The sequence below is a fragment of the Cytobacillus solani genome (assembly GCF_001420595.1).
Taxonomy (GTDB): Bacteria; Bacillota; Bacilli; order Bacillales; family Cytobacillaceae; genus Cytobacillus; species Cytobacillus solani.
In genome coordinates this window covers 3,831,023-4,013,975 of sequence record NZ_LJIX01000006.1, presented here as the reverse complement: position 1 = coordinate 4,013,975, position 182,953 = coordinate 3,831,023, and the positions used below count along the sequence as shown (strand labels likewise).

Sequence of the window (182,953 nt, the reverse complement as noted above, 5' to 3'; positions counted from 1 at the left end):
GCAATCTTTTCTCCGATACCAGGGATAGATTGGATAATCTTATATTCTTCAATTTCTTTAGCGAGGGCATCTATTTCAGTTTCTAGTTGTGATAGATGCTCTTGATATTGAAGAACAATGGTAATAAACATCTTTAGGTTAAATATATGGCTTTCATACAAATTGCTTTGAAATGGATTTCGTACTGCAGCCTCAATAAGCTTTTGTGCTGTTTCTTTTGCCCACTTTTCTGAACGTCTGGTACATAACGATACAATCTTTTCAGTTAAAACGGATTCGGTAGTATTTAGTACAAGTTCAGAAGTAGGAAATAAGAAAAGAGTCTGTAATGAGACTTTTGAATATAAATTACCAAAGACACCTCTATATTCAGGGAATATTTGATCTAGCACTGTTAGAAGCTGTACCTTGGTTTGTGCAGAGATACTTGAAATTGTCTCTTGTTGCCTTGTAAGATTACGAAGGTTTAAGAGTTGAATACCTCTTTTCTTATACGGCTCAACTTCTTCTTTGTAGTATAGTTCGCAAAGAAGATAGGCATCGACAGCGTCTGTTTTTACCTTTCTTAAACTTGTACTCCTTGCACGATGAGAGATAAGGGGATTCACAATAATATAAACATATTGCTGTTCCTCCAAAAATTGAATAACAGGAGAGTGGTAATGTCCTGTTGATTCTAATATAACCGAAGGTTGCTTACCATCAGCTACTCTTTCAATCTCTTTTAAGAATCCTAATAAATTCTCAAAGCCCTCCACTGTATGTTTTATACTAAAACTTTTACGAAAAGGCTGACCCTTATCCAAGAATGCTTGTACCTGACTTTCCCCCTTAGAAACATCCAGTCCCACTACTGGATTCATCATCATCTCCTCCTTGGAAATTAAGATTAGTCGGTTGTCCCTAGGGCTGCTTGTACTGTCATAGGTTCGCTTGTTAAACGGGATCATTGTCCCAACCAGCCTGAAACATGCTTATACAAGTAGGGAGTGAAAAGTTTTGCGGACGGGATCAAGTCCCACGGGCGCTACATTCTACTCCGACTACCGCTATAATAAAACCAAATAAAAAAAGTTCAACGAGTAAAAACTGGTTAAACTTATATTACGATCGGACGTGAATCTGCAGCAGGAATTATGCTATTTCTTTATGAATTTGGCCAGATTGTTTATTAACACCTTTTAAGAAAAATAGGTATTTATGTTTCTCTTTTGCTACAGAAAGTAATTTGTACTATCTAGTGTACCTTTAAAATAAAGATTGAACAAAAATACCATGAAAACCCAGATTTTACGATAAATAAAAAGAATCCATTTTGAAAAAAGATTGATCAAAATGGATTCTTACCAAGTAGATTTAAGTTTAGTTTTTATAAAAAAGTTCAATCTCTTTCGAGGTGCCTAAAGTTTATTTTCGACTTGGCTTATAAATGATATAGTGACCCCTATTACGTAGCGTGAGGGTTAAGCATTTATCTTTTTTAAAGCGGTGCAACTTTTTAAAGCATAGCTACATTATTCAAAACACCGCATCTTTTTTATAAAGTAAGGGTAAGCTTATTAAAAGCATAACAATCCCTAGTGCTAAAAAATATAGTGGCATCGCAAGGACTGTTCCGTTATGGAAAACGCTCATTCCATAGATTATAGCGCTAACGAGTAAATAATAACCTAAGCTAAATATCGCACCTGCAGAACCAATGACGTCTTGAAAGTCAATGAGCGCTAAGCTTAAACAGTTTGGTAAAGCGGTACCTGTACCAAATAAAATAATGAACACACTAACAATCATGGTTAGCATTTGTAATGAAATCGGTAAAAAATGTACCGAAGTAGCGAGCAATGTACCGATAAGCATAATGGCTAACCCGCGTACGATAATCTTTTCAGGTTTTGTGTGGCTAACGAGTCGTTTAGATAGCATTGCACCTGCGATAGAAGCTAGCGCAACGATAATGCCTAAAAAACCATACATCGCACTTGTTAGTGTAAAGTATTGCGTAAAAATAAACGGTGCTTCGGTATAATAGCTAAATAATACACCGTTAATACCGCCAATTAATACGCCGTAGCGCCATAGACGCGCATTTGTAATCATGCGCTTTACTATTGGTCGTAGAGGCTTCATTTCGATTGTAGCAAGCGCTGTTTCAGGTAAGCGTAAAAACGCATAGTAAAATACAATTACGCTCATAGCGACTAACACCAAAAATACGACTTTAAAACCAAAATAATAATCGGTAAAGCCACCGATTAACGGGCCAATGGCAGGTGTGAAGGCAAGGGCAGCTGAAATTTGAGCGAACAATTTATGGCGCTCAACGCCAGAAAAGCTTTCGCGTAAAATTGTTTGTGTCACGACAGAGCCAACACTTGCACCAAACGCTTGAATAAAGCGCGCAACTAATAAAACCACCATTTCATTTGCTACTAAACAAAGTACGTTACCAACTAAATATAAAAACAGCCCATAAAGCATTGCCTTGCGACGACCGATTTTATCGGATAAACGCCCAAAGAAAAATACCCCGAAGGCAAAAGCGATAAAGTACACACTCATCGTAAGCTGTGCATCACTCATAGAAGTCTCAAACGCTTCTGCGATAGAAGGTAATGATGGGCTAAAAATAGTTTCACTAATTTGTGGGAAGCCTACTAATACAATCAGTAATAATAAGCTAGGTGTTTTGTTTCCGATGTTTTTCTTCAAAATAATCCTCTCCTAGATATTTATAGGTTTGAAAGAAAAACATCGTAGCTTGGGAAATGGCGGCTTCACGAGTTTAATTTTTTCTAAATCACTCATGAATTCACTTCCTTCTAATTAAAAATACATAGAATATTATACAATCCAAAGGGGTGAAATGGTACAACTTATTTATAAACGGTATAACTTTGTTTAAAACAGTACATCTTTTTTATAAACGGTACGACTTTATTTCAAACCTACATCTACGTTTGCCCTCATTAATAAGTTTAGATTTTGCTATCTAGTAATCTGTTTCTGTAAAGTAAAAGAATTTTAAATAAGAAGTGTTCATATTAAAACCACTTAAAACTTCTCCTTTTAACTTTTAATGCTTTGTTCAGTGAACATTTTCATACCTTTTCTCAGCAATAAACTCCTCAATTAAAAATCTTACTAACATAAAAAACCACTCCTCATTAGAATATAGAGTAGTGGTTAGCAAAGTTTTAATTAGTTAGCTATTAAGGCTACTACACAAAATACTTCTTAATAAGCTACAAAACGTTGATATAATAGCCTGTATGGAGCATAGGGGGCTCGAACCCCTGACCTCAGCAGCCACGCCAGTTAAAGAAAATTGCTTATGCATTGACTGAGTGGAAATTAAAAACAGTAGTGGAAGCGCACGAAGAACGTGGATGGGTGCAGGCAAGTGAATTTAAAAAGCACGGATATGGCCTTGGATGCTTAATGATCTGGGGCAAAGATAGGGAAGTGCAGCTATGAACTGTCCGGTATGTAATCGCCCGTTAAAGAGCAAAAAAAGTCTATCTAAGGGAATCGGTCCAGTATGCGAAATTAAAGTGAAAAAGTTGGAAAATAGTCCTCCAGAGGGTCAAATAACAATTGATGAACTACTTGATAAGCATTCAGTAAAGGATGAAATTTATGCAAAGGATGTCGCATAAGCAATATCGCAAAAAGAAACAATCAACACCTAAGTACGGAAATAAAAAAACAGTGGTAGATGGGATCACATTTGATTCACAAGCAGAGTCCATCTACTACAACCAACTAAAATACTTAAAACATACTAAGCAAATTAAGGATTTCAAGTTACAGCCAAGGTACCTACTTCAAGATAGTTTCAAAAAGAACGGAAAGACTTATCGGAAGATTGAGTATATTGCAGACTTTGAGATTACTAATTTGGACGGTAGTACTCAAATAATTGATATAAAAGGTGCAATCACAAAGGAATTTGCAATCAAGCAAAAGCTTTTTGAACTAAAGTACATAGATTCAATTACTCTCTTGAAATATAAAAATGGTCAATTTGTGGAGGTGTAAAGAACAATCCGATGAATGCCCAACACTTTAAAGAGTTGATTAATTCAGTTTGTAAGACCACTAATTTTCCAAAATATAAGGTTGCTATTTTTATGGGTATTGCCATACAGACTATTAATAAATGGGAATGTGAAGGTGTTCCAGTTCGGATAAAACCATATGTAATGTCTGTGTTAAGAAAAGTCTTATTTGCGAAAAAGAGTGAGATTCACAAAATTAAATAAGGAGTGAGAACGTTGAAAACCGTTCAGCCAATACGTGACATTGCAATGATTGCGGCTATGAAAGATGTTCTGATGAAACAACATTATCGCAACTATTTCTTGTTTGTATTAGGCATTAACACTGGACTACGCATTAGTGACCTTCTCGCATTAAGAGTAGGAGATGTAAGGGGTAAAAGCCATATCATCATTACTGAGCAGAAAACAGGGAAGTTAAAACGGTTTAAGATCAATAACGAGCTCCAGCAGCATATCAGCAAGTTTACGATTAACAAGAATACGGCAACATATCTTTTCCAGTCAAGAAGGGGTCAAGATCGCATACACAGGGTTCAGGCATGGAAGATACTCAACGCCGCAGCTCAAGAGGTCGGATTGAGTGAGATAGGTACTCACACCCTTAGAAAGACATTTGGATATCACTTTTACCAAAAGTACAAGGACGTCGCGGTCTTACAGCAGATATTTAACCATAGTAGTCCTGCGGTGACAATGAGGTATATCGGGATTAACCAGGACATTATGGATGAAGCTGTTGATGGGTTTAGTTTATAGATTGAGTATTATGTTTCTTATAAATTGGAGGGAATTAAAATGATCAAAGTTGTTATTCGGCATGTTGCTTGGGAAGAGGGAGTCGAAATTGGAGAGTTTCCACCAAGTGAAATTAAAAGCTTAGTAAAGTTGGTAGAAGAGTTTGGCATATTTACTGAAGAAGGGAATGAGGATTTATTAGACTATTCTTATGAAAGTTCTAGACTAGATATAGATCAACAATTTTTTGAAATTGTTGTAAGTTAGAGAGCATTCATAAAATTCAATAAAATGAAAGATTTATATTGAGGATTAGAATACTAAAGTTCATTGCTATCACAAGTATCTCCATGAAACGCATAACTGTTTTAGCACCTCTTCCATTATGATATTAAAATTTGAACTGTCTTTTTGTTTTCTAAACTAGCTCAGAATATTTATCTATATGAGTGTATCAATATAACTTAACAAGATTCTGACTACTACCTTAACTTTTCATTAACAATTATTGTAATAGGTAAATCAGGAGTAAGGTTCTTGTGTTAAGATATTTTTGGAGAATTTTGGATAAAGACACTATACTTTTTATTTTGGAGGCGAATAAATTGTATTTACATATGTTAACGTATCTTTTCCCTTTGTGCTTTCTGCTGTATCAAATTATTATAGATTTTGTTCCACTTTTTCCGTTCAATGATGTTCAATCAAGGGATAAGAGACTTCGAAAATTTGAGGTATTAGGAAATTATCCACCAGTTCTACTTATTACATTTTGTTTTTACTTCAACCACAGTATTAGTCTATGGATTGGCTATGTCCTTGTTTTAATTACTATGCTCATGCATGTATTTACATGGTGGATACCGTATTTATTCGGATTTCCAAATTCCGTTCGGTCAGACTACCAAAAATATTTCTCTAGAACATACAAGTTCTTACCACCTATAAAAAATCATATTATCCCTGATGCTGAGCATGTTGGTGTGGGACTATTATTACTTATCATTATTATTGTTCAGAGCATATACATGTTTTGGGTGTAATTGCTAACAAACATTTAGTTTTGAAAAATTAGAGGGGAGTCGTAGAAAAAACGATATCGTTCTGATTTTCTAGATAAGTGATTATATATTAATACTTTTTTAAATAAAGAGCTCTAGGATCTATCATTTTTCCTCAACAGTCTGAAACGTTCTTTTCGGTTTAATGATTACACTGCATATAATAAATCCCTTATATGAAACTAAAGAGTAAAAATGTAAATTAAAAAAAAGAGCCATTTACGGCTCGGAAGCAAACTGATTGGCAAAGGATATTCTGTTCAGATTATTATATGTAGTTTTCCAAGAAGTGATTAAGGACAAGCTGGCAGAAAATTTTTGTACAAGGCAAGCTTTGTTGTTAAAGGATTTGGGTAATTGCTGACTTGCCTTGTTGAGCTAGTTATAGGGGATTGATAGATAGCTCATTAATTTAAAATACCCAAAATCTAAAAAAGAAATACAGTTAGAAAAATAATATTGAAACAACTTAAGCAAAGGTATTCGTAAAAAGTTTATGAAATTATTTATAACTACAATAACACCCTCAATTGGGTGCTATCGGAAAGGTGTGAATTTTAATGACACACCATAATAATATGCGCAAAAAGGAATAAATGTGTAGGCGATTTTGAAAACATGTTAAGCAGCGAGTTGTGCGCCCATAAGGGCAGCTAAAAATTCACTGTTTGGCAACAGTGTAGGTTAAAATTCACAGTTTAAAACCTATCATCACCCACCTTATCCGAAAAGGAAACTGGACGGGGAGTGTAGCATGGTGTGGAAAGCCGTAAGTTGACTAGTGTCTAAGTCACGACTGAATGGCTAGATGAAAATTGTAAACAAGGAAGAAAGCTAAACTGCTTGAACGATAGTCTAAGAGCGATGATGCTTGCGTGTAGCGAAAGGATACTGAAACGCTATATGGGTAAAGGCGAAATAATGAAACTCGGTATGGAGCCAAGTGAATTTTATCCACTCAACTGCCATAAGCAGAAACAGACGAAAGTCGCTTCCGACATTACAAAAGCTATGTTTTTATCTGTCTAAATGGGGATTACCTAAGTTGGAAAGCCTTTTGAGGCTATGATAGTTGTATCTGAATATCCAATAGGGTAACGGAGTTTCCGTATTAGTCCGAGATAGGGAAAGCCTATTACATGGCAAAGGGAAACAGCTTGTCTAGTTTAATACAACAAAGGTTAATGCGTGAGGCATTATAAAAATCTTTAATAAGTATTAAACACTTCAAATTGATAGACAAGTGGAGAGCCGTATACATTGAGAGGTGTACGTACGGTTCGGAGGAGAGCGTTTGGAAACCTATCATAGTAATATGACAAGGCGCTGGGCGCTTATCCTACTAGTAGTTGACTGAAAAAGAGTTATAAGGAGGAAATCGTATTGGATGCGAAAAAAATGAGTGAACTATTGGAAGGATATGAACAAAAAGCATATGCAGAAGGATTTGGGCAAGATTGGCTTACTGACGTAGGTGAAAATCTTAAAATTTATATGATAGATTGCCAAAACAACGGGGTACAACCAAGCTTTGAAGGTCTAATGAAATGGATTACTGATTTACATGTTAAGGCAATGGCTTAACGAAACTGGATGATAGACCAATTAATTTAAATTGAACAAGGCAGAGTTGAATGAAATATTGGTTAGATTCCCGCCTTATTCATAACTTAATTCTAAATCCTTAAAACATTAGTATTGAATCCAACAATTATGATCCCTACACTCTAAAGGATTTACTTCACCGGCAGCTGAAGCAGGAGAAACAATTGATACCGTAAGTATGGAAACTAACCCAAGTCTCACAAACCATTTTTTCATGATTTCACCCCCTTTGTATAAATCTGTAATTATATTAACAGGAAAAGGAAGTTAGATATAGTTAATTATGTATATTCTGAAAAAACGGTTATTTATTACTATAAGTAAATAAAAGATAGATCAGTTGATAAGGAGGAAAGAGGATGTTAAAAGTTGTAATTCGACATATTGATGAAGAAGAAGGAAAAGCATTAGGTGAGTTTTCTCCTGAAAGAGTAGACGCATTGGTTGAATTAGTGAAGACCTATGGAGTATGGGAAAATGGTTCAGAACAAGAAGAAAAGTATGAGTATTGCGATTCACAATTCGAAGTGTCAACTGGCGTTTTTGAAATCATATACCAGTAAATAAACACAAGGTAGGGAAGATGATTACGAAGAACCTTCCCCTTTATGTGAATCTAGAGCGTAATTACACCTATGTTAATACTAAATCAGTTTACGCTTTTTTACTTCTGATTCAAGTGTCATTAATAGAGTTTCAGTTTCGTGTTGATTAGTATTTTTACTAGATTCCCGATATCTAAGAACGCTTCTATACATGTTAAGAACAACTATATCTGAAAATTCTTTGATATATTCAGTAATCTTCATATTTAAACTACCTCCTTCCTTACGGGGAAGGTTCCTCGAAGATCATTATAAAGGTAGTGGAAGTCTAAAAATGAAGTAGGAGACTATTTAAAATCAGACCAGTTGGAGGCGTTAGACGGATTTGTTAAAGAGCATTTTAAAGGTAACCCAGTGGTTTTGGTTACACCGAAATATTAAGAAACAAACGGTAGGTTCTGTATAAATGTAATAGTCGTCCAATCCTTATTATACTCACAAACATATTTTATAAGATGAAATGTTTATGAGGTGATTGATATGGCTCACAATAACCAACCTTTTCAGGGGTGCTGTCCACTTAGTCCGGGTTCAAAACCGCCAAAGCTGCCAAGATTAATTGGTCCTCCTGGTCCACCAGGACCACAGGGAATACCGGGACCACAGGGAATACCGGGAATACCGGGACCACAGGGAATACAAGGTATTCAAGGTATTCAAGGTCCTGCTGGACCAGGATCGACTCTTTTTGTTACTGGTGAACAAGGGGGTTCTGTTGAAATACCCCCTGACGTTGATGGTTTTTTTATTATGGATGTACAAGTAACTACGACTGAAGCTAATCAAAGGGTTAAATTAGATGCTACAGTGACCACTAATGTTACAGCTATTCCAGCCGCTACAAGCATAGAATATGGTTTGACTTATAATTTGATTAGAGACCCATCTGACACATTAACAGTTACCTTTCAGCAAGGAAACTACGTAAGAACACCAGGAGCTACTCTAGCCAGATTTTATCAGTGGCACCCTAACTTTACTTACGTCGATGTGCCTGGTGCTGCAGGTAACTATACCTATCGAGTTTCAGTTACTGATAATTTTGATCGTGTTGGTGTATCAGCTATAAATGCTATTAACCTCGGGCTCACTGCAACTGTTTTTCCTCCTGCGTAAGTTTTGAGACAAGTTTAAATTATATTAACTGCAAAGCTGTGAAGATAATCTACAAGTTGTAGTGGCTGATAAAACGGTGATGAAATAAATTATTATAAATATTTAACGGGGATTTAGTGAAACACAAGATAGAAAGTGTTAATTTGCAGTTACTATATTTTCCGATTAATCTAATATCGGGTGATAAAAAATGAAAAGTGAAAAAGATATCATTACGGAGCTAGAAGATTATATTTTTGAAAAAACAGAGGAATTACATGAAGAAGTTAGAGAGATAAAAAGGAGTTTTAAAGGTAATTCAGATAAATGTCTTGAAGATTATGTCTATATTAATAACTATGGAGAAATTCATGCATATGTAAAGATTTATAGCCTGCTACAAAAAATGAAAAAAGATAATGATTAAAAAAGTGAGGACGAAAAAGTTAAATACTCTTCTTCATCCCACAATTACGGCACTCTCTAATTAATTTACCTTCACTAACGGAACTTTTGAAGTGTCCTTTATCACAATTGTCACAACGACCACTATTTTTATCTGGATATTCATTCATATCATAAATGATAGATGAATCAAATTCTTTTTCTATGATGATCCCGCCTTTAATCAAAATAAAAAAGCCAGGACTCCTCCTGACCAACCCACTCAAATTATACCATGGGAGGGGTCCATTTGAAAGAAGCTGCCAGGCTTATAAACGTATCAGAATTAAATCGTGATTATCGCATGATGAAAAGAGAGATTGAACGCCTCCAGAGAATTATATATGGCCAATCGGTACCAATGCGCGCTTGGGGAGTTGCACAATATGGAATTGAAGCTACATTACCAAAAGGTTCATCTGGTAAAAGCCAGGTTGAATTAAGGGATATGGATATTAGAGAGCAAAAGCAAGTTGCTAGATTAGAAGAATATCAAAGAAGAGTTTATGCAATCGAAAGTGCTGGTGATTACTTAGACAGAGAAATCCTTAAGATTGTATATGATTGCATGCTAAGTGGAATGACAAGGCAAGAGATAGCTATTCATCTAGAAATCTCTCGCGATTCAGTGGACAAGCTTCGTTCCGACATAAAGGCGCAAATCGGCACAAATACGACTTTTTCCAAACTTTTGCATGGCGAAAAATGCGCAGTGTAAAATGGGAGGCAGGACGGCGCGGAAAATTACTCGCTGTCTGTTAAACTATTCTCCCTTCTTGAGCTCCACCCTTACGGTGGAGTTTTTTTATTTCTCGAAAATAGGTGATGTACATGAAAATTGCTGATCATCTTTCTTCTGCAGAATTACATCAAGTGAAAAACTTCAAGAATAAAGATAAATCCTCTAATAATAAATCAAATGAACGATTATCTAGTCGTGACCTTGCAGAATTGATGGGTACTAATCGACCCACTTATAAAAGGGTGCGTGGTGCAATTAGAAATAAGTGAATTTGTTGCAGGAATTTGCTCAAATCTCCCGAAATATGTATGTAAAAAGGAGATGAGGCAATGGAGCAGGTTATTGAAAAATTGATTTGCTCGAATTGCAGCATAGAGATTACAGATGAGAAAGTGAGTACTTAGATAATGACGGAGTGTGTGATGACTGTTACAGCATACCCATAAAGAAAAAGCTTAAACTAAAATTGTGAAGGAAAATATCTCCTTTTGTCGAAATATGTACCTTTAGAAGGAGTGGTAAATAATATGTCAAGCTTTGATATTGCGCAAATATGTTTAAATGGACATGTAATAAATGATACCTATGTAAAGTATCCTGAAACTAACCAGAAATATTGCGATAAATGCGGTGAAAAAACAATTATATCTTGTCAAAACTGTCATACTGATATACGCGGGTATCAATATTTTGAGAATGTAATCAGTATGAGTATGGTAGAACCACCAAGTTTTTGCCACGAGTGTGGAAAACCGTATCCTTGGACAGAAGAAAAAATGGCAGCTGCTATGGAATTAGCTGATTTATTAGATGAGCTAACCGAACAAGAAAAAGACGATTTAAAAAAATCATTAGACGAACTTGTTAAGGATGGACCAAGAACCGTAGTTGCAGCAACAAAATTTAAACGTATTCTATCCAAGACTGGACCAGAAATAGCAACCGGCTTTAAAGATATTTTGGTTGATGTAGTAAGTGAGACAGTAAAAAAATCTATTTGGGGTTAGTTATTTGCGACTTTAATATTTTCAGATTAAGGAGGAACATTAATGAAAGATCCAGGTGGCGGAGGTTATAAAACATCAATGGACCCAGGTACAGGTGGGCATTAATTATTGAAGCACTCATTTTTATGGGTGCTTTTTATGTTAATAGGAAAATAGTTGCAGGAACATAGCTCCTTATGTCGAAATGAGTGGATAGGAGGAGTGGTTATGAATATTAAGTCAGTAAAATTTAACAATCAAGAAATTAAGTTCTTCGAGGCTTTACCTTTTATTCATGAAAGCGAAGGGGATTATACATTTCAAGTAGAATTAATAATAACAGAAGTGGTAGCCCTAAAATATGAAAACGAAAAAGAGATTGAAGTATTTATTGAGTCTACTGATTTTAAAGATTTATCTTTTTTAATGACAATTGATCATATCACAGAGGTTGGAAATGCGGAGTTACCAGAAATATTTTTAAGTGGACCAAGTATAAACCCTGATGAATTTAAGGATTTTAAGATTGTTAATTGGGACACACCAATAGATGAATTTCCACGTTTAAAAAAAGAAGTAACAATTGAAGAAGTGAGGGCAGTTGAAATGCCTTCAAGAGAAGTTGAAATTACTGCAGAACTTCCGATAGATCTTGCTGAATGGCTTGAATGGAATAAGCATGACGATGATTTGTTAAAGGAATTTTTATACATGTACAAAACGAAAGCATCCAAATAATTGGGTGCTTTTTCTTTTGCCCAAAACAACTCAAATATCCGGGGGTGGCAGGTGATGTAGTGTGGCTGAAAAGTATATTCTAGCTGAGAAAGATTATATTAAAGGCATGAAATACAAGGACATTGCTGAAAAATATGAGGTGTCCATCAATACTGTAAAGTCATGGAAAAAACGATATAGTTGGAATCGGGATAGGGGTGTACCCAAAGAAAAAAGTGTTCACACAAAAAAGAGGGGAGCGCCAAAAGGGAATATCAATGCAAAAGGAAATACAGGTGGGGCACCTAAAAAGAATCAAAACGCTGTTACTCACGGCTTCTTCTCAAAGTTTCTACCAGCTGAAACCTTAGAAATCATTAAAAGTATGCAGGAGCGTTCCCCAGCTGATCTTATTTATGATCAAATTGAAATACAGTTTGCAGCCATTATTCGAGCTCAACAGAACTACAGCAAGGTAGCATGTGAGGGGATCCAATCCTAAATCAACAGCTGCTACACTTGCATAAAAACTTTTCATATCGATACATAAGATTTGTCGCTCGGGAAATTGAGAGTAGTCAATCATGATGTATTACCTCACTCTGGTTGTATGTTAACTAAATTTTTAAAAGGAATGTGATGAAAATAACCTTTAGCATCTTGAACAATAATTTGGCTTTTCATGCTGTTTATATAGTGGACATTTCCAGTAATTATATTTGTGAAACCATTTTCAAAAACTTCAATGTTCAATGATTCATTGGATTCCATTGCTTCACAAATAATCAGTTCAAATTCATCTATTGCTTGTTCGTCTAATTCAGGTTGTTCGATTCTATGTTCATCTACCAGTGCATCTTTCAAGCTCTGCACATGCTCTGGCAGCATCATTGCAGTCCACTTTATAGTTCCACGGTCTTTTATCATTAATTCCATCTCCTTTTCATATATTATATGCGAACATTAGTTCTTTATTCAACTTGAAATCGAATGAATGTTCGTATAAAATAAAAGTAAAGGAGGTCAGATTGATGAAAAGTTTATTATTAAAGGCGGCAGCAAGTGGCGCATTATTAGAAATGATATACCAGGACTGTAAGGGGAATATTAGCCAGCGTAGAATTAAGGTGTTATCAGTAAATGAGGAGTCATTAAAAGCCTATTGCTATATCCGAAAACAGCAGAGGACCTTTAAAATAACTAACATCTTATCAGTCGGGCCAGTAGGAAACCTAAGGAGAGGTGCATAACAGTGGCTAAAATTAAGAGAAAACGACCAACAAGGGATGAATTCGAGTTAGAGGAGATTGGAAATACACTTGTAGAGGCAAATGATGAAAAATCAGAAGTAATTTTAGATGTTTGGGAAAAAGGGACCGTTCAGGGGAATATTATAAAAATGGATAGTCGTACAAGATTAATTCATATCGATAAGGATTCAAAGGTTACTAAAGTTCCGTTTATGGACATAATGAAAGTTTCTGTATTATAAAGTGAAGCTCCTCTCATTTGAGAAGAGCTTAATTTATTCCACCAAATTTCGCCGTGAATTTTCCACTGTATCATTTAGTGACCTTTCGATTCATAGCAGATGCAACATTCATCTCCAATAACCTCCATAACGTTATTGAAAATTGATTACAAACAATCCAAGGCAAAAATTTTCAAAATATCAAAAGATATAAAAAGTTATCCACATATAATCCACAGTTTGCACTTATTCGGGTGACAAACACACCTTATCGGAAGAAAAAGCTTCAATGTGAAGGTGTGAAAAACCCAATCTGCCTATAGGAGGTGTAAAGATTATTAAGTTGTAAAATTAACAATAGAGTCGTTTAAAAAGTTAATAAATATGAATCATTCTATTCCACAATAGGGCCAGGTTTGTTCAATAAGAAATCACAAAAGGAAGAGCATTTAATGTAAAATAAGATTAGACGTATTAATGTCTAATAAAAATGTAATGCAAAAAAAATTGAGATGATGCACATTTATATTATTACACGACAAAAATAAAAATATATGGAGGTTAGTAATGTTATTTATGATATTTGGGGTTATTGCAATAGTAGCAACTTTTATAAATCTTTATATGTATAAAGTAGGAAAGGATTATAAGCTTGCTATGGCGATAGGATTATCATTTACAGCATTAACACTTTGTGCAGAATACAGTCTTGTATCGGTGTGGGTAGAAGTGAAAGATTGGGCAGCTTTAGAGGATGTAGTACCTGGTATGGAAAGAGCATTATGGTTTTTGACAATTGTTTCTATCTTACTAAATATAGCACCTATACTTTTAGAACGAAAAGGTAAGAAATAATGACTTATTGTCACATCATTTATATAATACGCAATTAATGTGTAAGTCTTTATGTATAACTAACGTGAGCTTTAGTTCAATAACGATCTTCAACAATCGGGCGCAATTGTGGAATATACGTCTATTCTTATTCAACTAACTCAAGCATTGAAAGCCCCACTCGATTGTGAAGGGCTTTTTATCTTAAAGGAGATAAATCTTTGGCCACAAAAATAATGAGAGTTATATTGTTAATATTAACAAGCTTCGTATTGTTAGGCATACTATCCTATGGAGTTTTATACGTAATATCCTACGGAATATCCTACTTTATAATGATTGATACACAAGGCGAGTATAGAAAATACGATACAGGAGTGACAATAGAGGTTAAAAATTCAAGCCAACAGGATATCTCAAATCTTAAATTTTCATTTGGTCATTTACTAGATATTAATTTCCAAGAGATAGGCGAAATCAAACAATTAAAACCAGGACAGAGTACTAAATTGACAAGTAAAAGTATTAATCTTTCTAGCTCAGACTTAAGTATGTATATGCAATATTATCTAAAAGATGGAGAAACAAAAATAGAAAATAGTATTTTTTATTTAGATACTATAAATCCCAAAAAAGTAGTAGCTTTAATAGATATTATTAAAGTAGATAATGAAGGCAATTTGCTCCTTAACATTGAAGGGTATAATGGCTTTACTCAAATAACTGGTGATATCGATCCAGATAGAGATACTTAATGCTTAATGGAATAACTAAGCCCCTCTCGAACGAGAAGGGATTTTTAATTTTGCCTGGTTAGCTATCCGAGCAATTAATTAAACAATCGTCATTAGTGTTATTCAATAATCGGGCCATATAATGGAATAAACAAAACCTGATATATTATGCGAGTTTGTGAAGAAATGTACTTAAAGTAACGGGGCAGTTTAATTGAAGAAGGAAAATAATTGTTTTACATAGAAGTAAATAAAATGTCTTAAAAAATAATGGGGTGTATAAACGGTGGTTATTATTAGAAATCTAAAAAAAAGTGAATTTGATTTTTTGATATAAAAGTAGCAAAGGGGATATTAAATGGTAAGTAAAATAGAATTATACGAAAAAGAGTCTCAGGAATTCAAACCTTTTAAACACTTTATTTCACGCATTCAAGTAATGCGGAAAGAATCCAGCTATGGGGCTGAAGTTGCCTCAAAATGGACTGATATTTTAAACCAAACTCTTGTAGATGAAACTTACCCAGTGATACATCCAATTGGTCAGGAGACATTCTCGTTATATGCAGAGTTCACGACTGGGGTATTTGAGTATACCTTAGACATAGACGGGGCTACTACATTTATAAAAGAAAAAAACATTAAACCCATAAAGACTTCTCCATCGAATATAATTGAAGCTGTTGACCAAGGTAACATAAATAAAGACCCAAACCGAATAAAACCCAATCATAAAAATCCTGTAATGGTACTTCAGAGTCGATATTTAACCAACAACAAACCTTATTGTATCAATGGAAACCATCGTATATTTGAAGCATATAGAAATAATGATGAACAAATAGAAGTTTATGTTTTTAAAGATTTGGAGTTTGTTCCTTTCTTTTATGACGTTCTAAGTAAAGCAACATATTTTTTAGAAATTGATTACCATAATGTAGTTAATGATAAAAGATATTTATTGCATAACGAAAATGGTGCATTTGCAAATGAATTTAAGTAGATACGTTTCTTCAACTAACGGGGGCTTGAGTTTAAGAAGGAGGTTGCTGCGGCACCTCTTTTTTCTTATTCAACAAACGAGCAGGATAGTTTAATAAGGATTTAGAATGTAAACTGCAATAACCAATAAGGGGATGGTTTTGGTGGGGATTAAGGAGTTAATTCATTTCCTAAATAAATTAGAAGAAAGTAAAATATTTTATAAGCTAAATAAAGTTAGAAATGAAGCTATTATGGTTGAAATTGCTGTACCAGGGCAGCGTTGGGAAGTTGAATTTATGGAGGATGGTACAGTTGAAATTGAAAAATTCATAAGCGATAGCAACTTTTATGATCTCAAAGAAATAGAAAAGCTATTTAGAGATTTCAGTCATTAGTTCAAACTGTAATTAGCTAACGGTGACGTTTCTTCAATAAGGTCGTTGAAATTTTCTTCCGCAAAATAGGGGCAATAGAGAAAGAACGTTATTAATGTCTTTTAAGATTATCTTGAAATCGAGTCTTCTGTTAAAGGGCGCGATTGTTGAATAAAACATAGATTTTTAAATGACCATGATTCAAAATGCAGGACTTGGTTATGTGCTTATTCAAGTTTCTCCATTAATATTAAATGTATTAAAGCAAGTTGAAAATGCGGTGTAAAAATAGCAAAAATTATATTTCGTCAACAATTCGTCAACAAATACAAAATTTTTATGTTTAGATAAAATAAAAAACCCTTAGAACCTATGTGGCTCTAAGGGTTTAGTTATGGAGCATAGGGGGCTCGAACCCCTGACCTCTACGCTGCCAGCGTAGCGCTCTCCCAGCTGAGCTAATGCCCCGGATAATGATGGATACAAGAAAATTATAACTACAACCATGGTTTTTGGCAAGGGGATTTTACTGCTGAATACATATTCATTGATCACTTTTCTTATACAAAAATATTTGTTGTAACAATGTACAGACGGATAGATTTATGGCATAAATATTGCATAATTAAATTATGAAAATTAGAAAGATTCATTTGCTATAAGGAAAAAATAAAAGTCGGGGGATGATCATATGAATGAACAATATCAGAGCAGATTAACGGCGTTAGCAAATTATTTGTATACTCTAGATGTAGATTTAGCAATAATTAAAGAACCAAAAAACGTATTCTATTATACAGGCTTTTATTCTGATCCACATGAAAGATTTATGGCGTTGGTAATTGATCTTAAAAAGCAAAGCCAATACTTATTTGTACCGTCTTTAGATTTGGAAATAGCTGAAGGAGTTTCGTATGTTAAACGCATTGTACCTATTTCAGATGAGGTAAATCCCTATAAAGTATTAAAAGATACGATAGGTGCAGAAATTAAAACCATTGGTTTAGAGACAAAAGTGATTTCATTATTCCAGCAGGAACAGTTACATAATAGTTTCCAAAACTTCAGCTACCTAAATATTGGCGACTTTATTTCTGCACAAAGAATGAGAAAAACACAAGAAGAGTGCAATAAGGTTCAGAAAGCTATTTATGTAATTGAAAAAGTAATGGATGAGGGCATCAAAAAGGTAAAAGAAGGCATGACGGAACAGGAATTAACTGCGGAGCTTGAATATCTAATGAGAAAGTTTGGCGCTGAGGGTCCTGCGTTTTCTTCTATTATACTCTCTGGAGCGAAATCGGCATTGCCACATGGGCGTCCTGATAGTAAGACGATAAATAGAGGTGATTTTTTACTAATTGATATGGGTGTCATTGCTGATGGATATTGTTCAGATATTACACGTACTTTTATTATGGGTGAAGAAACAGCGAAGCAGAGAGAAATTTATGATGTTGTTCGCAAGGCTACTCAAGCGGGTGTTGAAGCAGCAAGAGCGGGTATCCCAATTAGGCAAATTGATATTGCAGCCCGAAAAGTCATAAAAGAGGCGGGGTATGGTCAATACTTTAATAATCGTGTAGGGCACGGCCTCGGAATCGACGTACATGAAGAGCCTTCCGTTCATGGAAATAATGACTTAATCGTTGAAAGAGGAATTCTCTTTACTGTTGAACCGGGTATTTATATTCCAGGCTATGGCGGTGTCCGCATTGAGGAAAATGTATATATTGATGAAGATGGACATGGAAAGCTTCTAACATCCTTTCCGACTGAATTAATGCGAATCGGCTAAATCGAATGTGGGGTAATGCATTTACTACCCTGGTTGTAGAGAAGCCCTCAATTCTAGGATCTTATACATAGTTCTAGCTGAGAGTTCTTATAATTTTTGAGTATACTTCCTAATTAATACCATAAAATAACTTCAAAATCATAAATGTAACAAAATTTGGGGGTATTGTTTTGGGGATTTTTAGGGAAACAAAGAAAAACACCTTAACTGCTGCTGAAGTTTCTGCTCTTTGGCTTCAGTACATGGGTGACAGTATGGCAATATGTATGTACAAATATTTTCTTAAAATTGTAGAGGACGAAGAGATTAAACAGATTATAGAGCGGTCATTGCAGTTGGCTGAGAGTCATATCGCAAAAATTCCGAAAATATTAAAGAGTGCAAACTTCCAGGTTCCTATAGGATTTACAGAGAAGGATGTAAATCTTAAAGCCCCACGTCTGTTTTCTGACCAGTATATCCTGTTTTACTCGTACATTATGACGATACATGGGTTAACTGCATATAGCTTAGCGGTAACAAATACAGAACGAAAAGATATTCAAGATTATTTCTTTGAATGTACAGTAACATCTAAAGAATTGTTTCAACAAATAGTGGCATTGTCGAAAACTCACCCCAATTTCTCAAGTGTTCCAGGCATACCATCTTCTGCTGGAGGGGAATTTATTGAATCTACAGGGATCATTTCTAACTTGATTGGAGACAAAAGACCACTCAATAGTTCAGAACTTAGTACTATTTTCTTTAATTCAAAGAAAACAGGATTTATTATGTCGCTAAGTCTCGCTTTCAGTCAGGTGGCGAAGCTGGAAGAAGTACGTAATTTTATGCTGAAAAATGTTAAATTAGCAGAGAAAGATGTACAAAGCTTTGACTCTATATTACAACAAGAACATTTGCCAGTACCTGAGAGATGGGATGCTGAAATTACAGAAGCAACAGTAAGTCCGTTTTCAGACAAATTGCTTATGTTTCACGCAGCATTTTTAGTAAATGCAGCTCTTTCTTACTATGGTGCGGCATTAGGTTCCAGCTTTCGCTCGGATATTATTCTAAATTACTATACCGTATTTAATCATGCCATGGAGGCAGGTATGATGTGTTACAAAATTATGGTTAAACATGGGTGGATGGAGAAACAGCCAGAAGCAATTGATAGGAAGTCCCTTGCACAAGGTCCGGAAAAATAAACGCAAACTCTTATTGTAAGAAGGCGCATCTTAATAAAAGATCGCCTTTTTTAATTGAACTATAGGAACAACATTGTTATGAACCGTGTCTAATTGTGCTTTTTATTGAAGTAAAATAGGTTTATAAAATAATCAGTCTGGAGAGAATCTTAGATTTGTTGAAACTTTGGAAAAGATAAAATGTGTTACAGTCTGTGCAAATGGGCTGATATGATCAATGAATTCCTCTGCTTTAGAAAATGTTTCAAAATGCATTTTTAACATATAACAAGCATTTCCAGCAATACGGTAACAAAATTCCACGTTTGGAAGTTTTTCAATATGCCTTTTAAAGGATGTATAATCCCCATTTTTTACAGTTGCCTCTATTATGCATTGGATAGGCTGACCTAATGTTTCATAATCAATTTCTAATGTATATTTTTTTATCAATCCAAATGATTCCATCTGTCGGACTCGCTCAGTTACAGATGGGGAAGATAAATTAACCCTTCTTCCAAGCTCACTCATTGATAAACGACTATTATTTTGTAATTCATCTAATATTTTTTTATCAGTATCATCAATTTTCATTTTTTTTAGTGAATCCTCCATTATTCATTAAATTTCACGGAAATTATCTTACTTTTCGTTATGAATTTAATTAAAAATAGTAATTTTGTCTTCTATAATTAATATAACGAGGAGGTGCTTTTATGGCAAGGATTGTAGAATCAAATTTTGGGAAAACATCATTTCAAAGATTGTTAGGACATAATAAAGAGGTAATGGATGCATGGGTATCCTTAGGAGATGTATTAGAAAAGGATGGACGGCTCTCTGCTGCATTAAAGGAGCAGGTCAGACGAACTTTAGCACAAAGTAACGGATGTGAGTATTGTAAAGCGAAAGGAAAACCAGAGCCAGATAAGTTTAACGAAAAAACATCTATGGCAGTAGGCTTTGCTGAAGTATTTTTAAAGATGAGGGGAGAAATGGAGGAGTCAACGTTTAAAATACTGAAGGAATGTTTCAGTGAAGAGGAAATAAGTGAACTATGTGCATTTATTGCCTTTAGCAGTGCTTCACAGTATTTTGGTGCATTGATGAAATTAGAAGCTTAATAGACTTCTTTTATAACGAATATAACAGGGGCTGACTTAGTTAGTCCCTTCCTTAATTGAGGTTGTTGTACGCAGTTGCAATAGATCGTTGAAAACAGAAAAGAAAATTGACTATTAAATAAATGAATTATATAATTTGGTTGGTTAACCAATTAAAAGAGGTGACTTATGAGTAAGGAAGATAAGAAAAAACGCATAATTGAAGCAGCTTATATCATTTTTGCTAAGAAGGGCTATATAAATGCTTCAATTAAAGATATTGCTAATGAAGCAAACGTAGCTCCAGGACTAGTACATTATTATTTTGAAAATAAACTAGAAGTACTGCTCTCTGTTCAAAAACATGTTCAAGATCAGTACCATCAACTGTATAAAAATAAAGATGTAAGTTCTTTATCACTACATAATGCTTTAGAAGAGATAAAAACAAGGGCAGAAACAGACCCAGACTGGTATCGGTGGCGGTACGAAATCTATTCACTCGGACTAAAGAGTAACGAATTGCAATTAGAAGCAGCAAAGATTTTGAAAGAGGGGAGAGATAGTTTATCTGTACCGATAAGAAAACTTGGCAAAAGCAATGGAGATCCTGAAATATTTGCAAGCATACTTTTAGCCTGTTTTGATGGTCTGGCTCTTCAAAAGATTATCGATCCAACATTTGATTCGGAAAAAGCTTATCAATTACTAGAAGGTTTATTTGAAGTCTATTTGAAGAAATAGACTTCAAATTTTAAGGTTTAATTGGTTGGTTAACCAAACAATTTATATCGAATAGAGAGTAAATGGAAAGTGAAAAGATTATTATTCGCATTTGTATGTTTCATTCTTGTTTTTCCATTACATACGAATGCAGACAGTCAAAAACAAAATGAATTAATTGAAAAGTATATGGAAAAAGCATTAGATGAATATCAAATTCCAGGCGCATCGCTTGCAATTGTTCGAGAAGGACATGTTTGGTTCCAAAAAAGTTGGGGGATACAGGGAAATGGTGATCCTGTAACGGAAGACACGCTGTTTACAATAGGTTCAGTTAGTAAACCTTTAACTAGTCTTGCTATTATGAAGTTAGTAGAGAAAGGAATGATTGAGCTTGATCAGGAAATTGATTATTATCTTCCATCCTTTCAATACAATGTAAAAGGGTATGATAAAAAAATTACTATCAGAAACTTACTTACCCATACGAGTGGAATTAGCTCTTATGATGGGTTGAAAATAGCAGATCAAAATTTAAGAGGGAAAGAAGCAATAAGTGAAGCGGTAAAGAAACTAAATAATGTAAAACTTAATTATGAACCCGGTTCAGTTCATCAATATAGTGCAGCAAATTATCTACTTTTAGGAAGAATTATAGAAAAAATTACAGGTGAGACATTTTCTGAATTTATGGATACCGAAATCTATACGAGTTTTGGTATGAATCGAACCGTATCAAGCTTTGAAGAAGCTTCAAAACTTGGTTACCAACCGGGATATCATTCATTCTTTGGAAAGCCAATAAAAAGTAACATGATCTATGATGACAGCGGTGCATCGTATGGATATACTGCATCCTCAGCTGATGATATGGCTAAGTATCTATTATTCTTGTTAGATAGTGAGGATTTATTATCAGATGAATTATTTAAGGAGTACATTTCTCCTCAAGTTCATAGAAAAGATGAGATGTATTATGGTCTAGGATGGAGAATTTCTACTGATGATGAGGATCCTTATATTTTTCATGGAGGAGAAACACCTGATTCAAGAGCTGAATTGTATATTAATCATAAGAATGATTATGGATTTATTTTGCTGACGAATAAGAATGATATTTCTGAAACGATGTCTACTCTTTCAATGAGGGAAGGAATTAAAACAATTATGGAAAGGGGACGGATGCCGGAATTAATTAAGATGAATTATCAAATGCAATGGATTCCGTTATTATTAACGATTCTGTTTGCCTTTTGTGGAAGTTTGAGCTTGTACCGTTTGAAGAAGAAAACGAGCTTTCATTATATGTCATGGAATATAGCTGGATTTTCCCTTCTTCTTTGCTCCTTCGTTATAATACCAATAGTAACCTATATATTTAGTGCTCCTTGGCACTCTATCTATCATTATTCATTCATAACGGCAATTTTTATTTTAAGTTTCGTTGGGGTTCTTGCTATTTATGGATTCTTAATTATTGTAATGGCATACAAGAGGAAACAAGAAATGAAATGAACTAATTCTTGCTACTCTTGAGGTTCCATTTTGCTGAACTTTGATTTGGAGAAAGAGGTTTATTTAATGAGAGGGTTTCATTATTGCTGGTCTCCTTGAAAAGGAATGATTTTATCAAGAAATATAGAAAGATTGATTGTATTGTTTATTAGACAATGCAGAGTCAGCTATTCTTCGTCATGGAGGATGGCTTTTCTTTATTTTAATGTAGCTTCAAAAATGATAGAGACACTTTTATTATTAAATGAGTAAATCTATGAAACAAGGAATCATCAATAGATGAAGAGAATATTTATATTTATCAAACTTAATTTGGAGGGGAGTAGAGCATGAGACAAATTATCGCGCTTGGTGGCGGGGGATTTTCTATGGAACCAGAGAATCCTTTACTAGATTTATATATTTTAAATCAGTCTGGTAAAACAAATCCGAAAATCTGTTATGTTCCTACTGCAACGGGAGATTCAGATATATGTATAAAAAGGTTTTATGAGTTTTTTGAAAAACAAAAGTGCCAGCCTTCACATCTGTCCTTGTTTAAACCACCTACAAGAGATATAGAGGGATTTGTATTAGAAAAAGATATCATCTATGTTGGTGGCCATTCATTATATTGGGGAAGAGGTTAGCAAAATAGTAAGCTCGAGACCAAACGCTAAGGCATATAAAGTCTGCTTTGATAAGGAAATCAAAGAAATTGAACTTGAAACGGAATACTTAGGATCTTATTAACCCATTGAGTGCGATGCTTTTTACTTAAATATCATTTAGGGGAACAAAATATTTGGTAAAGATAATGGGAGGCAATGATGACTCTTGAAAAGGGGATTTATATTCTAACAGGGATAATGGCTTCAGGAAAATCTACAATTGCACAAATGTTATCTGAACAATTTGAGAAGAGTGTTCATGTGCGTGGAGATATTTTTCGAAAGATGATTGTAAAAGGGAATATTAATATGACTCCAGAGCATTCTCAAAGTGCGGTAGAACAATTGAAACTCCGTTATAAAATGGCTGCACAAATAGCAGATATGTACTATAAATTAGGTTTCTCAGTTGTTGTGCAGGACACTTATTTGGGAAAAGAGGTAGTTTCTTTTCTTGAAGCATTCGAATCAAAGCCAGTTTACTATATTACGCTTAATCCAACTATTGAGGCAATTATTGAAAGAGAAAAGAAGCGGAATAAGACGGGCTATACAGTTTGGGAGGTTGAACCTCTATATAGCGTATTAATAAATGATAATCCTAGAATTGGGCTTTGGGTAGATACCTCCAATATGACGCCTGAAGAAACATTGTCAGAGATCATTAAATGTATACAAACTGAAGGACGCATTAAATAAATGTTTAGCAGTTTGTTATTTTTTTACTAAATGAAAGGAAAGAGGTCATTAAATGAAAATCAGTAAACAAAATGCAGAACATTACACATGGGGAGATAATTGTGATGGCTGGCATTTAGTGAAGAATAAAGATTTAAGTGTTATTCACGAACGAATGCCCGTTAACACTTCGGAAGTAAGACATTATCATAATTATGCACGTCAATTTTTCTTTGTTTTATCTGGTACTGCAACTATAGAAATAAGCGGGAAACGAATAATATTGAGTCGTGAAGAAGGTATAGAGGTACCACCTTTACTACCGCATCAAATGCTAAATGAATCAAAACATGATGTAGAATTCATTGTGATATCGCAGCCTACTAGTAAAGACGATAGAATCTTAACGAATAAATAAACAGCTTTCTAAACTACAGGTGGGTTTTTTAATACTTGTGAATGCTTTTAACTATCGAAGAAGGATTAAGAACAAACAGATAAAGGAATGGTGAAGATAGGGATGGAAAAAGAGTTAGATAATGCTATTGATTTACGGAAGAGTGGATATTACAAAGAATCTAACGAAATACTTGTGAAATTGGCAGATGTGTTTCCCGAAAATGCGTCGGTTAACTATCAATGTGCTTGGAGTTTTGATTTATTAGGAGAAGAAGTGAAAGCCGTTCCTTTCTACGAAAATGCAATCAAGTTAGGGCTATCTTCAAAGGAATTGGAAGGGGCCTTATTGGGATTAGGCAGTACATATCGAACATTAGGAGAATATGAAAAGTCAAAAATCACCTTTCTAAAAGGAATCGAATTATTTCCTAATAATAGAGCAATTCAAACGTTCTATTCGATGACCTTATATAATTTGAATCAACATAGTAAAGCGATGGAGTTGTTGCTAAAATGTTTAACAGATACGACAAAAGACGCTGAAATTATTAGTTATAAAAAAGCAATTGATTTCTATTCGGATAAATTAGACGAAATTTGGACGTAGGTTGTGAAAAAAGTAGAAATATTCTACTTTCTGTAAAAAGGATAGATGAAAGCAGATTTTTTCTCTGTTCATCCATCCTTTTTTTTTATCCAAGCTTTTCCTCAGTATGCAACCTTGCAGGGTTTGCATAAAGCTGTTCCCAGAGATCGTACATTTTTCTTCTCCCGCTTTCAATGTCAGGATAAAATTGAATGGCAGCTTGTTTGCGAAGCAAATGGACATTTTTTACGGATTGATTCAACTGCTCGACAATGGCTGTACCGCCTTTACCAGCATGTTTAGCAATCGAATAGCCAGCAATTGTTCCTTGGGCCATCGCAATTTTCCCGCTTTCGATGCCTGTAATATTACCAGCAACAAACAGACCTTCAAGCGGGGTTTCCATCGTTTCTGAATGGTGGGGCACATGTCCGCCAAGTTCAGGAATGTATTGGAATGGGCAGCCTGAAACGGCAGCGAGTTCAGCAAGCGGATACAAACCACCTGCGATACAAACGAAATCAGCTTCATATACAGTTTCCGTACCGGGAATAATATTTCCGTTCGCATCCGTATCGGCTACACGTACACCTTCTACTTGTTCAGTTCCAATAACTTCTAAAGCAGCTTTGCGAAGAAGCAAGGGGGTGCCATTTACCTTAACTCCGCTTTTAGGAAAAAACCTCATTCCTGTCTTACGGAACCAATCATTTTTCATGAAGCGGCTACCCATCCGTAAAAGAGGGGATGGAGCTAGATGTGCGGCATTTAGTAGCGACTTCATGACTTCCTCTGGTTCTCCTGCCTTCCCGCTTAACGGGCTTTTTTCTGGCAGAACAATCCGATTAACATGAATGCCAGCTAGTTGCAGCTCATTTAAAATCGCAAAGGCTAGTATATTCGCCCCGATAATAATCCCCTTTTTTCCAACTTGAACCCGGTGAACATTGGTCATTACTTGAGCAGCGCCTATGGACATTACGCCGGGCAGAGTCCACCCCGGTAGAGGAATGGGATACTCAGCCGCTCCTGTTGCTGCTAATACAAATGGAGCGGTTAATGTTCCAATGCTTGTATGCACATTCCAAAGATCATCATCTTTTTCTAAGTTATAGACGGAAACGCCGCTGCGGATGTCAACTGATTGTTTAAGCGCTTCTTGATGAAGCCTTTCTGATTCTTTAATCCCATTCCACCATTCACCGGATAGTTCCTGATGAAGTTGTCCAATTAATCTGCCGCCAGGCTTTATAAACTCATCAATGACCATCACTTTTAAGCCAGAAGAGGCACAGGTAATGGCTCCAGCTAATCCTGCTGGCCCTGCGCCAATGACGATTACGTCAATCATTGCTGCTCCACCATCCTTTTTACGATATTAGGATGCTGCTTACCGCTTGCAATCACCATGCATTGTTCGACAACTGTTAAGCAAGCTCGTACATTTGCTTGGTCATTCACTGTTACACGGCATTCCATGCAATGACCGATATTGCAGTAAAATCCGCGCGGTGTGCCGCTCTCCTCGTGAATCCGTAATGTTCTGATGCCGTTGGCTAAAAGAGCGGCTGCGATGGTTTCGTTTTCTAGAGCTTCATAAGTTTTCCCATCAAACGTAAACGGAATGGCTTTTCTATCGTCTAATTTTCCTAATATCGGGTGATCTAATAGTCTAGTCATTTTTTTCACCAACAGTTCCAAACGATACCGGGCGAACAGGCGGCTGGTATTTTAGTGGAATATCGCTTCTGGAAACATTTGAAAGGACATCAATAATGATTCGATCTAATGGAATTCTGCATGTTCGGCCCCCGCAAAAACCCATCCCTGCTCTTGTGCGTAATTTTAATTCCCTCGCTGTGCATTGATATTCTTCTGCTGTAGTCCGAAGCTGCCCATAAGTAACTTCCTCGCACCGGCAGACGACAATTGCTTCATTGCTGTTCATTTGGAATCCTCCTCTATTTTCTTACTATAAAAATACTATGCAAAAAACGTACCAAAATAGAGGAGCAGGATTAATTAATTCCAAGACGCTTTAAACGATTATATAAAGTTGCTCTTGTAATGCCGAGCTTTTTGGCACATTCTAGCTTATTGCCATTTGACATTAGCAGAGCTTTTTCAAGCACTTTTTTCTCATGCTGGTCCATTACCTCTTGCAATGGGAAAATGATGTTATCTATCTCATTCGAGTTGTACTGTTCAGGTACTTTATCTATATCGTTATAACTATGCTGTGAATGGAACGGCAAATAGTCCTTTCTAATGACTCCATCTGTCGCAAAGACGACGAGACGTTCAACAACGTTGCGAAGCTCCCGTATATTCCCTGGCCAGTCATAGCACAGCAATTCCTGCATGACTTCTTGTGAGAACTGATGAATAGGCCGTTGATAGAGCATTGAGAAATCGTTTAAAAAATAATGCGTTAATTCAAATATATCTTCCCGCCTTTCTCTTAATGGAGGAATATGTATGCTTACGACATTGAGGCGGTAATATAAATCTTCCCGAAATTGCCCTTCATTCATCAAATCCTTTAATTCTCTATTTGTAGCAGCAATCACTCGGAAATTTGTTTCAATTTCCTTTTCCCCGCCAACCCGGTAAAATTTCCTTTCTTGAAGTACCCGCAACAGCTTTACCTGCATTTCAAGTGGCAATTCACCAATTTCATCTAGAAACAGGGTACCGCCTTTGGCTAATTCAATTTTTCCTTTCTTCCCTTTTTGGTCTGCACCTGAGAAGGCCCCTCGTTCATAGCCGAAGAATTCACTTTCAAATAAGGATGCTGGGATCGCGCCGCAATTTATCGAAATAAATGGTGCATTTTCCTTTTCACTTGCTTCATGGATGGCTTTTGCAAATACCTCTTTGCCGACCCCGCTTTCGCCTAGTATTAGGACGGTTGATTTCACTGAGCACACTTTTTTAGCAAGCTGTACTGTTCTTTGCAAGGCTGAACTATTTCCTTTAATTAAATTAAATGGATCAGATGAATGCTTATACTTTGCGACCTCTTGCTCTAAACGATGGACCTCTGTAGACATATTAAATAACTTCTCGTTTAATACCACTTGATTCGTTATATCTGTTTCAGAAACGACTGCACCGATAATTCGATTATTAAAATAAACAGGATTGGAGTTGATAAGGACAAATAAATCGGAACGAGGCTGATGATGCTGAGCAGTAATTTTTTTTCCTTTATATAAGGATTGTAAGATTTCAAGGTCTTTAGGCTCAAAGAAATTAGTGATTGGTTTGCCGATAATTTCTCTTTGTTTAACTGAAAAAATCTTTTCCGCCCCTTCTGTCCATGTCTGTACATGCTCATTATCATCAATAACGGTGACTGAAGCATCGATTGTTCGTATAACAGTCTCATAGAATGCTTTTAGCTGATTATAAGAATTATGAAGGAAATGGATCATTTGTGGTGCAGTGATACAGCCTATTGGTCTATTATTTGCATCCAAAATAACCATCTTGGAGCCATTTTTAGCGGATTGTACTAAAGAATCAAAGGGGTCATTAATACTGATAATCGGGCTTGGTGTTTCAGATCTTCCTACAAAGAATTCTCCGTTTTTCTCTGTTATACATTCGTTGAAAGACCAGTCGATTAATTTTTTTTCGATGATTTCTTTGATCGGTGGCAAAGAAAACATACAGATCTCCTCCTTGAAGTGTAAAAGAAAATATACACTGTATAAAATATTGTACATTATTTTATCAAATTTTTAGAAAATTACTAGTGAATGAAAGGCGATTTTTCGAGGATTTTTAAAATAGGAGGGGGATGTTTTGAAAAAAAGCCTGTTGGCACATTATTTGCAATAGATACATTAGGCAGCAAAGTGAAGGGAGATTGTAGATGTGAATCATTGTGATGTATTAGTCATTGGCGGTGGAATAATAGGCTGTTCAATTGCCTATTATACTTCCAAATCTGGTATCGACGTAACGATCCTTGAAAAAGGAGAATTTGTCAGCGGAACATCTTCCAGGTGTGACGGAAACATTCTTGCTATCGATAAAGATCCAGGGTTTGATAGTCAAATGTCATTAGTTAGTCAGAAATTAGTAGCTGATTTAAGTAAGGAATTAGCTCATATGTTCGAATATCGTGCACCTGGCAGCATTCTTGTTTGCGAGACAGAAGAAGAGATGGAGGCTGCGCAGAAATGGGTGAACCGCCAAAAAGAAGCGGGCCTGCCATTTCGTATGCTTGACCGACAAGACATCCGGCAGGAATCTAAATTCTTTGCGGATGATTTATTAGGGGGACTTGAATGTGCAACTGATTCTACAGTTAACCCGTATCTTCTTGCTTTTTCATTGCTTGATGCCGCTAAGAAATTCGGGGCAAAGGCATATAAGCAAACCGAAGTTCAATCAATGAAAAAAGAAGAAAATGGCTCTTTTACTGTAGAAACATCAAAAGGGGTTTTTACGGCTAAACATGTTGTGAATGCAGCAGGAATATGGGCTCCTTATTTAGGAGAGATGCTAGACCTATCCATCCCGATTCAACCAAGAAAAGGCCATATTATCGTAGCATCCAGGCAGCAGCATGTTGGTTCTAGAAAGGTCATGGAGTTTGGTTACTTAATTTCTAAATTTGGTGGTCAGCGTCATGTAGATCCTTTGACTGAAAAGTACGGGGTTGCACTTGTTTTTGAACCAACGGAAAGTCAAAACTTTCTGATAGGCAGCAGCAGGGAGTTTGTTGGATTTAATACAAAAGTGAATAACGAGGTGATGAAATGCATCGCAAATCGAGCAATCCGATTTTATCCGAAAATGGCTGACATGATGGTGATTCGTTCATATGCGGGCTTGCGGCCGTGGACAGAAGATCATTTGCCAATTGTCTCAAGGGTCGAACATATTCCTAACTATTATATTGCAGCCGGTCATGAGGGGGATGGCATTAGCCTTGCCGCTGTGACAGGGAAAGTGATAGAAGAGCTTATTAATGAGAAGGAAACTTGTATTCCAGTTGAACCGCTGAGCTTTAACCGGTTTACAGAAAGGGTGTTGGCGAGATGAGAGCAGATAGAGTCTTTACAACCATCGATACACATACAGGAGGCAATCCAACAAGGACAGTCATTAGTGGTCTTCCAGAATTAAAGGGAGAAACTATGTCTGAAAAAATGCTTCATATGAAAAGAGAGTATGACTGGATTCGTAAATTATTAATGAATGAACCAAGAGGACATGATATCATGTCTGGGGCATTATTGACCGATCCTTGTCATCCTGATGCTGATATAGGTGTGATCTATATTGAAACTGGCGGTTATTTGCCGATGTGCGGACATGACACAATTGGTGTTTGTACTGCGTTAGTGGAGTCTGGGTTAATTCCCATTCAGGAGCCTATTACTACAATCAGCTTGGACACACCTGCTGGACTGGTAGAAGCGGATATCACTGTTGAAAATGGCAAAGCCAAAGAGGTGTCTTTCTGCAATATCCCAGCTTTTCTATTAAAGAGTGTTTCTGTAGATGTGGAGGGGATCGGGAGTGTAGAGGCAGATATTGCTTATGGAGGCAACTTCTATGCCATTATCAATGCAAAATCGGTCGGACTAGATTTAGTACCAGAGAACGCATCAACAATTATTGAAAAAGCAATCTTCATAAGAAATACGATTAACGAAGCAACAGAGATTGTTCACCCGGAACATTCATTTATACGTGGGTTGACGCATATAGAATTTTTCACCGATCCGGTACATGAAGATGCGGATGTGAAAAATACAGTCATTGTTCCTCCAGGTGGAATTGACCGTTCGCCATGCGGAACGGGAACATCGGCTAAATTGGCAACGCTTTATTCCAAGCAAGAAATTAGTGTCGGAGAAGAATTTGTCCATGAAAGCATTGTTGGCTCACTATTCCGTGGCCGTGTTCTTGAAGAGACAGATGTAAATGGAGTGCCGGCAGTCGTGACGCGAATTGCTGGGTCAGCCTGGCTCATGGGCATGCACAAATTCTTTTATAACGAAGATGATCCGCTTAAAGAAGGATTTCTCCTCATACCCCCAATGGAGGAACATGAAATGGAGGACGTGAAATGAAGATTCAAAAGGCATATACCGCAACAGATGTCCATGTAGCCGGAGAAGCTTTTCGTATTATTAAAGATGCACCACTCAGTTATTATCCGAGCTTGCAGCAATTAGATGAGCAATTTCCTCATGTATATGCTGATGAGATTAAGCTATTACTGAATGAACCCCGTGGATTTGCTGGTTTAAACGGTTGTTTAATTGTTCCCCCGTTTAGCCGTGAGGCAGATGCAGCAGTTGTATTTTTTACCCATGAAGGAACGGTACCATTTCAATATGGTGGAGCAATTGCAGTGATTACTGCTTTATTGGAATGTGGTCATTTGTCTCAAAAAAAATCGAATGAATATAAACTGGAAACAGTAAGCGGTGTCATTTCTGTTCGAGCAGTGGTAGAAAAGGATGAGGTTATTTCAGTGGAGCTAGTAAGCAATCCCTGCACAATTATTCAAATGAATATTCCTTATAAAGATACAAATTATTCCCTTGTACAAGCAGATCAATTATATGCCATTTTCAAAAAAAGTGATGTTCCTTTTGAGCTCCAAATGGAAGATCTGTCTGAAGTGCAAAAATGGGGGCAGGAAGTGAATACAGCTCTTGATTCGAACCAATCGATTAAAGGAGTAGTTTTACTCGATGATTTATTATTGCCAAATGGACGAATCAAAACGGTTACCTTCCGAAAAGATAACTTCATTGTCCGTTCGCCAGGGTTCGGCACAGCTGCAGCATGTTATGCAAGCTTACTTTTTAACGGTGAATTTACGATGAAACAACCGTTTGAAAATGAAAGTATTTTTAACAGCTTCATAACCGTTCAATTAGCCAACCAATCAGAGGACGGCTATCAGTTTGCATTCACGAGCCGTGGATTTATTACTGGGATGCAGACATATGTTTTAGATCAGGAAGATCCGCTGGCTGCAGGGTTTTTATTAAAGTAAGTGCTCCGAAGTAGTATTTACTAACAAATGGAGGAACGGGCAGCTTCCTTTACGAAGCTATCTGTTCTCTTTTATAAAGTTGAAATAGCTTTATTTTTTTGATTACATTAATCTGAAAATTCTTATGATTCTTTAAAATCAAAGGGGGTATTCGATGGAACAAATGGTAGATTGGGCAGTTGGGCAGGTATGGAGTCTTGGATTAGTCGTTTTTGCACTTGGAGCCGGATTATTTTTCTCGATAGCTACACGTTTTGTGCAGATTAGATATTTTAAAGAAATGATTAAATTGCTGTTTGAGGGAAAGAGTTCTGAAACTGGTGTATCATCTTTTCAGGCATTTTGTATGGCACTTGCAGGCCGTGTGGGAATTGGAAATATAGCGGGTGTTGCTACAGCTATTGCATTTGGTGGTCCTGGAGCCGTTTTCTGGATGTGGATCATGGCTTTATTAGGGGGAGCGAGTGCCTTTATTGAATCCACTCTAGCCCAAGTTTATAAAATCAAAGAAGGAGACCAATATCGCGGCGGCACCCCTTACTTTATTGAAAAAGGGTTAAGGATAAAATGGTTTGCCTCGTTGGTCGCGATAGTTGTTACTCTCTGTTACGGAATATTAGTACCTGGTATTCAGGCAAATACAATAGCGGTTGGATTTGAAAATACAGCAGGCATTCATAAGAGTATGACTGGAATCGTTTTAGTTCTTTTACTCGGAATCATTATTTTCGGAGGGGTAAAGCGAATTGCAAATGTAGCAGAAAAAGTTGTTCCTTTTATGGCATTAGGGTATGTGATTGTAACCTTTATTATATTATTTGCAAATGCTGCTGAGGTTCCCGCGATGTTCGCCCTCATTATCACAAGTGCTTTCGGAACAAATGAATTATTTGGAGGAATTGTCGGTGCTGCAATTGCCTGGGGAGTAAAACGAGCGGTATTTTCTAATGTGGCTGGTGTCGGTGAAGGAACATATAGTTCTGCTGCAGCAGAAGTTTCCCATCCAGCAAAGCAAGGGCTTGTACAAGGGTTTTCCGTTTATATCGATACGATCGTTGTCTGTACAGCAACAGCGCTAATGATTCTTATTACAGGTATGTATAGCATTACGCCTGAAGGGCAAGAACCAATTGTTGATAAAATGGCAGGCATTGAAGCTGGTCCCATTTGGACTCAGGAGGCTGTAGAAAGTATTTTACCGGGATTTGGCTCTTTATTCGTATCTATTGCGATCTTCTTCTTTGCCTTTACTACCTTAATGGCCTACTACTATATCGCCGAAACAACACTTGTCTTTCTTGATAAAAAACTAAAAATGAATTGGCTAAAAATAATTTTGAAAATCGTATTTTTAGGAATGGTCTACTTTGGAAGCGTTGAATCAGCATCATTATTATGGGCACTTGGAGATCTAGGATTTGGAAGCATGGCTTGGCTAAACCTCATAGCGATTTTGCTTTTAACTAAGCCAGCAATCAAAGTATTTAAGGACTATGAAACTCAGAAAAGGGCAGGTCTGGATCCGGTTTTTGATCCAATTAAAGTTGGAATTAAAGGGGCGGATTTCTGGGAAGAGAAATGCAAAGAAGAGAGCGCTTTCAATAATAATCAGTCTGTTGGATAAAAACTTAATCTCTCATAAATGGGCAGCTTCAATATAGAGGCTGTCTATTTTAATTATTCATTAATCCAAAATTAAGAAAGGGAACACTGGAAAAAAATTTATACATTTTCAAAAAAATATACATAATCATGTCAAATTATTTTGACACCAAAACACTGAGCAGTCTGAAAAAAGATATTTTCTGAATCTTTTTGTAATTCAACTAATGTTGGAATGAAAATTGCATTACTTTAAATATATCCCAATATGGTCAGTATCCCTAGGGGGGGAGGTGGAAAATGATGGGCCGATATATTTTTGGAAGATTAGGGCTATATGCTAGTTACATTTTTGATTATTGCCACGTTTACGTTCTTCTTAATGCAGACATTGCCAGGGTCCCCATTTAATGATGAAAGGCTATCTGAGTCACAAAAAGAAAAACTTTATGAGAGATATGGATTGGATGAACCTGCTCCTATTCAATATGTAAAGTACATGGCCAATATTTTTAAAGGGGATTTAGGGGTTTCCTTTCAATATGACGGCAGACCAGTTTCAGACATTATAGGGGAACGGATTGGAGCATCAGCCGTCTTGGGGGCTCAATCATTAATTATTGGATGTATGGTGGGAATAATTCTTGGGATTATTGCTGCGATAAGACACAATACAGCGATTGACTATGCTGCCATGGTAATAGCAGTTATCGGATTATCTGTTCCAAACTTTGTGTTTGCCGGATTATTGCAATACTGGGTTGGGGTTAAACTGCAATGGCTGCCAGTCGCGTTTTGGGAAGGTTTTGAATACTCCATATTACCAACGATTTCGTTATCTGTTTTTGTTATTGCGACAATTGCTAGATTTATGCGGACAGAAATGCTTGAAGTATTAGGGCAGGATTATATTGTAACAGCTAAGGCAAAAGGGTTAAATCAATTTGCGGTCGTGATGAGGCATGGGCTTCGAAATGCTGCTATACCAATCATAACAATACTGGGTCCAATGACAGTTTCGCTTTTAACCGGCACATTGGTTATCGAAAAGATTTTTAGTGTTCCAGGACTTGGGGAGCAATTTGTTAAATCGATTATGACAAATGATTTTCCGGTAATTATGGGTGTGACATTATTCTATAGCATCTTATTTATTGGTGTTGTTCTAATTGTTGATATTTTATATGGAGTCATTGATCCAAGGATTAGATTATCTGGGGGGACAAAACAATGAGTATAAACGAGAAAGAAATCACAGATGATCTGTTCCTGCCAGCTGATTCAGAAAATGGTACAGAGGCAATTTCTCGTCCAACTATTACGTATTGGGCTGAAGTATGGAAGCGCTTTCGCAAGAATAAAGCAGCATTCATAGGACTTATATTGATTTCTATTATTCTAGCTTTAGCCATATTTGGTCCTTATGCGAATGAGCATGGCTATGATGAACAAAATCTAACTAGAGCTAATCTACCGCCAAAGATACCAATTCTTGAACAAGTTTCTTGGCTAGGTGTAAGTGGAACAGACATTCAAGGCATAGACCGTTATAAAGAAAGCGGGATTACCGAATACTTCTGGTTCGGTACAGATAATTTAGGAAGGGACTTGTGGACACGCGTTTGGGAAGGAACCCGTATTTCATTATATATTGCTATTTTAGCAGCATTAATTGATTTAATCATCGGAGTTGTTTATGGTGGAATATCTGCCTATTACGGTGGTCGGATTGATAATATCATGCAAAGAATTGTTGAAATATTAGTAGGTATCCCAAGTCTAATTGTCGTTATTTTACTTATTTTAGTTTTGCAGCCAGGGATCATTTCTATTACTTTAGCAATGGTTATTACAGGCTGGGTGGGAATGGCTAGGATTGTACGGGGACAAATCCTAAAGCTTAAAGAACAAGAATATGTATTAGCTTCCAGAACACTTGGAGCAAAGGATAGAAGATTAATTTGGAAGCATTTAATTCCAAATACAATGGGTCCCATAATTATTACAACTATGTTTACGATCCCGACAGCTATTTTCACAGAGGCATTTTTAAGTTTTATCGGTCTAGGGCTTCAGCCTCCTATCGCTTCTTTAGGAACATTAATAAATGATGGATACAAATTATTGCGGATTTATCCGCATATGCTTGCATTTTCTTCAATAATTATCAGCTTGATCATGATTAGCTTTAATTTGATAGGAGATGGTCTGCGAGACGCCTTGGACCCTAAAATGCGTAAATAGGAGGATGAATACGTGGAAAAAATACTGGAAGTGAAAGATTTACAAGTATCCTTTGATACGTATGCGGGGGAAGTAAAGGCGGTAAGAGGAGTTTCATTCCATCTTAATAAAGGTGAAATACTTGCCATCGTTGGGGAGTCTGGATCTGGAAAGTCAGTTACATCTAAAAGCTTGATGAAACTTATTCCTAATCCTCCGGGGAGAATAACAGGTGGAGAAATTATTTTTAAAGGGGATAATTTGGTCAATTTTACAGAAAAACAGATGCAAAAAATTCGCGGATCTGATATTTCAATGATCTTTCAAGATCCGATGACTTCGCTTAACCCGACAATGACTGTAGGAAATCAAATAATAGAGAGTATTATTAAGCACCAAAAACAATCAAAGCATCAAGCAAAAGATAAAGCGATTAAGTTGTTAGAGATGGTGGGAATTCCTAATCCAGAGAAAAGATTATCCTCTTATCCACATCAATTCTCTGGTGGGATGAGACAAAGGGTTGTTATTGCAATGGCCATCTCTTGTAATCCAAAGGTATTAATTGCCGATGAGCCAACAACCGCACTCGATGTAACAATTCAAGCACAAATTCTGGAGCTTTTAAGAAATTTACAGAAAAGAATGGAGACATCCATTATCTTTATTACCCATGATTTAGGTGTTGTAGCTAACATAGCTGATAGGGTCGCCGTTATGTATGCTGGAAAAATTGTTGAGATTGGGAAAGTGGAAGAGATTTTCTATAATCCACAGCATCCATATACGTGGGGGCTGTTAGGAGCGATGCCAAACTTAAATGAGGATTCGGAGGAGCTTATTACAATTCCTGGTTCGCCTCCAAATCTATTAAATCCACCTAATGGGGATGCATTTGCTGAACGTAATCAATATGCGATGAAAATTGATTATCAGCTAGAGCCCCCTATGTTTAAGGTTTCTGAGACGCATTTTGCAGCAACTTGGCTATTGCATGAAAAGTCACCCAAGATTATACCTCCGGATACTCTAAGAAAACATAGACAAGTTAGTGCGATTGAAAAACAAAAAGATCGTTTAGCTAAAAAAAGAGAGAAGCTTCTTGAAGTAAAAAATTTAAAGCAATATTTTTCTTCAGGATCAAATGTTGTTAAAGCAGTAGATGGGATCAATTTCGATATTTATAAAGGTGAAACCTTTGGGCTTGTTGGAGAATCTGGCTGTGGGAAATCAACAACAGGTCGGACCATTATCCGTCTATATGAGGCCACAGATGGGGAAGTTCTATATAACAATGTAAATATCCATGATAAGAGAGTGTCAGGGGATTTACAAAAATTAAATCAAAATATCCAAATGATTTTTCAGGATCCCTATTCATCTCTAAATCCAAGGCAAACAGTTGCGGATATTATTGCAGAAGGGATGGATATTCATGGGCTTGCATCTAGTAAGAAGGAAAGATTGGGAAAGGTATATGAATTACTAGAAACCGTAGGATTGAATCGGGAACATGCCAATCGGTATCCACATGAATTTAGTGGAGGACAGCGTCAGAGAATAGGAATTGCCAGAGCGTTAGCAGTTGACCCTGAATTTATTATTGCGGACGAGCCAATTTCTGCTTTAGATGTATCTATTCAAGCACAGGTTGTTAATTTAATGAAAAAGCTGCAAAAGGAAAAGGGACTCACCTATCTCTTTATTGCCCACGACCTTTCTATGGTGAAATACATTAGCGACCGTATAGGAGTTATGTATAAAGGAAAAATTGTTGAATTGGCAGAAAGTGAAGAACTTTACCAAAATCCATTACATGCTTATACAAAATCGCTACTTTCAGCCATTCCATTGCCAGATCCAGATACGGAAAAAATACGTAAGAGAATAAAATTTGATGAGAGCCTTTTCTGGAATGGAGAGGGAGAGGAGCCTATTTTAAGGGAAGTAAAGGAAGGGCATTGGGTTTCATGTACAGAGCAAGACTTTCAAAGTATTAAGAAACAATTTAATGCTGTTTAATCAGTCAGAATAATGAGGAATCAACAAGGGGGAGAATCAGATTACTAAACTATCAATTAGAATCATCTTTATTTCTCTAGTCATCTCATCTTGTGGTTCCTTTTTTTCATCCAATGAGAAATGGATAGAATTCATCAATCTATTATTTTTTATAGGACTCCTATTACTAATGATAGGAGGCGTCCTATTTGTATTAAAAGGCGGAATGTATACTGGAATCATTTATAGTTTCCGCCGGTTTTACAAGAGTATTTCGAAAATGGAAGAGTATGTTTCTGAACAGACGGGAGATCCAACTGAAAGACAAATTAAAAGTAGTTTGATTGATTTATATACGTACCCAATCATTATTTCTGGAGCTTCGTTGTTTTTCTTCACTTTAATTGCATCAATTATTTAACAGCTGATTCGTATATGTATAAGGTCTGAAGGCAGGAAATTTAATAATTAGGAGCGATACGTTATGGAAAGACTTGAAAAATTAAGATCTATTTTTGATAAACATGGAATTGATGGGATGCTTATTACAAATGATCAGAATCGCAGGTATATGACCGGATTTACGGGTACTGCAGGTTTAGTCCTCATTACTAAGGAAGAAGCGTTTTTAGTTGTAGATTTCCGGTATGCAGCGCAAGCAAATGAACAGGCAAAAGATTACACTGTCATTGAAGTAAGTACAAAGGCAAATCTACTCGAAGAAATTGTTCAGCAAGTTGCGCGTTTAAATATAGGAAAGCTTGGATTCGAACAAGTTCATGTGAGCTACTATTCTTATTCTGAATACAAAGACAAGTTAAGTATTGAATTAGTTCCTTTGACAGGTGTCATTGAGAAACTTCGGATGATTAAGAATGAGAAAGAAATTAAGACGATTAGAACGGCAGCAGAAATTGCAGATGCTGCATTTACACATATTCAAGAGTTTATCAGACCAGGTAGAACAGAAATTGAAGTTTCAAATGAATTAGAGTTTTATATGAGAAAGCAGGGAGCTATATCTTCAGCATTTGACACGATTGTTGCATCAGGTCATCGTTCAGCATTTCCCCACGGTGTTGCAAGCCATAAAGTTATTGAGAAAGGGGATATGGTGACACTTGATTTCGGTGCGTATTATGAGGGGTACCGATCAGATATAACAAGAACGCTAGCAATCGATGAACCGAAAGAAGAGCTAAAGGAAATCTACCATATTGTCCTTGAGTCTCTATCAACAGCACTATCAAGTATTAAACCGGGGATAACAGGTAAAGAGGCTGATGCTTACTCAAGAGATTTTATTACTGAGAAAGGCTATGGAAAACAATATGGGCATGGATCTGGACATGGAATTGGTTTAGATATACATGAGGAGCCATTTAAGAATGTGAATTGCCAGATTAAGCTAGAGCCTGGGATGGTTTTAACTGTTGAGCCAGGTATTTATATTCCGAATCTTGGCGGTGTTCGAATTGAAGATGATATTTTAATCACTCGTGATGGAAATGAAGTTCTAACGAAGTCGGCAAAAGATCTAATCATTTTGTAGAAAAGAATAAAGGGGGAAATTTTATGAAAATGAACCGTATCATCTTGATTTTGATGCTTTTTGTTAGTTCTTTGTTGGCAGGATGTTATGGAGGGGAAAGTAAAAAATCAACTTCTGAGGAAAAGCCCAATAGCAGTGTAGATGATAATTCATCAGAGCAAGTCTTAAATCTTGTTGAAGGTGGGGAACTTCCGACTCTTGATACACTTGGATTGTTTGATGCGCTGTCAAGCAGAACAATGAATAATATATTTGAAGGTCTATACAGACTGGATGAGTCCCATGCACCGATACCAGGGATGGCAGAGAGTCATGAATTAAGTGAGGATGGAAAGGTTTACACCTTTCATATTCGTTCAGATGTGAAATGGAGTAATGGTACACCCGTTACAGCTAAGGATTTCGAGTATGCATGGAAAAAGGCAATTAATCCTGAAACACTATCAACGTATTCTTATTTGTTTAATGATATAAAGAATGCTGCTGCTATACAGGATTCTGAAAATAGTTTGTTTGGAAAGGTCGAAGAATTTGGCATTAAGGCGATTGATGATCATACCTTCCAGGTTGAATTAGATCATCCGGTCCCATATTTTTTAAGTCTTATCACTTATCCAGTGTTCTTCCCGCAAAATAAGGAATTTGCTGAATCTCAAGGAGATAAATATGCATTAGAGGTTGAAAATCTTATTTATAACGGGCCTTTCGTTTTAGATTCCTGGGAGCATGAGGTCGGCTGGGTTTATAAGAAAAATCCAGACTATTGGGATGCTGATACAGTAAAGCTAGATACGATTAATGTAAAAGTCGTAAAAGAAGCGGCAACGAGAGTCAATTTATATGATACTGGAAAAATCGATTTAACAGAAATTACTTCTGAATTTATTGACCAATATGCGAGTACTCCAGATTACAGTACATTGCTTAAGCCAGAAGTGTTCTTTATCCGGATGAATCAAAATAATAAATATTTGGCTAATGTCAATATTCGCAAAGCCATTGATATGGGCTGGGATAAAAAAGCTGCAGCGGAAAGTCTATTAAATAATGGGTCAGTTCCAGCTACCTATTTAGTGCCTAAGGATTTTGCTTTTGATGAAAGCGGAAAGGACTTCCGGGCAAAATATCAAGGTTTTAATGAAGAAGGGGTAGAGAAAGCAAAAGAATATTGGGAGAAGGGGTTAAAAGAGCTTGGAGTAGAAAAAATGGAGTTAGAGTTTTTAAGCTATGATAGTGAGGAAAGAAAACGTGTCAGTGAATATTTTAAAAATCAATTAGAGACTAATTTACCTGGATTAACTATAACAATTAATCAGCAGCCAAATAAGCAAAAGCTGGAGCTTGAATCAAGCATGCAATATGACCTTACTTATTCAGGCTGGGGACCTGACTTCCAAGATCCAATTACATTTATTGACCTCTATTTGTCAGATGGTTCATATAACTGGTCAAATTATGTTAATGAGAATTTCGATCGTCTCGTAATGGAAGCAAAAATGAATCCTACCGACACGGCTAAACGCTGGGAAAACATGCAAGAAGCTGAGAGAATCCTAATAGAAGAGGATGCAGCGATTTCTCCTATGTATCAGTCTGGCCTTGCCCAGCTTAAAAAGCCTTATGTTAAGGGATATATCGCACATCCTTTTGGTGTATTTGCTTCATATAAGTGGACATATATTGAGGGGAAATAAATAAACGAGAAACCCCTGTTCCTTATATGAATAAAGTTGCTTACTGACAGTTGAGTGTGAAGCCCGTCAAAACAGGACGGGCTTTGTTAGTTCAGCTCATACTCTCCACCTCAACACTCTTAACCCCTTTTAATTGTGAAACGCTGTAATAAACATCGGTGATGCTTTTCTTCTGATTAACAGTCACAATAAGTTGTATGAGATGCTTTTTTTCTTCTAAATCTTTAATACGGACTCGTTTAATTGATATTTTTAATTCTTTGATTGCTGAAAGGATATCCTTAATACTTTCTTTTTCCGTTACTTTAAGTTGGAGGGTAATTTCTTTTTCTCTTAATTTTCTTGGACCAACAAGTGTGATAACAAATGGAATAAATTCAACACTAATAATTAGCAAGGCAACCCCTGCCATGGCTTCGATATAGAAGCCAGCACCGACAGCAATGCCAATCCCTGCTGCTCCCCAAATTAATGCAGCCGTGGTAAGGCCGGAAATGCTGTCATTTCCTCTTCTTAAAATCACCCCGGCTCCTAAAAATCCGATACCTGATACGATTTGAGCAGCGAGTCGTAACGGATCCATCGTAATGTTAATTCCTTCTTTTCCAGGAAACGCATATGCTGACTCGATTGATACAATCGTTAATAAACAGCTTACAATAGAGATAACAAGGCTTGTTTTTAATCCAACAGGTTTTCTCTTCAGTTCGCGTTCGATGCCAATAACGAGACCAAGAAAAGCGGATATCCCTAATTTTATTAAAATTTCCAATTCTAAATTGCTCATGACATCCCCGCTTTATAAATTTTTTGAAAAGGAATAAAGGCGTATCTGGCAGTTGATACATTCCATTGTATACCCAAATATTAAATTGTTTTATGAAAATAGCATTAAATAGATAGGATTTTATTAAATCCATAGAAAAAAGTATTTGGAAGATATACAATAGAATAAAATTTACAGCATAATGAAACAAGGAGAATACAGAATGTCAGGCACAAAAGTAAATCCTTATGCGGTTTTGGCCATAGGTGTCATTTCCGTTTCTACTTCAGCTATCCTCGTCAAAGTATCAACTGCTCCATCTGGAGTGATTGCGTTTTATCGGATGTTTTTTTCTGTTCTATTTATGTTACCGGTATTCCTAATAAAATATGTTCCCGAGCTGCGGCTTATTACAAGACGGGATTGGATCTTCTCATTCGTAGCTGGCGTTTTCTTAGCATTTCACTTTATCCTTTGGTTTGAATCATTAAATTACACATCTGTCGCAAGCTCGACCGTGCTGGTGACATTGCAGCCGTTGTTTGCTTTTATTGGGACTTACTTTTTCTTTAAAGAAAAGTTTTCTTGGAAAGCAATTTTGAGCGGGCTAGTTGCAGTTATTGGCAGTGTCATTATAAGCTGGGGTGATTTTAAAATTAGCGGATCTGCCCTTTTTGGAGATTTCCTGGCTTTAATTGCATGTGCGTTAGTGACAGCATATTTAATGTTTGGTCAATCTGTAAGAAAGAGATTATCATTAATTACTTATACATTTGTTGTATACAGCATTAGCGCAATTACACTTTTCATCTATGTTCTTATAAGACAGGAACCTTTAGTTCCTTATGCTGCCAGTGATTGGGTCTATTTTATTCTTTTAGCACTAGTTCCTAATTTACTTGGCCATACATTATTTAATTGGTCGTTAAAATGGCTCAGTACATCAACGATTTCTATGGCCATATTATTCGAACCAGTTGGTGCAGCGATATTAGCTTATTACATACTACAGGAAGCTGTCGTTTGGACACAAGCCCTTGGAGGAGCCATCGTTATTGGTGGAGTTTCATTATTTTTATTAGATGAGCGCAGAATCCGATTGAAGGAAATGAAGAAAAATATGATTGGAGGAGTAAAGGATGGGAATTGAAACGGCTTTTTTAGATTTTCCTCTACTAGAGACCGATAGACTATTACTACGTGAAATTCGTTTGAGTGATGCACCCAATATGTACAGTTATTTTTCAAAAGACGAAGTGACAGAATACTATGATTTAGAATCGTTTACTTCTGAAAAACAAGCAGAGGATCTTATTCATAGATTTCATCAAAGATATTCAGAACGAAAGCAGATTCGCTGGGCTATCACATTAAAGGATAATGATCAGTTAATCGGGACGTGCGGGTTTCATGCGATTGAAGAAGAGCATTACAAGGCTGAAATAGGTTATGAACTGCACCCTAATTTTTGGGGGCAAGGGATAATGACCGAAGTGATTACCGCAGTCATCCATTATGGATTCAACAACATGCTCCTTAACAGAATAGAAGCTTTTTATGATCCAAGGAATGGATCGTCAGGGAGAGTCTTGGAAAAAAACGGTTTTATATTTGAGGGAGTATTAAAAAAGCGGTATTTTGAAAAAGGAAAATTTGTAGATGCTGCTATTTCTGCGATATTAAAGGATAAAATTCGCTAGATCACTGTATTATTTAATATAAATTAGTAAAGCTTGAGGGTATTCTTTTATCCTCAAGCTTTTTTAGCAAGTTTTTTTATTTGGGATATTATTCTTTAAGACCCCCACTTCTTGAAGTGGAAGTAAGGATTTTATATAAAAACATGAGTAAAGCCTGCAAATACAAATGCAGCTGTTACTGATAATATGAAAGTTCCTCCATATACTTTTTCTTCTGAGTTAGCTATTTTTATTCCCTCTATATATGAATAGGAGAATAAAAATACTGCCATTAGTACAGACAGGTAGAGTGCAGTTGTTTCCAGTAGGAATCACACCTTTCCAAAAGATAGAGTTAGTAGATAATATGCATGAACTAGTATTCCTATACCATTCTTACTTAAGAGAAAGGGTGTGATTGCTGCGGCTTTTTATCTTTTTATGTGGATAAGTAGGATAATGATATCCACAGCCTGTGAATAAAACAGTGGATTACTTTTCTTTTTCATATTTTTATTGTTAATAACTTTGTGAATATAAATGTTTTTACTCGATAGGAGTAACCATCTCGGTAAAAGAAACTTTTTAGAAAGTTAATTAACATTCATTTAGATATGTTGTCATCCCTCTTAAGAAGCGCTTCTTTTAAAATGTGTGCATTGTTATGAAGTGAGTCCTTTGCAGCGTATAGGAGAGTAATTTTTCTTGTTAAAGCGATTTGATATATTTCTTCAAAGCATTTAGACATGATAGGGTCTGTTTTAAGTTCCTCAAGATACTTGATTCGAAATTCTTCATATAGTGTAGTTCTGTGACCAAACCATTTTCGGAGTTCATGGCTGGGTGCTAATTCTTTTGCCCACACTGTCAATTTTGCTTTCTCTTTAGAAATGCCTCTTGGCCATAGACGATCGACTAAGATGCGACACCCATCCATTTGATCATAAGGCTCATAAATTCTTTTCAATATAATCTGCACCATTACTTACCTCCAAAAATTTAATGAAAATGTGAGTTAGTTCTTATTAGTATATTTCATATACATGAATCAGGAAAAGAAAGTCTTATCCCTTTATTATTAAAAAGGGATAAGAAATAAAAATTATATTGCAAACATTTTTTGGACATGTTATATTAATTTTCGTCCTTACAAAACAACATGATTAACAAATAATAAAGTTTTAAAAAGTTATTGACTAAAAACAAGGACGTGTGTTATATTAATAAAGTCGCTTCTGAGCGACCTTAAGAAATAACGTCATTGCTCTTTGAAAACTGAACGAACAAAAAAACGTCAACGTTTAATTCAAGTTTTAAAACTTAAGAGCTAATCTTACTCTTTATTGGAGAGTTTGATCCTGGCTCAGGACGAACGCTGGCGGCGTGCCTAATACATGCAAGTCGAGCGAATCTGAGGGAGCTTGCTCCCAAAGATTAGCGGCGGACGGGTGAGTAACACGTGGGCAACCTGCCTGTAAGACTGGGATAACTTCGGGAAACCGGAGCTAATACCGGATAATCCTTTTCTACTCATGTAGAAAAGCTGAAAGATGGCTTCGGCTATCACTTACAGATGGGCCCGCGGCGCATTAGCTAGTTGGTGAGGTAACGGCTCACCAAGGCGACGATGCGTAGCCGACCTGAGAGGGTGATCGGCCACACTGGGACTGAGACACGGCCCAGACTCCTACGGGAGGCAGCAGTAGGGAATCTTCCGCAATGGACGAAAGTCTGACGGAGCAACGCCGCGTGAGTGATGAAGGTTTTCGGATCGTAAAACTCTGTTGTTAGGGAAGAACAAGTACCGTTCGAATAGGGCGGTACCTTGACGGTACCTAACCAGAAAGCCACGGCTAACTACGTGCCAGCAGCCGCGGTAATACGTAGGTGGCAAGCGTTGTCCGGAATTATTGGGCGTAAAGCGCGCGCAGGTGGTTTCTTAAGTCTGATGTGAAAGCCCCCGGCTCAACCGGGGAGGGTCATTGGAAACTGGGAGACTTGAGTGCAGAAGAGGAAAGTGGAATTCCAAGTGTAGCGGTGAAATGCGTAGAGATTTGGAGGAACACCAGTGGCGAAGGCGACTTTCTGGTCTGTAACTGACACTGAGGCGCGAAAGCGTGGGGAGCGAACAGGATTAGATACCCTGGTAGTCCACGCCGTAAACGATGAGTGCTAAGTGTTAGAGGGTTTCCGCCCTTTAGTGCTGCAGCAAACGCATTAAGCACTCCGCCTGGGGAGTACGGCCGCAAGGCTGAAACTCAAAGGAATTGACGGGGGCCCGCACAAGCGGTGGAGCATGTGGTTTAATTCGAAGCAACGCGAAGAACCTTACCAGGTCTTGACATCCTCTGACAATCCTAGAGATAGGACGTTCCCCTTCGGGGGACAGAGTGACAGGTGGTGCATGGTTGTCGTCAGCTCGTGTCGTGAGATGTTGGGTTAAGTCCCGCAACGAGCGCAACCCTTGATCTTAGTTGCCAGCATTCAGTTGGGCACTCTAAGGTGACTGCCGGTGACAAACCGGAGGAAGGTGGGGATGACGTCAAATCATCATGCCCCTTATGACCTGGGCTACACACGTGCTACAATGGATGGTACAAAGGGCTGCAAGACCGCGAGGTTTAGCCAATCCCATAAAACCATTCTCAGTTCGGATTGCAGGCTGCAACTCGCCTGCATGAAGCCGGAATCGCTAGTAATCGCGGATCAGCATGCCGCGGTGAATACGTTCCCGGGCCTTGTACACACCGCCCGTCACACCACGAGAGTTTGTAACACCCGAAGTCGGTGGGGTAACCGCAAGGAGCCAGCCGCCTAAGGTGGGACAGATGATTGGGGTGAAGTCGTAACAAGGTAGCCGTATCGGAAGGTGCGGCTGGATCACCTCCTTTCTAAGGATGAAATGAAGTCTAACTTCATTAAAAGACGTTTCATTGTTCGTTCAGTTTTGAGAGAGTAATTTTCTCTCGAAACTTTTTTGTTCTTTGAAAACTAGATAATGTAATAAAGAAGAATAACCGAGTAATCGCCATCTTAGTTTTTTCTCTTATATTGAGTTTTTAAAACCAAGTAAGAGTGTAAACCATGAGGGCAATGAGCAACAAGCAGATCAAGGAAGCGACCGAGCGAGCACCGGAGCGTACCCAGTAGACCTGCCTGCAGCCCTTAGAATGGATTATGGTGCAGTATTTGTTGCGACTGCCCTGTCAGCAGCGATTGGTTCCGTAATAATGGGTCTAGTTGCCAGGTATCCGCTCAGTCTCGCTCCAGGCTTAGGTTTGAATGCCTTTTTCGCCTACTCGGTGATATTAGGAAGTGGGATTCCGTGGCAGCATGCGCTTGGTGCCGTATTTATTTCGAGTATCTTCTTTTTAATTTTAACGTTAACAGGTCTTCGTGAAAAACTAATTAATGCCATTCCGATTGAGCTTAAATATGCAGTTGGGGCGGGCATTGGTTTGTTTATTACCTTTATCGGCTTGCAAAGTGCTGGAATTATCGTAAATAATGATGCAACTCTAGTTGGAATTGGGGATTTATCAAACCCTAATACATTGCTTGCGATTTTTGGAATTATAGTGACTGTCATATTGATGACTAGAGGGGTAAAGGGCGGCGTTTTTTATGGAATGGTCATTACGATTATCGTCGGTATGATTTTCAATCTAATTGACGTACCTACTAAAGTAGTAGATGGTGTGCCTAGTATTGCTCCTACCTTTGGTGCTTTATTCTCTTCTTTTGGAGATAGTTCATTTTACACAGCAACGATGCTTGGAATTATTTTAACATTCTTATTCGTAGATTTCTTTGACAATGCAGGGACGTTAGTGGCAGTTGCGAACCAAGCTGGATTTGTAAAGGATAATAAGCTACCTCGTGCAGGTAAAGCGTTATTATCTGATTCTGTTGCTTCAGTTTCTGGATCGATTCTTGGTACATCAACCGTTACATCTTTTGTTGAATCATCTGCTGGAGTTGCTGCTGGTGCGAGAACTGGATTTGCTTCCTTAGTAACTGCAGGCTGTTTCCTTTTATCATTATTCTTTTTTCCGGTATTAAAGGTTGTAACACCAGAGGTAACTGCACCAGCGTTGATCATTGTCGGTGTGTTGATGGTATCTTCTCTTGGGAAAATTGATTGGACGAAGTTTGAAATTGCGGTCCCTTCCTTTTTAACGATGATTACAATGCCTCTCTCATACAGCATTGCAACGGGTATAGCAGTTGGATTTATTTTCTATCCGATTACAATGATTGTAAAAGGAAAAGCAAAAGAGATTCATCCAATCATGTATTTCTTCTTTGTCATCTTTCTTCTATACTTTATCTTCTTGCAATAATTTCGAAACGGAGATCCCTGTCAAAAGGATCTCCGTTTTTTTGTCTATAAAGCATAAGTAATGAAAGTAAATGATTAGGAGACTTTTGGGTAAGATACCCATAAAGTCTTCTTTTTCTTTCTTTTGGCTTATGCTTTTTTATTTATGCAAATGATAGGTCAAATGGTTGTTTTTTTGCTTATTTTAGGGAGGTTTAAGTATGTTTAAAAAAGCATTTGGTGTATTACAAAAGGTAGGTAAAGCGTTGATGCTGCCTGTTGCCCTTTTGCCAGCAGCGGGAATACTGCTTGCTCTAGGTGCGGCACTGAAGAATCCGGCACTGCTCGAGTTGGCTCCATTTCTGGATAATAACAGTGTGAAAATGGTTGCTTCAATCATGCAGAACGCTGGGGATATTGTCTTTGGAAATCTGCCTGTTTTATTTGCTGTAGGTGTAGCGGTAGGTTTGGCAGGAGGAGATGGTGTAGCAGGTTTAGCAGCCATAATTGGTTACTTAATTATGAATGTAACGATGGGCACAGCGGGANCACACTGCCAAGAAAAGCCTCTAGTGAGGATAAGGTGCCCGTACCGCAAACCGACACAGGTAGGCGAGGAGAGAATCCTAAGGTGAGCGAGAGAACTCTCGTTAAGGAACTCGGCAAAATGACCCCGTAACTTCGGGAGAAGGGGTGCTTTTTAGGGTGAATAGCCCTGAAAAGCCGCAGTGAATAGGCCCAGGCGACTGTTTAGCAAAAACACAGGTCTCTGCGAAGCCGCAAGGCGAAGTATAGGGGCTGACGCCTGCCCGGTGCTGGAAGGTTAAGAGGAGGGGTTAGCGCAAGCGAAGCTCTGAATTGAAGCCCCAGTAAACGGCGGCCGTAACTATAACGGTCCTAAGGTAGCGAAATTCCTTGTCGGGTAAGTTCCGACCCGCACGAAAGGCGTAACGATCTGGGCACTGTCTCAACGAGAGACTCGGTGAAATTATAGTACCTGTGAAGATGCAGGTTACCCGCGACAGGACGGAAAGACCCCGTGGAGCTTTACTGTAGCCTGATATTGAATTTCGGTACAGCTTGTACAGGATAGGTAGGAGCCTTGGAAGCCGGAGCGCCAGCTTCGGTGGAGGCATCGGTGGGATACTACCCTGGCTGTATTGAAATTCTAACCCATGCCCCTGATCGGGGCAGGAGACAGTGTCAGGTGGGCAGTTTGACTGGGGCGGTCGCCTCCTAAAAAGTAACGGAGGCGCCCAAAGGTTCCCTCAGAATGGTTGGAAATCATTCGAAGAGTGTAAAGGCATAAGGGAGCTTGACTGCGAGACCTACAAGTCGAGCAGGGACGAAAGTCGGGCTTAGTGATCCGGTGGTTCCGCATGGAAGGGCCATCGCTCAACGGATAAAAGCTACCCCGGGGATAACAGGCTTATCTCCCCCAAGAGTCCACATCGACGGGGAGGTTTGGCACCTCGATGTCGGCTCATCGCATCCTGGGGCTGTAGTCGGTCCCAAGGGTTGGGCTGTTCGCCCATTAAAGCGGTACGCGAGCTGGGTTCAGAACGTCGTGAGACAGTTCGGTCCCTATCCGTCGTGGGCGCAGGAAATTTGAGAGGAGCTGTCCTTAGTACGAGAGGACCGGGATGGACGCACCGCTGGTGTACCAGTTGTTCTGCCAAGAGCATCGCTGGGTAGCTATGTGCGGAAGGGATAAGTGCTGAAAGCATCTAAGCATGAAGCCCCCCTCGAGATGAGATTTCCCATAGCGTCAAGCTAGTAAGACCCCTGAAAGATGATCAGGTTGATAGGTTTGAGGTGGAAGCGTGGTGACACGTGGAGCTGACAAATACTAATCGGTCGAGGACTTAACCATAAATGATTACTCTACTTCTTCTTTAACATTATCTAGTTTTGAGAGAATAAATTTCAATTTTTCTCTTGAAAAAATTAAAAAAGACGTTATAATAAAACTTGTCTTCAAAAAAGTTTGGTGGCGATAGCGAGAAGGTCACACCCGTTCCCATCCCGAACACGGCAGTTAAGCTTCTCAGCGCCAATGGTAGTTAGGGGCTGTCCCCTTGTGAGAGTAGGACGCCGCCAAGCTTTAATAATGGAGGATTAGCTCAGCTGGGAGAGCATCTGCCTTACAAGCAGAGGGTCGGCGGTTCGATCCCGTCATCCTCCACCATTACTTTATTATGCCGGCCTAGCTCAATTGGTAGAGCAACTGACTTGTAATCAGTAGGTTGGGGGTTCAAGTCCTCTGGCCGGCATGTTTCCTAGAAAGAGCCATTAGCTCAGTCGGTAGAGCATCTGACTTTTAATCAGAGGGTCGAAGGTTCGAGTCCTTCATGGCTCACCATTTAAATAATGCGGGTGTGGCGGAACTGGCAGACGCACTAGACTTAGGATCTAGCGCCGCAAGGCGTGGGGGTTCGACTCCCTTCACCCGCATCATTTTTATCTGCGGAAGTAGTTCAGTGGTAGAACACCACCTTGCCAAGGTGGGGGTCGCGGGTTCGAATCCCGTCTTCCGCTCCAATTACTTGCCGGGGTGGCGGAACTGGCAGACGCACAGGACTTAAAATCCTGCGGTAGGTGACTACCGTACCGGTTCGATTCCGGTCCTCGGCACCACTTTAAAAAATAGCGCCCGTAGCTCAATTGGATAGAGCGTCTGACTACGGATCAGAAGGTTATGGGTTCGACTCCTTTCGGGCGCGCCATTTAAAAACGGGAAGTAGCTCAGCTTGGTAGAGCACTTGGTTTGGGACCAAGGGGTCGCAGGTTCGAATCCTGTCTTCCCGACCATTCATATTTTATGGGGCCTTAGCTCAGCTGGGAGAGCGCCTGCCTTGCACGCAGGAGGTCAGCGGTTCGATCCCGCTAGGCTCCACCATAACTCTTATAACTATATTTTGGCGGTGTAGCTCAGCTGGCTAGAGCGTACGGTTCATACCCGTGAGGTCGGGGGTTCGATCCCCTCCGCCGCTACCAAAATATTTAGGATTGCATTTAGGACCTTTAGCTCAGCTGGTTAGAGCAGACGGCTCATAACCGTCCGGTCGTAGGTTCGAGTCCTACAAGGTCCACCATATTTATTATTCGGAGGAATACCCAAGTCCGGCTGAAGGGATCGGTCTTGAAAACCGACAGGCGGGTCAAACCGCGCAGGGGTTCGAATCCCCTTTCCTCCTCCATTTAATTTAATAATACTATCGCGGGGTGGAGCAGTTCGGTAGCTCGTCGGGCTCATAACCCGAAGGTCGCAGGTTCAAATCCTGTCCCCGCAATATGGTCCGGTAGTTCAGTTGGTTAGAATGCCTGCCTGTCACGCAGGAGGTCGCGGGTTCGAGTCCCGTCCGGACCGCCATTTTTAAAATAATACATAACGTGGCTCAGTAGCTCAGTCGGTAGAGCAAAGGACTGAAAATCCTTGTGTCGGCGGTTCGATTCCGTCCTGAGCCACCATTTAGTATATTGCGGGTGTAGTTTAGTGGTAAAACCACAGCCTTCCAAGCTGTTGTCGAGGGTTCGATTCCCTTCACCCGCTCCATTATTTATAATATAATGGGCCTATAGCTCAGCTGGTTAGAGCGCACGCCTGATAAGCGTGAGGTCGATGGTTCGAGTCCATTTAGGCCCACCATAAATGATTTATTATTCCGCAGTAGCTCAGTGGTAGAGCTATCGGCTGTTAACCGATCGGTCGTAGGTTCGAGTCCTACCTGCGGAGCCATCATATGGGGAAGTACTCAAGAGGCTGAAGAGGCGCCCCTGCTAAGGGTGTAGGTCGGGTAACCGGCGCGAGGGTTCAAATCCCTCCTTCTCCGCCATATGCTGGCCCCTTGGTCAAGCGGTTAAGACACCGCCCTTTCACGGCGGTAACACGGGTTCGAATCCCGTAGGGGTCATAAGAAAAAGCTGTCAACTATAAGTTGGCAGCTTTTTTTTCGTCTAGCAGGTAATTTGAATAGAATTTCAAAAAGACCAAACGCTCGATAAAATTCGGCAAGTGCTAGATAAGACAAAAAAGTTGCTCGATAAATTCGGAAACATGCTAGGTAAAATAAGATAGTTGCTTGAAAATGTCCGAAACCTCCCATATTCAATCGAAAAATGTGCGGAACATTCAGTGTGCAGCTAGATTTATAACGAACATATGCTAATGAATATAAAAAGATCTTTTTTTGGCAGCAAATAGCTAATCAAACTTTACTTCTCTTTCCTCTAGCTTTCTTCCTGGATTGTTCAAGTCAATATCAGAAGTAATTCCAGTAGATGGCCCTCTAAATAAATCTCCTACTGCAAGTATTTTTCCATCAGGCGCTTCGAATAAAGGCGTTTTTACTTCATTTTTAGTTGCTTCATTAATTAAGTACTCTTCCTCTTTATTGCTCAATACAGTATTCCACCTTTCAAAAATTACTTTTCTTAGTTTGTCTAGTGTTAGTTGATTTTATGTCGAAATCAGATGAATGGATCAGAATCCTACCGCTTTATATCAATTTACTTCACTTATTGTCAATAAATTTAGAAAGTATTTACAAGGTTATTATTATAATCAAACGAATATATTCATGGAGGTCTACAAATAGCTTTATGGGAGAAGGGGTGTAATGAATACTGTAACTGATTATGAAATGCATTTATTTCATGAAGGAACATTATATGAGAGTTATCGTCTCTTTGGTGCGCACTTGATTAAGGAAAATGAAAGAATAAATACTCGTTTTTGTGTTTGGGCACCAAACGCTCAATCTGTCAGATTAGTTGGAAATTTTAATAACTGGAATGGAGAACGCTTTCAGTTACATAGAGTAAATAATGAAGGGATATGGAGCATTCTTATTAAAGGGGATATGCAAGGATGCATATATAAATATGAAGTCATTACACAAGATGGCAGAAGGATATTAAAAGCTGATCCTTTTAGCTTTTTTTCAGAGGTCAGGCCGAGAACTGCCTCCATTGTATACTCGTTAGAAGGCTATGATTGGAAGGACTGTGAGTGGATAAAGAAAAGGCAGGAAAGGAATCACCTTGCAGAACCAATGGCAATCTATGAAGTACATATTGGTTCGTGGAGGAAACATAAGGATGAGTCCTATTTATCCTATAAGGAACTAGCTGTGGAATTAATCCCATATGTAAAGGAGCTTGGATTCACTCATATTGAGTTATTGCCATTAACTGAGCATCCGCTCGACGAATCATGGGGTTATCAGGGGACTGGATACTATTCAGTAACAAGCAGGTATGGAACACCAAAGGAATTTATGCATTTCATTGATCAATGTCATCAACACAACATAGGGGTCATACTAGATTGGGTTCCCGGTCACTTTTGTAAGGATGAGCATGGATTATTTCAATTTGATGGTTCATTTTTATATGAATATGAAAGACCTGTTGACCGAGAAAATGCAGTATGGGGGACAGCAAATTTTGATTTAGGAAAAAAAGAAGTTCAAAGTTTCCTTATTTCGAATGCACGATTTTGGATGGAGTATTACCATATTGATGGTCTTCGGATCGATGCCGTTGCTAATATTCTATACTGGCCAAATCGCTATGGGGAGAACAATCCATATGGAACCCATTTTTTAAAAACGCTGAATCAAACAATATTATTATATGATTCTTCTTTTTTGTTGACGGCAGAAGATTCTACGGCATGGCCGGGCGTAACTTATCCAGTGCAATATGGCGGGCTTGGTTTCAATTATAAATGGAATATGGGGTGGATGAACGACATTCTTATGTATATGGAAGCATCTCCAGAACAGCGAAAATATCTTCATGGAAAAATCACGTTTTCACTGCTCTATGCATTTAAAGAGAACTTTGTCCTTCCGCTTTCTCATGATGAAGTGGTTCATGGAAAAAAATCACTTTTGAATAAAATGCCAGGCGATTACTGGCAAAAATTTGCCCAATATCGCCTGCTGCTAGGCCTAATGATGGCACATCCGGGGAAAAAATTACTGTTCATGGGATTCGAGCTTGGCCAGTTCGATGAATGGAAGGATCAATCACAATTAGATTGGAATTTGCTTGAATATGAAATGCATCGAAAGTTAAATGCATATGTTAAAGAACTTCTAGCGATGTATCACTGTTCCAAACCGCTTCATGAATTAGATTCCCTAAGTAAGGGCTTTGAATGGATTGATGTACATAATCATCAGCAATCGATCTTCTCTTTTATCCGGAAAGAAAAAGAGGAAGAAGAGCATCTTGTTGTTGTATGTAATTTCACGGAGCGTGTTTACCATGATTATCAGATTGGCGTACCGCAACAAGGTTCCTATCAAGAAATATTTAATAGCGATCACGATAAGTTTGGCGGGTCTCATTTGATTAATACGGGCCAGTTGCAAACAGAAAATATGGAATTCCATGGAAAGCCATCCTCTTTGAAAATGACCATTCCACCATTTGGAATATCAATATTACGTCCTATAAAGCATCGAAAGGAGAGAAATGAAAATGGGCAAGAAAAAGTGCATAGCCATGCTATTAGCTGGAGGAAAAGGAAGCCGGCTTCACTCATTGACAAAGAATTTAGCTAAGCCTGCAGTTCCATTTGGAGGAAAATATCGAATTATCGATTTTACTTTGAGCAATTGCACGAATTCGGGTATTGATACGGTCGGTGTTCTTACTCAATATCAGCCTCTTGTTTTGAATTCCTATATTGGAATTGGCAGTGCATGGGATTTAGACAGAAGAAATGGCGGAGTGACGGTTCTTCCGCCGTACAGTGAGTCTTCTGAAGTGAAGTGGTATAACGGAACAGCAAGTGCTATTTATCAAAATTTAAATTTTATCATGCAGTATGATCCTGAATATGTATTGGTATTGTCAGGTGACCATATTTATAAAATGGATTATGAGCGTATGCTGGAATATCATTTCAAAAAACAGGCGGATGTTTCGATTTCTGTCATTGAAGTCCCCTGGGAAGAAGCAAACAGGTTCGGCATTATGAACACAGATGCGGAGATGAGAATTACGGATTTCGTAGAAAAGCCAGAGGCTCCAAAAAACAACCTTGCTTCCATGGGGATCTATATATTTAATTGGCCCGTATTAAAGGAGTATTTAGAGAAGGATAATGGAGATTCTACTTCAAGCCATGATTTCGGTAAAGATGTGATCCCGATGCTGTTAAAGGAAAATAGGAAGTTAGTTGCCTATCCATTTAAGGGATACTGGAAGGATGTAGGCACAGTACAAAGTTTATGGGAAGCAAATATGGATCTATTGGATGAAAAATGTGAATTGAACTTATTTGATTATGACTGGCGTATTTATTCTGTTAACCCGAATCACCCGCCTCAATATATTTCACCTATCGCAAAAGTAGAAGAGTCTTTAATCAATGAAGGATGCATCATTGAGGGGGATATTGAGAGGTCTGTCCTTTTCCAAGGGGTAACTGTCGGAAAGGGTTCAATTATACGTGAAACGGTTGTCATGCCTAATGCACAAATTGGTCAAAATGTTTTTATTGAAAATGCCATTATACCAACGAATATGGTTGTACCAGATGGAACAGTTGTAAGGAAATCGGATGAAATTATACTCCTAACAGACGAAATGCTCGAGGAGATAATGCAGATTAAGAGAATTGTCTAGTATGTTTGTCGAGGCCTAAGTCTAATAAGGAGGAACCAAAATTGAATAAACGTGTCCTTGGTGTAATTGATGCGACTACTTATCATGAGGGGCTTAAGGAGCTTATGATCCATAGATCACTTGCAGCTATTCCTTTTGCGGGAAGATATCGTCTCATCGATTTTGTTCTATCGAACATGGTGAATGCCAATATTGAAAGTGTAGCGATCTTTCCAAAATTTCAATACCGTTCCTTAATGGATCATCTAGGTTCAGGTAAAGATTGGGATTTAAATAGAAAGAGAGATGGGCTGTTTTTTTTTCCATCATCCATTATAGAAGGAATACGCAGGGGGATCGGATCTTTCAGTCATTTTGCTGCAAATATGGATTATTTCCAACGCAGTAAACAGGAGTATGCATTAATTACTAATTGCTTTACTGTTTCTAATATGGATTTCAAGCCAGTATTGGATAAACATATACAAACCGGCTGTGATATTACGGAAATATATCATTTAGGAAAGTCAATGCAAATGTATCTAGTTAAAACAGCATTCCTTATTGACCTTATTCAGACAAGGGAAAAGACAGGATATACCTGCATGAGTGATGTGGTCACAGATATTTATCATACCTATCGAATATGCCGTTATGACTATCATGGATATGCAGCCATGATTGATTCTATAGAGTCTTATTTTGCAGCAAGTATGGAGCTTCTTACTCCTGAAGTATGGAATAAGCTTTTTCAAAAGGATCACCCGATTTTTACAAAAGTAAAGGATGAACCGCCAACCCGCTATTTAAGAGGCGCATCCGTCCATCATTCAATCATAGCCAATGGGTGTCAAATTGAGGGAGTTGTCGAAAATAGTATTATTTCTCGCGCGGTCAAAATTGGGAGAGGAGCAGTAGTGAAAAACAGCATTATCATGCAGAAGAGCCAGATTGGCGATCATTGTGTATTGGATTCGGTGATCATAGATAAGGACGTCAGAATTGAGACAGGAACGGTTATGACAGGCTCGAGAACATCACCCTATGTGATTCGCAAAGGTACTGGTCAAGGAGCGCTGATGAATATATGAAAATATTATTTGCCATTTCTGAATGTGTTCCTTTTGCAAAGTCTGGAGGGCTTGCAGATGTGGCGGGGGCATTGCCAAAGGAATTAGTAAGGCAAGGGATAGATATAAGAGTAATCATGCCTAAATACGGGTCAATAGAAAATAACTTAAAGGCACGTATGGAAAAGAAGACTGAATACACTGTAGAAGTAGGGTGGAGAAATCAATATTGCGGAATTGAAGAATTAGAATTTCAAGGGGTTAGCTATTACTTTGTAGACAATGAGTATTATTTTATGCGTGAAGATTTATACGGCTATTTTGATGATGGCGAACGATTTGCTTTTTTTAACAAGGCTGTATTAGATTCACTTCCACATATTCATTTTCAGCCGGATATCATTCATTGTCATGATTGGCATACAGGTATGATCCCTTTTCTTTTAAAAATGGAGTACAAGGAGAAAGAGGGCTATCAATCTATTCAAACAGTATTTACAATTCATAATTTGCTATTTCAGGGGATCATGCCGAGAGATTCACTTAAAGAATTATTTGGGTTACAAGAAAAATATGATCATGTAGATTATTTGGAGTTTTATGGATGCATCAGTTATCTGAAGGGGGCAATCATTGCTGCAGATAAAATTACAACGGTTAGCCCTACATATAAAAATGAGATTCAAACGAGTGTTTATGGAGAAAAACTTCATGAGTTATTGCAAAGCAGGTCAAATGATTTAGAAGGGATCCTAAATGGAATCGATCTGGAGCTATATAATCCAGAAAGAGATCCCTTTCTGTTGAAAAATTATAGTGAGAAAGATGTAACAAACAAACGAGTGAATAAATTGCATTTGCAGGAACTATTGGGCTTGCCAATTAAAGAGAAAACGCCACTTATTGCGATGATCACAAGGCTTACGAAACAGAAAGGAATCGATCTTGTCCGGCATGTATTTCGTGAATTGATAGCAGAAGACATTCAACTCATCATTCTTGGTACTGGTGACCATGAATACGAGCATTTTTTTCAGCAAATGGAAGCAGCCTATCCACATAAATGTAAAGCATATATCGAGTTTGACGAAGGACTTGCACATAAAGTATATGCAGGTGCAGATTTATTTCTTATGCCATCCCAGTTTGAGCCTTGCGGACTTGGCCAGATGATTGCTATGAGGTATGGAGCAGTTCCAATCGTAAGGGAAACAGGCGGATTAAATGATACGGTTTTATCTTTTAATGAACAAAGTGGGGAAGGAAATGGCTTTACATTCAGTCAGTATAATGCCCATGATATGCTTTTTACAATTGAGAGGGCACTTAGTTTTTATCGGGATGAAGCATGCTGGAGAAACATTGTGCAAAATGCGATGGCAATGGATTACAGCTGGGCACAATCGGCAATAAAGTATAAACAGCTATATTCGGAGCTCGTCTCAAGGAGTGAGATTCATGTTTACAAATAAAGAAGAGTTTAAAGAGAATTTCCTAAAAAAACTTGAGATGATGTGTGGGAAGAGCTTTGGTGAGAGTACGAAACGAGATCATTACTTTACACTTGGCAATATGGTTAGAGAGTATGTTAGCACGAATTGGATTAATACGAATGAGCGTTATCGAACGGCAAGGGAAAAGCAAGTTTATTATTTATCCATTGAATTTCTGCTTGGACGGCTGCTCCATCATAATTTATTAAATTTGGGCCTTGTGGATGTGGTCAAGAAAGGGCTCGAGGATTTAGGAATCGACCTGTATGAACTTGAAGAAATAGAACCTGACGCAGGTCTTGGAAATGGAGGACTTGGAAGACTTGCGGCTTGCTTTATGGACTCGTTAGCGTCATTAAATTTTCCAGGGCATGGCTGTGGAATCCGTTATAAGCATGGTTTGTTTGAGCAGAAAATTGTTGATGGCTATCAGGTAGAGCTTCCAGAACAGTGGCTTCGGCATGGGCATGTATGGGAAGTAAGGCGAGCAGATTTAGCGATTGAGGTTCCGTTTTGGGGAAATGTTGAGACGAAGATGGAAAATGGAAAATTGGTTTTTCGTCATGAACATACAGAAAAGATTACCGCAGTGCCATACGATCTGCCAATTGCAGGGTTTCAAACGGAAACGGTAAATACGCTCAGGCTTTGGAATGCAGAACCTTCTCCATATCCTATTCATCAGGATATTTTAACGTATAAGCGGGAAACCGAGTCAGTGTCTGAATTTCTTTATCCAGATGATACACATGATAGAGGAAAAATTCTGCGGTTAAAGCAGCAATATTTTCTCGTTTCAGCAAGTATCCGGTCGATTATTCGGTCCTTTCGAAAACAAGTTGGCGACTTATATTCACTTTCTCAACATATAGCGATTCATATTAATGATACACATCCAGTGCTGGCTATACCAGAGCTAATGAGGGTTTTGCTTGATGAGGAGGACATGAGCTGGAATGATGCGTGGGAAATCACAATAAATACGATATCCTATACCAATCATACAACCTTATCCGAAGCACTTGAAAAATGGCCCGTCCGAATTTTCCAGCCATTATTGCCGCGTATTTACATGATAGTGGAAGAAATCAATGAACGCTTTTGCCGTTTGCTCTGGGATCAGTATCCTGGTGACTGGCAGCATATTGAGCGTATGGCTATTATCGCTCATCATGAGATTAAAATGGCCCATCTAGCACTTGTAGGCAGTTATAGTGTCAATGGGGTAGCCGCACTTCATACAGAAATTTTAAAAATAAGAGAAATGAACAATTTCTATCAAATCTTCCCACAAAAATTCAATAATAAAACAAATGGAATTACCCATAGAAGATGGCTGTTAAAAGCGAATCCTCTCCTTGCGAAATTAATTACAGAAGGTATTGGGGATAAGTGGATTCGTGAACCTGAGCGTTTATGTATGCTTGCGCAATTTAAAGAGGATTTCTCATTTCTTGAGCAGCTATCAAGAGTTAAACAGCATAATAAACGAAGGCTTGCTGATAGGATTACGATGCAAACAGGAATGTCTATAAATACTGAATCGATATTTGATATTCAAGTGAAGCGTCTGCATGCTTACAAAAGACAGCTTTTAAATATTCTTCATGTGATGTATTTATATAATAGGCTAAAGGAAGATTCAACCTTTCAAATGCACCCACGCACGTTTATTTTTGGTGCGAAGGCATCCCCTGGTTATTATTATGCAAAGAAAATTATTAAATTAATTCATACGGTAGCTGATAAGGTAAATAAGGATGTACGCACAAATGAACGACTTAAGGTTGTTTTCCTTGAAAATTACCGAGTATCACTTGCAGAAGAGATATTCCCATCTGCAGATATAAGTGAGCAAATATCAACGGCTAGTAAAGAAGCATCTGGAACTGGGAATATGAAGTTTATGATGAATGGGGCGATTACCGTTGGGACACTTGATGGAGCCAATATTGAAATGAAGGAAAAGGCGGGGGCTGACAATATATTTATTTTTGGGCTCCCTGCAGAGCAAGTATTAAATTATGATCAAAATGGCGGCTATCACTCAATGGAATATTATTATCATGATAAGCGAATCCGACAAGTAATGGATCAGCTAACAAATGGTTTTTTCCCGGATTCAGATAATGAGTTTGAACCCATTTTTGATTCCTTGCTCATCGAGAATGATCAATATTTTGTCCTAAGGGACTTCGATTCATATTCGGCTATACAAGCACAGGCCGGCAAGGTTTATGAAAATCAAAATCAATGGAGAAAAATGAGCTTAATGAATATTGCAGGATCTGGCTATTTTTCTAGTGATCGTACCATTAAAGAGTACGCAAAAGATATTTGGAATATAAATCCAGGTCACTATTAACTTCTAGAAATAGGCAAAGTACAGCATCGAAAAGCTCCACCAGATTTAGTGATTTCAGAGATATCTACTTCTACAACTTTGTACCCTCTCGATAGGAGCTTTTTATTCACATTTTTATTTATTGGCATACTAAAAACCTTATTATTGCCAATAGAAAGGACATTGGCGGAATGGGTGAGCAGTTCTTCTTTTGTCATTTCAATTAAATCGTAACGTGATTTTAAAAGCTTGACTTGTTCACTTTTCACTTCACTTGAACAGATTAAAGCCTCTTTTGATGACAATATATTAAAAACATAATCGAGATGAAGGAATTCATCGTTAAAAGGAACAGGAATGACTTCATGGTGGGGCAAAATTTCTTGCATATGATTGACGGCCTGCATATCCGTCCGTGTACTGATTCCAACATAGACTGTTTCTCTGTCGATGATAACATCACCGCCTTCGATGTTGCAGCCAATTAGTTGTTGAAAGGGGATATTTTCCAAATCCAACCGTTGTTTAAGCAGGGTTTCTTCGTTTTGACGATGATAGGTTTGTATTTCGGTAACATAGATCGTATCGCCGATCGTAAAACCAATATCACGAGTGAACACTTGATCTGGAAATTTTTTGTCTGGCGGAAGAAGAATTACATCTACACCGTGGCTTTCTAGAGCACTAACAAAATGTTTATGCTGTTTTATGGCAAGATCAATATTGATTGATACATTTTTAAATACCTTATGGTTAGGATCATTTATGGACATATAGGTTGGTTCACATAAGACAACTTTTTGAAGGGTACTGTATTCGGTATGACAGAAAATATTGCGCTTTACGGCCATATATTGATCCTCCTGATAGGCTTTAAAAGAAATTTACGCCCTTACAGGATGAAAGTGGCGTATAAGGTTTAGTATGAGCGTTAATGGTAAAATCATGACGGAAAGAAAAAAGCCTTTGCCTGAAGGCAAAGGCTTTCGTGTTTTTTTAGATGAAATAACCAATAAAAAGACCAATGGATAATAAGAATCCGAAGATCGTATTTGTTTGTGCAGTTGCTTTCATGGCAGGCATCATTTGAATCGGAATTGTTTTTCCGATAAATCCCTTTGTCGCTTTAATCGCTTTCGGTGCACTTAGTACAACGATAGCAAGCCATGGAGAGATAATATTTAACGCAATTAGGATGAAAACCCATGCATAGGAAACAATAAACATTCCAGCAAGTAATTTAATAGCCGCTTTTCTGCCGATTAAAATAGCTAGTGTTTTCCGGCCAAATTCCTTGTCACCATCTAAATCACGGATATTATTAGAAAGCATTATGGCTCCAACTAGAATAAAAATTGGAATTGACACTAAAACGCTTGTAGAAGTCACGGTACCAGTTTGAATAAAGAATGAAATCAGGATTATGATCATTCCCATAAAGAACCCAGATACGATTTCCCCAAAAGGCGTATGAGCGATTGGCATTGGACCACCCGTATATAAATAGCCAATTAGCATACAGAAGAGGCCAACAAGCGCAAGCCACCAGCTGCTGCTGCTGCAAATATAAATTCCTAAAAGTAGAGCGATACCGTAAAGAGAAAGGGCTACACTCAGAATGGTTTTTGGCTTAATGCCTTCACGGACAATCGCCCCGCCGATTCCGTGTGAATCTTCCGTATCCAGTCCTCTTACATAATCATAGTATTCATTAAACATATTCGTTGCAGCTTGAATAAGTAAGCTTGCAATTAACATCGCCAGAAATAATCCAAAATGAAGATCTGTTTCGTACATAGCTAATGCTGTTCCAAGCAAGACAGGTACGAAAGATGCGGTTAGTGTGTGTGGTCTTGTTTGCTGCCACCAAACCTTCCAGGTTTTCTTCGAATTAGAAGGCTGAACATTCATATGCGTCTGTGGTTGCATCTAACTCTCCCCTTGTTATCTATATTTAAGTAACAACTCATTTTAACTTTATCAAACCTATTTATTATATCGAACAACTCCTGCTTCTGTCAAAATGCATGGTGCAAACTTTTATCTTTTAATAGTTGGTTTTGCTCAAATTCTTTGGTTTATGATAGAAGAGAAAAACAGTCACGAGTGAGTACGATCATTGACATTTGAATGATAAGAAGTGTATGTTAAAATTAGCTTAGACGATGGATAACAGCTATAGGCTGTTGTTGGAGGGATTTTTTTGGTTACGATACAAGAAACGGAACTAAAAGAAGGAATCCTGAAAGCGATTGAGAGGGCAAAGGCCTTATCTAAACCAGTTTTAGTAAGTGAAGTGCAGGAAATTAATCATATAGAACCTCTTACTTTTTTCGCAGCAGGACACGAGCCTTTTTTAGGGGAGCGTTTTTTCTGGAAAGACCCAGCCGATGAAACTTTTATAATCGGACTTGGAATATGCAAGCAAATTCAATCGGATCAGGCGGCTGACCGCTTTTTTCTTGTGGAAGAAGAATGGAAAAACTTTATTGAGGATGCGATTATCGATAATCCATTTCAACTGAATGGAATCGGTCCTTTAATGTTCGGAGGATTTTCATTTGATCCGTATAAAGAGAAAACAAGATTGTGGTCTAAATATTCAGACTCTCTTTTTCATATTCCAAAATTTATGTACAGTGAAATAAATGGACGCACCTTTTTTACAACGAATATTGTATGCACACAGCATGATGATCTATCTCTTGCAGAGGCTGTACAAAAGGAAAGAAGAACACTATTTACAGCACTTGCAGATGACATTTATCAAGAAAAATATGAACTCATAAATGAAGACGAGATCAATCCTGAAAAATGGAAGGATACCGTAGCAGAAGTTGTAAATGAACTGAAACAAGGAGAGTTAAATAAAGTTGTCCTTGCAAGAGAAACAAGATTGCATTTTAGCCAATCCATTCAGTTAGAACAAGTTTTGATGAATTTATTTAAACTACAGCGTGAAAGCTTTATTTTTGCATTTGAATCGAATGGGGATTGCTTTATCGGTGCTTCGCCTGAACGTCTGGTGAAAAAAAGTGGGGCAAGCTTTTTCACCACCTGTCTTGCAGGTTCAATAGCAAGAGGGAAAACAGAAGAGGAAGACCGGGTATTGGGTGATACATTGTTAGCAGATCCGAAAAATATCATTGAGCATGAATATGTTGTACGGATGATAAAAGCGGCAATGGAAGAGGTATGTGAAGAAGTCACTATGCCGAGTAAGACTCAACTGCTGAAAACGAGAGATATTCAGCATCTTTACACCCCAGTAACGGGAAAGGCAAAAAAAGATACTTCCTTGCTTCTATTAGTTGACCGATTGCATCCGACACCTGCCTTGGGAGGACTGCCGAAAGAGAAGGCAGTCGAGAAGATAAGGGAAGTGGAGGAACTGGATCGTGGCTTTTATGGTGCCCCATTAGGCTGGGTGGACTATAAAGGAAATGGGGAATTCGCAGTATCGATCAGATCGGGACTAATTCAAGGAGACGAGGCTTCGCTCTTTGCAGGCTGTGGTGTTGTTGAGGATTCCAACCCAGAAAGTGAATATGTGGAAACGAAGATTAAATTTCGACCGATGCTAACGGCACTTGGGGGGAGTAATTAATGAATCATCAAGAAGCTTTAACCTCTTATATTGCAGCATTTGTATCCGAATTATATAAGAATGGGGTAGAGGACGTAGTTGTAAGCCCTGGTTCTAGGTCTACCCCGATGGCAATGGTAATGGCAGAACATCCTGAACTTCGTGTACATGTTCATGTAGACGAACGTTCCGCTGCCTTTTTTGCATTAGGTATCGCAAAGGCTTCCAAAAAGCCAGTAGCTATTTTATGTACATCAGGCACAGCTGCTGCTAACTATTTTCCAGCAATTGTAGAGGCGAATATAGCAAGGGTTCCATTAATCGTTATGACTGCGGATCGTCCGCATGAATTAAGGGATGTAGGAGCTCCACAAGCAATTGACCAAATTCATTTATATGGCAACCATGTTAAATGGTTTGTAGAGATGGCATTGCCGGAAAATTCTACAGAAATTACTCGGTATGCGCGTACAGTTTGTGCGAGAGCAGCAAGTACTGCCCTTCGAGCCCCAGCGGGACCTGTTCACTTGAATTTTCCGTTTAGAGAACCATTAATTCCACAATTGGACCGAGAAGATTTATTTGAACCACGTGAGCGTTCTAACGGGTATGTGAAGATTCAGTCTGGTGAATTGACTTTAAGTAATGAGCAATACAAGGAAATAGCTGAAAGTATCAGCACATACAAAAAAGGTATGATTGTTTGTGGATCGCTTGAGTCTGATGGGTTTGCTGAAGCTGTAACAAGTCTTGCTAAGAAGCTGCAGTATCCTATTCTTGCAGATCCACTTTCTCAATTGAGAAGTGGAAAACATGACGGAACATATATTATTGATACATATGATACATTTTTAAAAAATGAGGATGCAAAGGATGTTTTAAAGCCAGATCTCATCATCAGGTTTGGTGCTATGCCAGTATCTAAGCCGTTAACCATTTTCCTTAAAGAAAATCATGATGTCCGGCAGTTTGTAGTTGATGGCGGCGGCGGATGGCGTGATCCTGGCATGGTATCCTCTGAGATGATCTATAGTGAAGAATCATTGTTTTGTAAATCGGTCAGCACTTTTATTAGTCCAGTGGAAGATACTAGCTATTTTGCACAGTGGGAAGAAATTAATCAATTAACACGCCGTGAATTAGCAGCCATCAGCGAGCTGGACGTATTAAGTGAAGGCAAGCTATTCTATCAATTAGCTGAAAAGCTTCCTGATGGAGCAACATTATTTGTTGGCAATAGCATGCCTATACGTGATTTAGACACCTTTTTCCATTTTAATAACAAGTCGATTCGAATCATGGCGAATCGAGGAGCAAATGGCATTGATGGGGTTATTTCAACGGCTTTAGGGGCAGGAACCTGTTCACAGCCACTTTATTTAGTTCTAGGGGACTTAACCTTTTTCCATGATTTAAATGGGTTAATTGCTGCGAAGCAGTTTGGCATCAATATTCATATTCTATTAATTAATAATAATGGGGGAGGAATTTTTTCATTTCTGCCACAAGCAAGCCATCCAAAGAACTTTGAAAAATTGTTTGGCACTCCATTAGATTTGCAATTTGAGCATGTAGTAAAAATGTACGGGGGACAGTATGAGTTGATTTCTAATTGGACACATTTTACAACTGTCCTTCAATCAGAAGTGTCTGGTTTAAGAGTGACGGAGATTACCACAAATAGAGACCGGAATATCTTGGAGCATCGCGAATTATGGGATGCGGTTTCCCGGGAAATAGGTCGATTACTGGATGACAAATGCTGATGAATTTTGACATTGATGGACTTACCTATTATGTAGACGTATGGGAGACCGCTCATAATCAAAGAGAAACAGTATCTATTGGGAATAAACCTTTAGTTTTGCTGCATGGTTTTACAGGGAATGCAAGCTCTTGGAGAAAACTAAAGCCTCATTTTGAGGGGATCACGAATGTATTTGCCATTGATATTGTAGGTCATGGGAAAACAGATGCTCCTGAGGATGTTTCTAGATATACGATCGAATCAGCAGCAAGGGATATTGATTTGATCTTTGAACAAATGGGGATTGAACAAACCAATATTTTAGGCTATTCAATGGGAGGCAGACTTGCGTTAACGTTTGCGCTTAAATACCCAAATAGAGTAGAAAAGTTAATTCTAGAGAGCGCTTCTCCTGGTCTTGAAGAAGAGGAGCAGCGGGCAGCAAGGCGAATCCAAGATGAGAAGCTTGCGATACGAATTCTGGAGGAGGGTATCCCTTCCTTTATTGACTATTGGGAGAACATTCCTCTGTTTGGCACTCAAAAAAGATTAGCAGAAAATATTCAAGAAGAAATCCGTAATCAGCGTCTAACAAATTCTCAGATTGGAATAGTTAACAGCCTTAAAGGAATGGGAACGGGTTCTCAGCCTTCGTGGTGGAATCAGTTAGATGAGCTTTCCATGCCTGTTCTTTTGCTTACAGGAAATCTAGATGAAAAATTTTGTCAGATTGCTGATAGGATGCAAGGAATCATGAAGAATGCGCGCAGAATAACGATTTCTGAGTGTGGCCATGCAATACATGTGGAGAAACCAAAAATATTTGGTACAATAGTAAGTGAATTCTTGTCGAATGAAAAAGGACAGGCTTTAAGCCCCTTTTTAATGAGGGAAGATATACATACAAAGGAGGATTCAGTTATGTCAGCAGTAGAATGGATTGCGGGAAAACAGTATGAAGAAATTATTTATGAAACATACAATGGGATTGCAAAGATAACAATCAATCGTCCTGAAAAACATAATGCGTTCACACCAAGAACCGTTATGGAATTGATTGATGCATTTGCTTATGCACGTGATGATGCAAATGTTGGAGTTATCATCTTAACGGGTGCAGGAGACCGCGCATTTTGTTCAGGTGGAGACCAGTCTGTTCGTGGACATGGTGGATATGTGGGTGATGACCAAATCCCTCGCTTGAATGTCCTTGATTTACAGCGTTTAATTCGTGTAATTCCAAAACCAGTTGTTGCAATGGTTAAAGGGTATGCGATAGGTGGAGGACATGTATTACATATCGTTTGTGATTTAACAATTGCTGCAGATAATGCTGTATTTGGCCAAACAGGGCCAAAAGTTGGCAGCTTTGATGCAGGCTATGGTTCCGGTTATTTAGCTAGAATTGTTGGTCATAAAAAAGCTCGTGAAATTTGGTACTTATGCCGTCAGTATAATGCACAGGAAGCATTAGATATGGGTCTGGTAAACACTGTTGTTCCTCTTGACCAAGTCGAGGAAGAAACAATTAAATGGTGTGAAGAAATGCTTGAAAAAAGCCCAACTGCTCTTCGCTTCTTAAAAGCTGCATTTAATGCGGATACAGATGGACTTGCAGGCATTCAGCAATTTGCTGGAGATGCTACATTACTTTACTATACTACAGATGAAGCAAAAGAAGGCCGCGATGCATTCAAAGAGAAGCGCAAGCCCGATTTTGGTCAATTCCCACGTTTCCCTTAATGAAAAAATAAAACTTTATTGCAGCTTGATGGTTATGCCATCAGGCTGTTTTTATCTAGATACGACCTTTTAGACATAAAAATGCTTATTTGTAAAAATGCAGACGGGATTTGATTATTTTGGAACCCCAAAAAGTAAAAAACTAGAAAAGCGGTCGCATAAAATTATTTAGGAACCTGGAAAAGTAAAAAACTAGAAAAAGTGGTCGCATAAAATTATTTAGGAACCTGGAAAAGTAAAAAACTAGAAAAAGCGGTCCCGTAAAATCATTTTGGAACCCCAAAAAGTAAAAAATCGGAAAAAGTAGTTACGTAATTTTGCAAAAATGCAGATAGGATTTGCAAAATAAAGCAGTTTTTTGCAGTATATATTGGATTTCAAGAATGAGGTGTACAAATGGCAAATCAAGTGATGCCAAATCTTTTATTAAAGAGAGCCTTCCTCACACCTGACAGGCCTGCTATTCAGTTTAAGAACGAAACATACTCTTTTAAAGAAGTGTATGAGAAATCTTATCAGATTGCCGGTCAATTAATCCACCTTGGCTTAACAAAGGGTGATTATGCTGGTGTTTTACTAAGTAATCATGCGGAGACAGCATTTATATATTTAGCATTTCAGTTGCTTGATATCAAAGCAGTTATTTTAAATAATCGGTTAACAGCTGAAGAAATAGCCTGGCAATTAACCGATTCAAAGGCAGTCGTTTTAATAACGGAGACAGCCTTTGCCTGCAAGTACGAAGAAATATATAAAGCATTGCCAGAGTTGACAGTTACTTCAAAAGAAGAGCTGTTTTCAGCAGATTTTATTGAACCAATTATTACAGAGGAAATCAACCTTGATGATGTGTGTACAGTTATGTATACATCTGGAACGACAGGACATCCAAAGGGCGTGCTGCAAACATACGGAAATCATTGGTGGAGCGCGGTTGGTTCTGCCCTTAACCTTGGACTTTCTGAAAAAGACTGTTGGCTATGTGTTGTTCCAATGTTTCATATTAGCGGGTATTCGATTCTTATTCGGAGCATCGTCTATGGCATGAGAATGGTGATTCAGGATACATTCAATGAAAAAGAAATTATTAAAGCGATTCAAAATGAAAAAGTAACGATTATGTCTGTTGTGAGCACGATGCTTATTCGTATCGAGGCAGAGCTAGGAGATAACAAATTGCCCGAAGAATTTCGCTGTATGCTATTAGGAGGCGGACCGGCATCCAAAACATTACTTGAAAACTGTATGGTGAAGGGAATACCAGTATTCCAGACGTATGGTATGACAGAGACCGCCTCTCAAATCGTGACGCTTTCACCAGAGTATAGCTTAAGTAAATTAGGCTCTGCAGGGAAACCCCTCTTTCCCTCTCAATTAAAAATTATGGATCCAAATGGGGAAGAAGCAAGGGGTAAAACAGCAGGCGAAATTATAGTTAAAGGACCAAATGTAACGATAGGGTATTTGAATCGGGAGGAAGAGTCATCTGAAAAAATCGTTAATGGCTGGTTTTCAACTGGAGATATTGGATATTTAGATGAAGATGGATTCTTGTATGTTCTGGATCGCCGTTCCGATTTAATTATTTCAGGCGGAGAAAATGTATATCCTGCTGAAGTTGAAGGTGTGCTTACTTCCCATCCAGACATAGTGGATGCAGGTGTAATAGGCGTGGAAGATGAAAACTGGGGGGAAGTCCCTATAGCTTTCCTAACAACAAAAACAGAGATAGATAAAGATAAGATTTCCACGTTTTGCCTGCAGAAATTAGCAAAATATAAAGTACCAAAACAATTATACATCATCGATCAAATCCCAAGAAATGCTGCTAAGAAAATTTTACGTAGAGAGCTTCGGCAGTATTTGAAGGAATTAAAAAGACAGGATTGCAACTAATATGCAAATCCTGTCTTTTCTTAAAAGTGACTATTACCGGTGAAATTTAAGAATATTCTGGTTCAAAGGTTTTACAATCAGTTTCACGGCTATTTTCTGCCGTATCCCCTTTGTGGCTGACTACGTAAATTTGTTCAGCTCCACATTTATTCCCTTTTTCCCAGAATGTACAATTATTGACCTCACATAAAACATCTTTTGCCACTTCGCTTCACTCCTCTATGTGCAGAACATGCGCATGCACCGATTCGATAAAAAACGCAGGTGGTGTCTTTCCACCTATTTTAGCTTGTGACTGATTGCTGCTATGGATTCATTCCAATTGAAGGTTGAACTGGTAATTAGTTATTTAATGCAGTTTTTAGCGCCTCTAAGTTCGTTTTCATAATAGAAAAATAGGTACTCTCATTACTTATATCTTCATCAGTTAAAACAGATAGATTATGAAGTATGAGCGGCTCTGCGCCAAGCTCATTCTTAATAATTTCTGTGAGCTTAGAGCTAACATTTTGTTCAAAGAATACGTATTTTAACTGATGTTTCTTTCCTTCAGCTATGATCTTTTCAAGATCCTTTTGGGTTGGTTCATTCGCAGAGTTTAAGCCTGAAACACTAATTTGGTGTATGCCATAGCGCTGCTCCCAATAGCCGAATGCTGAGTGGGATACGATGATTTCTTTATGCTTTGCATCATGGATGGTTTGTTCAAAGTCTTCATTTAATTGGTCAAGTTCATCTGCTACTAAACGATAATTGGCTTCAAATTCTTCTTTATGTTCTGGCATTTTATCAGTTAAAGCAGTTTTGATAGTTGCTGCTAAATCCTTCGAATATAATGGATCGATCCATACATGCGGGTCAATATCTCCATGATGATGGCCATCATCTTCATGACTGTGTTCATCCTCTTCATGGGCTTGAACCTCGTCAAAATGAATATTTTCCCCTGCTCCGATCATCGTTACATCTTCGTTTTTTAACGTTTTTTTAGCCTTTTCTACGAATCCTTCTAAACCAAGACCGACAAATATAAACAGGTCAGCATCTGCTAGCTTAGTCATATCTTTTTGTGTAGGCTCGAACGAATGCTCATCTGCTCCAGGCGGATAAATAGTCTTTGTTTCAACATATTCCCCACCGATTCGGTCAGTAAAATATTGCAATGGATAAACAGTTGTATAAACGGAAAGTTTACTGCTATCTTTTTGCTCATCCTTTGATTCGTTTGTACAAGCAGTTAAGAGCATACTAATTATTAGTATAAAAACAAAAATAATCTTTTTCATATTTTCCCCTTTCTAACTCATTAAATCGTATTAATTACGATTTAATGAAGAAAAAAATAACTTTTTGCCATAAATATCAAGATAATCCGTAATCATTACGATTCCCAAAAGTAATTCTACAAAAAAAAATCGTGAAAATCAAGTATTAAATTTGTTTGTATGAAAAGTATTTTGTATCCTTATAATGTAGAAATAAAAATAAGTAAGGAGTAAAGCATATGAAACTACTTGATGAAATATTAGAATTTAACAATGAATTTGTGGAAGAAAAAAAATATGTAGAATTTGCAACAACAAAGCTGCCGAATAAACGAATGGTTGTACTAACATGCATGGATACACGTTTAGTGGAACTCCTGCCAAGAGCCTTGAATGTAAAAAATGGCGATATAAAGCTTGTTAAAAATGCAGGGGCACTTGTTACTCACCCGTTTGGAAGTATTATGAGGAGCTTGCTTGTAGCCGTTTATGAGCTTCAGGCTGATGAGGTATTAATCATCGGTCACCATGATTGCGGGATGAGCGGGATGAAGCCAGATGGTATTATGGAACATATGAGAAAAAGAGGAAAATCTGAAGCAGCACTGGATACAATTACATATTCGGGTGTAGATGTGAGAGAATGGCTTAAAGGCTTCGATAACGTAGAAGAGAGTGTTGCTCATAGTGTTTCTATGGTGAAAAAGCATCCGCTTATGCCAAACGATGTCCCTGTTCATGGGTTGGTTATTCACCCTAGTACAGGGAAATTAGATTTAGTAGTAAATGGATACGAAGACTAATTTTCCTTTATCTTTGGTGATTTCTCTGGTACTGGATCAAAACCACCGGGATGAAACGGATGACATTTTACGATTCTTTTAATGGCTAGCCATCCTCCTTTAAGTGCGCCAAAGCGTTTTACTGATTCTAACCCATAATGAGAGCAAGTTGGGTAGAATCGGCATGTTGGAGGTTTTAGCGGGGAGATAACAATTTGATAAAAGCGAATGACTCCAATCATTAATTGTTTCAGCATGTTTATCAGTCCAATCTTTTTTCTAAAGGAATCTCAAGTAAAAGATAGCATACAATGATGTAATAGTCGAAAAATAAATTCCTTATTTTGTTGATGAAATTACTCGGGATTTAAGTTACAATAATAGGAGAATCGAAAAAGGAGTGGACATACATGCCTTCAGTTGAAAGCTTTGAATTAGACCATAATGCCGTTAAAGCACCTTATGTTAGACATTGCGGAGTTCATAAAGTCGGAACAGATGGGGTTGTAAATAAGTTTGATATTCGTTTTTGCCAGCCGAATAAACAAGCAATGAAGCCTGATGCGATTCATACATTAGAACATCTTCTTGCTTTCAATATTCGTACGTATTCGGAAAAATATGATCACTTTGATATCATTGACATCTCTCCAATGGGCTGTCAGACAGGCTTCTACTTAGTTGTAAGCGGAGAGCCGACTGTAGGGGAAATCATTGACTTGCTCGATGAAACAATGAAAGCTGCAGTTGAAATTACAGATATCCCAGCTGCTAATGAAAAGCAGTGCGGCCAAGCTAAGCTTCATGATTTAGATGGGGCGAAACGTTTAATGCGGTTCTGGCTTGAGCAGTCAAAGGAAGAATTGAAGCAAGTTTTTGCATAAAAAGTCGAAAAACCGGACTATTGCAGTCCGGTTTTCTTTATGATGTTTTTTTATCATCTTCTTGTTCAAAGGTATTTTCATTCGTATATGGATTTTCATCTATTGTATCAACCGTATGCTTGTACGTATACGCTTTAGAGGTTGTAATAACAGAAAGAAAAATAACAATTGCAATAATAATTACCGAAATAGCTAGAATGGCAACCATGATCAAACCTCCTTTTACTATACATAGTGTAACATGAAAACGGTTTGATTTACTTATGCTACAATAAAAATATTCTTGTGTTTAGCTCGTCCTATCTCAGGGTACTATAAAAATGGGAGGATGATAATATGAGTGAAAATTTAATCCAATCAGTGAATAGGCAAGTTGCAAACTGGACGATCTTGTATGTAAAGCTTCATAACTACCATTGGTATATCAAAGGAAGACACTTCTTTACTTTGCACGAGAAATTTGAGGAGCTATACAACGAAGCCAATCAGCATATAGATGAATTGGCAGAGAGAATTCTATCCCTTGAGGGTAGCCCTGTTGCAACAATGAAAGAATGTTTAGAAATGGCATCTATCGAAGAGGCGACTGGAAAAGAAAAAGAGGAAGACATGGTTAAATCCATTTGTGCAGATTTTGTTAAAATGGCAGACGAGCTGCAAGAAGGCATTCAGTTAGCAGAAGAAGCAAATGATGAAGGCACCGGTGATATGCTTATTGCCATTAAGCAAAGTCTAAAGAAGCATATTTGGATGTTAAAGGCATACTTAGGTTAGGGCATAATAAAAAGATGGTTCAATATAGGGCAATCAGCCTTTATGAACCATCCTTTTTTATGTATAAAATATAATTTTTTAGTGAATATTTCGCTGCTGCAGATTCGGATTGCGGGGCTGTCTGTAGTCTTCACTCGCAAACTTTCCTTTTAAGCTTTCAATTAAATAAATTCCCATTAAGTTGTACAGTTCCTGGTTATTTAACTCGTTAATCATACCCAATAAATCCTCTCGGTTCATTTCCTCTAAAAAAGCGAAAGCAAGCATGTCAATATCCTCTTCGTCTCCAGTAAGCTTATTCCGATAAAGTTCATAAAGCTCATCAATAATTTTCATTCTTACACCTCCAGCCTTCGTTTTTATTTCTTTTATTGTATACTTTTTTAATACCCTTGATGATAAAAATTAATCGCTTACGCATAGTTTTTTTCTAAGATTAAATGTAGTATATGTAATTTTCATCAGAATGATCGTAAATTCGCATATTTTTAATCGAAATGTGGGAAACGATAAGTAATGACAAAAAGGGGCTGAACAGGATGGAACAAAATAAAAAAACGTATTATATAACTATTGCACATGGACAAATCTCACAAAGTGCAACAGATTCCCCATGGGATTTCAAAATTGAAGCGACAGATAATGAAATTCATACGTTACGGGAGTATTTTAATCAGAATTATGGAACAGAATGGGCGGGATTTTGGCGAGCCCATGTCCCATTTATAGAATACCATAATGATAAGTCAAATGATGAGTATGACAGTAAAATCAAGAAGGTATACGGATTGATTTATCAGCTCGGGGACGAAGAAGCAAAAGAACATATTGAAAATATGGGGATATTGAATGAAGAAATTCAATAATGGAGCTGAAAAAAGGAAATCGGCTAATTGCCGATTTCCTTTAAATTACATACCCATTTCTACAGCCGAATCAATTACTTCTTGAGGAACAGTGATCGCTTCAACGCTGTTGTAGTTTGAATATTGTCCGTTCATTTTTTGCTTCATGGCGATGGTTTGGCCTTCGATCGTCATTTCTAAATCCATATCCATATTTAATTCAACTGGATAAAATGTCTTTTTGTCGACAAGGATTTCATATTCAACAGCATTAATTTTCATCCCGCTTAGCGCGTCTTCCGCCGACATTTCAGGCGGCAATTGCTGAACAGCTGTTTCTTTAATGAAATCATTAAACTTTTCTCCAGATGCCTTTAATTTAAGTATATAGTTATTTGAATCTTGCTCAAAAGTAAAATCTTCCATGAATTGCTGTAATTTCTTTAGCTCTTCCCCTGGATTGGATTGCTGACCCGACATTTGCAGGAATGTATCGGTCATTTCCTGCGGGAACTTCATCCATTGACTAGTTGAAGGTTCATAGAAAAACATTCCAGCCTCTGAAAAATAGCTTTCTGTTTCAAAGCTTTCTGCTTCTTCTCCCATTGACATTTTCATTTTTTGATAGTAAGCCATTGGCTCGGTAACGATGTTCATATCGATGACCGAGTTTGTTTGGACATTCAGTTCACCTTGATCAGTCATATCCTGAGTTAAATCCATTTTTACAGAAAAGCTTTTTAAGCCTTCTGAAGCTTCTGTGGATTTATTCAATACTTCTTCAAGTGTCAGTTCCGATGCTTTTTCCTCGGTTTTCTCAGTTGATGAAGCTTTTTCATTCTCTTTTGCGGGCTCATCCACAGGCTTGGCTGTTTGATTACAAGCGGCTAACATAAATACTAATAAGAAGCCTGCAAGAATGGAAAGTGATTTTTTCAAAATAAGCACTCCTTTAATATTAATGAAATAAGAAAAACTTTACATAAATTATAACAGGTGTGGTTTCTCTTACCCTCTAATTCTACGATAAAAAAATAGGTAAAGTTTCAAAATATTGTAATTTGATACTTTTATCATATAAGAAAAATATGGAAGATGTCATTAGTCACAATTTTTTTTTCGCTGTATAATAGCTGTATGAATGAAGAGTGAAAGGAGGAATTCGATGGAAACATTTATTGATGCAAATGGTGGAGTAGTCAAATTTTCATTTAACTCACATGCGTTTAATAAAAAGCCGGAGCACGTCCTTGTAATATGCAAAAAAGGCAAGGGATGGCTGCTAACGAACCATAAAAAAAGAGGGCTGGAATTTCCAGGAGGAAAGCTTGAAAAAGGGGAGACATTGGAAGAGGCGGCGCGCCGAGAAGTACTGGAGGAAACAGGAGCTACTCTAAAGCAGCTGGAACGTATCGGTGAGTATGAGGTGTCTTTGAATGAAAAGACTTTTGTTAAAGCTATATTCTATGGGGAAGTAGAAGAGATTGGCGAAAATCTGCATTATTATGAAACAGAAGGACCCGTACTTATTGAAGGAAATATATTAGATTTAAGGTGGGGGGACGAATACAGCTTTATTATGAAAGACGAAGTGGTCGAAAGGAGTATTCTAAGAATAGAGGGATAGGGGCAGAAAGGGTGAATTCAATGCTGCATATCAATCCGGATTCATTTATCCTAATACCAGCGTTTGCGACGATCCATTGCGAGCCGAACTGGAAATGGAGGAAACGAAATAAACCACTTCCTAACTATGATTTGTTTTATGTTTGGAGTGGAAAAGGGACTGTGGTGCTTAATGGGAAATTATATGATGTACATAAAGGAAGCTGTTTTTTATTTAAGCCAGGTGATTGGACGACGGCTACCCATGATCCGCAAAATCCGTTAGTGTTGAGCTATATTCATTTTGACTTAGAGGGAACCCCAGTATTGATGCCAAAAACCTACCGGATTGTTCAAGACCCTATCCCCTTTGAATCCCTGCTAACACGTTATATTCGTTTATTTTTGGTGAAAACCTTCGGAGCCGAAATTGAGGCAAAGCTAATCCTAAAGCAATTAATGATTCACTTATTAAGGGAAGAGCGGGAAATAGATAAGCAGCTGGAGCATTCAAGCAACGATCTTTTAGAGACGATTCGAGAGATCGCAAACTTTATCCAGCAGCATCCGGGTGATCCGCACTCAATCGAAAGTTTAGCAATGCGGGCCAATCTTTCTCCACGCTATTTTTCCCAGAAATTCAAAGAGATTATTGGACATACGGTTAGAAATTACATTATTCATTCTCGGATTAATCGAGCAGAGCACTTGCTTCATAACATGGGGATGACAGTAACAGAAGCAGCAAATGCTCTCGGCTATAATGATCTTCATTTTTTCAGCAGACAATTTAAAAAGTATACAGGGAAGAATCCTTCCGATATACGTTAAAAGCTAGACTCGTTTAATAGTTGGATTTTGATAATGCCTTTTTCATTGAGAAGGTTGTTGAATCGGCTGACAAATAAATGTGAGAAGGTGTTTTAAAGTGTTCGCTAAAGCACAAGAACTAGATTCAATCGAGAGTTATATAGATTCACCAGAAAAGCTAAAAAAGCTTTATAGACGAGTGTTGTTCATTGTGAGTCTATCACAAATCTTTGGTGGGGCAGGGCTTGCCGCAGGAGTTACTGTAGGTGCCCTATTGGCACAACAAATGCTAGGAACTGATGCTTTTGCAGGAGTCCCTGTAGCCTTACTTACTTTAGGATCTGCAGGAGCAGCTTTTATCATAGGAAAACTTTCTCAACGATTTGGACGCCGTACAGGTTTATCGACAGGTTTTATTGTAGGGGGAATCGGTGCAATTGGAGTTGTGATTGCTGCCATGGTGAATAGTATAATTTTATTATTTGCGTCTCTGCTGATCTATGGTGCGGGAACTGCGGCAAATTTACAAGCTCGTTATGCAGGGACCGATTTAGCAAATAAGAAACAAAGAGGAACTGCTATTAGTACGACGATGGTTATGACAACATTTGGGGCGGTTGCAGGTCCGAACCTAGTAGAAGTTATGGGTGAATTTGCTAGTCTCATTGGTGTTCCGTCTCTTGCAGGTCCATTTATATTATCAGCTGCTGCGTTTATTTTAGCAGGTCTCGTTCTTTTTATTATGCTGCGTCCTGACCCATTATTTATTGCAAACAAGATAGCAGCTTATAACCAAGAAGATGAACATGTAAATAAAACGGATTCCTTTGATAAATCAATAAATAGAAGAGGAATAATGGTAGGTGCCACGGTTATGGTTCTTACTCAAATTGTAATGGTTGCAATTATGACTATGACACCGGTACATATGAAACATCATGGTCATGATCTAGCTGAAGTAGGAATTGTTATTGGTTTTCACATAGGTGCAATGTATCTTCCCTCACTTATCACAGGCGTACTTGTAGATAAAGCAGGGCGAACATCTATGAGCATAGCTGCGGGCATTATATTGTTATTCGCTGGTTTATTAGCAGCATTCGCACCAAGTGATTCAATGATTCTATTAGTAATTGCTCTAACTTTACTTGGATTAGGGTGGAACTTTGGCTTAATAAGTGGGACTGCTCAAATAGTTGATTCAACAGAGCCTTCAATACGTGCGAAAACCCAAGGTACACTTGATGTTTTTATTGCATTAGCAGGAGCTTCCGGCGGTGCACTTTCGGGAATGGTGGTAGCTAATACCAGTTATGCAACGTTATCTTTGAGTGGAGGACTTTTATCTTTAGTTCTCATACCTGTTGTGATATGGTCCCGTAAAGCCAAGGCGTAATAGAGTTATAATGGTATTCTTTTATATTTAACTTATTATGAGGAAACGATTATCTTGCTGAGGTGAATAGGTTGGTTCGAACGGCTTTAGTTACAGTTACCCATGATCCACATGGGAGAAACGTCAGGCTTTTTCAAGAGTTCAAAGATCTGTTGGAAGATGTTTATTCCGAGCTTTTTATTACCGTAAGTGAGGAATCATCAATTAATCTAATGGATGTGTTAAAAAATAGTAAATTCAAAACAAAGAAAATCCCCAAATTAGGTGCAGCTTACGCAAGGAGAGAGGCTGTTAAGTTTGGTCTATCTGGAACAAGCCAGTACTTTCATTATTGCGATTTTGATAGGTTATTAACCTGGGTACAGAATCACTCGATTGAATTAAGAAAAATTGTAAGTTTACTCCCTCAATTTGATTATTTAATTTTAGGCAGAACAGAAAGAGCATTTAATACTCACCCAATTGAGTGGATAGAAACGGAAAAAATTACTAATAAGATTTTCTCTATAGAGCTTGGGAAAGAAGTGGACATTACTGCTGGTTCTTGTGGGTTCTCGAGAGAGGCTGGGAACTATATAAAGGACTACTCTAAAGAAAAAATGACAGATGCAGAATGGGCTATGATTGTACATAGAATCGCAAACTTAGAGGTTAAGTATCTCCCAGTGGAAGGATTGGAATATCAAGAGGATATAAATAGTATCAATGGACGTGTAACTGATTCGGAAGCATGGTTAAGTCGTTTAAAGTTAAGTTTCATAATAAGTGAGACAGCATGTAAAGTAGGGAAATATAAATAATTTATTATAGTGTTTACCAATCTGTACTGAACAAATAAAGGGCTAGAGAGCGTTGATCCAAGAAGGATTTACGCTCTTTTTCATAGAAGCTACTATACAAGGATATATGTAGTTTATAAGAAAGTAGTATATTATTAACCGAATGAGAGGTAGATTAAATGATTTCACACCGATTGCTTACACAAGAAGCTATAGTTCAATTAATCGATCAAGTTGATAAGGATCAGCACTTACTTTTTTACAGCTATTTAACACAACGAAAGGAAAAAGCCCAATTTATTGGTCAATATGCAGATAATCAGTTGACTGCTGTCTTAGCTTATCTAAGGGAGCTATCTTTTCCCGCCTTTTCCTTTTATCGAATCAATCATCAAGAAGTTTTCTTCCCAGAACTAATTGTTTTTACAAGATCTACTATTAAACTTGATAAAAATGCTATTTGCGGGATTATTCTATGTCAACGTGACCTTCAGCTTTTTCAGTCCTTTGGTCTCATTACAGGTATCCCGCGGCGTTTTTTTACAATGAAACATATAGATCAATCGAAGCTGCTCGAATCGAGCATGACTCAACTAGTTAAGGAGAATGAGTTTTCCAAGGTGATTGCTTTTTTACAAAAGGGAGAAATGAAGTTTTTTACAAGAAGTGAATTAGAGCGGTGTCCTTTCCTCGGAATAAAGGATGGTGGAGAATTCATTGCAATAGGTGGTTTTCATTTCTATGATCCTCAGCTTGTAGAGCTTGGGAACATTGTTACTAGACCAGACCACAGAGGGAATGGCCTTGCGAAGCTTGTAACGAGTGAACTTACACACATAGGCAAACAACTTTCATCAGATGTTTATCTCGGTGTATTAGCAGAGAACTTGCCTGCTGTACATATATATGAAAGTCTTGGTTTTCAAACAACAGCTGAGCTATCGATTGTGGATTTTACTATGTCTTTGTCATAAAATTTCTTCCTTCTCCTATGTATAGTCTTGTTAGCAAGGAACACTGACTGGAGCAATAATGAAATTTCATTCCTCCTGTAGACTCACTGAATGCGTCTATTTGTCCTACCATTATCCAATTCCCTTCCCTTCAAGTTTTATGTAAAACATACAGCTTATCTCTTCTTTATCAATTAGTTAGCTAGCTAACTAATTGGTTGATAATGAATATCTATTCTCTTTTTTTATGTGTAAAAAAGTGCAAATATTTAATTAATGGGTGTAAATCCAAATGGCCCTTGAAATGATAAGATGTATCATAACATTTTAGATTAGCAGACCTACATTGGAGGATTCATAATGACAACCGATTATATTCAGCAGCTGTTTGCAGACCGTATAGGCGGATCGCGATTTGGATTGAAAGAGGAAATATATAAATTCGAAAAGATTAAACGAGCAAAAAGAGAAGCCATTCAAGCGAATCCTCATATGGAGTTGATTGATTTAGGAGTAGGTGAACCTGATGCCATGGCGGATGACAGGGTCATTCAAAAATTGACAGAGGAAGCAGGCAAGCCCGAAAATCGCTTTTATGCAGATAACGGCATCGCTGAGTTTAAGCAAGCGGCTGCTTCTTATATGGAAAAGGTATTTGGTGTTTATCATCTTAATCCGGAAACTGAAATTAACCATGTGATCGGTTCAAAGTCGGCATTAGCCATGCTGCCGACAGCTTTTATTAACCAAGGAGATCTTATACTAATGCCTTCTCCTTGTTATCCAATATTAGCTACCCATACAAAGTACTGTGGTGGGGATGTCGTTCAGCTGCCTCTTACGGAAGAAAATTTGTTTCTTCCAAAGCTAGACACATTGAGTGATAGTGTTCTAGAAAAGGCGAAGCTTTTGTATTTAAACTACCCGAATAATCCGACTGGAGCGACTGCAACTGCAGCATTTTTTGAAGAAGTTGTTCAATTTGCAAAGAAGCATAAGCTTATTGTTGTGCATGATGCCGCTTATTCAGCACTTGTTTTTGAAGGGGAAAAGCCGCTTAGCTTTCTCTCCGTACCAGGGGCAAAGGAAGTTGGCATTGAGCTTCATTCCTTGTCAAAATCTTTCAATATGACAGGATGGCGTATCGGTTTTATCTCAGGAAATGAAAAGCTTGTAAAGGCGTTTGCGACAGTTAAGGATAACAATGATTCCGGTCAATTCATCGCCATTCAGAAAGCGGCTGCCTATGCTCTTGCGCATCCGGAAATTACCATCGAAACTGCTGAAAAATATTCACGGAGGCATGAATTATTGGCAAATGCACTGGTTGCATGTGGCTTTAATGCGGAGAAGCCGAGGGGATCATTTTTCTTATATACGAGGGCGCCGAAAGCAGTGGCAGATGGTCCATCATTTCAATCGGCAGAGGAGTTTAGCCAATATTTAATACGAGAGCATTTAATCTCTACTGTTCCATGGGATGAGGCAGGTCAATATGTACGATTTTCAGTTACCTTCCAAGCAAATGGGATCGAGGAAGAGCTACGAGTAATCGAAGAGATTGCAGTTAGATTAAGGCGAGATACATTCATCTTTTGAAAGGAGGACCCTTATGCAATTTACGAAAATGCATGGATTGGGGAATAATTATATTTTTTTTAACCTATTGGATATGCCAATGGAAGATCAAGACTTTGAACAGCTTGCTAGAACAGTCTCTAATGTAAATACCGGAATCGGATCAGATGGCATAATCTTAATTTGTCCTTCTGAAATGGCTGATTTTAAAATGAGGATTTTTAATGAAGATGGTTCAGAAGGGAAGAATTGTGGAAATGGCCTGCGATGTGTAGCGAAGTATCTCTTCGACCACATGTATGCAACAAGCACTGATTTTTCAATTGAAACGTTAGGCGGAATTGTTCATGTCAAGGTGGAACCGGATAAAAAACGGATTGTCCGATCGGTGACCATTGATATGGGAAAGCCAAAACTGACTAAAGGAATGATTCCGATGAAAGGAGACCCAGAAGCACAGACGATAAATGAACTCCTTACAATTGGCAAGCATAGTTTTCCTGTGACATGTGTTTCGATGGGCAATCCACATGCGATTCTATTTGTTGATAATATAGACACTTTTCCATTAGAAGAAATCGGCCCTGAAATTGAATACTCCGATTTATTCCCTGAACGAGTGAACTTAGGTATTGTCCACGTGAAAAGCCGCCAAGAGATCTATTACCGTGTATGGGAGAGAGGCTCGGGGCTAACAATGGCATGCGGCACAGGTGCGTGTGCAGCTGTTGTTGCCGCCACATTAAATCACTTGGTAGATCAATATATTCCAATAACCGTTCATCTCCCTGGAGGGCAACTGACAATAAGCTTGGATGAAAATGACCATGTTTGGAAAAAGGGGGGGGCTGCCTATATTTGCCATGGTGAATTAGTTATGGAGAGGTAATCAAACAAGTGAAAAAATTTAGTAGTAAAACAAATTGAATCCAGTTCTCCTATGAAAAAGTAAAAAGGACATCAATAGCCCCTATTGAGTTCAGTTTTCCTGTAAAAAAAGCAAAAAAGGTTATCAATAGCCTCTATTGAGTTCGATTTTCCTGTAAAAAAAGCAAAAAAGGTTATCAATAGCCTCTATTGAGTTCAGTTTTCCTATAAAAAAGGCTAAAAAGGACATCAATAGCCCCTATTGAGTTCAGTTTTCCTGTAAAAAAAGCAAAAAAGGTTATCAATAGCCTCTATTGAGTTCGATTTTCCTGTAAAAAAAGCTAAAAAGGTCATCAATAGCCTCTATTGAGTTCAGTTTTCCTGTGAAAATAGCAAAAAGGTTATCAATAGCCCTAATGATTCCAGTTTTTCTTATAAAATACTAAAAAAGTTCACCAATAATATTATTATTTTGCAAAAGGGAGGAATTTAGATGACAAAGTCTTTTAGCAAAGACGAAATTATGAAAGTTGCCACAGAGGAAAATGTTCGATACATCCGTTTACAGTTTACTGATTTATTCGGAACGATAAAAAATGTGGAAATTCCAATCAGCCAGCTTTCAAAGGCATTGGATAATAAAATGATGTTTGATGGCTCGTCAATCGAAGGATTTGTCCGTATCGAAGAGTCAGATATGTATTTATATCCTGATCTAGACACATTTGTTATTTTTCCATGGACAGCTGAAAAAGGAAAGGTTGCCCGATTGATCTGCGATATTTATCATCCAGATGGCACCCCTTTTGAAGGAGACCCCCGCAGTAATTTAAAACGTATTTTAAATGAAATGAGAGAATTAGGATTTACGGATTTTAATGTTGGACCAGAGCCGGAATTTTTCTTATTTAAACTAGATGGAAATGGCCAGCCTACGCTGGAGCTGAATGATCAAGGCGGATATTTTGATTTGGCACCAACCGATCTTGGCGAAAACTGCCGTCGTGACATCGTTATAGAGTTAGAAGAAATGGGCTTTGAAATCGAGGCTTCCCATCATGAAGTAGCACCCGGGCAGCATGAAATTGATTTTAAATATCAGAATGCATTAAAGGCATGTGATGATATTCAAACATTTAAGCTTGTTGTGAAAACAATTGCCCGCAAGCATGGCCTACATGCAACATTTATGCCTAAGCCGTTGTTTGGAGTCAACGGATCTGGAATGCATAGTAATCTTTCCTTGTTTAAGGAAGGGGAGAATGCTTTCTATGAGAAGAGTGGTTCGTTAGAGTTAAGTGAGACAGCGAGACAGTTTATTGCAGGTATTTTAAAACATGCCCCTAATTTTACAGCAATTACAAATCCGACAGTTAATTCGTATAAAAGGCTAGTGCCTGGCTATGAGGCACCGTGTTATGTCGCGTGGTCAGCGAGAAATAGAAGCCCGCTTATACGCATCCCAGCATCCCGTGGAATGAGTACCCGTGTAGAAGTAAGAAGTGTGGATCCTGCTGCTAATCCGTACTTGGCAATGGCCGTTTTATTAGCTGCAGGACTGGATGGAATAAAAAATAGTTTAACTCCTCCTGAGCCGGTGGATAGAAACATCTACATTATGTCTAAAGAAGAACGGATTGAAAATGGCATCGTGGATTTGCCGTCTACTTTAGCACATGCACTTGAAAATTTAAAATCAGATGAAGTAATAACAAGTGCGCTAGGTGTGCATCTTTTTGAACATTTTATTGAAGCGAAAGAAATCGAGTGGGATATGTTCCGTACGCAGGTCCATCCATGGGAGCGGGAACAGTACATTTTACAATATTAATAACCAAAAAATAACGAAAGAGTGTGATAATCTGTGTGTGGAATAACAGGATGGATTAATTGGCATCGAGATTTGACAAAAGAAGAATTCATCGTGGAAAAGATGGCGCAAACCTTAGCAAAGCGCGGTCCAGATGCTTCGAGTGTCTGGAGCGCACGCCATGCCACATTTGGACATAAACGGCTTATCGTTGTTGATCCTGAAGGTGGCGTACAGCCGATGACTAAAACAAAAAACGGAAACACATATACAATCGTATATAATGGGGAGCTTTATAATACGGAGGACATTCGAAAAGAGTTAATTCAGCGTGGCCACTCATTTAAAAGCCATTCTGATACGGAAGTTTTTTTAACATCTTACATGGAGTGGGCAGAGGGCTGCATAGCCCATTTAAATGGAATCTTTGCCTTTGCTGTATGGGACCATAGGCAGGAGAAGCTTTTCATGGCGAGAGATCGACTAGGTGTGAAACCTCTTTTTTATAAGGAAGAGCATGGTTCATTATTATTTGGTTCAGAGTTAAAAGCCATTTTGGCTCATCCTAATGTGAAAGCGGAAGTCGATAGGGAAGGACTTCAGGAAGTGTTCGGATTAGGTCCGTCAAAGACTCCTGGTCATGGGGTTTTTAGGGGAATCAAGGAACTTCGCCCCGCCCATGCCCTTACATTTACGAGAGATGGCATGAAAATTTGGCGCTATTGGAATGTAGAAAGCAAGAGACACCAGCATTCATTAGATGATACCGTAGACCAAGTAAGATTTTTAGTGAAGGATGCTGTTGAACGCCAGTTGGTTGCAGATGTGCCTGTTTGCACTTTTTTATCAGGCGGTATTGATTCAAGCGCCCTCAGTGCCTTTGCTTCTGCTTATTTTAAAAAGGAAGGAAGGGGTTCACTCCATACGTATTCGATTGATTATGATCGCAACAGTGAGTATTTCAAAGCAAGTACGTTTCAGCCTGATCAGGATGGTCCATGGATTCAAAGGATGCAGAAGCATTTGGGCTCGATCCATCACTCAGCAATCATTGATAATGAACAGCTTGCTGACCGTTTGGAGGATGCTGTCCGGATGAGAGATTTGCCAGGCATGGCAGATGTCGACTCTTCTCTTCTTTGGTTTTGTGAGCAAATAAAACAGGATTTCACTGTTGCTTTGTCAGGCGAATGTGCAGATGAAATATTTGGAGGATACCCTTGGTTTTATAGAGAAGAATTGCTTCATACAAATGGGTTTCCATGGATGAGGTCGCATGCTGAAAGAGAGCAGCTGCTTCTTCCAAAATGGCAGGAAAAACTTGATTTGCAAAGCTATGTGAAGGATCGCTACAACGAAACAGTTGCAGAAACGCCGCTATTAGATGGAGAATCGTCAGTAGAAGCTCGCCGCCGGGAAATGTTTTATTTAAACATGGTCTGGTTTATGCAAACATTGCTTGATCGTAAAGATCGTATGAGCATGGGGGCAAGCTTAGAGGTGCGGGTGCCATTTGCTGATCATCGCATTGTTGAATATGCCTGGAATATCCCCTGGGACATGAAAATGCTAAATGGCCGTGAAAAAGGGATATTACGAAAGGCTTTAGAAGGGGTGCTTCCAAATGAAGTGCTATACAGGAAAAAGAGTCCATACCCAAAAACCTATCATCCACAATATATGAAACTCGTAAAAAATCGTCTAACAACTATCCTCAACAACAAAACATCTCCAATCCTAGAACTAGTCTCAAAGCAAAAAGTCCAAGATATTATTGATTCAGACGGATCCTCATTCAAAGTTCCGTGGTATGGTCAGCTAATGACTGGCCCTCAGCTCATCGCACATCTAGCGCAAATCAATATGTGGCTTGATCATTATAAAATTAATATTATTGATAACTAAAAAATGGGTCGTAAGAAAAGTGTGATCTACTTTTCTTACGACCCATTCTTAATTAATTTTCTTTCTAATAGTTCAACCAGTTGATACATAATTGTTGCACATACGGCAATCACAAGCAAAGAAAGCATGACAAGTGTGAAATTAAATACTTGGAATCCATAGATGATCATGTATCCAAGACCCTTTGAGGCGACAAGGAATTCACCAACAATGACACCGACCCAGGATAAGCCGACATTGACTTTGAGTGTGGAGATGATGACAGGGAATGAAGCAGGTAAAATGGCTTCCTTGAAAATTTGAAATCGGGTTGCACCAAAGGTTTGCAATACTTTAATATAGTTTGGATCGACTTCTTTAAATGAAGTATAGACAACAATTGTTGTGATGATGATGGAGATGATTGCCCCCATTGCCACGATGGATGTAAAGCTCGGACCTAGTGCTACGATCAAAATCGGGCCAAGTGCTACTTTAGGCATCGAGTTTAAGACGACTAAATAGGGATCCGCTATTTTTGAAAGCAGCGGTGACCACCAAAGGATGGCTGCAAGCAAGGTACCCAGTACAGTTCCTAAAATAAAACCAAATATAGTTTCAAAAAGGGTATAGCTTAAATCTACAAATAAGGTTCCGTCTTGTACTTTTGCAAGGAAGAGCTCCCATACTTTGGAGGGGGAACTAAAGATTAACGGATCAATCCATTGCAGCCTGCTAGCAATCTCCCATCCAGAAAAAAAGACTAGAAAAATAATAAGCTGGTAAAAACGGACCCATTTCTTTTCACGCTTTAACGATTGAAGATATCTACGGTGCCCCTGTTCAATGTTTGTTTGCGGGTTCAAGAGATTCCAGCTCCTTCCAGACAGTTTGAAAGATACTTGAATAAGCTTCATGGTTCCGTGCATTGAATGGAGTTGCTTCCCTTAATTCATCAGGCATAATAAACGTTTTATGAATCTGTCCTGGACTGGAAGAGAAGAGGAAAATTCGATCGCTCATCGCAATGGCTTCTCCAATATCATGGGTGACTAGAATCGCAGTTTTTCCAAACGATTTTAACGTATTTGAGACGAGATCCTCTAGCTTTAGCTTTGTTTGATAATCAAGTGCTGAGAAAGGTTCATCAAGCATGAGCAGCTTCGGCTCGGTTGCTAATGTTCTTACTAATGCAACACGCTGTCTCATTCCGCCTGATAGTTGTTTTGGATATTGTTTCTCAACTCCTTTTAGTCCCATTTTCTCAAGTAAGGTGAGCGCGTAATCTCTATTTGAATCATTAAGACTGCCATCAATTTTAAACCCTAATAAGATATTTTCTTCGATTGTTTTCCATGGAAAAAGATAATCCTGCTGGAGCATGTAGCCAATATTTTTGCTTGCCTCTTGAACATCCTTTCCCTCTAATGTAATCGCTCCTGCAGTCGGCTCAAGCAAACCGGCAATAATCGAAAGCAGGGTTGTTTTTCCGCATCCGCTTGGACCGAGGAAGGAAACAAATTCTCCCTCCCCGATCTCAAGGGAAATATCTGAGAGGGCCGTTGTGGCAGAGGTTTTTGTAAAATACGTATGGTGAATTTCCTGTAAACTTAAGAAATCCATTGGAGCCCTCCTTACTATCCTTTTTTTCATCATTTTTAACCTTGGTTTAGGAACGAAAAGCGAGTAATCATACCTGTTATTGAGTAAAAAGCAGATACACGGGAATGAATAGGAGTTACTTCATTACACCTTTAGCAATTTTTGTATTGACAAGTGTTTCATAGTCAATTCGTTCTGGAAGCTCGCCAGCCTCCTCCATGACATCTTGCAGGTTATTCCAGCCCTCTTCATTTAATATTGGATTTGTTGCAAAGGAGCCTTGATTTTTATACCGTTCAACAACCATTTCAATTGTTTCAATATTTGTGTTGTCAAAATAGCCTTTAATTGCATCAGCGATTTCTTCTGCACTATGTGTGTCAACCCATTGTTGAGCCTTATAAATAGCTCGTGTAAACTTTTCAACTGTTTCTTTCTTTTCTTTAATGGTGCTTTCTTTTGTCATAAATGTCGTGTATGGAAGGTTCCCAGATTCCTCACCGAATGAGGCAACGATGTAACCTTTTCCTTCTTGTTCAAACACACTGGCTGTTGGTTCGAAAAGCTGGACAAATTCACCAGTCCCTGAGGCAAATGCTGGAGCGATATTTGCAAAATCAACATTTTGGATTAAATCTAAATCTTGATGTGGATCGATGCCATGTTTCTTCAGAACGAATTCACCAACCATTTGCGGCATGCCGCCTTTGCGCTGCCCAAGGAAGATTGCTCCTTTTAATTGTTCCCAAGAAAAATTGTCTATTTTTTCACGAGAAACAAGAAATGTTCCATCTGTTTGAGTGAGTGCCGCAAAGTTGATAACAGGATCATTTGAGCCTTGTGCATAAACATAGATAGATGTTTCAGAGCCTACAAGGGCTATGTCGATACTATCTGACAATAATGCTGTCATGGTCTTATCTCCGCCAGCAGTAGTGGTCAGTTCGACATTCAGACCCTCCTCTTCAAAAAAACCCTTTTCAAGTGCAACATATTGCGGCGCATAGAAAATGGATCTTGTTACTTCTCCGATACGAATATTTTGAACCTTATCTTTTCCACAGGCTGCAAGGGGTATAATAAGAATGGCAATTAAAACAAGGGAAAAACTAACTTTTAGCCATTTTTTCATCGCTCAAACCTCCATTAATCACAAGATATATCAGCTTCAAAGCCTACATTATCGTATGAGGGTGCAAAAAATGTGTGAATGCCTAGAAAAACTTTTTATTTATAGATTTATTAGGGAAATCCGGTCAATATAATGATATTCCGGTCAGATTTAGGAATAATCCGGTCAAAATTACAATAATCCGGTCAGATTAAGAATGAATCCGGTCAATTGCAAGAATAGGAGATGAACTATAGATGGACCAAATCATACATAAGGAAAGGTTTCCATCACCTAACCCTGGCATCGAGTTATCTATCGTTACCTATCGATCAGATGGTTTAAAAGTAAAGGGGCTTTTAGCTGAGCCAAAAGGAAATGAAATCTATGATGGTTTTCTTTACTTACGCGGTGGTATCAAAAATGTTGGGAAAGTGAGGCCGGGACGTATTGTTCAGTTTGCTTCAGAGGGTTTTATTGTCTTTGCGCCATTTTACCGGGGAAATCAAGAAGGGGAAGGCAACGAGGATTTTGCTGGCGATGATCGAGAGGATGCCTTTTCAGCTTTTAGACTTTTGCAATCTCATCCAAGGGTAAAAGGTGCACATATTTTTGGCTTTTCTAGAGGCGGTGTCATGGCACTATTGACAGCCATTCAATTTCCTGAGGCAAAGTCAATGGTGACCTGGGGCGGAGTCAGTGATATGTTTCTAACATATGCAGAGAGAGAGGATTTACGACGAATGATGAAAAGGGTGATCGGTGGGACACCAACGAAGTTTCCGGAGCGGTACGAGTATCGAACGCCACTTTTTCAAATAGAGAGGCTACAGTCTCCCGTATTAATAATCCATGGGGAAAAAGATGAAAATGTCTCAGCCGAACATGCCTATCGTTTAGAGAAAAGATTAAAGGCACTAAACAAAAAAGTAGAAAGCTGGTATTTTCAAGGATTTACTCATTACTTTCCACCCGCAATTAATCGAAAGGTCGTCCAGGATTTAACGAATTGGATGAAGAAGCAGTAAGAAGTTGAAAAAGGAATTGCCATTTAAGGCAATTCCTTTTTTCGGGGAATGAAGCTGAATTTACAACATCGATATATAGAGTATATTAAGCGGTTGGACCGCCTTTTTCTTCAATTTCAGATGGAACGTTTGAGAACTTCTTGAAGTTTTCACGGAACTTAGCTGCAAGTTCTTTCGCTTTTACTTCATAGGCTGCTTGATTGTCCCAAGTTTTGTTTGGCTGGAGCACTTCATCTGGTACACCAGGTACATGCAGTGGAATTTCTAGGCCAAAAATTTCATCCTTAATGGTTTCTACATTGTTCAATTCGCCTTCTAGAGCAGATTGAACCATTGCACGAGTATATGGAAGCTTCATACGATTTCCAACCCCATATTCGCCGCCAGTCCAGCCTGTATTCACAAGGTATACCTTTGCATTATGCTCATCGATTTTCTTACCAAGCATTTCAGCATATTCAGTCGCTGCACGAGGCAAGAATGGTGAACCAAAGCATGTAGAGAAGGTTGCTTCTGGTGAAGTCACTCCACGCTCTGTACCAGCAAGCTTAGATGTATAACCGCTAAGGAAATGGTACATTGCTTGCTCTTTCGTTAATTTAGAGATAGGAGGAAGGACGCCAAAGGCATCAGCCGTTAAAAATATAATCGTATTAGGGTGTCCAGCAATACTTGGATCTACAATATTATCAATCGCTTGGATTGGGTAGGCAGCACGAGTATTTTCAGTTAATGTGTTGTCATCATAGTCGGCCACTCGGCTCTCGCTATTAATAACTACGTTTTCTAGCACTGCACCAAAACGGATTGCATCAAAAATTTGTGGTTCTTTCTCACGAGTAAGGTTGATGCATTTCGCATAGCATCCACCTTCAATATTGAAAACACCGTTTGGAGACCATCCGTGTTCATCATCACCGATTAAACGACGATTTGGATCTGCTGATAAAGTTGTTTTTCCAGTTCCAGAAAGACCGAAGAACAGAGCAACATCCCCTTCAAGTCCAACGTTAGCAGAACAATGCATAGGGAGAATTCCGTTTTCTGGAAGCAGATAATTCATGATAGAGAATATTGATTTCTTGATTTCACCAGCATATTCAGTTCCGCCAATTAATACCGTACGTTTTTCAAAAGAAACAATAATAAAGGTTTCAGATGCAGTTCCATCAACAGCAGGGTCCGCTTTAAAGTTTGGTGCGGATATAACTGTGAATTCTGCTTGGTGATCCAATAATTCTTCATCTGTAGGGCGAATGAATAGCTGATGTGCAAATAAGTTATGCCAAGCGTACTCGTTAATGACTTGGATTGGCAGTCTATGTTTTTTATCAGCGCCTGCAAATCCTTTAAAAACAAACACTTCGTCTTTTTCTTGTAAGTAGCTTAACACTTTATTATATAAATTAGAGAATACTTCTTCAGAAATTGGCTGGTTCACACTTCCCCAATCAACTGTATCTAATGTTGAAGCTTCTTTCACAATATACTTATCTTTAGGCGAACGGCCTGTATATTTGCCAGTTGTTGCAGCAACAGCTCCAGTTGATGTCAGTGATCCTTCATTACGGTTCAATACCTTTTCAACAAGCTGAGGGACAGACAATTGAATTTGAATATTATTACCTTTTAGTAAATCAATCAATTTATTTGGAATGCTAACAGAATTCATCTGATGAATACCTTCCTTTATCCAGGATTATTTTTGAAAGTGATTACATCTCCTAATTAGTATAACACATTTAGATGATTAATCTATACTATTAAGAAATTTTTCTTTAAATTAATAAAAATGTCACAATTGGTTTTAAGCCAATGTAAGAAGGACACTTGAAAAAACAGGAAGAACTCCTTCCATATATGTTAAAATCGTAATAACAAAACATAAATGGGATGATCTTATGAAATCGACTGCATTATACGATGGAACATGCTCGTTATGCAAGGAATCTAAGCGAATTTTTTGTAAGCTTGACTGGTTTCGTCAAATCGAATGGGTTTCATTACAGGAATATGAAAAAAATGAACATCCACTTTCGTTTGATAAAGCTAGTTTGCGAAAAGAACTTCATATTATTACATCCAATGGTCATGTGTTAAAAGGCTTTTACGCAATAAGATATTTGTTTCTTCGTCTCCCTATGTTCTACCTTTTAGGAGCTTTTTTATATATCCCATTTTCCTATTTAATTGGAAATCCAGTGTATCAATGGATTGCAAAAAATCGCCACAAATTTTTAAAAGGAAAATGTGAAGATGGAAGTTGTTCATTATAGTATAGGTTATTAATGAAAAAACAAGAATTTTATACAGATAGTTATTGACATGAATTCATTTTATACGTTATGATTTTACCTTGAACGGATACTCTCTTATCCCGAGCTGGCGGAGGGACAGGCCCAATGAAGCCCAGCAACCTGTTAAAGATTTTTTTTAGCAAAGGTGCTAACCTGACGCAAGGACTTAGGGCCTTGAACGATAAGAGTGAAAGGCGCGAATCGATTTGTTTTCAACCTTTTCACATATGAAAAGGTTTTTTTGTACTTTATGAACTTTTAATTATGGATTAAAGTATAATAAAAACGAAGGCTTTCGCCATAACAACTTGGCGATAAGCAAAGTTTTTATAATGCAAATTTGATGGACGGCTTTTGGTTTTTTGAGTTTTTTAATATGACTGTGTTTAAGTGTTAAAGGGGCATATTAATAAAAACTCCCTGTTTATTTCATACTACTTAGGGAATGAGTTCCGTATCAACCTAAGGTTGCTTTCTGCTAAGTAATCTTGCCTATTATATAAATAAGGAGGAATCCAGATGTCAACAAAGCGTCGTTTGTTTACTTCTGAATCAGTTACTGAAGGCCATCCGGATAAAATTTGTGATCAAATTTCTGATGCGATTTTGGATGCCATTTTAGCAAAGGATGCGAATGCACGTGTTGCTGCAGAAACTTCTGTAACAACAGGTCTCGTTCTGGTAGCTGGTGAAATTACTACTTCTACGTATGTAGATATTCCGAAGATTGTACGTGAAACGGTGAAAGAGATTGGCTATACACGTGCAAAATACGGTTTCGATGCGGAAACTTGTGCGGTATTAACATCGATTGATGAGCAATCTGCGGATATTGCGATGGGTGTTGACCAAGCACTTGAAGCACGTGAAGGTTCAATGAGTGATGAAGAAATCGAAGCAATCGGTGCAGGAGATCAAGGCTTGATGTTTGGTTATGCTTGTAACGAAACAAAAGAGCTTATGCCGCTGCCAATTTCATTAGCACATAAATTATCCCGTCGTTTAACAGAAGTGCGTAAAGAAGATATTCTTCCGTACCTCCGTCCAGATGGTAAAACGCAAGTAACAGTAGAATATGATGAAAATAACAAACCTGTTCGTATTGATACGATTGTTATTTCAACTCAGCACCACCCTGAGATTAGCCTTGAGCAAATTCAACGTAATCTGAAGGAGCATGTGATTAACCCCGTTGTTCCGAAAGAGCTAATTGATGAAAATACAAAGTATTTTATTAACCCAACAGGCCGTTTCGTTATTGGCGGACCTCAAGGGGATGCTGGTTTAACTGGTCGTAAAATTATTGTTGATACTTACGGCGGATATGCTCGCCATGGCGGTGGTGCATTCTCTGGTAAGGATCCTACAAAGGTTGACCGTTCAGCTGCTTATGCTGCGCGTTATGTGGCGAAAAATATTGTAGCCGCAGAATTAGCAGATAAAGTAGAAGTTCAGCTAGCTTATGCAATTGGCGTTGCGCAGCCAGTTTCCATTTCTGTCGATACATTTGGTACTGGAAAAGTTAGCGAGGATGTATTGGTTGATCTTGTTCGCAAACATTTTGACCTTCGTCCAGCTGGTATTATCAATATGCTTAACCTACGTCGCCCTATTTATAAGCAAACAGCTGCATATGGCCACTTTGGCCGTACAGATGTGGACCTTCCTTGGGAACGTACGGATAAAGCAGAAGCTTTACGAGCAGAAGCAACAAAATAATATAGAAAACAGGAACTGCATTTTGCGGTTCCTGTTTTTTTGTGTGTTTTGAAACCTGAAATATCAAATAAAGGTTGAAAAGGATGCAGAATATAGAATGGAACCTGGAATATCCAAATATAGGAAAATCCAGTCGAAAAAAAGAGAATAGGAACCCCCTTGATGACGATATACATAATTATAATTAAAATAGGAAATATTAAATCATTATATGCCATTTATTTTTGAAGAGCTTTGTAATAATGCCCCTTTTCGGCATATTCTCTGCTTATGCGTTCCATTTCCTTTATATCTTCTTGTGTTAATTCACGAATCACTTTTGCAGGTCTGCCAAACGCAAGTGTGTTCGGTGGGATTTTCTTTCCTTGAGGAACAAGGCTCCCTGCCCCGATAAATGCCCCTTCGCCAATTTCAGCTTGATCTAGTACAATAGAGCCCATCCCAATGAGAGCTTTTTTCCGAATAATGCAGCTATGAAGAATAACTTGGTGACCGATAGTTACTTCATCTTCAAGAATTAATGGATTGTTTGGGCTTTGATGGAGGACAGAATTGTCTTGAATATTTACCTTTTTTCCAATAATTGTAGGAGCCACATCGCCTCTAATAACAGTATTAAACCAGACACTTGAATTTTCTCCTATCTCTACATCTCCAGTAATTGTTGTGAAATCAGCAATAAATGCAGAATCAGCAATTTTCGGCATTTTATCTTTATAAGGATAAATCATTTGTAACGCCCCTTATATTCGTATTTACAATTTATTCTAACATAGGTAGATGAGACAAAAAGGAACTTGTAAACTCAAATTGCTGAAAAAAATGATTTAAATGAAAAATAACGGGATAAAATGTGATGAATTCCGGTTTCTAAGCTATAATTTAGAAAGAATGGTTTTTCGCTTCAACATAAGGTTTAGGAGGAAATATGATGTGGAAATGGGAAGCTGAAGGAGAGGCTAAAGCGGTCATTGTAATGGTTCATGGTGCGATGGAGCATCATCGCCGCTATGGGTGGCTTATAGAAAAATGGCGATTATCAGGTTTTCATGTCATTATGGGAGATCTTCCTGGCCAAGGGATGACAACAAGATCAAGCAGGGGCCATATCGAATCATTTGATGAGTATCTTTCCGAAGTGAAGGATTGGATTCAAACAGCCTATCAGTTTGATTTACCTGTTTTCCTTTTTGGTCATAGTATGGGTGGATTAATTTCCATTCGCCTGCTTCAGGAGGAAAAAATGAATCTAGCTGGAGTGATCCTGTCTTCTCCATGTCTTGGATTAATTAAAAAACCTTCTAAGTTGATTGATATTCTTTCGATCGGGCTTAATCTGATTATTCCAAGCTTAAGAATGGATTCGGGACTTACTGTAGATATGGCAACGAGCAATCAGGATGTTCGTGATGCGGATGCGAATGATGCTTTGTATGTAAAGAAAGTGTCTGTTAGATGGTATCGAGAACTACTGAATGCGATTAAACTAGGATTTGAAAAGCTTGAAAAGATACAAGATGTTCCGCTGCTTGTTATGCAGGGTGGGGATGACTTGATTGTCAATAAGAAAACAGTGAGCGAATGGTTTAATCTTGCCCCTTTTTCCGAAAAGCGGTATAAAGAATGGCCTAAATTTTATCATGAAATATTTAATGAGTCTGACCGGGAAGATGTATTTGAATATGCAAAGGATTTTGTTTCCAGTCAATTAAAGGCAATTGGTTATATTGAGAATTAAGAAGAAATTGTCTAGCGCAAGCATCCTATCGCTGGCATACAGGATATACTAGTGTCGACAATGCGATAGGATAAGGAGAACTTCGGCAGCGGCATATCAAACTGACCAAAAGGAAAGCTTATTGGGTAACGTCACGCTTTTATCGACCTCGAGGTCACAAGCCAATCTGGCAAGGAGGTCAAAGAACAATGCCAGTTTGACTTGTGCTTGTCGGGGGTGAGCACTAAGGACCCCTACTTAGTGTAATGATCGCAAGAACAATCAGTTTTTGATTGTTCTGAAGCCGCTTGCATATTTCTTTAAGGAGTGAATTTATGAGCGTTCCTTCCATGCCAATTAGTTTAATGTCTAAAGTCTATCGAAGGGTCTTGCCATTAGTTCATAAGGAATTAAACTATTGGAAAGAAAGAGCTGAGGAGATTCCAGATCAGGAGTTAAGGAAGCAGGCATTGGCAAGCATTGAACATAAAACCTTTCATTGTGAGGGCGGTTCGATTATGGCATTAATGGCAAAAGAAAAATTTCCATTAGCCATTAAGTTTATTGTTGCGTACCAAACAATTAGCGATTACTTAGATAATTTATGTGACCGCAGCACATCTCTCAATGCGGAAGATTTTTCGGCTCTTCATGAGTCTATGATGGATGCACTAACTCTTGATGCAAAACCGAAGAATTACTATCGCTTTCGCATGGAGCAGGAGGATGGCAACTACTTAGCTGACCTTGCAGCTACCTGCAGGAATGTACTTTCAGAAGTTCGAGACTATAAAGAAATTAAGAATTATCTGTTCGAGTTATGTCGGTATTATTGTGATTTGCAAATCCACAAGCATGTGAAAGTTGATGAGCGGGTTCCACGCTTGCAAGAATGGTTTCAACAATGTAAAGGTAGAATTCCTGAAATGGAATGGTATGAGTTTTCTGCGTGTTCTGGATCCACATTAGGAATCTTCTGCCTCATTTCGTATGCAATGAGGGATGACTTTGAAATAGGGTATGCTGAAAATATCCGCAATGGCTATTTTCCTTACATACAGGGTCTGCATATTCTTTTGGATTATTTCATTGATCAGGAAGAAGATCTTGCAGGCGGGGATTTAAACTTTTGTTTTTATTATGAGAACGAGGAAAAGCTATTTAATCGGTTAAAACATTTTGTCATTGAAGCGGACAAGCATACGGAGCAGCTTCCGCATAAACGGTTTCATCAGTTAATTAATCGTGGTCTGCTCGGTATTTATTTATCAGATAAAAAAGTAAGAAAACAAAAGAATGTCAAGAAACTTGCAAGGAGCATGATAAAAACGGGTGGAGGAATTAGCTATTTCTTCTACTGGAACGGAAGGGTATATCGTGCCATGCAAAATTGGATTCCTGCCTCTTTTAAGAGAGTGTTATTACGTTAAAAAACCTGCAAAAATTTTGCAGGTTTTTTGATTCTATTACCGTTTTTCAATCGCAATAATAAATGGTGGATTGTTCTCCTGATTAATAAATTGATACTGCAATACATGAGCAGCCTTTTGATCCAAATGTTTCACAAATGGAAGAAGTGCATCTCTTTCTATTGCTCCTTCTTGATGTCCATGGTAAATGACAAGCACAATGATGCTCTCAGGAGCCATAATTTCAAGCAGCTGCTTTATGGCAGAGATTGTTGTCGAAGGAGTTGTAACAATCGATTTGTCCCCTCCAGGCAGGTAGCCTAAATTAAAAATAGCTGCTTTTATTTTTCCATGGTGAGATTCTGGAATACTGGTAAGAATATGTTCATGCCCTTTATGAAACAAGGTAACTCTATCTGCAAGCTGCTCATCCAACAAACGTTTTTGCGTATTCGAAACAGCCTCTTCCTGAATATCAAATCCAAAAACCATTCCAGATTCACCAATCAAATGAGCTAGGAATAGTGTATCATGCCCATTGCCAAGCGTGGCATCAACAACGCAGTTACCATGAGATACAGTTTTTTCAATCAATTGCCGGGCAAAAGGCAAAATTCCATCAAGCTTCATGCTTGAATCTCCACTTGACTTGGCTTATAAAACTTACCCTGCCAGCTGTTTCTTCGTTTTAACTCTGCATCAATCGCGTTAAGGACTTCCCACTTATTTACGCTCCACATTGGTCCAACCATTAACTCAATTGGACCATCACCTGTAATGCGGTGAATAATCATTTCTGGTGGTAAAATTTCTAATTGGTCGCAAACTAGGCTTACATAGTTTTCAAACGATAAGAACTCAAGCATTCCCTTTTCATATTGCTTGACCATTGGTGTTCCTTTTAAAAGGTGAAGCAGGTGAATTTTGATTCCTTGTACATCAAGCTTTGCTACTTCTTTCGCGGTTTCCATCATCATTTCTGGCGTTTCGAGCGGGAGGCCGTTAATGATATGTGTACAAACGCGAATGCCATGCTTTCGAAGCTTTTCTACTCCTTCAACATAGCATTTGTAATCATGTGCCCGGTTAATTAGAAGAGCGGTCCTTTCATGAACCGTCTGCAGCCCAAGCTCCACCCATAAATAAGTTCGTTCATTTAGCTCAGCTAAATATTCAACGACATCATCTGGAAGACAATCAGGTCTTGTCGCAATGGATAAACCGACAACACCTTCCTGCTGCAGCACTCTTTCATACATATCTCTCAACACTTCAACAGGTGCGTGTGTATTTGTGAATGCCTGGAAATAGGCCATATATTTGCCATCTTTCCATTTATGATGCATTTTTTCTTTAATTTCATTAAATTGTGTTTCTAGATCATCTGCCCGGTTGCCGGCGTAGTCCCCTGATCCTGCAGCACTGCAGAATGTACAGCCACCATGTGCAACTGTACCGTCCCGATTCGGGCAATCAAAGCCGCCGTCAAGTGCAACCTTAAATACTTTATGGCCAAATTCATTCCGTAAATGGTAATTCCATGTATGGTAACGTTTGTCATCAGCGGCAAACGGAAAAGGATTTGTCTGAGCCATTCAGAAACCTCCTATAAGTAAGTCATATCGAAAATACTGCATAAAAATAATCATAACATGAAGTAATACTGATAGCCAAAGTAAATTGTTTCAAGTTATATTGCCAGCAATTTATATAATAGGAAGCGAAAATATGAACAAACTAATGGATGAAGCCTGAAGCTTCTTAAAAACCCATTCTGAAGTAGGAGGGGAATAGATGGCAACTCGTGAATCGATGGATAAGCTTATTCAACAATGCGAGGATGCGATTCGCTTTGCACATGATCAGTATGAAGAGGGGAGACTGCAGGCGCATTATAATGATGAAGGGTATACAAATGCGCTTCAATCTCTTGAGAATGCTTATAATGACTTAGCTAAGATGGCACTTAGCGCGAATGCACAGCAGCGAGAGCAGCTTCATCGAATGAGGCTCCAATTGCAGCAGCTTCAGAACCAGATGATAATTCTTCCGCATGATTAGGAGGGAATGGAATGGTGAAAAAACGTTCAAAGCAGAATAACCCTGAACAGAAAACGAAAAATGGCGTAAATAGCAATGATTTAGAATTAGGCAGTGATTTTGATTTAGTTAAGCAGGCAAAGAAAATGTATGAAAAAAAAGGACAGCCAGTTACATCCAAATTCCATCCTGAATAAGAATAATAAATGCCCTGATGCGATCTTATGCATCAGGGTTTTTAATTAGTGAATTTTCCTCGTTCACAAAGTGGTAAAGAACTTACAGATATAACGTGCTTAAAGTCACAGATGAACAGCCTTATAAAATGGTTTAAATAAGGTAAGCAAATAAAGAGGGTCTCGATGGATTAAAAGAATAGACTTTACTTCAAGTTGTGTCGGTTCTTTTCTAAAAGTATACATGTGAAATTATTCACAAAATGTTCATAATATGAGTTTCCCATCGGAAAGGGTGTCAAATGATGAAAAAAACAATCTTGACTTGGATAGGGATGATGATTTTCCTTGTTAGTTTACCAAGCTACACAGGAGCTGAAAATCAAGCCTCTATCCTCAAGATGGAAGAGTTAAAGGTTCAAGTTATGCCAGAGTATGCTAATCATCCAAAGGATAAAGAAAAAAGTCATCCTTCTTTATTGATTGGTTATCATGGCACGTTAATCAATCCGACAGATCGACCCGTTAAAGGAGAAATTGAGATCCCTCTTCCAATGGACGAGGATGAATTCCGAATAGGATTTGTCGCAGATTATAATCGAGATTTAACAGAGCTGAATGAAATCGAATATGAAATGGATAAAAAAAATCGAACAATCTCGTGGAAAACAAGCGAAGATATACGGCCAAATGAGCCATACAAATTTGTCGTTGAATATTATACAAACCAATTAATTGGTAACAAGGAAACAAAGAAATTATCGTATCAATTTAAAAGTTTTGCTGATATTGGTCTCGTCAGTATGGTTTTTCTAGAACCATTGAAATCTGAGAGCTTTCAATTAACTCCCGCAGCTGATTCCCACCAAGAAAATGGATATGGGATGAATATGTTCTTATACCAGATTCAAGGAATGAAGCCCGATGTGACCAAAGAATTTCAGCTTGAGTATAAGCGGTCAGAAACAAAAACAACAATGGAAATTATGGAAGAGATGACAGGAAATTCGGAGCATGCAGAAAAAGCAATGCAGAAAAATGAAACGCTGCCAATGTGGTTAATTCTTACTGTTGTTGGGGGTGTAAGTGCAATCGCTGCAATCCTGCTTATTTTCCTCATGAAGAGGAAAAAAGGGTCTCATCCGATTCACAATAAACAATCAGGTGAGATACAGAAAGATGAAAAAGCGAAAAAATCGCGTTTACGAGCAATGCTTTTAGAAGGGAGTATTTCTCAACAAGAATACGATGAATTGCTAAAAAAACTAGGGGGATAAAAAATGTCTAAAAACAAAAAAATTATCTTTGGTTTGTCACTCTTTGCCGTTGCGATTATGATTATGTTTTTTTCTACCATGCCGAGTGCAGGAAGCAAGGAGATTTCCATTGAGGAATTGCTTACTGATAACTATAAGGATGAGTACGTTTTGACTCAAGGACTTCTAAAACAAGATTCGGTCAAATGGGATGCGGATAAGATTGAGTTGACCTTCGAAATTGTTGATGAAGAAAGCAGTGCAACCCTTCCTATTATTTATAAGGGAGTTAAACCAGATAATTTTTCAGATGATGTCATTGTGATTGTTGAAGGGTTTATAAAGGATAATGGAGTGTTTGAAGCAGAAAAGGTTCAGACGAAATGCCCTTCAAAGTATGAAGGGGAAGATACAGAAAACTATGACATGGAAATGCATAAAAACATGAACGAAAATAAGCAGGATGAATAAGACAGGCGGGTGACAACAACATGTATCTAATCGGCAATATCGCTCTTATACTGGGAATCGTCATTTCGTTATACTCGTTAGCAGCAAATATTATCGGGATGAAAAAAAATAATAGAAAATGGTTGGAAAGTGCTAGGGGAGGAATCCTATCCCTTGCTTTTGTAACGAGTATATCTGCTTTTCTGCTTTTCTATATTCTTGGTACGAGCCAATTTCAATTCAAATATGTTGCAGCCTACACAAATAATCAGCTGCCGCTTGTTTATAAGCTTGCCGCTTTTTGGGCAGGAAACGCAGGATCCTTATTGCTATGGGCATTTTTATTAAGTATATATGCTGCCATCATCGTGTTAAGTAAGAAAAAGCAAAACAATATGATTCCGTATGTTTCCAATGTTTTGCTGTTAAATATTCTGTTTTTCTATATTGTAATGGTCTTTAATGCAAATCCATTCGAGATGACAGATACGATTCCGGCTGATGGCAAGGGGCTGAATCCAATGCTCCAAAATCCTGGAATGGTCATTCATCCTGTCACTTTATATATGGGATACGTCGGACTAGCCGTGCCATTTGCTTATGCCATTGCCGCATTGCTAATGAAGAACATGGATTCAGGATGGATAAAATTAACAAGAAGATGGACACTTACAGCCTGGCTCTTTCTAACAATCGGCAATATTGTCGGCGGATGGTGGGCCTATCTTGAACTTGGCTGGGGCGGCTATTGGGCATGGGATCCAGTAGAAAATGCATCCTTCCTTCCTTGGTTGACGGTTTCTGCTTTTCTGCATTCGGTTATGATTCAAGAAAGAAAAAATATGCTTAGAACATGGAATTTAAGCTTAATTATCTTGTCCTATATTCTCTCTCTCTTTGGGACATTCCTTGTACGAAGCGGGATTTTAACAAGTGTTCATGCCTTTGGTGATAGTAATCTAGGAACCTATTTCTTAATTTTTATGGCTTTTATGATGATCTTTGCTATTTATGTTGTTATAACTCGTTATCAGCTGATTAAAAAGGAAAGCAAGCCAATTGAAGCTTATTTTTCAAAGGAAAGCAGTTTCTTATTAAATAACTTCATATTAGTTGCTGCGGCATTTGCTGTTTTCTTTGGAACGATGTATCCGCTAATTTCTGAAACATTAACGGGAACGAAAGTAAATGTGGGTGCCCCATATTTTAATAAAGTGATGGCGCCCATTATGCTTGCCCTCTTGCTTTTAATGGCCATTTGTCCACTTATTTCGTGGCAAAAGGCTGTCTTTGAGCGGTTTCTCAAAAATACACTTGCACCAATAATCGTAGCTCTTCTATTTGCAGGAGCTCTTGTAGCAATGGGTGTAAAAGGAATATATGCCATTATTGGTCTAACGGTTACTGTATTTATGTTTAATGTACATCTAGCCGAGTTTTGGCGTGGTGTGAGAGCAAGGAGAAAGGCAACGAAAGAAGGATTCTTAAAAGCTGCTTTCCAATTAACAAGGAAAAATCAGCGAAGATATGGCGGTTACATCGTTCATATCGGGATTGCAGTTATTGCAGTTGGAGTCATTTCTTCTAATGCTTACTCTGAAGAGGTAATGAAAACGGTAAATCAAGGTGAAAGCTTTAAAGTCGGAAATTACGAGCTTACCTTTAATGAGCTGACTGAGACGGAAGAAAGAGGCAATGGAATTGTTGCAGCAGATATTGATGTTAAATATAAAGGCAAAAGCAATGGAACTATCCATCCAGAGAAAATATTCTATGGAACATGGCCGGAGCCTTCTTCAGAAGTAGCAATAAAAACGAATTGGAAAGAGGACTTATATGTTGTGCTCAGCTCATGGGAAAGCAAAGAGAAAGTGACTGTTGTTGTGAAAATTAATCCCTTTGTCAGCTGGATTTGGGCAGGAGGAATTTTGATGATGATCGGAACAGCCATTGCGCTTATTGGAGGAAAGACTTCATCCTTCTTTAGAGTGAATGGCCGGCAGGCAGGTGTTCAGTCATGAAAGAATTAACAAGGAGGAGAATGATAAAATGCTCACTCGCTATGATAGCATCTATCATTCTGATTGACCTAGGTTTTAATGAAAAAAGAGTAAAGGCAAATACAAAGTTTGATTATAATTCCAAGGAATTCCAATCTATTATTAATCAGTTAGATATGCAGGGACACGCAGATCATGATATTTCTACTTGTTCCATTAAAAAAGTCTATTATGAGGAAGTTATTGAGGCATTAAATCAGGGACAGTCTGAAAGGAAGATCCTGCAATCCTATATTGATGAATATGGTCAGGCGGCACTCCGTACCCCTGCAACAGATAGCAGCGGCATCATTGCTTGGATAACTCCTGCACTCGGATTTTTATTAGGAGCCATTGTAGTTGGTTTCGGCATTAAGAAATTAACGTATAAACAAGGTGGAAAGGAAACAGTACCTATAGTCTGTGACGAAATGACTGAAATGGAAAGAGAAATTGTTGAAATTACCTTTGAAGAAGAGCGGAAAAAGCACTTTTGAACAAAAGGAGAAATCACTATGGATTACATTTTTTTACTCCTCGGATCAATGATCGTTATTACCTGTTTTTACTTTATTGTTTCTCCCTTTTTTAATAAAGGTGAAGAAAACTATAGCAATTCAGGAGTAAGGGAAACAGAAATGCCTGTAGAAATGATCTATGCAGCAGTAAATGAACTGGAAATGGACTTTCTAATGAAGAAGTTGACCCAAGATGATTTTGAGAGGATGAAGAAACAGTATCATACACTTGCAGCTAGTTATTTAAAATCAGAGACAAAACAAAATAGAATCCAGCCAAAGGGAAACAGAGATATGGATATTGTTGATCGTGAAATTCTAAAAGAACTGAACAAAATACGGAAACAAAAAAAGGGATAAGGGGTGATTGAAATGCCGCCGTTTCACCCGGATTGGCTTGTTAACTTTTGGCTGGGAACACCTTTTCTCAATATGTTTGACCCGCATGCAGTACTAATATTTCTAATAGTTGTTACTGTCATGATTGTGTTTATTCAAAGAAAAAACCACACCTATAAACAAGAGTTTGCTGCTGATGAAAATCAATTTCAACTGCTCTTAAAGAAGAAGTCGGTAATTGAAGATCAAATGGCCTTGCTGGATAAACAAAAGATGCAGGGAGAGATAGGTGAAGATCAATATATCAATCGAAAGAATGAATATGAGCTTCATCTGAATAATGTCAAAAGTGAGCTGATTCGATTTACTTGATGAAGCCCCACCTATAAAAAATGTATACATTTTGAACTTGGATTACTGTCTAGCTCCAGCGCCTAATGGACTTCCCACTTCCTCCTGCGATAAGTCAAGCACGAATGCGCGATCGCTCTTCGTGTTTCCTTTATCTCGTCGGAGGCGGTCCAGTCCATACGTCGCTAAGCAAGGCGCTTGCGCTTTTCTCATGATCCTTTTACAGAAAGAGTTGGATTATATGCTTGAGCTAAAAGAAATCACAAAAATAATTGGTGACAAGATTATCTTAAGAAATTTTTCTCTGGCCTTATCTCCGGGAGAGAGTGTTGCTGTGATCGGACCAAACGGAGCTGGGAAGAGCACATTTTTTAAGCTTGCCGCTGGTCTGATGCAGCCAACAAGTGGAGAAATTCTTCTAAACGGTGAGCAAATAAAGAAGAAAACTCATCTTTTGAAAAAGAGAATCGGCTATCTCGGACATGAGTCTTTTTTATACAACTCTTTGACACCGCTAGAAAATTTACGATTCTACGGTAAGTTATACAAAGTAAAAAATATCGAGGAGAAGGGAATGGAGCTGCTTAAAGCAGTTGGACTGCATTATTTTAAAGATATACCTATTCGTTCCTTTTCAAGGGGAATGATCCAGCGATTGGCCATTGCCCGAGTTCTTCTTGCAGAACCTGAATTCCTGCTTCTAGATGAACCGCATACCGGATTGGATCAAGAAGCAGTCTCACTGCTAAATCAATTAATGAAAGAGAGACAGAAACAAGGGATTTCGATCCTATTAATCTCTCATGATTTCGAACAGGTGATAAATGTATGTGATCGGGTGCTTATATTGAATAAAGGAAGGGTGATTAGTGATAGGAATATTGACCCTCAATTAGAATTGATGTCATTTAAGAAATGGTATGAAGCGGCGGTGATCGGGAAATGAAGATTATTCTTGCGGATGCCTTAACGATAGCAGCGAAAGACTTACGGAATGAATTGAAGTCGAAACAGACCATTGGAATGATGATTATCTTTTCAAGTTTAGTCATCCTGATTTTCAGCTTTGCATTTGATCCAACGAATAATACAGTAAAAGCGATTATTCCAGGCCTGATTTGGGTGATTACGATTTTTTCTGGCTTGCTCGGGCTGAATCGCTCATTCATATCGGAGCAGGAGAATGATAGCTTAACAGGATTGAGAGTGGCACCTATTGACCCATCTAGTATTTTTCTAGGTAAGGTGGTAGCTAACCTAGTTCTCGTTATTATCGTTCAATTGATAAGCATCCCTATTTTATTTTTATTATTTGATTACCGGTTTCATGGCGAGATGATTTGGTTTCTATTAATAGTCCTTACAGCCACTATTGGATTCATCGTGATCGGAACGTTTCTTGCGGCACTTGCTGCAAATGCAAAAAATAGTGAAATGCTGCTGCCAGTTTTATTATTGCCGCTGCTAAGTCCATTAATGATTGGCGCCGTTCAGGCAACAAAAATTGTGCTAGAGCAAGAAGGAATGAAGGATGCCGTTTCATGGCTTCAGCTTATGGCTGCGTATGATTTATTGTTTTTTGCAGCCTGCTTTTTCTTATTTGAATACTTAATGGAGGGATCTTAAATGAAGCAACCGTCTGCGTTTGTCGATCGAATGCTGTATATACTTCTCGTGCCAGCTATGTTTGTTTCTTTATATTTAATTTTTATTTGGTCGCCTATTGAAAAACAAATGGGTGCCTCCCAGAAAATATTTTATTTCCATGTCAGTACAGCGTGGGTCGCATTCCTCGCATTCTTTGTTGTTGGCTATTATTGTGTCTTAACTTTAAAAAAACCGACAGAATCCCGTTTTATTAAGGCAGGAATTTCTGCTGAAATAGGTGTAGTTTTTACAACGATTACTCTATTAACAGGGATGATTTGGGGGAAGTCAGCCTGGAATACTTGGTGGACATGGGAGCCCCGATTAGTAACTGTTCTTATTCTGTTATTCATCTATATTGCCTATTTATTTGTACGAAAAATGGAGGGCACTTGGGAAAAAATTGCGAAGCTTTCCGCTGTTTTTGGAATTATTGGGTGTATCAATGTACCGATTGTATTTATGGCCATTCGCTGGTGGAATACAAAACTTCACCCAGTCGTTTTCGGTGAAGGGAAAAACCAGAGTGGCGGAGGTGTAGAGCCTGATATGCTTGTAACTTTATTATTCTGTATTGGTACGATCACCTTGCTCTATTTATTCATGATGCGGAAAGGCATTGAAATTGAAAAAATGCGTCTTACTGTAAGAAAAGCAAAATCAAAAGTGATTGAAAAATTAGCTAGTTAAATAGGGGGAGAACAATATGAGTTATTTATTTATGGCTTACACAATTATTTGGGCTTTACTTGCAGGATATATATTCATTCTAGGCAAACGCCAAAAGGATTTGAAAAAAGAGCTTAAAGTTCTTGAAGATTGGAAATCAGAACAATAAAAGCAGGTGAAGCCGAATGAGAAAAAGGGTAATTCCAATTATCGTACTAGCAATTGTTGCAGGTGTCCTTGGAATCCTCATTAACGGGATGAGTGGGAAAGCATCTGCGAGTCCTGGTGATGAGGCAATAGATTTTCAGTTAAGGGATATCGAAGGAAAAGAATATCAGTTATCTGACCGCAAAGGGAAAATTGTTGTTTTAAACTTTTTTGCTACTTGGTGCCAGCCTTGTATAGATGAAGCGCCTGAGCTTGAAGCTTTTGGGGCTGAATATGAAGGAGCTGAGCTTTATATCATCGCAAAAGGTGAAACAAAAAAAAGAATAGAAAAGTACATGAAGGAATCAAATTCTAAGTTAACTTATTTACTCGATACGAAAGAAGAAATCTCGAAGGAATATAATGTCATTGGGCAGCCAGAAACGATCATAATCGATGAAAATGGCGTCATTTTTGAAAGATTCTCAGGACCGACAACGAAGAAAAACTTGATAGAAATTATTGAAAGTATTCACTAACCCTTGGGTTAAAATGCTAAATCAGCATTTTAATATATGCTTTTGCATTATTTTTTAGAGGAGGTGAAAAAGATGAGAAAAATGCTTAAAAAGTTATTGGCCATTGATAAGAGATTATTAATATTTATTGGATTATTTGCAGGGATCGTTCTTTCAGTTGTTACGGTGAAAACTTTTGCTTATACAGACTCGCCTGAATTCTGTCAAAGCTGTCACATCATGACAAGTGCACATGATACCTTTGCAGATTCGACTCATGCGACTCTTGCATGCAGTGACTGCCACTTGCCTCATGATACGTTAGCGAATAAGCTCGTATTTAAAGCAAAGTCTGGCCTTGGTCACGTATATTACAACACGTTAGGAGCTGAAAAGATTCCAAATGTGTTAATAGCAACAGAAGGGTCAACTGATGCTATTAATCAGAACTGTATTGATTGCCATGAGAGTACATTGGATAATGTTTCTCACGACGCAAAGGACAGCTGTTCAAGCTGCCATCAGGCAATCCCGCATGGCAATGGCTTTAAAACAGAAGATTATTTTAAACCGCCTAAATCAGGTGAGCTTTTAGAAAACAAAGGAGGTACGATGAACAATGGCTAGGACTTATCGATGGTTATTACTTTCCCTGGCTGCTGTCATACTGATAATTACAGGCTGTTCAAGCTCTGATGCCACGACTGCTGCAGAAGATGCGAAGACTGGATTATCAAAAGATGAAATCAGCAATGAGGCGTTTAAAGATTTATTCCCGCTTCAATATGACAGTTATCAGAAAAATGCAGAGGATACAAAGGATACAAAATATAGCGGATCAGTCAAACGTAGTAAGTTCGATCCGGATAAAGAACCATATTTGCCTGTTCTTTTTAATGGGTATGGATTTGCAACAGACTATAATGAAGACCGCGGGCATATTTATGCGAACGAGGATATACGTACAACAGCTCGGATAACTGACAAATCTATCGGTTCCTGTTTAACATGTAAATCGACCGCAGTTCCACATATGATTGAAGAAATGGGCGATGACTATTGGGGAAGTAGCTTCAATGATGTCATTTGGCCAAAGGCAGAGTCTATGGGCCATTCCCCTATTGGGTGTTCAGACTGTCATGATCCAGAAACAATGGATCTTCGCATTACTCGTCCAAGCTTTACTAAAGGAATGGAAGCGCAAGGAATTGATACTTCCAAAGCAACAAAGAATGATATGAGAAACTATGTTTGTGCACAATGCCATGTGGAGTACCATTTTGCAGCAGAAAATAGTGAAGTAACTTTCCCATGGGAAAATGGATTTAAACCGGAAGACATGTATCAATATTATGAAACAACAGCCAAAGAGAATGGGTTTAAACAAGACTTTATTCATAATGTATCTGGAACGCCAATCGTAAAAGCACAGCATCCGGATTTTGAGACACATATAGAAGGACCTCACGGACAGGCAGGCGTCACATGTGCTGACTGCCATATGCCATATGAACGTGTAGACGGCAAGAAGAAAATCAGTTCTCACTGGTGGCAATCACCACTTAAAACAATGGATCAGTCATGTGCTACATGCCATAGTGACCGTGAACTTGAAGATCTGGAAAAGCGTGTAGCTGAAATTCAAGATACACATATGGAAGGTTTGCATAAAGCAGAGGATATCTCAATAAGTTCGCATTATTATGTAAATAAAATGATTACTTCCGGGGTAAGTGAAGAGAAAATAAAAGAAGCTCAAGAACATATCCGTAAAGGGCAATGGTTCTGGGATATTGTCGCTGCCGAAAGTGGAGCAGGTTTCCATAACCCGCAAGGTGGAATGAAAGCTTTAAGAGTTTCAAGTGATGAATCGAATAAAGCGATCCAAATTGCTACTGAAGAGCTTGTTAAAAAAGGTGTCAATATCGAAGAATTAAAAGAAGAGATTGAAAAAGTGAAGAAGGCTGTTTCTGAAGAAAAAGATAATGCTAAAAAGAAAGTGCATGCGACCAACAGCTACTTTCCTGCTCAGCAGCCTCCTCCAAAATAGAGAATAAAGTAAGCTATGAAAACACTGTACAATTAAGTTTGTACGGTGTTTTCTTTATTGTGTCAAAATGTTGAATAAGTGTCAATTAACTCACTCCATTTTCTAAATAATTCACAATTGAAGTTTTCTGAATTTTTATATTTAAATAGCAGGCGAAATACTTATTGCAAGGACAATAAAAAAGAAATAAAATTTACTTTGGAATACGAAATAAAGAGAATTTTAAGTTCACATATAAAAGAATAATGAACAAATTTTAAGATAGAATTATCTTGGTGAAAGCGACCTAATTAAGGCGCTTTTTAGTCTTTCTATGAAAGGAGCGTTCTTTTTCATGCCACGTGTTTTATGGCTTTTAGTTATTGGGATGGCAGTGAATGTAACAGGCTCTTCTTTTTTATGGCCTTTAAACACCATTTACATTCACGACCATCTTGGAAAATCATTGTCAGTAGCAGGAATTGTGCTTATGTTAAACTCTGGAGCGACTGTTGTCGGAAATTTATTTGGAGGAGCACTTTTTGATAAAATTGGCGGTTATAAATCTGTCCTGCTCGGAATTGGAATCTCGTTATTCTCCCTAATTGGTTTAACCTTTTGGCATGGCTGGCCAATGTATGTTATCTTTTTAACGATTGCTGGTTTTGGAGCAGGAATTGTCTTTCCATCGATGTTTGCGATGGCAGGCTCTGTTTGGAAAGAAGGAGGAAGAAAAGCCTTTAATGCGATGTATGTCGCGCAAAATTTAGGGGTTGCAGTAGGTGCTGCACTTGGAGGGTTTGTTGCTTCTTATTCCTTTCAGCTGATCTTTTTAGCGAATACACTTATGTATGTAATCTTTCTTCTTATTGCCGTTTTAGGTTATCGAAAGATTAATACCATTTCAGTTTCACAAAGTTCCGTTTTAAAAGAAAATACCGGTGTAAAAAACCATACAAAATTATATGCCTTATTAATTCTTTGTCTTGGGTATTTACTGTGTTGGGTTGGATATGTTCAGTGGCAGACGACAATCGCAGCTTTCACACAGGAGTTAAATATTACATTAAAACAATATAGCTTCCTTTGGACAGTTAATGGCGCATTGATCGTACTTGGTCAGCCGCTAGTCAATATCTTTGTGAAGCGAATTAAGTCACTCAAAACACAAATTAATATAGGAATTATTATTTTTATAGGTTCATTTGCACTGACAGCAGGGGCAAAAGAGTTCCCAATCTTTCTTACAGCAATGATTATTTTAACGATTGGTGAAATGTTTATTTGGCCAGCCGTCCCAACAGTTGCTAATGATTTGGCACCAAAGGGAAGAGAAGGCTTTTATCAAGGGATCGTAAACAGTACAGCAACTGGGGGAAGAATGATAGGACCATTGCTTGGAGGGGTTTTAGTCGATGTTTACGGAACTTCCATGTTATTTACAGTTCTCATTATTCTTCTTGTCATATCAATTTTTACTACTTTGATTTATGATCGGAAAATTAAAGAAAAGAAGCAATTGGCACATGCGTCTTAATATATGAAAGCAGCGGATTTCAACAGAAGGAGTCCGCTGCTTTTTTTATTTTGGGAAAGTAGAACTGATAAAGTTCAAAGAAGCCTATGATTCTCAAAAAAGAGAAAAAAGCAATTCAGCGGTAATTAAAGAAGTTATATGTTTTTTTGTTGAAATGCTGTTGTACAAATAGCACTTCATTGAAATAGCTCTTTATTCGTATCCACCTTGCTGGATAGGAATGAAGAAATCTTGAAATTGCTTCTTCGGAAAAAATGACTAGATAATCCAAATGAACACCAGAATGCTGTTTTAAGTCATACAAAAGTGCATGCGGAATGGTATAGTAATCTTTTATTTGCAAAGGGTTAAGCTTTATCGCAGAAATATGGTGTTCATTTAAATAAGTTTGCAAAGCATGTTTCTGTACCTCAATACTCTGCTCTCTAGTAAGGTCTTCAGCTTGCCATAGCTCATTGATTATATAAATTCCCTTCATTTAAATTCACCCCATTGATTTGATTACTATTGTTATGGGCAAAAAATGGCCAGTAAATACTTCTTAACGATAAATTATCGGAAAAGTATGATAATATAGTAAGAAATTATTTTTGATAAGGGGATTTGGATGAGAAGTGCGTTATTAGATATACCAATTGATATTGTAGAGACCATTGTGGAAAATGCTTTTGGCTGGCTTGTCGTTGTTGATAAAGAGGGCAAGATCATTTATATAAATAAAAATTATTGTGATTTTCTAGAAGTAGAGCGAGATACAGTGATTGGTGTACATGTTTCCAAGGTAATAGAAAACTCACGGATGCATATCGTTGCTGCAACGGGAAAAGAAGAAATTGCAGATCTCCAGTACATAAGAGGAAACTATATGATTGCTAATCGAATTCCAATTGTTTCAAATAATTTTGTGGTTGGCGCATTTGGTACTGTTTTTTTTCGGGATACAAAGGAATGGATGAAAATGAACAGTCATGTAAAAAGTATGCTGACGAAAATTCAAAGCTATATACAAGACATTGACCGCAGTGTGAAATATAGCTTAGATGATCTTCTTGGCAATTCGAAGCAAATTCAGAGCTTAAAAGATAAAGTAAAGATGATTGCTGCAAGTGACATATCTGTTTTAATTCGCGGAGAAAGCGGGACAGGAAAGGAATTATTTGCCCATAGTATTCATCAATTAAGCAACAGAAGTCATCAGCCTTTTGTGAAGATAAATTGTGGAGCCATTCCAGAGCATCTTTTGGAATCAGAATTATTTGGTTATGAGGAAGGTGCTTTTACTGGAGCTAGAAAAGGAGGAAAGAAGGGAAAGTTTCAATTAGCAGATGGAGGGACATTATTTTTAGATGAAATTGGTGATATGCCAATCAATATGCAAGTAAAGCTATTAAGAGCTTTACAGGAGGGGGAAGTGGAGAGTGTAGGATCAACTGAACCTGTTCATATTGATGTAAGAATTATTGCTGCTACGAATCGCCCGCTTGAAAAGATGATGGAAGAGAAAAGATTCAGAGAAGATTTGTTTTATCGAATAAATGTTGTGCCATTCATGATTCCCCCTTTGCGTGAGCGAATGGAAGATGTTCCTATTTTAATGGATTATTTTATAAAAAAAATTACGAAGAAGTCAGGAAAAAGAATTATGTCCATAGACGAGGATGTTATTGAAAGGTTTCAGCAATATAGCTGGCCAGGCAATATTAGAGAACTGGAGAATGTCATTGAAGCAGCTATTCATCTGACAAACAATGAAGTGATTACATTGGAATCCCTTCCAGATTATTTGAAGGAATCCTCGCTTTTTCCTGTAGGTAAAAAGAAATTAAAGGAAATCATCGAAGAGACGGAAAGGCGAATATTACTTCAAAGCCTGGCAAAATACAATAACAATAAACTTGAAGCAGCAAAGGCTCTGGGGATTAGTAAATCATCACTTTATGAAAAATTGAAAAAATATGGGATTGATCATTCGTAGTCCAGAATTTTGGAAGGTGTTCCAGAATTCTGGACTTTCTTTTTCCTCTTCAATCAACATGGGCTTCTATGAAACTAATTAAAATATTAATCACTCGAAGTCCAGTTTTCTGGAAAAAAAGTTCACAAAATTTTCAAATATGATTGTTCCATATAGTTTTTATTTTTGGCACGCTACTTGCAATAAACCAGAAGGAGGAACATTTTGAACCTTGCCAGAAAGTTATTTCAAAATGTAATCGTTTACAAAAAGGGGGCTGAAATAAAGGCAAAAAAGTATGCAGTGAATGTAAGCATCAAACTCACAAAAAAGGAGGAACAAAAAATGCTTAGCATGATCGGATTAATCGGTGGATTGGCATTATTAATATTTTTAACAATGCGCGGAATGAACCTTCTTGTCGTAGGTCCATTGTCAGCCATATTTGTTGCCGTATTTAGCGGGATGCCGTTATTTCCGCAGCTGGCTGGGGAGGGAGAGGCAAATCTGGTTGGCAATTATATGTCAGGGTTCTCGGGGTTTGTTACCTCTTGGTATTTAATGTTTTTATTAGGTGCTATTTTTGGAAAAGTAATGGAGGATAGCGGAGCAGCGGATAGTGTTTCCAAGCTGATTGTTGATAAGCTTGGAATGAAGTATGCGGTTCTGGCCATTGTCGTTTCCTGTGCCTTTTTAACCTATGGCGGTGTCAGCTTATTCGTTGTTGCCTTTTCAGTTTATCCAATGGCATTAAGCTTATTTAAGCAAGCAAACTTGCCGAGAAGATTTATTCCAGCTGCACTTGCCTTCGGATCGGTCACATTTACGATGACCTCTGCTGGGTCCCCAGAAATTCAAAACTGGATTCCAATTGAATATCTTGGTACAACGCCATATGCCGGTCTGGAAGTTAGTATAATTGTTGCGGTCTTTATGATGATTTTTGGCTATTGGTGGCTGAAGAGAATGATTACTAAAGCAGTACAAAGAGGAGAAACATTTGTAGCAAGAGAAAAAGATCCTGTGACAGTAGATAAAAACTTGCCAAACCCGCTTATGGGGGCAATCCCATTAATTGTAGTACTCATTATTTCATTCATTTTCCATGATTCTCTTAAGCAATCGGCGTTAATCATTGCTTTATTAGGCGGGGTAATTGCAACCTATCTACTAAATCGCAGGTATTTCAAAGACTTCTGGAATGCTGTTTCTGAGGGAACGCTAGGAGCATTAATCGCAATTGGAAATACAGCAGCAGTTGTTGGTTTTGGCGGTGTGGCTAAGGCAGTACCTGCGTTTGAAACAGCAGTGGATTTTATGACCAACATCCCCGGAAGTCCGCTAATTGGGGCAGCAATCGCCGTGAGTGTAATTGCAGGAATGACTGGATCTGCCTCTGGAGGACAGGTCATCGCACTTCCGCTATTAGCACCACATTATATGGATATGGGGGTAAATCCGGAAGCGCTTCACAGAGTCGCTGCGATTTCGTCCGGTGCACTGGATTCACTGCCTCATAATGGATATGTTGTGACAACGGTTCGTTCCATTTGTGGAGAAAGCCATCAGGATGCCTATGGTGCAGTTGGAGCTCTCACAGTTATCGTACCAGCGATAGGCGTTGTTCTTGCAATTATACTATTCTCTTTCGGACTTGGTATCTAAGTCTAGGAGTTTCTATTTTTAGCATCGTTTTTCGAAAGGAGTTTATTTATGGTTCAGACAAAGGTAGTTTTTATAACCGGAGCGGCACAAGGCATTGGTTATGAGATTGGAAAAAGGTTTGCAGGGAATGGGGCAGCAATTGTCTTAACAGATATCCAAGAAGAATCTGTGAAACTAGCTGCTGGAAAATTGCAGGATGAAGGCTACGAAGCGATCGGATTAAAATGTGATGTTACTTCAGAAAAAGAAATGGAATGTTGTATACAAGAAACAGTTCGGCATTTTGGAAGCCTGGATGTTCTTATAAACAATGCAGGGCTTCAGCATGTATCGCTGATTGAAGATTTTCCAACAGAAAAGTTCGAATTCCTTATTAAAGTTATGCTGACGGCTCCATTTATTGCAATGAAACATGTCTTACCAATAATGAAGCAACAGCAGTTTGGACGGATCATTAATATGGCATCGATTAATGGATTAATAGGCTTTGCTGGGAAGGCAGCCTATAATAGTGCGAAGCATGGGGTGATTGGGTTAACAAAAGTAGCCGCATTAGAAACTGCTGAGCAAGGAATTACTATCAATGCCTTGTGTCCTGGCTATATTGACACACCTCTTGTTCGAAATCAGCTTAGCGATCTTGCAGCAATAAGGAATATACCAATTGAAAAGGCGCTTGAAGAAGTCATCTTCCCGTTAGTTCCACAAAGAAGGCTGTTAACTGTTGAAGAGATTGCTGACTATGCTATATTCTTGTCGGGGGAATCCGCAAGAGGTATTACAGGGCAGGCAATTGTTATTGATGGGGGATATACAGTTCAGTAAGGTATAAGAGGACAGTTATTTACTGTCCTCATTTTAATATATGATTAAAGGAACACCTTCTCATTTCTAAGCATACACTATCTATTACACTTCCCGTCAGGATGAGCCCCCTTGCATCTTGGCGGGAAATTTTATACAATAGCAATAAAATATTAACTATCTGCCACGATAAGGAGCAGTAGTGGTGTTGAATCCTTTTAGAGAGCTGACGGTAGGTGCAAGTCAGCAGGAAGCCATCATGAACTCGCCTTTGAGCAGCAAGTGTGAAGTAGTAGTAATGCTTGCCGTTTTCCGCGTTAAGGATGAATGAAGCGAATGACTTTTGTCATTAATGTGGGTGGTACCGCGGGAGATTCATACATAATCCTCTCGTCCCTATTTTGGGATGAGAGGTTTTTTTATTACTTATTTTAGGGAGGAAAAGACAATGAGCTTCAATCACCAGAAGATTGAAAAGAAGTGGCAAACCGTCTGGGAAGACAATAAAACCTTTAAGACGAGTGAAGATAAAGGGAAAAATAAATTCTACGCACTAGATATGTTTCCATACCCATCCGGTGCAGGTCTTCATGTAGGACACCCGGAAGGCTATACAGCAACAGATATTCTTTCCCGCATGAAGCGGATGCAGGGCTTTAATGTTCTTCATCCAATGGGATGGGATGCATTTGGGTTGCCAGCTGAGCAGTATGCATTAGATACAGGCAATGATCCGGCTGAATTTACGGCGCAAAATATTAATACTTTCCGCCGTCAAATTAAAGCATTAGGTTTTTCATATGACTGGGATCGCGAAGTGAATACGACTGATCCGGAATATTACAAATGGACACAATGGATTTTCTTAAAGCTTTATGAAAAAGGGCTTGCTTATATTGATGAAGTAGCGGTTAACTGGTGCCCAGCACTTGGTACCGTACTTGCCAATGAAGAAGTAATTGATGGAAAAAGTGAGCGCGGCGGACATCCAGTTGTTCGTAAACCAATGAGACAGTGGATGTTGAAAATTACAGCGTATGCTGACCGCTTACTTGAAGACCTAGATTTATTGGATTGGCCAGAAAGCCTTAAGGATATGCAGCGCAACTGGATTGGACGCTCAGAAGGCGCAGAAGTGACTTTCCAAATTGAAGGACACGAAGGAACATTCACTGTATTTACAACTCGCCCAGATACTCTTTTTGGTGCAACATATGCGGTGCTAGCTCCAGAGCATGCTTTAGTCAATACAATTACAACAGATGGCCAGAGAGAAGCTGTTGATGCTTATATTGAAAAAATCCAAAGCAAAAGTGATCTTGAAAGAACAGATTTGGCAAAAGAAAAGACAGGTGTTTTCACTGGTGCCTATGCAGTAAATCCAGTAAATGGTGAGAAGATGCCAATTTGGATCGCTGATTATGTATTAGCTAGCTACGGAACAGGTGCAATCATGGCAGTACCAGGACATGATGAGCGTGATTATGAGTTCGCAAAGCAATTTGACCTTCCAATTATTGAGGTGGTTGCCGGTGGAGATGTTCAAAAAGAGGCATACACAGGTGATGGTGAGCATGTAAACTCAGGCTTCTTGAATGGAATGAACAAGGAAGATGCAATTGAAAAGATGATTGCGTGGCTTGAAGAAAAGGAAATCGGTACGAAGAAGGTAACTTATCGTCTTCGCGATTGGCTATTTAGCCGCCAGCGTTACTGGGGTGAACCGATTCCTATCATTCATTGGGAGGACGGCACTTCGTCAGCTGTTCCTGAAGACCAGCTTCCATTAATCCTTCCAAAGACAACAGAAATTAAGCCTTCTGGTACAGGGGAATCTCCACTTGCGAATATTGAAGAGTGGGTAAATGTTGTTGATCCGGAAACTGGCAAAAAGGGCCGCAGGGAAACGAATACAATGCCGCAATGGGCAGGTAGCTGCTGGTATTATTTACGCTATATCGATCCGAAAAATCCAGAAGCACTTGCAGATGCAGAAAAACTAAAGGAATGGCTTCCGGTTGATATTTATATCGGCGGAGCAGAGCATGCGGTGCTTCACCTTTTATATGCACGCTTCTGGCACAAGGTTCTATATGATATCGGTGTGGTTCATACGAAGGAGCCTTTCCAAAAGTTATTTAACCAAGGGATGATTCTTGGTGAAGGTAATGAAAAAATGAGTAAGTCAAAAGGGAATGTTGTAAACCCTGACGATATTATTGACAGCCACGGCGCTGATACGCTTCGCTTATATGAAATGTTCATGGGACCATTAGATGCTTCGATTGCTTGGTCAACAAATGGATTAGATGGATCCAGAAGATTCTTAGACCGTGTTTGGCGTTTATTGGTTGAGGAGAATGGCGAGTTAAATCCGAAAATCCAAGTAGTTGAAGATGCTGGTGACTTAGAGAAGATCTATCATCAAACGGTGAAAAAGGTGACAGAGGATTATGAAGGATTACGTTTTAATACAGCGATTTCACAGTTAATGGTCTTTATTAATGAAGCGTATAAATCAACAGTTCTTCCGAAGCATTTTATAGAAGGGTTTGTAAAAATGCTATCACCAATCACACCACACGTGGCAGAAGAACTATGGGAAAAACTTGGCCATAGCGGAACAATTGCTTATGAAGCATGGCCAGCATTTGATGAAGCGAAACTAGTGGATGATGAAGTTGAAATTGTTATTCAGATTAACGGCAAAGTAAAGGCAAAGCTTCGTGTTCCATCTGATGCCCAAAAAGATGCACTTGAAAAAATCGCCATGGACGATGACAAAGTGAAAGAGCAAATTGATGGGAAAACCATTCGTAAAGTTATTGCAGTACCTGGAAAGTTAGTTAATATAGTGGCTAATTAAAAAAGCAAGGGCAACTATTCAGCATCCTCCGATTGTGTTTTCGGAGGATGTTTTTTACAATAGGGAGATAATTAAATTTAGAAGGGATTTTTTCAATGGAATCAATCGAAATCATTACAACAGATGAATTAGAGGAAAAAATAGATGCAGGTGAAAAGCTGGAGCTTGTAGATGTAAGAGAAGATGAAGAGGTAGCACAAGGGATAATACCTGGTGCTAAACATATCCGCATGATGACCATTCCAGAAAACCTGGATTACTTTGATAAAGACAAGGAATACATTTTTATTTGCCGATCCGGCGGAAGAAGCGAGAACGTCTGTTATTACATGCAAGATCAAGGCTTCAAGGTTAGAAATATGATTGGCGGCATGCTAAATTGGTCTGGGGAAACTGTAAAGCCTGAAAAGTAAGCCGACGACATAATAAAAGAGCAGACAGCTAGGTATAAAGCTGTCTGTTTTTTTGCTTAAACAGAATTCTTTTCTAAGCTTTTCAAATTCTCAATAAATAGTTTTGCAGCTAATGATAAAGTTTTGTTTTTATGATAAACAAGATAAAAAAACCTTTCATCATGAAAGTCCTTAATTTCATACATATGAATTAAATTGGCAGATGCAAATTCTTGTGCAGCTATTTCTGAAATAATGGAGATTCCTATATTTTGTTTAACAAACTGGATTAAACTATTGCCAGAATCTGTATGGACAACAGTGTGTAAATGTTCCTTTGAAATCTTTTTCTTTTCTAAAAACTTATTTATTAATGACCTTGTACCAGAATCTGAGCTTCTCATAATCAGCGGATACTTAATGATTTCCTCTAAAGAAACAGGGCCATTAAATTCCTGTTCATTTGAAGTAATTAATACTAATTTTTCTTTTTGAAGAGGAAGGTAGCAAAGCTTATCATTCTCATATTTTTCTCCTAGGATTCCAATATCAACAGATCGATTGAGGACATGTTCTACGACCTTTTTTGATGAGGATTCTGAGATATGAAAAGAAATATTCGGATGAACATGATTGAAATGTTTGATTATATTTGGAATGATAAAGGAGCCAGGAACAGAGCTTGTCGCGATTTTTACAATTCCGCGAAAGTCCATCATTTCCCTCTTTAGATCAAGCAATGCCTCATCTTTTAATAGTAAAATTTTTTGTGCCCAATGATGTAATTGTTCCCCATGCGGTGTTAGTATTGTATCTCTTCCATCCCGGTCAAAAAGCTTAAGGTTTAAACTTTTCTCTAATGCCTTAATATGTGAACTAACTGTCGATTGACTTAAAAAAACGTCATCGGCAGCTTTCGAAAAATTTTTATGCTCGACAACCTTTGTAAAAACAAATAATTGGTGCATATCCATTTTCTGCACCTCCAATCTCATTGATAATATCGATTGAATACTATATATGATATCAATTAATTGTATTTATATAAGAATACCATTTCTATCTAAGATAGGGGTGTGGAGTTTTGTCCAAAATTAAAAACTTTATACGAAATAGAGGAAAAATGATTAATAATAGGAAGAGAGAATTGGAAAGGAACATTTACTAACGTTTATTAGGTTCTTGCAGAATCTTAAACGACTAAATATAGACTATTCTGTTAATAATGATTCTAAAACGCTAGAAAGGGTGAGGGGTCTTTGATTCAGGTTAAATTATTTGATCAAGAGCATGAGAAAGATCTCGAGTTGGAAATGAATCGTTTTTTACAGAAAATAGAAGAGAAAAAGCTGCTCGATATTAAATATAATGTAGCCGCTGTTCATGAGGATGAAGATGAACAGATTTACTGTTTTTCAGCAATGATTATTTATCGAGCCTGAATGGGTTGCGGTCACTTTTTGTGATCTTTAATTTTTTGGGGTGTGTCCTAAAATGGGTATTTTTGCAAAAAGAAGTCACGTGAAAAGATTTACGTGCTCGAATATGGTAATTAATGCAAAAAGAGGTCCACATAAAAAGATATACGTGCCCGAATGCGGTAATTAATGCAAAAAGAGGTCCACATAAAAAGATATACGTGCCCGAATATGGAAATTAATGTAAAAAAAGGTCACATAAAAAGATATACGTGCCCGAATGTGGTAATTAATGCAAAAAGAGGTCACATAAAAAGATATACGTGCCCGAGTATGGTAATTAATATAAAAAGAGGTCACATAAAATTTTTATGTGACCGCAAAAATCATCATTCTTGTAAATACTTCTGTGCAATCGCTACATTTATTTTTGGCTCCGCGCTGCTAAGGCTGCATTTATTCCTGCAAGCCTTCCCGTGACAAGTGCAGAGGTGATATTATATCCGCCTGTGTAGCCATGGATATCAAGAATTTCCCCACAGAAAAACAATCCATCCATTAATTTAGATGCCATTGTTTGCGGCTCAATCTCTTTAACAGAAACACCCCCGCCAGTAACAAACGCTTTATCTAATGGCAGTGTTCCATTGACATGAAATTGAAACTTCTTACAGCTGCTTACAAAACTTCGCAGCTTTTCGTTTGAAATCATTGCACCTTGAGTGGGAGGATCTATTTCACATTGCTCAAGAAGGAACAATAAATATCTTTCAGGCAAAAAGCCTTTTAACAGGTTTTTAATGCTTTTCTTTGGTTCATCTTTAATAAGCTTATATATTTCTTGTAGTAACGGTTCTTCTTTTTTATCAGGGATGGCATCAAGACTCATAGTAACCTCACGTAAGTCCCACTTTTTCATTGCCTTGACGACAAATTGGCTGCAACGTAAAACGGCTGGACCACTGACACCAAAGTGGGTGAAAATCATATCCATCCTATGTGTAATCAAAGGCTTTCCTTTCGGATTCAATACACTAAGCGCTACATTTCTCAAAGATAAACCTTGCAAAGTTTTCTCTTTAATAAAAGGTTCTGCGGATGTGACTGGAACTTCCGTTGGAAATAAATCCGTTACCGTATGACCGCCCTTTTTCGCCCATGCATACCCATCTCCAGTAGATCCTGTATGTGGCACAGACTTTCCTCCGACAGCAATGACAACAGAATCAGCCTCGTACACTTGTCCATTCTTCAGTTCGACGGAATGGACTTTTCCGTTCTTATAATGAACATCGTTAATCGGGCTGTTCGTTTTAATATCTACCCTTAAATCTTTTAATCTCGAAAGCAAGGCATCTACAACCGATTGTGCCTTATCTGTAACAGGAAACATTCTCCCGTGATCTTCTTCTTTGAGTTGAATCCCAAGTTTCTCAAAAAACTTAATAATATCCTCATTGCTGAAAAGTGAAAAGGCACTGTACAAAAAACGGCCATTTCCTGGGATATGCTTAATAATTTCATCAACAGGCAGCCTGTTCGTGACATTGCACCTTCCCCCGCCTGAAATGGCAAGCTTTCTTCCTAGCTTGTCCCCTTTATCAATAAGGAGAACTTTTGCTTTGTTTTCAGCCGCGCCAATGGCTGCCATCAAACCTGAAGGGCCTCCGCCAATCACTATTACATCATACTTCATTTCGTCACCAACTTATTTCATCCTTAATTTACTTAACAATTATAAACGATTCGTAATGAAATACATAATATGCACAAAATTTCTTGAGTTTGAACTTTACTAATTAGAATGATTCTCTATCTATTCGAAAAGACGATACATATTCATCGATACTATAGATAGATTGAATTTATTTTGTAAAACGTATTCATTATAATTGGGAGGAAAGCGCTTTTATTTATTAGAGGTTCCAAGTCTATTTTCTTCTTTTTTATCATTAATCGTATAAAAAGGTGGTGTCAAATGGAAAGTCACATTTCAGTAGATGTCACTTATGATGCCGGCCCGACTGGGTGTGGAGAGCTAATAATGAATTTATTCCTTACGATGAGGAAAATGGCAGAGGGGGAAATCATTAAAGTGATCTCGTATGACCCTGGTGCACGTGAAGATTTGCCTGCATGGTGCCGAATGCAGCACCATACATTGATAAACCGTCTCGATGAAGGGAATATCAGCCATTATTTTATTAAAAAAGGAAAGTAGCTTAGACCAATTATCTAATCTAGTAAACTAAATTTTGGGAGGAATCATCATGTCAGGAAAATTCGCAGTGAGTATTACAAGTGCTAAAAATGATACAGATAAAGCAACGGTTGGGTTTGTAGTAGCCAATGCTGCCGTTGCATCTGGTCAGGAAACAGTTGTCTTTTTAAATGTTGAAGGTGCATTTCTAGCTGAAAAGGGATATGCAGAAGATATTCATGAAGAAGGCTTTGCGCCATTAAAGCAATTAATGGATCAATTTGTTGAAGCGGGAGGAATCATTTGGGTATGCAGTCCTTGTTACAAAAAGAGAGGGCTATCAGAGGATAATTTAATAGAAGGAGCAACAATCGTCGGAGGAGCTAGATTAGTAGAATTCCTAACACAAGGTGCAGCTTCGATTACATATTAATTTTTCCGTTAGGGGGCAGCTCTCATGTTAAATCCTCATGCCGTTTGCGATGGTGGAGACCTTGATTGCGGGTCAGGTTTGTTATTAATTATTAATAAGAGTATGAGTCCTCTTGATCCCGGACAAGTTTTGGAAATTAGAAGCAGAGAAAGAACGGTTGCTGATGATTTACCAGCATGGTGCCGAATGGTCAAGCATGAATTTATCGGATCAGAACCAGGTGAGAATACGGTTAGGTATTTTGTACGAAAAGGTCAAAGCAAATCAGCATTAGAGAGCGATCTTGCGGCTGCGAAAGGGTACAAATGGAATGTTCGTGTGCAAGGGGAGAAGGATTTAAAGGCTAAAGTATTTGCAAGAAATCACCATTTTTACTCAGGTCAGCCAGCAGAATTTAGTGCTCGTGTGGATGCTCCTAGTTCAATCGATTATTTCATTGCTTCCCTTGCTTCATGCTTAACAGTTGGCTTCAAAGCGCATGCATCTAGAAGGAATGTCGTTGTTGATCAAATCGAGCTTTCGCTTAAAGGTTCCATCGAAAATATTTTATCTCATATGGAAATTGAAGAAAACGGGAGTCCGAGCATACAGCAGATTTCAGGTACATGCTATGTATCGTCAGCAGCGGATGAAGATTTGTTGAAAGAGATTTGGCAAATTACTTTAAATAAATCACCTATCTATCAAACGTTGAAAAAAGCAGTTGAAATCAAACTGACCTTTTCAATTGTATATTAGGAGGAAATACGATGGAATCAACACTCTTTCCTACATCTGTCATTGGCAGCTGGCCTAGGTCGGTTGAAGTGCAGAAGGCGATGAGAGAAAAAAGAGCAGGCAGAATGACAGATGAGGCATTTCAAGCGGTTGCGGATCAAGCGGTTATTGAATGCCTCCGTCTGCAAGAAGAAGCAGGCATAGATATTGTATCTGATGGCGAGCAAAGAAGAGATAATTATATTTCGTTTGTTGCTGAGCATTTACATAATGTGAAAATGCTAACAGTCTCTGAATTGCTAGAATACATTGATGATAAAGCAAGTTTTGAAGAAATTCTCGGTACGCTTGATGTTCCTGCATTTTCCCTATCTAATCCTGCAGCAGCAGGGAAAATCAGCCGAAAAAAACCGCTTGCATTAAATGACTTTCGTTTTTTAAAGAAGCATACGGATAGAAAAATAAAAGTAACGCTTCCTGGTCCCTATTTATTAACAAGATCCATGTGGGTTGAAGGGCTATCGGAAGAAGCTTATCCAACGAAAGAAGACTTAGCAATCGATATTGTAAGCGTTTTAAGAGAAGAATTGGAAGATCTGATTGCCGAAGGCGTCGATTTTGTGCAATTCGATGAACCTGTACTGACTGAGCTCGTATTTACACAAAAGAATGCCAATCGCACATTTATGTGTGGAGCTTTGACTGCAAAAGCGGATGCAGAGGTGGAAATTGAGTTTGCTCTAGGGTTAATGAATCAAGTGATGGAAGGCATGCGAGGCAGAGGAACAAAATTAGGAGTCCATATTTGCCGCGGGAATTGGAGCAGAGAAGACGATATCCTTCTAAGAGGTCCATATTTCCCGCTTATCCCTTATTTATCAAGGGTAAATGTTGATCAGCTCGTTCTTGAGTATGCGACACCAAGAGCAGGGGAAATCGAGGCAATAAAGGAGTTCACTCATGCTGAAATTGGATTTGGAATTGTGAATCCACGAACGGAAGAAATTGAAACGGAAGAAGAAATTGTTGAGAAGGTCAATCAATTATTAAAGCTTATGCCGGCTAATCAAATCTATTTAAATCCAGATTGCGGGTTTGGAACCTTTGCCCAAAGACCGATGAATAGTGAAGTGATTGCTATTCAAAAGCTCGAGGTAATGAGTAAGGCCGCAAATTTATTAAGAGGGCAAATTAAATTAGCAAGTCTGTGATTATCAGGAGGGGAATTGGATGAGCAAAAAACTTACATTCAAATTAGATGTCACTGGTTCTGGAATGAGGACAGATGCTACGAATGGCAAACATATAATAAGCATTGATGAACCAGTATCTTTTGGGGGAAAAGATTCTGCGCCTGATCCAATGTCTACAATGTTAGCCGCCCTTGCAGCTTGTGAGAATGTAATGGTACAGATAATTTCAAAAGAAATGAATATCCAAATAGAGGATATATCATTTAAAGTCGAAGGAGAACTTGATCCTAGCGGGTTAATGGGAAATTTAGATGTAAAACCATACTTCGAAAAAGTGAAGGTAGAGGCTTTCTTGAAAACATCAGCCTCCCAAGAGCAAGTGGATGAATTACAAAAAAAAGTGGATCAAAGATGCCCTATATACCGAACAATAAAGGATGCTGGAATTCCAATTGAGAATTTATGGGTAAAAAACTGAATAGTATTACATAAAAAAGCCAATTGTTTCATTGGCTTTTTTTACGTTCAAAGTACTTTAACTGCAGAAAACACCATTTTCGTCAGCTCTAAGTAGAAATCCTGTAAGAAGAAGAGTAGAATACAAATAGTGTGCAAAAAAAATTGTGATTATTATTTACATAATTAAATTTTCCGATAGAATTATCTTTTGCTACGATAACTTAATGGTGGAACTTACACAGCTAGGGCTTCTTAAATAAGAGGACTTTAACTGTTAATGTTCAGCGCTTTTTTGAAGGGGAATGGGGTTCTATGTCATCAAAGCTTTTAAGGGGTACTTTTATAATGACCCTAGCGACGATCATTTCAAAAGTACTCGGGTTATTTTATGTGATTCCTTTTTATCATATTGTAGGGGAAGAAGGAAATGCGCTTTATTCCTTCGCCTATATTCCTTATACAATCTTCATTAGTTTAGCAACAGCAGGCATACCTGCCGCGGTTTCAAAATTTATTTCGAAATACAATGCATTAGAGGAATATGCCGTAGGGAGAAAGCTATTTAAATCAGGGCTAGTTGTGATGTTTTGTACGGGAACGATATCCTTTCTATTCCTATATTTTCTAGCTCCATCGTTAGCTGATTTTATTATTCCTGATAATGTGGATACGAGTGTGAAGGATGTAGCGACTGTTATCAGAGCTGTAAGCTTTGCGCTTATTGTTGTTCCTTTTATGAGTTTGATTCGCGGCTTTTTTCAGGGACACCAATCCATGGGACCTTCGGCTTTATCACAGGTCATTGAACAAATTGTACGTATTGTGTTTGTTCTTGCAGGTGCTTTTATTGTTTTATATATCATGAAAGGCAGTCTTGTTCAGGCAGTAAGTGTAGCCACCTTTGCCGCATGTATTGGTGCAATCGGTGGTCTAGGAGCACTTTTATGGTATTGGTATAAAAGAAAGCCTTATTTGGATGGCCTTTTATTGAATGACAAAGGCACAATGGACATTTCTTTAAAGGATATGTACAAAGAAATCGTTGTGTATGCCGCGCCTTTTATTTTTGTAGGCTTATCCGGTTCGCTTTTCCAATTTATTGATCAGCTCACTTTTATCCGGACGATGGCGGAAATTGGCTTAGCCGATCAGGCGGTATCATCCTTTGCCGTATTAAACTTCCAGACGCATAAGCTTGTCATTATTCCTGTGTCTTTGGCTACTGCTTTTTCTTTAACACTCGTTCCGAGTATTACGAAAGCATTTGTTGAGAGCGATCGTACTAGTTTAAATTATCAATTGAATCAAGCATTTCAGGTGCTATTATTTCTAACTCTTCCGGCAGTTGTAGGACTTTCGTTATTAGCAGAGCCTATTTTTACATTGTTTTACGATCCGAGCGAGCTTGGAACTGAAGTGCTTAGAACGTATGCGCCTGTAGCAATTCTTTTTGCTTATTTCTTAGTAACCGCTGCGATTTTACAAGGAATCAATGAACAGCGTTATACGGTACTTAGCTTGCTTGTTGGATTATTGCTTAAATTGAGCTTAAATATCCCTCTTATCAAGATGATGGAAACACAGGGAGCTGTTGTGGCCACTGCTATAGGCTATACAGCTGCTATCTTGATTAATTTAATTGTAATAAAAACGTATGCTAAGTATCCATTTCGACTTGTGCTCAGAAGAGGAATTTTGATTGTTATTTTCACAGCGCTGATGTTTGCAGGTGCGGGAATCACGTATAAGCTTCTTACGCTTTTCTTAACACCGACAACTAATTTACAAGCCTTCATTATCGTAGTCATTTGTGCAGCGGTGGGTGCAGGAGTTTACTTCTATTTAAGCTTTAAAACAAAACTTGTTTACTTCTTATTTGGACAAAAGGTCGATCGGCTATTGAAGAAGGTCAGGTTGCGCGGATAATGTGAAAACATTTCAAGTATCCTGCAAATCAGCAATAAAAGAGGTGATGATATGAGAATTGATAAAATGCTTGCTAATTTAGGCTTTGGAAGCCGGAAGGATGTAAAACAGCTTTTGAAGAGCGGGGCTGTTGAAGTCAATGAGCAGAAGGTGAAGGATGCCAGCAAGCATGTGGATCCTAATAAGGATGTTGTAACAATCAATGGAGAAGAAGTGGTGTATAAAGAGTTCATCTATTTAATGTTGAACAAGCCACAAGGAGTCATTTCCGCTACTGAGGATTCGCAGCATGAAACGGTTTTAGATATATTGGAGCCAGAAGACTTAGTATTCTCGCCTTTTCCAGTTGGGCGGCTTGATAAAGATACTGAAGGGCTGCTGCTGTTAACGAATGACGGTCAGCTTGCCCACCGCCTCTTATCTCCAAAAAAGCATGTGCCGAAAACTTATTTTGCTGTTATAAACAGTGAAGTAACTGAAGAGGATATTGCTGCTTTTAAAAAGGGCGTTATTTTGGATGATGGGTATGAAACAAAACCAGGGGAATTGAAGATCATTAAATCCGGTCTCACATCAGATATTGAACTCACAATTACTGAAGGGAAATTTCATCAAGTGAAAAGAATGTTTGAGGCGGTTGGGAAGCGCGTCATTTATTTACAAAGGATTTCGATGGGGCCGCTGCAGCTAGATGAAACACTGGAGCTTGGTGAATACCGGGAATTAACAGAGGAAGAACTAGAAAGCTTAATGGAATATGAGGTCAAATAAAAATCGCCTAGCTTGGCGATTTTTTTCATCCTATTTTTTTTGTTAACAATCGAATCTGGGATCATCACTTCAGACATCAGACCTCATATGAGATCAGTGCACGAAAGGAAACTTATGATGACATCTTTACCTTCTTTTTTGTAGTCGTCCATTTTCCTCGACTGGGGCTTTTTACTAAGTCGTTGTAAACAAGAACGTTTAAATCTCTCTGAATGGTGCGAGGAGTAATACCAAATTCCTCTACAAGCTCTCCCGTTGTTACAGTTCCACGCTTATTAATAAACATGTAGACGGATTTGATACGGTTTAACATCCGGTTAGTTGAAGGTTTCAAAAAACCACTCCCTATCCTTTTTTCAAACCAATGGCAAATTCCTGCAACTGACAGTTCATTGAAGAACCTTTGTCCTTCAAGCATATGTAGTTTTCTTTTCCTCAGCCAACTCCTTTGCAAATATCAGATGTTTTTTCAAGAGATGTCAATCTTACCTTCATTGTACTCCTATTTTTTGATAATTTCTACTTTATTAAAGAATTTCCACCATATTCATGAACTTTTCCTTTCTCTTTATTAAAATCTTAGTATATCCTATGGTCTTTCATGGGTGTATTGTAAAAAATTCTAAAAACAATTTTTCTCCTGATTCCAAAAGAATACTTTCCGAAAAAAGTAAACCTTTTCCACTTCTCATTCGTACAAATTAGATAGGAGGAGTATCAGATGACTTTATTAAATGTAGACATTAAATCAGCAGGCTATGACAAGGAAAAGGAAATTATCCATAATATTCATTTCAATGTTAAAGAAGGAGAGCTAATTGGATTAATTGGACCTAATGGCGCTGGAAAGAGCACGACAATTAAAACGATTCTTGGATTATTGGAAAACAAAGAGGGGGAAATTTCTTTTAGGGAGAATACAAAATATTCTTATGTACCGGAAAGACCCATTTTCTATGATGAGCTGACATTATGGGAGCATCTTGATTTTATCGCAGCAGTGGAGGCTCTCCCTGATAAGGAATACAAGGAGAAAGCAAAAGATTTTCTTGAGCAGTACAAGCTAACGGAACATGCGCATGAATATCCTGGCAAGTATTCAAAGGGCATGCAGCAAAAAGCCATGCTGATCTTAGCGATGATTACAAGTCCAAAGGTATATATTATTGATGAGCCATTTATTGGGCTCGATCCGAACGCGATGAAGCTTTTTTTAAAGTTAATTGAAACGGAACAAAAGCGGGGGGCAGGAATATTGATGTCCACGCATGTATTAGATACAGCGGAAAAGGTATGTGATCGGTTCTTAATGATCCATAATGGGCAGCTGCAAGCAGCTGGTACACTCAAGGATATTCGAGAACAGTGTAATCTTCCTGATGGTTCCCTGTATGACTGCTTTCATTTAGTAGCTGAGGGTAATCCGGATGAGTAGTTGGAAACTTTTTCGTGACCGATACATAAGAGATCGAAAATATCAGTATGGGGTTATCCGGTCAATTGCCGATTGGACAATCATTGTATATCTTATTATTCCAGCCATTTTATTTATAATCTTTCGATACCGCTCTTGGTGGGTGGAGCTGCCAAGATGGATAGAATCCATTCCGTTTATCCTTGTATTCATGCTTATTTATCTTTTGTCCTGGAATGGAAGCATTCGTACATATGTTGAAGAAGCAGACAAAGTATTTCTCATAAAAATGCAGTCAATCTTTTTTGGGATGAAAAAATGGGGATATATATACTCTCTCTTTTCCCAATCGCTAGTAACAGCAATTACATTTCTTATTCTGCTGCCGTTCTTAAGTAATCATTTCTTTCTTAGCTGGCAGAAAATAGGTGCATTACTTTTTTTCTTTATTGCATTAAAAGCGCTAATTATGCTCGTAAAATATCATTTGAAGAAAATAGACAAAAGGTTTAAAAAATTAGTGCTTAGTTTTCTATTTTTTGCTGCCTTAAGCTGGATTAGTCAGCTGATCTATATCCTTTGGGATAAAGGTGCCTTGTTTCTCGTTTGCTTATGCGGAATCGTCTTTCTGACAGCTTCCATTTATTTCAGCTTAAAGTCAATCCAGAAATTATCTGCAATCGATCATGAAATAGATATGGGCCGAGCGGATAAGACGAAAAATATTGAGCTTATTTTCATACTTTCAAATGAAATTGAAAAACCAATTGTTTCGAAAAGAACAAAGCCGCTTCTATTCCGCCGTTCAAAGCGAATTTTAAAAAAGCGAGTACCGGCAAATGGATTTATTGAGTTGTTTTTAAAGGTTTTTCTAAGAAACCGCTCGTATGTAATAAGCTATTTTCAAATTATTTCCGTTGGAACCGTTGCAATCGTACTCATTCCACCTCTCTGGATAAAAATAATCATATTCTTCGGTTTTCTTATCATGATGAATTCATGGCTTTCACTTGTTTGGGATAAAATTGCACCATCCAATCCACTAAGTAAAAAATTCAGTGAAACAGACTTCTATTTTAAGGCACGGAAAAGGGCTGTTTTGTTCTTATTTATGACAGCGATCACCCTTCTAGCCGTTTTTGTAGTATGTTGGCATATTATACTGTCTCAATTCGGCATGCCATTTGGTTTGTTCCGAAGGTAGGAAAGTATTTTTATTTATTTGTGATAGGTGTATGATGGTGCATAAGGAAAAATGAATTGATATAATTTTAAATAGATTTAATTTTTTTCTTACACTGGAGGATTAGTAATGAACGTGATTGATTGGCAAAAAGAAGTGGAACAAAGACAAGACGCACTGATTGAAGATGCAAAAAAGCTTCTGCAAATAAAAAGTGTATTGGACGAAGATCAAGCAACAGAAGATGCTCCATTAGGGGAAGGGGTAAAGGAAGCGTTAGATTTCATGCTTCAGCTTGGCGAGAAAGATGGGTTTATACCTAAGAACGTTGGAAACCTTGCAGGACATTTAGAATTTGGACAAGGTGAGGAAATTGTCGGGATTCTTTGTCATGTGGATGTCGTACCAGAAGGAGATGGCTGGTCAAGTGATCCGTATGGTGCCGAAATCCGCGATGGCAAAATATTTGCAAGAGGAGCCATTGATGATAAAGGCCCAACGATGGCTGCTTATTATGCGATGAAGATTGTGAAGGAGCTTGAACTGCCACTAAATAAGCGTGTACGCATGATCATTGGAACGGATGAGGAAAGTGATTGGCGTTGTGTAGATCATTACTTTGAACATGAGGAAATGCCGGCAATGGGATTCGCACCAGATGCTGATTTCCCTATCATCTATGCAGAAAAAGGGATAGCTGATTTCGACCTTGTCCAAAGTGGAGAAGGTTCTACGTACGATGGAGAAATAAAGGCAGCTGTGCTCTCTTTCGAATCTGGCAGAAGATATAATATGGTTCCAGACTTTGCAAAGGCTTCACTTGAAGTGAATAATGAGCCAACAGAGATCGTGCAAATGTATGCTGATTTTCTTAAACAGAATGAACTGCCTGGAAAATACTACATTGAAAACGGTGTATTAATTCTTGAGGCGGAAGGGGTTTCTGCCCACGGAATGGAGCCGAAAAATGGAAAAAATGCAGGTCTCTACATGGCTAAGTTTTTATCAGAATTGAAAATTGACTCGAAGGCAAGTCACTATTTTCAGTTTGCGACTACATATTTCTATGATGAGTCAAGAGGTAAGAAGCTTGGTATCGCCTATTCAGACGACATTACAGGTGACTTAACAATCAATGTAGGAAAGCTTTCCTATACACAGGAGAATGGCGGTCGACTTGGATTAAATGTTCGCTACCCTGTTACGAATCATATGGATGATACAAAAGGCAGACTTGAAGGTTTACTAAAAGAAGAAAACTTTATAATTGAAAACTTTACTGACTCAAAGCCTCATCACGTGGCTGAGGAAGATTTTCTCATTCAAACGTTAAAGAGTGTATATGAGGAACAAACAGGGGAGAAGGCTGAACTGCTTTCAATTGGCGGAGGAACATATGCCCGTTCCTTGAAGTCTGGTGTGGCATTCGGTCCGCTGTTCCCTGGAAGAGAGGACATTGCCCATCAAAAGGATGAATATATGTATATTGAAGACATGCTAAGAGCAACAGCCATTTATGCACAGGCTATATATGAACTTGCAAAATAAAAATATACAAGCAGGGAGTCAAGGGAAAATGACATACGTTATAGTAAATGGAGAGTTCATTAACCGTTCGGAAGCAAAAATAGATATTGAAGATCGCGGCTACCAATTTGGGGATGGCGTTTACGAGGTGATCCGTGTATATAACGGGAAAATGTTTACAGGTACGGAGCATCTTGAACGCCTTATTGATAGCGGCAAGAAGATTGGTATGGATATTCCTTATACAGTTTCTGAAATAAAGCAACAGCTTGAAAGCTTAATTGATAAAAATAGGCTTAATTTAGGAACCTTGTACTTGCAGGTGACACGAGGAATAGCCCCAAGAAATCATGCATTTCCTTCAAATGATGTTTCTCCAACCTTTGTTGCGTATTCAAAGGAAGTGGGGAGACCTGTTGAAAATATGAAAACAGGGGTAAAGACGATTCTGAACGCGGATATCCGTTGGCTTCTATGTGATATTAAAAGTTTGAATCTACTAGGTAATTTAATGGCAAAACAAAAAGCGGTGGAGGCAGGCTGCTTTGAAGCAATCCAGCACCGTGATGGAGTAGTAACCGAAGGAAGCTTATCGAATATTTCAATAATCAAAAATGGAAAAGTAATCACACACCCTGCTGACAATTTAATTCTTAACGGGATAACAAGACAGAAGGTTTTGGAAATATGCAGGAATAATGATATTCCTTCTTCTGAGACCCCTTTCACAGTTGATGATCTAAAGAGTGCGGATGAAGTTTTCCTTTCAGGAACAACAGTTGAAATTACACCAATTGTTGAAATCGAGGGAGAAAAAGTGGGGAATGGCAGCCTGGGTCCAATTACGGAGCATTTACAGGCACTTTTTGTTAAAGAAATTGAAAAGGAATGCGGCACCATTAGCTAAAAAATTTTTGGAAAAAAGTAAGCAATGTTCATATGAAATCATTGCTTGCTTTTTTCTGTCTGGACCAATATTCATCATTACTGCTGAATAGAGTAGAACCTGTCTCCAACTTCTGCTAAAATAAGTGCAAATGTTGGTTAATTAATGGAGGATGAAAATGGATCGGAAAGCTCATTTTTTCTTTGCTGTTAGCTTACCAGAGGAAGTAAAGAAGGAATTAAATAATCTCTGCTTAACTATAAAGGAAAAGCTTCCTTTTCAGCGTTGGGTTCACCAAGAGGATTATCATATCACATTGGCCTTTCTAGGTGTTGCATCAGAGGACAAGCTTAAGGAAGCTACAAAGCTGGTTTTTAAACAGTTAAATGGACAAAGCTCCTTTCCTCTTCATATTAATCAGCTTGGTGTGTTTGGGAAAAAGGATTCACCAAGAATATTTTGGGCAGATACAGCGAAAGAGGAGCAATTAACGAAGATTCGTGAACTCGTATTTTCTGCTTGCCTAGAGGCTGGATTTGAATTAGAGACTAGGGCCTATAAGCCACATATTACTTTAGCAAGAAAATGGACTGGAAGTAATCCATTCGAGGAGTACTGTTTGAAACAAAATAATCCTTTCATAAACGCACCTCTTACTTTTCAAGCAAAGGAAGTTGTTCTGTATCAAACACATATTGATCGATTCCCCAAATACGAAAAAATAGCAGCATACCCGCTGCTAGAAGAATAAATGAATACTAGAGACATGATGAGGCAGGCAAGATAAATGGGACAGTTAATTAAAATGCAAGATTACGTTTCACGGTATGAACAGAATATTTATTTATATCCATCCCGCTATGTCAGGCTTAAAAAGCATCAATGGGAAAAGTTGAAAGCTGCGTGGGATAATAATGATGATTCTTTTTTTATGAACCATTCGCAGGAAGAAAATCCTGATTGGCTTGAAGAAGAGAAAAAACCTTTAATAGATAAGCTAAAAGGGCTATGGAAGCTAGGGAAGAAGGATAATGAAGAGGAAGATTTGTTAAACCTAGATCAAATGGATCATAACAACGATGAAAGTGGAGACGAAGCAATTCTTCAATTCAAAACAAACTTTACCTATCGTCCTGATTCAGTGGAGGAATTAAAGCATCAATTCCTGGATCAATTATTCCGCTTTCAAATGAAATGGGCGAGCTCTACTTTGACTGAAAAATCGTTTGTGGATAAACGATTTTATTTTGATGAGAGATTAAAGTTCTTTCTTCAACGATTTCCTGATACGTTTCTCGTTCTCTATTTACCGCTTTTTTTGTTGAAAAAGGCACCAGTGGAGGTAGAAACAATTATTTTAAGTCCGACAGGCGTCTGGTGTATTAGTCTTCTAGAGGAAGAAGACTCTTCCGTTTTTATCGGATCAAAAGAACGCTTCTGGGTGAAACGGGTGAATGGCGAAGAGAAAAAGGTGTTGAATCCATTATTAGCATTAAATCGAACAGCGAAAATTGTTCACCAAATATTCCGCATGAATGAAATCGATTTGCCGATACATAAGGCGGTTCTTTGCAGAAATGGATACATTGACCATCCTGCAGTTCCCTTTGATGTCCAAATGATTGAAAAAAGAAATTATGAGGAATGGTTTAAAAGCATGAGAAATCTTCGTTCTCCGCTGAAACATGTACAGCTTAAAGCAGCCCAAAGCTTATTGCAATATTGCCAAACGACATCAATTAGAAGGCTTGAATGGGAGATTTCTGAAGAAGAATAATTAGACAAAGTCTATATAGAAGGTAGAATAATGTGATGAAAAAGCTCTATTTTATCATTAATCCTCAGGCGAAAAATGGCCGTTGTCAAAAGGTTTGGAGAAAACTAGAAAAAATACTTGATGAACAAAATATTTCATACGAGGCTTTTTTTACAGCGTATCACGGCCATGGAAAAGAAATTGTTCAGTTGATTTCCGAAAAAGAGACAGGGAAAAAAGTAGTCATCGTTGTTGTTGGAGGAGACGGAACAATGCACGAAGTGGTGAATGGGGCAGTGGTTAACAAGCATATCCAGCTTGCATATATTCCTGGTGGTTCTGGTAATGACTTTTCTAGAGGATTTGGCATTCCAAGAAATCCAGTTGCTGCGCTCTACCATCTCTTGAGACAATTGAAGGAAGAAGCCTCACTAATTGATTTAGGGAGGATAACGAATAAAGATGAAGAATACATCTATTTTGTCAATAATATGGGTGTTGGACTGGATGCTCATATTGCAAGGAAAGTAAATCTTTCAAAAATTAAAAAGCTGTTAAACCGTGTTTCTCTAGGAAAGCTAGTCTATGTTTATTTTTTGCTAAAAAGTGTATTTACCTATCAACGATCATCCATTGAAATAATTATAGATGGGAAAAAAATTGCGTTTGATTCCACTTGGTTTGTAACTGTTTCAAATCAGCCTTTTTTTGGCGGAGGAATGAAAATATCCCCTAATGCCTCCCCTTTTGATGGTCAGCTAAATATTACTGTTGTCCATAATTTATCAAGATTGAAGCTCTTATTTGTATTTATTACTGTTTTTTGGGGAGGACATGTTGCATTCAAGGAAGTGGAGACGTTTACTGGTAGTGAGATTAGAATTTCTTCTCCTGATTCGATACAGGCTCATGCAGATGGTGAGGATATCGGCTGTACTCCATTGACAACCATTACTTGCCGAAGATTCCTTCCAATCCTTTCAAAGGCAAGTGGAATGGAATAAATACATGAAATTGGAGGTAAGATCATGAAAGCGATTAATCGAAAATTTTCTGCTTACTTAGATGACATGCAAATCATTACGATCTTACTTCCTAAAGATTATTTCGGAGGGAGCTCTTCAAAATTTTCTATTAGAAAAATGAATAGGAATGAGTATGTTCTTCTGACAATTATGAATCGAATACCGTTAGAAAAAAGCGTTAAATATACTTGTCAGATAGAAGAAAAACTAGTAATTGGTGAACAATATTGGGTAATTGATGAGCATGGTGAAAAAACAGACTTGCAAATAGGCGCTGTCATTCGCACAGCTGCTTTTGATAAAGAGTTTTTCTATGATGGCCTACTAGGTTCTTTTTATCATTCAGATCACACGTTATTCAAGCTGTGGGCGCCTACTGCAACAAAGGTGAAATTAAAATTGCTCCCAACAGATACATCAAAGAGTGAAATATTTCATTCGATGATGAGAAAGGAGAAAGGTGTATGGCACGTAACTGTAAAAGGAGATCTTGAATGCTATTATTATTCCTTTCAAGTCTTTGTAAATTTAGAATGGAGAGAGGCAGCGGATCCTTATGCTACGTCGGTTAGCCTCAATGGAGAATATGCTGCTGTCATTGATCTGAACAAAACAAAAATGACAAAACCCCCCCTTCCCCTTTTCAAACAACCTACTGATGCGATTATCTACGAAACACACATAAGGGACTTAACCATCCATTCAAATAGCGGAATCATAAATAAAGGTACGTATCTTGGTGCTGCAGAGCTGAATACTGTGGCGATAGACGGAACGCCAACAGGGCTCTCCTATATACAGGAACTCGGTATCACGCATATTGAATTTCTTCCAATTAATGATTTTGAGGGGATTGATGAAAGAAAGGATACGGATGAATACAATTGGGGTTATAATCCATTGCATTTTAATGCACCTGATGGCAGCTTTTCCACAGCCCCTTCTAATCCATATGCAAGAGTTAAAGAATTGAAAGCAATGATACATGCGGTCCATACACAAGGAATAAGGGTAATAATGGATGTTGTTTATAATCACGTATATATTCGAGAGTGCTCATCTTTTGAAAACATTGTTCCCGGCTACTATTTTCGTCATGATGAATTTGGAATGCCTTCCAATGGAACAGGCGTAGGCAATGATTTTGCTTCAGAACGGCTGATGGGAAGAAAATTTATTATTGATTCGGTTATGTTTTGGCTGAAAGAATACGAAATAGATGGCTTTCGATTTGACTTGATGGGGATTTTGGACATTGAAACAATGAATGAAATCCGGAAAGCAGTTGATTCATTTGATCCTTCCATTCTTATTATTGGAGAAGGCTGGGATTTGGATACACCAATTTCCGCTGATAAGAAGGCTTGTATTCGCAACCAAGAAAGTCTTCCGAGAATTGGCCAGTTTAATGATTGGTTCAGGGATACGGTTAAAGGGAGTACATTTCATTTAGATGATAAAGGCTATGCATTTGGAAATGTCCATTATTATGAGGCAGCTAAACAAGTTCTTGCCGGAAGTATTGGTATGGAAAAAACTGAGGCTGGATTATTCCACTCCCCTGTTCAGTCGGTCAATTACGTAGAATCACATGATAACCACACATTATGGGATAAATTAGCGGTCTGTTCCGCGTCTCTAAGTAAGGGAACAAGGCAAAAGCAGCATAGACTTGCAACAGTAATGGTGCTGCTTTCACAAGGAATTCCCTTTTTGCATAGCGGGCAGGAGTTTTTTCGAACGAAGAAAGGGGAAGGAAATAGTTATCAATCATCCGATGAAATAAATCAGCTTGATTGGGATCGAAAATCCTTTTTTGCTGCAAATGTAATCTATCTTCGTGAAATAATTCGGATTCGCAAGTCACATGGCGCCTTTCGGTTCTCTAATCAGAAGCACATACGTGAGCATATGTGTTTTCTTCCGGCTGAGGAGCCAGTAATTGGATTTTTTTTAAATGATGTTGATGAATATGGGGATTGGGCAAAGATTATTGTATTTTTTAATCCTTCCTTCTCACAAAAAACTGTCGAGCTTCCGGATGGGCTATGGCTGGTACTTGCGGATGACCAAACTGCGAATGTGAAGCCAAAAAGGAAGCTAGAAAAAAATACGCTAGAGTTGCCTCCTATATGTTCGTACGTCCTTGTAAGCAAGTGAAAAATAAATAAGCTTGACGTTAAAAGCATGAAAGAGATAAAATTTATAAAGATAGCTATTGGGAGATCGTAAAGCGATAGCTATCTTTATTTTTTGAAATGAAAAGTTATTTGAAATAGATTGTCTAGCGTAAGCAGCTTATCCTAGATGCAAAGGGCTATTTACCCTTGTTGATGAGCTAGGCGCTTGCGCTTTTCTACTAAGCAGGTGAACAATTTTGGAATATATATTAGGACAAGAGTGGGAGATTGTTCCCGCGGGTGGGGCGACAGGTGAAGCCTTTTTTGCTAAGCATGATGGGCAGCAGCTGTTTCTGAAACGGAACACATCTCCATTTCTTGCTGTACTATCCGCTGAGGGAATTGTTCCTAAGCTTATTTGGACAAAGAGACTGGAAAATGGGGACGTTATCACTGCCCAGCAATGGGAAAGTGGAAGAGAACTTAAGCAAGCAGACATGAACAATGAACGAGTCGCTAGGCTGCTGAAAAAGATCCATGGCTCTAAGCCTTTACTAAGCATGCTCGAAAGACTAGGGAAATCCCCTCTAACCGCGGAAATTATCCTTCAAATCATTGAAGAAGATTTGGATGCTGAGTTAAGGAATATGGATGTAATTGTCCAATCAATCGAGTTTTTAAAGAAGGAAATCGATCATATTCATTGTGAAGAGATGACCGTATGCCATTGTGATGTCAATCATAACAACTGGCTGCTGGCAGAAAACAACCAGTTGTATTTAATTGATTGGGATGGAGCAATGATAGCTGATCCTGCCATTGATCTTGGCATGCTATTGTATTGGTATATTCCGAAACAAGAATGGGATGAATGGATTAATCGGTACGGTTTAACACTGACAGATGATTTACTGTTACGTATGAAATGGTATGTAATCGCACAAACGATTAATTCCATTCAATGGCATAAAGGCAAAAACAGGTTTAAGGAAATGGATAAATGGATCCAGTTCCTTACAGACCTTCATAGATCCTATGAAAATTGATTAATTGAATCTACCCATCCAGACAATTCTTGCTGATGCATTTCGATATGATTGTCCAATTGAGAAGAGTTAATTCCATTCTGACTGTAATTATATATTTCTTCTAAAACTGCTTTTGCACTTTGGTCTACATTCGGACTGCTAATTAATGATTTAACTAATCGTTCAAGCTGCTCACATTCTGATACTGATCCGTAACAATCTGTTTGATGGTTGCTTAATATATCTTTTAATAAATTTAGCTGATCCTGCTGATTAATTGGCATGATCGACACCCTTTCAACTATAATAAAAGGAATTCACCTTAGGTTGTGAGTTCCTTTTTCGATTTATACATGTTTCACCAAGAAGCAGTCATGTTACCAGTCATTTTTTTGCTAATCAGAATTTATATCCATAAATTCTGAATGCATAAGAAAAACTAAGGCATTCGCCGAAAAATTTAGCGAATGTCAAGTTTTTCTAATTGCATCACTGCCAATTGCATGATAATGTTTGAGCGATATAACTTTTATAGGAGTGTAAGTATGAGACAAAGAAATAAACCATGGGCAAAGGAAAAGCTTGCTGAGTATCCGCAATATGTCATTCAATCTCCTGATCAATGGAAGGGGAAATGGCATGAAGTATTTGAAAAAAATCAGCCGCTTCATATAGAAATTGGAACTGGGAAGGGCCGTTTTATTAGCGGAATGGCGAAGGCGAATCCTGATATTAACTATATTGGAATTGAGTTACAAGACAGCGTGATTGTTACCGCCCTTGACCATATTATTGAAGCTGAATTACCAAATGTAAAACTTATGAATGTTAATGCAAATGATCTCCATACTTTTTTTGAAAAAGGAGAAGTGGATAGAGTTTATTTGAATTTCTCAGATCCTTGGCCAAAATCACGTCATGCTAAGCGGAGATTAACTTACAAAACCTTTCTTAAAACATATGAGGAGATCCTAGTTGATCAAGGGGAAATTCATTTTAAAACAGATAATCAAGGACTATTTGAATATTCTCTAACTAGCTTCTCTGAATATGGGCTGCTATTGAAGTATGTAAGTCTTGACCTTCACAATAGTAATTTTGATGGGAATATTATGACTGAATACGAAGAGAAGTTCTCTAATAAAGGAAATCGTATTTATCGTTGTGAAGTTCAATATAGATAAAGTTAAGCTTATCCAATTGGATAAGCTTATTTTTTTCGAATGATCAGGTACTTACGAAAAAGGGAATTAATAAGTAGTGTAGGAAGCAAATTCTCTGATAACAGCTAGTTTGTTTTAATCGACAGTTTACTTAAAATAATATGTTATAATTAGTGATAATACAGAAAATTATGTATATTCATCTTGGAAATATAAAAATGGAAGGAATAGTATATATTATGATGGCTGAAAATGAAGTTTTGTTTGAAGAGAACCATGGGGCTGGATGGGTCATACTAAATCGTCCTAAAGCTTTAAATGCACTATCCCTTCAGATGGTTAAAGATATTTATAACCAACTAATGGTGTGGGCTCATAATGAAAGCATTTCATTGGTTTGTGTAAAGAGTCAAAGTGAAAAGTCATTTTGTTCAGGTGGAGATGTCCGGGCTATATATGAAAGTGTAAAACTGAATTCTGATAGTATGGTCCCTAAAGAATATTTTACAACTGAGTATAAAATGGACTTGCTCATTCATGAATATAACAAGCCTGTAATAGTATTTATGGATGGTATTGTAATGGGAGGAGGCGTGGGTCTCTCTGTTGGCGCTCGATTTAGAGTAATCACAGAAAGAACGAAATGGGCAATGCCTGAAATGAATATTGGTTTTTTTCCTGATGTAGGGGCGAATTATTTTCTTAATCAAATGCCCGGTAGAATTGGATTATATCTCGCATTAACAGCAAAGATAATTTTGAAAGGGGATATTCTATCTACAGATATGGCAGATTATTATCTTGATAGTAGTAGATTGATGGAAGTAGAGGAGTTTATAAAGGCACATGTATGGAAACCGGAAAATGTAGAGGAAAAACTAGTTGAATTTTTAGAAAGTATTTGTGTGAGATCTCATGAATTACCTCATAACTTGAATGTGGAAAAAATTAATCAGTATTTTCAATATGAAACGATAGAACAAATAATAAATTCATTAGATGAGGGTGCTAGTAATGGAGATGATTGGGCGTTAGAAACGAAGAACACTCTTCTTAAGAAATCACCTACATCATTAAAAGTAACTCTAGAATTAATGAAGAGAGGGAAAAGAAAAACCCTTAGGGAGAGCTTTGCAATGGATACTGAAGTTGCTCTAAATTTTTTACATACTAAAGATTTCTTCGAAGGAGTCCGGGCAGTATTGGTGGATAAAAATCATATGCCAAAATGGAACCCAGATTCTTTTAATGAAATTAGTGATGAAAGTATTGACCAATTCTTTCAAGTTGATTGGAAAAATGGATGTAATCCGTTTAATAGCCCCAACGATAATTAGTAGAGATGATGCTGCTAATAAAGGAGAGGTTATATGAAGTTAGAAAAACATTTGCTGTCTATTTTGGAATCACTCCATGATGCAGTTATTGTTATTGTAAAGGATAGTACAATCGTTTTTGTAAATAAAGCTTATTCTGAACAATTTCAAGTACCTGCCAAAAAAATTATTGGCAGAAAGCTAAAGGAAATAGAAGGGGATTCTCGGATTTTAGAAGTTTTAAAAAGCGGTAAATCCTTGATCAATGATTGCAGTTACGTCCATTCTCTAAAAAAGGATGTGTGTGCAAATATCACACCATTAATTGAGAATGGAGAAATGATTGGTGTGGTTACAATCATGAAGGATATTACAGAATTAACTAAAGTTCAGGATGAATTAACAAAATATAAACGGGATTTGTCCTATCTCCAAGAGCAATTAGATAGAAGATATTTCTATAAGCTTGAAAGTAAATCAAGCGTAATGCAAAAAGCCGTTCAGTTATCAAAGCAAGTGGCCGATACGGATGCATCTGTTATTCTTTATGGGGAAAGTGGAACAGGTAAAGAAATCTTCGCAAATTCTATTCACGAAGCTAGCAAAAGAAATAATAAACCATATATCGCTATTAATATTGCTTCAATACCCGATTCTTTATTTGAAAGTGAAATGTTCGGGTATGAAGATGGATCATTTACCGGTTCTAGGAAAGGTGGAAAAAAGGGACTTCTTGAAATGGCAAGTGGCGGGACTCTCCTTCTAGATGAAATTGGAGAAATGTCATTAAATTCGCAAGCGAAGATTCTTAGAGTTATCCAAGAGCGAAAATTTCAAAAAGTGGGCGGAACTAAGCTCTATTCGATTGATGTAAGAATCATATGTGCAACCCACCGAAATTTAAAAGATATGATTAAAGCTGGACAGTTTAGAGAGGATTTATATTATCGAATTAATGTTGTTCCAATCCATATTCCACCTCTACGGAATAGAAAGGAAGATTTGCCTTTTTTATCAAATACAATTCTCAATGAGTTATGTTTAAAATATAGCAAGCATGTAAGAATGAGTGAAGAAGTACTGCGGATTATGGAACAGTATGAGTGGCCAGGAAATGTCAGAGAATTAGTCAATGTATTAGAAAGAATGCTTGTCGTTTGTACAAAACAATTTTTTGAATCAGACGATCTCCCAGAATATTTCTTCTTAGATAGACATCCTTCATCAATTAATTCTAATAATAAAATTAGCCCATCTATCGTTTCGCCCTTATTTACGACCAAATTAGACGTTCTTTTAGAAAAAATGGAGAGAGAACATATTGAGTTTATTATAAAAAATACCCGAAATCGAACCGAAGCAATTCAGAAACTAGGGATAAGCAGAAAATCCTTTTATACTAAACTGAAAAAATATCAAATTGAATAAGGAAATTAAATAGTTTCCTTCCCTTGTTACATTTTATTATTAGTACAATTAATTGTGGCATGAAATTTGCATTAAATTATAATAATTTTGACAAGGAGGAAAAACAAATGAAAGTTGATATTCAAAGAATGAAAGCTGAACAAGCCAAAATTATCTATCAAGAAACAGCTGGATTAGCTATTATCACTATACACAGGCCCCAAAAAAGAAATGCATTAACCGCAAAGATGTGGAAATATTTAACTGAAATAGGACAAAAGATTTTGCAAAATCCCAAAAATAAGGTTGTGATTTTAAGGGGAGCAGGGGAACAATTTACAGCTGGTTCAGATATTAAAGAGTTTCATCAAATGTCACTAGAAGAAGCTGAAAACTCTTTTATCCTAATGGAAGAGGCTATTTCAACATTTGAGAATTTACCAATTCCGACAATAGGCGTTATTAATGGGCCAGCGATGGGAGCTGGTCTTGAGTTGGCCTTAGCATGTGATTTACGGATTGGTTCCGGTAGATCCCGATTAGGTATTCCTGTAGGAAAATTGGGAATTACATTAAACAATAAATTTGCACAACGCCTAGTTAATTTAATTGGCCCAAGTCTAACGAAGGATTTGGTGTATACAGGACGAGTATTAAAAGCGGAAGAAGCATATCGTTTAGGAATGCTAAATTACTTGGTGAATGATGACATTTTAGATCGTTATTCAATTAGAATGGGTAAGCTGGTAGCCTCTCAAGCACCTTCTTCATTACTAGCTGTCAAGCAATCTGTAAGTCAATGTGTGAATAGTGTACCAGAATTATGGAAGGGGACGACGCCTTTTGTAGATAATTATGATTTTCCGGAAGGAGTAGCTGCGTTTGTTGAAAAACGAATCCCACGTTTTTCTCGACGCTCAATTTCAAATTAAAGGATTTTACAATCTTCCCCTGCTCAGTTTTATGTCGAATGCTACACCTGTTTTTTTAAGGAAGCTCATCTTCTTAGAGGGCTTCCTTTCTCTATTTTGATAACTGAAATATTGATTGCGTATAGTTCAATATTCATATGGTCAAGAAAATGTTGATAAATTTCCATTTGCAGAGCTGTTAATTTCTCAAGAATATTATTATGAATAGGAAAACTAATGGATACGTTTAAATTTAGTGTTGGGAGTCCTTGTAAATGGATTGAAACGGATTCGTAATTCACAAATTCTTTAAAGTTAACACAAATATATTCAACAAGTTGCTTAAAAACCTTTTTATGGATTTTAATAGTTCCATGATGAAAATCAGGATAAACGATTGTTGTTTCTCCAATTCTTTCTTCCTTAGTTGAAAAAACCTCCATTCCTTTATAAATTAATTTCTTAAAGAAATTTTGATCAACTTGCTTATATGGTATAGGTATCACATGCTTTCCCTCTGTCTTTCTTACATATTGTGCTATTTTTATTTCACTAGATGAACGTATGTTTTCAACATAATAATAATGTTTAATTTCACTTAACTCCAAGCGTTTGGCTATTAAATTTGCCATCTTATCTGAAGTTCCAATGATTAGGATTTTGCCGATAAAATGACTATGAATGGCTTGTTGAACCTCTTTCTTATGCTGATCATCAAAAAAAGTAGCTCTTTTTACTGCTGAAATATAATTCTTTTCGAATTTCGCAGATGAACCAGCAATCTTTTGCCCATTCAATATTAAGAGGCCATCATCAATGATTGCTGGGATTCTTTTTTTGTACGCAAAAGATAAGGCACTGGTACTTTTCCCTGTCCCACTTGACCCACTTAATGCATAAACTTCCATAATGTTCACTCCCTGATTTATATTTGTTTACGGTGAATAGTTTAAATAAATTGAAAGTAGTTGACATTCTCTTTTACTCATTATAAAGTAAGGGACAAGTTTAATAAATTGAATATTTTAAATATTTTCTTATCAAGAGAGGTTGAGGGACTGGCCCAATGACACCTCGGCAACGGACTTATTGTACCGTGCCAAATCCAGCAAGCATCGCTTGAGAGATAAGAAGAGGTGTTACTAGTAGTTTTTCCCTCTTCTTTGCAATGAAGGGGGTTTTTTTATTGTTTCTTCTGAATAACAAGTGTGTCAAATAGAAACAAAGTTGTGTCATTTGGAAACAGTTATTGCAAACATTTAAATATTGATAATGGGGATAGATGATTTAATTTCACTTTATTTTAGATAAATAAACGTTTAGTTTTTGGCACGATAATTGCAAGTTTAAATTTGAAGGTCAAGAAAAATTAGGAGTGATGAATATGGGAAAAGTCAGGTATGAAAAGAAAGATAATATTGGGATTATTACTATCGATTCCCCCCCTGTGAATTCCTTAGATCGTGATGTTTTTAATGATTTAGAAGAAGTTGTTCTGCAAATTGGAGATTGTGTGAGAGTTGTTATTATCGAAGGTGCTGGCACAAAAGCATTTGTAGCTGGTGCGGATATTAAAGAATTTCCTGGATTAACATCAGAAGCAGGGGAAGCACTTTGTTTGAGGGGGCAGGCAGTATTTAATCGAATAGCTAATCTTACACAACCTGTGATTGCTGCCATTGATGGATTCACATTAGGTGGAGGTCTAGAGCTTGCGCTTGCTTGTGATATTCGTATTGCTTCTAATCACTCACAATTTGGTCTCCCAGAAGTAAAGCTTGGAATTATTCCTGGGTATGGAGGTACACAAAGACTGCCACGGCTGATTGGACAAGGAATGGCGAAGAGGTTAATTTTTTCTGGTGAGTTCATTTCTGCTGAAACAGCTTATAATTACGGCCTCATTGAGGAGGTAACAGAGGACAATGTATTATCTAAAGCGATTGAGCTAGCAAATATTATCGCTTCAAGAGGACCTATCGCTGTACAAAAGGCGAAGGAAGCAATCAATATGGGAGCGGAAGTGTCTTTAAATGAAGGTCAACAACTAGAAGCGAAATTATTTGGAGATATATGTTTAACAGATGATAAGGAAGAAGGCGTAGTTGCATTTTTGAAAAAAAGAGAGCCATCATTTACAGGAAATTAAGGAGGAGAATCATATGAAAACAATAGGTGTAATTGGCTTTGGAACAATGGGATCGGGTATTTCTCAAGTATGTGTTGAGGCTGGGTACGAAGTAATTGCAATAGAACAGGAAAAGGCATATTTTGATCGAGGCTTAAAACAAATAGGTAAAAATTGGAACAGAGCTATTGAAAAAGGAAGAGCCAATAAAGAAACAATAGATGGATACGAACAATTATTAAGTACTTCTACTGAGTGGGAAAGCATTGCAGAAGCTGATTTCATCATTGAAGCAGTAAGTGAAGACATGGAGCTAAAAAAGGAAATCTTCAGGAGAATTGATCAAATAGTTAATGAGAAAGCAATTATTGTAAGTAATACATCTGGATTGAGTATTACAGAAATTGCAAGTGTAATGAAAGATCCTGGTAGAGTAATGGGATTCCACTTTTTTAATCCAGTACCAGTAATGAAATTGGTAGAACTCATAAAAGGATATGATACAACTGAAGAAACCTATCAAAGGTCAAAAGAGCTGGTGGAATCCCTTGGGAAGGAGGCTGTTGCTGTCAAGGAATCACCATTGTTCGCAGTTAATCGTATTTTGGTCCCTATGATTAATGAGGCAATTTTTGTGTTACAGGAAGGTGTAGCTAGTGCTGATGATATTGATAAAGGGATGAGGCTAGGTGCGAACCATCCAATCGGGCCGCTTGCCCTAGCCGATTTAATTGGGTTAGATACTTTATTATTTGTTCAGGATTCATTATATGAAGAAACACAGGATTCAAAATATCGAGCAGCGCCGCTACTTAGAAAATTAGTTCGAGCGGGGCATTTAGGTAGAAAAACGGGAAAAGGATTTTATGAATATTAAGAGTTTGATAATGGTAGAGGTAGATTAAAAGTTGAGTATTGAACAAAGGAGGAATAGAGATGACAACAACGGTCGGAGAAATAATAGAATGGTCGGCACATAATTATCCTGATAAATCAGCTCTTATTTATAAAGAGAAAAATCAGCACTTTACTTTTAAAGAATTAAATAAAAAAATTAATCAATTTGCCAACTCATTAGCAGAACTGGGTGTACAGAAGGGAGATGTTGTTTCTACTTTTCTCTATAACAATAGTGAATTTATTATTGCATTATTTGCTTCGGCAAAACTTGGAGCTGTTTTTAATCCAATTAATTATCGTTTAACAGCAAATGAACTTTATTTTATTTTAAACAACGCCGGTTCTAAGGTGCTTTTGTTTGAAAAAGAAGTGGCAGAAACTGTGAAAGAGACAATTCAATTAGGAATCAAAGTTGAACAGTTTATATATACGGATAAGGATGTTCCGATCGGTTCAATTGATTTTTACAAGATGTTAGAAAAATGTAATGAGACAGCGCCAGATGTTCATGTAACTGAAAATGATACTTATATCATGATGTACACGAGTGGAACAACCGGCCGCCCTAAAGGGGTAATCCATAAACATCGAGACATGGTTCATCATAATTTTTTAATGATTGAATGTATGAAATTGAATAAAAATGATATTGGATTTTCAGTCGCACCCTTAAATCATACAGCGGAGCTACATACATCATTTCTTCCAAGAGTAATGGTGGGGGCAACTACTATTATCATGCATCATTTTGAAGCAGAAAAGGTGCTAAGGACAATTGATGAAGAAAAAGTAACACATATCTTTGCGGCACCAACGATGGTGAATATGCTGCTAAATGTTGCGAATTTTGATGCATTTGATTTATCCTCTCTCAGATTATTGGGTTACGGGGGAGCATCAATGGCTCCAGTATTAATCAGGAGATTTCAAGAGAAAACAAATGCAGATCTGGTGCAGATGTTTGGTACAACAGAAATGGGACCTGTGATGAGCGTTTTGTATCCAGACGAACAATTGAACAAAGCAGGGTCAGCTGGAAAAGCAATACTTACCCATCAAATAAAGATTGGCCGTATTGAGGAGAATGGCAGACCTACAAATCCAGAAAATGAATGTTTGGTTGGAGAGATTGGTGAAATCTTAGTCAAAGGTCCATGTATGATGAAAGAATACTATTGCCGTCCAGAATCAACTGAAAAGGCACTTGCTTACGGCTGGTATCATACAGGGGATATGGGCTATGTAGATTCTGATGGCTATATATGGATTAAAGACCGCATGGATTATATGATCAACACTGGAGCTGAGAATGTATATCCGCGAGAAGTGGAGGATCAAATACTTGAGCATCCAGAGGTATTAGAAGTAGCGGTAATTGGGAAAAGCGATCCAATCTGGGGTGAAACAGTTGTTGCGTTCGTAGTCAAAAAACCAGGAAGTAATATAACGAAACAAACAATTGATAGGTTTTTAGTTGAAGGAAAAAAAATAGCAAAATATAAGAGGCCACGAGAATATTACTTTGTGGAAAGTCTCCCGAAAACTACAAGCGGAAAAATGCAAAAGTTTGTCCTTACAAAACAGCTTTCGGAATATAGCGAGGAGGGAGTTCAATGAACGCCGAAAAAATCGTATTTAATAATTTTGATTTATCTGAAGACCATCTTCAAATTAAACAGGAAATTCACCGTTTAGCACAGGAACGGATTAAACCAAGAGCAATTGAGATTGATGAGAATGCTGAATATCCAATGGATATTTTGCACCTTCTTTCGGAATATGGATATATTGGTGCAAATATGCCTGAAGAATATGGTGGATTGGGGCTTGATTTACTTAGTTTTTGCTTGATTGTCGAGGAAATTTCCCGCGTTTGTGCCTCTTCTTCACAGGTGGCTGTTGTACAAGAATTAGGCTCATTGCCAATTATTATCGGTGGAAATGATGCTTTGAAAAAAAGATTCCTTCCAGATTTAGCGACTGGACAAAAGATTGCGGCTTACGCTTTGACAGAACCAGATGCAGGATCTGATGTAAAGAGTTTAAAAACTCGTGCTGAGCGAGATGGGGACTCCTATATTTTAAATGGGCAAAAGATGTTTATTAGCAATGGTGGCGTAGCAGATGTATATTCTGTTTTTGCACAGACGGCTAAAGGAATTACAGCATTTGTAGTAGAGAAGGATACCCCTGGCTTTGTTGTAGGAAAGCTGGAGAAAAAGATGGGAATCAAAGGATCACCAACAGCCCAACTATATTTTGATAATTGTAGAATTCCTATAGAAAATAGGATTGGTGATGAGGGAGATGGCTGGATGATCGCCATGAAAACCTTTGATAAGTCTAGACCTACTGTTGCTGCACAAGCTCTGGGAATTGCCCAAGGAGCATACGATGCTGCATTAGAATATGTACAAGAAAGGGAACAGTTTGGGAAAAATATTTCTTCATTTCAAGCGGTTCAATTCATGCTTGCAGATATGGCAACACAGATAGAAGCTGCACGTGGTCTTGTGTATAAAGCTGCTTCGAAAGTGAACGAACTTACAGCTACTGGGAAAAACCCGGAATTGACACAAGCATCCTCAATGGCAAAAATGTTTGCTGCAGACGTTGCAATGAAGGTGACGACAGATGCTGTTCAGCTTCTAGGTGGATATGGATTTATTCAAGAGTACCATGTTGAGAGAATGATGAGAGATGCAAAAATCACACAGATTTATGAGGGAACAAATCAAATTCAGAGAGTTATTATTGCAAGAACAATTTTAGGAGGTAAATAATGGGGAATTTAAAACTACTATTTATTCATGGTGCAGGGGGAACAAGGAGCAAATGGAGATCACTTAAGAATTTTTCATCTTCGGTATATGAAGTAATAGATCTGCCTGCACATGGAGATAACGAGTTTAATATTATTTCCTCTATTCAAGATTATGCTGCTTATATTGATCAATCTATTCAAGAAGATACGATCGTGGTCGGGCACTCAATGGGGGGCTTAATTGCCATTGAATTAGCTGCGCGAAACAAAAAAGTGAAAGGATTAGTTCTTGTAGCAAGCTTCTATGAACTACCAGTACACCCAAAAATACTTGATAAACTGGCCGATGGTGAATTCCCAGAATCTCTATTTCATGCATCGTATAGTAAAGAGGTGAGTGAATCACTTCTAGAAGAGGAAAGACAAGAGTTGGACTTAGTGCCAATAGAAATCACTCATGCTGATTTTCAAGCATGTACTGAGTATTTGGAGGGAAGGGCAGTATTATCATCTCTAAAAATTCCAATATGTGCTATCTTAGGCAGTCAAGATAAGCTATTGCCTAGGGGGGCAGGAGATTTACTAAGGAATATTAAACCTGATATGCACATTTTAGAGATTGAGGGTTCAGGTCATTATGTAATGCTGGAAAAGCAAGAGGAATTTCATAATGCACTAAATGAGTTTGTACAAATAGTTGAGAAACAAACAGTATAAATGCAAATAATGCTTTAAACATAGAAATCAACATGAGAAAAGAGGAGTTTTAACTTAAAAACGAATTGCAATATGAAGGGGTGGGAAGATGGGTCTATATAAAAAGAGGAAAGATGGCAGTGAGCAACCTTCAATGCTAGGACCATTAAAGTTAAGGTTGCCATTTATTCATTATAAACTTGAATATCCTGATTGGATTCAAGGTGCAATATTATGTGTAGTTCCAATGGGCATAACAGCTGTAATGATGGATGTGCTAGGTATTCCGTTTGAATTGGCGATTGCCTTCGTCGTTATTAATAACTTTCTTTATCTTCTCCATACTCATTTCGGTGATCCCTCAATTGCAGGGTGGATTACAGCGGGAATACCGCTGTACGTTGGGTTTCTGGTTGGTTTTCCAGAAGGGGATGCAAGAATTCTTGCATTAATAGCACTTCAATTAACAGTGGCTCTTATTTTTTTAATAATGGGACTATTTAAAGGGGCAGACATCTTAGTTAAACGGCTGCCTACTTCACTAAAAGCTGGTATTTTGCTAGGAGCTGGGTTTGCTGCCATTTATGGAGAGTTTTCAGCAAATGGCCGTGTTTGGACAATGCCAGTTACCATCCTGTTGGGTGCAGCGTTTGGATTTTTTATGATGTTTTCTAGAACAGCTGCACCACTTAGGGAAAAATATTCATTTTTTCGGTATATAGCTCAATTTGGAATAGCAATCCCTTTTGCAGTATCATATATTTTTGGTTTGGTGATCGGCGAAGTAGCTGCCCCAAATATTTCTTGGAACTTAGTACCACTCCCAATAGGAGAAATCATTGCTAATTATAGTATTTTCGGAGTAGGTTTTCCACCTTTTGAATATTTTTTGAAAGCGCTACCGTTAGCGATTGCAGCCTATATTATTGCTTTTGGTGATATATTAGTTGTCAGTTCCCTTCTAAATAACGCAAATGAAGTTCGGAAGGATGAAAGAATTGTATTTAGTGCTAGCAGAAATAGTATTATTGTTTCAATTCGTAATTTTATTGAAGGGATATTTATGCCTTATTTACCTTTATCCGGTCCGCAATGGACTGCTGGACAGGTGCTTGTTGTAAATAGGTTTATGAGTAATGGCCGAAGTCAGGTGGACAGCTATTGGGGAGGAGCTACAGGGATTTTTTGGGGAATGAGTATTGCGTTAATGCTTGGACCAGTTGTTTCGATCTTTCAGCCTGGAATCAATATTGGAATGGCACTGACAATGCTCATACAAGGGTATTTATGCGGCTACCTAGCAATGGACGTATTAAAAGAGAAAGGCACCCTAGAGAAAGGAATTGCAGTAATTGTAGGAGCGGTACTAGCAACACAAGGTGCTGCGTGGGGGCTTGGTGTTGGAATTGTATTATGGCTTCTACTTGAGAGAAATTGGTTTAAGGATGAAGATAAAAAGGTAAATGAAACAAGGATAGCATAATAAATTGCGGACGAATAATTCAGAATGTTATGATAAAAAGAGGGGTTACTCTCTCTTTTTTTATTATCTTGAAAGTATAACTTTTAGATTAGACAATTGTCTAACACTACTGCTTCTCTTATAAGGAGGTTTTTAATTTGCTTTATATTGATGGTAAATGGACTGAATCAGAATCGAAAAATAGTTTCCCTGTTTTTAATCCGGCAGATGGCCAGGAAATTAATAAAGTGGCAGACGGAAATAGAAACGATACAAAAAAGGCGATTGAAGCGGCTGCATCAAGTTTTCGTAATTGGTCGCGACTTACCGCTTATGAACGTTCTAGTTATTTATACAGAGCATATGAAATCATGATGAAGCGGAAAGAGGAACTTGCTCAATTAATGACATTAGAGCAAGGAAAGCCATTGAAATCTTCACGTAATGAAGTTCAATATGCTGCAGATTTTCTTTTATGGTATGCAGAAGAGGCAAAACGTGTTTATGGCGAAGTGATTCCTTCATCAAGAAGGGATCAGAGATTTATTTCAATCCGAAAGGCAATAGGGGTGGTGGGTGCAATCACTCCATGGAATTACCCTGTCTCTATGATAACTCGGAAAATTGCTCCGGCTCTTGCTGCGGGCTGTACAATTGTTTTAAAACCTGCAGAAGAAACACCTTTGTGTGCGATGGAAGTATTTAAAGTTTTTGACGATGCCGGGATTCCAAATGGGGTAGTAAATTTAATTTCCTCAACAAATGCTGAAATGGTAGGTAATGAATTATTAACTAATCCTGCAGTTAAAAAGATAACATTTACTGGATCAACTGAGGTAGGTAAGTTTATTGCTGAAAAAGCAGCAAGGAATGTAAAAAGAGTTTCTATGGAACTAGGGGGCCATGCGCCATTTATCGTTTATGAGGATGCAGATCCTGTCCATTCTGCAAAAGGAGTAGCACTAGTGAAGTTTCTAAATGCGGGGCAGGCATGCATTAGCCCAAATAGGATATTTGTACATCGCTCAATTGCTGAAGAATTTACAAATACACTTATTGATAGAGTCAGAAAATTAAGGGCAGGGAATGGTTTGGAGGAAGGTATTAGTATCGGTCCTCTTGTAAATGAAGCAGCGATTGAGAAAGTTGATGGACAAGTAAGGGATGCAGTGGAAAGGGGCGCAACGTTAGAATTAGGTGGATATAGACTGAAAGAAAATGGGTTAGACAAAGGAGTTTTTTATGCACCAACGATATTATCGGGGGTTCATAAAGATATGAGAATTTTTCGAGAAGAAACATTTGGCCCAGTTGCTCCTATTAGTATTTTTGACAATAGTGAAGAAGTAATAGAGATGGCTAATGATACACATTACGGTCTTGCTGCATATGTTTACACGAAAGATATTTCGAAAGCGATGAGAGCATTTGAGGAATTAAACTTTGGTATAATTGGTATTAATGACATTAACCCTACCGCTGCTTCAGCACCTTTCGGGGGAATGAATGAAAGTGGATTGGGAAGAGAAGGTGGTAAGGAAGGGATCGAAGAGTATCTTGAAACAAAACTAGGAGGATTTTCGATCTAGCTTTACATGCCAATTCATCTTACAAAGATAAATTAAAGGAAATAAAAATATATTGAATTGTTTTCCTTTAATTAGGAGAAATCACATCTCGTGGAGCAAGGCTGGTTTTTCTGCGAGATGTGATTTTAGAAAGTGTAAATGAAGAAAATATCAGAGTTGAATCATTTGGAAAAAATAATTGATGTAATGTAAAAAAGCGAAATAGACCTCTAATACTATTCTTGTTTTGTGTTAATGTATGGATTTAATGGTAACTGGCGCTAATTTTCTTTTAGCTGAGCTTGTAAGCATCAAGAATGATTCCTGTGCCAGCATCTGCAATAAATTCAAATTGCTCCTGTGTTTCACCGATTTTTCTTGATATGCCTCCCCGATATATTTCGTATGCTAAATGCCCTTTTTTATAGGGTTCCTTCGTCATTTGGATCCATGAACCGCTGATCGGTCCATTTTTCTTGAATGCGTCCTTTGCATTGGACAATGCTCTTTCAGGAGAGACAGATGTTTTTTGTGCAAGCAGCTCCCTTGCTGCATATCCACTCGCTAATCCGACTCCAACACCTAATAAAAATGATTTCCAGTTCATATGACACACCTCCATAAAGTAATATTCATGCCAATCTTTCTAAGCTTCTTAACCATCTTACCAAAAATTACGGGATGTTAAAAATTGAATTAGTGGCAAGTGCTGTGAAAGTTCTGTAAAATAAAAGAATACATAATATTATTCTAATTCAAGGAGAAAAAAGATGAACGAAAAAACATTGCAGCTCTTCAAAACATTAACCGAACTGCCTGGTGCACCGGGAAATGAGCATTTTGTCCGTAATTTTATGCGTGAGCAGCTTAGCCAATATGCAGATGAAGTAGTTCAGGATAAGCTAGGCGGTATTTTTGGTGTGAAAAAAGGAGACGAAAATGGACCAACAATTATGGTGGCAGGCCATATGGATGAAGTTGGTTTTATGGTTACTTCCATTACAGAGAACGGGATGATTCGTTTTCAAACACTTGGCGGATGGTGGAGCCAAGTGCTGCTAGCACAAAGGGTACAAATTATGACAGATAATGGACCAGTGATAGGCGTAATTGGTTCTATTCCACCACACCTCTTAGATGAAGCAAAACGCAGCAAGCCGATGGAAATTAGTAATATGCTGATTGATATTGGTGCGGATGATCGCGAGGATGCGAAAAAAATAGGTATTAAGCCAGGACAGCAAATTGTCCCTAATTGTCCGTTTACACCGATGGCAAATGAGAAGAAAATTCTTGCAAAAGCTTGGGATAACCGTTATGGCTGCGGACTAGCAATTGAATTGCTAGAAGAAGTGAAGGATATTCAACTTCCGAACATTCTTTATTCCGGAGCTACGGTTCAAGAAGAGGTTGGACTAAGAGGAGCGCAAACGGCGGCTAACATGATCAATCCTGATCTCTTCTTTGCAATGGATGCAAGCCCTGCGAATGATATGTCAGGAGATAAAAATGAGTTTGGTCAATTAGGAAAAGGAACGCTTCTAAGAATTCTTGACCGTTCAATGGTAACTCATCGCGGAATGAGAGAATTTGTCTTAGATACAGCAGAATCAAATAAGATTCCTTACCAATACTTCGTTTCCCAAGGTGGTACAGATGCGGGCCGTGTACATGTTTCTAATGAAGGAGTCCCTAGTGCAGTAATAGGGATTTGCTCCCGCTATATTCATACACATGCTTCAATCATTCATATTGATGATTATGCGGCTGCTAAAGAATTAATTGTTAAGCTAGTGAAGGCATGTGACCGTACAACAGTTGAAACCATTCGACAAAACAGCTAAGCTTTTGGGAGGCAACATGAGGTTGCCTCTTTTTTATTTCTGTAAAAAGGAGTTAAGTTTCATGAAAATCATTATTGGATCAAAAAATCCTGCGAAGATAAAGGCAGTTAAAGGTGCATTTCAAAGGTATGAAGCAGAGTATATAACTTTAGATATTCCATCTGGGGTGAATGATCAACCTTTTTCAGATGAAGAAACAATTAAGGGTGCGGTTAATCGGGCTTACGGAGCGTTAGAGGCAGGAAATGGTGAAATCGGTATTGGGCTTGAAGGTGGCGTGCAAGACACTGAATATGGCTTGTTTTTATGTAACTGGGGCGCACTAGCTGTGAAAGGGGAACCGCCAATTATAGCTGGGGGAGCAAGAATTCCACTGCCTGATGCTGTTGCAGCACAACTAGTAGCAGGTAAGGAACTTGGTCCTGTGATGGATGCTTTTACAAATAAAAATGATATTAGGAAAAAAGAAGGAGCAATCGGTGTTTTTACTGATGGGGAGATTAGCCGATCTGACATGTTCTCACATGTAATGAAGCTATTGATCGGGCAGTATGAATACCGGAAAAAATGACGGAATAAGTGATTTGTTTTTACCCTTTTTCTAGTATATTAATTACGATAAGCCTGATCATTCAAAATGAAGGGTTGTCAGACTATTAGGAAGAAATGTATGATAGAAAAGGATGATGGATTTCCCAGCAAGGAGGAAAATAGTATGAGAAACATATCAAAAGCTGCCTTGCTCTTATTTACTGTCGTTTTACTGCTAAGTGCTTGTTCTGCTTCTTTAAAAGAAGAGCAAAAAGCTGCTAAGGATGCTGTAAATGAGGCATTCAAAGGTACACCAACAGAAACTAACAACAAAAATGAAGATATTGCGTTTTATCTGCCTTTTGGTGTAGAAGTGAAAGAAACATCGCCTAATAATATCATCTTAAAAAATGGCTCAAAAACCTATATTCTTTTCTATAATCAGCATGAGGGTCCAGAAAGTAAAGTGGTATATGAAGCGACAATGAAGCAAAAAAAATATGATTTAAACGAAATTTATGAAAAAGATCAGCATTTTGGGTTTTTACTAATTAAGAATACGGATAAAAATATGAATGAAATGACTATTGGTGTCGGCGGTGTAAAAATTACTTCACAATCAAAAACAAAACAATTAACATCTGATGCCGCAATTATGAGTGAAATTGTAAATTCTGTTACGATGAAATAAAATAAAGCGAAGGGGTCACACTCCTTTCGCTTTATTTATTTTCATTGATTTAGAATTTTGTTATGATCAGAATAGATGAGGAAAATAGGATGGATGTTATTTGAAGATAAAACTGTCCAAATAGGAGGAAGGAAATATGAAAAAGCTTGAATCAATGGAGCAGTTTGAACAATTAAAAGACAATGGAAAACATATCTTTATGTTTTCCGCAGATTGGTGTCCGGATTGCCGCATCATTGAACCGATTTTGCCAGAAATTGAAGCAAAATATCAAGAATACACGTTTATTTATGTTGATCGGGATCAGTTTATTGATTTGTGTATTCAGCTTGAGGTATTTGGAATCCCAAGCTTTATTGGCTTTAAAGATGGGCAGGAAACTGGACGCTTTGTCAGCAAGGATCGTAAAACCCAAGAAGAAATTGAGAATTTTATTGATGGCCTAAGCAAATAAGATTCGTTAAATCTCCTATCCTTTCAAATGTGGGGGTCACACGTTAAAAAAATGTATAAATTTTCAGCTGGAAGTCTATTCGACGTAGCGGAAAATTTCAGGAATTAAGTATAAGCGCAACTACGCCTCTGTCTTTGCCTTTTCAGGGCTCGCCAATCGGCGAGTCTTCTTTAAATACAATAAAGTTGAAATAGCTCCTTTAAGGAGGGACTTATATGAAAATGGATAGTATAAAAATGAAGAAGGAATTAGAAAAACGATTAACAAATTCCAATCGATCCTTTTCTTTCGACAAGAAGAAAGATGAACTGAGGATTGAAAATAAACAAACAGGTAAAGGGATTACGATATCTCTGCCAGGAATCATCGCCAAATGGGAATTACAAAAGGAAAAGGCGATTGATGAAGTGGTTTATTATGTAGAAGAAGGACTTCAAGCGATGGAAGGAGATATTCAGCTTTCAGGGCAGGAGAAAAACATCTTTCCAGTTATCCGTTCAACCTCATTTCCATCTGAATCTGAAGAAGGGGTACCCTTCTTATTTGATGAACATACAGCGGAAACTAGAATCTATTATGCGCTTGATTTAGGCACAACTTACCGGCTAATCGATAGGAAACTCATAGAAAAAGAAGGCTGGGTTCCCGAAAGAATCAAGGAAACGGCATTATTTAATGTACGCTCTCTTTCTACTGAAATGAAAAGTGATGAGGTTGCAGGCAATACGTATTACTTTCTAAATAAAAATGACGGCTATGATGCGAGCAGAATATTAAACGAGCCATTTATTAAAAAGATGGAGCAGAAAATTGAAGGTTCCATGGCAGTAGCTGTTCCTCATCAGGATGTATTAATCATTGCTGATATTAAGAATGAGACTGGGTATGATATTCTTGCTGAGTTAACAATGAGCTTTTTTGCAAGCGGACGTGTGCCGATTACGGCATTATCCTTTGTCTATGAAAATGGATCATTCGAACCAATTTTTATCCTCGGGAAAAATCGAAAAAAATAAATACAAATACTTATAAGAGGATCACTCCAAGTGGTCCTTTTTGTCTTATTTCTTTTTTTTCTCCAAATTTCGCGAAATACTGCTAAAATAAGATAGATAGAATGAAAGAAAGAGTTGGTATACATTGAGTTTGTTTAAGAAGTTTTTTCAAATGTTTAAGAATGAGGAAGAAGAATATAAAGAAGATGAAAGTCAAGAATACGTGGATTACGAGCATGTAAACAGACAATATGAAACGCCAAAAGAGATTGATGCAAAAATCGTGTATCAATATCCAAAAGGTCAATTTCGCTTCCCGTTAATTCCTGATGAGCCAAAGAATAGAGAGCCAAGAGTTAGACAGGCAAATAAAAGAGAGCCGTTGAAAAAACGAGCAGAACAACAATCCTTCCCTACCCCTAATCCACCGTCTAAAAAGACGAAAGAGAAGGAAGAACCTGTAAAAAAGAGAGGCCCATTTCGACCAACAGAAATTCCTTCTCCGATATACGGATTTGACCGCCCAAAAATGAAAACTAGACTTGCGGAACATGAGAACCTAGAACCAATTGAGTACGAATTAAGCGATGCTCCTAAAATGGAAGAAGCATATGTAGTAGAAGAAATAGATGTATGTGAAACAAATGATCGATCTATTCATCCACAGGATGCAGCTGAAAATAAAATAGATCCTTTTTCAAATCATGAGGAAGTTCATGTGGAAACATTATTGGAAGAGCCTGAGCTAGCTATGGAAGAGATCTATCCTATTTCTAGAGAAGTTGAATTTGCTGAAGAATCGGAGGAAGTGACAGACGATAGTAGTCAATTCCTCGAAAGTCAAGAGAGCATTGACGAAGAACCGGAACCAGTTTCTTCAGCAAGAAAGCATATTCCATTTAATGTAATCATGTTAAACCAAGATAAAAAAAATCTTACTGAAAAATTAACTCCTTTCAAATCTGGTTTAGAAGCTAAACGGCCTTTTGTACCGAAGGAAGCTCCGGTTCTGCCTGTCGATAAACCAATGATTCAGGATCAACCGATCAGTCAGAATGAAGAAATTTCCTATTATGAATTTCCATCAAGAACACTGCTTACTGCTCCTATCTATCAGGAGGAATCATTTGAATGGATACAAGAACAGGAGCAGTTATTGAATTCTACGTTAAAAAACTTTAATGTTCATGCGAAAGTAGTTAATATTACGCAAGGACCATCCGTAACGAGGTATGAAGTCCAGCCTGAACCTGGTGTAAAGGTGAACAAAATCACAAATCTTTCAGATGATATTAAGTTAAGCCTTGCTGCAAGGGACATTAGGATTGAAGCCCCAATTCCTGGCAAGCATACAATTGGAATTGAAGTGCCAAATAAGAAAAGCAGACCTGTATATATAAGTGAAATTATTAATAGTCCTGAATTTCGTGATAGTGCTTCGCCTTTAACAGCAGTACTTGGTTTAGATATTGCCGGCAATCCAATTGTAACAGACTTACGTAAAATGCCTCATGGATTAATTGCAGGAGCAACAGGCTCAGGAAAAAGTGTTTGTATCAATTCCATTTTAGTCAGCCTTTTATATAAGGCAACGCCTGATGAATTAAAGTTAATCCTCATAGATCCAAAAATGGTTGAATTAGCACCGTATAACCGCATCCCCCATTTAGTTAGTCCGGTTATTACAGATGTGAAAGCTGCAACTGCTGCCTTAAAATGGGCTGTCGAAGAAATGGAACGGCGCTATGAGTTATTTGCTCATGCAGGTGTAAGGGATATCAACCGCTTTAATGAACTGGCAATGGAACACAAACGCTATGCTGATAAGCTTCCATTCATGGTTATTATTATTGATGAGCTTGCAGATTTAATGATGATGTCACCAGCAGATGTGGAGGAAGCCATTTGCCGAATTGCACAAAAGGCAAGGGCATGTGGCATTCATTTGATCATCGCTACACAAAGACCATCCGTTGATGTAATTACAGGCTTAATCAAAGCAAATGTTCCAACTAGAATTGCTTTTTCTGTATCATCACAAATTGATTCACGGACGATTATTGATATAAGCGGAGCTGAAAAATTGCTTGGCCGAGGAGATATGTTATTTTTGGAAAATGGCAGCTCTAAACCTGTTCGTCTGCAGGGTACTTATGTGTCTGATAATGAAATCGACGATGTCGTTGCACATGTTAGAAAAGAAAGAGAGCCTGAATATTTATTTGAACAGGAAGAATTATTGAAAAAGGCACAAATGATTGAAGAAGAGGATGAGCTTTTTTATGAAGCCTGTGAATTTGTTGTGGATCAAGGCTCAGCCTCGACCTCAAGTCTGCAAAGAAGGTTTAAAATCGGCTATAATCGAGCAGCACGGTTAATCGATATGATGGAAAAACAAGGAATGATCTCTGAAGCACGCGGAAGCAAGCCGCGTGATGTTCTAATTACTGAAGCTGATCTTGAATCAGTCCAAGGTACTAGTACAATAAATTAATCCATGGTATTCTTTACTTGCATGTTTAAAATACTAAGAATAAATATTTGTTATTTACTGAGGAGCTTTTAGAAATGAAAGAAATTGAGTTAAAACTTCAAGGGGAAATCAAACGTCTTACAAACCAGACATTTAAATTCGATGAGCGTGTGAAAGACGGCTGGTTTTCCGCTGTATATTTTTTAAAGACGAGAGAGATCGTGAATAAATATAAGAAGGATAACATTGTCACGATGCAGTTTTTTCAAAAAAATCATGCAGTATTATGCGGGACAGATGAAGTTATTGCACTTCTTAAAACTTTTGCTGATAATCCGGATGAACTTGAAATATATTCTTTAAAGGATGGCGACAAAATATCACCATTCGAAACAGTATTAACCATTACAGGTCAATATCAAACGTTTGGCTACCTCGAAGGGGTCATTGACGGGATTCTTTCGAGACGGACGTCTGTCGCAACAAACGTATACAACGTCGTTAAGGCGGCGAGTGCTTCAGGAAAGCAGAAGCAAGTGATTTTCATGGGTGACCGCGACGATCACTATATTACTCAGGCGGGGGATGGATATGCAGCCCATATTGGAGGGGCAACAGCACAAGCAACTCATGCAATGAATGAGTGGTGGGGAAAACAAGGCATGGGAACGATGCCTCATGCACTTATCCAACTATTCAATGGAGATATTGTAGCTGCTACGAAAGCCTATCAAGAAACCTTCCCTGAAGATGACCTAGTTGCTTTAGTTGATTACAATAATGATGTAATTACGGATTCTCTTAAGGTTGCGAGAACATTTGGTAAGGATTTAAAGGGAGTGCGCTTAGATACTTCACGGACATTGATCGATCAATACTTCTTACGAAATCAGCATCTGCTAGGGACGTTTGACCCTAGGGGTGTAAATGCAGAATTAGTATTCGCCCTTAGAAATGCTTTGGATAAAGAAGGATTTACCCATGTGAAAATTGTTGTAAGTGGCGGATTTAATGAATCACGAATTCAAGAATTTGAGGAAAATGGTGTCCCAGTTGATACCTATGGTGTTGGAAGCAGTTTGTTGAAGATTAATATTGGGTTTACAGGTGATAATGTATTAATTAATGGAAAACATGCAGCTAAAGCAGGCAGGCGGTACCGTCCAAACCCAAGACTAGAAAAAGTGGAATAAATAGAAAAAACAGCAGGTATAGGAACAATCAACAAGTGGATTGTTCCTAGCTTTTACTTGAAAGTAAAAAAGGATTACTTTTTAATCCTTTTTATTACATAGTTATTAACGATAAATAATGGTATAATATTTGAATATGAATTTTAATTGGATAATTTATCGCAGATTAACGGGCTGTAAGACCCCTACTTTAAGAAGTTGTGGGAACAAAAATTCTAAGTGGGGGATCAACAGCCCGTAAATACCCGACGACGGACAGGATGTCCTAGTCAGGCGAAGGCCACAGGACGTGGCGTTTCTGAGCGTGATTGGTTCAACTATCAATTAGTGGGGGATGAAGAAAACCCCCACTGATTGAAGTTTCACTTTATTGTTCTTTTAAATTTGTTCTGCTTAAAAAGCATGTCCTAGATTGGGATGTGCGCAAAACTAGATAAATGTCATATACTGTTTTACAGATATACGATGGTTGGAGGTTCTTTTTATGACTATTTACCATTTCGTAGGTATTAAGGGGTCTGGAATGAGTGCCTTGGCTCAAGTTCTCCATGATATGAATTTTCAGGTTCAAGGCTCAGACTATGAAAAACATTTCTTTACTCAACTCGCCCTTGAGCAATCTGGAATAAAGATCCTTCCCTTTCAAAAGGAGAATATACAGCCAGGTATGACGATTATTGCCGGGAATGCCTTTCCGGATACTCATGAAGAAATACAAGAAGCGATGAAGATAGGCTTGCCAATTATACGTTACCATCGCTTTCTAGGTGACTTTATGAATAACTTTACGAGTATCGCCATCACTGGTGCACACGGGAAAACGTCAACTACAGGCTTGCTTGCACATGTAATGAAAGGTGCTAAGCCAACTTCATTCCTTATTGGAGACGGTACAGGAAGAGGAGAAGAGAACGCGGAGTATTTCGTTTTCGAGGCATGCGAATATAGAAGACATTTCTTGTCATATTTCCCTGATTATGCAATTATGACAAATATTGATTTTGATCACCCAGATTACTTTGCTAATATTGACGATGTATTTTCGGCTTTCCAGGAAATGTCATGGCAAGTAAATAAGGGTATTTTTGCATGTGGAGATGATGAACATCTGCAAAAAATTCAAGCAAAAGTCCCCGTCCTTTTTTATGGATTTGGTGAGGAAAATGATTTTCAAGCACGGAATATCGTGAAAACAACAGAAGGAACAACATTTGATGTTTTTGTTAGAAATACTTTTTTCGAAACGTTCTCCATTCGTTCCTTTGGGGATCATAACATCCTAAATTCACTGGCAGTCATTGCTATTTGTCACTATGAGGAAATCGATTCACGCATTGTTCAGGAATATCTTCAATCTTTTGAAGGGGTAAAAAGAAGATTTTCTGAAAAAGAGATTGGAACGCAAGTTATCATAGATGATTATGCACACCATCCGACAGAAATTAAAGCGACAATCGATGCGGCCAGACAAAAGTATCCTGAACGTGAGATTGTTAGTGTTTTTCAGCCACATACATTTACAAGAACACAAACCTTCCTTGATGATTTTGCTGATAGTTTAAATTTAGCGGATAAAGTTTATCTATGTGAAATCTTCGGGTCTGCACGGGAAGTTCATGGACAGCTTTCCATTGAGGATTTAAAAGCAAAAGTTCCTAATGCGGAAATTTTGCTAGAAGAAGAAACAGCTATTTTAAAAACATATGATAATGCCGTTATTATTTTTATGGGGGCAGGAGATATTCAGAAGTTTCAGGAAGCCTATGAAAAACAGCTTTAAAAAAAGATGCAGCTAAATTAAGCTGCATCTTTTTTTGTACACGTGCATTTCATTATTTAAGGTTCTCAGGATTTAGTGCCTCTAGCTCTGGGATAACGAAACGGCCGTCCTTACGGATAAGGCGATCGTCAAAATAGATTTCACCGCCGCCATAATCAGGGCGCTGAATATTGACCATATCCCAATGAATATTTGATTTGTTTCCATTATATGCATCATCATATGCCTGGCCTGGAGTAAAGTGGAAGCTGCCATCAATTTTTTCATCGAATAGGATATCCTGCATTGGATGTTGGATAAAAGGATTTACGCCAATGGCGAATTCGCCAATATAACGGGCACCTTCATCTGTATTGAATATTTTATTAATTCTTTTACTATCATTTGCTACTGCTTCAACAATCTTTCCATCCTTAAAGGTTAATTTCACATTTTCAAATGTGAAGCCTTGATATGGAGAAGGAGTATTATATGTGATCACTCCATTCACCGAATCACGAACAGGTGCCGTGTAAACCTCTCCGTCAGGTATATTCATTTGCCCCGAGCATTTAATTGCTGGAATATCCTTGATTGAGAATGTTAAGTCTGTTCCAGGCCCTGTGATTTTAACTTTGTCAGTATTGTTCATTAATTCAACTAGATTGTCCATTGCTTGATCCATTTTGCCATAGTCAAGATTACATACTTTGAAGTAGAAATCTTCGAAAGCTTCAGTACTCATCTTAGCCAGCTGTGCCATTGAAGAATTTGGGTATCTAAGAACAACCCATTTGGTTTTTGGTACGCGAATGTCACTGTGGACTTTTCTGCCAATCGTTGAACCTTGAATTCTCATTTTTTCATCTGGCACATCCGCATGCTCATTAATGTTATCGCCTGATCTAAGACCTATGTATGCATCCATTTTACTCATTACATTTGCTTCAAAATCTGCCATCATATTAAATTGTTCTTCCTGTGCTCCTAATAATAGAGCACGGTCCACTTGATGATCTTTCAGTGAAACAAATGGATAGCCGCCAGCCGCATATGCTTCTTTAACTAGCGCTGTTACAAGCTCTCTTTGCAGCCCAAAGTTTTCAATAAGAACCTTTTCACCCTTTTGCAGGCGCACTGAATAGTTTATTAAATTTTTTGCGAGTGTTTCAATTCGAGGATCTTTCATTGTTATCCCTCCGAATAAGTATTAGTATGTCACCATACTATTGTACCCGAAATAACCATTTTTGTTTATTTAAACCCTTCAGATATGATAAATTTATATTTGTAATGGAAAATGTCGAAAGCAAAAGAAGGTATGTGCACGGTAGTATGGAAATGTATTAAGGAAAAAAAGGTTTATGTCGAACGAAATAGGGTAGAAAGATAGTAGTAATATTCCATTTGGAGGTGCTTTTATTGCAAATTATATTATATTTGAGTATAGCGGTTATTGCGATTGCATTTTTAATTCTTGTTATTTATTTATCTAAAACATTAAAATCTTTACAGGTAACACTAGATAGTGTGTCGAAGACATTAGTAGGGTTAGAAAAACAATTAGATGGGGTAACAAGAGAAACAACCGAACTTTTACATAAAACCAATGCACTTGCAGAGGATATACAGCATAAGTCAAAAAGCTTGAATAGTGTAGTTGTTGCGGTTAAAGATGTAGGAGATACCGTTCGCAGTTTTAATGGTTCGATCCAAAAGGTCACTACCTCTGTGAATAGTCAATTTGAAGAAAATAAGGACAAGATTGCTGCAGTGGTTCAGTGGAGTCAGATTTTTCTCGAAATGAAGGATAAATGGAAAATGAGAAAACAAAACGAAAAGTCTATAGTGGAGGACGAACAAGTCCTTCAGAAGAAAAGGGTTAGAGGAAGAAACTAAAGGAGGAGTAATGAATATGGGTAGTCAAGAACGAATCCAAAATGATCAAAATCAGTTGAAATCAGAAGAAAGTATAAACACAAAAGATTTTTTGATTGGCGCTTTAATCGGTGGGATCGTCGGTGCTGCCACAGCACTTTTCCTGGCGCCTAAATCTGGTAAAGAATTAAGAAGTAATATGAACGATCAGGCGATTGTTCTGAAAGCAAAAACAGGTCAAATACGTGAAACTGCAGTTGCGAAGGGAACAGAATTGGCAAGTGCAGCAAAGGAAAAAACAAGTGCCATTACAAATACAGTCTCCAAGCAGAGTGCAGAAATCATGAATAAGGTAAAGAATTTGAAGGCTGGAGATGAATCGCAGGCTCATGCTGAGGAAAGGAATACAGGACATATCCCTTTGCCTGCACATGACTCTGAAATTCAAAAGAGACTGGAAGAAACGAAGAAAGCTTTCGACGAAACAGAGGAAAAGGTTCGTCAATAAATGGAAATTTGTATTAGAAACGGTGAAGTGGTAAGTGAGCTTCACCGTTATTTGTAACGGAGGGATTACAGTGGAAAGAATAAATGAAAATGCAGCATTCGATAAGAAAATTGGAGAAGAGGATTTGTTTCTTCTCTTCAAGCATAGCTCGACATGTCCAATTAGCCAGGCTGCTTATGAGGAATATGAAACATTTGCAAATGAAAATATGAAGGTAAAGACGTATTATCTTGTTGTACAAGAGGATCGTCCTCTTTCCAATCATATTGCTGAAAGCTTTCAGATTAAACATGAATCACCGCAAGCGATTCTCTTTAAAAAGAGTGAACCGGTTTGGCATGCATCTCATTGGAAAATTACAAATGATTCACTAGCAAAAGCAATGAAGGAAAATGAATAACAAAAAACATCCATTTTTTTAAATGGATGTTTTTTGTTTAGATGGCCAGACAATTGTCAGGTCATCCCCTGGCTCAAGCCTGCTATGAAATGTTGCCTGTTCCCCGTTTTTTAATAAAACAAAGTTCCCATTAGCCTGTGCGGGCATTTCAATATCGACATGACCAAATAAATCCTGAAATAGGAAAGGTTCTAGCTTACGATGCTCAATTACAATATGATCTCCATCCTGGATGGGATCATTTTCTGCCAGAATCGTATTATTTCTTCTAATGATAGAAATAGGCTTGTGAAGATGGATGTTTTCCCCATTAAATGAGATGGGAATCGTATGTGACAGCATAATTTGTTTTACTTCAGCTAATTCCTTAATTGTTGGCATCATTTTTTTCTCTATGATAATATGGTCTTTATGCTCATAGCTGTTATGTAGCTTAACCTCTATGCCATTTCGATAAACCTTGCCTGAGAACGATGGGATAAATGTTTCTTTTTCATTTATTTTCACTCTGAATGGTCGAGACTCTATTATATATTCATGTAAATTTAGTGAGGTAAGCAGGTCTTCAATCGACTCTGGAATTTTGCATTCAATTACATCACGATCTTCAACAAAGTTGTCAGCTGAAACAACCTTTCTATTACAGGTAATGATCGCTTCTATCGAATAATCGTTTTCGTTTATCATTACTTCTCTTTTTGGAATTTCATCGATTAAATCTTTTATTTGTAATTCTGCCCTCTGGCCATCCTTCCCTTTTTCAATATGGAGCTGGTCTCCATTTTCGATTTCGCTGTCTAAAGAACTAACTTGCCCATTAAGCAGTATGACTGGTGCATCCCCATGACCGCCAGGAATGGTAATATTTTGCCCATTTAAAGTAACAATAAGAGCTAAGCCTGGTTTTCCATATAGCTTATTCATCTTTATTCCAGCAGCAAGCAGACAATCACCTACAGTCAGTTTTTTGACTTCGAATAATCGGACAGGCTGTTCATTCACATAAACCGTTTTGTATTGAACAGGTGAGTGATGCGCAGCGATGGCGATCCCGATTGGTGTTACAAGCTCTGGTCCTTGAGCAATATGATCAGCGATTGTTAATGAGCGAATGGCATCGATTCCCCTAATTGCAACCCTGTTTTCAGGGAGATTTAGTTTCTCAGCGACCCTTTTTGGCAGTTCGGGAGTGAGACTGCCGCCGCCGACGAGCATAACTGCTTTAGGGGGTTTGTTATTGTTCAATTCGAATATTTCATTGCAAATAGAAGAGGCAAGCCGATCAAGTACAGGGGAAATTTGTGACACAAGATCTTCTTTTCTCACTTCAGTTTCAAATCCTAGTATATCTGTAACTGTTATTGTATCATTCTTATATAATTCTCTTTTCGCTTCCTCTGCAAAGGGGAAATCTAAGAGCAATTGGTCGCTAATTGCTTCAGTTATTTCGTCACCAGCAACAGGAACCATTCCATAAGCAATGACTGTTCCTAGATCTGTTATGGCAATATCCGATGTCCCAGCACCAATATCAACTAATGCAACATTTAGTCGGCGCATAGAAGGAGGAATTAATACATGAATAGCTGCAATTGGCTCAAGTGTTAATGCTTCCATTTCAAGACCGGCTCTGTGAAGGGCTGATAGCAGCGATTCAACAACAACCTTTGGCAAGAATGTAGCAATAATTTCAACTGAAGCTTCTTTCCCTTGCTGATCGATTAAATTGCCGATCTCTTCGCCATCGAGACGGTAATAAAGAACAGAATAGCCAACACAATAATAATAATAGGTTTGTTCGGACTCATGTTTCTCTGCGACAACAGATTGAGCTTGTTGGACTGCCGAAAGTTCAAGGTGGAGAATATCCTGGTTCTTAATAAGCGGTTTGCCATTAATATCGATCGTTACTTTTGAACGTTCTGTTTTTAACGCTCTGCCGGCAGCAGCAACACAAACTTTTTTAAGTGGACCGTGTTTTTCCTCGAGCTGTTGTTTAATTTCAGAAATGATCTTTGATACGGATAGGACATCATGTATTTGTCCATCTAGCATTGCTCGTTCTGTATGCTCTTTAACTAAACTGTCTACAACATGGTAGTGCCCATCCTGTTCTTCTAAGATAATACCAATCACAGAACGTGTGCCAATATCTAATGCGAAAAGCTTTTTATGTTTTTGCAAAGGAAAACACCTTCTTCATAGTTCATTTGTTACTTTATTGCTTAAAAGCGTTTAATTGATAAAGAAATTATTAGTGACATACTCAGATAATTCATATATAATAACTCTAATTATTTAAAATGTAACATATAATATCGGGTCGATAAAGAAGAAAAGCGTAAGCGCCTTAATCATCGCTGTATAAACTGGAGGAGACTTGAAGTTTGATTAGCGATAGGTGCTTGCACTAGACAATTATCAAAGTAACACTCTTTTTCTGACTCAACATTTAAAAATGGAAAGGAAGGGATTGTAATGAGTAAGGAACTTGATCAACTACGTAATCGTGTGGACGAACTAAACCTACAGCTTTTATCATTAATTAATGAAAGAGCCAAGCTTGTTCAGGAAATTGGAAAGGCGAAGGAAACACAGGGGGTTTATCGTTATGATCCTGTCCGTGAGAGAAAAATGCTTGATCAGATTAAGGAGCATAATGATGGGCCATTTGAAAACTCAACCATTGAACATGTATTTAAGGAAATTTTCAAAGCTGGATTAGAGCTTCAAGAGGATGATCACCGCAAAGCTCTATTAGTTTCTAGAAAAAAGAAACCTGAAAACACGATTGTTGAACTTAAAGGAGAAAGAATAGGTGATGGGAAACCTCATTTAGTCTTTGGTCCATGTGCGGTGGAATCCTATGAACAAGTAGCGACTGTTGCAAATGCTGTAAGAGCAAAGGGGCTTAAGCTTTTACGTGGAGGAGCCTTTAAACCTAGAACATCTCCTTATGATTTCCAAGGTCTTGGATTAGAAGGCTTAAAAATATTAAAAAGAATTGGCGATGAGTTTGACCTAGCTGTTATTAGTGAGATTGTTAGCCCTGCTGACATTGAAGTAGCAGTGGACTATCTAGATGTCATTCAAATAGGCGCAAGAAACATGCAAAACTTTGAACTGTTGAAGGCAGCCGGAGCAGTAAATAAGCCAATCCTTTTAAAACGGGGGATTTCTGCTACAATTGAAGAGTTCATAAATGCGGCTGAGTATATTATGGCTCAAGGCAATGGACAAATTATTCTTTGTGAACGTGGAATTCGAACGTATGAACGTGCAACAAGAAATACACTAGATATTTCTGCTGTCCCAATTTTGAAGAAAGAAACCCATTTACCAGTATTGGTTGATGTCACGCATTCTACTGGAAGAAGAGACTTGCTTCTCCCTACAGCTAAGGCAGCTTTAGCAATTGGTGCTGATGGAGTAATGGCTGAGGTTCATCCGGATCCAGCAGTAGCGTTATCAGATAATGCACAACAAATGGATTTAAAGCAATTTGATGAATTTATGAACGAACTTCGATCATTCGCCTTTGCCAGAGTTTAATAGTGAAAGCCTTCTGCATCGTGTAGAAGGCTTTTTATTGTGTATTTTTTATAAAAAAACAAGTCTTTACATTGCGGCTTGTCAATTACTGTCGTATGATTGAATACATAATTATACATATATTTTTAATCAGATTCCAAGAGAATGAGTAGGTTGCTGCAGCTTGCAGTAAACTATGATAAACCATATGGATCGTTATTAGAATAAGGAGTGAAAATTTATGAATGTAACAATATATGATGTGGCAAGAGAAGCCAATGTATCAATGGCAACTGTTTCAAGGGTTGTTAATGGGAATCCTAACGTGAAGCCAGCTACCCGAAAGAAAGTATTGGAGGTAATTGAAAAACTAGGTTATCGTCCAAATGCTGTTGCTCGCGGTCTTGCCAGTAAAAAAACAACAACTGTAGGTGTAATTATTCCGGATATTTCAAGTACATTTTTTGCTGAGCTTGCCAGAGGAATTGAAGATATCGCAACAATGTACAAATATAATATTATTCTTAGCAATTCAGATCAAAACTTGGATAAAGAACTGCATTTATTAAATACAATGCTTGGAAAACAAGTGGATGGAATTGTTTTTATGGGAGGAAATATTACTCCAGAACTTGTTGAGGAATTTGAAAAATCTCCTGTACCGATTGTACTTGCAGGTTCTATTGAAGAAAGTGAGAAAATCCCGTCAGTAAATATTAACTACGAACAAGCCACATTTGATGCGATTCATTCCTTTATCGAAAAGGGACATAAGGAAATTGCAATCGCTATCGGTCCCTTAGTAGAGCCAATTAACCGGGATAAAAAATTAGCAGGATATAAACGGGCACTTGCTGAAGCCGGAATTGAATACAATGAAGACTTCGTGGTAGAAGGGGATTATACATATGATTCCGGAATAGAAGTATTTGAAAAGCTTCTTGAACAAAGTAAGAAACCAACTGCGATCTTTTCAGGATCGGATGAAATGGCCTTAGGCGTTGTTCATGGAGCAGAGGATAGAGGCTTCAAAATCCCCGAGGATTTTGAAGTAATTAGTTCGGATAATACTCGTTTATCATTAATGGTAAGACCACAGCTCACTACTGTTGTGCAGCCTTTATACGATATTGGTGCAGTTGCAATGAGACTCCTTACAAAATTAATGAATAAAGAAGAAATCTCTGATCATATTATTGTTCTTCCTCATCGAATCGAACAGCGAAACTCAACTAAATAATAAAAAAGCAGATAACACATTATTTTTAAATGATCGGGAGAGGGAATATGAAAAGGTTTGATGCGTTAACACCTATTGGTTTAATCGTTGGTTTGGGGATGCTTATTTTTGGGGTTATTACAAACGGTGGAATGAGTGGATTTCTTTCGTTTATTGACCCTGCTTCTATGTTAATTGTAGTGGGCGGTCTACTCGCTGGACTGCTTGTCAGCTTCCCGTTAAAGGATATGAAGCATATGTTCACTGTCATTAGGCATGGCTTTTCACATAATGAGCAAAACTTAAGCGGATTAATTAAGACATTTGTTCATCTATCTGACCGTGCACGGCGAGAGGGATTATTATCTTTAGAGACACAATTGGATGAGGTTAATGATCCTTTCATACGCAAGGGGATTTTACTTGCAGTTGATGGAATTGAGCCAGATGTTATTAACGATATTATGAATGCAGAAATAGTGGCTATGGAAGAAAGACATAGAAAAGGTAGAAGTATACTTGAAAAGGCTGGGGAATATGCTCCTGCATGGGGGATGATCGGAACACTGATTGGACTAGTCCTTATGTTAAAAAGTCTGAATGATCCATCCTCTTTAGGACCTAATATGGCAATTGCTTTATTAACTACTTTATATGGAACATTGTTAGCTAATTTATTTTTCCTGCCGTTAGCTTCTAAGCTTGCTTTAAAGACAGAACAAGAGGTATTTTTTAAGCAAATCATTATTGAAGGAGTTATCGGCGTGCAATCTGGCCAGAATCCTAAACTATTAGAAGAGAAATTAAGTGCCTTTCTATCCTCTAAAGAGAGAAAAGAAGCGATTCAAGCTATGAATTCAGGGGAGGCTCTGAATGATGAAGCTTAAGAGAAGGACAGCTGGGCAAGCGAAAGGCGCCCCGGCCTGGATGGTCACATTCTCTGATTTAGTTACACTCATATTAGTTTTCTTTATTTTGCTGTTTTCAATGTCCCAAATTGATATGATTAAGTTTAAAGCAATTACTGAATCATTCCAGGAGCATTTTTTTGACTTCTACCCTTCAATGATCCCGCTGGAAAACCCAGCTGCCGTGGAGACGGAATTGCCGGAGAATAATGAAGAGAAAGATATGTCCGAGGAATCCTTACAGAATTTATTAACTGAAGTACAAAACTACCTGGACAAAAATGGCTTGGAGGATGTAATTATTGCCAACCGGACGGAACGTGGAGTCGTACTTGTATTGCAAGAGCAGGTTCTATTTGATCCGGGGCAAGCGACCCTTCTTGGGGATTCACATGCCTTTTTAACTAAAGTAGGCGAGCTTTTGGTGAAGCTGCCTAATTTAGTTAAGGTAGAAGGCCATACAGATGATATTCCAATGAGTTCTTTTAGATATCCATCCAATTGGGAGCTTTCAGCTGCACGTGCCAGCAGTGTAATAAATTATCTGATAGCTAATCATCAGCTTGATAGCCGCCGATTTATTGCAGTTGGCTATGCGGATACAAGACCAGTTATTTCTAATGATAGTCCGGAAAATCGTCAGAAAAATCGCCGGGTAGAAATAATTATTTCAGATCCAAAATATAGTGAAGATGATCTAGCTTCATAATAAAAAGGACCAATGCGGTCCTTTTTATTGTCTAGCTCCAGCGCCTATCGCCTATCAAACTTCAGGCCCCCTCCCTGCGATAAGTCAACATCGGTTCGCTTTCGCTTACCGTGTTTCCTTTATCTCAGTCGCGGTCCTTCCAGTTTGTACGGCGATGATCAAGGCGCTTGCGCTTTTCTTATATCGATTCTGTTTTTTTCTGATTCCTAATTGGGTACAGTGCTTTATCTAATGTTTGTTTATTTTTTTCGGTTATTTCTAATTTGCGAGGAATCGGCTTGTACATATCTTCCGGATCATCCCAGCTTACTGGAAGCGGGATAGGTGCTTGATCCTGCCATCCATTGATCCATTCGGATGGCAAACTGCCATAACAATTTGAGTTTTCAGTCATTTCTAGCCAGATTAGTGCCCAAGCTCTTGGAACGACACGCCATATGTCATAGCCGCCTCCTCCAACAGCTATCCATCTTCCATCGCAATACTGATGGGCAATTTCATGAGCCAACTTTGGAATTTCACGATAAATGTTCATAGTTGCTGATAAATGGGTAAGGGGATCATGAAAATGTGAATCAGCACCGTTTTGAGTAAGGATGACATCGGGTTTGAAAAATTCAGCTACCTCCCTAATGGATGTGCGATATACATCAAGCCAAGATTCATCTTCAGTAAATGCATCTAGCGGAATATTAAAAGAATATCCGTATCCTTTTCCCTGTCCTCTTTCATTTACATTTCCGGTCCCAGGAAATAAATATCTGCCGGTTTCATGGATGGAAAGTGTACAAACATTCGGATCATCATAAAAGGACCACTGGACACCATCTCCATGATGGGCATCTGTATCGATATAGAGCACTCTTGCTTTATATTTTTCTTGCATATACTTAATAGCAACTGAACTGTCATTGTACACACAAAAGCCGGATGCCTTCCCTCGAAAACCATGGTGCAGACCGCCGCCTAAATGTAGGGCATGTCTTGCATGCCCGTTCATTACCAAGTCAACTGCCGTTAGTGTTCCTCCTACGAGTAATGAACTAGCTTCATGCATATTTTGAAAAATTGGAACATCTTCTGTGCCAAGTCCATAATTATCTGCTTGTTCAGCAGACAGCTGGCCGCTTCCTGCGAGCTTGACTGCATGAATATATCTAGGGTCATGAATTAATTCCAGCTCGTCGTCTGTCGCAGGACGCGGAGGTATGAGATGATCGTCCCGAATAGCTTGCAAATGTTGAAGCAAATCAAGTGTTAATTTGATTCTTATTTGATTAAAGGGATGATTTGTATTGAATTTGTAGCTCAGCAAATCCTCTGAATAAATAAAAACTGAATCCTGCATCATGATGACATCCCTGGATAATTGGGCCATAGAACTTGAAGACCAGCATTTTTTAAATCCTCTATTAATGAAAGAGGGTTCATTGTTTGAAGTCTTATGACAATAATTTTATATTTTTCATCACTTTTATCAGGGTAGACGAGGACACTTTGAATATTTGCATTTTTATTCCTAATTACAGATGAAATTTCATGGAGCATTCCTGTTTTGTTTGGAACACGTACCTCAATTTGAGATCCTGGCTGGTGTGCTCCAGTCAATTCAACTAACGTTCGAAGCAAATCTGTTTCTGTTACTATCCCAATTAATTTTTTATTGTTTATTATAGGCAGGCAGCCAATCCGATGCTCATATATAATGGCGGAGATTTCTTCAACAAAGTCAAGCGGGTGCCCGGTAATTACATCAGTTTTCATGATCATTTTCAGTGGATTTTGTAATCCAGCTTTAAACTTCTCTGTTTCAAATATGGACGGTGTTGCATCACGAATATCTCTATCTGTGACTAGGCCAACTAAATGTTGTTCAATATTTATAATTGGAAGGTGACGAATTTTCTTCTCACCCATTAATCGAATAGCATCTGCTATACTATCATTCTCAAATAATGAAATAACGTCCTTCTTCATAATTTCTTCAACAATCACTTACGACCCCTCCATTCTAAAAATGATTGTAAATCTAGTACATAAATCGGTTCATGAAACGGAGACGGTCAAACCGCTGAACGGAGTCTAAATCGACTCTTTTGCCAATTTTGGCCATTAAACAATTAGCGGGATGTGAACTGATCTCAGGATCATCTGTTGCATACCAAACAAGACCGCCAGCATTCATCATTTTCTCCATTATTTTTCGGTATTCCCATACATTTAACCCTGTGCCTTTTAGGTCCCAGTGCCAATAATATTCGGTAGTGATGGTAATATAATCTTCCATTGCGTCATCCATCATAGAAACCTTCAATAAGTTTTTACCTGTTCCAGATCCTCTGAACTCAGGTATGACCTCAATTGCCCCTAGCTCAATTAAATTTTCCATTTGCCCCTCAGACCATCTTTCTAGTGGATCAGGGTACACATAAGTAACGTAACCGATAATCATATCTCTGCTTCGAGCAACAATTATTCTTCCTTCAGGAAGACCGGCAATTTCAATAAGTGCTTTTTTTTGCTGTTCTGATGGACGAAAAGCTGTTAAATCTTTATGAAACTCGTATCCCATTAATTTTTCAGGTGAGATAGGACCTTCGATAAGCACTGGTCCCCTTGGAGTCTTAATTTCTTTCGCATTATACGTTTTTCGATGTTCCATTTATACACCGCCTATAAATATGATTATGAGTAATTCTATTATACATAATATCTTGTATTTTTAAGCGCTTTCAAATGATTTTCCATTGTATTCAGATTTTTTTGTGACAATTATGGATCTATTCTACTAAGTTAATAAAAAATTGGCGAGACAATATTTTTAAAATTGAGAATTGATTGAACTTATACTATAATAGTAAACAATTAAGAAATGCAAGAGCGCCCTGCTTACTCTTGAATATTCTTTCTTACATATGAAATGGGAAGGGCTGAAGTTTTATTTTTATTTAAAGGGGGATTTTTTTATGAAAGTGGAAGCGTTGCCAGCAACTAAAGGGGACTATAATCTTAAAAATTATGATGATCTGTACAACAACTTTGATTGGAAGGTTGTTGAGAAAGAATTTTCTTGGAATAAAACGGGCCGTGTCAATATGGCCTATGAGGCAATTGACCGGCATGCAGAAACCTACAGAAAAAATAAGATTGCCCTTTATTTCAGGGACGGCTTAAGGAAAGAAAAATATACGTTTAAAGAAATGAAGGAGTTTTCGAATAAAGCAGGAAATGCTTTGAAAGCATATGGAGATGTCGAAAAAGGAGATAGGGTCTTTATCTTTATGCCTCGTTCCCCAGAGTTGTATTTTGCTGCTTTAGGCGCAATAAAGCTTGGTGCAATTGTAGGGCCATTATTTGAAGCATTCATGGAGGGAGCTGTACGTGACAGATTAGAGGATAGTGAAGCAAAGGTTCTGATCACGACACCAGATCTATTAAAGCGTGTTCCTGTCGATGAGCTTCCATCATTAAAAACTATTTTCCTAGTAGGAGAAAATATTGTTGAGGACGGACCATATGTAGATTTTAATAAACGATCTGCAGAAGCAAGCAATAAGCTTTCAATTGAGTGGGTAGAGCGGACAGATGGTCTTATTCTTCATTATACTTCTGGCTCCACAGGAAAGCCAAAAGGGGTTCTTCACGTTCATAATGCAATGATTCAGCATTATCAAACAGCCAAATGGGTGCTCGATTTACAAGAGGATGATATTTACTGGTGTACAGCCGATCCGGGTTGGGTTACCGGCACATCCTATGGGATGTTTGGGCCATGGTTAGCGGGAGCATCAAATGTAATTATCGGGGGAAGATTTAATCCCGAATCATGGTATAAAATGATTGAAGAATATGGTGTTTCCGTCTGGTATAGTGCGCCTACTGCATTTAGAATGCTAATGGGTGCTGGAGATGAAATCGTTAAGAGATTCGATCTGAGCACTCTTCGACATGTTGTGAGTGTCGGGGAGCCACTGAATCCAGAGGTCGTTAAATGGGGGATGAAGGTATTCCATTTAAGAATTCATGATACATGGTGGATGACAGAAACTGGCGGGCTGTTAATCTGTAATTATCCATGTCTGGAAATTAAACCTGGATCTATGGGGAAACCAATTCCTGGAGTAGTTGCTGCAATTGTGGATGATCAAGGGAATGAGCTGCCTCCATATCGCATGGGAAACTTAGCTATTAAAAAGGGCTGGCCAGCGATGATGCATACGATCTGGAATAATAAACAAAAATATGAATCTTACTTCATGCCTGGTGATTGGTATGTCTCTGGTGATTCTGCCTACATGGATGAAGCAGGCTATTTCTGGTTCCAGGGACGGGTAGATGATGTTATTATGACCTCAGGTGAGCGGGTTGGCCCATTTGAAGTAGAAAGTAAGCTGCTGGAGCATCCAGCTGTTGCAGAGGCTGGTGTCATCGGCAAGCCAGACCCTGTAAGAGGAGAAATTATTAAAGCATTTATTGCGTTGCTGGATGGTCATGAACCATCGGAGGAATTAATTGAGGATATTCGCCAATTTGTGAAAAAAGGGCTTGCAGCCCATGCTGCACCACGCGAAATTGAATTTCGTGATAAACTGCCAAAAACAAGAAGTGGAAAGATAATGCGCCGGGTATTAAAGGCATGGGAGCTGGATCTTCCGACTGGCGATCTTTCGACAATGGAAGACTAATTAATTGTGAATAAATATAAAAAGAACCGCGACCAAAATGGTCCGGTTCTTTTTCATTTATTCCTCTTAAAAGATTATTCGTTTTTCGGAGGAGGAGGCTCTGTGCCTTCCTCATGATCTCCATTTTCATCACCATCACCAGGCGCCGTGCCGGAACCATCAGGATTTTTATTCTCGCCTTCACCAGAGGGATCCTTTGGTTTTTCCTCTACTGGAGGTGTAGTTACCTCTTGTTCTTTTTCTGGCGGCTTTCCAAGCTGAATGATATTGGATGGAGGAGATTCTTTGCCTGCAATATCAACTGCAGTTATATAATATTCGCCATTCGCTGCACTAAATGATAACGAATGCCCAGCGGAAATACTGCTTACTTTCTTTGCTCCGCCTTCTGTCTTTTGGTAGACACGGTATCCGATTACATCTCCTTCAGGGTGTTTGCTCCATGTAATAAGGGAATCTTTTCCGCTGATACTTGGTGCACCAGGATTTTTACCATTTTCCGATAGCTTTGACTCTGCAACAAGAAGATTTCCCCATCTGTCTAATCTAGGTATTAATTTTGTCGTATCCTTTATTGGGATTCCATATTTATCCTCAAAGTATTTTGGACTTAATAAAACGCCAGAGGATGTAAACTCTTCAGGAGTACTCGCCAATGCCATATAGCGATTTTCCCCTATTTGAACATATCTTCCATCCGCAAAGCTGTCATCAGAGCCGGAAGGGACAAATTTTGCGTTATACCAATCTGATTCAACGAGACCGGCTTTTGAACAAGCATCTGTTGGAAGAAGACCAGATGCTGCACAATAGGATCTGCGGACGATTCCTCCAGGCATTTGGAATTGTTTTTCAGGGTCCACTATACTTGGGGCTACATCATAAGCAGCATTCATTAAGTGTGCCCATAAATAAATAGTACGCGGACTATGGTGAATCCCTTTGTAACGAAGCTCTAATGCCTTTGGTGTATCATATCCAGTCCAGACACCGAAGCTAACGTTTGGATTGACAGCTACAAACCAAGTATCCTTTAAATCCTGGCCTGTTCCAGTTTTTCCAGCCCAATCTGAGCTGAACTTTAACCGGCTTTTTAACGAATTAGCTGTCCCGCTTTTCACAACATCTCTCATCATATCAATGGTTAACCAAGCGGTTTGTGGGCTAAATACTTCAACTGGTTTTGCCTCATGCTGATAAAGAATATTTCCGGAATTATCAACGATTTTTTCAATGATATAACTATCAATAAATTTTCCGCCATTGGCAAATGTACCGAAAGCATTGACGTTTTCTTCAACAGTGACACCGTTTGTTATCCCTCCAAGAGCGAGAGAAGGATTTTGATAGTCGCTTTCTATAACGGATGTGAAACCCATTTTCTCTAGATATTGTGCTGGACGTTGATTCATAATTGTTTTGTACGTCAGCATGGCTGGTACATTATAAGACATCTTTAATGCATGGCGGGCTGACACTAATCCGCTGTAACGCTTATCATAGTTGGTCGGATAAGGAACACCCGGCTTAGCAGGATTAAGGTACACAGGGACATCAGGTATGACTGTCCCTGGTGCAACAGCACCAAGCTCCAGAGCGGGAGCATAAACAACTAATGGTTTCATTGTCGAACCGTTCGGTCTTAATGTATCAGTAGCATGGTTTAGCTGCTTTGTTTCATAATCTCTTCCTCCAACAAAAGAAAGGATCTTTCCGGTACTGTTTTCAATCAGAACCGCACCAAGTTGAACAGGTTCAATTACTTCTTTCGTTTCTCCGGTTTCTGGATCTTTGACCATTTCTACTTTATCACTGCCATAGTATTGATAGCTATCTTTAGCCGCTTGCATGGCATCATATATTTCCTTGTTTATCGTCGTATGAATTTGATAGCCATTCTGCCTTAAATTTCGGTCAGCGAGAATTTTGTACTCATTTTTAAGCTCACTATCCTCGTTTAAATCCACTTCATCATAGCCATCTTTTTCCGCTAAAATAAGAGACATTACTTCTACTGCACGTTTTTCGATTTCCATTGTTAAATATGGATATTTTTCAACTGAACTTTCAACACGTGGGATGAAATCCTTCGTAATATCATAGGCAACTGCCTCATTATATTGTTTCTGATCTATTCTTCCATCATCAAACATTCTTTGCAGAACGGTTTTCATCCTTGTTAATCCAGGCTCCATCCCTTCTGGGGACTTTAGTTCTCCCCCTTGTGTATAAGGGGTATAACCGAATGGACTTTGCGGAAGACCTGCAATAAACGCCGCTTGTGGAAGGTTTAATTCCTTTGCATTCACGCCAAATAACCCTTTTGATGCTGACTGGACACCAGCAATGTTTCTGCCAGAGGAGTTTCTTCCGAATGTTGAAACATTTAAGTAGGCTTCTAAAATTTCTTTCTTATCAAAGAATTTTTCAAGACGAAGAGCAAGCAGGATTTCCTTCGCTTTCCGTTCAAAAGATACTTCATTTGTTAACAATTGATTCTTAATTAATTGCTGTGTGAGCGTACTTCCTCCAGATTGGACAGAGGAATTTGTAACTTCTTGGAAAATGGCACGCATAATAGCTTTAGGCACGACGCCATCATGCTCATAAAAATATTCATCTTCCGTAGCGATGACAGCATCAATGATGTGCTGGGAAACATCTTCTAGTTTGACTTCTTCACGCTCTAAATCGGTCCGAAGCTTACCGAGATATACATTATCAGAAAAATATAATTCGGATGTTTCTTCATAGTTGTAAATATCCTTTTTCATGTTTTCATATGGCCGTATTTGCTCATCTTTCACGAGAGAGGCAAAATAGCCAGCACCAACGCCGCCAGCAAACGATCCCCCAAGAACGATTAAGATAATGAATAACAAGACAAGATTCCATGTTACTTGTAAGGTAATGCTGGCACCCTTCGTCGTTTTTTTATTTGTAAAAATAGAAAGCCATGATTTCAATTTATCCAAAAGGTTCCGGTTTTCTTTCATTCAATCATCCCCCTAAAATCACATACATTATAGCATAAACTGGCATACTATTATCTCAAGGTTCGCTTTTTTTCAGAAATTCCCTTCTTTTCTTTGTCGAAAGAAATGAGTGTTAAGTTTCAATATTTAAGTATATTTCATTGTTACTCATGTTGACATTTGATTGGTGTATATGATAAAAATGATGCTATATCCTAAAAAAATATTTTATAAGCATTGACGGGATTCTAAGTAGTGCTTCTATCTCTGTTTCAGAAAGCTGACGGCTGCTGCGAGTCAGTACATGTAGAAGGATGAATTACCTCCCTGAGCTTTCACTGTCAACTTGCATTCGCAATAGTAGCAGTGGACGGTAATCCGTTATCATGTAAGAGTGGAGGATTTATATGTCCTCAATTTGGGTGGTACCGCGCAAATAAATATGCGTCCCTGCATTTAAGCAGGGGCGCTTTTTTGTTTTTAGGAAAGATTCATGCATTAAAAAATATAAGTGGAGGTACTTTATATGAATTTACTTGAAGATTTGCAATGGAGAGGCATTGTCTACCAGCAAACAGATGCAGAGGGAATGAAGGAAACGCTTGAAAAGGAGAAAATATCCTTATACTGCGGAATGGATCCAACCGGTGACAGCATGCATATTGGACACCTGCTGCCATTCCTTACATTAAGAAGATTTCAAAACCATGGCCACCGCCCGATTGTTCTTGTTGGCGGTGCGACAGGATTAATTGGTGACCCAAAAGCAACAGAAGAAAGAACCTTGCAAACGATTGAAACTGTTCAGCATAATGTTCAATGTTTAACTGAACAACTTAAAACAATTTTTGATTTTGACGGTGAGAATGGTGCGATCATGGTAAATAACTATGATTGGACGTCAGAGATGAATATGATTACATTCCTAAGAGATTACGGGAAGCATATCGGAATCAATTATATGCTGGCAAAGGACACGATAGCGAGCCGGTTAGAAACGGGAATCTCGTTCACAGAATTTGCTTATACGATTATGCAAGGAATGGATTTCAAGCATTTATACGAGAATCATCAGTGTAAATTGCAAATTGGCGGCAGTGACCAATGGGGAAATATTACGACTGGTCTTGAGCTTATCCGCAAAATGGTTGGGGAAGGCTCAAAAGCATACGGCATGACAATCCCGCTTGTGACAAAAGCAGATGGAACGAAATTCGGCAAGACAGAAAGTGGAGCAGTTTGGTTAGATCCCGAGAAAACAACTCCTTATGAGTTCTACCAATTCTGGATTAATGCTGCAGATGCCGATGTGATTAAATATTTAAAATACTTCACATTCCTTTCTAAAGAAGAGATTGAAGCACTAGAACAATCTGTTCAAGAAGAGGCACATCTTCGCAAAGCACAAAAAGCGCTTGCTGAGGAAATGACTCGTATGATTCACGGGGAAGAAGCATTAAATCAGGCGATAAAAATCTCTGAGGCGCTTTTCAGTGGAGAGATTAGAAATCTTTCAGCCTCTGAAATTAAACAAGGATTTAAAGATGTTCCATCTTATGAGCATACAACAGGTGAAGAGATCAATATCGTTGAACTTCTTGTTGAGGCTAAAATTTCCCCGTCCAAACGCCAAGCGCGGGAAGATGTTGGAAATGGGGCTGTTTATGTGAATGGAGAACGTGTAACAGAACTTGAATATGTTCTTTCTGAAAAGGACCGGATTGAGGGGCAATTTACTGTCATTCGACGCGGGAAAAAGAAATATTTCTTAATTAAATACTAATTAGTAAAGCCTTCCTTTAGTGGAGGGCTTTATTTATGAAAAAAAGACCCGCCGATAACGGCAGGTCCATTAGAAAAACTATTAACGAGAATAGAATTCTACGATTAGTGATTCGTTAATTTCAGCAGGAAGTTCAGAACGCTCAGGTAAACGAGTGAAAGTTCCTTCTAATTTATCAGCATCGAAAGTTACGAAGTCAGGAACGAAGTTGTTTACTTCGATTGCTTCTTTAACGATGTCAAGATTGCGAGATTTTTCGCGAAGTGTAATTGTTTGACCAGGTGCTACGCGGTATGATGGGATATCAACACGACGTCCATCAACCATGATGTGTCCGTGGTTTACAATTTGACGAGCTTGGCGACGAGTACGAGCAAGACCTAAACGATAAACTACGTTATCAAGACGTGATTCTAAAAGAATCATGAAGTTTTCACCGTGCTTACCAGCCATTTTGCCAGCTTTATCAAATAAGTTACGGAATTGGCGCTCATTTACACCATACATATGACGAAGCTTTTGCTTCTCTTGTAATTGTAATCCGTACTCAGATAATTTTTTGCGTTGGTTTGGACCATGTTGTCCAGGAGCGTAAGGACGCTTTTCTAATTCTTTACCAGTACCGCTTAGTGAAATACCAAGACGACGTGATAATTTCCAGCTTGGGCCAGTATAACGAGCCATGAATGACTCCTCCTTTAATGTTTTTATTTTGTAAAATAAAAACAGATGCACGCAACTTTCATGTCCATTTTGTTTTCATGTACCTTCGCCCCAGCAGCAGGGGGTTACACAGTACCCCATCATCGCAATTTACGTGATAAATTCGATTGAGGAACAAAATGAGAGCATCAAGGCGCTCACATAGGCTGCAATATTTTACACAAAGAGTATTATATAATTATTTAGGATTAAAAGTCAAGGTGTATTTCCTCGTGTGAAAAAGTGAGTATCAAACTTTTTTACTATTCCCCACTTTAAATATGATATAATAACTATAGATGTGAACATATAATAAAGAGTGGTTTTATATGAAAGAATCGTTGAAAGAAAAACGTATCCGGTTTGTATTAATCGGTTTTTTTGTTTTTTTAGTTATTTGCGGGTTTTTATACCGCTTTGAAATGCGGGAAACTAGAGATAACGACTATTCTCCTTTAGCCCTTGTTTTAAAAAAAAGTGCTGATATGAATGACAATCCAAATATAGTTCTATATGAATATAAAAACAGCAAACATATATTAGCTGCCTATGAAATTGAAAGAATGAATAGGTATAAGTTTAATACGCTGCATGTAATTGAATTGGAAGAAGCCCCCGAACAAATTTCGCCTGACAGGACAGCTGAAGGAATATGGGTTAAAGCTAATAGGAAGTGGACGTATTATTCACAAAGTTTACATGAAGAAGATAGACCACCTGAGAATAGAATAACGGATTCTTCTTCTGGAACCCCTTACAGCTATGATGACAAGAAAGCAATTTTAACTATTAATAACAATCATTCTATCGTCTTGGAGAAAGGTGAGAAGCCAACAGGATTATTATCTTTATCCTATGATGGATCGGTATGGCTCGTCATTACAGAAAGAAATATAAAAATAGCTGCGATTGATACGAAATAGACAAAAATATGCGAGAAATTTCAGATAAATATATATATAATAGATTATGAAAGAATATGCAATTTTCGTTTCGTAGCAATAGGGAATAGTTATTACTAATAGGTGATGATTAAAGATGGAACAGCTTGAACAAAAATTGATAATGAAATTAAAAAGTCATTTTTTAGATATCATGGATATAGAAAATGGCTTATTACATTTTGATGAAATTTTAAAATCCATGCTTCATTTGATAAAAGATTTAACTGGAGCTACGGACGCTACTTTTTTCAGCGTGAATGAGTGGAACAAGCAATTACTAATGGAAGCATCAACCATTATAGATAAAAAGCCATCTGTCATTCCACCTTCCTTATCGGATTTAAATTGCCAAAGAACAGTCATAAGACAAGTGCTTCCTGGATTTGAAGAATATAATCTTATTCTGCTATTTAAAATGAATCAAGGCTGTGTTGCGCTAAAAG

The 182,953-nt window shown here is 38.0% G+C and carries 174 protein-coding genes, 21 tRNA genes, 2 rRNA genes, 7 pseudogenes, 2 riboswitches and 4 other annotated features (1 of these 210 only partly in view); of the genes and pseudogenes, 159 read left to right on the top strand and 45 right to left on the bottom strand.

The genetic code is table 11. The features are described 5' to 3' along the window. Together AN957_RS22025 and AN957_RS22020 are read right to left on the bottom strand one after the other, a co-directional pair. Positions 1–863, bottom strand: an 863-nt coding sequence (locus AN957_RS22025; protein ID WP_082446861.1) for an IS110 family transposase, incomplete at its 3' end; no start/stop codon positions are given. A 655-nt stretch (positions 864–1,518) separates the two neighbouring features. Then, positions 1,519–2,709, bottom strand: coding sequence for a multidrug effflux MFS transporter (locus tag AN957_RS22020; protein WP_053474573.1), 1,191 nt, complete (start codon positions 2,707–2,709; stop codon positions 1,519–1,521). 761 nt (positions 2,710–3,470) lie between these two features. On the opposite strand from AN957_RS22020, the gene AN957_RS22015 reads away from it, so the two are divergent. From AN957_RS22015 to AN957_RS21980, 5 genes and pseudogenes are all read left to right on the top strand, one after another. Further along, positions 3,471–3,656 carry a DUF6011 domain-containing protein gene (locus AN957_RS22015; RefSeq protein ID WP_053474574.1) on the top strand — a complete coding sequence of 62 codons (186 nt, stop codon included), beginning with the start codon at positions 3,471–3,473 and terminating at the stop codon, positions 3,654–3,656. Further along, positions 3,646–4,005 (top strand): annotated as a pseudogene (locus tag AN957_RS22010) (DUF1064 domain-containing protein); the annotation flags it as partial. The gene AN957_RS22015 and the pseudogene AN957_RS22010, both read left to right, overlap by 11 nt. Positions 4,006–4,274: 269 nt before the next feature. Next, positions 4,275–4,817 carry a site-specific integrase gene (locus AN957_RS22000; RefSeq protein ID WP_142108537.1) on the top strand — a complete coding sequence of 181 codons (543 nt, stop codon included), beginning with the start codon at positions 4,275–4,277 and terminating at the stop codon, positions 4,815–4,817. Between the two features lie 39 nt (positions 4,818–4,856). Further along, complete coding sequence (locus AN957_RS21995) at positions 4,857–5,063, top strand: hypothetical protein (RefSeq protein ID WP_053474576.1); 207 nt, start codon at positions 4,857–4,859, stop codon at positions 5,061–5,063. Between the two features lie 2,177 nt (positions 5,064–7,240). Further along, complete coding sequence (locus tag AN957_RS21980) at positions 7,241–7,441, top strand: hypothetical protein (RefSeq protein WP_053474578.1); 201 nt, start codon at positions 7,241–7,243, stop codon at positions 7,439–7,441. A 108-nt stretch (positions 7,442–7,549) separates the two neighbouring features. On the opposite strand, the gene AN957_RS28925 is transcribed toward AN957_RS21980, so the two are convergent. Next, positions 7,550–7,678 carry a hypothetical protein gene (locus AN957_RS28925; protein ID WP_256376261.1) on the bottom strand — a complete coding sequence of 43 codons (129 nt, stop codon included), beginning with the start codon at positions 7,676–7,678 and terminating at the stop codon, positions 7,550–7,552. A 143-nt stretch (positions 7,679–7,821) separates the two neighbouring features. Here AN957_RS28925 and AN957_RS21975 point away from each other — a divergent pair, with 143 nt between their 5' ends. Further along, complete coding sequence (locus AN957_RS21975) at positions 7,822–8,025, top strand: hypothetical protein (RefSeq protein WP_053474579.1); 204 nt, start codon at positions 7,822–7,824, stop codon at positions 8,023–8,025. 81 nt (positions 8,026–8,106) lie between these two features. Here the strand turns inward: AN957_RS21975 and AN957_RS27860 are convergent, their stop codons facing one another. Then, positions 8,107–8,271, bottom strand: a complete 165-nt coding sequence (locus AN957_RS27860) for a hypothetical protein (protein WP_156319080.1) — start codon at positions 8,269–8,271, stop codon at positions 8,107–8,109. A 276-nt stretch (positions 8,272–8,547) separates the two neighbouring features. On the opposite strand from AN957_RS27860, the gene AN957_RS28250 reads away from it, so the two are divergent. Both AN957_RS28250 and AN957_RS21965 read left to right on the top strand, forming a co-directional pair. Continuing rightward, positions 8,548–9,183, top strand: coding sequence for a hypothetical protein (locus AN957_RS28250; protein ID WP_056686086.1), 636 nt, complete (start codon positions 8,548–8,550; stop codon positions 9,181–9,183). Positions 9,184–9,373: 190 nt separating this feature from the next. Further along, complete coding sequence (locus tag AN957_RS21965; RefSeq protein ID WP_053474581.1) at positions 9,374–9,589, top strand: hypothetical protein; 216 nt, start codon at positions 9,374–9,376, stop codon at positions 9,587–9,589. A 19-nt stretch (positions 9,590–9,608) separates the two neighbouring features. Here AN957_RS21965 and AN957_RS28640 read toward each other — a convergent pair whose 3' ends face one another. Beyond that, on the bottom strand, positions 9,609–9,737 hold the full coding sequence (locus tag AN957_RS28640) for a DUF8096 family protein (protein ID WP_231690020.1): 129 nt from the start codon (positions 9,735–9,737) through the stop codon (positions 9,609–9,611). Positions 9,738–9,856: 119 nt separating this feature from the next. On the opposite strand from AN957_RS28640, the gene AN957_RS21955 reads away from it, so the two are divergent. From AN957_RS21955 to AN957_RS21935, 5 genes and pseudogenes are all read left to right on the top strand, one after another. Next, positions 9,857–10,324 carry a sigma-70 family RNA polymerase sigma factor gene (locus tag AN957_RS21955; RefSeq protein ID WP_231690016.1) on the top strand — a complete coding sequence of 156 codons (468 nt, stop codon included), beginning with the start codon at positions 9,857–9,859 and terminating at the stop codon, positions 10,322–10,324. Between the two features lie 113 nt (positions 10,325–10,437). Next, a complete protein-coding gene (locus AN957_RS21950; protein ID WP_053474584.1) occupies positions 10,438–10,617 on the top strand; it encodes a hypothetical protein in 180 nt (59 codons plus the stop codon). 258 nt (positions 10,618–10,875) lie between these two features. Continuing rightward, positions 10,876–11,355 (top strand): DUF2321 domain-containing protein, encoded by a 480-nt coding sequence (locus tag AN957_RS21945; protein ID WP_053474585.1) that lies wholly within the window; start codon positions 10,876–10,878, stop codon positions 11,353–11,355. Between the two features lie 207 nt (positions 11,356–11,562). Next, on the top strand, positions 11,563–12,072 hold the full coding sequence (locus tag AN957_RS21940; protein ID WP_053474586.1) for a hypothetical protein: 510 nt from the start codon (positions 11,563–11,565) through the stop codon (positions 12,070–12,072). Between the two features lie 61 nt (positions 12,073–12,133). Continuing rightward, positions 12,134–12,514, top strand: a pseudogene (locus AN957_RS21935) (terminase gpP N-terminus-related DNA-binding protein); the annotation flags it as partial. On the opposite strand, the pseudogene AN957_RS27115 reads toward AN957_RS21935, so the two are convergent. Both AN957_RS27115 and AN957_RS21930 read right to left on the bottom strand, forming a co-directional pair. Continuing rightward, positions 12,515–12,637: pseudogene (locus AN957_RS27115) on the bottom strand (hypothetical protein); the annotation flags it as partial. Positions 12,638–12,648: 11 nt separating this feature from the next. Further along, positions 12,649–12,978, bottom strand: a complete 330-nt coding sequence (locus AN957_RS21930) for a YolD-like family protein (RefSeq protein ID WP_053474587.1) — start codon at positions 12,976–12,978, stop codon at positions 12,649–12,651. 104 nt (positions 12,979–13,082) lie between these two features. On the opposite strand from AN957_RS21930, the gene AN957_RS21925 reads away from it, so the two are divergent. The 6 genes from AN957_RS21925 (at position 13,083) to AN957_RS21900 (ending at position 16,469) form a co-directional block, all read left to right on the top strand. Continuing rightward, positions 13,083–13,301 carry a hypothetical protein gene (locus tag AN957_RS21925; protein WP_053474588.1) on the top strand — a complete coding sequence of 73 codons (219 nt, stop codon included), beginning with the start codon at positions 13,083–13,085 and terminating at the stop codon, positions 13,299–13,301. Positions 13,302–13,303: 2 nt separating this feature from the next. Then, positions 13,304–13,543, top strand: a complete 240-nt coding sequence (locus tag AN957_RS21920; protein WP_053474589.1) for a YolD-like family protein — start codon at positions 13,304–13,306, stop codon at positions 13,541–13,543. A 546-nt stretch (positions 13,544–14,089) separates the two neighbouring features. Then, positions 14,090–14,377 carry a hypothetical protein gene (locus AN957_RS21915; RefSeq protein ID WP_053474590.1) on the top strand — a complete coding sequence of 96 codons (288 nt, stop codon included), beginning with the start codon at positions 14,090–14,092 and terminating at the stop codon, positions 14,375–14,377. Between the two features lie 200 nt (positions 14,378–14,577). Further along, a complete protein-coding gene (locus AN957_RS21910) occupies positions 14,578–15,111 on the top strand; it encodes a hypothetical protein (protein ID WP_053474591.1) in 534 nt (177 codons plus the stop codon). 337 nt (positions 15,112–15,448) lie between these two features. Then, entirely contained in the window at positions 15,449–16,093 is a 645-nt protein-coding gene (locus tag AN957_RS21905; protein ID WP_056686083.1) for a hypothetical protein, read from the top strand. Between the two features lie 142 nt (positions 16,094–16,235). Next, the gene (locus AN957_RS21900) at positions 16,236–16,469 is read left to right on the top strand and encodes a hypothetical protein (RefSeq protein WP_082446671.1); all 234 of its coding nucleotides are present in this window, start codon (positions 16,236–16,238) and stop codon (positions 16,467–16,469) included. Between the two features lie 374 nt (positions 16,470–16,843). Here the strand turns inward: AN957_RS21900 and AN957_RS21895 are convergent. Next, positions 16,844–16,916: transfer RNA gene (locus AN957_RS21895), tRNA-Ala, on the bottom strand. A gap of 223 nt (positions 16,917–17,139) precedes the next feature. On the opposite strand from AN957_RS21895, the gene AN957_RS21890 reads away from it, so the two are divergent. Next, entirely contained in the window at positions 17,140–18,246 is a 1,107-nt protein-coding gene (locus tag AN957_RS21890; RefSeq protein WP_053474593.1) for a M24 family metallopeptidase, read from the top strand. Between the two features lie 170 nt (positions 18,247–18,416). Further along, a complete protein-coding gene (locus AN957_RS21885; RefSeq protein WP_053474594.1) occupies positions 18,417–19,439 on the top strand; it encodes a DUF3231 family protein in 1,023 nt (340 codons plus the stop codon). Between the two features lie 132 nt (positions 19,440–19,571). Here AN957_RS21885 and AN957_RS21880 read toward each other — a convergent pair whose 3' ends face one another. Then, entirely contained in the window at positions 19,572–20,012 is a 441-nt protein-coding gene (locus AN957_RS21880; RefSeq protein WP_056686080.1) for an Lrp/AsnC family transcriptional regulator, read from the bottom strand. Positions 20,013–20,134: 122 nt separating this feature from the next. On the opposite strand from AN957_RS21880, the gene AN957_RS21875 reads away from it, so the two are divergent. The 7 genes and pseudogenes from AN957_RS21875 to AN957_RS21845 all read left to right on the top strand — a co-directional run bounded on the left by AN957_RS21875 (position 20,135) and on the right by AN957_RS21845 (position 25,093). Continuing rightward, positions 20,135–20,542 (top strand): carboxymuconolactone decarboxylase family protein, encoded by a 408-nt coding sequence (locus AN957_RS21875; RefSeq protein ID WP_053474596.1) that lies wholly within the window; start codon positions 20,135–20,137, stop codon positions 20,540–20,542. 168 nt (positions 20,543–20,710) lie between these two features. Continuing rightward, entirely contained in the window at positions 20,711–21,265 is a 555-nt protein-coding gene (locus AN957_RS21870; RefSeq protein ID WP_053474597.1) for a TetR/AcrR family transcriptional regulator, read from the top strand. 69 nt (positions 21,266–21,334) lie between these two features. Then, complete coding sequence (locus AN957_RS21865; protein ID WP_056686077.1) at positions 21,335–22,759, top strand: serine hydrolase domain-containing protein; 1,425 nt, start codon at positions 21,335–21,337, stop codon at positions 22,757–22,759. 329 nt (positions 22,760–23,088) lie between these two features. Next, positions 23,089–23,361: pseudogene (locus AN957_RS21860) on the top strand (Type 1 glutamine amidotransferase-like domain-containing protein); the annotation flags it as partial. A gap of 207 nt (positions 23,362–23,568) precedes the next feature. After that, positions 23,569–24,108 (top strand): AAA family ATPase, encoded by a 540-nt coding sequence (locus tag AN957_RS21855; protein WP_056686074.1) that lies wholly within the window; start codon positions 23,569–23,571, stop codon positions 24,106–24,108. A gap of 52 nt (positions 24,109–24,160) precedes the next feature. After that, a complete protein-coding gene (locus AN957_RS21850) occupies positions 24,161–24,505 on the top strand; it encodes a cupin domain-containing protein (RefSeq protein ID WP_053474600.1) in 345 nt (114 codons plus the stop codon). 102 nt (positions 24,506–24,607) lie between these two features. Next, positions 24,608–25,093: a tetratricopeptide repeat protein gene (locus tag AN957_RS21845; protein ID WP_053474601.1), complete on the top strand. Its 486-nt coding sequence runs from the start codon at positions 24,608–24,610 to the stop codon at positions 25,091–25,093. Between the two features lie 85 nt (positions 25,094–25,178). Here the strand turns inward: AN957_RS21845 and AN957_RS21840 are convergent, their stop codons facing one another. The 4 genes from AN957_RS21840 to AN957_RS21825 all read right to left on the bottom strand — a co-directional run bounded on the left by AN957_RS21840 (position 25,179) and on the right by AN957_RS21825 (position 28,746). Further along, positions 25,179–26,423 (bottom strand): NAD(P)/FAD-dependent oxidoreductase, encoded by a 1,245-nt coding sequence (locus AN957_RS21840; protein WP_053474602.1) that lies wholly within the window; start codon positions 26,421–26,423, stop codon positions 25,179–25,181. Then, on the bottom strand, positions 26,420–26,752 hold the full coding sequence (locus tag AN957_RS21835; RefSeq protein ID WP_053474603.1) for a (2Fe-2S)-binding protein: 333 nt from the start codon (positions 26,750–26,752) through the stop codon (positions 26,420–26,422). Before AN957_RS21835 ends, AN957_RS21840 begins: the two co-directional genes overlap by 4 nt. Continuing rightward, a complete protein-coding gene (locus AN957_RS21830; protein WP_053474604.1) occupies positions 26,745–27,020 on the bottom strand; it encodes a (2Fe-2S)-binding protein in 276 nt (91 codons plus the stop codon). The genes AN957_RS21835 and AN957_RS21830 overlap by 8 nt, the downstream gene beginning before the upstream one ends. 70 nt (positions 27,021–27,090) lie before the next feature. Beyond that, complete coding sequence (locus AN957_RS21825) at positions 27,091–28,746, bottom strand: sigma-54 interaction domain-containing protein (protein ID WP_053474605.1); 1,656 nt, start codon at positions 28,744–28,746, stop codon at positions 27,091–27,093. Between the two features lie 208 nt (positions 28,747–28,954). Here AN957_RS21825 and AN957_RS21820 point away from each other — a divergent pair, with 208 nt between their 5' ends. From AN957_RS21820 to AN957_RS21775, 10 genes and pseudogenes are all read left to right on the top strand, one after another. Beyond that, a complete protein-coding gene (locus AN957_RS21820; RefSeq protein WP_053474606.1) occupies positions 28,955–30,130 on the top strand; it encodes an NAD(P)/FAD-dependent oxidoreductase in 1,176 nt (391 codons plus the stop codon). Then, positions 30,127–31,167, top strand: a complete 1,041-nt coding sequence (locus tag AN957_RS21815; RefSeq protein ID WP_053474607.1) for a proline racemase family protein — start codon at positions 30,127–30,129, stop codon at positions 31,165–31,167. Before AN957_RS21820 ends, AN957_RS21815 begins: the two co-directional genes overlap by 4 nt. After that, on the top strand, positions 31,164–32,105 hold the full coding sequence (locus AN957_RS21810) for a proline racemase family protein (RefSeq protein WP_053474608.1): 942 nt from the start codon (positions 31,164–31,166) through the stop codon (positions 32,103–32,105). Before AN957_RS21815 ends, AN957_RS21810 begins: the two co-directional genes overlap by 4 nt. Before the next feature lie 154 nt (positions 32,106–32,259). Further along, positions 32,260–33,729 carry an alanine/glycine:cation symporter family protein gene (locus AN957_RS21805; protein WP_053474609.1) on the top strand — a complete coding sequence of 490 codons (1,470 nt, stop codon included), beginning with the start codon at positions 32,260–32,262 and terminating at the stop codon, positions 33,727–33,729. A gap of 281 nt (positions 33,730–34,010) precedes the next feature. Further along, positions 34,011–34,941, top strand: a pseudogene (opp3b, locus tag AN957_RS21800) (oligopeptide ABC transporter permease). Then, complete coding sequence (gene opp3C / locus AN957_RS21795) at positions 34,938–35,951, top strand: oligopeptide ABC transporter permease (protein ID WP_053474611.1); 1,014 nt, start codon at positions 34,938–34,940, stop codon at positions 35,949–35,951. Before opp3b ends, opp3C begins: the two are co-directional and overlap by 4 nt. Positions 35,952–35,963: 12 nt before the next feature. Beyond that, the gene (locus tag AN957_RS28920; protein ID WP_075209211.1) at positions 35,964–37,952 is read left to right on the top strand and encodes an ABC transporter ATP-binding protein; all 1,989 of its coding nucleotides are present in this window, start codon (positions 35,964–35,966) and stop codon (positions 37,950–37,952) included. A 19-nt stretch (positions 37,953–37,971) separates the two neighbouring features. Continuing rightward, the gene (locus AN957_RS21785) at positions 37,972–38,352 is read left to right on the top strand and encodes a DUF3899 domain-containing protein (RefSeq protein WP_342668517.1); all 381 of its coding nucleotides are present in this window, start codon (positions 37,972–37,974) and stop codon (positions 38,350–38,352) included. 63 nt (positions 38,353–38,415) lie between these two features. Further along, the gene (locus tag AN957_RS21780; protein WP_053474613.1) at positions 38,416–39,483 is read left to right on the top strand and encodes a M24 family metallopeptidase; all 1,068 of its coding nucleotides are present in this window, start codon (positions 38,416–38,418) and stop codon (positions 39,481–39,483) included. Between the two features lie 23 nt (positions 39,484–39,506). After that, positions 39,507–41,177 carry a peptide ABC transporter substrate-binding protein gene (locus AN957_RS21775; protein WP_053474614.1) on the top strand — a complete coding sequence of 557 codons (1,671 nt, stop codon included), beginning with the start codon at positions 39,507–39,509 and terminating at the stop codon, positions 41,175–41,177. Between the two features lie 91 nt (positions 41,178–41,268). Here the strand turns inward: AN957_RS21775 and AN957_RS21770 are convergent, their stop codons facing one another. Then, the gene (locus tag AN957_RS21770; RefSeq protein ID WP_053474615.1) at positions 41,269–41,964 is read right to left on the bottom strand and encodes an MgtC/SapB family protein; all 696 of its coding nucleotides are present in this window, start codon (positions 41,962–41,964) and stop codon (positions 41,269–41,271) included. Positions 41,965–42,166: 202 nt separating this feature from the next. Between AN957_RS21770 and AN957_RS21765 the strand changes: the two genes are divergently transcribed. Together AN957_RS21765 and AN957_RS21760 are read left to right on the top strand one after the other, a co-directional pair. Continuing rightward, a complete protein-coding gene (locus tag AN957_RS21765; protein ID WP_053474616.1) occupies positions 42,167–43,093 on the top strand; it encodes a DMT family transporter in 927 nt (308 codons plus the stop codon). Then, positions 43,083–43,643 carry a GNAT family N-acetyltransferase gene (locus tag AN957_RS21760; protein ID WP_053474617.1) on the top strand — a complete coding sequence of 187 codons (561 nt, stop codon included), beginning with the start codon at positions 43,083–43,085 and terminating at the stop codon, positions 43,641–43,643. Before AN957_RS21765 ends, AN957_RS21760 begins: the two co-directional genes overlap by 11 nt. Before the next feature lie 583 nt (positions 43,644–44,226). On the opposite strand, the gene AN957_RS21755 is transcribed toward AN957_RS21760, so the two are convergent. After that, positions 44,227–44,604 (bottom strand): DUF488 domain-containing protein, encoded by a 378-nt coding sequence (locus AN957_RS21755; protein WP_053474618.1) that lies wholly within the window; start codon positions 44,602–44,604, stop codon positions 44,227–44,229. 358 nt (positions 44,605–44,962) lie between these two features. Between AN957_RS21755 and AN957_RS21750 the strand changes: the two genes are divergently transcribed. The 23 genes and pseudogenes from AN957_RS21750 to AN957_RS21630 all read left to right on the top strand — a co-directional run bounded on the left by AN957_RS21750 (position 44,963) and on the right by AN957_RS21630 (position 51,857). Beyond that, a 16S ribosomal RNA gene (locus AN957_RS21750) occupies positions 44,963–46,513 on the top strand. 258 nt (positions 46,514–46,771) lie between these two features. Then, a pseudogene (locus AN957_RS21745) lies at positions 46,772–47,965 on the top strand (NCS2 family permease); the annotation flags it as partial. Between the two features lie 270 nt (positions 47,966–48,235). Then, positions 48,236–48,931, top strand: a sequence feature (23S ribosomal RNA rRNA prediction is too short). 3 nt (positions 48,932–48,934) lie between these two features. Further along, positions 48,935–49,804 (top strand) — a sequence feature (23S ribosomal RNA rRNA prediction is too short). Positions 49,805–49,929: 125 nt separating this feature from the next. Next, positions 49,930–50,046, top strand: a 5S ribosomal RNA gene (gene rrf / locus AN957_RS21730). Between the two features lie 9 nt (positions 50,047–50,055). Further along, positions 50,056–50,131: transfer RNA gene (locus AN957_RS21725), tRNA-Val, on the top strand. Between the two features lie 12 nt (positions 50,132–50,143). Further along, positions 50,144–50,216: transfer RNA gene (locus AN957_RS21720), tRNA-Thr, on the top strand. 13 nt (positions 50,217–50,229) lie between these two features. Next, a tRNA-Lys gene (locus AN957_RS21715) sits at positions 50,230–50,305 on the top strand. Between the two features lie 10 nt (positions 50,306–50,315). After that, positions 50,316–50,397: transfer RNA gene (locus AN957_RS21710), tRNA-Leu, on the top strand. Positions 50,398–50,409: 12 nt separating this feature from the next. Beyond that, a tRNA-Gly gene (locus tag AN957_RS21705) sits at positions 50,410–50,484 on the top strand. 7 nt (positions 50,485–50,491) lie between these two features. Further along, positions 50,492–50,580: transfer RNA gene (locus AN957_RS21700), tRNA-Leu, on the top strand. Positions 50,581–50,592: 12 nt separating this feature from the next. After that, positions 50,593–50,669 (top strand) — tRNA-Arg (locus AN957_RS21695). Positions 50,670–50,677: 8 nt separating this feature from the next. Then, positions 50,678–50,754: transfer RNA gene (locus tag AN957_RS21690), tRNA-Pro, on the top strand. Positions 50,755–50,766: 12 nt separating this feature from the next. Further along, positions 50,767–50,842, top strand: a tRNA-Ala gene (locus AN957_RS21685). Positions 50,843–50,863: 21 nt separating this feature from the next. Further along, a tRNA-Met gene (locus tag AN957_RS21680) sits at positions 50,864–50,940 on the top strand. 21 nt (positions 50,941–50,961) lie between these two features. Next, positions 50,962–51,038: transfer RNA gene (locus tag AN957_RS21675), tRNA-Ile, on the top strand. Between the two features lie 12 nt (positions 51,039–51,050). Beyond that, positions 51,051–51,143 (top strand) — tRNA-Ser (locus AN957_RS21670). Between the two features lie 19 nt (positions 51,144–51,162). Further along, positions 51,163–51,236: transfer RNA gene (locus AN957_RS21665), tRNA-Met, on the top strand. A gap of 3 nt (positions 51,237–51,239) precedes the next feature. Next, positions 51,240–51,316: transfer RNA gene (locus AN957_RS21660), tRNA-Asp, on the top strand. 22 nt (positions 51,317–51,338) lie between these two features. Further along, positions 51,339–51,414 (top strand) — tRNA-Phe (locus AN957_RS21655). An 11-nt stretch (positions 51,415–51,425) separates the two neighbouring features. Continuing rightward, a tRNA-Gly gene (locus AN957_RS21650) sits at positions 51,426–51,499 on the top strand. A 16-nt stretch (positions 51,500–51,515) separates the two neighbouring features. Beyond that, positions 51,516–51,592: transfer RNA gene (locus AN957_RS21645), tRNA-Ile, on the top strand. A 15-nt stretch (positions 51,593–51,607) separates the two neighbouring features. Next, positions 51,608–51,682 (top strand) — tRNA-Asn (locus AN957_RS21640). A 6-nt stretch (positions 51,683–51,688) separates the two neighbouring features. After that, positions 51,689–51,779 (top strand) — tRNA-Ser (locus tag AN957_RS21635). A gap of 6 nt (positions 51,780–51,785) precedes the next feature. Next, positions 51,786–51,857 (top strand) — tRNA-Glu (locus tag AN957_RS21630). 290 nt (positions 51,858–52,147) lie between these two features. Here the strand turns inward: AN957_RS21630 and AN957_RS21625 are convergent. After that, complete coding sequence (locus AN957_RS21625) at positions 52,148–52,345, bottom strand: hypothetical protein (RefSeq protein ID WP_053477435.1); 198 nt, start codon at positions 52,343–52,345, stop codon at positions 52,148–52,150. A gap of 217 nt (positions 52,346–52,562) precedes the next feature. Here AN957_RS21625 and glgB point away from each other — a divergent pair, with 217 nt between their 5' ends. The 5 genes from glgB to AN957_RS21600 are packed head-to-tail and all read left to right on the top strand — an operon-like array spanning position 52,563 to position 60,494. After that, positions 52,563–54,518 (top strand): 1,4-alpha-glucan branching enzyme, encoded by a 1,956-nt coding sequence (gene glgB / locus AN957_RS21620; protein ID WP_053477434.1) that lies wholly within the window; start codon positions 52,563–52,565, stop codon positions 54,516–54,518. Continuing rightward, positions 54,436–55,587 (top strand): glucose-1-phosphate adenylyltransferase, encoded by a 1,152-nt coding sequence (locus AN957_RS21615; RefSeq protein WP_053477433.1) that lies wholly within the window; start codon positions 54,436–54,438, stop codon positions 55,585–55,587. The genes glgB and AN957_RS21615 overlap by 83 nt, the downstream gene beginning before the upstream one ends. A gap of 41 nt (positions 55,588–55,628) precedes the next feature. After that, positions 55,629–56,657, top strand: a complete 1,029-nt coding sequence (locus tag AN957_RS21610; RefSeq protein WP_053477432.1) for a GlgC family sugar phosphate nucleotidyltransferase — start codon at positions 55,629–55,631, stop codon at positions 56,655–56,657. Beyond that, positions 56,654–58,108 (top strand): glycogen synthase GlgA, encoded by a 1,455-nt coding sequence (gene glgA, locus AN957_RS21605; protein ID WP_056686068.1) that lies wholly within the window; start codon positions 56,654–56,656, stop codon positions 58,106–58,108. Before AN957_RS21610 ends, glgA begins: the two co-directional genes overlap by 4 nt. Continuing rightward, on the top strand, positions 58,095–60,494 hold the full coding sequence (locus tag AN957_RS21600) for a glycogen/starch/alpha-glucan phosphorylase (protein WP_056686065.1): 2,400 nt from the start codon (positions 58,095–58,097) through the stop codon (positions 60,492–60,494). The genes glgA and AN957_RS21600 overlap by 14 nt, the downstream gene beginning before the upstream one ends. On the opposite strand, the gene AN957_RS21595 is transcribed toward AN957_RS21600, so the two are convergent. Both AN957_RS21595 and AN957_RS21590 read right to left on the bottom strand, forming a co-directional pair. After that, entirely contained in the window at positions 60,491–61,324 is an 834-nt protein-coding gene (locus AN957_RS21595; protein ID WP_053477429.1) for a dimethylarginine dimethylaminohydrolase family protein, read from the bottom strand. The two genes, AN957_RS21600 and AN957_RS21595, sit on opposite strands and share 4 nt — an antisense overlap. 145 nt (positions 61,325–61,469) lie before the next feature. Beyond that, entirely contained in the window at positions 61,470–62,402 is a 933-nt protein-coding gene (locus AN957_RS21590; protein ID WP_053477428.1) for a 1,4-dihydroxy-2-naphthoate polyprenyltransferase, read from the bottom strand. 274 nt (positions 62,403–62,676) lie between these two features. On the opposite strand from AN957_RS21590, the gene AN957_RS21585 reads away from it, so the two are divergent. From AN957_RS21585 to AN957_RS21570, 5 genes and pseudogenes are all read left to right on the top strand, one after another. Beyond that, positions 62,677–64,080: an isochorismate synthase gene (locus AN957_RS21585; protein WP_053477427.1), complete on the top strand. Its 1,404-nt coding sequence runs from the start codon at positions 62,677–62,679 to the stop codon at positions 64,078–64,080. Next, on the top strand, positions 64,080–65,825 hold the full coding sequence (gene menD, locus AN957_RS21580) for a 2-succinyl-5-enolpyruvyl-6-hydroxy-3-cyclohexene-1-carboxylic-acid synthase (RefSeq protein ID WP_056686062.1): 1,746 nt from the start codon (positions 64,080–64,082) through the stop codon (positions 65,823–65,825). The genes AN957_RS21585 and menD overlap by 1 nt, the downstream gene beginning before the upstream one ends. Continuing rightward, positions 65,819–66,643, top strand: a pseudogene (gene menH, locus AN957_RS28625) (2-succinyl-6-hydroxy-2,4-cyclohexadiene-1-carboxylate synthase); the annotation flags it as partial. The gene menD and the pseudogene menH, both read left to right, overlap by 7 nt. A gap of 84 nt (positions 66,644–66,727) precedes the next feature. Next, positions 66,728–67,549, top strand: coding sequence for a 1,4-dihydroxy-2-naphthoyl-CoA synthase (gene menB / locus AN957_RS28620; RefSeq protein ID WP_053477616.1), 822 nt, complete (start codon positions 66,728–66,730; stop codon positions 67,547–67,549). A gap of 396 nt (positions 67,550–67,945) precedes the next feature. Continuing rightward, entirely contained in the window at positions 67,946–69,445 is a 1,500-nt protein-coding gene (locus AN957_RS21570; RefSeq protein WP_056686059.1) for an o-succinylbenzoate--CoA ligase, read from the top strand. 46 nt (positions 69,446–69,491) lie between these two features. Here AN957_RS21570 and AN957_RS27105 read toward each other — a convergent pair whose 3' ends face one another. Together AN957_RS27105 and AN957_RS21565 are read right to left on the bottom strand one after the other, a co-directional pair. Then, entirely contained in the window at positions 69,492–69,650 is a 159-nt protein-coding gene (locus tag AN957_RS27105; protein ID WP_075209209.1) for a DUF1540 domain-containing protein, read from the bottom strand. A 136-nt stretch (positions 69,651–69,786) separates the two neighbouring features. After that, positions 69,787–70,731: a metal ABC transporter solute-binding protein, Zn/Mn family gene (locus tag AN957_RS21565; protein ID WP_053477424.1), complete on the bottom strand. Its 945-nt coding sequence runs from the start codon at positions 70,729–70,731 to the stop codon at positions 69,787–69,789. 218 nt (positions 70,732–70,949) lie between these two features. Here AN957_RS21565 and AN957_RS21560 point away from each other — a divergent pair, with 218 nt between their 5' ends. Further along, positions 70,950–71,513 carry a beta-class carbonic anhydrase gene (locus tag AN957_RS21560; protein WP_053477423.1) on the top strand — a complete coding sequence of 188 codons (564 nt, stop codon included), beginning with the start codon at positions 70,950–70,952 and terminating at the stop codon, positions 71,511–71,513. On the opposite strand, the gene yidD is transcribed toward AN957_RS21560, so the two are convergent. Then, complete coding sequence (gene yidD / locus AN957_RS21555; protein ID WP_053477422.1) at positions 71,510–71,749, bottom strand: membrane protein insertion efficiency factor YidD; 240 nt, start codon at positions 71,747–71,749, stop codon at positions 71,510–71,512. The genes AN957_RS21560 and yidD overlap by 4 nt on opposite strands. Before the next feature lie 153 nt (positions 71,750–71,902). Here yidD and AN957_RS21550 point away from each other — a divergent pair, with 153 nt between their 5' ends. Next, on the top strand, positions 71,903–72,376 hold the full coding sequence (locus AN957_RS21550; RefSeq protein WP_053477421.1) for an S-ribosylhomocysteine lyase: 474 nt from the start codon (positions 71,903–71,905) through the stop codon (positions 72,374–72,376). 37 nt (positions 72,377–72,413) lie between these two features. Here the strand turns inward: AN957_RS21550 and ytzI are convergent, their stop codons facing one another. Further along, positions 72,414–72,584, bottom strand: coding sequence for a YtzI protein (gene ytzI, locus AN957_RS27100; RefSeq protein WP_075209207.1), 171 nt, complete (start codon positions 72,582–72,584; stop codon positions 72,414–72,416). 128 nt (positions 72,585–72,712) lie between these two features. Between ytzI and AN957_RS21545 the strand changes: the two genes are divergently transcribed. Next, on the top strand, positions 72,713–73,150 hold the full coding sequence (locus tag AN957_RS21545) for a Dps family protein (protein WP_053477420.1): 438 nt from the start codon (positions 72,713–72,715) through the stop codon (positions 73,148–73,150). Between the two features lie 78 nt (positions 73,151–73,228). Here AN957_RS21545 and AN957_RS21540 read toward each other — a convergent pair whose 3' ends face one another. After that, positions 73,229–73,486 (bottom strand): DUF6154 family protein, encoded by a 258-nt coding sequence (locus AN957_RS21540; protein ID WP_053477419.1) that lies wholly within the window; start codon positions 73,484–73,486, stop codon positions 73,229–73,231. Positions 73,487–73,689: 203 nt separating this feature from the next. Between AN957_RS21540 and AN957_RS21535 the strand changes: the two genes are divergently transcribed. Then, positions 73,690–74,016, top strand: coding sequence for a hypothetical protein (locus AN957_RS21535; protein ID WP_056686056.1), 327 nt, complete (start codon positions 73,690–73,692; stop codon positions 74,014–74,016). Between the two features lie 45 nt (positions 74,017–74,061). Here the strand turns inward: AN957_RS21535 and AN957_RS21530 are convergent, their stop codons facing one another. Continuing rightward, positions 74,062–74,943, bottom strand: coding sequence for a DUF6612 family protein (locus AN957_RS21530; protein ID WP_231690107.1), 882 nt, complete (start codon positions 74,941–74,943; stop codon positions 74,062–74,064). A 217-nt stretch (positions 74,944–75,160) separates the two neighbouring features. Between AN957_RS21530 and ytkD the strand changes: the two genes are divergently transcribed. From ytkD to asnB, 9 genes are all read left to right on the top strand, one after another. Further along, complete coding sequence (ytkD, locus tag AN957_RS21525) at positions 75,161–75,622, top strand: RNA deprotection pyrophosphohydrolase (protein ID WP_053477416.1); 462 nt, start codon at positions 75,161–75,163, stop codon at positions 75,620–75,622. 20 nt (positions 75,623–75,642) lie between these two features. Further along, positions 75,643–76,431: a helix-turn-helix domain-containing protein gene (locus AN957_RS21520; protein WP_053477615.1), complete on the top strand. Its 789-nt coding sequence runs from the start codon at positions 75,643–75,645 to the stop codon at positions 76,429–76,431. Between the two features lie 97 nt (positions 76,432–76,528). Further along, positions 76,529–77,806 carry an MFS transporter gene (locus AN957_RS21515; RefSeq protein WP_053477415.1) on the top strand — a complete coding sequence of 426 codons (1,278 nt, stop codon included), beginning with the start codon at positions 76,529–76,531 and terminating at the stop codon, positions 77,804–77,806. Between the two features lie 71 nt (positions 77,807–77,877). Beyond that, entirely contained in the window at positions 77,878–78,606 is a 729-nt protein-coding gene (locus tag AN957_RS21510; RefSeq protein ID WP_053477414.1) for a hypothetical protein, read from the top strand. Positions 78,607–78,764: 158 nt separating this feature from the next. Further along, positions 78,765–79,559, top strand: a complete 795-nt coding sequence (locus AN957_RS21505; protein ID WP_053477413.1) for a GNAT family N-acetyltransferase — start codon at positions 78,765–78,767, stop codon at positions 79,557–79,559. 339 nt (positions 79,560–79,898) lie between these two features. Next, entirely contained in the window at positions 79,899–81,137 is a 1,239-nt protein-coding gene (locus tag AN957_RS21500) for an LL-diaminopimelate aminotransferase (RefSeq protein WP_053477412.1), read from the top strand. Positions 81,138–81,150: 13 nt separating this feature from the next. Then, positions 81,151–82,005: a diaminopimelate epimerase gene (gene dapF, locus AN957_RS21495; RefSeq protein ID WP_056686053.1), complete on the top strand. Its 855-nt coding sequence runs from the start codon at positions 81,151–81,153 to the stop codon at positions 82,003–82,005. Between the two features lie 471 nt (positions 82,006–82,476). Beyond that, a complete protein-coding gene (gene glnA / locus AN957_RS21490) occupies positions 82,477–83,814 on the top strand; it encodes a type I glutamate--ammonia ligase (protein WP_056686050.1) in 1,338 nt (445 codons plus the stop codon). Positions 83,815–83,847: 33 nt separating this feature from the next. After that, positions 83,848–85,698: an asparagine synthase (glutamine-hydrolyzing) gene (asnB, locus tag AN957_RS21485; protein WP_053477409.1), complete on the top strand. Its 1,851-nt coding sequence runs from the start codon at positions 83,848–83,850 to the stop codon at positions 85,696–85,698. 35 nt (positions 85,699–85,733) lie between these two features. Here the strand turns inward: asnB and AN957_RS21480 are convergent, their stop codons facing one another. The 3 genes from AN957_RS21480 to AN957_RS21470 all read right to left on the bottom strand — a co-directional run bounded on the left by AN957_RS21480 (position 85,734) and on the right by AN957_RS21470 (position 88,411). Continuing rightward, the gene (locus AN957_RS21480) at positions 85,734–86,543 is read right to left on the bottom strand and encodes an ABC transporter permease (protein WP_053477408.1); all 810 of its coding nucleotides are present in this window, start codon (positions 86,541–86,543) and stop codon (positions 85,734–85,736) included. After that, positions 86,521–87,300, bottom strand: a complete 780-nt coding sequence (locus AN957_RS21475; RefSeq protein ID WP_053477407.1) for an ABC transporter ATP-binding protein — start codon at positions 87,298–87,300, stop codon at positions 86,521–86,523. The genes AN957_RS21480 and AN957_RS21475 overlap by 23 nt, the downstream gene beginning before the upstream one ends. A 115-nt stretch (positions 87,301–87,415) precedes the next feature. Beyond that, positions 87,416–88,411: an ABC transporter substrate-binding protein gene (locus tag AN957_RS21470; protein WP_053477406.1), complete on the bottom strand. Its 996-nt coding sequence runs from the start codon at positions 88,409–88,411 to the stop codon at positions 87,416–87,418. A 236-nt stretch (positions 88,412–88,647) separates the two neighbouring features. Between AN957_RS21470 and AN957_RS21465 the strand changes: the two genes are divergently transcribed. Next, complete coding sequence (locus tag AN957_RS21465) at positions 88,648–89,418, top strand: alpha/beta hydrolase family protein (protein WP_053477405.1); 771 nt, start codon at positions 88,648–88,650, stop codon at positions 89,416–89,418. An 85-nt stretch (positions 89,419–89,503) separates the two neighbouring features. Here the strand turns inward: AN957_RS21465 and pckA are convergent, their stop codons facing one another. Next, a complete protein-coding gene (gene pckA, locus AN957_RS21460) occupies positions 89,504–91,090 on the bottom strand; it encodes a phosphoenolpyruvate carboxykinase (ATP) (protein ID WP_053477404.1) in 1,587 nt (528 codons plus the stop codon). Positions 91,091–91,319: 229 nt separating this feature from the next. Between pckA and AN957_RS21455 the strand changes: the two genes are divergently transcribed. Both AN957_RS21455 and metK read left to right on the top strand, forming a co-directional pair. Then, a complete protein-coding gene (locus tag AN957_RS21455) occupies positions 91,320–91,694 on the top strand; it encodes a thiol-disulfide oxidoreductase DCC family protein (protein ID WP_053477403.1) in 375 nt (124 codons plus the stop codon). 93 nt (positions 91,695–91,787) lie between these two features. After that, a riboswitch (SAM riboswitch) is annotated at positions 91,788–91,903 on the top strand. Positions 91,904–92,234: 331 nt separating this feature from the next. After that, positions 92,235–93,434, top strand: a complete 1,200-nt coding sequence (gene metK, locus AN957_RS21450; protein ID WP_053477402.1) for a methionine adenosyltransferase — start codon at positions 92,235–92,237, stop codon at positions 93,432–93,434. A 218-nt stretch (positions 93,435–93,652) separates the two neighbouring features. On the opposite strand, the gene AN957_RS21445 is transcribed toward metK, so the two are convergent. Beyond that, on the bottom strand, positions 93,653–94,165 hold the full coding sequence (locus AN957_RS21445) for a gamma carbonic anhydrase (protein ID WP_053477401.1): 513 nt from the start codon (positions 94,163–94,165) through the stop codon (positions 93,653–93,655). Positions 94,166–94,365: 200 nt separating this feature from the next. On the opposite strand from AN957_RS21445, the gene AN957_RS21440 reads away from it, so the two are divergent. Beyond that, a complete protein-coding gene (locus tag AN957_RS21440; protein ID WP_053477400.1) occupies positions 94,366–95,172 on the top strand; it encodes an alpha/beta hydrolase in 807 nt (268 codons plus the stop codon). Between the two features lie 314 nt (positions 95,173–95,486). Further along, positions 95,487–96,581 carry a tetraprenyl-beta-curcumene synthase family protein gene (locus AN957_RS21435; RefSeq protein WP_053477399.1) on the top strand — a complete coding sequence of 365 codons (1,095 nt, stop codon included), beginning with the start codon at positions 95,487–95,489 and terminating at the stop codon, positions 96,579–96,581. 36 nt (positions 96,582–96,617) lie between these two features. Here the strand turns inward: AN957_RS21435 and mnmM are convergent, their stop codons facing one another. Further along, positions 96,618–97,190: a tRNA 5-(aminomethyl)-2-thiouridylate-methyltransferase MnmM gene (gene mnmM / locus AN957_RS21430; protein ID WP_053477398.1), complete on the bottom strand. Its 573-nt coding sequence runs from the start codon at positions 97,188–97,190 to the stop codon at positions 96,618–96,620. Beyond that, positions 97,187–98,155, bottom strand: coding sequence for a tRNA modification radical SAM protein MnmL/YtqA (mnmL, locus tag AN957_RS21425; protein WP_053477397.1), 969 nt, complete (start codon positions 98,153–98,155; stop codon positions 97,187–97,189). The genes mnmM and mnmL overlap by 4 nt, the downstream gene beginning before the upstream one ends. Positions 98,156–98,354: 199 nt before the next feature. On the opposite strand from mnmL, the gene AN957_RS21420 reads away from it, so the two are divergent. From AN957_RS21420 to AN957_RS21350, 16 genes are all read left to right on the top strand, one after another. Beyond that, positions 98,355–98,621 carry a YtzC family protein gene (locus AN957_RS21420; RefSeq protein WP_053477396.1) on the top strand — a complete coding sequence of 89 codons (267 nt, stop codon included), beginning with the start codon at positions 98,355–98,357 and terminating at the stop codon, positions 98,619–98,621. A 14-nt stretch (positions 98,622–98,635) separates the two neighbouring features. After that, the gene (locus tag AN957_RS21415; protein ID WP_172797722.1) at positions 98,636–98,797 is read left to right on the top strand and encodes a glycogen biosynthesis protein GlgD; all 162 of its coding nucleotides are present in this window, start codon (positions 98,636–98,638) and stop codon (positions 98,795–98,797) included. A gap of 284 nt (positions 98,798–99,081) precedes the next feature. Next, the gene (locus AN957_RS21410; RefSeq protein ID WP_053477394.1) at positions 99,082–100,053 is read left to right on the top strand and encodes a hypothetical protein; all 972 of its coding nucleotides are present in this window, start codon (positions 99,082–99,084) and stop codon (positions 100,051–100,053) included. Positions 100,054–100,056: 3 nt separating this feature from the next. Next, positions 100,057–100,503, top strand: a complete 447-nt coding sequence (locus tag AN957_RS21405) for a cytochrome c maturation protein CcmE (RefSeq protein WP_053477393.1) — start codon at positions 100,057–100,059, stop codon at positions 100,501–100,503. A gap of 20 nt (positions 100,504–100,523) precedes the next feature. After that, positions 100,524–102,503, top strand: coding sequence for a heme lyase CcmF/NrfE family subunit (locus tag AN957_RS21400; RefSeq protein ID WP_053477392.1), 1,980 nt, complete (start codon positions 100,524–100,526; stop codon positions 102,501–102,503). Then, on the top strand, positions 102,500–103,018 hold the full coding sequence (locus AN957_RS21395) for a cytochrome c-type biogenesis protein CcmH (RefSeq protein WP_053477391.1): 519 nt from the start codon (positions 102,500–102,502) through the stop codon (positions 103,016–103,018). Before AN957_RS21400 ends, AN957_RS21395 begins: the two co-directional genes overlap by 4 nt. Positions 103,019–103,036: 18 nt before the next feature. Next, a complete protein-coding gene (locus AN957_RS21390; protein ID WP_053477390.1) occupies positions 103,037–103,399 on the top strand; it encodes a hypothetical protein in 363 nt (120 codons plus the stop codon). 12 nt (positions 103,400–103,411) lie between these two features. Then, complete coding sequence (locus tag AN957_RS21385) at positions 103,412–103,750, top strand: hypothetical protein (protein ID WP_053477389.1); 339 nt, start codon at positions 103,412–103,414, stop codon at positions 103,748–103,750. Positions 103,751–103,970: 220 nt separating this feature from the next. After that, entirely contained in the window at positions 103,971–104,675 is a 705-nt protein-coding gene (ccmA, locus tag AN957_RS21380) for a heme ABC exporter ATP-binding protein CcmA (protein WP_053477388.1), read from the top strand. Then, positions 104,672–105,355 (top strand): heme exporter protein CcmB, encoded by a 684-nt coding sequence (locus tag AN957_RS21375; RefSeq protein ID WP_053477387.1) that lies wholly within the window; start codon positions 104,672–104,674, stop codon positions 105,353–105,355. The genes ccmA and AN957_RS21375 overlap by 4 nt, the downstream gene beginning before the upstream one ends. Further along, positions 105,356–106,066, top strand: coding sequence for a cytochrome c biogenesis protein (locus tag AN957_RS21370; protein ID WP_053477386.1), 711 nt, complete (start codon positions 105,356–105,358; stop codon positions 106,064–106,066). A gap of 16 nt (positions 106,067–106,082) precedes the next feature. Then, the gene (locus tag AN957_RS27095; RefSeq protein ID WP_082446665.1) at positions 106,083–106,214 is read left to right on the top strand and encodes a CcmD family protein; all 132 of its coding nucleotides are present in this window, start codon (positions 106,083–106,085) and stop codon (positions 106,212–106,214) included. Between the two features lie 16 nt (positions 106,215–106,230). After that, a complete protein-coding gene (locus tag AN957_RS21365) occupies positions 106,231–106,731 on the top strand; it encodes a TlpA family protein disulfide reductase (RefSeq protein WP_053477385.1) in 501 nt (166 codons plus the stop codon). A 72-nt stretch (positions 106,732–106,803) separates the two neighbouring features. After that, complete coding sequence (locus AN957_RS21360; protein ID WP_231690106.1) at positions 106,804–107,337, top strand: cytochrome c3 family protein; 534 nt, start codon at positions 106,804–106,806, stop codon at positions 107,335–107,337. Beyond that, the gene (locus AN957_RS21355) at positions 107,330–108,760 is read left to right on the top strand and encodes an ammonia-forming cytochrome c nitrite reductase subunit c552 (RefSeq protein WP_053477384.1); all 1,431 of its coding nucleotides are present in this window, start codon (positions 107,330–107,332) and stop codon (positions 108,758–108,760) included. Before AN957_RS21360 ends, AN957_RS21355 begins: the two co-directional genes overlap by 8 nt. Before the next feature lie 334 nt (positions 108,761–109,094). Further along, the gene (locus AN957_RS21350) at positions 109,095–110,276 is read left to right on the top strand and encodes an MDR family MFS transporter (RefSeq protein ID WP_053477383.1); all 1,182 of its coding nucleotides are present in this window, start codon (positions 109,095–109,097) and stop codon (positions 110,274–110,276) included. Positions 110,277–110,391: 115 nt separating this feature from the next. Here AN957_RS21350 and AN957_RS21345 read toward each other — a convergent pair whose 3' ends face one another. After that, positions 110,392–110,754 carry a hypothetical protein gene (locus AN957_RS21345; protein WP_053477382.1) on the bottom strand — a complete coding sequence of 121 codons (363 nt, stop codon included), beginning with the start codon at positions 110,752–110,754 and terminating at the stop codon, positions 110,392–110,394. A 129-nt stretch (positions 110,755–110,883) separates the two neighbouring features. Here AN957_RS21345 and AN957_RS21340 point away from each other — a divergent pair, with 129 nt between their 5' ends. The 5 genes from AN957_RS21340 (at position 110,884) to AN957_RS21320 (ending at position 117,978) form a co-directional block, all read left to right on the top strand. Continuing rightward, positions 110,884–112,251 (top strand): sigma-54 interaction domain-containing protein, encoded by a 1,368-nt coding sequence (locus tag AN957_RS21340; protein WP_053477381.1) that lies wholly within the window; start codon positions 110,884–110,886, stop codon positions 112,249–112,251. Between the two features lie 324 nt (positions 112,252–112,575). Beyond that, positions 112,576–113,895: a GntP family permease gene (locus AN957_RS21335; RefSeq protein ID WP_053477613.1), complete on the top strand. Its 1,320-nt coding sequence runs from the start codon at positions 112,576–112,578 to the stop codon at positions 113,893–113,895. Positions 113,896–113,943: 48 nt separating this feature from the next. Next, positions 113,944–114,720: a 3-hydroxybutyrate dehydrogenase gene (locus AN957_RS21330; RefSeq protein WP_053477380.1), complete on the top strand. Its 777-nt coding sequence runs from the start codon at positions 113,944–113,946 to the stop codon at positions 114,718–114,720. Between the two features lie 156 nt (positions 114,721–114,876). After that, positions 114,877–115,100 (top strand) — a binding site (T-box leader). Positions 115,101–115,147: 47 nt separating this feature from the next. Continuing rightward, complete coding sequence (gene leuS / locus AN957_RS21325) at positions 115,148–117,565, top strand: leucine--tRNA ligase (RefSeq protein WP_053477379.1); 2,418 nt, start codon at positions 115,148–115,150, stop codon at positions 117,563–117,565. Between the two features lie 95 nt (positions 117,566–117,660). Then, positions 117,661–117,978: a rhodanese-like domain-containing protein gene (locus AN957_RS21320; protein WP_053477378.1), complete on the top strand. Its 318-nt coding sequence runs from the start codon at positions 117,661–117,663 to the stop codon at positions 117,976–117,978. Between the two features lie 56 nt (positions 117,979–118,034). Here the strand turns inward: AN957_RS21320 and AN957_RS21315 are convergent, their stop codons facing one another. Continuing rightward, entirely contained in the window at positions 118,035–118,931 is an 897-nt protein-coding gene (locus tag AN957_RS21315; protein ID WP_053477377.1) for a selenium metabolism-associated LysR family transcriptional regulator, read from the bottom strand. 285 nt (positions 118,932–119,216) lie between these two features. Here AN957_RS21315 and AN957_RS21310 point away from each other — a divergent pair, with 285 nt between their 5' ends. Then, entirely contained in the window at positions 119,217–119,399 is a 183-nt protein-coding gene (locus tag AN957_RS21310; RefSeq protein WP_053477376.1) for a sporulation protein Cse60, read from the top strand. Positions 119,400–119,799: 400 nt separating this feature from the next. On the opposite strand, the gene AN957_RS21305 is transcribed toward AN957_RS21310, so the two are convergent. Further along, the gene (locus tag AN957_RS21305; protein ID WP_053477375.1) at positions 119,800–121,071 is read right to left on the bottom strand and encodes a BaiN/RdsA family NAD(P)/FAD-dependent oxidoreductase; all 1,272 of its coding nucleotides are present in this window, start codon (positions 121,069–121,071) and stop codon (positions 119,800–119,802) included. A gap of 282 nt (positions 121,072–121,353) precedes the next feature. Between AN957_RS21305 and AN957_RS21300 the strand changes: the two genes are divergently transcribed. From AN957_RS21300 to AN957_RS21270, 7 genes are all read left to right on the top strand, one after another. Next, the gene (locus AN957_RS21300; protein WP_053477374.1) at positions 121,354–121,596 is read left to right on the top strand and encodes a sulfurtransferase TusA family protein; all 243 of its coding nucleotides are present in this window, start codon (positions 121,354–121,356) and stop codon (positions 121,594–121,596) included. Between the two features lie 49 nt (positions 121,597–121,645). Continuing rightward, positions 121,646–122,008: a DsrE family protein gene (locus AN957_RS21295; RefSeq protein ID WP_053477373.1), complete on the top strand. Its 363-nt coding sequence runs from the start codon at positions 121,646–121,648 to the stop codon at positions 122,006–122,008. 24 nt (positions 122,009–122,032) lie between these two features. After that, positions 122,033–122,746 (top strand): sulfurtransferase TusA family protein, encoded by a 714-nt coding sequence (locus tag AN957_RS21290; protein ID WP_053477372.1) that lies wholly within the window; start codon positions 122,033–122,035, stop codon positions 122,744–122,746. A gap of 11 nt (positions 122,747–122,757) precedes the next feature. Further along, positions 122,758–123,936, top strand: coding sequence for a cobalamin-independent methionine synthase II family protein (locus tag AN957_RS21285; RefSeq protein ID WP_053477371.1), 1,179 nt, complete (start codon positions 122,758–122,760; stop codon positions 123,934–123,936). A 19-nt stretch (positions 123,937–123,955) separates the two neighbouring features. Further along, entirely contained in the window at positions 123,956–124,396 is a 441-nt protein-coding gene (locus AN957_RS21280) for an OsmC family protein (RefSeq protein ID WP_053477370.1), read from the top strand. Between the two features lie 293 nt (positions 124,397–124,689). Further along, positions 124,690–126,303: a putative polysaccharide biosynthesis protein gene (locus tag AN957_RS21275; protein ID WP_053477369.1), complete on the top strand. Its 1,614-nt coding sequence runs from the start codon at positions 124,690–124,692 to the stop codon at positions 126,301–126,303. Positions 126,304–126,354: 51 nt separating this feature from the next. Further along, on the top strand, positions 126,355–127,074 hold the full coding sequence (locus AN957_RS21270; RefSeq protein ID WP_053477368.1) for a pseudouridine synthase: 720 nt from the start codon (positions 126,355–126,357) through the stop codon (positions 127,072–127,074). Between the two features lie 112 nt (positions 127,075–127,186). On the opposite strand, the gene AN957_RS21265 is transcribed toward AN957_RS21270, so the two are convergent. Beyond that, positions 127,187–127,408, bottom strand: a complete 222-nt coding sequence (locus AN957_RS21265) for a DeoR family transcriptional regulator (RefSeq protein WP_053477612.1) — start codon at positions 127,406–127,408, stop codon at positions 127,187–127,189. Positions 127,409–127,795: 387 nt separating this feature from the next. Here AN957_RS21265 and AN957_RS21260 point away from each other — a divergent pair, with 387 nt between their 5' ends. The 9 genes from AN957_RS21260 (at position 127,796) to AN957_RS21220 (ending at position 138,031) form a co-directional block, all read left to right on the top strand. After that, positions 127,796–128,509, top strand: a complete 714-nt coding sequence (locus AN957_RS21260) for an ABC transporter ATP-binding protein (protein ID WP_053477367.1) — start codon at positions 127,796–127,798, stop codon at positions 128,507–128,509. Beyond that, positions 128,502–129,692 (top strand): ABC transporter permease, encoded by a 1,191-nt coding sequence (locus tag AN957_RS21255; RefSeq protein ID WP_053477366.1) that lies wholly within the window; start codon positions 128,502–128,504, stop codon positions 129,690–129,692. The genes AN957_RS21260 and AN957_RS21255 overlap by 8 nt, the downstream gene beginning before the upstream one ends. A 108-nt stretch (positions 129,693–129,800) precedes the next feature. Beyond that, positions 129,801–131,219 (top strand): dipeptidase PepV, encoded by a 1,419-nt coding sequence (gene pepV, locus AN957_RS21250; RefSeq protein WP_053477365.1) that lies wholly within the window; start codon positions 129,801–129,803, stop codon positions 131,217–131,219. Between the two features lie 28 nt (positions 131,220–131,247). Continuing rightward, positions 131,248–132,105, top strand: coding sequence for a D-amino-acid transaminase (gene dat / locus AN957_RS21245; RefSeq protein ID WP_053477364.1), 858 nt, complete (start codon positions 131,248–131,250; stop codon positions 132,103–132,105). Positions 132,106–132,262: 157 nt separating this feature from the next. Beyond that, positions 132,263–132,835 carry an RNA 2',3'-cyclic phosphodiesterase gene (gene thpR / locus AN957_RS21240; RefSeq protein WP_142108589.1) on the top strand — a complete coding sequence of 191 codons (573 nt, stop codon included), beginning with the start codon at positions 132,263–132,265 and terminating at the stop codon, positions 132,833–132,835. A gap of 36 nt (positions 132,836–132,871) precedes the next feature. Continuing rightward, complete coding sequence (locus tag AN957_RS21235) at positions 132,872–133,861, top strand: nuclease-related domain-containing protein (protein ID WP_053477362.1); 990 nt, start codon at positions 132,872–132,874, stop codon at positions 133,859–133,861. A gap of 35 nt (positions 133,862–133,896) precedes the next feature. Next, a complete protein-coding gene (locus AN957_RS21230; RefSeq protein ID WP_053477611.1) occupies positions 133,897–134,844 on the top strand; it encodes a diacylglycerol/lipid kinase family protein in 948 nt (315 codons plus the stop codon). A 24-nt stretch (positions 134,845–134,868) separates the two neighbouring features. Then, positions 134,869–137,025: a type I pullulanase gene (gene pulA, locus AN957_RS21225; protein ID WP_053477361.1), complete on the top strand. Its 2,157-nt coding sequence runs from the start codon at positions 134,869–134,871 to the stop codon at positions 137,023–137,025. A 217-nt stretch (positions 137,026–137,242) separates the two neighbouring features. Continuing rightward, positions 137,243–138,031, top strand: a complete 789-nt coding sequence (locus AN957_RS21220) for a phosphotransferase family protein (RefSeq protein ID WP_053477360.1) — start codon at positions 137,243–137,245, stop codon at positions 138,029–138,031. On the opposite strand, the gene AN957_RS21215 is transcribed toward AN957_RS21220, so the two are convergent. Then, the gene (locus tag AN957_RS21215) at positions 138,019–138,297 is read right to left on the bottom strand and encodes a YtzH-like family protein (protein WP_056686048.1); all 279 of its coding nucleotides are present in this window, start codon (positions 138,295–138,297) and stop codon (positions 138,019–138,021) included. The genes AN957_RS21220 and AN957_RS21215 overlap by 13 nt on opposite strands. A gap of 261 nt (positions 138,298–138,558) precedes the next feature. Between AN957_RS21215 and trmB the strand changes: the two genes are divergently transcribed. The 4 genes from trmB to AN957_RS21195 all read left to right on the top strand — a co-directional run bounded on the left by trmB (position 138,559) and on the right by AN957_RS21195 (position 142,831). Then, on the top strand, positions 138,559–139,197 hold the full coding sequence (gene trmB / locus AN957_RS21210; RefSeq protein WP_053477358.1) for a tRNA (guanosine(46)-N7)-methyltransferase TrmB: 639 nt from the start codon (positions 138,559–138,561) through the stop codon (positions 139,195–139,197). A gap of 197 nt (positions 139,198–139,394) precedes the next feature. Next, a complete protein-coding gene (locus tag AN957_RS21205; protein WP_056686044.1) occupies positions 139,395–140,513 on the top strand; it encodes an enoyl-CoA hydratase/isomerase family protein in 1,119 nt (372 codons plus the stop codon). A gap of 33 nt (positions 140,514–140,546) precedes the next feature. Further along, entirely contained in the window at positions 140,547–141,920 is a 1,374-nt protein-coding gene (locus AN957_RS21200; protein WP_053477356.1) for a sigma-54 interaction domain-containing protein, read from the top strand. 107 nt (positions 141,921–142,027) lie between these two features. After that, entirely contained in the window at positions 142,028–142,831 is an 804-nt protein-coding gene (locus AN957_RS21195) for an enoyl-CoA hydratase/isomerase family protein (RefSeq protein WP_053477355.1), read from the top strand. Positions 142,832–142,896: 65 nt separating this feature from the next. On the opposite strand, the gene AN957_RS21190 is transcribed toward AN957_RS21195, so the two are convergent. Then, positions 142,897–143,718, bottom strand: coding sequence for a hypothetical protein (locus AN957_RS21190; RefSeq protein ID WP_053477354.1), 822 nt, complete (start codon positions 143,716–143,718; stop codon positions 142,897–142,899). Positions 143,719–143,844: 126 nt separating this feature from the next. Further along, positions 143,845–143,943, top strand: a riboswitch (SAM riboswitch). 251 nt (positions 143,944–144,194) lie between these two features. Between AN957_RS21190 and AN957_RS21185 the strand changes: the two genes are divergently transcribed. The 7 genes from AN957_RS21185 (at position 144,195) to AN957_RS21155 (ending at position 152,349) form a co-directional block, all read left to right on the top strand. After that, complete coding sequence (locus AN957_RS21185; protein WP_053477353.1) at positions 144,195–144,959, top strand: enoyl-CoA hydratase/isomerase family protein; 765 nt, start codon at positions 144,195–144,197, stop codon at positions 144,957–144,959. A 13-nt stretch (positions 144,960–144,972) separates the two neighbouring features. Further along, positions 144,973–145,815 carry a 3-hydroxyacyl-CoA dehydrogenase NAD-binding domain-containing protein gene (locus AN957_RS21180; protein WP_053477352.1) on the top strand — a complete coding sequence of 281 codons (843 nt, stop codon included), beginning with the start codon at positions 144,973–144,975 and terminating at the stop codon, positions 145,813–145,815. Positions 145,816–145,874: 59 nt separating this feature from the next. Continuing rightward, positions 145,875–147,455 carry a long-chain-fatty-acid--CoA ligase gene (locus tag AN957_RS21175; protein ID WP_053477351.1) on the top strand — a complete coding sequence of 527 codons (1,581 nt, stop codon included), beginning with the start codon at positions 145,875–145,877 and terminating at the stop codon, positions 147,453–147,455. Further along, entirely contained in the window at positions 147,452–148,621 is a 1,170-nt protein-coding gene (locus AN957_RS21170; protein WP_056686040.1) for an acyl-CoA dehydrogenase family protein, read from the top strand. Before AN957_RS21175 ends, AN957_RS21170 begins: the two co-directional genes overlap by 4 nt. Continuing rightward, positions 148,621–149,319 (top strand): alpha/beta fold hydrolase, encoded by a 699-nt coding sequence (locus AN957_RS21165; protein ID WP_053477349.1) that lies wholly within the window; start codon positions 148,621–148,623, stop codon positions 149,317–149,319. Before AN957_RS21170 ends, AN957_RS21165 begins: the two co-directional genes overlap by 1 nt. Positions 149,320–149,407: 88 nt before the next feature. Then, on the top strand, positions 149,408–150,781 hold the full coding sequence (locus AN957_RS21160) for a hypothetical protein (protein WP_053477348.1): 1,374 nt from the start codon (positions 149,408–149,410) through the stop codon (positions 150,779–150,781). Positions 150,782–150,918: 137 nt separating this feature from the next. Further along, positions 150,919–152,349 carry an NAD-dependent succinate-semialdehyde dehydrogenase gene (locus tag AN957_RS21155; RefSeq protein ID WP_053477347.1) on the top strand — a complete coding sequence of 477 codons (1,431 nt, stop codon included), beginning with the start codon at positions 150,919–150,921 and terminating at the stop codon, positions 152,347–152,349. A 271-nt stretch (positions 152,350–152,620) separates the two neighbouring features. Here the strand turns inward: AN957_RS21155 and AN957_RS21150 are convergent, their stop codons facing one another. Next, complete coding sequence (locus AN957_RS21150; RefSeq protein WP_053477346.1) at positions 152,621–152,935, bottom strand: PepSY domain-containing protein; 315 nt, start codon at positions 152,933–152,935, stop codon at positions 152,621–152,623. 163 nt (positions 152,936–153,098) lie between these two features. On the opposite strand from AN957_RS21150, the gene AN957_RS21145 reads away from it, so the two are divergent. The 8 genes from AN957_RS21145 (at position 153,099) to murC (ending at position 162,289) form a co-directional block, all read left to right on the top strand. Continuing rightward, positions 153,099–154,172, top strand: coding sequence for a M42 family metallopeptidase (locus AN957_RS21145; protein ID WP_056686038.1), 1,074 nt, complete (start codon positions 153,099–153,101; stop codon positions 154,170–154,172). A 61-nt stretch (positions 154,173–154,233) separates the two neighbouring features. Further along, a complete protein-coding gene (locus AN957_RS21140) occupies positions 154,234–154,743 on the top strand; it encodes a DUF84 family protein (RefSeq protein WP_053477344.1) in 510 nt (169 codons plus the stop codon). Between the two features lie 144 nt (positions 154,744–154,887). After that, on the top strand, positions 154,888–155,394 hold the full coding sequence (locus AN957_RS21135) for a hypothetical protein (RefSeq protein ID WP_053477610.1): 507 nt from the start codon (positions 154,888–154,890) through the stop codon (positions 155,392–155,394). A 136-nt stretch (positions 155,395–155,530) separates the two neighbouring features. Beyond that, positions 155,531–155,848: a thioredoxin family protein gene (locus AN957_RS21130; RefSeq protein WP_053477343.1), complete on the top strand. Its 318-nt coding sequence runs from the start codon at positions 155,531–155,533 to the stop codon at positions 155,846–155,848. Positions 155,849–156,063: 215 nt separating this feature from the next. After that, complete coding sequence (locus tag AN957_RS21125; protein ID WP_053477342.1) at positions 156,064–156,864, top strand: DUF1444 domain-containing protein; 801 nt, start codon at positions 156,064–156,066, stop codon at positions 156,862–156,864. 151 nt (positions 156,865–157,015) lie between these two features. Beyond that, on the top strand, positions 157,016–159,337 hold the full coding sequence (locus AN957_RS21120) for a DNA translocase FtsK (protein ID WP_053477341.1): 2,322 nt from the start codon (positions 157,016–157,018) through the stop codon (positions 159,335–159,337). Positions 159,338–159,411: 74 nt separating this feature from the next. After that, the gene (locus tag AN957_RS21115; RefSeq protein ID WP_056686035.1) at positions 159,412–160,509 is read left to right on the top strand and encodes a nicotinate phosphoribosyltransferase; all 1,098 of its coding nucleotides are present in this window, start codon (positions 159,412–159,414) and stop codon (positions 160,507–160,509) included. A gap of 484 nt (positions 160,510–160,993) precedes the next feature. Beyond that, positions 160,994–162,289: a UDP-N-acetylmuramate--L-alanine ligase gene (gene murC / locus AN957_RS21110; protein ID WP_056686032.1), complete on the top strand. Its 1,296-nt coding sequence runs from the start codon at positions 160,994–160,996 to the stop codon at positions 162,287–162,289. 52 nt (positions 162,290–162,341) lie between these two features. On the opposite strand, the gene AN957_RS21105 is transcribed toward murC, so the two are convergent. Next, a complete protein-coding gene (locus AN957_RS21105) occupies positions 162,342–163,457 on the bottom strand; it encodes an aminopeptidase (protein WP_056686029.1) in 1,116 nt (371 codons plus the stop codon). Positions 163,458–163,690: 233 nt separating this feature from the next. On the opposite strand from AN957_RS21105, the gene AN957_RS21100 reads away from it, so the two are divergent. The 3 genes from AN957_RS21100 to ytxJ all read left to right on the top strand — a co-directional run bounded on the left by AN957_RS21100 (position 163,691) and on the right by ytxJ (position 165,054). Next, positions 163,691–164,167 carry a DUF948 domain-containing protein gene (locus tag AN957_RS21100; protein WP_056686026.1) on the top strand — a complete coding sequence of 159 codons (477 nt, stop codon included), beginning with the start codon at positions 163,691–163,693 and terminating at the stop codon, positions 164,165–164,167. Positions 164,168–164,183: 16 nt separating this feature from the next. Then, entirely contained in the window at positions 164,184–164,654 is a 471-nt protein-coding gene (locus tag AN957_RS21095; protein WP_053477336.1) for a YtxH domain-containing protein, read from the top strand. A 79-nt stretch (positions 164,655–164,733) separates the two neighbouring features. Next, positions 164,734–165,054 (top strand): bacillithiol system redox-active protein YtxJ, encoded by a 321-nt coding sequence (gene ytxJ / locus AN957_RS21090; protein WP_379999350.1) that lies wholly within the window; start codon positions 164,734–164,736, stop codon positions 165,052–165,054. Between the two features lie 18 nt (positions 165,055–165,072). Here ytxJ and AN957_RS21085 read toward each other — a convergent pair whose 3' ends face one another. Next, positions 165,073–167,238 (bottom strand): cell division protein FtsA, encoded by a 2,166-nt coding sequence (locus tag AN957_RS21085; RefSeq protein WP_053477334.1) that lies wholly within the window; start codon positions 167,236–167,238, stop codon positions 165,073–165,075. A gap of 294 nt (positions 167,239–167,532) precedes the next feature. On the opposite strand from AN957_RS21085, the gene AN957_RS21080 reads away from it, so the two are divergent. The 4 genes from AN957_RS21080 to motS all read left to right on the top strand — a co-directional run bounded on the left by AN957_RS21080 (position 167,533) and on the right by motS (position 171,421). Then, positions 167,533–168,606: a bifunctional 3-deoxy-7-phosphoheptulonate synthase/chorismate mutase gene (locus AN957_RS21080; protein WP_053477333.1), complete on the top strand. Its 1,074-nt coding sequence runs from the start codon at positions 167,533–167,535 to the stop codon at positions 168,604–168,606. A 220-nt stretch (positions 168,607–168,826) separates the two neighbouring features. Next, positions 168,827–169,825, top strand: a complete 999-nt coding sequence (ccpA, locus tag AN957_RS21075) for a catabolite control protein A (RefSeq protein ID WP_053477332.1) — start codon at positions 168,827–168,829, stop codon at positions 169,823–169,825. A gap of 47 nt (positions 169,826–169,872) precedes the next feature. Next, positions 169,873–170,691, top strand: coding sequence for a flagellar motor protein MotP (gene motP, locus AN957_RS21070; RefSeq protein ID WP_053477331.1), 819 nt, complete (start codon positions 169,873–169,875; stop codon positions 170,689–170,691). Continuing rightward, the gene (motS, locus tag AN957_RS21065) at positions 170,678–171,421 is read left to right on the top strand and encodes a flagellar motor protein MotS (protein WP_379999238.1); all 744 of its coding nucleotides are present in this window, start codon (positions 170,678–170,680) and stop codon (positions 171,419–171,421) included. Before motP ends, motS begins: the two co-directional genes overlap by 14 nt. 178 nt (positions 171,422–171,599) lie before the next feature. Here motS and AN957_RS21060 read toward each other — a convergent pair whose 3' ends face one another. Genes AN957_RS21060 through AN957_RS21050 form a run of 3 tightly spaced genes read right to left on the bottom strand, consistent with a single transcriptional unit; the run spans position 171,600 to position 174,083 of the window. Then, positions 171,600–172,772 (bottom strand): acetoin utilization protein AcuC, encoded by a 1,173-nt coding sequence (locus AN957_RS21060; RefSeq protein ID WP_053477330.1) that lies wholly within the window; start codon positions 172,770–172,772, stop codon positions 171,600–171,602. Further along, complete coding sequence (locus AN957_RS21055; RefSeq protein ID WP_053477329.1) at positions 172,769–173,416, bottom strand: acetoin utilization AcuB family protein; 648 nt, start codon at positions 173,414–173,416, stop codon at positions 172,769–172,771. Before AN957_RS21055 ends, AN957_RS21060 begins: the two co-directional genes overlap by 4 nt. Before the next feature lie 34 nt (positions 173,417–173,450). Further along, complete coding sequence (locus AN957_RS21050; protein WP_053477328.1) at positions 173,451–174,083, bottom strand: GNAT family N-acetyltransferase; 633 nt, start codon at positions 174,081–174,083, stop codon at positions 173,451–173,453. 304 nt (positions 174,084–174,387) lie between these two features. Between AN957_RS21050 and acsA the strand changes: the two genes are divergently transcribed. Further along, positions 174,388–176,106 (top strand): acetate--CoA ligase, encoded by a 1,719-nt coding sequence (gene acsA / locus AN957_RS21045; protein WP_053477327.1) that lies wholly within the window; start codon positions 174,388–174,390, stop codon positions 176,104–176,106. A 74-nt stretch (positions 176,107–176,180) separates the two neighbouring features. On the opposite strand, the gene AN957_RS21040 is transcribed toward acsA, so the two are convergent. Next, positions 176,181–179,102 carry a transglycosylase domain-containing protein gene (locus AN957_RS21040; protein WP_056686023.1) on the bottom strand — a complete coding sequence of 974 codons (2,922 nt, stop codon included), beginning with the start codon at positions 179,100–179,102 and terminating at the stop codon, positions 176,181–176,183. A gap of 207 nt (positions 179,103–179,309) precedes the next feature. Further along, positions 179,310–179,536: a binding site (T-box leader), on the top strand. Positions 179,537–179,607: 71 nt separating this feature from the next. Between AN957_RS21040 and tyrS the strand changes: the two genes are divergently transcribed. After that, positions 179,608–180,864: a tyrosine--tRNA ligase gene (gene tyrS, locus AN957_RS21035; protein WP_053477325.1), complete on the top strand. Its 1,257-nt coding sequence runs from the start codon at positions 179,608–179,610 to the stop codon at positions 180,862–180,864. 81 nt (positions 180,865–180,945) lie between these two features. Here the strand turns inward: tyrS and rpsD are convergent, their stop codons facing one another. Then, positions 180,946–181,548: a 30S ribosomal protein S4 gene (rpsD, locus tag AN957_RS21030; RefSeq protein ID WP_056686020.1), complete on the bottom strand. Its 603-nt coding sequence runs from the start codon at positions 181,546–181,548 to the stop codon at positions 180,946–180,948. A 347-nt stretch (positions 181,549–181,895) separates the two neighbouring features. Between rpsD and AN957_RS21025 the strand changes: the two genes are divergently transcribed. Both AN957_RS21025 and AN957_RS21020 read left to right on the top strand, forming a co-directional pair. Continuing rightward, positions 181,896–182,489: a hypothetical protein gene (locus tag AN957_RS21025; RefSeq protein ID WP_053477323.1), complete on the top strand. Its 594-nt coding sequence runs from the start codon at positions 181,896–181,898 to the stop codon at positions 182,487–182,489. 115 nt (positions 182,490–182,604) lie between these two features. After that, on the top strand, positions 182,605–182,953 hold the start of the coding sequence (locus AN957_RS21020; RefSeq protein ID WP_056686017.1) for a sensor domain-containing diguanylate cyclase. The gene runs 1,508 nt beyond the window's last position; 349 of the gene's 1,857 nt are visible here — the first part of the coding sequence; it begins with the start codon at positions 182,605–182,607; its stop codon lies off the right edge, out of view.

Excerpts from the sequence above, each read along its gene's own strand:
- AN957_RS21285 (WP_053477371.1), top strand. The coding sequence starts at position 122,758 with ATGGAATCAACACTCTTTCCTACATCTGTCATTGGCAGCTGGCCTAGG.
- AN957_RS21600 (WP_056686065.1), top strand. The coding sequence starts at position 58,095 with ATGTTTACAAATAAAGAAGAGTTTAAAGAGAATTTCCTAAAAAAACTT.
- AN957_RS21830 (WP_053474604.1), bottom strand. The coding sequence starts at position 27,020 with ATGAACAGCAATGAAGCAATTGTCGTCTGCCGGTGCGAGGAAGTTACT.
- AN957_RS21965 (WP_053474581.1), top strand. The coding sequence starts at position 9,374 with ATGAAAAGTGAAAAAGATATCATTACGGAGCTAGAAGATTATATTTTT.
- AN957_RS21350 (WP_053477383.1), top strand. The coding sequence starts at position 109,095 with ATGCCACGTGTTTTATGGCTTTTAGTTATTGGGATGGCAGTGAATGTA.
- ytkD (WP_053477416.1), top strand. The coding sequence starts at position 75,161 with ATGGAAACATTTATTGATGCAAATGGTGGAGTAGTCAAATTTTCATTT.
- AN957_RS21320 (WP_053477378.1), top strand. The coding sequence starts at position 117,661 with ATGGAATCAATCGAAATCATTACAACAGATGAATTAGAGGAAAAAATA.
- ytzI (WP_075209207.1), bottom strand. The coding sequence starts at position 72,584 with ATGGTTGCCATTCTAGCTATTTCGGTAATTATTATTGCAATTGTTATT.
- AN957_RS21040 (WP_056686023.1), bottom strand. The coding sequence starts at position 179,102 with ATGAAAGAAAACCGGAACCTTTTGGATAAATTGAAATCATGGCTTTCT.
- AN957_RS21120 (WP_053477341.1), top strand. The coding sequence starts at position 157,016 with ATGTTTAAGAATGAGGAAGAAGAATATAAAGAAGATGAAAGTCAAGAA.
- AN957_RS28925 (WP_256376261.1), bottom strand. The coding sequence starts at position 7,678 with ATGAAAAAATGGTTTGTGAGACTTGGGTTAGTTTCCATACTTACGGTA.
- thpR (WP_142108589.1), top strand. The coding sequence starts at position 132,263 with ATGGATCGGAAAGCTCATTTTTTCTTTGCTGTTAGCTTACCAGAGGAA.
- glgB (WP_053477434.1), top strand. The coding sequence starts at position 52,563 with ATGAATACTGTAACTGATTATGAAATGCATTTATTTCATGAAGGAACA.
- AN957_RS21165 (WP_053477349.1), top strand. The coding sequence starts at position 148,621 with ATGGGGAATTTAAAACTACTATTTATTCATGGTGCAGGGGGAACAAGG.
- AN957_RS21995 (WP_053474576.1), top strand. The coding sequence starts at position 4,857 with ATGATCAAAGTTGTTATTCGGCATGTTGCTTGGGAAGAGGGAGTCGAA.
- AN957_RS21805 (WP_053474609.1), top strand. The coding sequence starts at position 32,260 with ATGGAACAAATGGTAGATTGGGCAGTTGGGCAGGTATGGAGTCTTGGA.
- AN957_RS21420 (WP_053477396.1), top strand. The coding sequence starts at position 98,355 with ATGGCAACTCGTGAATCGATGGATAAGCTTATTCAACAATGCGAGGAT.
- AN957_RS21815 (WP_053474607.1), top strand. The coding sequence starts at position 30,127 with ATGAGAGCAGATAGAGTCTTTACAACCATCGATACACATACAGGAGGC.
- AN957_RS21050 (WP_053477328.1), bottom strand. The coding sequence starts at position 174,083 with ATGGAACATCGAAAAACGTATAATGCGAAAGAAATTAAGACTCCAAGG.
- AN957_RS21300 (WP_053477374.1), top strand. The coding sequence starts at position 121,354 with ATGGAAAGTCACATTTCAGTAGATGTCACTTATGATGCCGGCCCGACT.
- AN957_RS21135 (WP_053477610.1), top strand. The coding sequence starts at position 154,888 with ATGAGAAACATATCAAAAGCTGCCTTGCTCTTATTTACTGTCGTTTTA.
- AN957_RS27095 (WP_082446665.1), top strand. The coding sequence starts at position 106,083 with ATGAGTTATTTATTTATGGCTTACACAATTATTTGGGCTTTACTTGCA.
- AN957_RS21905 (WP_056686083.1), top strand. The coding sequence starts at position 15,449 with ATGGTAAGTAAAATAGAATTATACGAAAAAGAGTCTCAGGAATTCAAA.
- AN957_RS21355 (WP_053477384.1), top strand. The coding sequence starts at position 107,330 with ATGGCTAGGACTTATCGATGGTTATTACTTTCCCTGGCTGCTGTCATA.
- AN957_RS21385 (WP_053477389.1), top strand. The coding sequence starts at position 103,412 with ATGCCGCCGTTTCACCCGGATTGGCTTGTTAACTTTTGGCTGGGAACA.
- AN957_RS21080 (WP_053477333.1), top strand. The coding sequence starts at position 167,533 with ATGAGTAAGGAACTTGATCAACTACGTAATCGTGTGGACGAACTAAAC.
- AN957_RS21400 (WP_053477392.1), top strand. The coding sequence starts at position 100,524 with ATGTATCTAATCGGCAATATCGCTCTTATACTGGGAATCGTCATTTCG.
- AN957_RS28250 (WP_056686086.1), top strand. The coding sequence starts at position 8,548 with ATGGCTCACAATAACCAACCTTTTCAGGGGTGCTGTCCACTTAGTCCG.
- AN957_RS21535 (WP_056686056.1), top strand. The coding sequence starts at position 73,690 with ATGGAACAAAATAAAAAAACGTATTATATAACTATTGCACATGGACAA.
- AN957_RS21170 (WP_056686040.1), top strand. The coding sequence starts at position 147,452 with ATGAACGCCGAAAAAATCGTATTTAATAATTTTGATTTATCTGAAGAC.
- AN957_RS21545 (WP_053477420.1), top strand. The coding sequence starts at position 72,713 with ATGAGTGAAAATTTAATCCAATCAGTGAATAGGCAAGTTGCAAACTGG.
- AN957_RS21335 (WP_053477613.1), top strand. The coding sequence starts at position 112,576 with ATGCTTAGCATGATCGGATTAATCGGTGGATTGGCATTATTAATATTT.
- AN957_RS21230 (WP_053477611.1), top strand. The coding sequence starts at position 133,897 with ATGAAAAAGCTCTATTTTATCATTAATCCTCAGGCGAAAAATGGCCGT.
- pckA (WP_053477404.1), bottom strand. The coding sequence starts at position 91,090 with ATGAATTCTGTTAGCATTCCAAATAAATTGATTGATTTACTAAAAGGT.
- tyrS (WP_053477325.1), top strand. The coding sequence starts at position 179,608 with ATGAATTTACTTGAAGATTTGCAATGGAGAGGCATTGTCTACCAGCAA.
- AN957_RS21345 (WP_053477382.1), bottom strand. The coding sequence starts at position 110,754 with ATGAAGGGAATTTATATAATCAATGAGCTATGGCAAGCTGAAGACCTT.
- pepV (WP_053477365.1), top strand. The coding sequence starts at position 129,801 with ATGAACGTGATTGATTGGCAAAAAGAAGTGGAACAAAGACAAGACGCA.
- AN957_RS21195 (WP_053477355.1), top strand. The coding sequence starts at position 142,028 with ATGAAAGTTGATATTCAAAGAATGAAAGCTGAACAAGCCAAAATTATC.
- AN957_RS21930 (WP_053474587.1), bottom strand. The coding sequence starts at position 12,978 with ATGATAAAAGACCGTGGAACTATAAAGTGGACTGCAATGATGCTGCCA.
- AN957_RS21150 (WP_053477346.1), bottom strand. The coding sequence starts at position 152,935 with ATGAACTGGAAATCATTTTTATTAGGTGTTGGAGTCGGATTAGCGAGT.
- pulA (WP_053477361.1), top strand. The coding sequence starts at position 134,869 with ATGAAAGCGATTAATCGAAAATTTTCTGCTTACTTAGATGACATGCAA.
- AN957_RS21095 (WP_053477336.1), top strand. The coding sequence starts at position 164,184 with ATGGGTAGTCAAGAACGAATCCAAAATGATCAAAATCAGTTGAAATCA.
- AN957_RS21765 (WP_053474616.1), top strand. The coding sequence starts at position 42,167 with ATGTCAGGCACAAAAGTAAATCCTTATGCGGTTTTGGCCATAGGTGTC.
- AN957_RS21845 (WP_053474601.1), top strand. The coding sequence starts at position 24,608 with ATGGAAAAAGAGTTAGATAATGCTATTGATTTACGGAAGAGTGGATAT.
- AN957_RS21940 (WP_053474586.1), top strand. The coding sequence starts at position 11,563 with ATGAATATTAAGTCAGTAAAATTTAACAATCAAGAAATTAAGTTCTTC.
- AN957_RS21465 (WP_053477405.1), top strand. The coding sequence starts at position 88,648 with ATGGACCAAATCATACATAAGGAAAGGTTTCCATCACCTAACCCTGGC.
- AN957_RS21340 (WP_053477381.1), top strand. The coding sequence starts at position 110,884 with ATGAGAAGTGCGTTATTAGATATACCAATTGATATTGTAGAGACCATT.
- AN957_RS21295 (WP_053477373.1), top strand. The coding sequence starts at position 121,646 with ATGTCAGGAAAATTCGCAGTGAGTATTACAAGTGCTAAAAATGATACA.
- AN957_RS21810 (WP_053474608.1), top strand. The coding sequence starts at position 31,164 with ATGAAGATTCAAAAGGCATATACCGCAACAGATGTCCATGTAGCCGGA.
- AN957_RS21945 (WP_053474585.1), top strand. The coding sequence starts at position 10,876 with ATGTCAAGCTTTGATATTGCGCAAATATGTTTAAATGGACATGTAATA.
- AN957_RS27860 (WP_156319080.1), bottom strand. The coding sequence starts at position 8,271 with ATGAAGATTACTGAATATATCAAAGAATTTTCAGATATAGTTGTTCTT.
- murC (WP_056686032.1), top strand. The coding sequence starts at position 160,994 with ATGACTATTTACCATTTCGTAGGTATTAAGGGGTCTGGAATGAGTGCC.
- AN957_RS21275 (WP_053477369.1), top strand. The coding sequence starts at position 124,690 with ATGTCATCAAAGCTTTTAAGGGGTACTTTTATAATGACCCTAGCGACG.
- AN957_RS21190 (WP_053477354.1), bottom strand. The coding sequence starts at position 143,718 with ATGGAAGTTTATGCATTAAGTGGGTCAAGTGGGACAGGGAAAAGTACC.
- mnmM (WP_053477398.1), bottom strand. The coding sequence starts at position 97,190 with ATGAAGCTTGATGGAATTTTGCCTTTTGCCCGGCAATTGATTGAAAAA.
- AN957_RS21440 (WP_053477400.1), top strand. The coding sequence starts at position 94,366 with ATGTGGAAATGGGAAGCTGAAGGAGAGGCTAAAGCGGTCATTGTAATG.
- AN957_RS21140 (WP_053477344.1), top strand. The coding sequence starts at position 154,234 with ATGAAAATCATTATTGGATCAAAAAATCCTGCGAAGATAAAGGCAGTT.
- AN957_RS21595 (WP_053477429.1), bottom strand. The coding sequence starts at position 61,324 with ATGGCCGTAAAGCGCAATATTTTCTGTCATACCGAATACAGTACCCTT.
- AN957_RS21540 (WP_053477419.1), bottom strand. The coding sequence starts at position 73,486 with ATGAAAATTATTGATGAGCTTTATGAACTTTATCGGAATAAGCTTACT.
- AN957_RS21855 (WP_056686074.1), top strand. The coding sequence starts at position 23,569 with ATGACTCTTGAAAAGGGGATTTATATTCTAACAGGGATAATGGCTTCA.
- AN957_RS21330 (WP_053477380.1), top strand. The coding sequence starts at position 113,944 with ATGGTTCAGACAAAGGTAGTTTTTATAACCGGAGCGGCACAAGGCATT.
- AN957_RS21410 (WP_053477394.1), top strand. The coding sequence starts at position 99,082 with ATGAAAAAAACAATCTTGACTTGGATAGGGATGATGATTTTCCTTGTT.
- AN957_RS21255 (WP_053477366.1), top strand. The coding sequence starts at position 128,502 with ATGAGTAGTTGGAAACTTTTTCGTGACCGATACATAAGAGATCGAAAA.
- AN957_RS21500 (WP_053477412.1), top strand. The coding sequence starts at position 79,899 with ATGACAACCGATTATATTCAGCAGCTGTTTGCAGACCGTATAGGCGGA.
- AN957_RS21270 (WP_053477368.1), top strand. The coding sequence starts at position 126,355 with ATGAGAATTGATAAAATGCTTGCTAATTTAGGCTTTGGAAGCCGGAAG.
- AN957_RS21375 (WP_053477387.1), top strand. The coding sequence starts at position 104,672 with ATGAAGATTATTCTTGCGGATGCCTTAACGATAGCAGCGAAAGACTTA.
- AN957_RS21060 (WP_053477330.1), bottom strand. The coding sequence starts at position 172,772 with ATGATGCAGGATTCAGTTTTTATTTATTCAGAGGATTTGCTGAGCTAC.
- ccmA (WP_053477388.1), top strand. The coding sequence starts at position 103,971 with ATGCTTGAGCTAAAAGAAATCACAAAAATAATTGGTGACAAGATTATC.
- AN957_RS21305 (WP_053477375.1), bottom strand. The coding sequence starts at position 121,071 with ATGAAGTATGATGTAATAGTGATTGGCGGAGGCCCTTCAGGTTTGATG.
- AN957_RS28640 (WP_231690020.1), bottom strand. The coding sequence starts at position 9,737 with ATGAATGAATATCCAGATAAAAATAGTGGTCGTTGTGACAATTGTGAT.
- AN957_RS21835 (WP_053474603.1), bottom strand. The coding sequence starts at position 26,752 with ATGACTAGACTATTAGATCACCCGATATTAGGAAAATTAGACGATAGA.
- AN957_RS21870 (WP_053474597.1), top strand. The coding sequence starts at position 20,711 with ATGAGTAAGGAAGATAAGAAAAAACGCATAATTGAAGCAGCTTATATC.
- yidD (WP_053477422.1), bottom strand. The coding sequence starts at position 71,749 with ATGCTGAAACAATTAATGATTGGAGTCATTCGCTTTTATCAAATTGTT.
- AN957_RS21175 (WP_053477351.1), top strand. The coding sequence starts at position 145,875 with ATGACAACAACGGTCGGAGAAATAATAGAATGGTCGGCACATAATTAT.
- AN957_RS21505 (WP_053477413.1), top strand. The coding sequence starts at position 78,765 with ATGATTTCACACCGATTGCTTACACAAGAAGCTATAGTTCAATTAATC.
- AN957_RS21875 (WP_053474596.1), top strand. The coding sequence starts at position 20,135 with ATGGCAAGGATTGTAGAATCAAATTTTGGGAAAACATCATTTCAAAGA.
- AN957_RS21160 (WP_053477348.1), top strand. The coding sequence starts at position 149,408 with ATGGGTCTATATAAAAAGAGGAAAGATGGCAGTGAGCAACCTTCAATG.
- dat (WP_053477364.1), top strand. The coding sequence starts at position 131,248 with ATGACATACGTTATAGTAAATGGAGAGTTCATTAACCGTTCGGAAGCA.
- AN957_RS21360 (WP_231690106.1), top strand. The coding sequence starts at position 106,804 with ATGAGAAAAATGCTTAAAAAGTTATTGGCCATTGATAAGAGATTATTA.
- AN957_RS22015 (WP_053474574.1), top strand. The coding sequence starts at position 3,471 with ATGAACTGTCCGGTATGTAATCGCCCGTTAAAGAGCAAAAAAAGTCTA.
- AN957_RS21405 (WP_053477393.1), top strand. The coding sequence starts at position 100,057 with ATGTCTAAAAACAAAAAAATTATCTTTGGTTTGTCACTCTTTGCCGTT.
- AN957_RS21760 (WP_053474617.1), top strand. The coding sequence starts at position 43,083 with ATGGGAATTGAAACGGCTTTTTTAGATTTTCCTCTACTAGAGACCGAT.
- rpsD (WP_056686020.1), bottom strand. The coding sequence starts at position 181,548 with ATGGCTCGTTATACTGGCCCAAGCTGGAAATTATCACGTCGTCTTGGT.
- AN957_RS21770 (WP_053474615.1), bottom strand. The coding sequence starts at position 41,964 with ATGAGCAATTTAGAATTGGAAATTTTAATAAAATTAGGGATATCCGCT.
- AN957_RS21145 (WP_056686038.1), top strand. The coding sequence starts at position 153,099 with ATGAACGAAAAAACATTGCAGCTCTTCAAAACATTAACCGAACTGCCT.
- AN957_RS21590 (WP_053477428.1), bottom strand. The coding sequence starts at position 62,402 with ATGCAACCACAGACGCATATGAATGTTCAGCCTTCTAATTCGAAGAAA.
- glnA (WP_056686050.1), top strand. The coding sequence starts at position 82,477 with ATGACAAAGTCTTTTAGCAAAGACGAAATTATGAAAGTTGCCACAGAG.
- AN957_RS21825 (WP_053474605.1), bottom strand. The coding sequence starts at position 28,746 with ATGTTTTCTTTGCCACCGATCAAAGAAATCATCGAAAAAAAATTAATC.
- AN957_RS21780 (WP_053474613.1), top strand. The coding sequence starts at position 38,416 with ATGGAAAGACTTGAAAAATTAAGATCTATTTTTGATAAACATGGAATT.
- motS (WP_379999238.1), top strand. The coding sequence starts at position 170,678 with ATGATGAAGCTTAAGAGAAGGACAGCTGGGCAAGCGAAAGGCGCCCCG.
- AN957_RS21025 (WP_053477323.1), top strand. The coding sequence starts at position 181,896 with ATGAAAGAATCGTTGAAAGAAAAACGTATCCGGTTTGTATTAATCGGT.
- AN957_RS21890 (WP_053474593.1), top strand. The coding sequence starts at position 17,140 with ATGAATGAACAATATCAGAGCAGATTAACGGCGTTAGCAAATTATTTG.
- AN957_RS21475 (WP_053477407.1), bottom strand. The coding sequence starts at position 87,300 with ATGGATTTCTTAAGTTTACAGGAAATTCACCATACGTATTTTACAAAA.
- AN957_RS21560 (WP_053477423.1), top strand. The coding sequence starts at position 70,950 with ATGAAACTACTTGATGAAATATTAGAATTTAACAATGAATTTGTGGAA.
- AN957_RS21365 (WP_053477385.1), top strand. The coding sequence starts at position 106,231 with ATGAGAAAAAGGGTAATTCCAATTATCGTACTAGCAATTGTTGCAGGT.
- AN957_RS21115 (WP_056686035.1), top strand. The coding sequence starts at position 159,412 with ATGAAAGAAATTGAGTTAAAACTTCAAGGGGAAATCAAACGTCTTACA.
- metK (WP_053477402.1), top strand. The coding sequence starts at position 92,235 with ATGTCAACAAAGCGTCGTTTGTTTACTTCTGAATCAGTTACTGAAGGC.
- AN957_RS21915 (WP_053474590.1), top strand. The coding sequence starts at position 14,090 with ATGTTATTTATGATATTTGGGGTTATTGCAATAGTAGCAACTTTTATA.
- AN957_RS21130 (WP_053477343.1), top strand. The coding sequence starts at position 155,531 with ATGAAAAAGCTTGAATCAATGGAGCAGTTTGAACAATTAAAAGACAAT.
- AN957_RS21615 (WP_053477433.1), top strand. The coding sequence starts at position 54,436 with ATGGGCAAGAAAAAGTGCATAGCCATGCTATTAGCTGGAGGAAAAGGA.
- AN957_RS21200 (WP_053477356.1), top strand. The coding sequence starts at position 140,547 with ATGAAGTTAGAAAAACATTTGCTGTCTATTTTGGAATCACTCCATGAT.
- AN957_RS21570 (WP_056686059.1), top strand. The coding sequence starts at position 67,946 with ATGGCAAATCAAGTGATGCCAAATCTTTTATTAAAGAGAGCCTTCCTC.
- AN957_RS21180 (WP_053477352.1), top strand. The coding sequence starts at position 144,973 with ATGAAAACAATAGGTGTAATTGGCTTTGGAACAATGGGATCGGGTATT.
- AN957_RS21850 (WP_053474600.1), top strand. The coding sequence starts at position 24,161 with ATGAAAATCAGTAAACAAAATGCAGAACATTACACATGGGGAGATAAT.
- ccpA (WP_053477332.1), top strand. The coding sequence starts at position 168,827 with ATGAATGTAACAATATATGATGTGGCAAGAGAAGCCAATGTATCAATG.
- AN957_RS21975 (WP_053474579.1), top strand. The coding sequence starts at position 7,822 with ATGTTAAAAGTTGTAATTCGACATATTGATGAAGAAGAAGGAAAAGCA.
- AN957_RS21775 (WP_053474614.1), top strand. The coding sequence starts at position 39,507 with ATGAAAATGAACCGTATCATCTTGATTTTGATGCTTTTTGTTAGTTCT.
- AN957_RS21235 (WP_053477362.1), top strand. The coding sequence starts at position 132,872 with ATGGGACAGTTAATTAAAATGCAAGATTACGTTTCACGGTATGAACAG.
- AN957_RS21455 (WP_053477403.1), top strand. The coding sequence starts at position 91,320 with ATGAAATCGACTGCATTATACGATGGAACATGCTCGTTATGCAAGGAA.
- AN957_RS21395 (WP_053477391.1), top strand. The coding sequence starts at position 102,500 with ATGAAAGAATTAACAAGGAGGAGAATGATAAAATGCTCACTCGCTATG.
- AN957_RS21185 (WP_053477353.1), top strand. The coding sequence starts at position 144,195 with ATGGGAAAAGTCAGGTATGAAAAGAAAGATAATATTGGGATTATTACT.
- AN957_RS21840 (WP_053474602.1), bottom strand. The coding sequence starts at position 26,423 with ATGATTGACGTAATCGTCATTGGCGCAGGGCCAGCAGGATTAGCTGGA.
- AN957_RS21290 (WP_053477372.1), top strand. The coding sequence starts at position 122,033 with ATGTTAAATCCTCATGCCGTTTGCGATGGTGGAGACCTTGATTGCGGG.
- glgA (WP_056686068.1), top strand. The coding sequence starts at position 56,654 with ATGAAAATATTATTTGCCATTTCTGAATGTGTTCCTTTTGCAAAGTCT.
- AN957_RS21880 (WP_056686080.1), bottom strand. The coding sequence starts at position 20,012 with ATGAAAATTGATGATACTGATAAAAAAATATTAGATGAATTACAAAAT.
- AN957_RS21390 (WP_053477390.1), top strand. The coding sequence starts at position 103,037 with ATGGATTACATTTTTTTACTCCTCGGATCAATGATCGTTATTACCTGT.
- opp3C (WP_053474611.1), top strand. The coding sequence starts at position 34,938 with ATGAGTATAAACGAGAAAGAAATCACAGATGATCTGTTCCTGCCAGCT.
- leuS (WP_053477379.1), top strand. The coding sequence starts at position 115,148 with ATGAGCTTCAATCACCAGAAGATTGAAAAGAAGTGGCAAACCGTCTGG.
- AN957_RS21370 (WP_053477386.1), top strand. The coding sequence starts at position 105,356 with ATGAAGCAACCGTCTGCGTTTGTCGATCGAATGCTGTATATACTTCTC.
- AN957_RS21565 (WP_053477424.1), bottom strand. The coding sequence starts at position 70,731 with ATGAAAAAGATTATTTTTGTTTTTATACTAATAATTAGTATGCTCTTA.
- AN957_RS21755 (WP_053474618.1), bottom strand. The coding sequence starts at position 44,604 with ATGGTGCAGATTATATTGAAAAGAATTTATGAGCCTTATGATCAAATG.
- AN957_RS21435 (WP_053477399.1), top strand. The coding sequence starts at position 95,487 with ATGAGCGTTCCTTCCATGCCAATTAGTTTAATGTCTAAAGTCTATCGA.
- trmB (WP_053477358.1), top strand. The coding sequence starts at position 138,559 with ATGAGACAAAGAAATAAACCATGGGCAAAGGAAAAGCTTGCTGAGTAT.
- AN957_RS21520 (WP_053477615.1), top strand. The coding sequence starts at position 75,643 with ATGCTGCATATCAATCCGGATTCATTTATCCTAATACCAGCGTTTGCG.
- AN957_RS21315 (WP_053477377.1), bottom strand. The coding sequence starts at position 118,931 with ATGGATATGCACCAATTATTTGTTTTTACAAAGGTTGTCGAGCATAAA.
- AN957_RS21550 (WP_053477421.1), top strand. The coding sequence starts at position 71,903 with ATGCCTTCAGTTGAAAGCTTTGAATTAGACCATAATGCCGTTAAAGCA.
- AN957_RS21105 (WP_056686029.1), bottom strand. The coding sequence starts at position 163,457 with ATGAAAGATCCTCGAATTGAAACACTCGCAAAAAATTTAATAAACTAT.
- acsA (WP_053477327.1), top strand. The coding sequence starts at position 174,388 with ATGAAAGTGGAAGCGTTGCCAGCAACTAAAGGGGACTATAATCTTAAA.
- AN957_RS21925 (WP_053474588.1), top strand. The coding sequence starts at position 13,083 with ATGAAAAGTTTATTATTAAAGGCGGCAGCAAGTGGCGCATTATTAGAA.
- AN957_RS21205 (WP_056686044.1), top strand. The coding sequence starts at position 139,395 with ATGGAAGGAATAGTATATATTATGATGGCTGAAAATGAAGTTTTGTTT.
- menB (WP_053477616.1), top strand. The coding sequence starts at position 66,728 with ATGTCAGCAGTAGAATGGATTGCGGGAAAACAGTATGAAGAAATTATT.
- AN957_RS21445 (WP_053477401.1), bottom strand. The coding sequence starts at position 94,165 with ATGATTTATCCTTATAAAGATAAAATGCCGAAAATTGCTGATTCTGCA.
- AN957_RS21950 (WP_053474584.1), top strand. The coding sequence starts at position 10,438 with ATGAAAATTGCTGATCATCTTTCTTCTGCAGAATTACATCAAGTGAAA.
- AN957_RS21280 (WP_053477370.1), top strand. The coding sequence starts at position 123,956 with ATGAGCAAAAAACTTACATTCAAATTAGATGTCACTGGTTCTGGAATG.
- AN957_RS21260 (WP_053477367.1), top strand. The coding sequence starts at position 127,796 with ATGACTTTATTAAATGTAGACATTAAATCAGCAGGCTATGACAAGGAA.
- dapF (WP_056686053.1), top strand. The coding sequence starts at position 81,151 with ATGCAATTTACGAAAATGCATGGATTGGGGAATAATTATATTTTTTTT.
- AN957_RS21215 (WP_056686048.1), bottom strand. The coding sequence starts at position 138,297 with ATGCCAATTAATCAGCAGGATCAGCTAAATTTATTAAAAGATATATTA.
- AN957_RS21470 (WP_053477406.1), bottom strand. The coding sequence starts at position 88,411 with ATGAAAAAATGGCTAAAAGTTAGTTTTTCCCTTGTTTTAATTGCCATT.
- mnmL (WP_053477397.1), bottom strand. The coding sequence starts at position 98,155 with ATGGCTCAGACAAATCCTTTTCCGTTTGCCGCTGATGACAAACGTTAC.
- menD (WP_056686062.1), top strand. The coding sequence starts at position 64,080 with ATGAATCATCAAGAAGCTTTAACCTCTTATATTGCAGCATTTGTATCC.
- motP (WP_053477331.1), top strand. The coding sequence starts at position 169,873 with ATGAAAAGGTTTGATGCGTTAACACCTATTGGTTTAATCGTTGGTTTG.
- AN957_RS21125 (WP_053477342.1), top strand. The coding sequence starts at position 156,064 with ATGAAAATGGATAGTATAAAAATGAAGAAGGAATTAGAAAAACGATTA.